This window comes from Acinetobacter sp. ANC_7512, from assembly GCF_056779935.1.
In genome coordinates this window covers 1-161,922 of the sequence record NZ_JBWYIX010000009.1, presented here as the reverse complement: position 1 = coordinate 161,922, position 161,922 = coordinate 1, and the positions used below count along the sequence as shown (strand labels likewise).

At 38.9% G+C, this 161,922-nt stretch carries 135 protein-coding genes, 9 tRNA genes and 2 pseudogenes; 93 read left to right on the top strand and 53 right to left on the bottom strand.

The window, feature by feature from the left end:
* From AC1M9H_RS10175 to AC1M9H_RS10155, 5 genes are all read left to right on the top strand, one after another.
* Positions 1-3,134 (top strand): BapA/Bap/LapF family large adhesin (locus tag AC1M9H_RS10175; protein ID WP_481613306.1); only part of this gene is annotated, 3,134 nt, incomplete at its 5' end.
* A gap of 1,028 nt (positions 3,135-4,162) precedes the next feature.
* A complete protein-coding gene (locus AC1M9H_RS10170) occupies positions 4,163-4,927 on the top strand; it encodes an AraC family transcriptional regulator (protein WP_481607777.1) in 765 nt (254 codons plus the stop codon).
* 96 nt (positions 4,928-5,023) lie between these two features.
* On the top strand, positions 5,024-6,721 hold the full coding sequence (leuA, locus tag AC1M9H_RS10165; RefSeq protein ID WP_481613305.1) for a 2-isopropylmalate synthase: 1,698 nt from the start codon (positions 5,024-5,026) through the stop codon (positions 6,719-6,721).
* 222 nt (positions 6,722-6,943) lie between these two features.
* Positions 6,944-7,132 (top strand): helix-turn-helix domain-containing protein, encoded by a 189-nt coding sequence (locus AC1M9H_RS10160; RefSeq protein WP_481613308.1) that lies wholly within the window; start codon positions 6,944-6,946, stop codon positions 7,130-7,132.
* A gap of 63 nt (positions 7,133-7,195) precedes the next feature.
* On the top strand, positions 7,196-7,822 hold the full coding sequence (locus AC1M9H_RS10155; protein ID WP_481613304.1) for an IS30 family transposase: 627 nt from the start codon (positions 7,196-7,198) through the stop codon (positions 7,820-7,822).
* Between the two features lie 129 nt (positions 7,823-7,951).
* On the opposite strand, the gene AC1M9H_RS10150 is transcribed toward AC1M9H_RS10155, so the two are convergent.
* From AC1M9H_RS10150 to AC1M9H_RS10140, 3 genes are all read right to left on the bottom strand, one after another.
* Entirely contained in the window at positions 7,952-9,235 is a 1,284-nt protein-coding gene (locus AC1M9H_RS10150) for a ribonucleotide-diphosphate reductase subunit beta (RefSeq protein WP_035267248.1), read from the bottom strand.
* A 146-nt stretch (positions 9,236-9,381) separates the two neighbouring features.
* Positions 9,382-9,513, bottom strand: a complete 132-nt coding sequence (locus AC1M9H_RS10145; RefSeq protein ID WP_481587302.1) for a preprotein translocase subunit YajC — start codon at positions 9,511-9,513, stop codon at positions 9,382-9,384.
* A 477-nt stretch (positions 9,514-9,990) separates the two neighbouring features.
* Entirely contained in the window at positions 9,991-12,816 is a 2,826-nt protein-coding gene (locus AC1M9H_RS10140) for a ribonucleoside-diphosphate reductase subunit alpha (RefSeq protein ID WP_481589064.1), read from the bottom strand.
* Positions 12,817-13,420: 604 nt separating this feature from the next.
* Here AC1M9H_RS10140 and bfmR point away from each other — a divergent pair.
* Together bfmR and bfmS are read left to right on the top strand one after the other, a co-directional pair.
* A complete protein-coding gene (gene bfmR, locus AC1M9H_RS10135) occupies positions 13,421-14,137 on the top strand; it encodes a response regulator transcription factor BfmR (RefSeq protein WP_035267251.1) in 717 nt (238 codons plus the stop codon).
* Positions 14,138-14,184: 47 nt separating this feature from the next.
* Entirely contained in the window at positions 14,185-15,834 is a 1,650-nt protein-coding gene (gene bfmS / locus AC1M9H_RS10130) for a sensor histidine kinase BfmS (RefSeq protein WP_481593635.1), read from the top strand.
* Between the two features lie 56 nt (positions 15,835-15,890).
* On the opposite strand, the gene AC1M9H_RS10125 is transcribed toward bfmS, so the two are convergent.
* On the bottom strand, positions 15,891-16,247 hold the full coding sequence (locus AC1M9H_RS10125; protein ID WP_035267254.1) for a hypothetical protein: 357 nt from the start codon (positions 16,245-16,247) through the stop codon (positions 15,891-15,893).
* 469 nt (positions 16,248-16,716) lie between these two features.
* Here AC1M9H_RS10125 and ndhC point away from each other — a divergent pair, with 469 nt between their 5' ends.
* The 15 genes from ndhC (at position 16,717) to AC1M9H_RS10050 (ending at position 33,718) form a co-directional block, all read left to right on the top strand.
* Positions 16,717-17,265 (top strand): NADH-quinone oxidoreductase subunit A, encoded by a 549-nt coding sequence (gene ndhC, locus AC1M9H_RS10120; RefSeq protein ID WP_035267255.1) that lies wholly within the window; start codon positions 16,717-16,719, stop codon positions 17,263-17,265.
* A 6-nt stretch (positions 17,266-17,271) separates the two neighbouring features.
* Positions 17,272-17,952 carry a NuoB/complex I 20 kDa subunit family protein gene (locus AC1M9H_RS10115; RefSeq protein ID WP_035267257.1) on the top strand — a complete coding sequence of 227 codons (681 nt, stop codon included), beginning with the start codon at positions 17,272-17,274 and terminating at the stop codon, positions 17,950-17,952.
* A gap of 88 nt (positions 17,953-18,040) precedes the next feature.
* Complete coding sequence (gene nuoC / locus AC1M9H_RS10110; protein ID WP_035267259.1) at positions 18,041-19,828, top strand: NADH-quinone oxidoreductase subunit C/D; 1,788 nt, start codon at positions 18,041-18,043, stop codon at positions 19,826-19,828.
* Between the two features lie 12 nt (positions 19,829-19,840).
* Entirely contained in the window at positions 19,841-20,350 is a 510-nt protein-coding gene (gene nuoE, locus AC1M9H_RS10105; protein ID WP_035267260.1) for an NADH-quinone oxidoreductase subunit NuoE, read from the top strand.
* A complete protein-coding gene (nuoF, locus tag AC1M9H_RS10100; protein WP_035267262.1) occupies positions 20,347-21,678 on the top strand; it encodes an NADH-quinone oxidoreductase subunit NuoF in 1,332 nt (443 codons plus the stop codon). Before nuoE ends, nuoF begins: the two co-directional genes overlap by 4 nt.
* 11 nt (positions 21,679-21,689) lie before the next feature.
* On the top strand, positions 21,690-24,368 hold the full coding sequence (gene nuoG, locus AC1M9H_RS10095) for an NADH-quinone oxidoreductase subunit NuoG (protein ID WP_035267264.1): 2,679 nt from the start codon (positions 21,690-21,692) through the stop codon (positions 24,366-24,368).
* Positions 24,369-24,371: 3 nt separating this feature from the next.
* The gene (gene nuoH, locus AC1M9H_RS10090; RefSeq protein ID WP_035267266.1) at positions 24,372-25,382 is read left to right on the top strand and encodes an NADH-quinone oxidoreductase subunit NuoH; all 1,011 of its coding nucleotides are present in this window, start codon (positions 24,372-24,374) and stop codon (positions 25,380-25,382) included.
* Positions 25,383-25,400: 18 nt separating this feature from the next.
* A complete protein-coding gene (nuoI, locus tag AC1M9H_RS10085) occupies positions 25,401-25,943 on the top strand; it encodes an NADH-quinone oxidoreductase subunit NuoI (protein ID WP_035267267.1) in 543 nt (180 codons plus the stop codon).
* Entirely contained in the window at positions 25,943-26,461 is a 519-nt protein-coding gene (gene nuoJ, locus AC1M9H_RS10080) for an NADH-quinone oxidoreductase subunit J (protein ID WP_171076777.1), read from the top strand. The genes nuoI and nuoJ overlap by 1 nt, the downstream gene beginning before the upstream one ends.
* Positions 26,461-26,769 (top strand): NADH-quinone oxidoreductase subunit NuoK, encoded by a 309-nt coding sequence (gene nuoK / locus AC1M9H_RS10075; RefSeq protein ID WP_004695395.1) that lies wholly within the window; start codon positions 26,461-26,463, stop codon positions 26,767-26,769. The genes nuoJ and nuoK overlap by 1 nt, the downstream gene beginning before the upstream one ends.
* Positions 26,766-28,661: an NADH-quinone oxidoreductase subunit L gene (gene nuoL, locus AC1M9H_RS10070; RefSeq protein WP_092766949.1), complete on the top strand. Its 1,896-nt coding sequence runs from the start codon at positions 26,766-26,768 to the stop codon at positions 28,659-28,661. Before nuoK ends, nuoL begins: the two co-directional genes overlap by 4 nt.
* A gap of 1 nt (position 28,662) precedes the next feature.
* Positions 28,663-30,282, top strand: a complete 1,620-nt coding sequence (gene nuoM, locus AC1M9H_RS10065) for an NADH-quinone oxidoreductase subunit M (RefSeq protein ID WP_092766950.1) — start codon at positions 28,663-28,665, stop codon at positions 30,280-30,282.
* A 3-nt stretch (positions 30,283-30,285) separates the two neighbouring features.
* Positions 30,286-31,842, top strand: coding sequence for an NADH-quinone oxidoreductase subunit NuoN (nuoN, locus tag AC1M9H_RS10060; RefSeq protein ID WP_481613303.1), 1,557 nt, complete (start codon positions 30,286-30,288; stop codon positions 31,840-31,842).
* Between the two features lie 132 nt (positions 31,843-31,974).
* Positions 31,975-32,610 carry a uracil phosphoribosyltransferase gene (upp, locus tag AC1M9H_RS10055; protein ID WP_035267277.1) on the top strand — a complete coding sequence of 212 codons (636 nt, stop codon included), beginning with the start codon at positions 31,975-31,977 and terminating at the stop codon, positions 32,608-32,610.
* A gap of 118 nt (positions 32,611-32,728) precedes the next feature.
* Positions 32,729-33,718, top strand: a complete 990-nt coding sequence (locus AC1M9H_RS10050; protein WP_481591595.1) for a hypothetical protein — start codon at positions 32,729-32,731, stop codon at positions 33,716-33,718.
* A 28-nt stretch (positions 33,719-33,746) separates the two neighbouring features.
* Here the strand turns inward: AC1M9H_RS10050 and gigC are convergent, their stop codons facing one another.
* A complete protein-coding gene (gene gigC, locus AC1M9H_RS10045) occupies positions 33,747-34,625 on the bottom strand; it encodes a LysR family transcriptional regulator GigC (RefSeq protein ID WP_180028048.1) in 879 nt (292 codons plus the stop codon).
* Between the two features lie 84 nt (positions 34,626-34,709).
* Here gigC and AC1M9H_RS10040 point away from each other — a divergent pair, with 84 nt between their 5' ends.
* Entirely contained in the window at positions 34,710-35,471 is a 762-nt protein-coding gene (locus AC1M9H_RS10040; RefSeq protein WP_481596342.1) for a ferredoxin--NADP reductase, read from the top strand.
* Positions 35,472-35,571: 100 nt separating this feature from the next.
* Here AC1M9H_RS10040 and AC1M9H_RS10035 read toward each other — a convergent pair whose 3' ends face one another.
* Positions 35,572-35,994: a hypothetical protein gene (locus AC1M9H_RS10035; RefSeq protein ID WP_481591597.1), complete on the bottom strand. Its 423-nt coding sequence runs from the start codon at positions 35,992-35,994 to the stop codon at positions 35,572-35,574.
* A gap of 158 nt (positions 35,995-36,152) precedes the next feature.
* Here AC1M9H_RS10035 and AC1M9H_RS10030 point away from each other — a divergent pair, with 158 nt between their 5' ends.
* The 3 genes from AC1M9H_RS10030 to AC1M9H_RS10020 all read left to right on the top strand — a co-directional run bounded on the left by AC1M9H_RS10030 (position 36,153) and on the right by AC1M9H_RS10020 (position 38,561).
* The gene (locus tag AC1M9H_RS10030; RefSeq protein ID WP_481596341.1) at positions 36,153-36,404 is read left to right on the top strand and encodes a hypothetical protein; all 252 of its coding nucleotides are present in this window, start codon (positions 36,153-36,155) and stop codon (positions 36,402-36,404) included.
* A gap of 201 nt (positions 36,405-36,605) precedes the next feature.
* A complete protein-coding gene (locus AC1M9H_RS10025) occupies positions 36,606-38,285 on the top strand; it encodes a mechanosensitive ion channel (RefSeq protein WP_481608993.1) in 1,680 nt (559 codons plus the stop codon).
* Between the two features lie 66 nt (positions 38,286-38,351).
* The gene (locus tag AC1M9H_RS10020; RefSeq protein ID WP_481613302.1) at positions 38,352-38,561 is read left to right on the top strand and encodes a hypothetical protein; all 210 of its coding nucleotides are present in this window, start codon (positions 38,352-38,354) and stop codon (positions 38,559-38,561) included.
* A gap of 120 nt (positions 38,562-38,681) precedes the next feature.
* Here AC1M9H_RS10020 and AC1M9H_RS10015 read toward each other — a convergent pair whose 3' ends face one another.
* Both AC1M9H_RS10015 and AC1M9H_RS10010 read right to left on the bottom strand, forming a co-directional pair.
* Positions 38,682-39,881, bottom strand: a complete 1,200-nt coding sequence (locus AC1M9H_RS10015; RefSeq protein ID WP_481613301.1) for a BaiN/RdsA family NAD(P)/FAD-dependent oxidoreductase — start codon at positions 39,879-39,881, stop codon at positions 38,682-38,684.
* 102 nt (positions 39,882-39,983) lie between these two features.
* Entirely contained in the window at positions 39,984-40,844 is an 861-nt protein-coding gene (locus AC1M9H_RS10010) for a 1-aminocyclopropane-1-carboxylate deaminase/D-cysteine desulfhydrase (protein ID WP_481593630.1), read from the bottom strand.
* Between the two features lie 144 nt (positions 40,845-40,988).
* On the opposite strand from AC1M9H_RS10010, the gene AC1M9H_RS10005 reads away from it, so the two are divergent.
* The 3 genes from AC1M9H_RS10005 to AC1M9H_RS09995 all read left to right on the top strand — a co-directional run bounded on the left by AC1M9H_RS10005 (position 40,989) and on the right by AC1M9H_RS09995 (position 43,246).
* Positions 40,989-41,183 carry an NF038215 family lipoprotein gene (locus AC1M9H_RS10005; RefSeq protein WP_481613300.1) on the top strand — a complete coding sequence of 65 codons (195 nt, stop codon included), beginning with the start codon at positions 40,989-40,991 and terminating at the stop codon, positions 41,181-41,183.
* Positions 41,184-41,370: 187 nt separating this feature from the next.
* Positions 41,371-41,994, top strand: a complete 624-nt coding sequence (locus tag AC1M9H_RS10000; protein ID WP_180028051.1) for a LysE family translocator — start codon at positions 41,371-41,373, stop codon at positions 41,992-41,994.
* A 133-nt stretch (positions 41,995-42,127) separates the two neighbouring features.
* Positions 42,128-43,246: a DUF6670 family protein gene (locus tag AC1M9H_RS09995; RefSeq protein WP_481613299.1), complete on the top strand. Its 1,119-nt coding sequence runs from the start codon at positions 42,128-42,130 to the stop codon at positions 43,244-43,246.
* Positions 43,247-43,307: 61 nt separating this feature from the next.
* On the opposite strand, the gene AC1M9H_RS09990 is transcribed toward AC1M9H_RS09995, so the two are convergent.
* Positions 43,308-43,664, bottom strand: a complete 357-nt coding sequence (locus AC1M9H_RS09990) for a hypothetical protein (protein WP_481607751.1) — start codon at positions 43,662-43,664, stop codon at positions 43,308-43,310.
* Between the two features lie 73 nt (positions 43,665-43,737).
* Positions 43,738-44,706, bottom strand: coding sequence for an MBL fold metallo-hydrolase (locus AC1M9H_RS09985; protein ID WP_481591604.1), 969 nt, complete (start codon positions 44,704-44,706; stop codon positions 43,738-43,740).
* Between the two features lie 195 nt (positions 44,707-44,901).
* Between AC1M9H_RS09985 and AC1M9H_RS09980 the strand changes: the two genes are divergently transcribed.
* Entirely contained in the window at positions 44,902-45,984 is a 1,083-nt protein-coding gene (locus AC1M9H_RS09980) for a zinc-dependent alcohol dehydrogenase family protein (RefSeq protein WP_481613298.1), read from the top strand.
* A gap of 82 nt (positions 45,985-46,066) precedes the next feature.
* Here the strand turns inward: AC1M9H_RS09980 and AC1M9H_RS09975 are convergent, their stop codons facing one another.
* Positions 46,067-47,044 carry a DUF4238 domain-containing protein gene (locus tag AC1M9H_RS09975; RefSeq protein WP_481613297.1) on the bottom strand — a complete coding sequence of 326 codons (978 nt, stop codon included), beginning with the start codon at positions 47,042-47,044 and terminating at the stop codon, positions 46,067-46,069.
* 60 nt (positions 47,045-47,104) lie between these two features.
* Positions 47,105-49,162, bottom strand: coding sequence for a methionine--tRNA ligase (metG, locus tag AC1M9H_RS09970; RefSeq protein ID WP_481613296.1), 2,058 nt, complete (start codon positions 49,160-49,162; stop codon positions 47,105-47,107).
* A gap of 120 nt (positions 49,163-49,282) precedes the next feature.
* Here metG and AC1M9H_RS09965 point away from each other — a divergent pair, with 120 nt between their 5' ends.
* From AC1M9H_RS09965 to AC1M9H_RS09955, 3 genes are all read left to right on the top strand, one after another.
* The gene (locus AC1M9H_RS09965) at positions 49,283-50,527 is read left to right on the top strand and encodes a PDDEXK family nuclease (protein ID WP_481607747.1); all 1,245 of its coding nucleotides are present in this window, start codon (positions 49,283-49,285) and stop codon (positions 50,525-50,527) included.
* Positions 50,520-51,326, top strand: coding sequence for a hypothetical protein (locus tag AC1M9H_RS09960; RefSeq protein WP_481613295.1), 807 nt, complete (start codon positions 50,520-50,522; stop codon positions 51,324-51,326). The genes AC1M9H_RS09965 and AC1M9H_RS09960 overlap by 8 nt, the downstream gene beginning before the upstream one ends.
* A 148-nt stretch (positions 51,327-51,474) precedes the next feature.
* Complete coding sequence (locus AC1M9H_RS09955) at positions 51,475-51,825, top strand: hypothetical protein (protein ID WP_092766966.1); 351 nt, start codon at positions 51,475-51,477, stop codon at positions 51,823-51,825.
* Between the two features lie 39 nt (positions 51,826-51,864).
* Here the strand turns inward: AC1M9H_RS09955 and AC1M9H_RS09950 are convergent, their stop codons facing one another.
* Positions 51,865-52,143 carry a hypothetical protein gene (locus AC1M9H_RS09950; protein ID WP_481613294.1) on the bottom strand — a complete coding sequence of 93 codons (279 nt, stop codon included), beginning with the start codon at positions 52,141-52,143 and terminating at the stop codon, positions 51,865-51,867.
* Between the two features lie 376 nt (positions 52,144-52,519).
* Between AC1M9H_RS09950 and apbC the strand changes: the two genes are divergently transcribed.
* The 8 genes and pseudogenes from apbC to AC1M9H_RS09910 all read left to right on the top strand — a co-directional run bounded on the left by apbC (position 52,520) and on the right by AC1M9H_RS09910 (position 61,562).
* Positions 52,520-53,803 carry an iron-sulfur cluster carrier protein ApbC gene (apbC, locus tag AC1M9H_RS09945; RefSeq protein ID WP_481613293.1) on the top strand — a complete coding sequence of 428 codons (1,284 nt, stop codon included), beginning with the start codon at positions 52,520-52,522 and terminating at the stop codon, positions 53,801-53,803.
* Between the two features lie 143 nt (positions 53,804-53,946).
* The gene (locus AC1M9H_RS09940; protein WP_155756999.1) at positions 53,947-54,102 is read left to right on the top strand and encodes a hypothetical protein; all 156 of its coding nucleotides are present in this window, start codon (positions 53,947-53,949) and stop codon (positions 54,100-54,102) included.
* A 272-nt stretch (positions 54,103-54,374) separates the two neighbouring features.
* Positions 54,375-54,968 carry a LysE family translocator gene (locus AC1M9H_RS09935; protein WP_035269555.1) on the top strand — a complete coding sequence of 198 codons (594 nt, stop codon included), beginning with the start codon at positions 54,375-54,377 and terminating at the stop codon, positions 54,966-54,968.
* A 114-nt stretch (positions 54,969-55,082) separates the two neighbouring features.
* Positions 55,083-55,652, top strand: a complete 570-nt coding sequence (gene dcd, locus AC1M9H_RS09930) for a dCTP deaminase (protein ID WP_004694514.1) — start codon at positions 55,083-55,085, stop codon at positions 55,650-55,652.
* A 218-nt stretch (positions 55,653-55,870) separates the two neighbouring features.
* Positions 55,871-57,280 (top strand): annotated as a pseudogene (locus AC1M9H_RS09925) (hypothetical protein); the annotation flags it as partial.
* 106 nt (positions 57,281-57,386) lie between these two features.
* Complete coding sequence (locus tag AC1M9H_RS09920) at positions 57,387-58,076, top strand: hypothetical protein (RefSeq protein ID WP_179999378.1); 690 nt, start codon at positions 57,387-57,389, stop codon at positions 58,074-58,076.
* 25 nt (positions 58,077-58,101) lie between these two features.
* On the top strand, positions 58,102-60,570 hold the full coding sequence (locus AC1M9H_RS09915; protein ID WP_481613292.1) for a DUF6160 family protein: 2,469 nt from the start codon (positions 58,102-58,104) through the stop codon (positions 60,568-60,570).
* Positions 60,571-60,602: 32 nt separating this feature from the next.
* Complete coding sequence (locus tag AC1M9H_RS09910) at positions 60,603-61,562, top strand: DUF6160 family protein (protein WP_481613291.1); 960 nt, start codon at positions 60,603-60,605, stop codon at positions 61,560-61,562.
* A gap of 36 nt (positions 61,563-61,598) precedes the next feature.
* Here AC1M9H_RS09910 and AC1M9H_RS09905 read toward each other — a convergent pair whose 3' ends face one another.
* From AC1M9H_RS09905 to AC1M9H_RS09890, 4 genes are all read right to left on the bottom strand, one after another.
* Positions 61,599-63,314 carry a proline--tRNA ligase gene (locus tag AC1M9H_RS09905; protein ID WP_481607740.1) on the bottom strand — a complete coding sequence of 572 codons (1,716 nt, stop codon included), beginning with the start codon at positions 63,312-63,314 and terminating at the stop codon, positions 61,599-61,601.
* Positions 63,315-63,408: 94 nt separating this feature from the next.
* Positions 63,409-66,513 (bottom strand): efflux RND transporter permease subunit, encoded by a 3,105-nt coding sequence (locus tag AC1M9H_RS09900; protein WP_481613290.1) that lies wholly within the window; start codon positions 66,511-66,513, stop codon positions 63,409-63,411.
* Between the two features lie 15 nt (positions 66,514-66,528).
* Positions 66,529-67,650, bottom strand: a complete 1,122-nt coding sequence (locus AC1M9H_RS09895) for an efflux RND transporter periplasmic adaptor subunit (protein WP_481613289.1) — start codon at positions 67,648-67,650, stop codon at positions 66,529-66,531.
* A gap of 34 nt (positions 67,651-67,684) precedes the next feature.
* The gene (locus AC1M9H_RS09890) at positions 67,685-68,257 is read right to left on the bottom strand and encodes a hypothetical protein (RefSeq protein WP_481591663.1); all 573 of its coding nucleotides are present in this window, start codon (positions 68,255-68,257) and stop codon (positions 67,685-67,687) included.
* A gap of 348 nt (positions 68,258-68,605) precedes the next feature.
* Between AC1M9H_RS09890 and pilG the strand changes: the two genes are divergently transcribed.
* The 5 genes and pseudogenes from pilG (at position 68,606) to AC1M9H_RS09865 (ending at position 75,656) form a co-directional block, all read left to right on the top strand.
* Positions 68,606-68,992, top strand: a complete 387-nt coding sequence (pilG, locus tag AC1M9H_RS09885; RefSeq protein WP_481613288.1) for a twitching motility response regulator PilG — start codon at positions 68,606-68,608, stop codon at positions 68,990-68,992.
* Between the two features lie 18 nt (positions 68,993-69,010).
* On the top strand, positions 69,011-69,385 hold the full coding sequence (locus AC1M9H_RS09880; protein ID WP_035269071.1) for a response regulator: 375 nt from the start codon (positions 69,011-69,013) through the stop codon (positions 69,383-69,385).
* Entirely contained in the window at positions 69,382-69,936 is a 555-nt protein-coding gene (locus AC1M9H_RS09875; RefSeq protein WP_481597658.1) for a chemotaxis protein CheW, read from the top strand. Before AC1M9H_RS09880 ends, AC1M9H_RS09875 begins: the two co-directional genes overlap by 4 nt.
* Before the next feature lie 529 nt (positions 69,937-70,465).
* Positions 70,466-71,590 (top strand): annotated as a pseudogene (locus AC1M9H_RS09870) (methyl-accepting chemotaxis protein); the annotation flags it as partial.
* A 7-nt stretch (positions 71,591-71,597) separates the two neighbouring features.
* A complete protein-coding gene (locus AC1M9H_RS09865) occupies positions 71,598-75,656 on the top strand; it encodes a hybrid sensor histidine kinase/response regulator (RefSeq protein ID WP_481613287.1) in 4,059 nt (1,352 codons plus the stop codon).
* Between the two features lie 72 nt (positions 75,657-75,728).
* On the opposite strand, the gene dapE is transcribed toward AC1M9H_RS09865, so the two are convergent.
* The 3 genes from dapE to AC1M9H_RS09850 all read right to left on the bottom strand — a co-directional run bounded on the left by dapE (position 75,729) and on the right by AC1M9H_RS09850 (position 78,125).
* Positions 75,729-76,862, bottom strand: a complete 1,134-nt coding sequence (gene dapE, locus AC1M9H_RS09860) for a succinyl-diaminopimelate desuccinylase (RefSeq protein WP_035269063.1) — start codon at positions 76,860-76,862, stop codon at positions 75,729-75,731.
* Between the two features lie 138 nt (positions 76,863-77,000).
* The gene (locus tag AC1M9H_RS09855; protein ID WP_092766976.1) at positions 77,001-77,153 is read right to left on the bottom strand and encodes an entericidin A/B family lipoprotein; all 153 of its coding nucleotides are present in this window, start codon (positions 77,151-77,153) and stop codon (positions 77,001-77,003) included.
* 126 nt (positions 77,154-77,279) lie between these two features.
* A complete protein-coding gene (locus AC1M9H_RS09850) occupies positions 77,280-78,125 on the bottom strand; it encodes a DUF1853 family protein (protein WP_481597661.1) in 846 nt (281 codons plus the stop codon).
* Positions 78,126-78,224: 99 nt separating this feature from the next.
* Here AC1M9H_RS09850 and AC1M9H_RS09845 point away from each other — a divergent pair, with 99 nt between their 5' ends.
* The 11 genes from AC1M9H_RS09845 to AC1M9H_RS09795 all read left to right on the top strand — a co-directional run bounded on the left by AC1M9H_RS09845 (position 78,225) and on the right by AC1M9H_RS09795 (position 80,800).
* Positions 78,225-78,593, top strand: a complete 369-nt coding sequence (locus AC1M9H_RS09845; RefSeq protein ID WP_035269059.1) for a YbaN family protein — start codon at positions 78,225-78,227, stop codon at positions 78,591-78,593.
* A gap of 36 nt (positions 78,594-78,629) precedes the next feature.
* Entirely contained in the window at positions 78,630-79,157 is a 528-nt protein-coding gene (elsL, locus tag AC1M9H_RS09840; protein ID WP_481613286.1) for a cell wall-recycling L,D-carboxypeptidase ElsL, read from the top strand.
* Positions 79,158-79,369: 212 nt separating this feature from the next.
* Positions 79,370-79,445, top strand: a tRNA-Val gene (locus AC1M9H_RS09835).
* Between the two features lie 22 nt (positions 79,446-79,467).
* Positions 79,468-79,544, top strand: a tRNA-Asp gene (locus AC1M9H_RS09830).
* Positions 79,545-79,593: 49 nt separating this feature from the next.
* Positions 79,594-79,670: transfer RNA gene (locus AC1M9H_RS09825), tRNA-Asp, on the top strand.
* A 22-nt stretch (positions 79,671-79,692) separates the two neighbouring features.
* Positions 79,693-79,768: transfer RNA gene (locus AC1M9H_RS09820), tRNA-Val, on the top strand.
* Positions 79,769-79,781: 13 nt separating this feature from the next.
* Positions 79,782-79,858: transfer RNA gene (locus AC1M9H_RS09815), tRNA-Asp, on the top strand.
* 23 nt (positions 79,859-79,881) lie between these two features.
* Positions 79,882-79,957, top strand: a tRNA-Val gene (locus AC1M9H_RS09810).
* Between the two features lie 51 nt (positions 79,958-80,008).
* Positions 80,009-80,085 (top strand) — tRNA-Asp (locus AC1M9H_RS09805).
* 92 nt (positions 80,086-80,177) lie between these two features.
* Positions 80,178-80,253, top strand: a tRNA-Val gene (locus AC1M9H_RS09800).
* Positions 80,254-80,329: 76 nt separating this feature from the next.
* On the top strand, positions 80,330-80,800 hold the full coding sequence (locus tag AC1M9H_RS09795; RefSeq protein ID WP_035268330.1) for a DUF2750 domain-containing protein: 471 nt from the start codon (positions 80,330-80,332) through the stop codon (positions 80,798-80,800).
* Between the two features lie 5 nt (positions 80,801-80,805).
* Here the strand turns inward: AC1M9H_RS09795 and AC1M9H_RS09790 are convergent, their stop codons facing one another.
* The 5 genes from AC1M9H_RS09790 to AC1M9H_RS09770 form a co-directional block, all read right to left on the bottom strand.
* A complete protein-coding gene (locus AC1M9H_RS09790) occupies positions 80,806-81,546 on the bottom strand; it encodes a YdcF family protein (protein WP_481610104.1) in 741 nt (246 codons plus the stop codon).
* A gap of 142 nt (positions 81,547-81,688) precedes the next feature.
* Positions 81,689-84,340 carry a PepSY domain-containing protein gene (locus AC1M9H_RS09785; RefSeq protein WP_481613285.1) on the bottom strand — a complete coding sequence of 884 codons (2,652 nt, stop codon included), beginning with the start codon at positions 84,338-84,340 and terminating at the stop codon, positions 81,689-81,691.
* 155 nt (positions 84,341-84,495) lie between these two features.
* The gene (locus tag AC1M9H_RS09780) at positions 84,496-85,056 is read right to left on the bottom strand and encodes a YcxB family protein (RefSeq protein WP_035268336.1); all 561 of its coding nucleotides are present in this window, start codon (positions 85,054-85,056) and stop codon (positions 84,496-84,498) included.
* A 101-nt stretch (positions 85,057-85,157) separates the two neighbouring features.
* A complete protein-coding gene (gene yccS / locus AC1M9H_RS09775; protein ID WP_481613284.1) occupies positions 85,158-87,332 on the bottom strand; it encodes a YccS family putative transporter in 2,175 nt (724 codons plus the stop codon).
* Between the two features lie 146 nt (positions 87,333-87,478).
* Positions 87,479-88,186: a nitroreductase gene (locus tag AC1M9H_RS09770; protein ID WP_481610934.1), complete on the bottom strand. Its 708-nt coding sequence runs from the start codon at positions 88,184-88,186 to the stop codon at positions 87,479-87,481.
* Positions 88,187-88,562: 376 nt separating this feature from the next.
* Between AC1M9H_RS09770 and AC1M9H_RS09765 the strand changes: the two genes are divergently transcribed.
* The 5 genes from AC1M9H_RS09765 (at position 88,563) to AC1M9H_RS09745 (ending at position 93,769) form a co-directional block, all read left to right on the top strand.
* On the top strand, positions 88,563-89,864 hold the full coding sequence (locus AC1M9H_RS09765) for a DcaP family trimeric outer membrane transporter (protein WP_481613283.1): 1,302 nt from the start codon (positions 88,563-88,565) through the stop codon (positions 89,862-89,864).
* Between the two features lie 511 nt (positions 89,865-90,375).
* Positions 90,376-91,623, top strand: a complete 1,248-nt coding sequence (gltS, locus tag AC1M9H_RS09760) for a sodium/glutamate symporter (protein WP_180028146.1) — start codon at positions 90,376-90,378, stop codon at positions 91,621-91,623.
* Between the two features lie 131 nt (positions 91,624-91,754).
* Positions 91,755-92,750, top strand: a complete 996-nt coding sequence (locus AC1M9H_RS09755) for a patatin-like phospholipase family protein (protein WP_481613282.1) — start codon at positions 91,755-91,757, stop codon at positions 92,748-92,750.
* Between the two features lie 153 nt (positions 92,751-92,903).
* Positions 92,904-93,083, top strand: a complete 180-nt coding sequence (locus AC1M9H_RS09750) for a hypothetical protein (RefSeq protein WP_035268348.1) — start codon at positions 92,904-92,906, stop codon at positions 93,081-93,083.
* Positions 93,084-93,253: 170 nt separating this feature from the next.
* Positions 93,254-93,769 (top strand): acyl-CoA thioesterase, encoded by a 516-nt coding sequence (locus tag AC1M9H_RS09745; protein ID WP_481613281.1) that lies wholly within the window; start codon positions 93,254-93,256, stop codon positions 93,767-93,769.
* A 33-nt stretch (positions 93,770-93,802) separates the two neighbouring features.
* On the opposite strand, the gene AC1M9H_RS09740 is transcribed toward AC1M9H_RS09745, so the two are convergent.
* Together AC1M9H_RS09740 and AC1M9H_RS09735 are read right to left on the bottom strand one after the other, a co-directional pair.
* A complete protein-coding gene (locus AC1M9H_RS09740) occupies positions 93,803-94,153 on the bottom strand; it encodes a hypothetical protein (protein ID WP_228143104.1) in 351 nt (116 codons plus the stop codon).
* A gap of 227 nt (positions 94,154-94,380) precedes the next feature.
* The gene (locus AC1M9H_RS09735; protein WP_035268355.1) at positions 94,381-94,611 is read right to left on the bottom strand and encodes a hypothetical protein; all 231 of its coding nucleotides are present in this window, start codon (positions 94,609-94,611) and stop codon (positions 94,381-94,383) included.
* A 581-nt stretch (positions 94,612-95,192) separates the two neighbouring features.
* On the opposite strand from AC1M9H_RS09735, the gene AC1M9H_RS09730 reads away from it, so the two are divergent.
* The 4 genes from AC1M9H_RS09730 to sbmA all read left to right on the top strand — a co-directional run bounded on the left by AC1M9H_RS09730 (position 95,193) and on the right by sbmA (position 98,569).
* Positions 95,193-96,194, top strand: a complete 1,002-nt coding sequence (locus tag AC1M9H_RS09730; protein ID WP_481596311.1) for a CobW family GTP-binding protein — start codon at positions 95,193-95,195, stop codon at positions 96,192-96,194.
* Positions 96,195-96,296: 102 nt separating this feature from the next.
* Complete coding sequence (locus AC1M9H_RS09725) at positions 96,297-96,827, top strand: YaeQ family protein (protein ID WP_035268360.1); 531 nt, start codon at positions 96,297-96,299, stop codon at positions 96,825-96,827.
* Between the two features lie 38 nt (positions 96,828-96,865).
* Positions 96,866-97,204: an FKBP-type peptidyl-prolyl cis-trans isomerase gene (locus AC1M9H_RS09720; RefSeq protein WP_035268363.1), complete on the top strand. Its 339-nt coding sequence runs from the start codon at positions 96,866-96,868 to the stop codon at positions 97,202-97,204.
* A gap of 165 nt (positions 97,205-97,369) precedes the next feature.
* Complete coding sequence (gene sbmA / locus AC1M9H_RS09715) at positions 97,370-98,569, top strand: peptide antibiotic transporter SbmA (protein WP_481596310.1); 1,200 nt, start codon at positions 97,370-97,372, stop codon at positions 98,567-98,569.
* Positions 98,570-98,640: 71 nt separating this feature from the next.
* Here sbmA and AC1M9H_RS09710 read toward each other — a convergent pair whose 3' ends face one another.
* From AC1M9H_RS09710 to salA, 3 genes are all read right to left on the bottom strand, one after another.
* A complete protein-coding gene (locus tag AC1M9H_RS09710) occupies positions 98,641-99,531 on the bottom strand; it encodes a LysR family transcriptional regulator (protein WP_228143106.1) in 891 nt (296 codons plus the stop codon).
* Between the two features lie 123 nt (positions 99,532-99,654).
* On the bottom strand, positions 99,655-101,019 hold the full coding sequence (locus AC1M9H_RS09705; RefSeq protein WP_051586596.1) for an MFS transporter: 1,365 nt from the start codon (positions 101,017-101,019) through the stop codon (positions 99,655-99,657).
* A 58-nt stretch (positions 101,020-101,077) separates the two neighbouring features.
* Entirely contained in the window at positions 101,078-102,385 is a 1,308-nt protein-coding gene (gene salA / locus AC1M9H_RS09700) for a salicylate 1-monooxygenase (protein WP_481613280.1), read from the bottom strand.
* 300 nt (positions 102,386-102,685) lie between these two features.
* Between salA and AC1M9H_RS09695 the strand changes: the two genes are divergently transcribed.
* The gene (locus tag AC1M9H_RS09695; protein ID WP_481596307.1) at positions 102,686-103,171 is read left to right on the top strand and encodes a hypothetical protein; all 486 of its coding nucleotides are present in this window, start codon (positions 102,686-102,688) and stop codon (positions 103,169-103,171) included.
* 137 nt (positions 103,172-103,308) lie between these two features.
* Here the strand turns inward: AC1M9H_RS09695 and AC1M9H_RS09690 are convergent, their stop codons facing one another.
* Positions 103,309-104,208 (bottom strand): NADP-dependent oxidoreductase, encoded by a 900-nt coding sequence (locus tag AC1M9H_RS09690; protein WP_481613279.1) that lies wholly within the window; start codon positions 104,206-104,208, stop codon positions 103,309-103,311.
* A gap of 370 nt (positions 104,209-104,578) precedes the next feature.
* On the opposite strand from AC1M9H_RS09690, the gene AC1M9H_RS09685 reads away from it, so the two are divergent.
* Positions 104,579-105,328 (top strand): hypothetical protein, encoded by a 750-nt coding sequence (locus AC1M9H_RS09685; protein ID WP_180028085.1) that lies wholly within the window; start codon positions 104,579-104,581, stop codon positions 105,326-105,328.
* A 42-nt stretch (positions 105,329-105,370) separates the two neighbouring features.
* Here the strand turns inward: AC1M9H_RS09685 and gatB are convergent, their stop codons facing one another.
* From gatB to gatC, 3 genes are read right to left on the bottom strand one after another with little or no spacing between them, the layout of a single operon-like run.
* Positions 105,371-106,846 carry an Asp-tRNA(Asn)/Glu-tRNA(Gln) amidotransferase subunit GatB gene (gatB, locus tag AC1M9H_RS09680; protein ID WP_180028086.1) on the bottom strand — a complete coding sequence of 492 codons (1,476 nt, stop codon included), beginning with the start codon at positions 106,844-106,846 and terminating at the stop codon, positions 105,371-105,373.
* Positions 106,846-108,324 (bottom strand): Asp-tRNA(Asn)/Glu-tRNA(Gln) amidotransferase subunit GatA, encoded by a 1,479-nt coding sequence (gatA, locus tag AC1M9H_RS09675; RefSeq protein WP_481597676.1) that lies wholly within the window; start codon positions 108,322-108,324, stop codon positions 106,846-106,848. Before gatA ends, gatB begins: the two co-directional genes overlap by 1 nt.
* A gap of 45 nt (positions 108,325-108,369) precedes the next feature.
* Positions 108,370-108,684, bottom strand: coding sequence for an Asp-tRNA(Asn)/Glu-tRNA(Gln) amidotransferase subunit GatC (gene gatC / locus AC1M9H_RS09670; RefSeq protein WP_035269791.1), 315 nt, complete (start codon positions 108,682-108,684; stop codon positions 108,370-108,372).
* Positions 108,685-108,817: 133 nt separating this feature from the next.
* Here gatC and AC1M9H_RS09665 point away from each other — a divergent pair, with 133 nt between their 5' ends.
* From AC1M9H_RS09665 to AC1M9H_RS09640, 6 genes are all read left to right on the top strand, one after another.
* Entirely contained in the window at positions 108,818-109,864 is a 1,047-nt protein-coding gene (locus AC1M9H_RS09665) for a rod shape-determining protein (RefSeq protein WP_035269793.1), read from the top strand.
* Positions 109,865-109,894: 30 nt separating this feature from the next.
* Positions 109,895-110,752 (top strand): rod shape-determining protein MreC, encoded by an 858-nt coding sequence (gene mreC / locus AC1M9H_RS09660; protein ID WP_035269796.1) that lies wholly within the window; start codon positions 109,895-109,897, stop codon positions 110,750-110,752.
* Positions 110,739-111,233 carry a rod shape-determining protein MreD gene (gene mreD / locus AC1M9H_RS09655; protein WP_481591637.1) on the top strand — a complete coding sequence of 165 codons (495 nt, stop codon included), beginning with the start codon at positions 110,739-110,741 and terminating at the stop codon, positions 111,231-111,233. Before mreC ends, mreD begins: the two co-directional genes overlap by 14 nt.
* The gene (locus AC1M9H_RS09650; protein WP_481613278.1) at positions 111,221-111,787 is read left to right on the top strand and encodes a Maf family nucleotide pyrophosphatase; all 567 of its coding nucleotides are present in this window, start codon (positions 111,221-111,223) and stop codon (positions 111,785-111,787) included. Before mreD ends, AC1M9H_RS09650 begins: the two co-directional genes overlap by 13 nt.
* Before the next feature lie 51 nt (positions 111,788-111,838).
* Positions 111,839-113,293: a ribonuclease G gene (gene rng, locus AC1M9H_RS09645; RefSeq protein WP_035269804.1), complete on the top strand. Its 1,455-nt coding sequence runs from the start codon at positions 111,839-111,841 to the stop codon at positions 113,291-113,293.
* 136 nt (positions 113,294-113,429) lie between these two features.
* Complete coding sequence (locus tag AC1M9H_RS09640; protein ID WP_171076802.1) at positions 113,430-113,597, top strand: PA1571 family protein; 168 nt, start codon at positions 113,430-113,432, stop codon at positions 113,595-113,597.
* Positions 113,598-113,649: 52 nt separating this feature from the next.
* Here the strand turns inward: AC1M9H_RS09640 and AC1M9H_RS09635 are convergent, their stop codons facing one another.
* Positions 113,650-115,104: a WS/DGAT/MGAT family O-acyltransferase gene (locus tag AC1M9H_RS09635; RefSeq protein ID WP_481609019.1), complete on the bottom strand. Its 1,455-nt coding sequence runs from the start codon at positions 115,102-115,104 to the stop codon at positions 113,650-113,652.
* A gap of 166 nt (positions 115,105-115,270) precedes the next feature.
* Positions 115,271-116,005: a phosphoadenylyl-sulfate reductase gene (locus tag AC1M9H_RS09630; protein WP_035269807.1), complete on the bottom strand. Its 735-nt coding sequence runs from the start codon at positions 116,003-116,005 to the stop codon at positions 115,271-115,273.
* A gap of 198 nt (positions 116,006-116,203) precedes the next feature.
* Here AC1M9H_RS09630 and thrH point away from each other — a divergent pair, with 198 nt between their 5' ends.
* On the top strand, positions 116,204-116,821 hold the full coding sequence (thrH, locus tag AC1M9H_RS09625; RefSeq protein WP_035269809.1) for a bifunctional phosphoserine phosphatase/homoserine phosphotransferase ThrH: 618 nt from the start codon (positions 116,204-116,206) through the stop codon (positions 116,819-116,821).
* Positions 116,822-116,872: 51 nt separating this feature from the next.
* On the opposite strand, the gene AC1M9H_RS09620 is transcribed toward thrH, so the two are convergent.
* The 5 genes from AC1M9H_RS09620 to AC1M9H_RS09600 all read right to left on the bottom strand — a co-directional run bounded on the left by AC1M9H_RS09620 (position 116,873) and on the right by AC1M9H_RS09600 (position 123,030).
* The gene (locus AC1M9H_RS09620) at positions 116,873-118,060 is read right to left on the bottom strand and encodes an OmpP1/FadL family transporter (protein ID WP_481613277.1); all 1,188 of its coding nucleotides are present in this window, start codon (positions 118,058-118,060) and stop codon (positions 116,873-116,875) included.
* A gap of 294 nt (positions 118,061-118,354) precedes the next feature.
* On the bottom strand, positions 118,355-119,728 hold the full coding sequence (locus tag AC1M9H_RS09615; protein WP_481609021.1) for an OmpP1/FadL family transporter: 1,374 nt from the start codon (positions 119,726-119,728) through the stop codon (positions 118,355-118,357).
* Between the two features lie 338 nt (positions 119,729-120,066).
* Positions 120,067-121,317 carry an OmpP1/FadL family transporter gene (locus tag AC1M9H_RS09610; protein ID WP_481613276.1) on the bottom strand — a complete coding sequence of 417 codons (1,251 nt, stop codon included), beginning with the start codon at positions 121,315-121,317 and terminating at the stop codon, positions 120,067-120,069.
* A 218-nt stretch (positions 121,318-121,535) separates the two neighbouring features.
* A tRNA-Arg gene (locus AC1M9H_RS09605) sits at positions 121,536-121,611 on the bottom strand.
* A 69-nt stretch (positions 121,612-121,680) separates the two neighbouring features.
* The gene (locus AC1M9H_RS09600) at positions 121,681-123,030 is read right to left on the bottom strand and encodes an amino acid permease (protein ID WP_035268041.1); all 1,350 of its coding nucleotides are present in this window, start codon (positions 123,028-123,030) and stop codon (positions 121,681-121,683) included.
* A 322-nt stretch (positions 123,031-123,352) separates the two neighbouring features.
* Here AC1M9H_RS09600 and prpF point away from each other — a divergent pair, with 322 nt between their 5' ends.
* The 3 genes from prpF (at position 123,353) to AC1M9H_RS09585 (ending at position 126,785) form a co-directional block, all read left to right on the top strand.
* A complete protein-coding gene (gene prpF, locus AC1M9H_RS09595; RefSeq protein ID WP_092767005.1) occupies positions 123,353-124,540 on the top strand; it encodes a 2-methylaconitate cis-trans isomerase PrpF in 1,188 nt (395 codons plus the stop codon).
* A gap of 234 nt (positions 124,541-124,774) precedes the next feature.
* Entirely contained in the window at positions 124,775-125,737 is a 963-nt protein-coding gene (locus tag AC1M9H_RS09590; RefSeq protein WP_481613275.1) for a GGDEF domain-containing protein, read from the top strand.
* Positions 125,738-125,873: 136 nt separating this feature from the next.
* A complete protein-coding gene (locus tag AC1M9H_RS09585; RefSeq protein WP_092767007.1) occupies positions 125,874-126,785 on the top strand; it encodes a polyprenyl synthetase family protein in 912 nt (303 codons plus the stop codon).
* A gap of 36 nt (positions 126,786-126,821) precedes the next feature.
* On the opposite strand, the gene putP is transcribed toward AC1M9H_RS09585, so the two are convergent.
* From putP to AC1M9H_RS09560, 5 genes are all read right to left on the bottom strand, one after another.
* Positions 126,822-128,312: a sodium/proline symporter PutP gene (gene putP / locus AC1M9H_RS09580; RefSeq protein ID WP_035268032.1), complete on the bottom strand. Its 1,491-nt coding sequence runs from the start codon at positions 128,310-128,312 to the stop codon at positions 126,822-126,824.
* A gap of 168 nt (positions 128,313-128,480) precedes the next feature.
* Entirely contained in the window at positions 128,481-129,335 is an 855-nt protein-coding gene (locus AC1M9H_RS09575) for an SPFH domain-containing protein (RefSeq protein ID WP_481613274.1), read from the bottom strand.
* A gap of 24 nt (positions 129,336-129,359) precedes the next feature.
* A complete protein-coding gene (locus AC1M9H_RS09570; RefSeq protein WP_092767009.1) occupies positions 129,360-129,833 on the bottom strand; it encodes an NfeD family protein in 474 nt (157 codons plus the stop codon).
* Positions 129,834-129,919: 86 nt separating this feature from the next.
* Positions 129,920-130,849, bottom strand: coding sequence for a patatin-like phospholipase family protein (locus AC1M9H_RS09565; protein WP_481595096.1), 930 nt, complete (start codon positions 130,847-130,849; stop codon positions 129,920-129,922).
* Between the two features lie 74 nt (positions 130,850-130,923).
* A complete protein-coding gene (locus AC1M9H_RS09560) occupies positions 130,924-131,541 on the bottom strand; it encodes a lysophospholipid acyltransferase family protein (RefSeq protein ID WP_481613273.1) in 618 nt (205 codons plus the stop codon).
* Positions 131,542-131,677: 136 nt separating this feature from the next.
* Between AC1M9H_RS09560 and AC1M9H_RS09555 the strand changes: the two genes are divergently transcribed.
* From AC1M9H_RS09555 to AC1M9H_RS09515, 9 genes are all read left to right on the top strand, one after another.
* The gene (locus AC1M9H_RS09555) at positions 131,678-132,964 is read left to right on the top strand and encodes an MFS transporter (protein WP_481613272.1); all 1,287 of its coding nucleotides are present in this window, start codon (positions 131,678-131,680) and stop codon (positions 132,962-132,964) included.
* A 110-nt stretch (positions 132,965-133,074) separates the two neighbouring features.
* The gene (locus AC1M9H_RS09550) at positions 133,075-133,803 is read left to right on the top strand and encodes an HAD family hydrolase (protein ID WP_481613307.1); all 729 of its coding nucleotides are present in this window, start codon (positions 133,075-133,077) and stop codon (positions 133,801-133,803) included.
* A gap of 131 nt (positions 133,804-133,934) precedes the next feature.
* Positions 133,935-134,843, top strand: coding sequence for an AEC family transporter (locus AC1M9H_RS09545; RefSeq protein WP_481613271.1), 909 nt, complete (start codon positions 133,935-133,937; stop codon positions 134,841-134,843).
* Positions 134,844-134,968: 125 nt separating this feature from the next.
* Entirely contained in the window at positions 134,969-135,481 is a 513-nt protein-coding gene (locus AC1M9H_RS09540; protein ID WP_481596293.1) for a hypothetical protein, read from the top strand.
* 630 nt (positions 135,482-136,111) lie between these two features.
* On the top strand, positions 136,112-136,450 hold the full coding sequence (locus AC1M9H_RS09535; protein ID WP_481591651.1) for a hypothetical protein: 339 nt from the start codon (positions 136,112-136,114) through the stop codon (positions 136,448-136,450).
* A gap of 94 nt (positions 136,451-136,544) precedes the next feature.
* A complete protein-coding gene (locus tag AC1M9H_RS09530) occupies positions 136,545-138,332 on the top strand; it encodes a cholesterol oxidase substrate-binding domain-containing protein (RefSeq protein WP_481613270.1) in 1,788 nt (595 codons plus the stop codon).
* A 235-nt stretch (positions 138,333-138,567) separates the two neighbouring features.
* Positions 138,568-139,836, top strand: coding sequence for an HlyD family secretion protein (locus AC1M9H_RS09525; RefSeq protein WP_481613269.1), 1,269 nt, complete (start codon positions 138,568-138,570; stop codon positions 139,834-139,836).
* A gap of 11 nt (positions 139,837-139,847) precedes the next feature.
* Entirely contained in the window at positions 139,848-141,980 is a 2,133-nt protein-coding gene (locus AC1M9H_RS09520) for a peptidase domain-containing ABC transporter (protein WP_481613268.1), read from the top strand.
* Positions 141,977-143,518: a TolC family protein gene (locus tag AC1M9H_RS09515; RefSeq protein WP_481613267.1), complete on the top strand. Its 1,542-nt coding sequence runs from the start codon at positions 141,977-141,979 to the stop codon at positions 143,516-143,518. The genes AC1M9H_RS09520 and AC1M9H_RS09515 overlap by 4 nt, the downstream gene beginning before the upstream one ends.
* Positions 143,519-143,576: 58 nt before the next feature.
* Here AC1M9H_RS09515 and AC1M9H_RS09510 read toward each other — a convergent pair whose 3' ends face one another.
* From AC1M9H_RS09510 to AC1M9H_RS09500, 3 genes are all read right to left on the bottom strand, one after another.
* A complete protein-coding gene (locus tag AC1M9H_RS09510) occupies positions 143,577-144,914 on the bottom strand; it encodes a CitMHS family transporter (protein ID WP_481613266.1) in 1,338 nt (445 codons plus the stop codon).
* A gap of 338 nt (positions 144,915-145,252) precedes the next feature.
* Positions 145,253-146,575 (bottom strand): polyamine export protein PaeA, encoded by a 1,323-nt coding sequence (paeA, locus tag AC1M9H_RS09505; RefSeq protein WP_481591656.1) that lies wholly within the window; start codon positions 146,573-146,575, stop codon positions 145,253-145,255.
* 141 nt (positions 146,576-146,716) lie between these two features.
* Positions 146,717-147,709 (bottom strand): LysR family transcriptional regulator, encoded by a 993-nt coding sequence (locus tag AC1M9H_RS09500; protein WP_035268043.1) that lies wholly within the window; start codon positions 147,707-147,709, stop codon positions 146,717-146,719.
* Between the two features lie 681 nt (positions 147,710-148,390).
* Between AC1M9H_RS09500 and AC1M9H_RS09495 the strand changes: the two genes are divergently transcribed.
* On the top strand, positions 148,391-149,992 hold the full coding sequence (locus AC1M9H_RS09495) for an isocitrate lyase (RefSeq protein ID WP_035267987.1): 1,602 nt from the start codon (positions 148,391-148,393) through the stop codon (positions 149,990-149,992).
* 195 nt (positions 149,993-150,187) lie between these two features.
* On the top strand, positions 150,188-150,775 hold the full coding sequence (locus AC1M9H_RS09490; protein ID WP_481613265.1) for a 1-acyl-sn-glycerol-3-phosphate acyltransferase: 588 nt from the start codon (positions 150,188-150,190) through the stop codon (positions 150,773-150,775).
* Positions 150,776-150,806: 31 nt separating this feature from the next.
* Here the strand turns inward: AC1M9H_RS09490 and AC1M9H_RS09485 are convergent, their stop codons facing one another.
* The 4 genes from AC1M9H_RS09485 to trpS form a co-directional block, all read right to left on the bottom strand.
* The gene (locus tag AC1M9H_RS09485; RefSeq protein ID WP_481613264.1) at positions 150,807-151,544 is read right to left on the bottom strand and encodes a sulfite exporter TauE/SafE family protein; all 738 of its coding nucleotides are present in this window, start codon (positions 151,542-151,544) and stop codon (positions 150,807-150,809) included.
* 169 nt (positions 151,545-151,713) lie between these two features.
* Complete coding sequence (locus AC1M9H_RS09480; RefSeq protein ID WP_481590511.1) at positions 151,714-153,423, bottom strand: flotillin family protein; 1,710 nt, start codon at positions 153,421-153,423, stop codon at positions 151,714-151,716.
* Between the two features lie 18 nt (positions 153,424-153,441).
* Positions 153,442-154,080 carry a YqiJ family protein gene (locus AC1M9H_RS09475; RefSeq protein ID WP_481613263.1) on the bottom strand — a complete coding sequence of 213 codons (639 nt, stop codon included), beginning with the start codon at positions 154,078-154,080 and terminating at the stop codon, positions 153,442-153,444.
* 386 nt (positions 154,081-154,466) lie between these two features.
* Positions 154,467-155,480: a tryptophan--tRNA ligase gene (gene trpS / locus AC1M9H_RS09470; RefSeq protein ID WP_092767023.1), complete on the bottom strand. Its 1,014-nt coding sequence runs from the start codon at positions 155,478-155,480 to the stop codon at positions 154,467-154,469.
* Between the two features lie 202 nt (positions 155,481-155,682).
* Here trpS and AC1M9H_RS09465 point away from each other — a divergent pair, with 202 nt between their 5' ends.
* From AC1M9H_RS09465 to AC1M9H_RS09450, 4 genes are all read left to right on the top strand, one after another.
* Positions 155,683-156,606, top strand: coding sequence for a DUF808 domain-containing protein (locus AC1M9H_RS09465; RefSeq protein ID WP_092767024.1), 924 nt, complete (start codon positions 155,683-155,685; stop codon positions 156,604-156,606).
* A 55-nt stretch (positions 156,607-156,661) separates the two neighbouring features.
* Positions 156,662-157,561: a KPN_02809 family neutral zinc metallopeptidase gene (gene ypfJ, locus AC1M9H_RS09460; RefSeq protein ID WP_092767025.1), complete on the top strand. Its 900-nt coding sequence runs from the start codon at positions 156,662-156,664 to the stop codon at positions 157,559-157,561.
* 204 nt (positions 157,562-157,765) lie between these two features.
* A complete protein-coding gene (locus tag AC1M9H_RS09455; RefSeq protein ID WP_481613262.1) occupies positions 157,766-159,265 on the top strand; it encodes a cation:proton antiporter in 1,500 nt (499 codons plus the stop codon).
* Between the two features lie 577 nt (positions 159,266-159,842).
* Positions 159,843-161,922, top strand: a 2,080-nt coding sequence (locus AC1M9H_RS09450) for an Ig-like domain-containing protein (RefSeq protein WP_481613261.1), incomplete at its 3' end; no start/stop codon positions are given.

Below are 161,922 nucleotides of genomic sequence, written 5' to 3'. Positions count from 1 at the left end.
TTGCTGCGAAAACAGAAGCACAAACAAAAGTGACAGCGTTACCTGAGGCAGTACAAGCAGAAAAAGATGCGCTACAAGGTCGTTTAAATGACCTGGTTGATATCACTTTACCAACAGTAAATGATCAAAATGAAAATGATATTTCTGATGATATTGATACTTTACTAGCGGGGGTCGAAGCTTTAATAGAAAGTGCTGAAGAAGCTTATACAACGGCTGAAGAGGATTTAGCTGACGCCTTGCAAGACGGTACTGTAACACAGGCAGAGGCTGATAAATTGCAAGAGTCCCTAGAAGCTGCTCAGGCAGCAAAAACTCTTGCACAACAAGCATTAGACAATATTGATCAAACTTCAGACGCGATTGAAGCTGCAAAAGCTCTATTGCAAGAAAGAATAGATGATCTCGTAGATATTGAGGTACCTGAGCCATTTGCAACAGCGAATAATGATGTGCAATTGGTATTGGATATCACACCGACTGTAGATGTTAATGAAACACCAACAGAGCTTAACTCAACAGGATTTACAGTGGGTTCTGTTGGCTTAGGTCCAGTGTTAAATGCAAGTGTGCTTGAAAGCGTATTTAGCTCCTCAGTTTCCCTTTCAGTCGAAGAAGGCACCGAAAGAGATATTAGTTTCTATGCTGATGCTGGTGGTCTTACAGCAGGGACGATGAACTTATTTATGTATAAGTTAAATGAGTCAACTGGTGAATATGAATTAAAAGAAAAAATTGATAATTGGTATCTCGTTGTATTAGGTGGTGTGTCAGAAACGATAAGTCGTTCTTTAGATGAAGGAGAGTGGCTCATTGTATTAGGTAACGGCCAAGGGTTGTCAGCTGCTACGGGGTATACATTAAGATTTGAATCAGATGCTGTACGTGATTTTAATAATCCAGAAGCTGTGACAGGAACAATAAATGGTAATGTGATTACGGATCAGGATTATCAAAATGGTACAGATGTCGTCCCAGAGGGTAGTAAAATCAGCGGAGTTATTCATGGTGAAGATACCATTAATCAATTTACAGATGGTATTGCAACAATTAAAGGGGAGTATGGCACTTTAACTATCTCTGAAAATGGACAATATACATATACAGTAGATCCATTATTTAGAGATTACGGTGAAGTTGATCGTTTTGTATATGAGGTAACGGCACCAAATGGTGAAAAACGCACAGCTGAATTGAATATTGAATTAGTGCGTGTTGCCACAGATGAAAATGCCATCATTGATAATACAGTATTACTTGATGTTACTCCTGATTTAACTGAAACCACAGGCGAAGAATTAGGTATTTCAAATGCAGTCGCATTGAATTTACTTGATCTAGGTATTGCTGGTGATGTGTTGTCTGCAAGTGTAATTGGTACGGAAGGTGTCATGGACTTCACTGTTGAAGACGGTACTTTCCAAGAAATGACCTTTACCGGTTCCGCGGGCGGGGTAACGATACTTTCAACATTTAGTTTGGTTATCTATCGTTTAGATGAGAATACTCAACAGTTGGTTCAAGTACACGAAATTCCAAATTTTGTTCAAGTGCTCATTGGCGGTGGTGTTTCAACCCCGGTAACATTGAGTTTTGGTGAGGGTACTTACGTTGGTATTATCAAGCAAACTAGTGGTGTAAACGTAATTGGAGGAGCTTCAGCTCAAGTTACAGATGTCAATATTTACGATTATGCAAACCCAGAAACGATAACTGGATCAGTTCAAGGTGATGCGACTCAGATTACGACAGATAAATTAATATTGGTAAATAACACTGATGTGGTTGAAGGTGAAGCTTTAGTTGTACAGGGTCAATATGGCTCACTCAATATTAATACTGACGGTACTTATACCTACAATGTTACAGTTCCACAAAGCACAGTGGGTTGGACTCCACCATATGGTGAGATTGATCGTTTTGAGGTTGTAGTGGAACGAGCAGATGGTACAACTTACATTGAAGTTCTCAATATTAAGATTGATACCAATACAGTAGCTAACGATGCAGAAGTTGTAGAAGTTCAAGCTGCAAACTATTCAACGCTCAATGAATCTGTAGAGTCTGGAATTATTGGATCTGCAAGTCGTACACTAGAATTTAAAGTTGAAGAAGGATCTTATATTAGTAGCTTAGATCTCCAAGGGAATATCACTCGTACTTTAACTAATGATAATCCTTCAATGAGTGTTGTGATTAATAAGGTGACTACTCAGCTTGTCAACGGCGTTGAACAACAAGTGCTTGAACAAGTTTATACCGGAAATGTTAGTATTACATGGCCAGCTGGAACAACATTTAATCCTTCGACATCAACGACTTATGCCTCAGAAATTATTTTAGATGATGGCAAAGTGCTCGATGCAGGTGATTATGTTATTTCAATTAACACAACGAGTGGTACATTTAATTCAGTGAATGTATCTAGTGCATCAATTACTGGAATAATGGTCAATAATATTACTCCAACTGATACACCATTGCTTGAGGGTGATTTATTTGAAAATGATACAGCTATCGACCAAATTGATATTCTGAAAATTGGATCTAAAGAGCTTTATGTAAATGATCCAGCTAAAGGTGGTCAAGAATTCACAGTTCAAGGTAAGCATGGTGTCCTTACTGTGTTCAAAGATGGCACCTATGAGTATCAACCATCAGGTTTAAGTGGAGGTCTTGAAACATTCACCTATACAACAGTTTCTAAAGCGGGAACATCACAATCTGCAACACTTGAAATTAATGTTTCGATGACGTTAACTGGAAGTGATGAGGCAGATACCGTACAAGCATCTGCTTCAATCGATACTTTTACTCTTGGTGAAGGTGCTGATACAGTCCTTTATGATGTGCTCAATCAAGCTCAACATACCGAAAGTCCAGATATTTGGACTGACTTTAATCAAGCTGAAGGTGATCGAGTTGATATTTCTGCTTTATTAAAAGATCAGAATGTTACATCGTCTAACATTGGTGAATTTGTAACGATCAAACAAGATGGTGCAAATACGGTGATTAGTGTTGATACTGATGGGGCTAAAACGAAATATAACCCAACTGAGCTTATTGTTCTGCAAAATACAGATAGCAGTCTTTATGCGATCGATGATCTGTTAAAATATAATCAAATTTAATTAAACAAATGAAAAGAGGTCTTTCGAGACCTCTTTTTATTTTTAAAAATGTGAAATCAAAAGTAATTGGTATGAAAAAAATAAAATTCTAATAATTTGAATAAATTAATTTTTGAAGAACAAAAATTTTATTTGTTATTTCGTCATTTGAAAAATATTCTAATAAAAGAAAATTCATTATGGAGACGCGATTGCAACAAAAAAATCATATCCAAGAACCATTATAGAGCTTTATATGTTAGTCATCAGGGGTAGACTTAATCTTAAAAAAAATGTTGTTTAGGATTTGTTGATAATAAAAAATGGTAATGATTCAAAAAATTAAATTCCTACTCCAAAGAGATTTTCATCTCTATATTTAGACCTCTTTTTGAACGTTATTAAATAGAATATAGTAACAAACACTCGCTCCGTTAAAAAAGTTAACCTTGCTCATTTTTATTTGTGTTTTCAGGTGGCTAGTATGGGGGTAGTAGTAATGTCTAATTTTATAACTCGATATGTGTTGCAGAATTAGGTTATAGAGATCATTTTGCCTGAGTTTGAAGAATAATCCGCTCATTACTCATTATTCACATTGGATTTAAAGGAGTACTTGCATAATTCGATATTCTTAAATTGGTTGAAAACTCAGTGCTTTAACTTTGATTGATTTTGATGCTTAAATAAACATGTGAATATGAAAATTTTAATCTGAAAACTTAACCCTGCTATTTTGTTTTTAGATACAATAGCTTGCATTACGCGACACATAAGTTGTCATTTCCCTTTTAATAAATTCAAAAAGCTTCGTAATATTTGTGACACATAATGACAATTTTAGCGACACAACCTATGTCATTTTTTTGGATATAGCGACACAACCTGTGTTATTTTCCGAAAATAGTTCTTAGACTAAGAAAACTATAACAATTACTTTAATCTATTCATATATCAGCCATTAAGTCAACTACAAAGCTCCCTATAAATATTTTTTATTTCTCGATCATCTATAAAATATGAATTCGAGCATTAAGGAGATACATCTCGTGCATTATTCTCATGGTCAGCTTAGTTATCCAGTCTATGCTTATGCACAGTCGTATGCTCATGGTTATGTAGAAGGGACTCATCAACATGACAGAATCCAGTTACTACATACTCTTTCTGGAGTCATTCATGTACGAACATCAGAAGGAATATGGGTCATCCCTCCATCTAAAGGTATTTGGATACCTGAAAACAAAAAACATTCAATCAAGATATTTGGTAATGTGGAAGCCCGAGGAATATTTGTTGATCCCTTTGCCCGTGCTGATTTCAATAAGCAATGTAGTGTTGTTGCTATTCCAAAACTTTTGTCAGAACTTATTAATCAGGCTGTACAGATAAAAGAAGAAATCTTACCTCATACTAGAAACGAACGGCTTTTGGAACTCATATTAGATGAGTTACGCTTTTTAGAAGAAATTCCATTTCAGTTGCCAGAAGCAAAGTCAGAGATACTCAAAGAAATTTGTGAAAATATCAAAGCAGATCTCTCCGGAACCAACCATTTAGAGATGGTTGCCGAACAGCATGCTTTTAGCTCTAAAACACTTTCAAGACTTTTCCAGAAAGAACTCAATATGAATTTTAGTGTATGGCTGAAGCAAGCAAAATTGCTGCAAGCCTTGACTGATTTGGAAATGAGAAAGCCAATACTCAATATCGCTTTAGATTTAGGCTATGAGAGTCCTAGTGCTTTTTCCTATATGTTTAAAAGACAAATGGGAATGACACCTACAGAATATATAAAGAAAAAATCAGATTAGATTTTGTCTTTTTCTAGATGGTATTTGTCTTTAAATCGAAAGAAAGACAAAAAATGATGATTCATGATGATGTGATTAAAGTCAAAGGATCACATCATGTTAACTCATCCTCAAAATAAATATCGTCCATTCGAATTTTCCAATTTTACTGATAGAACATGGCCAAGTAAAAAAATTACTCACCCTCCTGTTTGGTGTTCAACCGATTTAAGAGACGGTAATCAGGCATTGGCCAATCCTATGGATCACGATAGGAAACTCAAATTTTTCCAAATGCTTGTTGAATGTGGATTCAAGCAAATTGAGGTTGCGTTCCCTGCGGCATCAGAAACTGATTTTAATTTTGTTCGTTACCTCATCGAACATGATCAGATTCCAAATGATGTTTGTATCCAGGTTATGACTCAAGCCCGACCAGACCTAATTGAAAGAACCTTTGAGTCTCTGATGGGAGCAAAGCAAGCGATTGTTCATGTTTACAATGCCACGGCAGAAGTATTCCGCAGAATTGTCTTTCAAAAGTCTAAACAGGAAATTATTGAACTAGCCGTTGCTTCAACACAACAGGTGAAATCTCTATGTGAGCAATATCCAGCAACTAAATGGACTTATGAATATTCTCCGGAGACTTTTTGCTTTACCGAAATTGAGTTTGTGCTAGAAATTTGTGAAGCCGTAGCTGAAGTTTGGGCTCCAAGTCCTAAAAATCCAATGATTATTAATTTGCCCACTACCGTTGAAGTCAGTACACCTAATATTTTCGCCGATCAGATTGAATTTTTTTGTAAAAATTTTACTAAACGAGAACAGGTTTGTATCAGTGTGCACCCTCATAATGATAGGGGAACAGGCGTTGCAACTGCTGAATTAGCATTACTTGCAGGTGCAGACCGTGCTGAGGGCTGTCTATTTGGTAATGGTGAACGTACAGGGAACGTTGATCTTGTGAATATTGCTTTGAATATGTACACACAAGGCATTTATCCTGAACTTGATTTTTCTGACATCAAGAAAGTGGCAGAGATCGTGAAAGAATGTAATGAACTTCCGATTCACCCAAGGCATCCTTATGTAGGTGAATTAGTATTTACAGCTTTTTCAGGTAGTCATCAGGATGCAATTAAAAAGGGTTTTAAAGCGAGAAATGTTCAGGATCATTCATTTTGGGAAGTTCCATATCTGCCTATAGATCCAGCTGATTTAGGGTGCAGTTATGAGGCTGTAATTCGTGTAAATAGTCAATCTGGTAAAAGTGGTGCCGCTTGGATATTGCAGCAAAATCATGGCATAGATTTACCACTAAAGTTACAAAAAGATTTTAGCCAAATCGTGCAAAAGATGACGGATAACAATAAGAAAGAGTTATCTCATGCTGAAATTTGGACAGTATTTAGAACGGAATATGGTATAAACGCTAATGAAGATAATTTTGAACTTGTAAGTTATCAATCGGATAAAAAAGATGATGTTTATGAAGTCAAACTATCTATTGAGTTACACGGTGAGATTATCAATCTAGTAGGTTGTGGAAATGGATTATTATCTGCCTCAGTCAATGCTTTAAATATGAAATGGCCTTGTAAAATAACGATTGCTGAGTATTCAGAACATACTTTAGGGAAGCAGAGTAGTAGCCGGTCTATTAGTTATATTCGTTGTATAGACTACAGTGGAAATACGTATTGGGGAATTGCAATTGATACTGATATTGCTTCCGCATCTATCCAAGCACTATTGAATGCATTTTCTAGGTCGTATAAGTTTAATTATTTAGAAAAATTACAATTAATATGACTACAGTGATTAGGCAGGTGACTATATAGTGTTATTTTTTAAAGCAGAGATTTATATTTCTAATCGGTATGTGGTACTAAGGAAAAAAACATTCACAATAAAATTTTTGAATGATTAAATTATTGGAAGGAAGTAAGATGATTTAGCATTTTGCTTCCGACCATCCAAAGTCAAAATTGCTTCATGAACTATACTCATCTTACCTAAGAAGAAAGATATCAGATTTATATATTATTACGTGAAGGTTTTTCTAAACATTATATCGCTTGGAGACTCAATCGGTCACCTTCAACTATTTCTAGAGAAATTAAACGTAATCGAGCGAGAAATGGTTACTTCCCTACACATGCTAATACACTCGCTCGAAGACGCCATTGTTCCAATTCTAAAATAATCCCTTGTGAAATATAGGCACAAGTTACCTCTTATCTTCAATGGAGTCCTGAACAGATCGCTTCTCGTGTTTCAGTCAGTTTGCATTCAATTTATCGCTTCATTCGGCAGGATAGAAATAAGGGTGGCACACTCTTTCACAACCTACGTTTCAGAAATCAAAGGAAACGAAAGTACGGCTTTCATGAAACCCGTAGATGCATTCATAAGAGACCTATTGAGATTGAGCATCGGACTCGCTTTGGTGATCTGGAAATAAACACGATTGTAGGTAAGAACTATCAGCAATCCTTGGTCTCGATTGTAGATCGCAAGACAGGTTATCTATGGCTCAAAAAGTGTAGCTCACGAAAGGCAGAAGAAGTTTGCCAAACAACTATCCGTCTATTTGAGCCGATCAAAGATCATCTCAAAACAATCAACGCAAATAATGGTAAGGAGTTCAGCCTGCATGAGTATACTGCTCAAGAATTAGACATAGACTGGTGTTTTGCTGATCTTTATAATGCTTGGCAACGAGGCACAAATGAAAATACCAATGGTCTAATCAGGCAATACCTTAAAAAAGGGAGTGATTTAAATATCTATACGGATGAATACATCTCAGAAATCACTCAACGTTTGAATCATCGGCTAAGAAAAGACTCGGCTTTAAAAGTCCGAGTCAAGTATCATGGCAACAACATGGTGTTGCACTTCAAATGTTAATCTAAGAATCTTAAAACTTAACCCTGCTATTTTATTTTTTTATTCTTGAACATACTAAACCTGCTTGAGTATAAAAAATAAAAGAGCCATATAAGGCTCTTTTATTTTTAGATACAATAGCGTGATCTATTACCAGCTTAACGCACCACCAGTTTGATAGTCTGTTACGCGAGTTTCGAAGAAATTCTTCTCTTTACGTAAGTCCATCATTTCTGACATCCACTGGAATGGATTGTTCACACCAGCGAATTGCTCAGGTAAACCTAATTGAGCTAAACGACGATTTGCGATGAACTTCAAGTATTCTTCCATCATTGCAGCATTCATACCTAATACACCGCGTGGCATTGTGTCACGTGCATATTCGATTTCAAGCATCGTACCTTCAAGAATCATTTGAATGATTTCTTCTTGGAACTCAGCAGTCCACAAATGTGGGTTCTCAATCTTGATTTGGTTAATCATATCGATACCAAAGTTCAAGTGCATTGACTCATCACGTAAGATGTACTGGAATTGCTCAGCAACACCATTCATCTTGTTACGACGACCCATTGACAAGATTTGAGAGAAACCACAGTAGAAGAAAATACCTTCAAGAACACAGTAGAATGCGATCAAGTTGCGAAGCAAGATTTGATCTGTTTCAGGTGTGCCTGTTTTGAATGTTGGATCACTTAATTCTTGAGTGTACTTCAAGCCCCATGCAGCTTTACGCGCAACTGATGGAACTTCGCGGTACATGTTGAAGACTTCGCCTTCATCCATACCTAAAGATTCGATGCAGTATTGGTAAGCATGCGTGTGAATCGCTTCTTCAAATGATTGACGCAAGATGTACTGACGGCATTCAGGGTTCGTAATGTGGCGGTAAATCGCAAGAACCAAATTATTCGCAACCAACGAATCGGCAGTAGAGAAGAAGCCTAAAGAACGCATCACGATAGTACGCTCATCTTCAGTTAAGCCATCTTCTGACTTCCAAAGTGCGATATCGTGATTCATGTTAACTTCTTGTGGCATCCAGTGGTTTGCACAACCATCGAGATATTTTTGCCAAGCCCATTCGTATTTGAATGGAACAAGTTGGTTCAAGTCAGCGCGACAGTTGATCATTGCTTTATCATCAACTTGAACACGTTGAGCGCCCATTTCTAACTCTTCAAGACCTGGAGCAACGTCCAAATGTTCTAAGGCGTTAGATGCTCTTGCCAACGGATCGGCTGAATTTGTTGTTCCGTTTGAACTGGTTCGAGCGGGTTGTGCAGCTGCCACACGCGTCGGTTCGTTGCGTGCATCAGATACCACTTGTGGATTAGGCGCTTTTTGCGGTTCGATGGGCGCAGACTGCTGTGCTTGTGCAGTTTGTTTCGGTTCATCATCTTCGAAATCGTCCCAACTGAGGATAGACATATCAATTCTCTCTACGTTGCTTATATCTTTTTATTCAGACATCTCAACGTGAGACATCCTACTATACGCTTATATTGTGTAAGCAAAATTAAGTTTTGCCGATGAATGTACTCAATTTGTTCGTTTGAGTAGATTGAATTTCCGCACTACTTATTTTGCTTACGCTTCTGTTGTTTGCGAATGGCTAAAAATGCATAGACCATCGGCGTGTAAAAGAAAATAAAGGCAAAGACCAATACAGCAAGTCCTAACATATAGTTATGCGTCATATGGTGCATGGTGGTTTCCTTCATTTCTAAATAGTGGACTTCCGGAATAATCTAGAAATCCACGTTAAACTCTCAAAATAATTACTTGATTTTAAGAATTTGTTTAATCGTCGTTTTTGGATGAGCTAAAGCATAAGCTTTAGTCACGAAGCGACCATCAATGGCACTTTTATAAATCACGCGCTTAGACATAGTCTATTCCTCCTTTCTCAAAGAAAATGACTTGTACTGGCTCGAGATAGTTTTCAGTGCTACAATCTATCTCGCATTGGTATGCCAGCCTCTTTGTGACCATTTTGATATCACATCGAGATTGAAAAGCCTTCTACGAGTTTTGATCGGCCTGTAGAGGGCTTTTTTATTGCCTAAATTTTTTTAATCCCCCTAAGTCCCCCTTTTGCAAAGGGGGACATGTATCCCGCCATTTGCTTCGAGGAATCTCCCTCCTTTATTAAAAGGGTCGGGGAGGATTTAAAAACTGTCAGATTACTGACAAGCCTCGCAATCAGGATTGTCAATTGAACATGCCATTGGCACTGGCGCTGCTTGTTCGAAGCCTTCTTCTGACGCTGCTGCTTCAGGTTTAGCTTCTTGAGCAACTGCTGCTACTGGTGCTGCAACTGTCGCAGGTTTAACTGCGTTTAATGCACCTGTGTTAATCGTAGATTTCTCAGCAGATGTCGCACCTAATGCACGAAGGTAATAAGTCGTCTTAAGACCACGTAACCATGCCATCTTATACGTGATGTCCAATTTCTTACCGTTTGCACCAGAGATGTAAAGGTTAAGAGATTGTGCTTGGTCGATCCATTTTTGACGACGTGATGCAGCATCAACAATCCAGCGTGCTTCAACTTCAAATGCTGTCGCGAAAATTGCTTTTAACTCTTCAGGAATACGCGCAATTTTTTGTACTGAACCTTCGAAATGTTTCAGGTCATTGACCATCACAGAATCCCAAAGACCACGTTCTTTTAATGCACGAACGAGGTAAGGGTTGATGACAGTGAACTCGCCAGACAAGTTCGATTTCACATATAAGTTTTGGAATGTTGGCTCAATAGATTGAGATACACCACAAATATTTGAAATGGTTGCAGTCGGTGCAATGGCCATCACGTTCGAGTTACGCATACCATCTTTTTGAACCTTGGCACGTAACGTGTCCCAATCCAAACGTTGTGTGCGATCGACTTCAAACATACGTTCTGGGCGAGATTTCGCAACGAGCTCAAGAGAGTCAATTGGTAAAATACCTTGATCCCACAATGAACCTTTAAATGTTTCATACGTACCACGTTCAACCGCCAAATCGCTTGAAGTTTGAATCGCGTAGTAAGAAATCACTTCCATAGACTCATCTGCAAACTCAACCGCAGCATCAGAACCGTAAGCAATTTTCATTTCGTATAGTGCATCTTGGAAGCCCATGATACCCATACCCACTGGACGGTGTTTCAAGTTTGAATTACGCGCTTGTGGAACTGCATAGTAGTTAATGTCGATAACGTTATCGAGCATACGAACTGCAGTTTTAATCGTGCGAGCAAGTTTCTCACGGTCTAGTTGACCACCTTGAACGTGTTGAACAAGGTTGATTGAACCCAAGTTACATACCGCAATTTCATCCTTGCTTGTGTTCAACGTAATTTCAGTACATAAGTTAGAAGAGTGCACCACACCTACGTGTTGTTGCGGTGAACGTAAGTTACATACGTCTTTGAATGTGATCCACGGGTGACCTGTTTCAAATAACATTGATAACATTTTGCGCCATAAGTCTTTCGCACGGACTTTCTTATGCAGCATGTCTGTTTCTTTCGCAATGCTTTCGTAGTAAGCATAACGTTCTGCGAATTCAGCACCCGTTAAATCGTGAAGATCTGGTGTTTCAGACGGGGTGAAGAGTGTCCATTCAGCATCTTCAAATACACGTTGCATGAACAAATCTGGAACCCAGTTTGCAGTGTTCATATCGTGTGTACGACGGCGGTCATCACCCGTGTTTTTACGAAGCTCTAGGAATTCTTCGATATCCAAGTGCCAAGTTTCAAGATATGCACATACCGCACCTTTACGCTTACCACCTTGGTTAACTGCAACGGCTGTATCGTTCGCTACTTTAAGGAATGGAACAACACCTTGCGATTTACCGTTAGTACCTTTGATGTATGAGTTCAAGGCACGAACTGGTGTCCAGTCATTACCTAGACCGCCTGCCCATTTAGACAACATTGCGTTATCACGCATAGCGCCATAAATATCGAACAAGTCGTCATCAATCGTTGTTAAATAACAGCTTGATAACTGAGGACGTAATGTACCTGAGTTAAATAGAGTCGGCGTAGATGCCATGTAATCGAAGCTAGAAAGTAAGTTATAGAATTCGATTGCACGATCTTCACGGTTGTCTTCATTGAGCGACAAGCCCATAGAAACACGCATGAAGAATAATTGTGGTAATTCGAAACGTACGCCATCAGAGTGGATAAAGTAACGATCAAATAATGTTTGAAGACCTAAATATGTAAATTGATTAGAGCGTTCTGGTTTAATCGCAGCCGCTAATTTTACAAGATCAAAATTTAATAATTCTGGAGAAAGAAGCTCTAGCTCAACACCTTTTTTCAAGAAGGTTTCAAGCGCATCATTTTCAAGCGTGTCTTTGGATAGACCAAGAAACTCAAGACCGGTTGCGACTAAGTTGTCACGCAATAAACGTGCAGTGACATACGTATAGTTTGGTTCTTGTTCAATACGTGTACGTGTCGCCATCATCATCGTTGTAGAGATGTCTGATGCTTTAACACCGTTGTATAGGTTTTTTACAGTTTCATCGATGATCGCTTGAACATCAATGCCTTCTAAGCCTTCGCTAGCTTTTTCAATCTTCGCTTGTAAACGACTCAAATCTAATGGTTGGAGCTGACCATTTTGACCTGTGATCTGAAGAGTAGGGTGATGATGAGCACCTAACTCTTTACGCGCTTCGGCACGTTGTTCACGATAGATCACGTATGCACGCGCTACTTTTTGTTCACCTGTGCGCATTAAAGCTAATTCCACTTGATCTTGAATTTCTTCAATATGAATCGTGCCACCAGAAGGTAAACGACGCTTAAATGTATTCATCACCATCTCAGTCAGCTGAGTAATACGATCATGAATTCTGCTCGAATCTGCACTTGGTTGACCTTCAACAGCCAAAAATGCTTTACCAATTGCTACAGAGATTTTATCTGCATCAAAAGTGGCAACATCACCAGTGCGTTTAATCACTTGAAGTTGACCAGGGGTTGTATTAGCGCTCATTTCAGCGTCGCTCCATTCTCATCATTTTTATGCTTATGGACCATTTGAATCGGATACAAACTCAAAAAATGAGCTATCGCGATATTTGAGGGTAAACACAAGACTTAGTGGTTTAATGTAAATTAAGACACAAGATACGGTAAATTTCAGGGTAGATCAATATTGACATTTTGATAATTTTTTTTCTGAGTTTAACACTCAAATTTCCCTATACTTTTTCCATGTTCCGCCATTTTTGTTATGTAGTCAGCGTCACAGGGTGCTAAGCATAACAGAGACTTTTTAGAGTGCTTATAGATAAGTTTGTGGATAACTCCGAAAGTGCAAATTGATTCTCGAAAATAATTTTTTTGAAATATTTTGTTTAAAATATCATCAAATTGGTTTGTGTTTGAAAGTTTAAAGTTGATTGAAAATATTGATCGACTTGGCAAAACTATCTATTTATCAATAGTTAATAAAAAGATAACAAAAGACTACGCTCGTGTATCAGTTTCGTGAACAGGCTCTTGTTTACAATGTAAACGTGTGTATATTGCAAAACATATCGATGTAAATCTGTGAAGTTTAATCAGCAGATATCGTAACAATATAGGGGCATTCTATGAGCCAAGAAGAAAAGTTACCAAAGATTTTGATCGTTGAAGATGACGAGCGTCTTGCGCGTTTAACGCAAGAGTATTTAATTCGTAATGGATTAGAAGTTGGGGTAGAACCAGACGGTAATCGTGCAATCCGTCGTATTATCGCAGAGCAACCAGATATGGTGGTGCTGGATGTTATGCTTCCTGGTGCTGATGGTCTCACCGTATGTCGTGAGGTTCGGCCACATTATCATCAACCAATTTTAATGTTGACTGCACGTACTGAAGACATGGATCAAGTATTAGGTCTTGAAATGGGTGCAGATGATTATGTTGCGAAACCAGTTCAGCCACGTGTTCTATTAGCGCGTATTCGTGCTTTGCTTCGTCGTACAGACAAAACACCAGAGGATGAAGTTGCTCAACGTATCGAATTTGATGATTTAGTGATTGATAATGGTGGTCGTTCTGTAACCTTAAACGGTGAGCTTGTAGATTTCACAAGTGCAGAATATGACTTATTATGGTTGTTGGCATCTAATGCTGGTCGTATCCTTTCACGTGAAGACATTTTTGAGCGTCTACGTGGTATTGAATATGATGGTCAAGACCGCTCAATTGATGTTCGTATTTCTCGTATCCGTCCAAAAATTGGTGATGATCCTGAAAATCCTAAACGTATTAAAACAGTGCGTAGTAAAGGATATTTATTCGTTAAAGAAACCAACGGGATGTAATCACATCCCCGCGGTAATGCCCTCACTCCTCAGAAGGTCATACCTTAGTGTCTAAACACAGTATATTCCTGCGTATCTACGCAGGTCTCGTCATTTTGGTGGTGCTGGTTGCCATATTTGGTTATTTGCTTGTGCAAATCATCAACTATCAACGCGCGCAGGAATACCGTGAGTCATTGACTGATGGGATTTCGTACGTCATTAGCGAGGGTGTTTCAAGACAACAAACCATGCAACAAAGAATGGATTGGATATCAGATGCATCTGATTTGCTCGAACTTCCAATCTATTATCTAGAATCTGATAAAGTCGAACTTTCACGCACCGAAAAATACCGTTTAGAAAAGCGCAAAGCTGTGGTGCGCTATGACGCCAAAGAAAGTATTGCTTATGTCATTATTGGTTTAATAGATGACCCTGAGCATTTACTTTATGTAAAAGTGGATAATATTGGTGAGCGTCAAATGAAGGCCTTACCAATCTTTGTATGGGAATACTTGGTTTATTATCCAGGGCAGGAAAGGGAATATCTTGCAAAAATTAAGCAACACTTTTCTTATGATTTAAGCATTCAAAATCTGTCTGATCTCAATTTAGATTCCGAGCAAATTGGTCGTTTACGTGCGGATCAAGGGGTTATCCTGTATCAGGATAGCGCTAGCATTCGTGGTACTACGATTTCTGTCATTTCTCCAATGACGAATTCGTCTGGTGATGTCTTGGTGATGGGACCAGTGCCAATGTTCAATTGGATGCCATTCCAATTGGCGGCAGGGATTACTTTGCTGAGTATGTTTATTTTGTCGCTTGGTGTGTATGGTTTGATTGTCCCAATGCAACGCAAGTTGAAGCAAGTTAACTCAGCCTTAAATGTTATGCAAAAAGGGGATATGTCCGTTCGCGTTCCTGTCGAAGGATATGATGAGTTAGCACATTTGGCAGCCAGCTATAACAGTATGTCAGATCATATACAGCGTTTGATCGAAGCTCAGCGAGAGTTAATGAGAGCTGTATCACATGAGCTGCGAACGCCAGTCGCACGTATTCGCTTTGGTATGGAAATGTTGGTTGATGAAGAGGATTATGAGTATCGTCAGCAACAAGTAGAAATGATTGATAAAGATATTGAGGCTTTAAACACGCTCATTGATGAAATTATGACCTATGCTAAACTTGAGCAAGGCATGCCCTCTATTGATTTTGAGGAAATTCGACTATACGAAGTGCTTGAGCAAGTCGCTATTGAAACTAAAGCATTAAAAACCAATAAAAATATTCAATTACACTTGCCATCACAAGCTTTGGTGGTGGATGCGGAACGCCGTTATTTGCATCGTGTAGTACAAAACTTAGTCGGAAATGCGATCCGGTACTGCGATGATACAGTGCTGATCACTGGTGGAATTGATGCTCAGGGAATGGCCTATATTTCAGTTGAAGATGATGGTCCAGGGATTCCAGAAGAGGATCGTAAGCGAGTGTTTGAAGCTTTTGCTCGCTTGGATGATAGTCGTACACGTGCCTCAGGTGGATATGGTTTGGGCTTATCTATTGTAAGCCGAATCGCCTATTGGTTTGGTGGTACGATTCAAGTGGATCAAAGTCCTAAAATGGGCGGTGCACGATTTACTATGCAATGGCCAGCCAAAAGATTTAAAAAGAAGAAGATTGTTCAAACCAGTCAAACATCAGAGTAAAGCGAGAATTAAAAAAAAGCGCGATTAAGCGCTTTTCTTATAATTTATATTGCCTTTTATTGGTAATTATTGGCATTCGGTTCAATGATGCGTTTTCCTTCCTTAAGTGCATTTAAGGCATCGGCATTGAAATCGATCAGTAAACTGTTATTGGTTGCATCAACATGATAATTGCTAATCAGTTTTTGATCGCCGTGAATGGTCTCAACTGTATATTCATCTGCGATGTTGAGAATAGCATCAAGATTAGTGGTTGTAGAGGCGAGGTCTTGGCGGAAAATTTGATAAATATCGCGTAAATCAAAAATAGCATTCGTTGCATCAGGATGTTTTTTGATATAGCTGTCTAAATGATGGACGATCAACTGAGCAAATAAAAAATAGTTAGGTTTGTGTGTGAATTCTAGACTCATAGATCTTCTCCTTATTATTTAATTGAGCATATAACGAAAATCAGCACGATTTGTATAAAGTTAATTAAAACATTGTAAGCAATTAAAATTTAAAACTTTTAAAATAGAATAAATCAAAAATAATTGAGCCATATTGGTGCAAAAAAAGCTGACCTAACACGAATGGTAAAACTAAAAAAGTAATAGTGGGTGGATTGAGGCCGCTTGAATTTTTTGAATGATTATTCGGAAAAAATAATCAGTATTATCACCTTGATAACTTTCTACGATTAAATAAGGTTTTATTGACTTTAATCACCATCAAATCTGGAAAAAGGGCAAAATTCATCCTAAAGACTTAGAGGGATTGGCTAGCAACAGAAATCATAAATCAGGTACAATTGGCGGGATTAATTTTGTGTTTGGTGTATTTGAAGGCCAATACATACATTCTTTGTTAATAAATAGGCCTGCCAGGAGTTATCCCCGCATGAGTGCCATTACTCCATACGATTGGGCAATAATTGCCTTCGTGATCGGCGTTACATTTTTATGCGTCTTTATGCTCACTGTCCCGCTACTCCTAGGGGGTAAATCGTGGGGACGTGCTAAGCAAGAGCAGTTCGAGTCAGGCGTAGTTAGTGCTGGTGGAGCACGAATTCGTCTATCTGCAAAATTCTATTTGGTTGCAATCTTCTTCGTTGTGTTTGACTTAGAAGCGCTCTATCTCTATGCATGGGCTGCGTCAGTTCGTGAAGTGGGTTGGATCGGTTTTGCAGCAGCAGCTGTATTTATTTTAGTTTTACTCGTTGGCTTGATTTATGAGTTGTCTACTGGTGCATTAAATTGGGCGCCATCTGATAAGCGTAAAGCAGCAGGGATTAAACCTAAAATTGGTTCGCCAAATATGGATCTCGCAGAAATTACTCGCTTCAACTCAATTGAGGAGTTGGTGGTTGACCCTACAGGTCAAATTCCAGCGCAATCATCTGGTCGTGTAAAAGCTTCGCCAACGACTACATCATCTGATAAGGAGTAATACGGGATGAAATATACATTAACCCGTGCGAATCCGGATGCTGATCAGTATCCACTTCAAGAGCGTATCGTTGTAGAAGATCCGCTTTTACAAGAAGAAGTGAATAAGAATGTGTTCATGACTCGTTTAGAGGATTTGGCGCATACAGCAGTAAACTGGGGTCGTAAAAACTCAGTTTGGCCGTTCAACTTTGGTACATCTTGCTGCTACGTTGAGTATGCAACGACTTTAACAGGCGTGCATGACTTGTCACGTTTTGGTGCCGAAGTAATTCGTGCTTCACCACGTCAAGCGGACTTGATGATTGTTGCGGGTACATGCTTCGTCAAGATGGCACCTGTAATTCAACGCCTTTATGAGCAAATGTTAGAACCTAAATGGGTGATCTCAATGGGTGCATGCGCAAACTCTGGAGGTATGTATGACATTTACTCGGTTGTACAAGGTGTCGATAAAATCATTCCAGTGGATGTGTATATTCCAGGTTGCCCACCGCGTCCTGAAGCATTAATCCAAGCGTTGATGTTATTGCAAGACCAAATTCAATTAGAGCGTCGTCCGCTTTCTGCGGTGATCGGTGATGATCTTAAGCCAGTTTATAAGCCAAAGATGCAGCCTGAACGTGACCGTAAGAATGCTGAACGTATTGCAGTAAAACACTTACGCTCTATGGATGAAATTAAATAATCTTAACGGCAAATAATATTGATGCACCCGCTTGGGTGTAATTGTCGTTTTGGTTGAATGAATTTGTATTAAATAGGAAGCCAAGCCAATGGCTGAAACTGACATTGCTATGCCAGAATCAACTCCAGTTGATTCACGCCCAGCATTTGCAATTGTAGAAGAGCTCAAAACCAAGTTTGGTGAGAATTTCTACGTGCAAACGACTTTTGAAGACTTTCCAACAGTCTGGGTTGAGCGCTCACGTGTACAAGACGTATTAATGTTCTTGCGTACAGTGTCACGTCCTTACGTGATGTTGTTTGACTTGTCAGCGGTAGATGAGCGTTTACGTACTCACCGCGATGGGTTACCTGCGTCTGACTTCACTGTGTTCTATCACTTGTTGTCACTAGAGCGTAATACGGATATTCGTATTAAAGTTGCGTTGAATGAGTCTGATCTCAATATTCCAACAGCAACCAACATTTGGCCAAATGCCAACTGGTACGAACGTGAAGCTTACGATATGTTCGGCATTAACTTCGAAGGGCATCCAATGCTCCGTCGTATTTTATTGCCAACGTATTGGGAAGGTCATCCGTTGCGTAAAGAATATTCTGCACGTGCGACTGAATACACACCTTATCGTCAGAACCAAGCGAAACAAGATTTCGAACAAGAGCATTTACGTTTTGTACCTGAAGATTGGGGTCTAAAACGCGGTAATGCTGATGAAGACTTCATGTTCTTGAACTTGGGTCCTAACCATCCATCTGCGCATGGTGCATTCCGTGTGATCTTGCAGTTAGATGGCGAAGAAGTGAAAGACTGTGTGCCTGATATCGGTTATCACCACCGTGGTGTGGAAAAGATGGCTGAACGTCAAACTTGGCATTCATTCATTCCGTATACTGACCGTGTTGACTACTTAGGTGGTTGTGCGCAAAACATGCCTTATGTGATGGGTGTGGAGCAGATGGCAGGGATCACTGTGCCAGAACGTGCGCAATGTATTCGTGTCATGATGTCGGAACTATTCCGTATTAATAACCACTTGCTTTATATCGGTACAGCGATTCAGGATGCCGGCGGTATGACCCCAGTATTCTATATGTTCGCCGATCGTCAAAAGATCTATGACGCGATTGAAGCAATCACGGGTTACCGTATGCACCCAGCATGGTTCCGTATCGGTGGTACTGCACACGATCTTCCAAACAACTGGCAACATTTGATCCGTGAAATTTTGGATTGGATGCCTAAACGTTTGAAGGAATATCATACTGCAGCACTTAAAAACTCGGTATTTGAAGGTCGTACCCGTAATGTTGCGCAATATGATGCAAAATCTGCATTGGCGTGGGGTGTGACAGGTACAGGTTTACGTGCAACAGGTATTGATTTTGACGTACGTAAATATCGTCCATATAGCGGTTATGAAAATTACGACTTCGAAGTGCCTGTAGAATACGAAGGCGATGCATATGCACGTGTGATCGTTCACTACCGTGAAATCGAACAATCTTTAAAAATCATCAAGCAGTGCTTGGATAACATGCCATCTGGTCCTTATAAAGCGGATCACCCATTGGCTGTTCCACCACCGAAAGATAAGACACTACAAGACATTGAAACTTTGATTACGCACTTCTTAAGCGTGTCATGGGGTCCTGTCATGCCAGCAGGTGAAGCATCTGTTATGGCGGAAGTGGTAAAAGGTGCATCGAACTACTACTTGACTTCAGACAAGTCAACGATGAGTTACCGTACCCGTATTCGTACACCAACCTTCACGCACTTACAGCAAATTCCTTCTGTAATTAACGGCAGTCTTGTATCTGACTTAATCATTTATTTAGCGACGATTGATGTCGTAATGGCTGACGTGGATCGCTAAGGGGTACGCATTATGATGATTTTGACTGATAAAAAGCCACGTGTGAATGTCGAAGGGATTTTAACTGCGGAAGAAATCCACGAAATCGAGCATCACATTGGCCATTACCCATACCCACGTGCGGCATGTTTAGATGCACTTAAATGTGTTCAACGTCGTAATGGTTGGGTGGATGATGCGCAAATGAATGCGATTGCGCAGATGTTGTCAATGAGCCTTGCTGATTTGGAAGGTGTGGCAACATTCTATAACCGTATTTACCGCCAGCCAGTAGGTCGCAACGTAATTTTGCTTTGTGATTCTATTGCTTGCTTCTTGATGGGTGCGGAAACTTTAGCAGAAGCATTCCAACGCGAACTCGGGATTTCATTTGGTCAAACGACAGCTGATGGTCGTTTTACTTTGCTCCCGATTTGCTGTTTAGGAAACTGTGATAAGGGTCCAACCTTGATGATTAATGAAGATACTCACGGTCTAGTAGAAGTTTCTTCAGTGAAACAGTTATTGGAGAAGTATGTATGAATACTGAACCAAAACCGATTTATGGCGACGGTAACCCAGAAACTCACCCATTAACATGGCGTTTGAGCAAGCAAGAATTTGTTCATAGTGTAGAAGACTATGAGTCTCTTGAAGGGTATGAAGGCTTTAAAAAAGCACTCACAATGCCGCCTAAAGATGTATTGGAAATCATTAAAGCAGCGACTGTGAAAGGTCGTGGTGGTGCTGGTTTCCCTGCAGGGATTAAATGGTCACTCATGGCGCCAAATGACAATTCAGGTCCTCGTTACTTGATTTGTAATGCCGATGAGATGGAACCAGGTACATTCAAAGACCGTTTGTTGATGGAAAAACTTCCTCATCAATTGATCGAAGGGATGTTAATTGCAGGTTATACACTTGAAGCAACCCATGGTTATATTTTTATCCGTGGTGAATACATCGAAGCTGCGAAATATTTGAACCAAGCTTTAGAGCAAATTCGTGCCAAAGGTTACTTGGGTGAAAACATCCTTGGTTCTGGCTGGAACTTTGAACTACATGTGCACACTGGTGCGGGTCGTTATATCTGTGGTGAAGAAACTGCATTGATCAACTCGCTTGAAGGTCGCCGTGCAAATCCACGTACAAAACCACCATTCCCGCAAGTTGCAGGTGCTTGGGGTCGTCCTACGATTGTGAACAACGTAGAGACTTACAATAACTTACCAGCAATTATGCTGCGTGGTCCTGAGTGGTATATCAATTTATCTGCAGGTAAGTCGAAAGATCCTGGCACAAAAATTTATGGTGCATCAGGTAAAGTGAAATTCCCTGGTCTTTGGGAGCTTCCATTTGGTACAACTGCACGTGAAGTGATTGAAGAACATGCGGGTGGTATGCGTGATGGCTTAAAGCTTAAAGCATGGTTACCAGGTGGTGCATCAACTGACTTTTTGGCAGCTGAACACATCGATCTTCCAATGGATGCGGAAAGCATCATGAAAGCAGGTTCGCGTTTAGGTACGTGTTTGCTTATGGTGGTTGATGAAACTCAATGTATGGTTTCAGCAACACGTAACTTAGAAGAATTCTTTGCGCGTGAATCATGTGGTTTCTGTACACCATGTCGTGATGGTTTACCTTGGGCGGTGAAAGCGCTTAAAGCACTTGAAGATGGTACAGGCAAGAAAGAAGACATCGATCATTTGCAAGAGCTTACACGTAAGCTTTGGATTGGTAAGACTTTCTGTGCTCACGCTCCTGGTGCTATGGAACCACTCATGGGTGCACTCAAATATTTCCGTGGCGAATTTGAAGCAAAAGTGGTGAATGCCGCTGCTCAAGTTAGCAACGTAGAACAAGCTTAAGGAATTCGACTATGGCTACAATTCATGTCGATGGCAAATCGTATGAAGTCAATGGCTCAGAGAACTTGCTACAAGCATGCTTGTCTTTGGGTATTGATATCCCGTACTTTTGTTGGCATCCATCCTTAGGTTCTGTCGGTTCTTGCCGTCAATGTGCTGTAACTCAATACGCGAATCCAGAAGATACTCGCGGTCGTTTAGTTATGTCATGTATGACACCTGCAGCTGACAATACCTACATCTCGATTGAAGACAAAGAAGCAAAAGATTTCCGTGCATCTATTGTTGAATTCTTGATGACGAACCACCCACATGACTGTCCAGTCTGTGAGGAAGGTGGTCATTGTCACCTTCAAGATATGACTGTGATGACACAACATGACCGTCGTCGTTACCGTTTCACGAAACGTACGCATTACAACCAAGAACTTGGTTCGTTTATTGCGCACGAGATGAACCGTTGTATCGCATGTTACCGTTGTGTTCGTTACTATAAAGACTACGCAGGTGGCACAGACTTCGGTGTGTATGCAAACGCTTCACGTGTTTATTTTGGTCGTCCAGAATCAGGTACTTTAGAGTCTGAGTTCTCGGGTAACTTAACTGAAGTATGTCCGACGGGCGTATTCACAGACAAAACACACTCTGCACGTTATAACCGTAAATGGGACATGCAGTATGCGCCAAGCGTCTGCCAAGGCTGTTCTTCAGGTTGTAACATCTCTCCGGGTGAGCGTTATGGTGAATTACGTCGTGTAGAAAACCGTTTTAACGGTGAAGTCAACCAATACTTCCTGTGCGATAAAGGCCGTTTCGGTACGGGTTATGTGAACCGTGAAGACCGTCCACGTCAACCGCAATTCCGTTCAGGTAGCAATGTAGAGACTGTTTCAGTTGATACAGCGTTAGACACCGTGATTGAGAAAATCCAAGGCAAAAAAGTATTGGGTATTGGTTCTCCACGTGCATCTCTTGAGTCTAACTTTGCGCTTCGTGAATTGGTTGGACAAGCAAACTATTCAACAGGTATGTCTCAAAAAGAGCAAAACTTGGTTGAACTTGCTGCATCAATTATGCAAACCGAGGGTGTATATAACCCAGGTATGCGTGAAATTGAAAGCTACGATGCTGTCTTAATTCTCGGTGAAGATTTAACACAAACTGCACCACGTATGGCATTGTCAGTACGTCAAGCTGCGAAGAACAAAGCCAAAGAAATGGCTGCAGAACGCCGTACACAAGAATGGTTGGCTGAGCCAGTACAACGTATTGCTCAAGACGAAAAATCACCAATTTATATCTTGGCTGCGACTCAAACACGTTTATCTGACGTAGCTACTGGTGAAGTCGTTGCTTCTCCAAATGATATCGCACGTTTAGGTTTTGCTGTTGCTGCGGCGGTGAAAGGTGAAAGTATTACCGGTTTAGAAGAAGATGCAAAAGCATTTGCTCAAACCATTGCTGACACTTTAAAAGCTGCAAAAAAACCATTGATTATCTCTGGTACAAGCTTGCAAGAAGCTGCAATTATGGAAGCTGCTGCACAAGTTGCACAGAATCTGGGTAATGCGGGTCTAACTTTGACTGTTCCTGAAGTGAACTCAATGGGCTTAGCAATCTTTGGCGGTAACAGCCTTGAGCAAGCATTTGCACAAGACTATGACACTGTCGTGATTGTAGAAAACGACCTTTATCGTCGTTTACCTGCAGTGCAAGTAGATGCTGCTTTGTCTGGTAAAGACGTGATCGTGCTTGACCATTCAGAAACTGAAACGGTGAAAAGAGCGAATATCGTTCTTTCTGCAGCGAGCTTTGCTGAAGGTGATGGTACTGTGGTATCTCAAGAAGGTCGTGCACAACGTTTCTATCAAGTATATGACCCAAGTTACTACAAACCAGAACTTGCGATCAAAGAATCTTGGCGTTGGTTACATGCCATTGAAACTGGCGTGAAAGGCAAAGCAATTTCTTGGACTGTGCTTGATGATGTCATCGAATCAGTTGCTAAGAATGTACCTGCGCTTGAAGCGATTCAAGATGTAGCACCAGATGCAGGATTCCGTGTCCATGGTCTTAAAGTGGCACGTGAACCACGTCGTTACTCTGGTCGTACTTCACTTCGTGCGCCGTTATCTGTCCATGAGCCTAAACAACCAACTGATCAAGACTCTGCATTAACATTCTCTATGGAAGGTTATGTCGGGAACCAAACGCCGTCAGCGTTAGTTCCATTTGCATGGTCAGCAGGTTGGAACTCACCACAAGCTTGGAATAAGTTCCAAGAATCAGTGGGCGGTTCTTTAAAAGGTGGAGATTCAGGTATTCGTTTATTTGATCGCCTTGCGAAATTACCAGCACGCACATACGTTGCACCAGCACCAGTTCTTGTAAATGCTGAGAGTTTCCGCCTTGTTCCAATGCATCATATTTTTGGATCTGGTGAATTCACAGTGAAAACACCTGCAATGGAGTCTCGTATTCCAGAAGCGGTATTTGCAGTGGGTGAGCAAGATGCAGCGCGCTTGAATGTGAAAGATGGCCAAAACATTACTGTGAAAGCAGGTGAGGCTTCGATCGTTCTTCCTGTTCAAGTCATTGAATATTTACCTACAGGTTATATTGGTTACCCAATTGGTCTCGCGCCAACGGTATCGTTAGCTGAGCCTGTATCAGTCGCGGTAGGAGCATAATTCATGGAACAAGAATTAATCCGTCAAACGCCGCTTTGGGCTGAGAACTGGCCAATTGCCTACTCTGTAGTTCAAGCGATTGTGATCTTGCTCGTTGTAGTTTTGATTGCTGCGTTGATGTCTTTCATTGAGCGTCGTTTACTTGGCTTATGGCAAGACCGTTACGGTCCAAACCGTGTAGGTCCTGGGGGGATGTTCCAGATTGTTGCCGACATGCTGAAAATCATGTTCAAAGAAGACTGGACACCAAAGTTTGCAGATAAATTGACTTTCCGTTTAGCTCCAGCAGTTGCAATGGCAACTGCGGTGCTATCGTTCATGGTTATCCCTGTATCACCTTATTTAGGTGTTGCAGACATGAGTATCGGTCTATTGTTCTTTATGGCAATGGCGGGTATTGCAGTGTATGCAGTTTTATTTGGTGGTTGGTCATCAAACAATAAATATGCATTACTCGGTGGTCTTCGTTCAGCAGCTCAAACGATCTCTTATGAGGTCTTTTTAGGTATTTCCTTGATGGGTGTGGTTGCAATTGCAGGCTCATTCAACATGCGTGAAATCGTAGAAGCTCAAAAAGATGTATGGTTTGTCATTCCACAATTCTTAGGTTTCCTCATCTTCGTGGTTGCAGGTGTTGCGGTAACGCATCGTCATCCATTTGACCAACCAGAAGCGGAACAAGAATTGGCGGAAGGTTACCATGTCGAATATGGTGGTATGAAGTGGGGGATGTTCTTCGTTGCGGAATACGTCAATGTTGTCCTGATCTCAGCTTTGATCGTAACCTTATTCTTCGGTGGTTGGTTAGCACCATTTGGTCTAGATTTCCTACCTCCAGCATTTTGGTTCATGATTAAAACAGCATTCTTTGTGATGATGTTTGTCTTGGCACGTGGTTCATTAATGCGTCCACGTTATGACCAAGTGATGAACTTTGGTTGGAAGATTTGTTTGCCTTTAGCGTTGGTCAACTTGTTGGTGACTGGTGCTGTGATTCTGATGAATCAGGCCTAGGACAGCAGGGAGAACATTATGTATAAAATTCTAGCTGGGTTTGGGTCAATTGTACGTTCGTTGTGGATGGTATTTAGCCACGCAACACGTAAACGTGACACTATTTTATACCCTGAAGTTAAAGCTGAAGAAATCGTTCCACCACGATTCCGTGGCCGTATCGTATTGACACGTGACCCAGATGGTGAAGAGCGTTGTGTAGCTTGTAACTTGTGTGCTGTAGCTTGCCCTGTTGGCTGTATTTCATTACAGAAAGCTGAAAAAGAAGATGGTCGTTGGTATCCGGAATTTTTCCGTATCAACTTCTCTCGTTGTATTTTCTGCGGTATGTGTGAAGAAGCATGTCCTACAACTGCTATTCAGATGACACCTGATTTCGAACTCAGTGAATACGTTCGTCAAGACTTAGTTTATGAGAAAGAAAACTTGCTCATTTCTGGTCCTGGTAAATATCCAGACTATAACTTCTACCGTGTAACTGGTATGGCTGTAGCTGGTAAAGACAAAGGTCAGGCTCAGCGTGAAAGCGCACCTGTCGATGTACGGAGCTTATTACCATGATGTGGCCATTTTATTTGATGGCACTTGTGGCCATCGTTTCTACGGTTCGTGTTGTGACTAATGCGAATCCAGTACACGCACTTTTAAGCTTAATCGTTTCGTTACTTGCAGTTGCTGGTATGTTCATGATCGTTGGTGCACCATTTGCAGGTGCACTTGAGATTATTGTTTACGCTGGTGCCATTATGGTTCTTTTCGTCTTCGTTGTGATGATGTTGAACCTTGGTTCTCAAACTGTTGAACAAGAACGTAAATGGTTAACATCTGATGCTTGGGCTTACCCTGCATTGATGAGCTTTTTAATGGGTCTGGTTTTAGTTTGGACAATGACTTCAGAGCACAGCATTTCTGGTCCTTTAATGGGTACAGAAGTTGTAGGCCCTAAAGAAGTTGGTCAAGCACTCTTTACACAATATTTATTATTGGTTGAAGTTGCCGCAATGTTATTGCTTGCTGCGTTAGTCGCTGCATTCCACTTAGGCAAACGTGAACCAAGTGCAGAAGAGGAAAAAGAATAATGGGTAATATCCCTTTAGAGCATGGTTTGATTGTTGCAACCATTCTTTTTGCACTCGGTTTCTACGGTGTAATGGTGCGACGCAACCTTTTATTTATGTTAATGAGCCTTGAGATCATGATGAATGCAGCAGCGCTTGCATTCGTCCTTGCTGGTAGTGCATGGGTGCAACCAGATGGTCAGATCATGTTTATCTTGATCTTAACGCTTGCTGCGGCAGAAGCGTGTATCGGGCTTGCGATCGTCCTTCAGTTCTATCATCGCTTCCATCATTTGGATGTAGATGCTGCTAGTGAGATGCGCGGATGAGTTTATTAGCATTAACCATATTATTTCCGCTCATTGGTTTTATCCTTTTAGCGGCAGGGCGTAATAAGCTTCCTGAAATTGTAGCTGCCATTATTGGTGTGGGTTCAGTTGGTCTTTCTGCACTATGTGCATTATTGGCTGGTATGAATTTCATCAACAGCGGTGAAACATCTCAAGTGACTCACCTTTGGACTTGGTTCAGTGTGGGTGGTTTTGAACCAGGCATTAGCTTGCACTTAGATGGTTTATCTTTACTTATGCTTGGCATGATTACGGGTGTGGGTTTCTTAATTCATATCTTTGCATCATGGTATATGCGTGGTGAAGAAGACTTTGCACGTTTCTTTTCTTACTTCAACTTATTCGTAGCAAGCATGTTATTGCTTGTGTTGGGTGACAACCTTGCGTTGTTATTTTTAGGTTGGGAAGGTGTTGGTCTGTGCTCATACTTGCTGATTGGTTATTACTACCAAAATCCAGCAAATGGTGCTGCTGCAATTAAAGCATTCACCGTGACACGTATAGGTGACGTTTTTTTACTCATCGCATTGTTCTTAATTTTCCAACAATTTGGAACATTGAATATTGCTGAAATCGTTGCTGCTGCGCCTGTGGTAATGACACAAAGCTCATCGTTAACCATTTGGACTGCATTAATGTTGTTCTTGGGTGCTGCAGGTAAATCTGCGCAAATCCCATTACAAACATGGTTAGCAGACGCGATGGCGGGTCCTACACCAGTATCTGCATTAATTCATGCTGCAACAATGGTAACAGCAGGTGTTTACCTATGCTGCCGTATGTTCTCTGTATTTGAAATGGCACCAGAAGTCATGGTGTTTATCTCAATCACAGGTGCGGTAACATTATTAGTTGCAGGTTTTGCTGCACTGGTTCAAACAGACATCAAACGTATTCTTGCTTACTCAACCATGAGTCAGTTGGGTTATATGTTTATGGCTGTAGGTGCTGAAGCATACCAAGCTGGTCTATTCCACATGTTGACACACGCGTTCTTCAAAGCGTTGTTGTTCTTGTCATCAGGTGCGGTGATTCTTGCATACCATCACGAACAAAACATTTTCAAAATGGGTGGTTTGTTCAAGCGTAATAAATTCTTATTTGCTTGTTTCGCGATCGGTGGCGGTGCCTTAGCAGCGATTCCATTCTTAACGATTGGTTTCTTCTCAAAAGATGCAATCTTGGCGGCTGTGTGGACACAAAGTCATATCGCAGGCTTACCTGTATTCAATACATTGTATTGGGTCGGTGTTGCTGGTGCATTCTTAACGTCAATCTACACGTTCCGTTTAATTTGGATTGTGTTCTTTGGCGAAGAGAAAACGCCATATCACGAAATCAAAGGTGCAACTTACTGGGCTCCTTTAGCGATTCTCGCTGTCCTTTCTACAGGTTTGGCAATCGTACTTAAAGCGCCAGTCATGAGTATTCTTGATGCAGCACAAATCCCTGCATTTGTTATTCCTGAAGCGCTAGAAGCTGGTGCGCATGGTGCAGAATATGTCGCTATTGCAATCGCACTTGCTGGTTTAGCGGTTGGTGTTGTCTTATTTGCTTTTGCTTATAAAGCAGTTCAAGGTTTTGCTCGCACTTCATTGGGTGCAGGACTTGCAAATATCTGTCGTAATGCGCTTGGTTTCGATGCGTTATATGACCTCGTGTTTGTAAAACCTTACTTATTTATTGCAAAAATGATTGGTCGTGACCCGATTGATGGCGTATGGCTTGTATTGCCAGCGATTGTTAAAGGTGGTCATAGCTTCACTAGTTCACGTCAAACAGGTTCTTTGCGTGAGTACGCATCGAGCATGGCGTTCGGTATCGTGGTGATTATCATGATTCTGATCGTGACTCAGATCGTGGGGAAATAAGATGGAAAACATCAATAACTGGTATTTACCCGCGCTGATCCTCATTCCGTTCATTGCTGGTTTTATTTGTTGGGTCGTTGATAAATTAGATCAACACCTACCACGTTATATTGCACTTGTGGGTATGCTCATTACTTTGGGCATGACCGTTGCTTTATGGCAATCAGGTACCTACAGCTACCAAATTGGTGAAACTGTACCGACTTGGTCTGCAGAGTTCTATGTACCTTGGATTCAAACCCTTGGCATTAACATCCACTTAGCGGTGGATGGTCTTTCACTTCTCATGGTCGGTTTAACTGCTTTACTAGGTGTATTGGCGGTTGGCTGTTCTTGGGGTGAAATTCAGAAGAACGTTGGTTTCTTCCACTTAAACCTTTTATGGTCTTTAGGTGGCGTGATCGGTGTATTCTTGGCTGTTGATTTGTTCTTGTTCTTCTTCTTCTGGGAGATGATGCTCGTTCCAATCTACTTCTTGATTGCACTCTGGGGCCACAAAGGTGCTTCTGGTAAATCTCGTGTTTACGCTGCGACTAAATTCTTTATTTACACGCAGGTGGCTGGTCTGATCATGTTGATTGGTATCTTAGGTCTTGTGATCTACGGTTTCATGATGACAGATACAATCAGCTTCAGTTATAACCATTTACTCGCTGTTGCGAATACATTGGATGCTAACCCACAAACGTCATCAATTGCCTTTGCATTTATGATTTGTTTGTTTATTGGTTTTGCAGTCAAACTTCCTGTTTTCCCATTGCATGGTTGGTTACCAGACGCGCACGCACAAGCACCTACAGCAGGTTCTGTAGACCTTGCGGGAATCTTAATTAAGACAGCGGCTTACGGTTTACTTCGTTTCGTCATTCCATTCTTCCCAGTTGCTTCAGCGCAGTTTGCTGATGTAGCAATCATTTTCGGTTTAATCGGTATCTTCTACGGTGCTTGGTGTGCTTTCCAGCAAACCGATATGAAACGTTTGTTGGCGTATACGTCGATTTCACACATGGGCTTTGTTTTACTTGCAATCTACGCAGGTAACATCCTGACCTTCCAAGGTCTGATGGTCATGATGTTGGCTCACGGTTTATCGTCAGCAGCATTATTCATTATGTGTGGTCAAGTGTATGAGCGTCTTCACACACGTGATTTACGCTTGATGGGTGGTATTCGTGGTCAATTCCAGTATTTACCATTCTTCTTGATGTTCTTTATTGCTGCGCTTGTAGGTATCCCTGGCTTAGGTAACTTCATTGGTGAGTTCCTCATCTTGATGGGTGCATTTGCTCAATTCCCTACATTCACGATTATTGCTGCGATCAGCTTAGTATTTGCGGGTCTATATGGTTTAATCCTGATTCATAAAGCGTTATTTGGTGTGCCAAACGAAGAGCAAAAACAACACTATGCGAACCCATTAAAAGATCTTAATGCGCGTGAGCTTGGTATTTTGTTAATTTGTGCGTTCGGTCTGTTATGGCTTGGTTTGTATCCACAAAGCTTCCTTGATATTTCAGAATCAAGTTTGGCTTGGATTGCGAATAGCTACATTCCAGTACAAGAAGTAGTTGAAGTGGTTGAACAAGCCACAACTCAACTCGAAAATGTGGAGATGCAATAAGTCATGAACTTCACACTATCATTTTCTGAGCTAATGCCATTAGCTCCTGTGATGATTGTTGCTTTAACAGCAATCATCGTAATGATTTTGACTGCAATCAAACGTAATCATAATTTGATTGCGACAGTATCTGTTATCGGTCTTAACCTTGCATTGTTGAATATTCTATTCACGTTGTTTACAGGTTCTCAGATCTCACCAAATGTCATGAACCTATTTATGGTTGATGCTTTTGGTCTGTTCTATCAAGTGATTATTTTGATTGCTGCATTGGCTTGTTGCACACTGTCACATGCATATATCGAAACCTATAAAGATAATCGTGAAGAACTTTATCTATTAATGTTGATCTCTGTTTCAGGGGCAATGTTAATGGTAACAAGTTCACACTTTGCATCATTCTTCATTAGCTTAGAGTTAATGTCGATTCCAGTGTACGGTCTGATTGCTTATACCTACCAACGCGGTAAGTCACTCGAAGCGGGTATTAAATATCTTGTACTTTCAGCAACTGCTTCTGCAATGTTGTTGATGGGTATGGCTTATGTTTACTCAGTTCTAGGTTCATTATCATTTGCGGGTCAAGTGGATGATATGTTCTGGGCGTTAACTAAGTCTCAAGATCCTCAATTGATGATGGCGCTGCAAGCTTATATTCCTCAATTTGGTGAGAAACTTACCACTGTATTTGGAATCTTAGGTCTTGGTTTAATCATCGCAGCTGTTGCATTTAAATTGTCTTTAGCGCCATTCCATAAATGGACGCCAGATGTGTATGCAGGTGCTCCAGCACCAATTGCAACATTCCTTGCTACTGTAGCTAAAGTTGCAATGATTGGTTTATTCGTACGTTACTTACTGTCTTCAGGTGTAATTGGTATCGAATCGATCAAAACGATTTTGATCGTCATTGCAGTGTTATCAATCTTGATTGGTAACATGCTTGCAGTGAAACAAGTGAACTTAAAACGTATTTTGGCATACTCGTCAATTGCGCATTTTGGTTACTTATTCCTTGCTGTTGTTACGACATCTTTCTTAAGCTTAACGTCAGTAAGTTTATATATATTAACGTATGTATTAACGACGATTGGTGCGTTTGGGGCTGTAGCGTTGATGTCTAGCCCATACAACAACAATGACGAAGCAGAATCACTTGCAGACTACCGTGGTCTATTCTGGCGTCGTCCAGTATTGACGGCAACACTGACTGTGATGATGCTATCTCTTGCAGGTATTCCGTTAACTGCAGGCTTCATCGGTAAATTCATGCTGATCATGACAGTTGTGTCTGAAGCACATTGGTTCTTCGCTGCGATGATCATTGTGGGTTCTGGTATTGGTCTATACTATTACCTACGTGTCATGATCGTCATGTATATGACGCCACCAGACACTCCACGTATTGATGCTGATAAACATTGGGGTCAAAAAGTGGGTGGTATTATGGTATTGCTTGCTGCGCTTGCAGTGCTTGTAATCGGTGTATATCCAGATCCAGTCATTGCGATGGCAAATCAAGCACAATTGATCGCGCCATTACATATCGTTCTTCAATAGTTGATCGATTAATCTAAAAAAACTATTGTTGTTAACAAAAAAAGCCCTCATTCATTGAGGGCTTTTCTTATTTCTTATATTAAAAACATTTATAATAGACAGAATTTACATTTATGCTTCAGGTGTTCTCCCGTGCCAATCCAAGAAATTCGTCATCCGCTCATTCGTCATAAATTAGGTTTATTACGCCGTGCAGATATCAGCACGAAGAACTTCCGTGAGTTAGCGCAAGAAGTCACAATGTTACTGACTTATGAAGCAACCAAAGATTTACCTGTTGTAGATCACGAAATTAATGGCTGGAATGGCCCGGTGACAACACAGCGTATTGCAGGTAAAAAAATTACTGTGGTACCAATTTTACGTGCTGGCATTGGTATGCTTGATGGTTTCTTAAATCTTATTCCAAGTGCAAAAGTTTCTGTTCTTGGTTTAGAGCGTGATGAGGAAACATTAGAAGCACGTACATACTATAAGAAATTGGTACCTGACGTACAAAACCGTATAGCGATGATTATTGATCCAATGCTTGCGACTGGATCATCATTGGTTGCTGCTATTGATGTCCTTAAAGCGAGTGGTTGTAAAGATATCCGAGTGATGGTTTTGGTTGCAGCACCAGAAGGTATTAAACGTGTGGAAGAAGCACATCCTGATGTTGTCATTTTTACCGCAGCTGTGGATAACGGTTTAAACGAGAATGGTTATATCGTTCCGGGTCTTGGGGACGCTGGCGATAAAATTTTTGGTTCTGTACAAAAAGATTAAAATTTGATTAAATTATAGAGGAGGCTAAGGCCTCCTTTTTTATTAAGATTTTGATTCAACGATAAATTTAAAAAAACTAATTACTAAGAATCAATCTTTTTTATACTGGGGAAATAACATGTTTTACAGGGGTGTTTTACATTCGTACGACCCTGCATTGAAAGCAGGAATTATCAAAATCAATGATCATGATTTTGATGTACATTTCGTATTGAATGACATGGCAAATTCCAGTATCGCGCCTCAAATTGGTGAGCGTGTGAAATGTATCGTGGTCGATAAAGACGATCAACGTCATGCAAAATTTATCGTGCGGTTAGACAATAAACATGCACGCGTCGAACAACCCTTGAATCAACTTTTTTATCGTGCGCACGAAGATTTAGAAGGTGAGTCTAAGAAGTTTGAACAAGAGCTAGATGAGCTGATCGAAAAGCGTCTTGCAGATCAGGAAAGTACGCTTGACTCACAAACACAAATCCAAGATTTTGAACTAAATTTTAATACACTGAGTAAAGAATCAATCGTGTTGGATGGTTCTGGTGCTGAACATCATGCAGATCAAGTTTCAGATCCAGTATCTAAAATTTCCTTAGGTGAACCTCTTGAGGAAGAGCAAATTAAAGAAATGCTCGAATCAAAGCCAAGTCGCCGTGTGCCAGTCTTAGATGAGTCAGCTGTCGTACCACTTACGAAAGTTCAACCTTTGAATGAGAGTGCGCCTGAAGAGAACGTAGATGATCATTTACCCGAGCCAACCCATGCAAAAGGGCGCCCACCAAAAGTTGTACGTAAAGAACTCCCTGATGTTAAAACGCATTTTCAATTAAAATTTAATGCGCAAAAATTCATTACGAGTTCGCGTGTTGATGAATTCGGAGCTGATAAAAAATCAAAGAAAAAAGCCAAGAAGATAAAAGATCCAAACAAGCAATTTAATCCATGGATATTTGCAAGTATTGTCCCTATTTTAGTGTTCATTAATCTGGGTGTTTGGGGATTTCAAAAATATGAGCAATACAGAGAAGAGCAAGACGCAAAAGCAAAAATTTATGCGGTAGAACAAGAACACATTATCAAAGAACAAAAGAAAGAAGCTGAGAAATAAAAAAAGCTCCAATGAGGAGCTTTTTTTATTAAGCATCACAGAATTTCATAAAGGCTTTTAAACCAGGTCCCTGATATTTTTGACGGTGTACTAACATAAATAAAGGACGTGTGAGTTGCCAGAACGGCGTTTCTAAAATCACCAGTTGCTCTTTTTCTCTTAATGGTTCAATAGCTAATTTTGAAATACATGACATGCCTAAACCACCAGCAACAATTTTCAAAATAGCTTCATTATGACCCAAAGTTAAACGAATATTGGCATTCGGTAAGTCTTGCAGGATTGCGTTGTCAAAGACTTCACGAGTCCCTGAACCTTCTTCACGTAAAATCCATTCAGCCTGTTTAAAGTCTTCAATGGTCAGAGGGCGGTCTAATTTCGCCAAAGGATGGTCTGGTGAGCAACACACAGCAAGCTCATCATCACGCCAGTGGATCGATTGTAATTGAGGTAAGTGACATGAACCTTCAATAAGGGCTAAATCAAGTTGGAATTGATTAACAGCTTCAATCATTTGACGCGTATTGCCCACTTGAAGTTGCAAATGTGCTTGTGGTTGTAATTGAAGAAAATCAGCCATTAAATCAGGCATCAAATAATCACTAATGGTCAAAGTCGCCCCAATACGGAGATCAATACTTTGAAGCTCGCCTTTTGCCGCTTGTTCAAATGATTCACATCGACCTAAAATTTCAAGCGCCTGTGGAAGTAAAAAACGACCCAAGTCATTCAGTTGTAATCGTTTTCCTAAGCGATCAAATAATGGTGCACCGAGACCATCTTCAAGATCTGCTAACGCCATACTTGCAGCACTTTGTGTGAGTCGTACAGCATCACTTGCTTTAGTTACCGTACCCTCTTGAGCGACAGCTACGAAAACAGCCAGTTGGCGTAATGTCATGCGCATGAATGAAGCCTTAATGTGAAAAAATATTAATAAATTATATTGTCATGCTACCATGAGCGCAGTCTGTCATGCCACGTAGAAATTATGTCAATTGAAAAATTTAGCGTAGAAAAAGTCCTTTCTGTACATCGTTGGACCAACACTTTATTTAGCTTTACCATGACGCGTCCCGCACATTTTAAATTTACCGCAGGGCAGTTCGCGCGTATTGGTTTGAAAGTTGGCGATGATTTGGTGGTACGTGCGTATTCTGTCGTTTCATCGCCTTTTGATGAAACCTTAGAATTCTTTTCAATTGTTGTACCAGATGGTGCTTTTACATCAAATTTACAACATCTCAAAGTTGGTGATGAACTTTATTTGGAAAAGATTCCTTATGGATTTTTGACGTTAGCACGTTACCAGTTACCTATGCCAAATGACCTGTGGTTATTGGCGACAGGCACGGGGCTCGCACCATTTATTTCTATGTTGCAAGACTTTGAAGTATGGCAAAAATATAAAAATATTCATTTGGTTTACAGTGTGAGAACAGCAAGTGAATTGGCTTACGTAGACCGAATTCAGGAAGTCGCGGATACCTTTGGTGAAGGTCATACAGGATTTAAATTTGTGCCAATTATTACACGTGATCCAAATGCACCATTGCATGATCGATTGCCAGTATTGATCGAAAATAGAGCGTTAGAGAAAACCGTTGGTCTCGATTTTAATCCGCAAACGTCACATATCATGCTGTGTGGGAATCCCCAAATGGTTGAAGATACAAAAGAGGCACTGAAAGCCCGTGGCCTGACCATGAATCGCCGTGGTGAAGGAAATATTGCAGTAGAGAACTATTGGTAAGTCCTAATCACCCTCTCTCTTTGGGTGAGGGAATTATGGCAAAAAACCTCCATCTCGGAGGTTTTTTTTCTAAATTACATAGGAATACTATGCGACATACTTAATGGACAAACATATCCATAAATTCACGAATCTCTTGAATCGCAGTATCTACATCACTCGTGAGCCAAGTCGGTTCAAATAAACCTGCATAATGCTCCAAACGATCGTGTGGAACCACTAAACGAATTGGGCATTCTTCTTCGAGTAAACGCCAAGGAATAATGGGTACTTCATTATCTAAGAAGCAAGCGATGTTACGAATGTCGATGATCATGCCGTTGACACATTCAGGAAAGGGCATCACCGAAAACTCTTCAGTGCGACGGCGGAAATACTCTAAGTCACCCCACTTCAGCACATAGCTTGGTTTCGTAAACTCAATAATTCCAATCAAATGCCCATCACGGGTATGATGCAAAGAACAGGCATGAGTGACATCTGTGTCTAAATCTAAAGAGACACTTTGTCGGCGATAGGTCATACAGATCGACAATAAAAATGAGGAGGGTGCATATTATACTCTATTTTGCATCACAGCTCATGTGCTTTGATCAGTACGAATTGATAATGTTTTTTCACACAAAACAACATGATAGATTGCTAGTATAAAAAATCATCAAAATACATAAGAGGGGCATCATGGTAGATCAATCCAATCATCCGACCCATAATGATCAAAAGAAGAAAAGTAAGATCCCAGTGTATATTCTGATTATCGTTGGTATTTTTTTAGCAGCCTTCATTTTCTATATGCTCGCTGATCGTGAACCAACACCAGGTCAAATTCCTGCTGATACGAGTATTCCTGCAACTCAAGATAATGCAGATACAGCAACGGCAACAGATTCAGCAGTGGATAATACCGTTACTGCGGTCGCAAACGATCAATAAACCACTACACTTTTCATGTTTAAACCCAGCTTAGGCTGGGTTTTTTCTTGATTTGCAACAATGTGTTGTATTTATGATGCTTTGAGTTGATTAAAAAATATTCGAAATTTATGGTGTGATGAAGCGATCGAAAAATGATCTAGGGAAAAGAATTAAATCAATCGTAATTCAGAACACTTAACATAAGAAGAGGCGTAACCAATGAATGATGAATATAACGGCTTCACTCGAAATGGGGGCTTTGATGCAATGTATTATTGGGAGCAATTCCAACCAATTATTGCTGCAGTGGCCATTTTACTCATAGGATGGATCATCGCTTTAATCGTTGCCGCAGGGGTTAAGAAGGTACTTGCAAAATTAAATACCAATCAAAAATTGAGTAACGCGACAGGACATCGCTCAAATATAGAAAATATCATCTCCAGAGTCGTTTTCTGGCTGATCCTCATTATTGCTGTTATCGGTTCACTCAACGTTTTAAACCTGACCAGTGTGAGTGGTCCGTTTAGTAATATGGTTCAACAATTCTTACTATTTATCCCACAATTATTGGCTGCAGTAGCAGTTGGTTTTATTGGATGGATCGTAGCAAATTTAGTCAAAGTTGGATTAACTCGACTACTCAGTCGTACACAATTGGATGAAAAGCTCAGTCAAGACGTTGGTGTGAGTTCATTTAGCCAAAATATCAGTGAAATTGTTTACTGGCTCATTTTATTGCTGTTCTTACCGATCGTGCTGTCTATTTTGGGCTTAAATGGTTTGTTATATCCAGTTCAGAATATGGTGACTGAAGCCGTTGCATACTTGCCGAATATTTTTATGGCAGGTGTGATTTTATTTGTTGGTTACATTTTGGCAAAAATTGTACGCGGTATTGTCGAAGGACTACTTTCAAGTTTGAATGTTCAACAGCAAGCTGAAAAAATCGGAATTTTTAAAAATTCCAATCTGCCTAAGCTATTAGGATCATTTGTATTTGCCTTAGTAATCATTACTTCACTGATTATTGCTTTTGAGGCTTTGGGTGTAGACGCGATTTCACAACCAGCAACAGCAATGTTGTATGAAATTATGAATGCAATTCCGCATATCATCGCAGCAGGTTTAATCCTGATCATTGCTTATGTGGTCTCACGTTTCGTATCTAATCTTGTGGTTGAAGTAATCGCTGGGACAGGTATTGATAACATTCCTCAAAAGCTCGATATGCAACGCTTTTTGGGTCAAACCAAAATATCAAAAGTTGTCGGTCATTTGATTGTATTCTTCACCATGCTCTTTGCGGTGTCTGAAGCTGCGAATCGTTTGGGCTTCGATCAAATTAGTGATTTGATTGCGATGTTCATTTATTTCGGAGCGAATGTACTTTTAGGTGCAGTTATCCTCGTCATTGGTTTCTGGTTAGCAAATCTTGTTGCCAATGTGGTGAAGCGTGGTGAGACCAATAGCGCACATTGGTTAGCGAATCTTGTCCGAGTACTGATCATTGGTTTAGTCGTGGCAATGGGCTTGCGTGCAATGGGAATCGCTGACTCAATCGTAAACTTAGCCTTTGGATTAACACTTGGAGCGGTTGCTGTCGCTTTTGCGCTTGCTTTTGGTCTAGGTGGTCGCCAACCTGCAGAGCGATTGTTGACTGACTTAATCGATAAAGCGAAATCTGACGCGAATAAGCCAAGACCAAATCAGCCTGAACAAGTCACTCCACCACTTACTGAGCAAATGGATGCTTCAACTGTTGCGGAAGAATATCAAGACGAAGACATTCCACCCACGCAAATTGATGTAGAGGCACCAACTCAACCATTGAATAATCCTTATGGATCTACAGGAGAGTCGGATCAAAATACACCATCAAAAAATGACCCTAAATAACATGTAAATTTGTGTCGGGATCAGTCAGCATGGTTTGGCTGATCCTCATGAAAAAGAGTAAAAGTTATGAGTAAGAAATTTAATAAATTATTCGCCCCAATAGTGATTGCGGGTATCACCGTGGGTTTTTTAGCAAGCGCTTACCGCTTTGTTTTTGCAAATACAAAAGCTACTGAAAACAACAGACTCAATACACCATCTATTGATGATGCAGTAACAGATCCAACCACACAAATGATTGATTCAACTGATACCAACGCCCAAATACCCTCATAAATTACTTCCTTTAGAAAAGATAAATCAATAATGAAGCATTCAATTGATCAATAGGGACGATATTCAAAGAGGGCAAAGGATGCCCCCTTTAATGAAAAAATGAACAATACTCGTTGTTAATTAGACATACTCAGATGCGGCATGTGCAGATGACCAAGCCCATTGAAAGTTAAATCCACCTAAATGGCCAGTTACATCGAGTATTTCACCGACGAAGAAAAGTCCTTTTTGCTTTTTACTTTCCATTGTTTTTGAGGAAACTTCAGTGGTATCAACTCCACCTAAAGTCACCTCAGCCGTACGGTATCCTTCAGTCCCAGAAGGTTTAACTTCAAATGCATGAAGGCGCTGGGCAATCGTCTCTAACTTCTCATCACTGATATTACCGATTGATATTTCAGCTTGATCCATCCAAATCAACTGTTGCAATTCAACTACGACACTCTTGGGTAAGTGTTCAGCGAGTAAGGTGCGGAGTAACACTTTAGGTTGATTTTGTTTTCTAGTTTTAAAAAAATCCAAGAGATCAAGACTCGGTAAAAAGTCGACTTTAAAACTTTCACCCACATCCCAATAGTTTGAGAGCTGTAAAGAACTTGGACCACTTAAACCACGGTGCGTAAACAAGAGTGCTTCAGTAAAGCTATTGAGATGATTGCTTAATGTCGCTTCAACAGCATTGCCACTGAGTCGTGTCGTCACTTCTTTGAAACCATCAGAAAAAGTAAAGGGGACTAGACCTGCACGAGTCGGATAAACATAGTGTCCAAATTGTTTAGCAATCTCATAGCCAATGCCTGAGCCTCCAAGCGTCGGAATTGAGAGACCACCAGATGCGACCACGACAGATTCAACTTCAAAATAACCTAAATTGGTTGCTACTTGAAAACCGTGCTCCTCAAGGGCGTTGACGGCTTTCACCTCGCAACTGGTTTTGATGTCGACTAGACCGGTTTTGTCACATTCAGCAAGTAACATGGCTAAGATTTCTTTCGCGCCGTTGAGGGTAAAGAGCTGACCGTGTTTACGTTCTTCGTATTCAATGCCATATTCGCAGACCAAGCCAATGAAATCCCAATTGGTATAACGAGTGAGTGCTGAGATAACAAAATGCGGGTTATGTGAAATATAGTTATCAGGCTCAACATACAGATTGGTAAAGTTACATTTACCGCCACCTGACATAAGAATTTTTTTCCCTACTTTATTGGCTTTTTCAACCACCACGACACGACGCCCACGTTGAGCAGCCATATATGCGGTCATTAAACCAGATGCACCCGCACCTATTACTAAAACATCGTATTGCTTGGAAGACATGAAAATAATCAAAAAAAGAAACAGCGCAATTATAACGGTAAATTACGATGAACTGAGCATTATCGGATTAATTCAAGCGAACAGAAGCAGAAGCAAGATCAACTAAATCGTTCGACCTTGAAGCCCGCCCGAATGAATGACTAAAACTTTAGCGTTTTTGGGGAAATAGTTTTGTTGTATAAGATCATGAATGCCAAACATCATTTTTCCGGTATAGACTTGTTCAAGTGGAATACGGTATTCATATTCAAACTTTTCAATAAATTGAATCAGTTCAGGTCGAGTTTTGGCATAGCCTCCGAAGCAATAATCATCAGTGATATGCCAGTTGTTTTTACCTGTCAGTAGTTTTACTTCATCATTCAGAAAATTGCCTTTTAATGCAGAAAATCCAATAATTCTTTGACGGTTTAAACTGCGCTCAATCAATCCTGAAATCGTACCGCCTGTTCCGACAGCACAACAAATGAAGTCAAAGGTCTGATCAGCATCTTTTAAAATTTCTTGAGTGCCCTGAATGGCAAGCGAGTTGGTGCCACCTTCTGGAATTAAATAACTTTCAGGAAAGCGTTGCGCTAAGTGAGCTAAAAACTCAGGATCATTTTTGTGTCGATATGCTTCTCGTGAGATAAAATGCAGCGCCATACCAAAACGTTCTGCGGTGGCGAGGGTGTGATTGCGGGCTGAGTTTTTGAGTTCTTCACCACGAATGATCCCAATAGACTGAAAGCCAAATTGATGCGCAGCAAACGCTGTGGCGGCAATATGATTTGAATAAGCCCCACCAAAGGTCATTACATTTTGAAAGCCTTGACGTTTTGCCTCAATAAAATTGTATTTCAGTTTATAAAACTTATTTCCAGAGATATGTGGATGAATTTGGTCTAAACGGCGAACGGTGATGTTTAAACCGTTTAAAGAAATTTCCTGATCTTGAACCTGTTGGGCTATCGTATCAAACATAGTGCGAGAATTTGGTTTTTTAAGAGTATAGCGGATTTCGAATCTTAGCTCTTACTCGGATAAATTGAAAAACAGTGAAAAAATATGTTTAAAAAATAATCAAAAGTGCTAATCTGAAAGAAAACGGAATTTTGGGAGGGTGGCATGAAGAAGTCTCTATCCATTTTATTATTGGGTTTGTTTGTTTTAACGGCCTTAGGCTGTGAGCAGGATTTTCTAAACAAACCCAAAACAGAAGCACGAAGTATGATTATTGCTGGCGTACCTGTACAGGAAAGGGACTATCGTCTGTCTCCGCACGAAACTGCATATAATGAAGCACTGTCAGATGATGATTAGCATGACTTGGCTATTTTTATAAAATCAATTGTATTTAATTTATACAGTAAACTAATTCGCTAAAAATAATAAAATAAATAGTGAATAATTTTAATATTTAAAAAAATCACTCAAATAATTAGGGAAATATTCATAAGGCTTCCAAGTAGAATAACGCGATAAATCAATCATCTACTATGGAATTAATGTGGAATCAATTTGGATTTTAGGTTCGATTGCAGCAGCACTTTTACTGGGCGCAATGAGTCCGGGGCCGACTTCAATCTATGTCGCTAAAAATTCAATCGCTATTTCGCGTAAACATGGTTTATTTACTGCACTGGGAACTGGTCTCGGTGCTGCGATTTTTGGTTTATTGGCAGTATTAGGCTTACAGGCATTCTTACTTGCAGTGCCTTCAGCATATTTGGCTTTGAAAATCTGCGGTGGATTATATTTATTGTTTTTGGCATATAAAATTATTAAACATGCCAAAGATCCAATCGAAGCTGATCATTCTGCATCGCATCCGATGAGTTTACGACGTGCATTTACCACAGGCTTAATTACTCAATTGTCGAATCCTAAAATTGCCATTGTACTTGCCAGTATTTTCACAGCTTTATTACCCAAAGAGATTCCGTTGTATTTTTACTTTGTGTTACCAATGCTGTGCTTTTTTATCGATGCTGGTTGGTGCTCGTTGGTGGCGGTTGCATTATCAGCGGAAAAGCCGCGTGCGGTATATTTAAAATTTAAGAAAGTATTTGATCGTGGTGCGGGCATTGTGATGTCTGTGCTCGGATTGAAATTGATTTTTGGTGTGAAGTAGATCACATTTTTAATCTTGTCTAACAATTTTTATGATCTGACCTGAATTCACATTTGCCAGTCCTGATCAGCTATAAAGAACTGAGGAGAGGTTGTTTAGGGTGTAAACATCTCTCATTGTTTGTGAGTTTGTTATGTATTCTCTCCTCAGTAGTCATTCAAAAAATAAAAGTCTACAACAAAAGTTCTACTATCAATTGGGTCAAATGGCCAAAAACCTTTTGGGTGCAGTAGAGCCAGAAGAACAAGCACTTTTACCGCGCGAATATAATTTAGACGCGCATGTTTTTCATCGTCAATTCGCGAGTACGCATTATGGAATTATGATTCCAGATTTACCTGAGCCTTTTCGATATCTGTCCTATGCTTCTGTCATTGGTGATGTCGGTGCGAAGATAACGCATTTACCCAAGTCGATTTCTGGTCTTAGTCCTGAAAATACCGCTACTTTGGTTCATGGAACAGCCTTATCGACAGATGAAGAAGCCTTTCGCATTTATAACATTCAAGACGACATTGTATTTCATCAAAAGCCATTTAAGGTTGAGTTTGGTCGAGAATCTTTCCTTGCTGAAATTGAAGGGAGTTATCATCTAGTATCTGAACGTGATGATCTGCAAGTTGATCTTTGGTTAACCCCAACGCCTGCCATTACGTGGTTTGCACATAGCATGTTATATCAGCACTTTAGTGTATTGATGCAATATGAAGGTCATCTCACCCAACATGGAAAACGTGTTGAAGTTAAAGGGTTATGTACACTTGAACATTGGAAAGCAGTCTCAAGCTCAATGTTGCCGAGTCCCATTAAACCGACCACAGGATTGGTGCCGTTAGACAGTTTTAGTTATCAAGTCATCAACATAGATGATGAGTCACAATTGGTTTTGGCCTATATCGGTTTTGCAGGTGAACCTACTTATACCGCTGTGTCTTACCGCCATATTGATGGTACCTCCATCCAGTATGATGGTGAGGTTGCTTTTCAAGTGATTGCATTAAAGCCTGATCCGAAAATAACACCTGACGGTTTTGAAATGGAGGTGCCCCAATCTTTTAGATGGATTGCGCATCATCAAGGTGAGGAAGTGTTAGATATTCTTGCGGTGGCAGATACGGAATATTGTTATGGTTTAGCCGCAGGTTATGTGAGTTCTTATCAGTGGAGTGGTTTGCTGAATGGAACTGAACGTAAGGGGCGAGGTTATGTTGAATATATCGACCGAAGACAGAACGTAAATTTAGACACCTAATTTTTGATTTAAATACGCCCGTAAAAAAGCCTCTAAACGTATTAGAGGCTTTTTTAAAATCTTATTTCTTACATTCAGGCTGTGAACGGTCAATTACTTGTGTACCTTCTACACGATAACCAATTTGACCAACAATGAATGCTTGATTCAATTGAGTGATCACCACATCAGAAAGAGCCACAGCGCAACGGTTTTTTTCAATAGCACGATCTACAGCAGTTTTAAAGTTTGGAACCCCTAAAGGGAACAAGACAACTGGGACCTTATCTTCACCTGTTACACGTTCACCTTTCACGAACTGATTTGAGTTAAGATTGTAGTTTTTAGTTGAAGCAACTGTCATATCAGCCATACGAACTGAACTGCCTGTCGCCAATACTGAAGTTGCTGCGATAATTGAAATTAATAATTTTTTCATTAGTTTACCCCCATTTTTAAGCGAGGGAACTTTAAAAAAATACTTGAAATTTCAACTATTGCATGAATTTAGTTTAATCTTTAAAGTGAACCGGTATCCATTGGTAGCTTTGTCCATCTTTGGAATAAATGTGCCCAAGCCCCGGGAATGGTAAATGCGGTGCCGCAATCAGCTGTCCGTCTTTAGCATATTCAGCAAAGTGTTTTAAGCGTGTTTCTACGGCTGCTTTTGGATCAATATCGAATTCGATAGCAGTTTCGGGTTTGTCGAACTGCAAAGTATGAGAATGCACAATATCACCAATAAATACCACGTCTTGCTCAGGAGTTTTGAGTTTAAAGCTGTAATGTCCTGGGGTGTGACCAAAAGATGGTTTAAATTGCACATTACCAAAAGCTAAAGATTTGTCAGAAAAAACTTTAATTTTTTGGGCTTTTTCATACGGTGCAAGAGCAGCTTTAATCTTTTCTACTGTACCTAGGAAACCAGCTTGTTTCTCTTTTGGTAGTTTTTTAACCGTATTTGGACTCATCCAGTAATCGTATTCAGTTTTGGCAATATGCAGGGTGGCGTTTGGATAATTCGCTACGCCATTGTTTGAAATACCGCAAACATGGTCAGGGTGTAAGTGAGTGAGGAAGATACCATTCACTTGCGTAGGCTGATAACCAGATGCTTTGAGGTTGTTATAGATTGAACCTAAATGTGCGCCAAAGCAGCTAGCAGCTCCGCTGTCGACCATCAGCAGTTGGTTGCCTGTATTGATGAGAAAGGCGTTGACTGAGGTTTGTATGCCTTTGTCGTTCACCGCAGCGTATTTCTTTAGGATTTCAGTTTTATCAAAGTCGCTTAAGCCTTTAAACATAGATGGATTGAGATAGTTTGTACCATCGAGTAGGGCGGTGATTTGGGTGTTTCCGATTTGGTGATGGTAGTAGCCAGCGACTTGTTTTTGAGGTTGTACTGTTGATTCAGTAGCCTGAATACCAGAAGAAATGGTGGATAGAGATAGTGCTAGACAAGTGTATTTTATAAGTTTCATCGCTATTTATAGTCATCAGGTCGATATTTTATTTTTAGCACAATTTTTTATTTTTTTCATTTCAGCTTTTACAGCAATAAATCGCATAGGTGAATTATAAAAAGACTAATCAATGAAACATGATTAGCACACAAGCGAGATCAACTCATGGCTAGATAGAAACACAATTGGTGAAATGAAAATAAGGAAATAAAAATGTCGACGATGCGTGCAGTTGTCTATTATGGTGAAAATGATATTCGTTTTGAAGAGCGTCCAAAACCACAAGTGATTGATCCCACAGATGCTGTAATTAAAATTGTGAAAACCACGATTTGTGGGACAGATCTAGGGATTTGGAAAGGTAAAAACCCTGAAATTGAAGAAACTGCAAAACAAAAAACAGGCAGTTTTAATGGTCGTATTTTAGGGCACGAAGGCATTGGTATTGTTGAAGAGGTAGGCAGTGCTGTAAAAAACTTTAAAAAAGGTGACCGTGTCATTATCTCTTGTGTCAGCCGTTGTGGTACCTGTGAAAACTGCCAAAAGCAGTTATATGCTCATTGCCGTAATGAAGGCGGTTGGATTATGGGTTATATGATTGATGGTACACATGCCGAATATGTACGTACCCCATTTGCAGATACCTCACTGTATCCACTGCCTGAAGGCTTAAACGAAGAGGTTGCTGTTTTTCTCTCTGATGTATTGCCAACAGCACATGAAATTGGTGTGCAATATGGTGATGTAAAACCAGGTGATGTGATTGCGATTGTGGGTACAGGTCCAATTGGTATGGGCTGTTTGTTAACTTCTCAGTTCTATTCACCTTCGCAAATTATTGCCGTGGATATGGATGATAACCGTCTAGCACTAGCCAAAGAATTGGGTGCAACGCATACGATTAACTCAGGTAAAGAAGATGCTGTGAAACGTATTTTAGAGTTGACGAATGGCCGTGGTGTGGACTGTGCAATGGAAGCAGTAGGCATCGAGCCGACTTGGAATATTTGTCAAAATATTGTGAAAGAAGGCGGGCATATTGCCAACGTGGGTGTGCATGGTAAGCCAGTGAATTTTGAGCTGAATAAACTGTGGATTAAGAATCTCACCATTACTACAGGTTTAGTGAATGCCAACACCACAGGGATGCTATTAAAGAGCTGTTGTTCGGGTAAGTTGCCTTTAGAAAAGCTTGCAACGCATCATTTTAAATTTGATGATTTTGAAAAAGCGTATGATGTGTTTAAACATGCTGCTGATGAAAATGCCATGAAAGTAATCATTGAAGTGGCCTAATTACTTCTAAAATTTAGTAAAAGGCTTCTTCGGAAGTCTTTTTTATTATTCTAGATGATTGCACAGCTCGCCAAAATCTTATCTATATAAAGTCCTTTTCAGTTATAGCATAAAGATATCTATTACAGTGTCGTTTAATAAGGTTGTTAACCCAATAAATCTTATTAGTATCAGAGGTTTCCTCTATAAAAACTAATTTATTAATTACATTTTCTTCAGGGTAGTTTTCTAATTCTTTTGAAATATAATCTCTTATTTGGTCACTGTAGGAATTTTCTTTGAGTATCAAATAAATATGTTGTGAAATCGGAAAAATACATTCAAACTCCTTATTATTAAAATGATCGAGCTTATAATTTATACATGGATTATCTGAAGTGATAATATTTATTTCTGTACAATTTTTAACTATATGAAGAGTATTTAAATCTTTGAGTAAAGATAAATGTAATTTTTCATTTATGATTAAGGATACATATATAGAAATGGTATACATTTCCTCATATGTTAAATCAGGATGATATTTCTTAAATTCAAAATGAGCCTTATCTAGCACCTTTCGAGTTCTAAGAAATTGTAGTGTCATATAAAATAATAACTCTTGATATTCTTTCTTATCTATATGAAGGTTCTCAGATTGAATAATTTTTGTGATGATAGGTGATGCCTTACTTTCAAAATATGAAAAATATTCTTCGATAATATTTGTTTGAAACTCTTTTATTATTTCATTCGTTTCACCATCAGTTCTAATTTTTTCATTAGGATAAATGTTCTTAACTATCTCCCATTTTAATAAAATCCGATTTATAGATTTAATAACTTTTTTATAAATTGTTGTGTTATGTGCATCTAGTATTTCTACAATATTTTCTAAAGCCCTTATAGCTTCGTAACTTAAAGGTCTAATTCTATAAAAGAATTTACTATAAGCTGTAGCATTAGTTTTGACTAGAAATGGCTTTGATTTCAAATCACAGGCAAAGATTCTATCTTGATCTTTACTCCAAGCCTTTAAATAAAATTGGCTAACATAGTGTTGTTTTTTCTTTAAATTCATAATTTCAAAATTAAAAAGCCCCACTAAAATATAGCAGGGCTCTTTATAAGTATATATATGTTAAGACACTTTATCACCCGGTTTAGCACCAGATTCAGGTGAAATCACCCAAACGCCGTCGCCATTACCCGCAGCGAGTACCATACCGTTAGAAATACCAAAACGCATCTTACGTGGTGCAAGGTTTGCCACCATCACCACCAATTTGCCTTTTAAGTCTTCAGGGTTATAGAACTCACGAATACCGCTAAACACGTTACGTGGTTCAGCTTCACCAACATTTAAAGTGAGTTGTAAAAGTTTATCCGAACCTTCAACGTGAGCTGCTTCTAAAACTTCAGCCACACGTAGGTCAACTTTCATAAAGTCTTCGATACCGATAATTTCAGCTTCACCTACTCTCGGCTCAGCTTTCTTCTCTTTGGCTTTCTCTTTTTTCTTTTCAGCTTTTGGTGCTTCCGCAGGTGCAGCTAAAGAATCTTTAGATGCATCGACCATTGCAGCCACAGCTTTTGGATCTACACGTTGCATTAATGGTTGGAACAATGCGATTTCATGTGCAACCAAAACTTGCTTACGAGATTCAAAGTTGAAGCTGTCTAATTGTAAGAATGCTTGAACTTGATCTGCCAAAGTTGGAAGTACAGGTGCAAGGTACACCGCCAATTGACGGAATAGGTTAATACCGACAGAACATACGTCATGAACTTGTTGTTCTTCGCCCTCAATCTTCGCTAAAGCCCAAGGCTTTTTCTCATCGATGTATTGGTTGGCTTTATCTGCAAGCGCCATGATTTCACGAATGGCAGTTGAGAATTCACGTGATTCGTATGCTTGCGCAATTGAATCACCAGCATCAATAAAGCTTTGAACCAATTCAGGCTCTGCACATGTAGCAGACAATTTATTGTTAAATTTCGTGTTAATGAATTTCGCACAACGACTTGCGATGTTCACCACTTTACCAACAAGGTCAGAATTCACTTTTTGAACGAAATCATCAAGGTTCAAGTCAGAATCTTCAACTTTGTCAGAAAGTTTAGACGCAAAGTAGTAACGTAAATATTCAGGGTTTAAATGCTCTAAATACGTTTCCGCTTTAATGAACGTACCACGAGATTTTGACATCTTCTGACCGTTTACAGTCAAGAAACCGTTTACGAATAGGCTTGTCGGTGTACGGTAGTTGGCACCTTCAAGCATTGCAGGCCAGAACAATGCGTGGAAATACACGATGTCTTTACCAATGAAGTGATACACCTCATTTTTAGAATCTTTTTTCCAATAGTCATCAAAGCTTAAGTCAGGACGTTTAGTTTTGATGTAATTTTCAAAGCTCGACATATAGCCGATTGGCGCATCCACCCAAACATAGAAGTATTTATTTGGAGCATCAGGGATTTCAAAACCGAAGTAAGGCGCATCACGAGAAATATCCCAATCCGACAAACCTGCTTCAAACCATTCATCTAACTTGTTGGCAATCGACACAGGTAAACGACCTTCGTCACGTGTCCATTTTTGTAGGTATTCACCAAAGTTCGGTAGTTTAAAGAAGTAGTGATCTGAAGATTTCTCAACAGGAGTCGCACCGCTTAAAGTCGATTTTGGATTGAGTAATTCAGTTGCGTTGTAGGTTGTGCCGCAGACTTCGCATGAGTCGCCGTATTGATCTTCCGCTTTACATTTCGGGCAGGTGCCTTTAATAAAACGGTCTGATAAGAACATGCCTTTTTCAGGGTCAAACAATTGCGTTACAGGGCGCACCGCAATATTGCCTGCTTCACGGTTCTTAATATAAATCTCAGAAGCACGTGCTTGGTTTTCAGCGCTGTTGGTTGAATCGTAATGATCGAAATCAACCTTGAAGCCGGCAAAGTCACGCTCATGTTCTTTTTGTACATTGGCAATTTGCTGTTCTGGAGTAATACCGTTGGCTTCAGCACGTAGCATAATTGCTGTGCCGTGAGCATCGTCCGCGCAGACATAAGTCACGTTATGACCCATTGCACGCATCGCACGTACCCAAATATCTGCTTGGATATAACCGAGTAAGTGACCCATATGGATCGGGCCATTGGCGTATGGAAGGGCGTTAGTGACTAAGATATTACGCACGGATATGACTCTCTCATTCGTATATTATGCAAGGTGCATGATTTTACCTGATGCGCGAGGGAATACAAAGTAAAGGTTTATGCTAACCTTAAATAGAAATAGTTAATCAATAGAAATTATATGAGCATATTTTCTTTAAAAAATGGACAGTTAAATCAAGTTGCTACTACTAATTTCGCTAGTGAGTCGATCCTAGAACGTCAAGATTTACAGAAAGCAATACAACAAAATATTAGTGTGGTAGCACCAAATTGCTTAATTTTGGCAGAAGAATATGCTGAATGGGATTCTTCACGTAAACGAATAGATCTACTAGCAATTGATCAGCAAGCAAATTTAGTAATTATTGAACTAAAACGTACAGATTCTGGTGATCATATGGAGCTACAAGCTCTCCGTTATGCTTCAATGATTTCGACTATGACACTTGAACATGCAGTAGATGTTTATCGAAATTATAAACATAAAAATGGTGATATTGATTTAACAAAGGAAGAAGCACTAGCAGATTTGGAAAACTTCGTAGAAATTGAATTAGATGAAACTAATTTTGGCAATGATGTTCGAATAGTTTTAGTTTCGGCTGACTTTTCCAAAGAATTGACTACATCTGTTATTTGGTTGAATGAACGTGATCTTGATATAACATGTGTAAGAATGAAGCCATACAAATTTGAAGATAATATTTTATTAGATATTCAACAAGTTATACCTTTACCAGAGGCAAAAGATTATCAGGTTAAAGCACAGAAAAAAGCTGAAGAAAGAAGAGAAAAACAGAAAAGTATAGCTGTAAGAGATAATTCAAGATATTTATTTAATGGTAAAGAATTAAATAAGCGGAAATTAGTATTAGAAATCATACATGAACATATTAAAAATAAAGGCATAACATCATATAGACAGCTTTTAGAGGAATTTCCCCAAGATCTAAGGAAAGGAAAGAAACTTTTTAGAGAGTTCAATGATGCATTTACAAATGAATCTTCAAGATATTTCATGAACGAATACGAAGTTCTTAATTTGGAAGAAGGAAAATTTGTAATTTCTAATCAGTGGGGGATTGGTAATATTCAATCTATTTTAGATAAAGCCGATTCTTTGGGATATGAAATAAATATCATCAATGAAAATGCTGTAATAGTTCAAGAGGTATTTTATCAAGACTATTGTATTCAAAAATTTTCCAATAAAACGATTACTATCCTTAAAAACAAAGTTATACAGACGCCAGTGAAGCCGATTTTAATAAATTTAGCGAGAGAAATTAATATAAATACAAAAAACAGTAGAGGTAATGATAAAAATACAAGAACATTAGGGGCTGATATCCTCGAAAAATTGAGTGAAATGAAAAATGTATGAGTTGGAAGATGATTTAGAGTTCAATCAACCTGTAAAACGCATCAAATCGAATGTGCAGGGCTTACCAACTCTGGGTAAGCAAATTCTTAATCAGGCACAGGATTATCTTGATCAAATCTCACAAGGCGAACATACACTTTTAGTCAATCATTTACGTGAACTTGCCCAGCAAGATGAATATTTTAATGTGCTTGCCGATCAGTTGGATCAACCTGTCGGTTCGAAAGTTGCCAATGATGCGTTAAATCTGATGCGCTTTTGGCAACAAATTCATGCTTATGAAGATGTGCAAAGTTTTAACTTACTTGATGTTATTAACACTGAAGCTTTTCAAAAAGATGTGTTGACCGCTTTCGATGCTATGCAGATCGATGAGCAGAATAAAGCCTTGCGTCGTCCTGTGATTATAGAAGCTTTTAAAATGTATAAACTCGGCTGTTATGCAGGTTGTGTACCATTACTTTATGCCCAACTTGAAGGTTTACTGACAGACGTGCTGATTCAACAAGGTTTCTTAAAGCAAAATGGCACGAAGTTAGTCGATGTTTATAAAATTGTACCGGGTTTGAAAGGCAATGAAATTAAGAGCCTTTGGCATAAATCTAAGATTGCCATTGAGCTTAATCCATACTTTGCTGAACTCGCGGCTTATAAAATGGATGCAAGCTCGAATGTGACCGCGACACGTCATAATATTTTGCATGGCACGGATGTCGAGCATTTCACACAAGCACGAAACTTTATTTTATTTATTTGGTTGTTTTCTGCATTGAACTTTATGTCGAGTATTCGCTCCTAAATTCATCATTTTCAACTCAAAAGTTACAGCGTAGTGTTGTTCTACATCATCATGTGAGAAATTGTAGTGATTCGAAACATTTACGATGAGCACTGCAAATCTTCGATATAACTAAGATTCACTATCAAAGCGATAATGAGGATTGAAGATGTCGAATAATAAAATTGATGACTTAAAAAACAAAGCTTCAGAACTCGGCGATGATCTGAAATTGAAGGCGAAAGAAGCTGAGCTGAAAGGCGAGAAAGCATTGGATCAAGTGAAGCATGGTGCAGCAGAAGCCAAGCTTGAAGGTGAAAAAAAACTGAATGATCTTAAACATGATACGCAGCAAAATTCTTCTGAAGCGCATTCAACTTTAGATGATTTAAAACATAAAGCGGTAGATTTAAAAGAGCAAGCAGCAGATAAATTGCATGACCTGAAAGATCAAGCGAGTGAAAAATTTGCGGATCTTAAAGCAAAAGCATCAGAGAAAATTGATCAACTGAAAAAGTAAATTGATCACAAAAAAGCTCATCATCAGATGAGCTTTTTTTTAATTTTTTCTAATCCATTCGATTTTTCTAATTTCATTATTCACCACAGTAAAGGTGTAAATCAGATCATGAAATTCGTAGGTATAGCTATAAGCCGTAAAACGATTTTTTCCTTCTTTCCATTCATAATGTTGTGTTGAAGTCGGCGTCTGCTTCATGTGTGAGCTTAATTTTGCATAAGAGTCACCTAAGCTGATGATTTGTCCTGAAGGAGTACGAAAACTTCGGGATTCATTGGCGGCATAGCCTGAAATTGGTAGAAGGAGCATTGTGCTCATTAAGGCAGTTATTGAGCATGTTTTTAATTTAAGTTTCAGATTTATTTGTTTTAAAGACATATCGTAGCGTTATCTTGGTTTTATATTCTTTTCAATTTTAATGTTAAAAATTCGCTATTGTGTTGGTATTTGTTGAAAGCATGAATCACTTGCAACATGAATCAAGGCGTTTAACAGTGAAATCAAGTTTATAGCCTGTATCAATGACATCAATCGAGATACGCCAATAAAAATAATAAAAAAGCTGACTAATTTAGTTGGAATTCGACTAACATATTTCTATTCAACCGGGGATCAATATATTGTTGCTTAACCTTGTTGATATTTCTCGTTAAACTATTTCTTTATCAGTTTCTGTCCAGACTTGGAGTACGGTATGTCGTGGCTTTCTTCACTCAAATCTGTTTTTTCACCCTCAAAGGAGGTGAATGAAGAGGCTGTACAACACGTATTACAACACTACGTTTTGCCGAATTCTGACAATTTTTTGAAAGATCGAATCACACAGGTCAATGTTGAAGGTGATGTACTGCAAATTACCATTAATACCGTGCCAAGTGAAAAAGATCAGTTACAGCAAATTCACGATGAACTTGCTGATGCTTTGGAAAAGTGTGGGATTAAAGAGCTGAATATGCATGTCATTCAGCAAAAAACAGGCAGTCATGCTCAACAACAAGGTGGTTGTGGGCACAACCATGCAGCAGGTGAAAGCTGTTCAAGCAAAAAAGCCGAAGCCCCAAAATCCAATCTGCCTCCTGTTGTAGATGCATCTGTAAGCCAAGATGCGGTAAAACAAGCGAATGCGAATTACCAACCTCAACAAGAAGAAGCACCGATTCAAAAAGCTGCACCACAGCAACGTGATGTACCTAAGCATCCACGTATCCAGAACGTGATTTTAGTTTCGTCAGGTAAGGGTGGTGTAGGGAAATCAACCACTACGGTAAATTTAGCTCTGGCATTACAAAAGCTCGGGCTGAAAGTAGGTGTGTTGGATGCAGATATCTATGGTCCAAGTATCCCAACGATGCTTGGCAATGCCGGTAAAACCCCAATGATCGAGGCAGAACATTTTGTACCGTTGGATGCTTTTGGTATGGCGGTGTTGTCAATTGGTCATCTGACAGGAGATCACAATACTCCTGTGGCTTGGCGTGGTCCAAAAGCAACAGGCGCATTGATGCAACTGTTCAACCAAACCCTTTGGCCTGATCTTGATGTATTAATGATCGACATGCCACCAGGAACAGGGGATATTCAATTAACTCTGGCACAACGTATTCCAGTGACCGGTGCAGTGATCGTGACGACACCACAAAATGTCGCATTGATGGATGCGACCAAAGGTATTGAATTGTTTAACCGTGTTCAAATTCCTGTGATGGGCGTGGTGGAAAATATGTCGACACATATTTGTTCAAACTGTGGCCATGAAGAGCAAATCTTTGGTACTGGTGGTGGCGATAAGTTATCGGAACAATACGATATTCCATTACTTGGACGTTTACCATTGAATGCGAAAATCCGAGAGCATGCCGATGAAGGTAAACCATCTGTATTGATTGGTGATGATGCAGCAGATAGTTATATTGAAATTGCACAGAAGATTGCAGCTGCATTGCCTAAAGCTGAAAGAGATCAAAGTCGGATTTTCTAAGTATTTGAAAAGACCCAATGTTAAACCTGTCTAAGTCTGACTTAGGCAAGTTTTTTTGTTGACCGTTCGTCGTTTTAGGATTATTTACTCTAATTTTTCTACCTAAAATATTTTGTGAAATTTCACGTTATATGGGTATAGAAATGCGTTCAATCACTGCAATGAAGATGGTTATGATTTCTCTCATTCTGTCAACGACAGCTTCTGCTGCTATTATTCCTTATGTTGATTATCCTAAAGAATTCCAAAAGAAATCTTTAAATATTCAGGTTCAAGAAGCTGAACAACAGTCAAATTAATGCTTGAACTCAGCATCACAGCGTGAATGGACTGTGATGCTGAATTTCATCGATGAAGAACGTGCTATAAGCATTTTTGCAAGAGTACATCATGTTTTTCGTTTCGATTACATTGTGTGACTTCAGAGTTATAATTTAAATGACAAACTAACCTGATGAAAAATATTACAAAAAAAATTGTGTTTCATTCTTGAGAAATTTTCACACAAATAATATTTTGCCAATTGAAATAATCCTGATTAATCTGAGCGCATTATCAGCGAGGTCATCCTATGATTTCATGGCTCTTTATTGCGTTGGTTACCACGATTTTATTCACACCCGGACCAACCAATACTTTACTTGCATCTTCAGGCATACAGGTAGGTATTAAAAAGTCATTTCGCTTAATACCCGCGGAAGCATTAGGCTATCTTATTGCCATCACTGCATGGGGATTTTTAATTGGTCGTGTCACCACTCATTTGCCAATTTTGCCAGTGATATTAAAATTATTTAGTTCATTCTATATTATCTATCTGGCCATCAAATTATGGCGCACTGCCAACGTAGAACATCAGTTGAATCAGCCCACCATCAAGGCTTCTGAATTATTCTGTGCAACTTTACTCAATCCTAAAGCTTTGCTTTTTGCCTCGGCTATTTTCCCTGCAATTGTTTGGGTGAGTGTAGATTATTATATTGCGCACATGTTGATGTTTATTTTATTGATCCTACCCATCGCTTTTATTTGGACACTCATTGGGTCGCTGTTAGCCAATAATAAAATTAAATGGTTAAACCAGTCCAATATGCAAAAAACAGCATCCTTAGTCCTGATGAGTTTCTCAATTCCAATGAGTTATTCGGCATTGTTAAGTCTTTAAGATGATTCACCGCAGCAGACTGAATAGGAATACAAATCGTGGGTTATTTCCATTGACGGGGTTTTCAGTTAAAGTACAGCGCAGTAATTGAATATGTATTCTGGGAATAAATAAATGGCAATTAAGTCTGATCGTTGGATTCGCGAAATGAGCGAAAAACACGGCATGATTGAACCGTATGCAGAAAACCAAGTTCGTTTAGACGAAAATGGTCAAAAACTCATTTCATATGGCGTTTCAAGCTATGGTTATGATGTTCGTTGTGCGCGTGAGTTCAAAGTGTTCACAAACGTTCACTCTGCTATTGTTGACCCAAAAAATTTCGATGATAAAAGTTTTATCGATATCGAAGCTGACGTGTGTATTATTCCACCTAACTCATTTGCACTTGCTCGTACAGTAGAATACTTCCGTATCCCACGTAATGTCTTGACGGTGTGTTTAGGTAAATCAACCTATGCGCGTTGCGGTATTATTGTAAACGTGACGCCACTTGAGCCAGAGTGGGAAGGTCATGTGACCTTGGAATTTTCAAATACAACCAATTTACCTGCACGTATTTATGCTGGTGAAGGTGTTGCTCAAATGTTGTTCTTTGAGTCTGATGAAGTGTGCGAAACATCTTATAAAGATCGTGGTGGAAAATATCAAGGTCAAACAGGTGTAACTTTACCTAAAACCTAAGTATTGAATTGTAAGACTTCATGCAAAAAGCAAACTCAATGAGTTTGCTTTTTTTATAAGTATTTGAAAAAATGAATTTATTCATTTATCGGAAAAAATGCCAACCCAATCGCAATTTTTTGCAAATTCTACTTCATTTATATACTATAAACTGTGATGTAATCTTAATATTAAAAGAGAAGCATGGAATTCTTCTCTGAACAATTAAAAATATAAATATGGTGCAAGGCATCGTATACGGGAAGGTCGAGATGGCACTTAATTATACGAACATATTTAATCAGACTTTACTTGCAAGTTTAATGACGCTTACTACGGTTTCGGTCTATGCATTGCAGCCTCTTTCGGATGAAAATTTAAGTGCGACGACTGGTGAGGGTGTCGCCATGATTCCTCAAGATGCTTATTTTGTTTTTCAAGGGGAAAATTCAACTGCGGCAGATTTAATGAATCGCCAAAAAGATACCGGATATATTCATCTCATTCCAGTGGGTCCTTTAACGGATGCGGCATTGGATACCAATAAAAATGGAACAGTAGGGTCAGAAGATCATTCCGTGGGTAAGGCTGATTTGTTCGTGTATGGTCTCGCATTATCTAAATCTGATAATAATCACAATACGCGCTTAGCTGCGACAGATAAAGATGCACGTATAGGATCATGGGGAACAGCAACCAATCCATGGCTACTTCGAGTCGGTACTGAAAATCAGGTTCCAAATTTTGATTTAAATAAAACATGTATAAGTAATGATCCTAGCTGTCAGGTTCCATTCTTGACGCTTGAAGCTCCATTAATGGACACAGTTCGTCCTACGGATGCAGCCAATGGTCTTGATGCTTACAGATTGAAGATGGCCATGTGGGCGGATGCTTTTGTTCTTGATCCATCTCGTAAAGAAGGGGATCCACTACTTTACCAATTGGGTGAAAAAGCAGGAACGAGTAATGCGGATCGTGCTAATCGACTTCGTTTACAGGCCATTTGGAATAACTTTTCCATTAATGGAAGTAATATAAAAATCTTTCAAACTTTAAATGGTGCAAGTAACCAAGCAGGCATGAGTGCATTTTATAACAACACCTTGGGTGTTGCTGGACTTGTGCGTTTGAACTCTGGTGATGGTCAAAATCTGACGACGGGGAATAAAACAGCCAATATTCTCAGATTGAGTACGCGTGAAACATCAGACACTCCTAATTTACAAACCCCTGCCATCAACAATACTCTGGCACCAGTATTTGATGCCAATGAGGGTATCTTTATTCATAATTTGAATGCCAATATCGTATTGGGTTCACTCTATCAGCCTTTGATTCTAGGATCTGATGGTAAAAACTTTAGTTTGGAACTCACGCGTATTCCAAATAAACCTGAAATTTATAAAAAAATATACACAGATTATAGCAATCCAAACTCGACAGAATATGCGGGCTCAACCTGTAACTTTTATAAATGTGGTAACAATGGTTTGAATGGCTATCAAGGGACGAATGCAACACATAGCAGTATCACTATTGGAAGTACTTCTTATAACGCTGCGAATAATACTTTAAGTGCTTATAAAGGATCAGATGCAGTAGGTATAAGTTTTGGTGCAGTCAATCCAATTCCCCAAACGCCTAATGCCGCATTGCCACCTTCAAATTTTAAAAATATGGGTTCTGCGGTTATTGATGGTGTTCTTATTCAGCATATGAAAATCACCACAAAAGGATTATAGGAGAGCATTCATGAAAAATTCATTAGTCGCTGTCCTATTCAGTGTTATAGCATCAATGACTTATGCTCTTGAGCCCATGTCAGATGAAGCTTTAAAAAATGTTGAAGGACAAGCTGGAGCTGATCTCTCATTAAAACTTTCTTTAAACCAAAAGTTAGTGACTGAGAATAATGTTCAACGTTATGTGTTTGATGATGCACTGTGTAAGGATGTGGAATATTGTCGTCTCGCACTTGCTGTCAATAATCGCTATATCAAAGATGGTCAAGCAAGTAGTACGGATGGTTTTAAATTATGGCTTGTTTTTAAAGGGATTCAGGGCACTCTAAATATTCAAAAGATTGGCTTGGATGGTGTAGATCTCAGCTATAAAAATGATTCTGGTACTGATCAGCTTAAAGCAGCGATGCAACTGAGCTTTGATGCATCTAAGCCAATTCAAATTCGTAATTTTGGTTTTGATGCTTTGGCTTTTGGTCAGGATAAATTTACCAGTAATGCCACCACTGAGGGTGTAGGAACAAGTCCTGCTGACTATGGTTACCTGCAAGTGACACGTTATGATTCATCTAATGCTCCTCGTTCTGCATATGACCATGGGCGAGAAACTGGTTTTATGGGTTTAAAAATGAATGGTAATTTAGCTGTTCAGGGTAAAGTCATGATGTTTGGTTGTGACGGCAGTCACCAGCGTTGTTGAAATTAAACATGCATAAGGAAATGTGATGAACAATAAAAAATATAATCACAGCTCATTGTTGGTTATGAATGCATTAAGCCTGAGTATCTTGCTTGCAAGTGGTCATGCCATGGCTTTAGAAGTGATGCATGATGAAGCTTTGCGAAATGTAAATGGTCAAGATGGTGTGCATATCTCGACAACATTGACTGAAGCCAACATGGATCAGGTCTATTGGCAAGATCAAGCTGGTCGTAGCAGTAGTGGAGCAACCAATAATACATTGCAGGCAACAGCAGATAATGTCTCTATTCGAAAAAGTAATGTCTCTAATCAAACATTAGGGGCAGATATTAAAATTAATGCTGGAAGCAATGCGAACCAAGCAGGTTTAGACTTCAATGCCAGTGTGACACCTGCTTTAGTGACCATGAATAATCTCAGAATTTGTGATAACGAGAGTTCAAGCCGTTGTAGTTTTTCAATGGGTCAATTGGCTTTACAAACTACTTCGAATACTGATTTATCACTTAGAACGATTCACGGATTATTCAGCAAAGAGAATCTTAGCGAAATCGCACTAGGGATTAAAAATGCCAATATCTATTTAGGGCAGACTGACGCACGAAACCAACTCAACCAACTTGTTTTAAACAACTTCAATTTCAACTTCAAAGCACGTGGTGCCATGTTTGTGGATGAAGTTGAGGGATTGAGAATGCAGTCGAATACACGTACAGGGTCGACAGATAATGTTGCCGGTATGAGTAGTACGCCTAATGATAATTTGGGTTATGTGGATTTAAACCGTGTTGCAAATTCGGCTTCAAAAAAAGCAGGATTTATTAACACAGGAACCTATGGCAATGGTAAGTCAGGTGCTGAGGGTGAAACAACAAACTCAGGTCTAAATATTGAAGTAATGTTGAATAAGAACGTGAGTTCAATTGACCCATATGCTTTAAATAGCAATACGAATAATCCTCAAGGAGCTAAAGGTCTCATCCGTGTAGGTGCCAGCGGGCGAATGGTCAATTCATCGTTGCAATTTCGTGGTACAAAAGGCAATGAAAGTGTTCTAGGAAATGCCAATAGTCCAACAGCTTCATCTAGTAATAGTGTAATTGGTGATTCTGGAATCGGATTCCGTATGAAAGCTGACTTTACCAAAGACAATGATTCAATGCTCGGAAGTGATGGACAAGCAACGACTTTAGAAATTGGGGGGGCAGGTCTAAATGCATACGGTTTTGAGTTTAGTAACTTAACAGGGTTAAGACCAAATACTCGAGCATCTTTTGACAGTGGTAATGTGTATCTCAATTTAGCCGATACAAAAACACTTCGCTTACCTGAAAACGAAGTGTTCCAAAAAAGTCGTTTTGGTAATGGAAGTTATTTAACCTTAGCAACTGATTATCAGCACCAAATTCATAATGCAGTAACAGGTGATAATCCATACAGCTTGATTGCTGCGATTCGTGGTGCTGAATTTCAGTCTATTTCCCGCCGTGGACGTTTTACCAATAGTGCAGGAACACCAGAAGCTAACTTGTTTGCGAATACAAATGTTAAAAATGAGTGGGGCTTGGCACTGCCTTTTTATAATCTGAATGCCAATCTTGCTCTATATGGAACATCAGTTCGTGCAGATCAAGCTTTTTATTACACATTAGCAGGCTCCAATGTTGTTAAAAATATGATTGCTACAGCGGGTAATACCTCTAGAATTGGTTTGTCTTTTGCAATGAGTACCTCTGGGGTAGATCGAGCTAATGGTCAAGCGCTAGGTAATAAAACCACGTCAATTTTAGTGGTTGATGGAGGTAAGGTGGGCAGTGGAGATACGGCAACATCAACCGATTACTATATGGGTTTACGTAATATTGATCTGTACGCGAAGGGTACAGGAAATATGGGCGTAGAAAATGGTAGTGTAAATGTCAGTTTACGCGATATGTTGATTGTTTTATCAACAGAAGTTGCTGCGGGTTATCTGCCAGGTACCATTTATAAAACCTGTAAATTAAATAGTGGAGCAGCAGGATGTGCTACGCGAAGTTCATCACCAGACAACAATTTTGCTTTAGCTGATGATGTGATGTTTGTGGTGAAATCACGTCTTGGTGGTGATGTTGATTTTTCTTTAATTCCAAATAATGCTGCTGAAGATGGTCAGAGCTTAACTTTTGTAGGTGAATTAGAGCTGAAAGGTGACAATAACACCTTCCAAATTACCGATCCTCATAATGGTTCAACACTTGGTTTAGACCGTTTGACAGGTAAAATTGCATTTAATAATGCATTGGTTGTTAGTAAAGATCAAAATGGTGCGGGACAATTTGGTGTGAATGCTGCCTTGATGTTTAATCCTCAAAAGACAACTTCGGGTGTTTTTAGAGCAAGAGACATCAACTTCTATCCTCCAACTGTAGGTGCTGGCGCTCGTTTAGGCGAATTGGCTATTACTGGCGGTCGCTTGAATAGTGAATTGCGCATTACACCTCGAAATTAATAAGTAAATATGGAAAGTTGAGGGATAGACTCATGAATATGATAAAAACAAAACGATTCAGTTTACTTATTTTGACCACTGCGGTGGGATTCCCGTGTTTTGCTATGCAACCATTAGATGATCAGTCTCTTTCATCTACTACTGGTCAAGATGGGATCAGCATTGGTATTGGAATGGATAAGATCGAGTTCACACAGGCTGCGATCATTGATCAAGACGGAATTAAAGATCCAATATTAGGAAAAAATTATTCACAAGCAGCTGGCTTAGTGGTCGCAGGTCCAACTGGTAATCCAATTCAGGTTCAATTTTTAGGGCATACCCCTGGTTCGTCTACAATCAATGCAAAAATTGATACAGACGGAGGCAATGGCACGCCATTTGCCAATATAGGTATCACTTTTGCGGAGCAAATTACTGGGTTTAAATTGAGTCCATTCGCACTCTATATCGCCAGCAGTAATCAGGTGTCTAGTACTACGCAAACTAAATCGATTTATAATGATCTGAAGCAATTGGTGCCTGGCGTCGCTAAAATTTTAGAAATAGGCAGTACTGATCGAAACTTTGAAATTACATTAAATCAATCCCAACGTACTCAGATCAATGTTCAATTAGGCAATGTGCCACAAGGCTACATGGTCCAGTTTGGAGGCGCAATTCAATCAATCTGTGGCACAGGCTCAGGCTGTCCTATTGCATTCGTATCTGGTAATTCTTCTGCAAAATTCGATTTTCAGGCTAAAGCTACTGATCAAAACAATGGCTTTTCATTATCTGGTTTCCATGCAGGTGTTGCACCTTTAGGTATTTACATCGGAAATACAGGACAATCTAGTAAAATGAATGTTGGTCTCAACAATGTGATCTTGGGACGTGAGGGGGCGAGTAGTCCGACGGTCTTTAATGGTTTAGCGAATGGCTCAATGGGGAGCTTTGGGGCTATTGGTACATCTGTGAAAGATTTGAAAGTGAAGATCAACGGTCTATAAAAAATCCCGCGAATAGCGGGATTTTTTATGCTCAAATTATTGGGCGATTTTAGCGAGTATTTCTTCTTTACTCAGGTTGCTTGATTCAGTATCAGAACGACCTTTGTACTCAAAAGTACCAGCATCTAAACCTTTTTCACCGATAACAATACGGTGCGGAATACCTGTAATTTCGATATCGGAGAATTTAACGCCTGGTCGTTCATCTCGGTCATCTAAAAGCACGTCATAACCAGCAGCTTGAAGTTCTGTATAAAGTGCTTCAGCAGCCTCTACAGTACGAGGTGATTTATGAGCATTCATCGGAACGATTGCGACATGGAAAGGTGCAATAGCAGCAGGCCAAATAATTCCTTTTTCATCGTAATTTTGTTCAATGGCAGCCGCGACTACGCGAGTCACCCCAATTCCATAACAACCCATTGTTACAGTGAATGGTTTACCATCCTTACCTAATACTTTGCAGCCCAGAGCTTCAGAGTATTTTTGACCTAATTGGAAAATATGACCAACTTCAATACCACGTTTAATTTGAAGTACACCTTTACCATCTGGAGATGGATCACCCTCAACAACATTGCGAAGATCATAAACTTCAGTGAATTGAGCATCACGCTCCCAGTTCACACCCGTCGCATGTTTGTTTGCTTCGTTTGCACCTGCAACAAAATCAGACAAAACTGATGCTGCTCGGTCAACGATGACATTAATCCCTTTTTCGACTAAACCTTGAGGACCAACAAAACCAGCGGTTAAGCCTAAAGCACTCAGTTGTTCTTCAGTTGCAAATGCAAGTGGTGATGCAATCAGCGGATGTTTCTCAGCTTTGATTTCGTTTAGCTCATGGTCACCACGAAGGAACAGTGCCACGACAGGCGCAGTTTTACCTTCTTCAGCGACTCCTTGTACCAACAAAGCTTTGACAGACTGTTTTGCATCAGTACCTAAGAAAGCAGATACATCAGCTATAGTCTTTTGATTTGGAGTTTCAACAATTTTTAATTCTTGAGTTGGTGCAGCACGTTCACCTACAAGAATCGCTTCAGCCATTTCAATATTGGCTGCATAATCTGATTCAGTTGAGAATGCAATATCATCTTCACCGCTAGATGCCAATACATGGAATTCATGCGAACCTGAACCGCCAATTGAACCTGTATCCGCCTGAACTGGACGGAAGTCTAAACCTAAACGAGTAAAAATACGGCAATAGGCATCGTACATCGTGTCGTAAGTTTCTTGTAATGAAGCTTGATCTGCATGGAATGAGTAAGCATCTTTCATCACGAATTCACGAGAGCGCATAACGCCAAAACGAGGACGAACTTCATCACGGAATTTAGTTTGTACTTGGTAGAAATTAGCGGGTAATTGTTTATAACTTTTGAGTTCGTTACGCGCTAAATCAGTAATGACTTCTTCATGTGTAGGGCCGAGAACAAAAGGGTTGTTGTGACGGTCATTAAAGCGTAAAAGTTCTGGACCATATTGCACATAGCGACCAGATTCTTCCCATAAACTTGCCGGTTGGGTCACAGGCATCAATACTTGTAGTGAACCAGCACGGTCCATTTCTTCGCGAACAATCGCTTCGACTTTATTTAACACACGTACGCCCATTGGCAACCAAGAATATAATCCTGAAGCCAATTTACGAATCATACCCGCACGAAGCATCAGCTGATGAGAGATTACTTCAGCATCACTTGGGGTTTCTCTTAACGTTGCAAATAAAAAGCGACTCGCGCGCATGGAATTTGTCCTAATAATGAGCGTTAAAGCATAAGATTATACGATAAAAAATGAGGTGAGCATTTTGAATGACACCTCATGACAATTCTCTACATTATGACATGAATTTTCGTGTTTGACGTACCATAAAATTCTTAAAGTCATCTAAGTAGGTAAAGATAACGGGAACGACAACTAAGGTCAGCAGGGTAGAGGTAATGACGCCTCCAATGACAGCATGCGCCATCGGAGCACTTTGTTCACCTCCTTCACCCAAGCCTAATGCCAATGGCACCATACCCATGACCATCGCACTTGTGGTCATCAGAATGGGTCTCAGTCGTGTTTTACCTGCAGCAATAATGGCATCAAAACGTGTCTCACCGCGATCAATAGCTTTCTTAATAAAGTCAATGAGGAGAATCGCATTCTTGGTTACTAATCCCATTAACATGATGATGCCAATAATGGAAAATAAATTCATTGTTGAGTTAAATAAGAATAATGCAAGGAATACCCCGACCAATGACAATGGTAATGAGGCCATGATCGCCGCAGGATGAATAAAACTATTGAATTGAGAGCCTAAAACAATATAGATAAATACAATAGAAAGTGTAACAGCTGTAACAGCGTACCCAATCGATTCTTCCATATCTGCGTTTGCACCTTGTGTTTCAAAACCATAGCCGGTAGGCATCTCGAAGTTATCTTGCAATGCTTTAATATCTCGACCAATATCACCTGCAGGTCGACCTGAAGTATTGGCTTCAACCATGACTTCACGTGCTAAATCACGACGGTTGATTTGAGATGCACCATAACTTTCTTGTGTGCTTGTTACGCTTGAGAGCGGAACCAAGATAGGTTGATTATTCGCATCCACTTTTTGCGATTTTAAATATAAATTATTGATGTCACTTGGAAGCGTACGTTGATCTTCAGAGAGGCGCAAATTGACATCATAGGTTTCACCTTTTTCGTCTTTCCACGTCGTTACATCATCACCAGCAAGGAGAGGGCGGATCACATTGGCAATTTGGCTGACTGATAATCCTAAATCGTTTGCCAGTACACGATTTACATGCACTTCAAGGGTAGGTTTAGGCTCCTTGAGCGAGCTTTCTAAATCCACGACACCATCAATTTTTGCCATTTCCACCATGAAGCGATCAGAAATTTTTTGTAATTCATCTAGCTCAGGTCCTTTAATGGAAATCATGACAGGCTTTTGACCACCAGACACAGTTTCATCTGCTGAAGCAATAGAGGTGAGGGTAATACCCGCCACTGTTTGTAGTCGATCACGAAACTCATTGGTTAAATCAGTCAGTGTCTGAGAGCGCTCTTGGCGAGGACTCAAACTGACTCGGATGCTTACGTGGTTTTTCCCGCGATCAGTCACCCCATTAATAACGCCGTACGTTCCTTTAACTTCTGGATGCTGTCGAATAATAGATTCAACTTGTTTTAACTTTGCCTGAGAGTATTCGAGTGAAGCATCTACGGGTGTTTCAAATTTGATCCGAATTTCACCTTTGTCTGGAACAGGTACAAACTCTGTTCCCACCATTTTCGATAGCGCGAGCGCGCCAAACAGTGAAGCAACAGCAACGACAATTGTTAGAAAGCGGAATCTTAGTGCCAGTTTTAGCAGCTGCTCGTACACTTCATTTAATGAATCAAGTTTATTTGAGATCCCATTGAAGAAGCGTTTCAATGCGTTCGGTTTTTTATTTGGATGATGACGTTCAGCCCAGTGAGCTGAGAGCATTGGATCGAGCGTAAAACTGACAAACATTGAGATCAGTACGGCGGTACTCACTGTCACGCCAAATTGGTAGAAGAAACGACCGATAATACCGCCCATGAATGCAACTGGTAAGAACACCGCAACAATAGTCAAAGTGGTTGCGAGAACTGCCAGCCCAATTTCTTTGGTTCCATCTAAAGCAGCAGTCACATGATCTTTCCCCATATCAGCATGGCGGACAATGTTTTCACGTACCACAATTGCATCATCAATAAGAAGACCAATACTTAAAGACAGGGCAAGAAGAGTCATCATATTGATGGTAAAACCAAAAGCCCAAATGAACGTTAATGTACCAAGTAAGGCGATTGGCAGGGTAAGGCCTGTAATAATCGTCGATCTAAATGAACCTAAAAACAGTAGAACGATGACAACCGCAAGTACACCACCTTCAATAATTGTACGGGCAACATCACCAATACTTGCTCGTATGCCTCGAGATGTATCGACAACTACTTTCAATGTTGTCCCTTTTGGGAGTTGTTGTTCTATACGGTTTAGTGTTTTATAAGCCGCATCTACAACATCAATTACATTTGAATCAGAGCTTCTGAGAATATCCAACGCGACAGCATTTTGACCGTTAATGAAGGCACTCGACTCGAGTTCAGCTTGGCTGTCGTAAATTTCAGCTACTTGTTTTAAGTAGATTGGCGTGCCATTTTTACTCGCGACGATGAGATCCCCAAAGGATTGGGGATGAATTACTCTTGATTTAATTTCAACGACCAGCTCTGAATTTGACTGTTTGAGTGTGCCCCCAGGGACTTCAATGTTTTCGCCTTTTAGTGTGTTAATGACTTGATCAACGCCAACACCAAGACTTTGTAATTTTTGTGGATTAACTTCAATACGAATTTGACGCTGCGAGTCACCTAGCAGGTTAACTGTACCTACCCCACGAACAGTTCTCAATTGAGGAACAATTTTTTGATCTAAATAAGAGCTGAGCTCTCGGAGTGACATATTCTCAGACTCAAATACCACCGACATGATGGCACCTGCGGAAGGGTCATAGCGCTCAACAATAGGATCAGTAATTTCATCACGAAATTCAGCTGTCACTGGCGCAATTTTGTCTCGAATATCTTGAGCTGCAACGGTTGAAGGAACATCCAAATTAAACTCAGTGATAATTGTAGAGAGTCCTTCACTCGACTGCGATATCACTTGTTTAACACCTGAGATCGTATTGATCTGATCTTCCATCTTTTTGGTAATTTCAGATTCAACAGTTTCAGGAGAAGCACCTGGGTAAGTGGTATACACGACCACAAATGGGAAATCGACATCAGGGAATTCTTCAACTCCCATTCGTTGCCATGATGATAAGCCCAATACCATCAGGCATAGCATCATCATGATCGTAAAGACAGGATATTTCACACTGATTCGAGTTAACCACATAGTTCAGATCCTGTCTTACTTTGAAGCAATTGAGACTGTTTTATTTAAGTCATCATTATTAAACTTAATTCTACTGATGTAATCCGTTGGCTGAAGACCACTGATCATTGCAATATTCTCGTTGGGTTGTCGATCCAGAATTCGAATATTGGCTTTCTGAATTTTTTGATCACGGATAATCCACAGATAAGGTTTGTCATCTGCATCTTGAATAGTATCAAGAGGAACTTTTTGCCCCTGAATTTGTTTGTCATCTAAAATGAAACCTTCGACAAAAGCACCAATACTCAGTGAATTGATTGATTCATTTGGTTGAGCAAAAAACTCAACCTGACGACTGATTTGATCGGCCATTGGGGAAATGCGTGTTAACTTGGCAGTATAATTTTGGGTAGTCCCTTGAATTTTATATTCAATGTTGTTTCCAATGTTGAGCGCATGTTGAGATTCGACAGGGAGTTTTGCTTGAATTTCCAATTTCTGTGGATCTACGATTTCAAATAATGTTTGACCCATTGAAACGGTTTGACCAGGTTCGACTTGACGCTTGGTAATTACGCCAGAAATGGGGCTACGAATTAATCCATCAGCATCGGCTTTCAGTGCGATATCCACATTCGCTTGCTGAGCTCGTACAGTTTCGAGTTGAGCTTTATGCTCCACTTGACTTTGTTCATATTCAACCTTAGAAATAAATCCTTGATCATAAAGTCGTTTTTTTCGAGTAACCATATTTGCAGCTTGTTGTGCCTGCGCTTCTGCAGAAGCAAGATTAGCGCGAGCTTGTGCGAGTCGGGCTGCATTATCTTGATTATTTAAACGTACCAAGACTTGTCCTTTACTCACCCTTTCACCGACTTGTACAGAGACTTGACTAGCAGTGGCAGTCACTTGCGCTTGAATTGTACTTTGATTCACAGCGCGTATGGTGCCTGTGAAAGCAAATTTCAGATTTGAGACCCCATTTTCAACTTTGACTAAGTCCTGTTGTATTAATTCAATTTTTTGAGGGGTAGATGAGGTTGGCTGTACACTTTCGTCATTTTTTTGACAAGCGGCTAAAAGACAACTCGTACACAGCGTTCCTAATACGAGATATTTCTTAAACTGACTGCTGTGTCGAGTCGCATTCGGCATGTGATAATTCCTTTCCATTCAGACAAACTCTTCTTTATTCAAGAGTTTTTAAGCGCTTGATAATATTGTCGTATTGTGACTGAGTATTTCGATAGTTTGTTTGTAAAGATTCAATATTTTTTTGGATATTACTCATATTCTGTGCATTATAAGTGATTCGATCTTGTAAGTTTTTAGGGACAGGGTTCCCTTTCTTGATATAGGTCTGTTCCTGCTTTTTAAACAATATTCGATCTTGCTCCAGTTGTTGGTACTGTTGTTTTTGAAAGGTGATTTGTTGGTTGATGTTTTTCAACATATCATCACGTTTGTTCGCAGCCACTTTACTAGAACCGTAAGCGCGTTTTAAGCGTAAATCTTGTTCATGTTGTTTGGCTTGTTGCGTACGTACAGCACTTTGTTGCTGTTCTTTATCGGCATCATAAGGTCGATTTTTTTTAATCACTTGCATATTACGGTCAAGTGCTTCATAACCGTGACGAATATGCTCGGGTGTTACCGAGCTACTAATATTAGCTACGCCATTTTTATCATAATAACGATACCAAGACGGTTTGGTCACTGTGGTATTAGCAATTGCTTCACTGATACATAAACCAAATGTCATCATGATTACTAAGAATGTTTTATGATGAAGATGCTTTAACCCAATTCTTGATTTGTGCGAAAGATTAAACATTGGAATTGGCCCCCGTGATATCAATTCAATTTTTTAATTTTTGCTTTTAATAACAAGCATTTTATGTGGTTTTGGTAAATTTATAAATATAAACCGTTAAATAATTTACGCTTAATCTGATTCACCCTTAAATTCTCTGAAGCTTTGTGACACAATCTCTCCGCGAGTACTCAACTGCATTGAAAATCAATGTAATGTTATGTTAGAAAATAATGGTTATTCTCTAAATTAAGCGTTTCATTTTTCTTTAAATCTCATCTCAGGAAGGATCATTCAATGGATGATAATCTGCAAAATATTAAAGTGATGGTCATTGATGATTCAAAAACGATTCGTCGGACCGCAGAAACTTTATTACAGCGTGAAGGATATGACGTTTTAACTGCAGTAGATGGATTTGAAGCATTATCTAAAATTGCTGAAACTCGACCTGATATTATTTTTGTAGATATTATGATGCCGCGTTTAGATGGGTATCAAACGTGCGCATTGTTAAAAAACTCACAAAATTTCCAACATATTCCAGTGGTCATGTTATCCAGTAAAGATGGGATGTTTGATCAGGCAAAAGGACGAGTTGTTGGATCTGATGAATACCTCACGAAACCATTCAGTAAAGATGAGCTATTGAATGCGATTCGTAAACTTGTCGCTTCACGTTAAGTACTGGGAAAACAAAATATGACACGTATCTTAGTGGTAGATGACTCTCCAACAGAAATGTTTAGATTTAAAGAAATTCTGTCCAAAAATGGCTATGAAGTGCTAGAAGCAACCAATGGTGCAGATGGTGTTACCTTAGCGCAAGCAGAGCAACCAGATCTTGTACTTATGGATGTGGTGATGCCTGGTGTGAATGGATTTCAAGCGACGAGGCAAATTGCAAGAGCTGATGTAACGAAGCATATTCCAGTTGTCATTGTCAGTACCAAAGATCAGGATACGGATCGAATTTGGGGCAAAAGACAAGGCGCTGTCGACTACCTGATCAAACCTGTAGATGAATCAAGATTACTTGATGTCATTCAGCAATATTTAAATACAGGCACAGCATGATCATTCAAGATGAAAGTGATCAACAACACTGGTTAACGCAAGCCAGTAATGCTAATTCGGCTCAAGCAAATGAGTACCGTGATGTGCAAAATCAGGACCTCTGGTCTGGTGTATGTTTTAAAGTTGAGCAGCAGCAATTTATTACCCCACTTGGTGATATTGCGGAGGTTAGCCCTTTAATGAGCATTACCTCATTACCACTTACGCCGCCGTGGTATTTAGGTTTGGCGAATTTGCGAGGTCGAGTACTGTCCGTATTAGATCTAAAGCAATTTGCTTTGAGTAAATCAACACAATTACACGCTAATGTTAAAATTTTATGTTTTAACGTGGGGCAAGACTGTGTTGGATTGCTTGTGGATGAAGTCCTTGGTGTAAAACATTATAAGAATAATACCTATAGCACCAGTTCGGATTTGATCGCAGAACCATATAGATCGTTTTGCCAAGGTTATTTTCTCGATCATTCAACACCTGTAGCTGTGCTGATGATGAGTCTGCTATATGAGCATGATCGTCTAAAGCACATGTTCACATCAAATTCAATTTAATGTGTAGTCAGCAATAGTTTTTTGGGGGAGCTGAGTGAGTTTACGGTTAAAAAAGACCAGTCGGAATGTGAATGATTCAGATTCCAACACACAGGGATGGAAAGCTTCACTTAAGTTAAAACTTGAACAGTTTTCAGAGCTGTTTGGGCAATCTGCCCAAACGAAGTCTTATTTAATCATGGCTATTATTAGCCTCGTTTGTGCTTTTCTGATTTTATTGTTTCTTATGTTTAATCTCCCACGCACGGTAGAGCAAAGTCGTGGGGTGGGGGAACTGAAATATCTCAATCAAATGATGATTATTCAGACTCAACAGTTTGAGGATAATCCTACAGATTATACATTACAGATTCTCAAAAACTCTCAGCTTATTTTTAGTTCACAACTTGAAAATGTAAAATCAGTTTATTTTTATAGTCCGGCTTTAAATGAAGTAGATCGACTATGGTTAGAGTCTCAAAGCAATATCACGGAGTCTCAGTTACAAAAAATTCAAGTAGCCCTCAATGAAATTCGCACAGGTTCTACGTGGTTACTGATTTTACTGTCACTCTTATTGTTGATTAGTTTATCGAGCTTCACCTTTGCAGTGATTAAACTTTTTATTTTGAGAAGCCAAGAAGATCGTCTGCGTTTGATGGAGCTAGTGGATAAAGATAAGAAGAATCAAACGGCGATTTATCGGCTTTTAGATGAAATTGGGGATTTAGCTGAAGGCGATTTGACCAAATATGCTGCGGTTTCTGCAGATTTTACGGGGACAATCGCGGATTCAATTAATGTAGCGATTGATCATTTGCGTGATTTGGTGATGAGAATTAATCAGGCTTCTCAACAAGTTACCCAATATATTCATCAAACTCAGCACATGAGTTCACAATTGGCGCAATCTTCAGAGCTGCAAGCTCGTGAAATCCAAAATACATCGCTCGCCATTCATGACATGGCGGACTCAATTGATCACGTTTATGAAAATGCAGCGCAATCTGCAAAAGTTGCTCAGCGCGCTGTACTTATCGCAGCGAAGGGTGGGGAAGTGGTTGAACGATCAATAGATGGAATGGATCAAATACGAGGGCAGATTCAAGAAACATCTAAAAAAATTAAAAGGCTGGGTGAATCTACTCAAGAGATTGGAAACTTTGTTGCAACCATTGAAGACATTGCAGGGCAAACGCATCTGTTGGCTTTAAATGCAGCCATTCAAGCCGCAATGGCAGGCGATGCTGGACGAGGTTTCGCTAGTGTTGCTGATGAGGTGCAGCGTTTAGCTGAACGTTCAACTGCTGCGACCAAACATATTGAGATATTGGTAAAAAATATTCAATTAGATACGCATGAGGCCGTTCGCTCTATGGAGCAAACAACTTCTGAGGTGGTTAAGGGGACTGGACTTGCTCAAGATGCAGGAGCAGCACTTGCAGATATTCAGTTGATTTCAAAACAGTTGGCTCAACTGATTGCGAATATTTCAGCATCCTCAAAAGTTCAGTCAGCTGCTGCGGGTCAAATTGCGAAAACAATGTCGCTTGTGCAAGATGTCACACGAGAAAATCATGCTTCAACCTTAGATACTGCACAATCGATAGCAGAACTCACTCAAATGGCTGATTCTTTAAGGAAATCAGTTGCAAACTTTAAATTACCTGAGTGATTGAGCCATGAAAAATAATAATCCTAATAAAATACAATTATATCTTTCAGAAGCACTCTATCGTGCATATATAGATATGCAGCTTCCTCAGGATGAATCAAATTTTGAAGATGAGGAGCTTATTACCACCTTTGCTGAAGAGCTTAAGGAATTACTTCAAGAAATATCAGAAAATCTTCAAGTCTTATCGAATGATTTAGAACAGGTAAATATTTGGCAAGCATTGCGCCGTAATTTTCATACCTTAAAGGGTTCAGGTCGAATGCTTGGATTCAACTCAGTTTCTGAGCTTGCATGGACCGTTGAGACAATACTGAATATTAGGCTTGATCAGCAACGTTCATGGAGTCAACTGGTCCTTGAGTATGTTGAGCTGATCTCTCGTATATATCGATACATCATTGTGCCTAGTTTAACAGTGAAACAAGCGATTCAATTAGATGTTAAACCTCTATTGCTTTTAGGTCGGCAATTAGAACATTCAAATATCATAGATCAATCATTGCATCCTTTGTTGGCGATCAACGCTCATCTCACACAGCTAGATCTAGATTTCAGGATTGAATGTCATTGTTTGAATGACTCAAATTCACTCTCAGCAGCAGCCACAATTGAGAATACTCAAATATGGGATAACGAGGTTCTGCAAAGTTTTTATGCTGAAGCTTCAGAACAATTGAAATCCCTGCAAGATATGTTGGATAAATCCAATCAACAATTTCAGGTGGATACGCTTGCTCGTGTTGTCCATTCTCTCAGGGGGAGTTCTGCAATTGTTGGACTTGAGAAAATTGAAGTATTGAGTCAGTCATTCGAAAAAATAATACAACGTAATCCATCTCTTGATACCAACAATAAAGAATTGCAAGCGCTCACAACGCAGTATATTGATTTAATCCAGTATTACTTAGAAAGCTTGCAAACAACAGGTGACAACGTAACGAGACAACAACAGTTTCAGGCATTAGAGCATACTTTTTTAATCGCATTGAGAGACTTCTCAGAACAGATTACACAGAACGATCCAAATCTTGATCCGCAAGAGTTACTCAAGAAAATTGTAGATTTGGGTGTAGAAGATGTTTTCCTTATCGATACCTTTGTACAAGATGGTATTTCTAACCTCTTTAGCTCTACACGTACTACTGAACGTTCGAGCTTACTGAGTCAACAACTCAGTTCAATTGCTAAATTTGCCATTAAAGTTGATTTTGATCTCCTTCAAAAAATTTCAGAAATTTTGAGTTCAATTCACTTCAACATTGCAAGAGAACCGAATTCAATTGCCTACTCAAATGTCTACCGAGTTTTACAACAAGGGCATGAAAAACTCTTAGAAATATTTGATGAACTCGCTATAGGTCAATTTGCTCAAAATAATGAAGTTTCTCAGCAGCTATTAGGTGATTTAAAACAACTTAATCATGAATACTTCAGCTTTTCCAATCAATCGAATTGCATTTCCACTATAGAGCAGGAGAGCGAAGTATCTGCTCGCTCCTTAGATGAAACAATTCTGACATTACTCAATATAGATTACGCACTCAAAGATTCAGCGAAAGCAAAACAGGGCTTAGATCGCGAAGTAAGTGGTTTTTTTGTCGAGGAAGCGGAAGAAATCTTGTCTCAAATCGAAGACTTGTTCAATAGATGGTTAGAGTATCAAGAAGATGCTACGTGTATCCAAAAAATTATGCGGCAATTGCACACGTTGAAAGGTGGTGCATACATGTTGCAAGCAGATTACTTTGCAAATCTAATCCATGAGCTTGAATCTTTATATCTTCAACTCATTTCAGAGCAACAAATTGATATAAAAAGTTTCATTATTTTGATTAAAGCCTTACAGCAGGATTTGGTACGGCGTGTCAATATCATTAAAGTTGAGTCTGTCGATTATCCGGTGGAGCAGGCATCAAGGCTTATTCAGGGTTTAATTGAGCTTGGACATTTAAATCTTAAGGGTGGTGACTCGAAGCTGAACTTAGTACATTCGATGCAAAATGATATCACTCACCACATGTCTTCAGATTTTAGTATTCATTCAACTTTATCAGCGGACCTTGAAACCAATTTAAGTGATTTAGTCACTACGCATAATAATTCATCAAAGTTTGACTCTTCTTACATTCAGCAAAACTCACATCAGACTGAACCATCTAACGCTAATGAGAGTGTTTTACCGCCTCCAATGAGTGGTAATTTGCAAAAGTTTGTGCAATCTGCCGTAGCGAACGAGACACTTTCAGTCTCTACTGCTGTAATTGAAGCAACCCTTAATTTGATTGGGGAGGATTTGATTCAACGTTCGCAAGTTGAAGTAGAATTAAAATCATATCGGTCAAATTTGGTAGAAATGGATCAAACCATTCAGCGCCTTACTTCACAATTGAGACGGATGGAAGGGGAATTAGAATCCCAAATTTTATTACAACGTAGATCATATAATTCCGCCGAGCATGGATTTGATCCCTTAGAAATGGATCAATATTCATCACTTAATCAACTCTCAAAATCAATATCAGAGTCAACATCAGACTTGTTAGATATCAGAAACTCTCTGCATGAAAAGCTTCAATCTGCAGAAAGTATATTGATTCAGCAGGCAAGAATACAAAACAACATCCAACACTCGTTGATGCGTACTCGTGTCGTACCATTCAAGACGATACAAATGCGTCTTGAACGCTTATGCAAGCAACTTTCGATGAATCTGAATAAATCTGTTCAGTTACAGATTGAACATGCAGACATCGAATTAGATCGTAGTATTCTTGAAAAGTTGATCACCTCACTTGAGCATATTCTGCGTAATGCGATTGATCACGGAATTGAGTCAGCAGAACAGCGGTTGAAATTAAATAAACCTGAACAAGCAGTCATGCAACTGACACTGGTGAATCATCACAATGAGCTGAGTATTTTGATCAAGGATGATGGTCGAGGAATTGATTCACAAGAGATTAAGCAAAAAGCTGTTGAATTTGGTTGGCTCAATACTGAACGGGAATATTCTGAAACTGAACTATTACAATTGATTTTTAGACCAGGCTTTACCACTGCTGCAAAATTAACAACCGTTTCAGGACGTGGTGTCGGTTTAGATGTCGTTAAAAGTGAAATACAGGCACTGGGTGGGCATGTTCATGTTTCTTCGGAAAGAGGACAAGGAACTTGTTTTGAAATCAGAATTCCTAAATCTTCAATTATTACTGAAGCCTTGATGGTAAAAGTTGCGGACCAATTCTTTGCCTTACCGTTACATCAAATACAACGTGTTGAAATGATCGATAGACATGATTTAAATCACGCGAAACAACAGGGGCAGTTGTTGAGAGTGCATGAAGCAAGTTATCAATTAAACGATTTGGCTGACTTTGTATTGTTAAATCAACATATAAAAAGAAACTCACCATATTTAGAAACCCAAAAAGTTCCAGTGATTTTGGTGAATATGCACCAGTCTCAACCTGTGGCTTTATTCGTTGATGAAGTCTTAGGAACTAATTCACAAATTATTGTGAAACAGACTGGGAGGCTGATCCATAAAATTGATTATCTCAGCGGTGTAACCATTATGGGTAGTGGAGAAATTTGCCCAATTTTAAATGTAAATCGTGTGGTTCAATATCTCACTCAGCAGGATTGGTCTATACATCTAGAGTCGAAGCCCTCTAATTTAGAGCATGACAATGAAGCACCTACGATTTTAGTGGTTGATGATTCGGTCACAGTTCGAAAAGTGACATCTAAACTACTTGAGCGTTATGGTTACCAGATTGTCGCAGCTACAGATGGCATTGAAGCACTTGAATATTTACAGCATTCAACACCTGCCTTAATGTTAATTGATGTTGAAATGCCAAGAATGGATGGTTTTGAAGTGATGCAATGGCTGAGAAATCAACCACATTTGCAGAACTTACCTGTGGTTATGATCACTTCACGGGTGGGGGATAAGCATAAACAACATGCTCTTGAACTTGGTGTATCGGCTTATATGGGTAAACCTTTCCAAGAAGCAGTGTTGATTGAGCAGATCAATCAGCTTTTAAAACAGGATTGAAGTATTTTAAGCGAATTAAAAAAGGATGCATTCGCATCCTTTTTTATATTTCATTGCTCTTAAATTTTAATGTTATGCCAATAGCTCAATTAAGATTTTTTCATAAATTTCAGCCAAAGGTTCCAAATGTGCAATTTCAACATGCTCATTAATCTGGTGGATCGTGGCATTAAGTACTCCCAGTTCGAGTACCTGAGCTCCAGTTGGTGCGATAAAGCGGCCATCTGATGTACCACCACTGGTTGATAATTCTGTTGTCGTACCAGTCACATCCAAAATCGCTTTTTTGGCAGCATTGACGAGCTCTCCAACAGGGGTAAGGAATGGTAAACCTGATAGTGTCCACTCGATATCATACTCAACGCCGTGGCGATCTAAAATTTCATGTGTACGTGCTTTTAATTCATCAGCAGTAACTTCTGTAGAATAACGGAAGTTAAATAATAAGTTCATCGTGCCAGGCACAACATTGGTTGCACCCGTTCCAGCAGAAATATTGGAGATTTGGAAAGACGTTGCAGGGAAATACTCATTGCCTTGATCCCATTCTGTCTCACATAATTCAGCAATTGCTTTTGAGGCTGTATGAATTGGGTTAATTGCCAAATGTGGATAGGCCACATGCCCTTGCTTACCTTTCACTGTTAAATTGGCATTGAGAGACCCACGACGGCCATTTTTAACAATGTCTCCTAAAGTATTCGTACTTGACGGTTCACCGACCAAACACCATGTCATTTTTTCTTGGCGTGCTTCTAAAGTTTCTACAACTTTCACTGTTCCATTGATAGATGGACCTTCTTCATCTGAAGTGATCAAAAAAGCAATCGAACCTTTGTGGTCTGGATGCTTAGCAACGAAACGTTCAGAGGCAATTACCATGGCTGCCAACGCCGTTTTCATATCTGCACTGCCACGCCCGTATAACTTTCCATCTCTAATTTCTGGGGCGAATGGATCGGAGTTCCACGCTTCTAGATTGCCTGTAGGAACAACATCAGTATGACCCGCAAAACAAAACACAGGTGATTCAGTCCCGCGACGAGCCCATAAGTTATCTACATCTTCAAAACGCATATTTTCAATGTTAAAACCAATCTTTGATAATCGATCAGCCATAATATTTTGACAGTTATGATCGACTGGAGTCACTGAAGGTTGGCGAAGTAATTGTAAGCTTAAATCGAGTGTTGCAGATTGGGTCATGGAGAGAAATCGAATTGGTCAAAGTCGATCTATCATAAAGTATGTTGAATTTGATGCAAAATATTAATCATTCAAGGAAATCAAATTTAAATAAAAAAAGCCCTATTAAAAAATAGGGCTTTTAGCTTCAACTTCGAATTAGTTGTTACGAATTTCGTTTGAAGTTTTTTCAGCAGTATTTGTTACAGTTTCCCCAGCTTTTGAAACATCTTGTCCAAAACCTTTGAATGTATTACAACCAGTTAATACAAATGCAACTACGAATGAAGCGGCTAATACTTTTTTCATCATTATCTCCAATGATTGTAAATTATTTTGATGCTTAATCAGAATAAAAATTAATCATTTAGAAGAATATGAGAGTTTTATTATCAGAATGTTATTAATTGTATTCGATACATTTTTTTATTACACGAACTACACGTAAGGGAGCTTTAAAGCTGGTTGACGGTACATATAAAACTGATTTGTTTGTACATTGTGATAAAGCCCATTACTCCACCAATGTGCTTCATTTGAAGTCTGACTTGCATTCGGACAAATCCATTCCTGTCTTTCCAGTCGATAAAAAGATGATCGTAATTGATATCCCCATGTGCCTATACGACGATGTGGGCTGACCCAGTTAGGTAAGGTTTGAAGTTCGGTATGATACGGAAAGTAGAGTTGACCTTTCATCACCGCAATTTTTCGATCAATTTTATAAGTATTGGCTTGAGTAAATTGAAATTGCTTTTGCGTAAAATGATTGAGCTTTCTAAATAGAGTGTCGCTTCGATTTAATCCGTACCAATGTTGAAGTTGAAAGTCTTGTTCTGCTAAATAAAATTTCAGTGCAACTTCCCATTGTTCAATTTCTTGGGTGTGATGATTTAATATCACAAAGTCAATTTCACCCAAAGTATGGCGGCCGTCAATGATTTGAACACTGTGATCTAACAGCGAAAAATCAGCTTGATCGCGTTGATCATCTTGCAGCCAGAACCACATTAAATATTCAAAGCGCAAACCTAGACGCGTACTTTTAAGTTGCTGAATAAAATCAATCAGCTCTTGTGGGTTTTGATCTAGATCATGCAGTCTGGAGATATATTTTTCGTACTGAGTTTGCCAAAATTGTTCATGGTGCAATTCAAAAGGATGAACGATCGTTAATTCTTTAGGCGCAAAACGAATAATATTAGGACTTGCGATGACAAAAGCCAGTTGACGTACAATTGTATGATGAAAGTTCTGCCATGGCTCATAAAAATCAGATTGCACCGTTTCTCCAACTAGAATTCAAAATTGAAAATAAATTTACAATCAGACACTACCACAAAAGCATATATACTAGTGAGATTCAACTGAATGAGTTGCGGTATGAAAATCGTGTTTTGGCGGAGCTTGGTCATTATTTTTGTGACTCTAGGTTTTATTGGTGCGCTATTGCCAGGATTGCCAACCACAGTCTTTTTAATTCTTGCCGCATGGGCTGCTTCAAAAGGTTGGCCACAGGTTGATGATTGGCTACTCAATCATCCTAAATATGGACCTACACTGCGAAATTGGCGTGAGCATGGCACGGTTCCACGCAAAGCAAAATGGCTCGCCTCGATGATGATGTTGATCAGCGGTATTCTTATGCTTTATACCAATGCTCCTGATTTAGTAAAAATTTTTACGAATCTCACCATGCTAATTGTCGCGATTTGGTTGTGGTTAAGACCTGAATCAAAAAATATTGTTTAAATAAATGATTAAAAATAATTTAACGCTGAGTTTTGTATGAACCCAAATCTTGAAAGTTATACCCTAAGTCAGGCGGATATCCTGATTGATATGGCGAAACAAGTTCTATATGTACCACGTATGAAAAAAAGCTATTTGGTGTCTACTGGATTGAACGGTATAGGTGAACAGGAAAATTCAGGTAAAACACCAAGAGGATGGCATCGCATTGAACAAAAAATTGGCGATGACCACCCAATCAATGCTGTTTTTAAAGCACGTATTTGGACTGGGGAGATCTATGATGTGGAACTTGGTGAGCAATTTCCAGAACGTGACTGGATTCTAACTCGAATTCTTTGGTTAGCAGGTTTAGAAACTGGTTTTAATCAAGGGGAGGGTTGTGATACCTATAATCGATATATCTATATTCATGGTACGCCAGAGTCAGAACCTTTGGGTATTCCTAAATCACATGGATGTATTCGAATGCACAGTGCAGATGTCATTGAGCTATTTGATATATTGGACGAAGGCGCTTTAGTCTATATTTCAGAACAAGAGATCGAATTGGATCAAATTTAAATCAGAATCGTAAAATGTGTTGTGATAAAAACTTTGAATAAAAATAAAAACATATCTCTAATAAGGCAAATAATAGACAAAAAAGCGATTTTTCAAGAGAAATGATCTATTTTTTAATCATTCAAACTGAAAAACTGAGAAACCTGTAGAAAAGCGTTTGACAGTATCTGAGGATTCTCTATAATGCACCACACAAACGATGAAGTCGTAAAGGGCGCTTAGCTCAGTTGGTAGAGCGTCTGCCTTACAAGCAGAATGTCGGCGGTTCGATCCCGTCAGCGCCCACCAAGCCTTTACGTTAAGTTTTAGTGCAGCGGTAGTTCAGTTGGTTAGAATATCGGCCTGTCACGCCGAGGGTCGCGGGTTCGAGTCCCGTCCGCTGCGCCACTTTAAACTTAATAGATTGTTTGTACTTTAATAGAGATATTACATAAGTGCAGCGGTAGTTCAGTTGGTTAGAATATCGGCCTGTCACGCCGAGGGTCGCGGGTTCGAGTCCCGTCCGCTGCGCCATTTTATGTAATGACCTTATTAAGGGCGCTTAGCTCAGTTGGTAGAGCGTCTGCCTTACAAGCAGAATGTCGGCGGTTCGATCCCGTCAGCGCCCACCAGATTTTTTGTGATGCAGCGGTAGTTCAGTTGGTTAGAATATCGGCCTGTCACGCCGAGGGTCGCGGGTTCGAGTCCCGTCCGCTGCGCCATCCTAAAAATCAAAGCCTAATAAGGGCGCTTAGCTCAGTTGGTAGAGCGTCTGCCTTACAAGCAGAATGTCGGCGGTTCGATCCCGTCAGCGCCCACCATATTCAAGCTGAAAAGCTTATATGACCCTAATTGCGTAAGCAGTTGCCGTTGCAGCGGTAGTTCAGTTGGTTAGAATATCGGCCTGTCACGCCGAGGGTCGCGGGTTCGAGTCCCGTCCGCTGCGCCATTTTCTAGATCCCTTGTCTAGATATAATGGTTTAAATCAGCAAGATTTCTTTCTTGCATCTTAAAAATAGCGGTGCTATTTTTATTCCTCAAGGGCGCTTAGCTCAGTTGGTAGAGCGTCTGCCTTACAAGCAGAATGTCGGCGGTTCGATCCCGTCAGCGCCCACCATATTCTTTCTATAAAAAGTCTTTTAAGTTTCTATAATTTATATAAAATATGATGAATTCATGTTTATAATAGAATTATGAGAAATCCATACCAGCGTAAGCCTTCAAGTACCTCTATTGCCTCTACAGTTGTCTCTCCAAAAGAACAATACCAACAATTTATGGAAACAATTGTCGCTCAGGCTAAAGTTTATAGTTTATATAATGATGGTTGGGCATTGTGTTCCACTCCATCTGGTCAGCGCACGCTTGCTGTTTGGCAAAGTAAAGGAATGGCACAATTATTGGTTCGTGATAAGTGGGAAAAATATCATGTGGAGGAAATCCAACTGATACCATTTATTGAACAAGTTGTTCCTTATATTCGACAACATAATACTCACTTGTCACTGAACTTGATGCCAGAAGGTCAAAATGTTTTGGTATCGGGGCGACAATTTCTAATTGACCTAAAAGCTTATCTATACCAGTTATCGATCGATCAACCTGAAAAATTAAATAGAGAAGGGGTTCCTTCTCCTCGAAAAATCCGAATACATGATAAATAAAAAATTTAGTATTCTTTTAAGATCCAGCCACTAATATAAGCAAAATATTCTCTAAGCCATGCGTTATATCGTGTGGTTAAAGGAGTTTCAGCACTGACTGATGTGATTTGGGTATAACCTTGAAATCGGGCAATGGCTGCAGCACGTGGGGTATGAAAATCACTGGTGACAACCACAATATGACTATCTTGGTTTAAGCCTATTCTGTTTAGAAGCGGAACACTGTTTTTTAGATTGAGTTCGGTGCTGGTGCTTTGACTTTCTTCAAATATACGCTGTGGGTGAATACGATACTTGTCGATCAAATATGCTTTCATCACTGCAGCTTCAGTAATTTTCTGATCAAAACCTAAACCGCCAGTTACAATAATAGAACTACTGGAATATTGAGCGGCGATCGTTGCACCTTGGTCTAATCGAGCCTGAAGCGTTGGGGAGGGTTGGTTATTGATTAAACCACTACCCAAAATAATAATCGCATCAGGTGGTGTATTCATGATGGGGGAATGATTTGATTTAGCTAAAAAATTAAAAAAAATAGCCAAGCTGATTAACCAGATGGAAAAAATTGTCCATCCCATTTTCCAAAACAAGTTAAAGTTAGAATGATTCAAACGATAGTGTTGGATTTTCTTATTAAAAAACAGACATACAATAATCATTATGCCAATAAATGCTGGAAGTACAGTACCTAAATGAATTTTATTTTGACTGATTAAAATGATTCCATCGATTAATAGTATCAATGCTATTAACCAAGCGAAAAATTTTAAAATCCTTATATACATTCGATGTCATCACTAGTGGGAAATGCGAAAAAGTATAGCGCATAAAAAAACCGAGCAGATTAAATAAAAATCGTGCTCGGTTTTGATCATAATAACCGTGTTAGTAAACGTCTCTACGGTAGCGACCAGCTTGTCTTAATTCATCTACAGTAGTGTCACCTAAGATTTCAATTAAGGCTAGATCAACATCGCTTGCCATACCATTGATACTGCCGCACACATAGATGACAGCACCTTGATGAATCCATTTAACGACTTCATCCGCATTTTGACGCAGAATATGGTGTACATAGACTTTTTCTGGTTGGTCTCGAGAGAACGCGAGATCAATACGCTTTAACATCGCTGTATTTTGCCAAGCTTCGATTGTTTCTTTATAAAAGAAATCATGTTCGCGTTGGCGTTCACCGAAGATGAGCCAGTTGTCAGTGTAGTCCAAACGTACGCGAGCTGAAATTAAGCTCATTAGACCTGCGATTCCTGTCCCGTTACCGATACAAATAATCGGTCGATTATCATCAATTAAATGGAATGATTCATTGGTTCGAATACGAAGTTGTACCTGACTACCAACCGCAACATGATGTGTTAACCAGCCTGAGCCTAAGCCGAGTTGCTGCTGTTCATCACGTTGTTGACGTACCACCAAGCGCATCATGCCTTGAGTTGGAATACTTGCGATCGAATATTCACGAGTAGGTAAATTTTCAAGCTGCTCAACGAGTTCCTCAGCTGTCGCAAATGGCTGAATCTCGCTATTTAAATTTTTATTCCACAGGCTTTCAACTAAGGTTTGACCTGTAGTTGCGAGAACTAAAGCCTCATCTAAGTTGTGCTGTTGTAAAAATGCTTGAATACGTTCAATGCTATTGCCGGGTTGAATTTCCGCAATATCTCCAGCTTGCCAGATCGCGTCGTGATCAGACTCAAGCTCTAAATTATAAGCTGGTTGACCCGAACTGTTTGGATTAAGCAGTGTACGTTTTTGAAGTTTCCATTGATCAAAGACTTTATCAATAGATAGTGTTGCTAATTCCAATTGAGCAGCTTGTGCGAGTGCATCTGTCCAATTTTGAATATCTTGGTTATTGGCATTGTCCACTTCAATCACATTAAAGAGGGGAGTTGCACCAGATGCATTGAACCAGTCATAAATACGATGACCAAAACTACAATAAGTGTCAGGATATTCACGTGAACCAAGTGCCATAACTGCGAATTGAGCATGACTTAGATTCAGTGGATGAGACATCAATTTCTTTTCAAAGCTTGCAGCTAAGTCTGGAGCTTCACCTGTACCGTAAGTACTCGCGACCACTAGAATTTGAGATGCTGTTTGTAGCTCATTAGTGGTCAGGCTTTGCACTGATTTAACAGTGACGGGTTGGCGTGCTGCTTGCAGAATTGAAGCTGTACGCCAAGCCAATTGCTCGGATACACCAGTTTGACTTGCATAAGCGATGAGCCAAGGTTTGGCATTTGGATCAACATCAACCACTGCTAAATTTTGCTTCGCTTCACGGGTCAATTGTTTTTGCTTGCGGCGTTTGAGGTAGAGCATCCAACCCGTCACAAAGAATAACGGCATAGCGAGTGCAGCTAACATCGCGAAGAACTGGTAAATAGGACCAAAGAAGCTGCCACGGTGTACAGGTAACATGCTGCTCATGATTTTTTCATTGAGCTTTTTGTCTTCGTACAATTCAACATCTTTCAATTGATTCGTATTTAAGTCGACAGTCGCTTTGTTACGAGCACGTTCATGTTGCGGAACAGGATCAACGAAACTCAGTTCTAATTCACCGTTTGCACGTTTAGGAATGGTGAAGGTTACGGAAGAAAATTGATTTTTAAACTGTTGATTAAAAGTAGACCAAGATTGGTTGAGCGCAAAGTGAATCTGTTCTGTTTGGAGTGATTTACGCTCTTCACGTCCTTCACGTCCTTCACGTCCTTCACGTCCTTCACGTCCTTCACGTCCTTCACGTCCTTCACGTCCTTCACGTCCTTCACGTCCTTCACGTTGAGCATTTGGTCCAGCATTTGAACCAGGACCTCCCGCTTGCATTTGGGGTTGCGGGCGCTCAACACCAAGCACTTTAAACATGCCGTTGCGCCACCAGTCATATGACCAATATAAACCTGTGCAAGCCAACATGAGATAGAAAATGGCCACCCATGTTCCAACGACTGCGTGTAAATCCCAAATAAAGTTTCGACCTTTTAATTTGGGTTTAACTGAAAACCATTGTTTGAAACTGTGTTTTTTCGGCCAACGTAGATATAAGCCACTGAGGACAAAGAAAATAAGAATCAGTGTACATGCACCAGTAATTTGTTTTCCAACTGGTCCGACTGTCAAGTTACGATGTAGTTGTTGTACGAATGCGAAGAATTTTCGACCTTTAATTTCAGGTAGTAATTCAGCACTGTAGGGATTGATCATCATGGTCAAACCACGACGTTCGCCTTCTTTCGCAACATTGATACTCGATGAGTCAGTAGGTTGAGCAGCAATTGTAATGCTATTGATTTTAAGATCAGGATGCTCCTGCTGGAAATGTTGATAAATTTCAGCTGGTGTTAATTTTGGGCGTTGTTCAGCAACAACTGTATAACTTTCCTGATTGATCAGCTTGATAATTTGCTGCTCATAAGAATATATCGCCCCAGTGACACCCATAAGTGCCAAAATAAGGCCTGCTGTTATTCCGAAAAACCAGTGTAACTGGAAAAATATTTTCTTGAACATAAGGGTCTGAGTGAATTGGAATTTTTGAATGGTGCGATTATAACCTAACTCAAAAAAAGTGGAATGTATTTGAAGATAATATTTATTCTCATTCTCATATAAAAAATTATGATAAAAAAACCTCCAAAGTTGGAGGTTTTAATATAAAGCCGTATTTACAGTGATTTTGGCTCACCAACGCTTTCTTTTAGATGTTTACGGATGGTCTCGAAAGAGAAATTTTTGCTGTTCATTCGTTTTGGCAAGATATAAGCGCCTTGCTGACCTTTAACTTTAAAGTTCACCAAAATGAAATCTGGCGTGTTATACCACTCATAGATATCTTTCCAACCAATTGAACCTACACCTTCTTGTAGTCCCATTTTTTGACGCATCACGATACCATGAGGCTGAACACCTAATTTAATTCCAGTAATTTCTTGTACTGGAAACTCATTCATTTTACGTTTAGCGTACCATTCTAGTCCAAACTTTCGCACTAAAAAGTATGTCAGCACACAGACTAAAGCCACCCAGCAAAATACAGTAGAGTAATTTTTAATAAAAATTAGACCCAAAATTGCAAGCGCAGTAATTGCACCCATAATAGCCCAAGCTTTAGTTCCAATTTTATTTGTGCTGCGCCAGATTGCGAGTTGCGCATGGCGTTGTTCAGCTTCAGTAACCTCGTAAGGAACGGGTTGTAAAGTGTAGGCGTATAAGTTTTTTGCAGTCATAGTTTCGTTTACAAAATGTGTATATCTGAGCAGAGTTTAGCATTAAATTAATACAATCAGGGAGTATATTGTACTAATTTACTGCCTTGAAAATTCAACATTTACAGTGATGCCAATGCGCTGGATTGAGTATCATGTTCATGACTTAAACTTTGTTTTAAGGTACTTAATCGTCTTAATACACCAAGCATTAAAGAAAGTTGCTGTAAAACAATCAATGATTTATGTGAATCCTGATCATCTTTATTCAAACGTTCACGAATCGCGGACTCCAAATTTGTCAGATTTAGCTCAGGGAATTCATCTCGCAAAAAAGCACCTTGGATATCATTTAACGCTTGCTGAAGTAGCTCTAATGTTGACTGATCTTGAATTTTTTCACGGTGTGCACCTAGCGCAGCAATATAGCTGATAAATGTATGATTGAGACAGAGGAACTCAAATGCTAAAGCTTTTTGTGTTGGATCAAAATCAGGTTCTGTTGCTAATGTCGATATGAGTGATGCAACATCAGCATCACGATTATGTGCAGTGCGGCGGACCACGCGGTAGTTCAAACTGTTATTACGTCCATGATGGTACTGTTGGATGACTTCAGTAAGATACTGGCATTGAGCTTCAAGTGAACGTCTGATTGAATGGGGGAGTCGTCTGAATTTCCAATCTGGAAAAATAAAGCTCACCCCAAACCATGCCAATGCACAGCCAATTAAAGTATCTAACATTCGAGGAAATGCCGCTTGAAAACCTAAACCGTCCAAATTGAAATTAATTAAGGCTAAGATCGTAATAAAGGCAGTGGCTTGCGCATATTGCTTACTGCGTAATTCAAAAAATAGTACACCACTCACAATTAATAATAAAAGTTGACCTTCGACAGAAGGAACGAAATACAGAATTGCAAAACCAAGAATAATGCCACCAAGTGTTCCCATGATCCTGAGTCTCAGTCGACGTTTTGTGGCGTTGAAGTTTGGTTGACTAACAAATAGGGCTGTTAACAGTACCCAATAACCGTATTCGATATTGGTGACTTGAACAAAAACATATCCGATGAAAAGTACGATGGAAACACGAATTGCATGTCGAAAGAGTACGGATTCAGGGGTTAAATTTTGTTTGATACGAGAAACGATATCTTCCCAACCTTTCAGATCGTCATCTTTAAGTTGGTTTTCTAAATGTTTAGTGCGGTCAAATTTAATATGCCGTTCAGTTTCAAGATTTCGTAATTGAGCATCGATGGCTTTTAAGTTCTGGAGTAAGGCAAAAAGAGCATTAACCCAGATAAGATCATGTTTTTGTTCATCACGGATTTTTTCTAATGACTTTCTGAGATTACTAAATGCATGTTCAAAACGTGGATTATGCTGGTAAGTTGTGCGATTTAAGATGCTTTCACTTAAATCTTTACATGCTTTTGCTTGCAGTGTAAGAATACGTTGGAAGCGAAATAAAATATCACTATGTTCAAAGGCTTTGGTTAATTGTTGATAATCAATATGTGCCGAGTCAGCTCGCTCGTGAATGTCCTGTGCAATAAAATAATATTGTAAGCTGCGACGGGTATCACTTTGACCACGATCTCCTTTTAATCGGGTAAGGAGTGTGGTTTTCATATCATTAAAGATACCTACTAATTTCCCATTTTCCAGCGACAAGCTGATCATACTTTTTTGGTAGCTATTCGCTGTCATATCCACATCAAAGAGATTGGATTTAGCAAAAAGGAAATCACCGAGTGAAGAATAGCTTTTCGAGAGTTGATCTTGAACTTGTCGAGCTGGAAAAAGCAAGAAACTAAGCGTAGACAAGATCCCATACCAAATGGCACCAATCACCAAAAGACTGGGTTGCATGTACCATTCGTCAAAAATATCAACACCTAGCATGGCATAGACAGAAATTACTAAGCAACCATATGAGATGGTGGCATAACGTCTGCCTAATGAGCCTAGTAAAATGAGACCAATACAAGAGATGATCAGGCCTGAAGCAAAAAGCACAGGATATGGGAATAACAATTGAACAGAAGCTGCCGCAATAAAGAACCCAATATAGGTATAAATCAGATTCATGATACGTACTGAGAAGCGATCATCGATGTCGCTCAGCCCAGCAGCAACAACCCCTAATGTTAATGGAATCGTCATCAATTGCTGATCTAACAGATAGGGAATAAACGCGGTACCTGCGAAAGCCACAATCATCCGCAGGTTATACATGAATGAAGTATTATAGGTTGCTTTTTTAAGCTGAATCAGCCATTTGTTCAAACCAGAACCCTTTATAAATAGAGGATAGGGATAGATGAATATTAGTTGAATATTCATCTAATTTAAATTGGGATTATATGCTTGAAATTGAATGTTTGTCTTTATTAAACCGCTCAAACTGGATGAGTGTTTTAATCCTTAAAAAATCAGTCTTCCAAGAAAACAGCAAACTCTTCAACTGGAACTCGAGGTGTTCTAAACGTATTTACAAGCGCATCGGTGTCGGCATAGCCTAAAGCCATCCCACAAACGAGCTCTTCGTTGGCAGGAGCTTCAAGAACATCAGTGACGATTTGATGAAAATGATTCCAGGCCGCTTGAGGGCATGTGTCTAAACCACGTGCTTTTGCTGCTAGCATAACATTTTGAATCATCATGGAAATATCCATTTTAGAGCCAATGCCCATGGCTTTATCCACGGTAAAGAAAATGCCAACAGGTGCATCAAATAATTGATAGTTTCTAAGATGTTGTGCAGCCATCTTATCCTTTTCACCTTTTTGAATGCCCAGCAATCCATAAAGTCCCCAACCATTTTCACGACGACGATCGATATACGGGGAAATCCATGTTTCTGGATAATAAGCAAAAGTCTCGGTGTATTGTTGAGCAAGTTCAGGGTTTTGATAAAGTTGCATTTGTGCATGACAAACTTGATCAATTAAACGTTGACGACGTGCGCCTGTCACCACATAGACTTTCCAGGGTTGAGTATTTGTGCCAGAAGGTGCTCTTGATGCGACTTCTAAGATTTCTTGGATAAGTTTTGTATCTACGGGGTGATCTAAAAAGGCACGTATAGATTGGCGGCCAGTGATCACTTCATCAACGGCTTGAGTATGTTCTGTGGACATTGCAACTCCTATTTGAATAATTTTGGATGATCCATGATGTCTCTACGACTAAGGTATAATTTTGAATATGCTTTTAAATAAAGATTTTATAAATTATACAGATATAAACTTTTTTCAATTCATCATCAGAAATTGTGATTGAGAAAATTGGTTTTGACAATAAAAAACATTTAATTATGAAACATAAGTTGCTAGATTAAGTTACAACGAATACACATTATGTTACGTATTTATTTTAATCAATTCATCAAATTTAAAAAAAAGCAGTTTAGTGCATCGTTGATTATTTTAAATTAATCAAACGTTGTGATTGGGATTCAGCAGGTTGACCAAGCATATATGCACGGATGCAAGATGAAATAATTGGAGATTTTTAATGAGTCAATCAAAACAGCAAACATTTTTAAAGAAAAGCTTAGCAATCGCAGTTGCAACTTTTGCAGTTTCTACTGCACAAGCAGCGACTGAAAAAGATGAAATTCAAAAATTACGCCAAGAAGTTGAAGCGTTAAAAGCTTTAATTCAACAGCAACATCACGTACAACAACAGCAGCAAGTACAATTGGCTGAAGTTAAAGCTCAACCAGTAGCAGCAGCGCCTACAAACTTGAAAACTAAAGCAGGTGCTGAAGTGAATCTATATGGTTTTGTACGTGGAGATGCAAACTATATCATTGAAGGTGCTGATAATGACTTTAATGCTGTAAATAGCGTTGGAACGAGTAATAATCCGTTAGTTGAAGATAAATTACGTGCAACGGCTAAAACAACACGTCTTGGTTTAGATTTCAAATCTAAAGTAGAAGGGGCTGATGTTGGTGGTAAAGTAGAAGTGGACTTTGCAGGCTCAAATGAAGCACTACGTATTCGTCATGCGTATTTAACACTGAATAATTGGTTATTCGGTCAAACTACTTCAAACTTCTTGTCAAATCATGCACCAGAAATGATCGATTTTGGTACCAACATTGGTGGCGGAACAAATCGTTTACCGCAAGTACGTTGGTCTCATAAATTAGCGCCATCAACTCAATTATTTATTTCAGCTGAGGAAGGTAATAGTTCAGCAAATCAATTAAAGACTACTGTGACTAACGGAGTTCCAGATATAGAGTCATCAGATGTCAAATACCGCCTACCAACTTTGACTGCTAAAGTTACGCAAGCTTATGCAGATGGTAAAGGTAATGCTTCAGCTCGTGCCTTAATTGAAAATTATAAGTCTGATAAAGCTGGTGATGATAAGACTGGTTTTGGTGTAGCGATCGGTACAAATTACCAAATTAGCGAACCACTCAAAGTATCAGCTGATGTGTCTTATGTAAAAGGGAACAGCAACTATTTGTATGGATCTAATACAGCATACGTTGTAGATCTAAATAACAATATTCATCAAAATGAATTTATTGCTACGCAAGTAGGTGCTACATATAAGTTCTCACCTCAGTTACGCTCAACACTGGCTTATGGCGCACATTATGCTGATGACAGCACGGGATATGCTAAAGCGAACCCAAGTGCAAATGAAACTGTTCAACAAGCATGGATTAACTTCATTTACACACCTGTGAAGCCTGTTGATCTAGGTGTTGAATATATCAATGGTAAGCGTGAGACTTTCGCAGGTCAGAGCTTTAATGATGACCGTGTAGGCCTAATGGCGAAATACAGCTTCTAAGCATGATTTATAAAAAAACCGAGCGTAGTCTCGGTTTTTTTATTCACTTGTCATTCATCAGTTCAGACTAAAGAATGTCTGAATTTTGCTGATTGAATAAACAAAAGTAATGCGAATTATAAAAAAAAGTGCATAATGTTCGGCTTAAACAGTGAGCAGTCCTGATCATCAGGAATTTCTTAATCATTTTAAGTTCACTAAAACATATTTAAGTGTTTGTTTGAGCCATAAATCAATTGTATCTAGCCAAACGTATGTCTAAGAATAGAGTGCGTTTTGAGCAACTGATTTATTTTGAAAAGTGTATGTTTTTTATTAACAAGATTGAATCCAATGAAATCGAGGAATTAATATATTGTTACTCAATTAAAAAATTTATCTATTCCTTTAGATAATCAATATTGAATAAGGATATGTTTATTTTTGGATGTGAGATTCGAAATAAATCTTATTGATTAAAAAACAAGCATAATATGAATTAACAGTCATCTGTATTTGCTGAGAATTAATGATGGAATTTACTTTTAACGCTTTTTACACGTTAATTGCTGCAGTAATAGTTTTATTGCTTGGCCGTTTTCTTGTCAACAAAATCGACTTCTTAAAAAAATATAATATCCCAGAGCCTGTAGCTGGTGGTTTGGTTGCTGCCATAGTTTCGTTAATTGTTCACAATTTGTGGGGCTACAGCATTACCACGAGTAGTGAATTGCAAACCAGTTTCATGTTGGTGTTTTTTGCCTCGATTGGTTTGAGTGCAAACTTCGCCAAACTCAAAGAAGGTGGTATGGGACTGGTGATCTTCCTGATCTGTGTCGCATCATTTATTATCGTACAAAACTTTGTCGGTATGAGCCTTGCAACGTTACTTGGTATTGATCCACTTATTGGTTTAATTGCAGGTTCTATTACCTTAACTGGTGGTCATGGTACTGCTGGTGCATGGGGTGAGATTTTAGAAGTAGAGCATGGTATTCAAGGTGCTTTAGCACTGGGTATGGCAAGTGCGACATTTGGTTTGATTATTGGTGGTTTGATTGGTGGTCCATTAGCGAAATTATTGATTAATAAGCACCAGCTCTCATCACCAGTGACTAATTCGGTTGAAAAAGACACACGTGATGCGAATGCAATTGCAAATCCGAATGATCAAGGCGAGTTTGTGCCTTTTGAAAACCGTAATCAAGTTCGTTTAATCACTGCGGATAATGCGATTACCACATTAGGTTTATTTGCTGCGTGTTTGGCATTTGCTGAATTTATGACAGGTTATAGTAAAGGCACTTGGTTTGAGCTTCCAACTTTCGTTTGGGCATTAGGTGGTGGTGTTATCTTGCGTAACATCCTCGAAGGTCTCATGAAAGTGGAAATCTTCGATCGTGCAATTGATGTATTTGGTAATGCCTCTTTATCGTTATACCTAGCAATGGCACTTCTTTCACTTAAGTTGTGGCAATTGGCTGATCTTGCAGGCCCATTGGTTGTGATCTTAACAGCTCAAACTTTAACTATGGCATTGTACGCAGCATTTGTCACTTTCCGTGTGATGGGTAAAAACTACGATGCAGCAGTTCTTGCAGCAGGTCACTGTGGTTTCGGTATGGGAGCAACACCAACAGCAGTTGCAAACATGCAGGCGATTACAAATATGTATGGTCCTTCACATAAAGCATTCTTAATTGTACCTTTATGTGGCGCCTTCTTTGTTGACTTAATCAACGCAACAGTGATTCAGATGATTCTAAAATTCTTTGCTTAATCTGGAGATTTTTTAAGAAAGTGTCATTTACAAAAAGCCCCTCATCTGGGGCTTTTTGTCATAAAAAATTCATACAGACGACCTGTCAATGATATGCTTTCATTCAGTTTAGATTTTTAATTTCTGATGCAATGAAGAAGTTTGTACTCCTGATTTCCCTCTTACCTTTGATTGGCTTACAAGCCTGTCAACAGGTTGTAGCTAAAGCTCAGCTTTCAAAATCTGTGTCTACACCTTTGGTGGATGCTTCATCTCATATCATTAAAAATAAGCATAAGAAAGCTGATGCTCCAAGTATTGCATTGGTGCTTGGGAGTGGGGGGGCGCGAGGCTATGCGCACATTGGCGTCATTGAAGTTTTAGAGCAACGTGGAATCAAGCCTGATTTTATTGTTGGTACCAGCGCAGGGAGTATAGTCGGATCAATATACGCCAGTGGAAAATCAGCAAAATCGTTACGTGAAGTTGCATTAAATATGCAAGTCAATGATGTACGTGATTTTAACATAGGTATTCAAGGATTTTTTGATGGCGCTAAGGTTGAGAACTATGTCAATAAACAAGTGGACTTTATGCCCTTGGAACAGCTTCCTATTCCAATGTATGTGGTGGCAACAGAGTTAAAAAATGGAAATTTAACAGTATTTAACTATGGTAATACTGGGCAAGCAGTGAGAGCTTCTATCTCTATTCCAAGCATGTTTATTCCCGTAAAAATTGCTGATAAGGATTATGTTGATGGCGGTTTAGTGAGCCCTGTACCAGTCAATGTGGCGAGAGAATTAGGGGCAGATATTGTCATTGCTGTTGATATTTTGGCCCAGCCAGAGCACACGGAAACCTCGAATGTGTGGGGGATGTTTAATCAAAATATAAATATTATGCAAAATAAGATCGCGTATAACGAGCTAAAAAATGCAGATATTGTGATACAGCCAGATCTAAGAGAAAAAGCACATATCTTTGATGTTAAGGGTCGTGAAAATACGATTCAAGCAGGTATGACTGCAGCATTGAATAAAGTTAGTTTATTGGATCAGATACGTCATCGGACGATAGGACAATATGATGCTCATCAGTATCCTGCCCATGATGATAGTAAAAGAGCTGTTTGTTTAAATTGCTAAATTGAATCAGATCTTAATTGTCTCATAAAATATATATAAAAAATAAGTAAAATCATTGTTATAAATTGAATGATTGTTATATTGGGGTCATAAAAATGAGGGTTAGTACTTTATCTAACCCTTAAAAAGATGAAATATAAATTAAGGTGTAGTGTGTCAGTTTTTCAAGTTGGTCAAATTGTTTATTTAGCGTCAAATTCAGATATTACATTCGAAATAATACGAATTAACTATGATGAAACCTATGAAATCCAAGTCAAGAATCAAGCATCGTTAAAGTTAAAATACGATAATATTTCTGCTGAGATGCTTCGTTTAGTCAAAGATGAATAAATTTTAAGCAAATTTATCATAGTTTCTGAGAGTGAATGATTTCCTCTGATACTTTTAAGCTATCAAGTCTTGAAATTATTGGAGTTTGTTTCTGATTTAAACATTTTATAATCAAGAAAAAAGTTATAATAGTGTATTAAATCTCCTGTCATGATTGAGTTCTAATATTTATGTCCGAATTTACCCAAGCGTTACCGCTTGCAGATGATCAGTCTGAATTAACGATGTCTGTATTAATGACGCCGGATATGGCGAATTTCTCAGGTAATGTACATGGTGGAACAATTTTAAAGCTGCTTGACCAAGTTGCTTATGCGTGTGCAAGTCGATATTCAGGTTCTTATGTGGTAACTTTATCTGTTGATAAAGTGAACTTTAAAGAACCAATCCACGTGGGTGAGTTGGTGACTTTTTTAGCCAGTGTGAATCATGTGGGGCGTACCTCAATGGAAATTGGGATCCGCGTTGAAGCACAAAATATTCAAAAACGTACGGTACGACATACCAATAGTTGTTATTTCACAATGGTCGCTGTGGATGAACATGGGAAACCAAAACAAATTCCACCGCTAAACCTAGATAATGACTGGAAACGCTGTCGTTTTGAAGCTGCTGAGCATCGTAAAATTGCTCGTTTGAATGAAAATCATCATCCTTCTTGCAGCATATATAAGAAATCGGTTTAAGAGAAAAAAGACTTCACATGGTGAAGTCTTTTTTTATGGATTTTGTAGCTTGGCGAGGGTATGTCCATCGACAATCATGTACCAATTCCCTTGTGCATCCTTGTAGGGGTGACGAGTGACAATAAATTTCGTGTTGATAGGACCTAAACCTGTTTCAAATCCAGTATCTGAAAACTGTTTAATTGGAGCTGAAACGGCGGTTTTTTTACTGAGCTGATTGTTACTATATTCTATACGACCATTAGCAGTAATATTCAATTGAACACGACTGTCCGCGCTAATCCAATGTCCTACATAATCCAGTTTATCCTCTGGTAAAGGTTTGGAACATGCAACCAGCCATAGGCTGAGTATAGCTATCCCAAGAAATTTCTTCATTTTCATGTCACGTGCTTAGAATTAAATTGGCTTTTTGGTTAAAATATGTGATTTATTTGTCATTTATATCGTTTTATAATAATTATGTATATGTGTTTATCGTAATTTATAGAGAATTATTCAAAAAAAAACAGGCATAAAAAAGTAGAGCTGTAGCAAAGCTCTACTTTTAATCAGATCAAGCCATCGGGGGAAGACTTGGTCTAAAATTCAGTCAATTTATTTTTGATTAATTACTGAGCAGGTTGAGCTACAGGAGCTTCAGTACCTTCTTCAGCTGCAACCTCTGTACCCGGTTGAGCAGCTGTTGGTTGACCAGCAGCAGTAGTTTCAGCATTCACTGGTTGTTCTTGAGAAGAAATCAACACTTCCTGTTTTTTTTCATCTTTTGCTTCTGTTGCAGCAAATGTTGAGAAAGCTGTGAAGGCAAGTGTAGTTGCTAATAAAGTTTTAACTAAATTCATGAGTGGCATCCTTATTCAATAAAATAAATTAGAATTTAATCTCATAAGCTTTCCGAGGAGAGAAGCGAATATGAAATTAAATCTAGATCATCGCGTAAAATGTTAAAAGCTGAATCGCATCTAATACGGTTAGCGAGTCAACGAAATTCATCCTAAGTCCAGAAGCTCAATTGGGCAATCAATGCAACAAAGTGAAACACGATAGTTAACGCACGACTAACAAACCAAGGTGTAATGTAGTTTTTTTGTCTCAATGAGAGTCAATATGCCGCATAAAGTTGTCAAAAAATATGTCATGGTGAAGAAAAAAACAGCAATTTTTTTACTTAGTTTTACATTTGAAAAGGTTCGATTAGAAAATCAAAATTGAAGTTTTGAATTAAATTCAGAGTAATGATCTGTGAAATAGATTTACATATTTTCAATTTTGATTCAACAGTTCACTTATCCTATTTAATTCCAATCATTTAGTCTTTTGAATTCATGCATTCATATAAATTATGAGGAAAATTATCCTAGACTTGTTTTTTAGATAAATTCCGACAAGAATCCGTACACCTCTTCAAATTCAGAGATCCATTTTGAAAGTACTTGCAACTCAGTCAGTGCCTACACATATCATTACAGGTTTTTTAGGTGCAGGGAAAACCACGCTTTTACAACAACTTCTCAAATTTAAACCTAAAAATGAGCGATGGGCTGTATTGATGAATGAGTTTGGTCAAATTGGCGTTGATCAACAGTTATTGCCAAATAATGATGGCTATGAAATCAAAGAGCTATTGGGTGGATGTCTGTGTTGTACAAGTCAATTGCCAATGCAAATTGCATTGTCTCGGTTATTACAAGAATCTCACCCAGATCGGCTATTTATAGAGCCGACAGGGTTGGGTCATCCTGCACAGTTGGTTGAACAACTGACTGAACCACATTGGCAACATCTAGTTGCGATGCGTTCTGTAGTGACCGTGATTGATGGATCTCGTTTACATGACTCTGATTGGATGAGGCAGAGTTTATATCAAGATCAGTTAAAAGCGGCTCAAGTTGTGGTTGTGTCTCATGCTTCGGACATGAATGACATGGATCGAAAAGAATTGGCTGATTTAAAACAACAATATTTAGCTTATATTCCACATTGGCTTGAAGCTGATCAAGGCAATATTCGCTTAGAACAAATTGATTATCCTTATGTGGGAATTCAGCGTTCAATGCAACCCTTATTCAAGGTTCAGCGACAGTTCAAAGCTGATGTGGAAATGCCTGCTGTAAAGCAACTTCCATATCATTACGTCGAACAGGCTCAAGGGTATATTGTGGCAGGATGGAAGCTTCCAAAACGTTGGCAGTTTGATTTTTATGAATTATTAGACATCCTTTGTGAGCTAAAACACTGGGTACGTATTAAAGGCATCTTCAATACCAACCAAGGTTGGATGACATTCAATTTTAATCCTGATCAATTCAATTACAAATCAGGCGAAGAGAATATTGATAATCGGATTGAAGTGATAACCCAGCAGAATCAAGATTGGGAGCATTTAGAGCAATCAATTCTTAAGGCGCGAATCGATGATCAATAAAATCGTTAGATCATTCAACTCAGAATACAGACGGATTGAAAAGCATTTTCTCAATGCACGCTGAATCGGGTATGCTTAGCACCAAATTTGAGGATACCCCTTATGGCGTTAAAAGCGACGATTTATAAAGCAGATTTAAACATAGCCAATATGGATGTTCATCAATATGGCGACTATCAGTTAACGATGGCTCTACATCCGTCGGAAACGATTGAACGTTTGATGGTTCGAGTATTGGCATATGCTCGTTTTGCAGATGAGCATTTAGAATTTACTAAAGATTTATTTGAAACTGATGAGCCAGCACTTTGGCAGAAAGATTTAACAGGTCAGTTAGAAAAATGGATTGAAGTGGGTAGTCCAGACGAAGATAAAGTAAAAAAAGCGAGTGCGCGTTGTAAGGAAGTTGCGGTGGTCACTTATGGATCATCAGTGGATGAATGGTATAAGCGCAACAGTAAATTGAAAACATTGAAAAATGTGCAAATCTGGCAACTCAGTGAAAAAACAACGGCACAAATCCAAGCATTGTGCGAACGTACAATGCAACTGCAATTGAATGTGATGGATGGCGAGTGGACATTGATTTCAGATCAAGGTCAAGCTGAGATTGAGTGGACTCAATTACAGTAAGCCACTAAGATTTTAAAGATTAAATTTGGAGTAAGCACATGACGGCTGAATTAGAAATTATTGACTTGGTGGTAGGTGAAGGTAAAGAGGCTGTAAAAGGTGCTTTAATTACCACTCATTATACTGGTTGGTTGGAAGATGGTACGAAGTTTGATTCATCATTAGACCGTGGTAATTACTTTGAGACTGTGATTGGTACAGGTCGTGTCATTAAAGGTTGGGATCAAGGTATTATTGGAATGAAAGTTGGGGGTAAGCGTAAACTAATTGTGCCTGCACATTTGGCTTATGGTGAGCGTAAAATGGGGAATATTATCCCAGCCAATTCTAATCTAATCTTTGAAATTGAATTGTACGATGTAAAAACTCGTGATTAATTAAAGTCGATGAAAAGCCCTGCATTGCGGGGCTTTTTTATGTTACAACAATCCTGAGCGTGCAATAGATATAACAAAAAATTTCTAAAAAACGCACCGACTCAGCAGAATTAGGATTACTATTCAGAAAATTCATTCAAACAAAATTAGGGATATAAGCGCTGAATGTTTAAGTCATTTTTTCCGAACCCAAAGTGGTTTTTTCTCTCTGTCATCTTATGGTTTTTTATTAATCTCGCTTTATGGTTTTTTGCGGATGGAAAACAATGGGGCGAATATTTAGGTTTTCCTCAAGGTTATGCAGAGGCTGAACTTGCGATTAATATCAGTCGTTTTTGGTCACCGCAATTTTTGTGGTTCTATCTATGGTTCTTGGTGGCGACCGCCTTATTTGCACTGTTTTGGAAAATAAAATCAGACAATCCGTGGCAGCGTTGGTCAGTATGGGGATCTGCATTTATCCTTTTTAATATTTGGTTAACAGTACAAGTCAGCGTTGCTGTGAATGCATGGTATGTACCATTTTGGGATTCTATTCAACAGATTTTAAATTCTGGTGGTGGTGAGGTGGATAAACTCTATGCGGAATCATGGACCTTTATCAGCTTGGCCAGTATTTCAGTGACATCAGGCGTCATCAGCGCTTTCTTTACCAGTCACTATATTTTTAGATGGCGTACAGCAATGAACGAATACTATGTTCAGCATTGGGAGAAATTGCGTCATATCGAAGGTGCTTCGCAACGTGTACAGGAAGACACCATGCGTTTTGCAACGATCGTTGAGGATTTAGGGGTTGAGTTAGTCCGTGCAGTACTGATGTTAATTGCCTTTCTTCCTTTATTATTTGCTTTGTCTGCGAAAGTGCCTGTTTTACCGTTTATTGGTGAGTTGCAATATTCTTTAGTATGGGCTGCGATTGGATGGGCGGTATTTGGTACTGTCTTATTGATGGTGGTGGGTATGAAACTGCCAGGATTAGAATTTAATAATCAAAAAGTGGAAGCGGCATATCGTAAAGAGTTGGTATACGGCGAAGACCATGAAAATCGTGCGCAACCTGCAACCTTAAAACAACTTTTTAAGAATATTCGTGCTAACTATTTTAAATTGTATTTCCATTATGCCTATTTCAACTTGTTTGCACGTTGGTATGGACAACTGGACAATCTCTATATGTTATTTGTGTTGTTCCCCGCGATTGCAGCAGGCCTGTTGACACTGGGATTGATCCAACAAATTATGGGTGTATTCAATCGTGTTCGTGAGTCATTCCAATACTTGGTGAGTTCGTGGAAAACGATTATTGAACTACTTTCTATCCGTAAACGTCTAAAAGCATTTGAATCTATTTTGGATAAGTAGTGTCCATCATGGATTTAAATTATTAAAAAAAGGCTCGTATAGACGAGCCTTTTTTATGTCTGAGTGGGAACTTAGAGCGTGCTGAAAATATTTTTTAGAATCTTACAAAACCACTTACGTGCGTCTAAGTCATCCTTATGGTTATACCAGTTAACACTGACATTGAATGGACGAACCTCAAAAGGGAGTTCAAAAATTTGGATATCCGTATGCTGCTGATAAACCTTCGCGGCTCTCGAAGGCAAAGTAACCAGAAGTTCTGAGTGTTTCACCACGTTCTGCAAAACACTGAAATGTGGGACTTCAAGCATGATCTGACGAGAATGACCGAGTTCTTTTAAACGCTGATCAATTTCAATATGACCAGTACTCGATTTGATCGCAACATGTTTTTCCGATAAATACGCTTCCATGCTGAGCTTCTGCTGTATGCGCGGATGCTCTTTTTTAGCGATACAGACATAACGTTCCTCAAACAAATTTCGAGATTCAATTTTGGGCATAATGGTGTGACTGCTATTAAAAACGGCCACATCCAAAAAGCCTTCAACCAGCCATTCCTCTACTTTTTCAGAGTGAATTTCCTCAATTTCAAGTTTGATATTGGGAGCATGTTGTTCTAAATATTCAATCAGCGAGGGAAGTAAACAAATTTCTCCTAAATCAGAAATGCCTAAACGAAATACTTTTGAAGAGGTTAGCGGGTCGAAATGCTTGGCAGAATCAATCGCCATATCAATTTTAACAATCGCTTCGTAGAAACTTGGATAAAGACTTTGTGCAAGCTTTGTGGGTTTAACACCAAACTTGTCACGTACAAAAAGCTGATCATTCAGCATTTTCCGCAGTCGATTTAAATTATAGGTGACAGAAGGTTGGCTGAGATTCAAGCGCTCTGCGGCGTGACTGATATTTTGAGTTTGATAAATAATAATAAAAACTTTAATCAGACTTAAATCGATCAACTTTACATTCCTTGTAAATATTTAGAGACAGTCGCTATATCGAATAACCACTGTAACAAAAAAAGAGAGAGTTAACTCTCTCTTTTATTTTTAATGACTTACATGTTGTTGATGAATCATCTACTCATAAGCCACGTTTTTAACGCCGTTTGCTGCGCCTGCAATTTTTTTATTGCGCAGATGGATCGCAGTCACACTGATCACTGCAATCATACAAGGGATAGATAAGGCAATGAAATTATATTGCACTGGCAAATTAAGGCTAAGTAACCATCCACATAAGATTGGACCCAAAATTGCGCCTAAACGACCTACGCCAAGTGCCATACCTAGACCTGTCGCACGTATGTTAGATGAATAATATTGTGACATATAAGCCAACAATAAAATTTGTCCGCCAATCGATGCTGCACCTGCGACTGCTACACAGAAGTAAAGCACCATGGTTGGTAAGTTATAGCTTAACAAGAATAGGGAAATTGCGCCGCTCACAAACAAGGTGCAAAGAACTTTAGGTAAACTGAATTTATCAGCAAAAAAACCACCAAAAATTGCACCCAGCATACCACCAATATTGAGCGCAAATAGGAACACTAAACTGGTTGAGAGGTTGTAGCCAGCTTCCATCATCAGTTTAGGTAACCAGTTACCAAGCGCGTATACCAATACCAATGCCATAAAGACACTTGCCCAGAATAGAACAGTGGTTACTCCACGACTTTCAGTAAATAAGTCTTTCACTGGTGATTTAGACGATTCTTGGTTTTCTTGATGCAGACTAATGCGCATATCAGCAGGAATTCTTAGATTTGTGTCAATTTGTTCTAAGATGTGAGCAGCTTCTTTATGCTTATTTTGACGAACCAAATAATCGATGGATTCAGGCAATAACTTCCAAATGATTGGCAATAGAATGAGTGGAATACCTGCAATCATAAACATGATTTTCCAGCCAAATTGCGGTACTAGCCACATGCCTAAAATGGCAGAACACATTCCGCCTACAGCGTAACCACTAAACATCAATGACACTAAGGTGGAGCGTAAACGCTTAGGCGCATACTCTGTCATTAGTGTAATAACGTTCGGCATCACGCCACCAAGACCTAAGCCAGCAATAAAGCGATAGATCCCGAACTCTTGAGGATTGCTCGCTAGTCCACACATCACGGTAAAACCACTAAAAATGACAATACAAACTGCAATCAGTTTTTTACGGCTAAAGCCATATTTTTCAAGTTTGTCACTCATACTGCCAAAAATGATGGCTCCAAACATCATGCCAAAGAGGGCAAGACTTCCTAAGAAGCCCGCCGTCATTGGATCGATTGCCCATTCTTGCATGAGTTTAGGCAATGCCACACCGTAGATAACTAAGTCATAGCCATCAAAAATAATAATCAATGCGCTGAGTAAGATGACTCGCCAGTGAATGGCTTTGAGTTTGGCATGATCAATAATTTCATTTGCATTTAACGTATTCATGGAGACCTCCCTGGTCAATGAATCGGTTGATAACAGTCCTGTTAATGTTTTTGCTTATTTATATGGCTTCAGCCACGAGATGTTTCTCTATTGCTTGGCCTAAGCGTTGTTGTGCAAGTTCAACGTCTTTCTCTAAATCGTGTTGCCATAACCAATCAAAACGGTGTGCCAAATGTTGACCTACACTGTCAAAATCTGGATATAGCGGCGAATATAATTCGTAAATCTCACCAGATTCGCGCGACGTATTTTGTACACGAATGGCACGCTCTTTACGCAGTTGCTCATAGACATGAGAGAGTTGTGCAAGATCTTCAGTGCAAATTTGCGCAGGGTGTTGTTCCAGATGTTTGAATAATGCTGAGAGAATTAAAGCATCTTCAAGACCTTGACCAGCGCCAGCTCCTTGATGTGGCAACATCGCATGTGCTGCATCACCAATCAAAATGACATTGTGTTCGCTGTTCTGATAGGTCTTAAGTGGCTCAATCTCATGAAGCGCCCAGATGGTAGGTTTTTCAATTAAGTTCAGTAATGCGCGACAGCTCTCACTCCAATCCGCAAAATCAGCTAGCATTTCAGTTTTGGTTGTTGGTCGTGTCCAAGGGGTACCTTCTGGCAGAGTTGTATTCTTGCGATCTGACTTAAAGGCAACAATATTGATTTCTTCACCTTTACGAATAGGGAAAGTTAAGATGTGTTTGTCTTTACCCAATAACATTTGTGGGACATCTGCAAGTTCAGGATCGTGTCCAAGTTCTGCAATGACCTGTTTAAAATCTAAATATTTGATAATGCCGCGATAAGCCCATGTTCCTGAAAATTGAGGATCAACCTTTGGAAGTTGATGGGATGCCAATACATGATCACGCACAACAGAATGGATACCATCACAACCAATCACGTAATCTGCTTCAACCACTTCACCATCTTGGAAAGTTAAACGAACACCAGCGCTTGAAGCTTCAACAGATTGTACACGTTTATTGAAATGTGCATTTTGTGTAGGAACGAATGGAATAAGTGCATCTAGAAAATCAGCACGATGCACTGAAGATTGACCGACTTGAGGTGCGATTGAAGCCGATAGGTATTCATCGGTATAGCCATTACGCCATTGGAACCAGATATCTTGATAAGGCGCAGCAACTGTATCCGCAATGGCGTGATATTCTTCACCCAAGCCTAGAAGCTCAATTGCTTTAACAGCATTGGCACCAAATGAAATGCCTGCGCCAATTTCTGAAAACTGTGCTGCTGACTCATATAAATGCACATCAAATTTTTTATTTTTTACTAGGTTGGTCATTAAAGCTAATCCAGCAATACCACCACCAATGAGCGCAATCTTAATTCTTCTTTCCATGATTTAATTCCGAGTTTTTTGCCCTGAATAAGATCATTACTGATTTTTGACTACTTATCCAATTTATATATTTTGGTAAAAACTATTTAAAAAATTGATAGTTTGAAATTCACGTCTATTCCCACTGGTTTTGAAGCTTTATTGATGATCATTGATGTGCGTGATTTAGCAAATTTACTACCTAAATTTTCATGTGCTTACTTGTTTTACAGTGAATCTGTAGGGAAATGCGTTCAGGATGTGATACAACAAAAACATAATGACAACGATGAAAATTGAGTTTAAGTGATGACATTAAAAATGAATAAAACTGTTTTACGTACACTGTGTGCATCGGCTTTGATCATGGGCGTATCGACATTTTCGAATGCGGGAGCAGCTGTAGATCAATTGAGTGATTGTTTGGTTAAGTCGACGACTGCTGCTGATAAAACGACAGTACTACAGTGGACATATTCAGCATTGTCTACTCATCCTGATTTAAAAGGCTTTAGTAATGTCAGTGCTGAACAACGTACGGCATTGGATCAAAAGTTAGCGCAAGTCTTGCAACGTGTGATCGTAGAACAATGTTCAACACAGACCAAAGCGGTGATTCAAGCTGAGGGTATTCAAGCTGTTGGTGAAAGTTTCCAAGCATTGGGTCGTAGTGCAGGCGAAGAAATCATTAAAAACCCTGAAGTGAATAATCAGCTGAAAGGGGTGGTGCGTTATATTGATTTAAATAAATTGGTGACAACATTCCTCACCCCAGATATTTGGAATAAGCTTGGGATCACTCGCTAATCTCGAATTTCAATCAATCGTAAGAATATACATAATTTTGCGATTAATGAATGTAGGGGAGAGTTACTCAATATCATAATTCAAACTAGAGAAAAGGCAGGATGATATCCTGCCTTTTCACATTGTACACATAGAAATTATTTGAATAACAGTACACTTTTACCTTGTGTATGACCCTCTAAAATGTCTCGATAGGCTTGCTGTGCTTCTGTAAAAGGATATTCACGACTGACTGTCCAATTGAAGGTATTATTTGCAACGCCTTCGACCACGTGTTTTAAATTGGAAACATTACGTTTAACCCATACTGCTTGAATTTTCGCAGATGACAGTTTGCGTCCTGCAATCGTACCCATAAATCCGCCATTTTTCACTGTTGCCAATGAGGCTTGAGTGGCATCTTCGTTGCCTGCCATATCAATTGAAGCATCAAATTGATCTGGGTGGACTTGTTTCAGACGCTCAATTAAACCTTCGCCGTACACGACAGGAATCGCACCTAAACTGCGGATATAGTCTTGGTTTTTTGCTGATGCTGTTGCCACAACTGTAATGCCACGACTCACTGCCAATTGAATGGTGATTGAACCTACACCGCCTGACCCACCGTGTACCAATAAACTTTGCATTGGACCAGTTTCATCTAAAATAGTCATCGCAGTTTGAGCTGCTCCTGCAATCGAGCCTGCAATCGACCATTCTAGATTTTTAGGTTTTGCGACTAAATTGGCGAGAGGAACGTCTATCACTGTGGCATGGGTAAATGCTCCACCAGAACCCAAAACTTCGTCACCGATTTTCCATACACTGTTTTCAGGTACGTCTACGATTACCCCTGCAAACTCAGTTCCAAAGGTTTGTGGTAGTTGTGCATGTTTGAATTCGCCTGTCATACGTCGAGCATCAATGGGGTTAATCCCTGCGGCTTTGACTTGGATGCGTGCCATGTCAGGGTTTAATGGTGGGAGTGTGTAGTCTGTAAATTCGAGGACTTCGGGTTGTCCGTATGCGTGTGCGAGGAGAATTGTGCTATTCATGGTTATTCACTTTTGCTGAATCTTTTTGTTGTTTTTATTATGGGAAGAAGAACGGGTGGGGTGAAGCGCTAAAAATAGGACAGTGTTTTCTTTTTACCTCTCCCTAACCCTCTCCTGAAAGGAGAAGGAACATCCAATATTAAATTCATGTTGTTATATGATTCGCAATGAAAGCTCCCTCTCCCTATGGGATGAGCAACATTGTTGCGCAAGGGGGTGAGGGAATTAATCACGTATAAACAAAGACTTTGAAAGTTGAATACATTCTAAGTCTTCAAGTTTGCCGATATGGCTACTTTTAGTTGGTCATATTGTTTTTTGAAACAAGCATATATTTAATACAACAAATATAAGAAGTTTGAGGGTGTTTATGTCTGAGATTTTATTGCAAATGTGGGAACCACAAAGACAAAGTATTATTGAAAGTCACCAATTTTATGTTGAGCAAGCAAAATCTAGATTATTGCTAAAATTTGATAATATTGAGGAAGAGTCAGAAAGATACGTAGAAGAATGGTTAGATAAACGTTCAAAAAATTATTTTGATCCTGATTTCCATGATCCTGCTGAAATTTATGAGCAAGCTAACGATGAAATGGTAGACTTTTATCTTAATTTGCAAGAGCTTCACAAAAATGTTCTTTTTAGTATTCTGTCTGGAATGTTTCATAAATGGGAAAAAGAGCTTCGTGAATGGCTTATTAATGAGATGCGACATTGGAGAGGGGCTAAAAAATTAAGAGAAAAAATATGGTCTTTAAATATTAAGCAAATTTTTGACCTATTCAAAGATTTTGGTTGGGATATCTACTCGGAACCATTTTTTGAAAAATTAGATACATGCAGAGTTCTTGTAAATGTATATAAACATGGAAATGGGAATTCATTTGAAGAGTTAAAACAAAAATATCCAGAGTATATCGTTGATCCGTTGGCTTCTTCGAATAAAAATTACAGTACTGAGTTGCAGTACTTAGATCATACCAATGTCGAATTTGAGAATAAGCATCTCGATATTTTTGAAGAATCTATTACTAATTTTTGGAAAAGCGTTCCCCAAAATATTTTTGAGGAAGATGTCATTAGTATTCCAAATTGGTTGCAAAAAATTTGGAAATAAAAAAACCCGCTTTCGCGGGTTTTTTTTTAAAGAAAGATCAGATTAACCAATCAATTTCTTCATTAATTCATTGACTTGCGCAGGGTTGGCTTTACCTTTCGCTGCTTTCATCACTTGACCAACAAGACCGTTAAAGGCTTTCTCTTTACCAGATTTATACTCTTCAACCATTTTCTCGTTAGCAGCAAGAACGTCTTTAATGATCGCTTCAATTGCGCCTGTATCAGTTTCCTGTTTCAAGCCTTTTTCCGCAATAATCTCGTCCGCAGTTTTGCCTTCTTCCCACATAAAGCCGAACACTTGTTTTGCGATCTTACCGTTAATGGTGTTGTCCACAATACGCGCAATCATGCCGCCAAGTTTCTCAGCTGTTACAGGCGAGTCAGCCAACTCTAAGCCAGCTTTGTTCAAAGCACCGGAGAATTCACCCATCACCCAGTTTGCAGCAATCTTACCTTGTGCAGCACCGCCCGCAGCCTTAACAACTTCTTCATAAAACTCTGACATTTCACGCGTAAGCGTAAGAACGTGCGCATCGTACTCAGTCACACCAAAGTCAGCCACAAAACGCGCACGACGTGCAGCAGGAAGCTCAGGCATAGTCGCTTTAATCGCTTCGATTTGCTCATCTGCAATGATCACAGGCAACAAGTCTGGGTCAGGGAAGTAGCGGTAATCGTTCGCTTCTTCTTTCGAACGCATTGAACGCGTTTCCATCTTCACAGGGTCGAACAAACGCGTTTCTTGGTCGATGGTGCCATCCCATTCCAAGATTTCCATTTGACGTTCAATTTCAACATTGATCGCTTGTTCAATGAAACGGAATGAGTTTAAGTTTTTCAATTCACAACGTGTACCGAATGGTTGACCTGGACGACGCAGTGATACGTTACAGTCGGCACGGAATGAACCTTCCGCCATGTTACCATCAGAAATACCTAACCAACGCACAAGTGTGTGAATCGCTTTAATGTAAGCAACTGCTTCTTCAACCGAACGCATATCAGGTTCAGATACGATTTCAAGAAGTGGCGTACCTGCACGGTTTAAGTCGATACCTGACATACCTTCAAATTGGTCATGAATCGATTTACCTGCATCTTCCTCAAGGTGCGCACGTGTCACGCCAATGCGTTTTACTGTGCCATCTTCAAGTTGGATGTCGATATGACCCAAGCCCACAATCGGGTTGTCCATTTGGCTGATTTGGTAGCCTTTAGGAGAGTCAGGGTAGAAATAGTTTTTACGTGCAAATACTGACGCTTGGTCGATGTAAGCATCGATACCCAAACCAAAGCGAATGGCAAGATCAACCACTTCTTTGTTCAATACAGGCAGTACGCCCGGCATTGCCAAATCAACAAGGCTCGCTTGTGTATTTGGGTCTTGACCAAATTCAGTTGAAGAACCTGAGAAGATTTTAGATTTAGTCGCAAGTTGAGTGTGAATCTCAATACCAATAACGACTTCCCAACCATCAATCAAATTTGACTTAGGTTTTGCATTGTTCTTCGCCATTATGCATTCTCCTCAGCAATTGCAGCGCGTTTGGTGTGCCAATCAGTTGCTTGTTGGTATTGGTGCACCACAGACAACAATTGAGATTCTGACCAGTAGTTACCAATCAACTGTAAGCCAACAGGTAAATTATTTTGATCAAAACCAACAGGCGCGTTAATCGCAGGAAGACCTGCAAGGTTTACCGCGATGGTATAGATATCGCCCAAGTACATTTCAACTGGTGAAAGGTTTGCACCAATCTTATACGCCGTTGTCGGCGCAGAAGGCGCAGCAATCACGTCAACAGACTCGAATGCTTTTAAGAAATCTTGTTGGATTAAACGACGTACTTTTTGTGCTTTGACATAGTACGCATCGTAATAACCTGCAGACAGCGCATAAGTACCAATCAAGATACGGCGTTGAACTTCAGCACCAAAACCTTCAGAACGAGAACGTTTGTACAAGTCCATGATGTCTTTTGGATCTTCACAGCGGTAGCCATAACGTACGCCGTCAAAACGTGACAAGTTAGACGATGCTTCAGCAGGGGCAATCAGGTAATAGGTTGGAACATATGCCTCAGTCATGTTGAGGTCAATTTCAACAAGCGTTGCACCCATCTCTTCCAATTTTTTTAGAGATTCTTCAACACGTGCTTTAACGTCAGCAGCTAAACCTTCAACATTAAAGTACTGTTTTGGAATACCAATACGTAATCCTTTTACAGACGTGCCGTTCAAGTTTGCAACGTAGTCATCAGCATCTTTTTGTACAGATGTTGAATCTTTTGCGTCATGACCTGCCATCACGTTCATAAGGTACGCACAGTCTTCTGCCGAACGTGCCATTGGACCGCCTTGGTCAAGTGATGATGCATAGGCAATCATACCGAAACGTGATACACGACCATAGGTTGGTTTTAAGCCTGTAAGGCCACAGAACGATGCAGGTTGACGGATTGAACCGCCTGTATCTGTACCAGTCGCAAACGGTGCAAGGTCAGCTGCAACTGCCGCAGCAGAACCACCTGAAGAACCACCCGGAACACGGTCAAGCGCCCAAGGGTTCGCCGTTGCACCAAAGTAAGATGATTCTGATGTAGAACCCATGGCAAATTCGTCCATGTTCACTTTACCTAAAGTCACTAGGCCCGCAGCTTTACCTTTCGCTACAACGGTTGCGTCGTACGGAGAGATAAAGTTGTCTAGCATTTTAGAACCAGCCGTGGTTTTAATGCCTTGCGTACAGAAAATATCTTTATGTGCAATAGGTAAACCAGTCAAAGTGGTTGCTGTACCTGCTTTGATCGCTGCATCAGCTGCATCAGCTTGAGCCAATGCTTGTTCAGCAGTCACAGTGACATAAGATTTGACTTGTGCATCAATTTTTTCAATACGGTTTAAATAATGTTGCGTCAATTCACGTGAAGAGAATTTAGCGGTTGCTAAACCATCGATAAGTTCACGAACCGATAAGCGATGTAAATCTGTCATGAGAAAAATTCTTAACTAAAATTTAAATAGGGCAAAACTGAACAATTATTCAATTACACGTGGAACAAGATACAAACCGTCTTGCACAGCTGGTGCAACGGCTTGATAGTCATCACGATGGTTTTGTTCAGACACAGCGTCTTCACGTAATGGCTGCGGATGGTCAAATGGGCTCTTTAATGGCTCAACACCTTCGGTATCAATGCCTTTCAAGGTTTCCATCATTCCTAAAATTTTATTCAAACTTTGAGCATATTCAGCAGATTGAGTGTCATCCAAAGACAAGCGTGCTAAGTGTGCAATGCTTGAAACGGTTTGTGCATTTAAATCTGCAGATTGCTGAGCATCTGATGCTGACATGCTGTCTCACCTAATCAGTAATAAAAATATTCAAAATATCATGCGTTATAATAAGCGATTGACTTGTCCAAAGCATCACATTTAGTTAAAGTTGCCATCTTACGTCTATATAACGTTGAACTGAGAACGACCCGTGATTCTAAAACGACTAATTGGCTTGTTTTCGCCAGATCTAGCCATAGATTTAGGCACCGCTAATACACTAATTTATGCGCCAGGACGGGGCATTATATTAAATGAACCGACTGTTGTGGCAATTCGTCACAGTGGTTCACAAAAAATAGTTGCCGCTGTTGGCTTGGATGCTAAGCAAATGCTTGGTCGTACCCCTGCGAATATTTCTGCAATTCGTCCAATGAAAGATGGCGTGATTGCGGATTTCGAAGTCACTGAGACCATGTTAAACCAATTTATTGGTAAAGTGCATGAAAAGCGTCTTTTCCCACCAGCGCCGCGTGTTGTGGTGTGTGTGCCATGTAAATCAACTTTGGTTGAGCGTCGTGCGATTCGTGAGGCTGTATTCAATGCAGGTGCACGTGATGTACGTTTAATCGAAGAACCAATGGCAGCAGCGATTGGTGCAGGCATGCCAGTTGAGCAAGCGTGTGGTTCGATGGTCGTAGACGTGGGTGGTGGTACAACTGAAATTGCAATCATTTCATTGCAAGGTTGTGTCTATGCAGACTCATTACGCATTGGTGGTGATGTATTTGACGAACAAATTATTCATTATGTTCGTAAAGCACACGGTTGCGTCATTGGTGAAACGACAGCTGAAACCATCAAAAAAGAAGTGGGTATGGCACTTCCGGATGAAGATGGCAAAGTGCTAGAAATCGAAGTTCGTGGTCGTAACTTGGCGGAAGGTGTTCCGCGTGCAATTACGGTGACTTCTGATGAAATTACTCAAGCAATCACTGATCCATTGCAAAGCATTGTCTCTGCAGTGAAATCTGCGCTTGAGCAAACACCTCCTGAGTTGTCATCAGATATCGCGGAGCGCGGTATTGTATTGACTGGTGGTGGTGCGTTATTACGTAACTTGGACAAGTTATTGTCACAAGAAACAGGTTTGCCAGTAGTAGTTGCTGAAGATCCACTTTCTTGCGTAACACGTGGTGGTGGTAAAGTCTTAGAACTCTTTGACAACCCGAACCATGACATGCTGTTTGTTGGTTAATTTTCTGTAATTTAATTTAAGGACGAGGCGGTGCAACCGAATCTGTTTTCAAGACAACCGCCATCTTTTCGCTCTTTCATCATTGCAGTCATCGTGTGTTTGTTCGTGTTAATGTTTAATTGGCGTGCTCCACACTTGATTCAACCAGCAAGAGATGTCTTGTACGCGGCATACAATCCCATTTATGCCATTGCAAGTTATCCCGTTTTATCGAAAGAATGGCTCAGTCAACAAACCAAGTCTGAAGCGCAATTGCGTCGTGAGAATACTGCGATGCAGGCAGAGCTGCTTCAGGCTCAGGTTCGCCTTCAAAAACTCTCAGAACTCTCCGCTGAAAATACGCGCTTACGTGGATTATTGGATACGCCTTTGATCATTGACGGTCGTATGGAAATCTCTGAGGTGATCGGCACAGATGCTGATCCATTACGTCATATCATTATCATTAACCGCGGTGCTGCGAGCCAACTGCGTGTCGGGCAAACGGTGTTGGATGATAACGGTATCATGGGGCAGATCATCAATGTTTATCCGCACAGTAGCCGTGTCATGTTATTGTCTGATAAAGAACACTCCCTATCAGTACGTCTTGAAAACTCTGGCATGCGTGCCATTGTGTCAGGGACTGGTGATTTAGGTCGTCTGAAAATGGAATATGTACCGACCAGCGCTAACGTCAAAGTCGGGGACAAGGTGTATAGTTCAGGTTTAGGACAACATTTTCCTGCGGGTTATTTGGTCGGAACAGTGTCCAAAGTTAAGCGTGAAAATACCGGTGAGTTTGCGCAGATAGACGTGAAACCTGCAGCTCAGTTGGCCGGTGGACACCATGTAGTGGTACTGTTCTCAGACTCATTAGCCATGGAGCAACCTCATGCTCAGCGCTAAAAAAATATCATCAGTTAAAACACGTGATCCACTATGGATCATCGTGCTTTCAATCATTATTGGTTCAGTCTTGGTGGTGTATCCGCTGTCTTATTCATTGGCAGGATGGCGACCGCTGATCATGCTGATGATTACGATGTATTGGATCTTGCTTCAACCGACATGGTGTGGTGTTTGGTTTGCTTTTGCAGTCGGATTATTTACCGATTTACTGCTTGATGCACCCCTTGGATTACATGCGTTAAGCTTCGTTTTACTAACATTTAGCATCCGTTGGTTTGTGCGTGAACGCCGTTTAATGACGTTTGGAAATACTTGGGCAATCGCTAGTGTTGCTATATTGGCACATTTGATTTATGTCCTTTTTGCACAAATTATTTCCGATATGCAATTTTCGATAACTCGTCATTGGCAGCCACTAATGAGCAGTATTTTAACTTGGCCCATCTTGTATTATTTGCTCCGAAAATGGCGAATTTAATCCTGGCGTCGAGCTCGCCTCGGCGTAAAGAATTGCTTGCACAGCTTGGACTTAAATTTGATATTTTTAGTCCAGAAATCGATGAGTCTGTACATGATGGTGAGCAAGCGCATGATTATGTTCGACGTTTAGCAGAACAAAAAGCTCAGGTTGTTTTAGCGCGATTTCCAGATGCGGTGGTCATTGCTGCAGATACAAGCCTCAGTTTAGATGGACAAATTATTGGCAAACCTGACTCGAAGCAACATGCGTTTGAAATTTGGCAATCCTTGTCAGGACGTCAGCATGAAGTCCTCAGTGGCGTTTGTGTGTCTTCACAACATAAAACAATAATTACAGTAGTGAGCACAAAGGTTGATTTTCAATCACTCAGTCATCATGATATGGAAGAATATTGGTCAACTGGGGAACCTGTAGGAAAAGCAGGGGCTTACGCAATACAAGGAATCGCCGCAAAGTTCGTTCCTCGTATTGAAGGTAGCTACACCAATGTGGTGGGTTTGCCTTTACATGAAACATCACAGTTACTGAATCAAATATTGAAAAATGGTTAAGGCACTAAATTAACCTTTTAAAAAATTTTTATAATGTTTTGAGTGTTTTTTATGTCTGACGAGTTGTTGATTAACGTCACCCCAATGGAGTGTCGGGTGGCGTTAGTTGAAAATGGGACGGTCAACGAACTATTTGTTGAACGCAACGCTAAACGTGGTTTAGTCGGGAATATTTATAAAGCCAAAGTTGTACGTGTATTGCCTGGTATGCAAGCGGCATTTGTAGACATTGGCTTATCTCGTACTGCTTTTTTACATATCAATGACATGATTTGGCCTCGTAATCAACCGACGCCAAATGTATTTGATCTTCTGCAACCGGGTCAGATTCTGACAGTGCAGGTGATGAAAGATATGTTAGGCACAAAAGGTGCACGTCTAAGTACTGATCTTTCCATTCCTTCTCGCTATTTGGTGATGATGCCTTATGGACATCATACTGGCGTGTCGCAGCGAATCGAATCAGAAGAAGAGCGTGATCGTTTACGTTCGATCATTGAGCGGATTCAAGCTGAACATAAGTTACCTGGTTCTGTCATTGTCCGAACTGCAGCAGAGGGGATCGAAGAGGCCGCTATTGCGCAAGATATGGCGTATTTGGCAAAACTTTGGGAATTTATTCAGCGCAAACAAAAAAGTGTCGTGGTTCCATCTCTTATTTTTGAAGAGCTACCACTTCCTCAACGTATCATCCGTGATCTGGCAAATGAAGATACGGTAAAAATTCAAGTCGATTCAAGAGAAGTGTTTGGCAAGCTACAAGAGTTTGTGGCTGAGTTTGTACCAAATATGGTTGATCGTCTGAAACATTACCCTGGTGAGTGTCCGATATTCGACTTATACAATGTTGAAACAGATATTCAAAAAGCACTGCAAACACGTGTTGCTTTAAAGTCTGGTGGTTATCTGATGATTGATCAGACGGAGGCCATGACCACTATTGACGTCAATACAGGCTCATATGTAGGTGGACGCTCTCTTGAGGACACCGTCTTTAAGACCAACATGGAAGCGACACAAGTCATTGTGCGTCAACTCAGACTGCGCAACTTAGGTGGAATTATCATTATTGACTTCATTGATATGCAAGAGGCCTCACACCGTGATGAAGTGCTTAAGCAATTTGAAAAAGTCTTAGAACGTGACCATGCAAAAACTAAAATCACCCAAGTGTCTGAGCTTGGCTTGGTAGAAATGACGCGTAAACGGACGCGTGAATCACTTGAGCATTTGTTATGTGAGTCTTGTCCGACGTGTCAGGGACGTGGTTATGTGAAAAGTGCCGAGACTGTTTGTTACGAAATCTTTCGAGAGATATTAAGATATGCTCGAGATTTTGAGTCTCAGACTGACTTTACTGTCGTTGCGCATCCATCGGTTGTGGATCGATTATTAACCGTAGAAGCTGCGGCCGTCTCTGATTTAGAGCATTTTGTGAAACGTGTCATTAAGTTCCAAGTCGAAAATTTATACACGCAAGAGCAATACGATATCATTTTGAATTGAAATTGTAACAGAATATCGTTAAACACTTGTTACAACTGAGATTTTACATTCGATCTCGATTTCTCAATACTTAAGAAATCAAATCGAATAGCCAAAGACAGCGATGTTGTCTTAGCAAAGTGAGGTCAAAGTGGGTATGAATTTAACGGAACAATTAGCGGGTAGCCATCGTCAAATTGTGGATTCAAACAAAAGCGCTTGCTTGATGCTCAACGATCAAGGTCAAGAAGTTCGAGTTACACAAGCGATGGTCGTTTCGCTCTGTCAGCAACTAATCAAGCAGTGTCGTAATATTAAAAATTAAGGGGCCTTTTTAAAGCCCCTTAATTTTTTTGTAAATATCGAAATATACAGACTTAAGCTGGTTTTTCATTTGCAACTTCTATATCCGCTACTACTTGTTTCTTTGTTACACTACGCTTAGTAGCCTTTTTCATAATCTGCCGTTTGTCATCTTCAGGTAGACCCACAATTTTTTCAAATCTTTGAATCTCATCTTCTAAATGGGTCAATAAATTTTGCATCTTAGGCAAAGCATTTCGACATGCGGTTAAACCGACTTCTAATTTATCCATATAACTGGTCATTGTGATATTCAACGCTTGACCATCAAGTACGATAGAAGCAGGGTAAAGTGCGTCCAAACGTGCACCATTCCAATATAGCGGCTCTTTAGGCCCTGGTACGTTAGAAATAACGAGGTTAAATGCCTGACGTTTAGGTGCTAAACCAGAGATGATATTTAAACCTGCAGGACCATATACGAAGGCACTATAGTTGAGAATCTGATCTGAAGTCATGCGTTTGAATTTTTGTTTCGCATTCATTACGCTACGACGAATAAGATCGAGTCGTTCTAATGGATCGGCTTTATGTGTCGCTAAGTTCGCCAGAATCATCGTAATACGATTTGACATATCTGAATCATCCGTACGAACGGAGACAGGAACCATAGCGATTAATGGTTTTTCTGGTAAAGCACTTTGACTGATTAAATATTCACGTAAAGCACCGGAACAAATCGCAAGCACAATATCGTTAATGGTCACACCCAGTGATTTTGAAATATGGTTGAGACGCTTAAACTCATATGACTGAGCAGCGAAACGACGTGATGAGCTGACTTTTTGATTCAGAATACTACTTGGGGCTTGAAAACTAGATACATAGTCCGGATTACGTCCCATATCTTTAAAGACAGTTTCAGACAGCACTTTGAATACACCCGGTGTAGACTGCACTTGACCTTTCAAATTAGACAAGATTTGTTTTGCACGGCTTACTTTAGGTGTTTTAAGTCGCTTAGCACGCGGACCTTCAACACACCATGGCGGAACGATACTTCTTGCATTTGGATCATGAGAGAGTGATTTTTCAATTAAACGCATGCCTGCAATACCATCGACCATCCCATGATGTATTTTGAAATACATGGCGAAACGATTCCCTTCAATGCCTTCAATGATATGACACATCCATAATGGCTTAGCTCGATCAATTAATGAACTGTGCTCTTGGGAAATGTAGGTGAGTAGCTCACGAATACGACCAGGATGTGGTAGAGCAATATGTCTGAAGTGATGATCAAGATCGAATTCAGTGTCTGTGTCCCAAAACAGTCCGTTTAATTTATTATTAAACGGTGGAATTGGAATAGATTTTGAGTTGCGAATATCTGCCACTAAATCTTGAATAAAGGTTGGTGGCGCATCTTCTGGAATTTCAAATAAAAATAATCCGCCAACATGCATGGGCTGTTGTCTTTTTTCCAAAGATAAGAAAATAAAATCAAGCGGGTGTAATGGGCGCATAGTCTAGGTTTGCCTCACTGCAAATTTCTAAAATTGTTTTTTAGAATTATCAATCCAAGAGATCAGTATAGACGTATTTGTTGGAGGGGGCATAAATTTTTTTAATGAATGGTCAGTACAAAAAAGCCACTTTAAATCAGTGGCTTAAAACTTTGTGAGACAGTTTTTACTTTTTTAAATTACCTGAATGTAAACCACATTCTTTATGCGTTGCTTCTTCCCACCACCAACGACCTTCACGCTCGTGCTGATTTGGAAGTACTGGACGCGTGCATGGTTCACATCCAATTGAAATAAAACCTTTTTCATGCAATGGATTATATGGAATTTCCATCATGCGAATATAATTCCAAACGTCAGCACTCGTCCAATTCGCCAAAGGGTTGTATTTAATGAGTTGTTTACCTTCACCTGAAAAACCTAGATCAGCTTGAATCACTGGAATTTCAGTACGTGTACCCGGACTTTGATCTTTACGTTGACCCGTGATCCAACCATCAAGTGTTGCTAACTTTTTACGAAGAGGTTGAACCTTACGGATACCACAACACTCTTTATGATCATCTTGATAAAAGCTAAACAGTCCTTTTTCGTTGACCAGATTCTGAACAGCTTCAGCTTCCGGGAAACATATTTCAATGTTGATATTATAGTGCTTACGAACAGTCTCAATAAATTGATAAGTTTCTGAATGCAAGCGACCTGTATCAAGACTAAACACGCGAAAAGGTTTACCTAAATTTGCAGCCATATCAATCAATACAACATCTTCAGCACCTGAAAATGAAATGGCAATTTCACCTGTTTGATTTAAAGCTAAGGCTATAATTTCCGAAGGGGATTTATCTTCATACTCTGATGCAAGTGCATCAATTAAATCTATGCTTGGAATGGTAGTCATGAGAATCCTGGCGATATAGGCTTGGAAGCAACAAGTCCTATATTAAAATATTTGATGTATATTTTAGTTGAATTCAGAGATTTATCTTATGAAATAAAAATAAATACTTATGAATAAAATAGATTTAAAAAATTACATCGATATTCGGCAATCTTCGGCTATGATATTGCAAATTTTATTAATGCTGAGGGCAGTATCATGGAAATCGTTTGTCTAGATCTTGAAGGCGTTTTGGTTCCTGAAATTTGGATTAATTTTGCAAAAAAAACAGGAATTAAAGAGCTTGAAGCAACAACTCGAGATATTCCAGACTACGATGTGCTCATGACTCAGCGTTTAAATATTCTTAAACAGCATGGTTTAGGTTTAAATGACATTCAAGCTGTTATTGCAGATATGGGACCGTTTGAAGGCGCTAAGGAGTTTGTCGAGTGGGTACGTACTCATTTCCAACTCATCATTTTATCAGACACATTCTATGAATTTGCTCATCCATTGATGAAGCAGTTAGGTTGGCCTACGATTTTCTGTCACAAATTAGAAACTGACGAAAATGGTATGATTACAAATTATAAACTACGTCAACCTGATCAAAAACGTAAAGCAGTGCAAGCTTTACACGGTTTAAATTTCCGTGTAATTGCTGCAGGCGACTCGTATAACGATACTACGATGCTCGGTGAAGCAGATCAAGGTTTCTTATTTGATGCGCCGGATAATGTAATTGCAGAATTCCCACAATTTCCTGCGATTAATGGTTATGCTGCATTGAAAGAAGCGATCCGCAACGCTTCTGTACGTGATATTCCAGCCTAAGTTATTACTTTGAAAAAAGGACGCTTTAGCGTCCTTTTTTTATAACAATTGTTAGAATCGATACCCGATTTTTATGCCATAACCTAATGCATAATTGTTGCTGAATTCTCCAACATTTATGCCACCCGTTTGAGCAGTTGCATCGCCTAACCAGAAATATTTAACACCAGCTTGAATAAAGCTTTGCTGTGATGGGTTGAATTGACCACCTAAGCCTACACTCCAATAACCTTCAGTTGGACCTAAAGTGGTTACAGGGTTTCCAGCTCCAGAGTCATAGCCTACAGTTGTGGTTGCTGCCCATTGATCATTAAATTTATGTGCAACACCTAAGGTTGCAGAGTACTGATCATCAGAATACGAAATGAGGTCCTGTCCAACTAATCCAAGTAATTTAGGTGTAACCGTAAATTGATCCCAATGAACCCAACGCAGGTTAGCAAACGCCAAAGTGTTTGTTGCAATTCCAGACTGTAAATCAATATTTACAGATTGTGGAGTAACTGCTTCAGTTACTGCAGCGATCTTATCTAATCTATTAAACTCAGGCTTTTTTAATGTATCGGCGTAAAGTGGAAGGAGCGAGGTTTCATTCGACTGAGCTTTGTGTTTAATCTCAGAGCGATAAGTGATAGATGCTTTTAATGCAATTTTGGGAATTTGGTATGCAGTACCTGCAATCCAGCCGTAAGCTTCTTTTTGGTCTACATGGATGTTATAGCCATTTAAGACTTGGTATGCACTACCTTTTAAATTGATATCAGCTTCAACTGTTTGCCATACTGGACCAGCATAAAAATTCCAATTTTCAGTGGGTTGATAACCAATGAGTGCAGTTAAATTTTGTGTCTTAACTTCAACTGATGTACCACTTAAACTATTGCCAAATGATTGATTTTTAGCATCGTATAATGCATCTGCACCAAAAGGCTGATCGTAAATTAAACCTAAAGAAACTTGGTCAGTAACCTGTAGTTTAAGAGCAGTGTTTACAAAATAATAATCACTGCCCATATCGGTAATTTTTTCGCCTGTTAAATCCTGACCAGTGATTTTATTAATCACTGTGGAAGAACCTTTAACGGTGGGATCTAAAACAGAAATGCCAGCTTCTGCATAATTACCTGATTGGAGAAATGCTGAAATCGACTGACCTGAACGATCTAATCCTGCGGCGTAAATTGAAGTTAATGGGAGCGTAGACAAGAAGACTGAGTATGAAAGTACTTTAAATTTCATGATGTTCATCCATGAATGTCATATGGCGAAAAAATTGCATGAAAAATAACACAAATAAAAAAAGAGTAAATACTTGGAAGTGGTTGAAATATAATCAAATTTATATTACTTCATGATCAAGTTATGAGGCTAAATAATTATGTCCATGTTTTTAAAAAGTATTATTGAGCAAAAAAGGAATTGTAGTTTGTGTCGTTTTTTTATTTTAAATGATGATATAACAAACAATTACTTTATACTTGTATAAAAATAAAAAAGACCACAATCATGTGGTCTTTTTTTATTGATGAATGATTAGAATTTATAGCCGATTTTAAGACCGTAAGCTAAAGCGTCATTGTCTTCAAACTTGCCTGCTGCACTATGTGCACCTGTCTGAGCATCAGCATCACCTAACCAGAAGTATTTAACACCACCTGCAATAAACGTAGCTGGAGTAGGGCTATATTGAAGACCTAAACCTACGTTCCAATAACCTTCTGTTGGTCCAAGTGTCGTTACAGGATTGCCTGCACCGGAATCCCATCCAACTGAAACATTACCAGCCCATTGCTCGTTAAATTTACGACCTACACCTGTTGTTACAGACCATTGATCTTTAGAATAATCAACTAGGTTAAATCCATTAGGTTTGCCAGGGATAAGTCCGGCACTACCAAGTGCATCAGCCAATTGACCGAAATTATTAGGCTTAATTGAGAAACTAGACCAATCCACCCAACGTATGTTTGCAAATGCTACGGTGTTCGCCATAATGCCACTTTGTAGATCTAAGTTGACAGATTGTGGAGTAGTAACATTTGTAGATCCAGGTTTGAAGCCAGCACCTAAAGCACCGATTGCTCCTTGTAGGCTACCTGCTGTATATTGATCGATTTGTCCAAGTGCAGTCAAAGTTGTAATGAGGTTAATCAATTGAGGAGCATTTGCTGGATTTGCTAATGCGGTTGCAGCAGGAATACTTTCATTTACTTCAACGTCATGACTAATTTCAGATCTATATGTTAAAGAGGCTTTTAAAGCGATTTCAGGAATTTGATAAGCTGCACCGACTAACCAACCGAAGTCGCCGTCTTCTTTAATATCAGCATCGTATCCATTAAAGATACTATACGTCGATCCTCTTAATTTTACATTTCCTTTAACAGTTTGATAAACAGCTCCGCCATAGAAATTAAAATTTTCGTTAGGTTGGAAGCCGATAATAGCGGAAATATTTTGTGTATCTACTTCGACTGATGTGCCACCTGTTACACCAGTATTTAAACCTACACCTATAGGAGCACTTGCTGGCTTTTCACCAAGGTAAACTGGGAGTGCACCTAAAATGGTATCAGAACCTTGTGTGGTAAAATTATTGTTACCTTTATATGCTGCATCAGCACCGAAAGGCTGGTCATAAATCAAACCAAATGAAATTTTATCGGTCGCTTGAATTTTTAATGCTGCAGAAGGAAAGTAGTAATCACCAGCCATATCACCAGTGTAATTACCAGATAAGTCTTTACCAGAGACAGATGGATCTAAAATTGAGATGCCAGCTTCGAAGTAATTTCCTGGTTGAAGGAATGATGAAATAGATTGTCCAGAACGATCTAATGCAGCAGCAAAAGTGCCTGATGATGCTAAACCGAATAATACAGCAGCTGATAATTTTGTTAATTTCACTTGAATTTTCCCTGATCTTCTTCAATGAATTATTTTGTATTTTCCAATTGAATTGAGGATTAGTTATCTTAAACTGATCCTAAATCTTATGTTCACAAAATAACACATTAAGAATCAGAGTAAATACTCTAAGGAAATAAATTTATAATTGAATTTTAATTCTGATAAAAATAATAGGAATTTTATTTTTTATATAAATTATTGAATTTATGAGTTATTTAATTTTGAACGACACTATCTTATCGTTAATATTTAAATGAACTATACAGTCAGTCAATGGCATTCATGATTAAATAAAAAAAGAGCACAAAAGTGCTCTTTTGAAAACTAAATGGAATTTAGAAACGATAACCTATTTTTAGACCATATGCCCAAGCATTGTTATCTTCAAACTTACCCACTTCACGACCAACAGATCGGCCATCAGCATCTCCTAACCAAAAATATTTTACACCGCCACCGATAAAGGTTGCAGGAGTAGGGCTAAACTGAGCACTCAAACCTAGATTCCAGTAGCCTTCTGTTGGTCCAAGTGCGGTTACTGGATTCCCAGCTCCAGAATCCCAACCTGCGGATAATGCACCGCCCCATTTTTCATTAATCTTACGACCAACGCCAACCGTTGCAGACCATTGATCTTTATCATATTCAATAATATTTTGTCCTTGACCAGTAACAGCTTGTGTTAACAATCTAAATTTATCAATATCAATTTTTAGACCTCCCCATTCAACCCATCGAACATTTGCAAAAGCAACGGTGTTTGCCATGATGCCTGTTTGAAAGTCTAAATTAACTGATTGTGGAGTGCTGATTTTAGTATTCTGAGAAGGTGTATTTAATGCCCCACTCGAATCTAAATTTTTAAGATTAGTTAGTACTTGAGCTACTTGAGGTCCAACTATGCTCTCAACAATAAAACTAGGATAACCAAAATAACTTGAATAAGCGTTTATCAAACCATTGGCATCTTCCGTAGTTTCCAAACTATGGTCAATTTCAGATCTATATGTTAAGGATGCTTTTAACGCTATTTCAGGGATTTGATATGCAACACCAGCTAACCAACCATAACCTTCATCTCTTTTAAAATGAGCCTGATAATTCGCTAAACTAGATAAAGTTAAATTACCTCTCACATCCTGATATACACCACCGCCATAAATATTCAAATTTTCATTAGGTTGAAACCCAACAATAGCTGATATGTTATTTGAATTTACTTTAACCTCTGTTGAAGAGAGAGGAAGTGTACTATCTGGCAGTAATCCTGGAAGTAATCCATCTGTGTAATAGGCTGATGCTCCAAAGGGTTGATCATAGAGTAAGCCGAAAGAGAATTTTTCATTTAATTGCAGTTTTAATGCAGCACTTGGGAAGTAATAATCCTCAGCCATATCACTGATATTTCCAAGTTGGTTTTTACCAGATACATCAGGGTCAATAATGGAGATACCAGCTTCAAAATAGTTATTCGGTTGTAAAAATGCTCCTATCGATTGACCTGAGCGATCCATAGCGGCTGCATAAGCCCCAGAAATCGGTAATAAAGCAAATAATACAGATGCACTGATGGTTTTTAATTTCATGTTATCTATCCTTAGATAATGTGAATTTTTAATTTAATAGAATTTTTTTAGTTATTTCCTTAAGAGCTGATAAATAAACGATTTATGCTAAAATGTTTATTTTTTACTCTACAAACAACATATCATAAAGGTAATGAGATGCAACAAAAATTTGACTGAAATGACATTATTTTTTTATTTTGGGTCAATTTGTTGATAAGTGTATTAATCTCAGAAAATGGTGCGCCCTGCGGGACTCGAACCCACGCCGGTCACTTAGGAGGCAACTGCTCTATCCAGTTAAGCTAAGGACGCATACTAATCTGATCAAAAAATTTTTGAAAAAAAGTTATTGCTTAGCAATAACTTTTTTAATGCGTCTTACTATTTTCGGTAAAGTAATTTAAATAATACCAACATCAGGATAATCCAGATCGGAATCATGATCACAGCACCGCTTAAGCCCTGAGTCCACATGATGTAAAGCACGACAAGAATAAACCCAAGAACCAAATAGTTACTGGCTGGTGACCATAGAGCAGGAAATTTTGAAGTGGTATTTGACAGTTTCATCGCTTGTTTAAATTTCAAGTGAGTCAACGCAATCATCGCCCAGTTAAGTACTAGAGCACCAACAACAATATAAATTAAATTACTTAAAGCATCTTCAGGTGCAAAATAGTTTAATAAAACACATCCGAAAATTAACACCGCTGACAACAATACCGCTGGAACAGGTACACCTTGTTTATTGGTTTTTTCAAAAATTTTAGGGGCATTACCTTGTTTTGCTAAACCAAAAAGCATACGGCTATTCGCGTACATTCCACTGTTATATACCGATAGCGCAGCAGTCAAAATAATAAAGTTGAGCAGGTGAGCAGCCCAATCAATACCCAGTTGACTGAAGATCATTACGAATGGGCTTTTATCTAGACCACCAAGTTGCAGTTGATTCCATGGAACTAAAGAAAGAAGAATTGTAAGCGACCCAACATAGAAAATCAGAATACGGAAAACAACTTGATTAATTGCTTTAGGAATCGTTTTCTCTGGATTTTCAGCCTCAGCTGCCGCCATACCAATCAGTTCAATACCACCAAAGGCGAACATCAGGAATGCCAACATGAAGAATAAACCTTCGAATCCATGAGGGAAGAAACCACCGTGAGTCCAAAGATTACTGAATGATGCAGTAGAGTCAGATCCTGCTGTAAACAACAAGAATAAACCGAAGATAATCATCGACACGACAGCTGCTACTTTAATAATAGACAGCCAAAACTCTGATTCTCCATAAAATTTAACATTACAGAGGTTAACTAAGGTAATGATAATAAAGAAGAAAAGAACTGATGACCAAGCAGGAATGTGAGGCCACCAATAGTTAATATATTTTGCAACAGCTGTTAATTCGGTCATCGCGACCAAAATATAAAGAATCCAATAGTTCCAACCTGCTAGGAATCCAGGAAACTTACCCCAATATTTATTTGCAAAATGACTAAATGATCCTGCAACAGGTTCATGAACAATCATTTCGCCTAATTGGCGCATAATTAAAAAAGCGATTAAACCACCAATTGCATAACCCAAAATAATAGATGGGCCGGCAGATTGGATCACGTGTGCGGAACCTAAAAATAAGCCTGTACCAATTGCACCACCCATAGCGATTAATTGGATATGACGATTCTTTAAGCCACGCTGAAGTTGTGAAGACTTGTTATTCAAAGTATTCAGCCCGACGATTGAAATAAGTTACAAGATTGTAATAGATCAAATTGCATTAGCCTAGTACGTCAGCGTTCATGAATGTTTTTTATGATTTAAATAAAATAAAATTATTATAGAAAAATGATTTAATTATTTTTTAATCAATCATTTAATTTTATTAGAATTTATTTTTGTGAGAGTGAATTAAATTTACTCTATCGTAATTGATGGAAATTCATACCATAGTGTTAAGTGCTCATGTCCACATAAAAAATCATTTATACTGTGTTGAACTAAAAATCACGATTGATAACAAATATTAAAAGAGAAGGAATGAGCTATGAGTTCAACACCACAAATTAAAATTCCAGCCACTTATATGCGTGGAGGAACGAGTAAAGGTGTTTTCTTTAACTTAAATGATTTACCCAAAGAAGCTCAAGTTCCAGGTAAAGCAAGAGATCAAATTTTATTACGTGTGATAGGAAGCCCTGATCCTTATGGCAAACAAATTGATGGAATGGGTGGTGCTTCATCTAGTACCAGTAAGACAGTTATTCTCTCTAAAAGCGCTCAATCTGATCATGATGTAGATTATCTTTTTGGACAGGTTGCAATTGATCGACCATTCGTCGATTGGAGTGGTAATTGTGGCAATCTTACGGCTGCTGTAGGCTCATTTGCGATTTCAAATGGTCTCGTGAGTGCAGAAAAGATCCCAGAGAATGGAATTTGTACGGTAAAGATTTGGCAGGTCAATATTCAGAAAACGATTATTGCGCATGTCCCAATCACAAATGGTCAGGTTCAGGAAACAGGTGATTTCGAGCTTGATGGGGTAACATTTCCAGCTGCAGAGGTGCAAATAGAATTTTTAGATCCCGCAGATGATGGAGAGGATGGGGCTGCCATGTTTCCCACAGGAAATGTGGTTGATGAGCTGGAAGTCCCAGATATTGGTCGCTTTCAGGTGACGCTGATTAATGCGGGTATTCCAACTATTTTTATGTGTGCTTCAGACTTAGGGTATGAAGGAACTGAACTTCAGGATCATATCAATAATGATGTCGAGGCCTTGGTCAAGTTTGAAAAAATTCGTGCTTATGGTGCTGTAAAGATGGGTATTATTCAGCATATTGATGAAGCGGTTCAACGTCAGCATACACCTAAAATTGCATTTGTATCTGCGCCTAAAAATTACATCTCATCTAGCGGAAAAGCAGTACACGCTGATGAGATCGACTTGACGGTTCGTGCTTTATCTATGGGTAAACTACACCATGCCATGATGGGAACCGCAGCTGTAGCGATTGGAACCGCCGCTGCAATTCCTGGAACATTAGTCAATTTAGCCTCAGGTGGTGGTGAAAAAAAATCAGTCAGATTTGGGCATCCTTCTGGAACACTCAGAGTAGGCGCTGAAGCGGAGAAAATTAATGACCAATGGACGGTAAAAAAGGCCATTATGAGTCGCAGTGCTCGAGTACTCATGGAAGGATGGGTGCGAATTCCTGGCGATACGTTTTAAGATGAAAAAACCACTTTCGAGTGGTTTTTTTACGCGCTTAAAATATGTGATAAGTATACTAAATTAGTCTGAAAGCATTACTAACAGTACGATTCACTCATAAATAATTGAGACTATGACAATTTTGACATGTTATATTAAGGAAATAAGTCAACGTGATTATATTCACCGAATTCATAAAATTAAGTTGCTGAATAGCCTTCGCTCCACGAATAATTAAAATGAGAAAGACCAATGAAGAAGGATAATAATTTTGAGCAGGATACGCCCAAGATTGATCAAGAGTTTCTAAACCAAATTCATGCTACAAATAAATTAGATTTGGTATCTGTGATTGCCAAAATCCCTGTGCCTGTGGCGCTAGTTCAGCATGATGGTGTATTTATTAGTGCAAATCAATTATTTGCTGATATCTATGAGAGTGATGCACTCTATTTACTCGGAAAGAAATTAGGTTTCGTATCAACGACGGTTTACCAATTATTTCAAGATGCGCTGCAATTGTTTCGAAATGATTCACGTTTATACAAAATTGAAAATGAGTTCTATTCAAAAGGGCATTTTTTTCAAATTTATTTTAGTGCTTTAAGAGATAAATCATCCTCTTTGGATTGCGTGTTGATCGTATGTGCAGATATAACAAAATTGAAAAGACGTGAACGTGTCTTGATCCAAAATAATAAAAGGTTGTTTGAAGAGCTATATTTGGATCCTGTGACTGGGATGAACAATAAGCTGGCATTTGAACAGTTTTTAAAAGATCGCTTCCTTATTCAAGATCGGAAAAATTATTCTTTTATCAAGTTTGAAGTCGAAAATTTTAAAAAGTTTAATCAGCTCAATAGTTATACCATTGGCGATGAAATTTTGAGTCGTATTGGATCTCTGATTAAAGAGGAGTTGAATCAAGATTTAGCAGAAGTCTATCGTTTGAATTCTGCAAGTTTTATCTTGGTGATTCAAGAATCGACTCCTTGGAAAATTCTCACCATTGCTGAACGCCTAAAACAAACATTGGTCCGTGAAAAAATTTATTTCGATCCTCAAGAGGATGAGGTACTCACGTGTGCGATTGGGATTTTTCATCCTAATTGCCAGAAAATGTACTCAGAAAAGCAAATATTAGAAACCTTAGATCGTGCGGTTGACATTGCACATGTATTGGGTCGAAACTCGATTCATGTGTTAGATGAATAGTCACTCTTCATTTAAACCTATCACTAAATAAAACAAATCAGCATTGTGTTTTGTAGCAATCACAATTGGTTGTAGAATAAGGACAATTTTATATATACCGACATGAAACGGTATAACTTGAGGTTCAAAGACGGCAGTGACAGTACATATCTCTGTGAATAGTGAAGTATTACAACGTGCTCAACAGCAAATCCAACAGGATCTGAAAATTGCACTAGATGCATTTTTCATTCCAGAGCCTTTGAAAAGTGCTGTAAATCATGCAGTCATGTTAGGTGGAAAACGGGTTCGTCCAGCTTTAGCGTATGCAACAGCAGAATTAAGTGAAGATCATAAAAATTTTGCTGCTGTGCGACGTGCAGCAGTTGCAGTCGAGTTAATTCATTGCTATTCACTTGCTCATGACGACTTACCATGTATGGATAATGATTTGTTGCGTCGTGGTCAACCAACTTGCCATGTTGCATATGGTGAAGATACAGCACTACTTGCGGGAGATATCTTGCAGTCGATGGCATTTGAGGTTTTAGGAAGTCGACTTTTTGATACACAAGTGACTGTAGATCCTTCTATTGTGTTGAAGCAAATGCAGATATTGGCGACATCATCTTCTAAGATGGTTTGTGGTCAAGTCCTAGATTTGCAAGCAGAAGGCAAGAAAATTGATCAGGAAGCATTGGAAAATATTCATCGTAATAAAACTGGTGCACTGATTCAGGCGGCAATCATGATGTCAGCAGTGACAGTGATGGACGGTGTAGATGCAGGAATACCGAAATTGCGTGAATTTGGTCAGGCATTAGGTTTAGCATTTCAAGTACAAGATGATATTTTAGATATAGTTTCGGATACTGAAACGCTTGGAAAGACCGCTGGAAAAGATGAACTTGTAGAAAAATCAACATACCCAGCTTTATTGGGCTTAGATGCTGCAAAAGAATATGCAAATAAGCTTCATCAGCAAGCCATTAGTGCTTTAGATTATTTTGGTGATTCGGCATCTGAACTTAAGCAGATTTCAGCTTTTTTACTTGCTCGAAAAAGTTAAAAAAAAAAGAGGACTGAAAGTCCTCTTTTTCATTTGTTATTTTGTCGCTTTATATAATCGGTCTGCTTCGTCAAATCGGTCAGTAACATCTGAGGTCGGTTGCTTACCTAATAAACTCACAACAATGATTGCGATGAGGGAGCAAATAAAGCCAGGAATGATTTCATAGATTCCAGTATCAGCCCAAATATTTTTCCATACAATAACGGTCACTGCACCAATGATCATCCCCGCCAAAGCGCCATTTAATGTCATGCGTTTCCAGAATAAAGACAGAATAATGAGCGGGCCAAATGCTGCCCCAAAGCCTGCCCAAGCGTAGGCAACTAGACCAAGTACTTTAGATTCAGGGTTTGACGCTAAAACAATCGCAAGTAAAGCAATCAGTAGCACCATCAAGCGACCCACCCAAACCAGTTCTTTTTGAGAAGCAGTTTTACGGATGAAAGATTTATAAAAATCTTCGGTTAAAGTGCTTGAACAAACAAGAAGTTGACAACTCAATGTACTCATTACCGCAGCCAAAATGGCAGCTAATACAATGCCGGCGATCCATGGGTTAAATAGAACTTTCGTTAACTCCATAAATACAGTTTCAGGGTTAGCATTCACAATATTAGCGAACTGTGGATTTTGCTGAAAATAAGCAATACCGACATATCCAGCAGCCACTGCACCACCAAGGCACAGAATCATCCAAGTCATACCAATACGACGAGCATTAGGAATCGATTTAACTGAATCAGCAGCCATAAAACGTACAAGAATATGAGGTTGTCCGAAATAGCCTAAACCCCAGGCCAGTAATGAAATAATTGCGACGGTACTTAAATTACCTATTAAACTGCTTGCTTCTGGTCGTGCTGCTTCAAGTGCTAAATTCACTTGAGATAAATCGGAAAAAGTCAGTAAAGCCACGATGGGGGTAAGCAATAAGGCAAAAATCATTAATCCCGCTTGGATGGTGTCTGTCCAAGAAACAGCCAAGAAACCACCAATAAAAACGTAACTGATCGTTGCAATTGCACTAATCCAAAGGGCAGTGCTGTAAGAAAGATCAAACATACTTTCAAATAATCGAGCGCCTGCAACCATGCCTGAAGCACAATAAATGGCAAAGAAGATTAAAATGACAAATGCAGAAACGATTCGTAGAATTTTTTTCTGATCATTAAAACGATTGGAAAAGTAATCTGGGAGTGTAAGGGCATTGTGTTGAACTTCAGTATGAACTCTGAGACGTCCTGCCACTAACAGCCAGTTGAGCCATGCACCAATAATTAAACCAATTGCAATCCACATTTCTGATAGACCAGAAAGATAAATAGCACCTGGCAAACCCATAAGTAACCAGCCACTCATGTCAGAAGCACCAGCTGAAAGGGCTGTTACAAAACTTCCCAAGCGTCGTCCACCCAAAATATAATCTGAAAAGTTCGTGGTCGCTCGATACGCGATTAAACCAATCACGACCATGGCGACAATATAGAACAAGAAAGTGATTAAGGTGGGATCAAAGGTGCTCATACAATTTCCATGATGCAGTTAGACGATAGATTGTTTTCAGGCAATCTTTCAGGATGCGAAATTTAACCATAAATTTAAAATAAATGCTGAAGAATTGAATCTTGAGTCATATCAATAACAAAGGCAGCCGAAGCTGCCTTTTTAAATTTTGAAGAGTGTTTGAGCGATTTAAGGATTATTACGACCCATTACCCCACGAATCGTATTCATGATGTCAGCAGGCAATACCACAGTTTTAGCATTATTAGATTTAGCCATATCCTGCATTGCTTTTACATATTGTTCACCAAGTAGATAAGCGACAGGGATCTCTTTGTCGCCTACAGCATTGGTAACCATATTAATGGCTTTTTCTGAAGCTTCAGCGAGTACAACTTGAGCCTCAGCATCACGACGTGATGCTTCAAGACGACCTTCAGCTTCAAGAATCGCAGCTTGTTTTTCACCATCAGCACGTGTCACTGTCGCACGACGCTGACGTTCAGCTGCGGCTTGGGCTTCCATTGCGGATTGCATTGTACCTGATGGTTGAATATCTTGGATTTCAACCGTTTTAAGCGTAATTCCCCAATCTGAAATATCATCAGAAATTGCTGCTTTTAGCTTCGCTTTAATGTGATCACGTGAAGATAAAGCATCATCCAAGTCCATTTCACCTACGATTGAACGTAAAGAAGTTTGGACAAGGTTTTGGATTGCCCAAGTATAGTTTTCGATACCGTAGACTGCTTTTTCTGGTGTAGTAATGTTGATATAGGCAACAGCGTTCATTAAAAGAACTGCGTTATCTCTTGTAATCACTTCCTGAGATGGAATATCGAGAACGATATCTTTTGTCGTGACTTTATATGCGACTTCATCAACATAAGGAATCACAAAGTTTAGACCTGGACTTAAGGTTGTATGGTATTTACCCAGACGTTGTACGATCCATTTATAGCCTTGAGGAACAATACGAACCCCTTTAAAAATAGTGATCCCGACGAATGCCAAAAATGCGAAGGCAATAATTGAACCAGACATTTCTACTCCTTTAAGAATTATTGTTTATAACGGTGAGTTGAGGTTATTGTGCGCTTGAACGACCAGCTCATTACCTAAAATATCTGTAACTCTGACACGATCACCGACCTGAACAGGGTTCAGTGTTCTGCAATTCCATTCGTCAGAGCCGAGAACTGGAAGCTGAAACCGAACTTTGACTAATTCAGGTTCATGACCAATTTGAATCACCATCCCAACTTGTCCGATTGTCGCTTCACGTGAGAGCCCCGCTTTAGTCTTATCAACGGAAAGTGGTTTAATAAATTTAAACCAAATCACCGTACATGAAATCGATAGGACAACCCATAAAATAATTTGAGCTGGAAGCCCCATAGAAGGAAATAGCCACACCAGTATGCTAATAATGACTGCAGCTATACCAAACCACAGTGCAGCAAAGGCCGGTAAAATGAGCTCAGACAGGATGAGCAAAATACCTAATACAAACCAATGCCAAGGTTCAATCAATAAGTCCATACATCTACTCTAATCGTTATCTTGTTATAGACGAAAACATCTATATCAAGATAACAGACTAGGGCAGAGAAGCCTATAAAAAATGCTTAAAAGCGAGCTGTTGGTGCAGGTTTGAAAGCAGCAGGAGATTTTTTGAAATTGGCAATTGCGGTATCTATTGATTTAATTTTCAGTTGCGCTGCTTTCTCACCTTCAAGTATTGCCTCATTGCTGGCTTTCAAATCCAAAGTTCCTAAATGGCCAACTTTTGGCTGAATCACGACTGTAGCTGCATTGAGTTCAGTATTGATACTTTGTTGACCCATAATATTAATCGTTTGATCCAACAGTCCCCACATGCTCATCGGCTTATTGCCTGCAGGGCGTGCAGAAATATCAACTGCTATCACAATATCTGCACCCATATTTTTGGCAGTTTGAACTGGAATTGGACTCACGAGTCCACCATCAACATATTTGGTTTTGCCAATCGTTGTTGGAACAAAGACGTTAGGGATACTACATGACGCTCTTACGGCTTGACCTGTATTACCTTTGACGAAATCAGCGCGTTTACCATTATCTAAACGTGTGGCAACTGCAGCAAATCGAATCGGGAATAGTTCAATCGGTTTGTTCCCAACCTGTCGATTGACATAATCTTGGAGCTTTTGACCGAGGACCACACCCTGTCGATTTAAAGTTAAATCACGAATATCGGACTCTTTCAGTTGAAGTGCAATTTGCTGTAGTTGATAGGGAGATTTGCCTGAAGCATAAATACTACCGACAAAACTTCCAGCACTTGTACCCGTAACAATTTTGGGTTTTATACCATGAGATTCTAAAACCTTTAATACACCAATATGCGCAAAACCTTTTGCACCACCACCGCCTAGAGCAATGGCGATCACTGGCTCGCGTGCTTGAATTTGAGTGGATTGTGTAGGATTTTTTACAGTAGAGTTACAGCCTGATAGCGCCAATAAACTCAGGCCAATGAAGCTGATTTTGGGAAGATTGAGGAGCAATGACATAGACATTAATCTGCTAAAAAGTGTCAAAATTTTAGGCATATCTCAACAGATTGCTGTCTATTTTTCTAGCATTTTTACAAAAGTTCTTTAAAGGGTAATGCTAAACGACTTATATTTTTAGGAGAAATTTTTCCACGATAATATTCTAATATTTTGTGCAGATCAGATTCATAGTCTCCCGTCATTTCAAGGCTTCCTAAACATCGTATGACTTTATGATCATAGTCTAATGCAAACATTACCACTGGTATATTTGCACCTAAGGCAATGTGATAAAAACCGCTGCGAATCTTTTTAGCACTTTTTCGTGTACCTTCAGGTGCCATTGCCACCCAAATTTTATCTCGTTCATGAATAGCTTGAACAATTTGTTGAGTCAAGCCTTGGGGGGTATCGCGTTTTACCGGAATCACCCCGATCCATTTGAGTAAATGTTTGAGTGGAGATTTGAAAAGACTATCTTTTCCAAAGATTGTGACTTCAATGCCAATGCCAAGCATCGCGAGAAAGGCATACATTCCATCATAATTTGATGTATGCGGGGACACAATTGCGACAGCTTTGGGGAAATTTGGAAATTCTCCTTCAAAAGACCAGCCTTGTCTAAGATAAAGCTGTTTGAACGCTGCTCGACTCAACTTTGAACCGCGTTGAGGAACTTGTGATGGCAATTTTGGAAATCTATTGTTCATTGTGTGTTGTATAATGCTTTTTAAATTTATTATAAAGATCTTGTGTATGAGATACATTGGCAGAATAAGAACCAAGTGACAAGGACATCTCAATACGAATTGATTAAAAAGACATCAGTCGCAGGATACCTCTTTCATGTCACCAAATACCAAGATGTATGTGCTTTTATTTTCACTCTATTGGGCGCAAGGATTGCCAGTAGGATTTATGACACATGCTTTGCCCGTGATTCTGCGTGCTGAAGGTGTTTCCTTAACGCATATTGGTGGATTTGGATTGCTGATGGCTCCGTGGGCACTCAAAGTTTTATGGGCTCCATTGGTTGATCGCCATCATTTGTTCAATCAAGGGCATTACCGCAGTTGGATTATACCCACTCAGTTACTCACAATGATTACGCTGATAATCTTATCGTTTATCCCCATTCAATCACTGAACCAACCTCAATATCTCTTTGGATTTTTCGTGGCATTGTTGATGATGAATAGTATCGGAGCGACTCAAGATATAGCAACCGATGGCTTAGCTGTGAATATTCTAAAAGGTGAACAACAGCATCTAGGCAATATGTTCCAAGTGATTGGTTCAAGATTGGGCTTTATTGTGGGAGGCGGTGCGATATTGTGGGTATTAGATGCATTGACTTGGCAAACCACTTTTTTATGCTTGGCTGTTTTGGTGGCATTTAATACGCTACCCGTATTATTGTATCGTGAGCCTCAACATGCTTCACAAAGTATCAATAATCATCAAGATGATGATTCATCATCTAAAACTCAAAATTTCGTGAAAGCTTTAAGTCATTACTTAAAATATTTTTTTCAAAATCGAGAACTCAGACTTTGGTTTTTTGTATTGTGTAGCATTAAAGTGACGGATGGATTGTCTGGACCTATTCTTAAACCATTGTTGGTCGATTTAGGACTATCTAAGACGCAAATTGGTGTCAATGTGACCATGCTTGGAGCATTTGCTGCTTTGATCGGAGCAGGTATTGCAGGTTGGCTACTTAGGTTTTATTCGCGTCAAAGTGCTTTAATTACTTTTTCACTGCTTAAATTATTGAGTCTCATTGGATTTGCATGGTTATCGCATTATGAGGCGCGACCTTCTGAATTGAACGTCGTGTGGATCTATATCATCAATGCTTTAGAAGATATGTTCGCTGCGATGTTATTGGTGATTATTCTAACCTTGGTGATGCAATACAGTCGGAAAGAATTTGCAGGAACAGATTTTACTTTCCAAGTCGCATTGATGGCTTCCATTGCGGGAGCACTGTATACCTTGAGTGGCATATTAGGCGATTGGCTCGGTTATACCTCATATCTCATTTTGATCTGTATATTAGGATTATTTTTGTTCATACCGATTTTAGTATGGAGTCGGTATACAGCTCAAAACAAACATCAATGGAATTAGTCTGTAATCTATCTTTTATTCATTTTCATGCTTAGGATGAAATAAAAATGAATAATCGAGATTACGGAGAGTTGATAGCATGGGCAAATGAATACACTCCTCTAAGCACTATGAAAATTCAAGCTGTTATTTTTGATTTGGACAATACACTGACACATCGAGATTTAAGTGTTCAAACTTTTAGTCGGGCATTATTTAATACTTATAAACAGCAAATTGATCAATCTGCCTCGTCTGCGCAAGCTGAGATTCTCGAAACGATTCGATATATTGATCATGGTGGCTATCCCATCCGAGAACGAATGACTGCACCTACCATTGGTGGTTCAGTCGCTCATGCATTACTCAAGCAGTTGAAATGGAAAAAAGCACCAGAATTAGATGAATTAAGTGACTATTGGTTTAATCAATTTGGACTAAACGCAGTCATGATGCCAAATGCTATTCAGACGCTTGATCAGCTTAGAAGCGAAGGATTTAAGTTGGCAATCATTTCGAATGGAGGACATTTCACTCGACACAAAATTATCGAAGGTCTAGGAATCGCGCATTGTTTTGATGTGATCATAAGTTCTGAGAAGGCAGGTGTGTCAAAGCCTCAAGCAGAAATATTTCATATGACTTGTCAACAATTAGGAATTGCACCTGACCATTGTCTTTATGTTGGTGATCATCCAGTGAATGATTATTGGGGTGCTACTCAGGCTGGATTAGATGGACTATATTTGGCGGGGTTTCACCAATCCTTAGCTGAACATCAACCGCCGTTAAATAAAACAATCCAGACTTTGCCTGAAATTTTAGCGTATATAAAACAAGTCAATGCTCGATGTAAATGATGAATTTTTGAGACGATCAGCTTGATGCAGTGTAATATAAAATGATCAGTTCAAAATGCATGCAATAAACCACTGTAGTTGATTGAGCGTATTAGGGCTGAGCGATCTGCACTCGATTAGGCTCATCATTTATGTACAGCATTGTTTTATCCTTAGTGCCCCTGATAGGGCTCATATTAATTGGATATTTTCTTAAACAGAAATCGTATTTAACAGACGAGTTTTGGGCGGGTGCAGAGAAACTTAACTATTTTGTTTTTTTTCCTGCCATGCTTTTTGGTAATTTGGCTCAAGCTGATATTCATATGGAGATGGTGAGTAAAATTTTAGTCATTTTACTCGTGGTCTTTCCAATTGCTTGTGCGGTTTTATATATTCTAAAAAGAATTTTTCAGACCCCAACACGAAGATTTGGAGTCTATGTTCAAAGTAATGTACGTTTTAATACCTATATTGGTTTAGCAGTTGTTGCTTCGCTTTTTCCAGCAGAAGGCATGACGATTTTTGCATTGCTGTTGGCAATCAGTATTCCTGTTGTGAATATCATCTCGGTATTGGCACTGACCGATCATGAAAATATGAATTTTCGAGCAGTGATTATATCGCTACTTAAAAACCCTTTAATTTTAGGTTGTCTGGTTGGGGTGCTCTACAATGTATCCGGGCTGCCATTATGGAAGGGTGCAGAGTCATTAATTTACCAACTTGCGATATGTAGCTTACCTATGGGACTAATGTGTGTCGGTGCTGCATTGCAATTTGTGGCTCTTAAAAAAGAATCATTTCCGCTAATGATCAACACGCTATCGCGTTTATGTTTAATGCCGATATTGGCTTGGTTGGTCTGTAAAATGCTGGGCTTCAATACTTTAGAGACGCAAATCTTCATTTTATATTTTGCATTACCAACGGCTTCAGCTGCTTATATTCTGACAAAAGTATTAGGTGGTGACAGTCAATTAATGGCTGGCGTAATTAGTCTGCAAATTATCGGTGCTGCAATCACACTACCCATCGTTTTGACTTTAATATTGCACTAAAACTCAGAAGTATAATTCCAAATATTTAGAATCATTTGAAAGTTTATCGATTCAATTTGAATTAGATTATGTATTTGTGTTGAATTATGAGAAAATGCAAGATTAAGTTGAATTGAAGTACTCCCATGACACACCACAATGCTGAATCTTTAAGTGATATCGAAATTTTAGATATTTTGCAGTCAATGAAATCTGACGAACTTAATGTTGAGGCGAATAAACTGATTCGAAGTGGTGGTAAAGAGGGGCGTCAGGAAGCACATAAAAAAGCCTTGGTTGCATTACATCAATCTTTCGAAGAAAAGTTTGTTGAAGCAGTGACACTTGCGCTAGGCTTAAATGAAGCACAAGCAAAAAAAATTAAATATAAAAAAGACAGAATTCGTATTCTTAAAGCGCGTGGTATTGATTATCTTGAGATTGATGGTGCTGAAACGGCACAAGTTTTATCGCAGGTTGCACAGGCGATTACACGTGAAGAAGCAATCGTAACGCATGATCTACACAATATTTTTCCTTTTTGGAAAGAAGGCTGGCCAATGGTTCAGTTAGATAATGCGTATGCTATTTTAGCTGAAGACATCAACATTCATTATCAAGCAACTTTAGATAAACTTTTAGAAATCTATGGTCGTTAATACCTTATTATTCAAATTAAACAAAAAATTGAAAACTTAGTTCAGTGAATCAACTGACTGAAAACCGATTTAAGCAACGACTTAAATCGGTTTTTTCTTTTACCATCAACCATGGTGTTGTTCTACTTGGACATTGCATTGGGATACTTTTTTAATCTGCCCGCTGTATTAGGATTCTTTATCGGAATTTCTGCAGATACTGTGACTCCCTGTGACAGTTATACAACCATACTTATTGCTTTGTATTCAGTTTTGCTTTGTCTTGGTGCTGACTTTTCAAGTGCTATTGCACATGATGATGTATTTTGGACTAGTAAATATTAAGACCTTCTAAAATAGACCTTAAAATTTTGTTTTTTAGTTTTTTATTGCCATGTTTGTAATGCTCCTACATATTCAATCAATGGTGATGAACGGGCCAATGATGTATCTATCATTTGAAATTGAACAGTTATTTTCGATAAAAATAGTCAACCAGATTATCATAAATAATGTTAAATAAATCACAAAATAATTAAATAACGTTAGTTATTTGTCATTAATACTACATATTTCATCCTGTATATTAAAAAATGCTTAACAAAAGTTAGGTGTATTTAACATAAATTCTTTATAACGAGGTTTTCAATCATGAGCTTAGTTGAATTAAAGCAAGAAGAAATCAATGAAGTATCTGGTGCTGGAACGTTGATTGGTGACTCAATCATCCACGGTGTGAATTTATTCAATCAAACACTTAATTCAAAACTGATTTCATCAGTTGGTGTTGTATTTAGTGCAGTAGGTTTAGGGCTAGTACACCAAGCTGCTGATACTACTGGTTTAGTGGCATCAAAAACATTAATTGGTCTAGGTCGTGCACTTGGTGGCGATGTAGATGAAACTCCAAACCATTACGAAAAAGAAAAGGCAGAAGGTCAATATAAACTTCTTCCGACTTTGAATGGCGTTCGTGCTTGGCTTTCATAAGTTTTAAATAAAGTGTTAAAGGCAGACTGGTCATGAGTACTGGTCTGCTTTCAGTAACATAAATAATAAAGCTAAACTTTTGGTGGCTATAACAATGCAGAATTCTTCAGAACAAATAGATCACGATAAAAGAAACTTTCTAAAAACAATGGGTAGCTTAGCTGCTGTTGGTGCTGTTTCAGCATGGTTCCCAACACAAAAGGCAGAGGCTTGGTTTTTTCCTTTACAAGAAAGATTAGTAAATTTCCCAACTGAAATCTCAATTTTTAAACAGGAATATGAAAATTGGTCTGGGGAATCTCGTTATGAAAATGCATGGACAGCATCACCCAGAAATCAAGAACAAGTTTTAAAAGCGATTAATTGGGCTTATCAAAATGGTTATAAAGTCAGAGCCAAAGGGATGTCACATAATTGGTCACCTTTATTGTTGGATGATCAAGACACGATTACTAAAATTTTATTGATTGATATGCCAACGTATATCAACAAAGTAAGTATTGATGCAAACGGTATTGTGACTGCCGAAGCCGGCATTCAAATGGAAGCATTGTTAACCGCAATGGAATACCGTAATCGTGGATTTGTGGCAGTACCAGCACCTGGAGATTTAACTTTGGGTGGTGTGTTGGCCATTGATGGTCATGGCACAGGTGTACCTGCCGTAGGGGAAAAAAAACAAGAAGGTCAAACTTATGGTTCGATCAGTAATTTAGTGGTATCGATCACTGCTGCTGTTTTCGACCAACGAGAAGGTCGATACGTTGCAAAAACCTTCCTGCGAAATGATCCTGAAATTCGTGCATTTTTAGTTCATATAGGTCGTGCATTTATTTTATCTGCACAATTACAAACGTCAAAAAATCAATATATTCGTTGTGAAAGCTATACCGACATTCATATCAATGAGCTATTTGCTCAAGATAAGCATGCTGGACGTACCTTCTCTCATTTCCTGGATAAATCTGGTCGTGCAGAAGCAATTTGGTTTCCATTCACCGATTATCCTTGGTTAAAAGTTTGGACTGTTACTCCGTATCGTCCTTTGACTGCTCGACAGACAGTCAAACCATTCAATTATTGGTTCTCAGATAATTTAATCAAACCTATTACAGATTTAATTCATAAAATCATCGTCAATAAAAGTACTTATCTCACGCCAACCTTTGGTTTTACCCAGTATGAAATCTCTAAACTAGGTTTAAATGGTACGCCATTATCTGGAATCACGACGATTTTGACTGGTGGTTTGGCTTCCACTCAAACTTATGATTTATGGGGAACGTCAAAAAACGTTTTACTGTATGTCAAACCAACAACTTTGCGTGTTACGGCAAATGGCTATGCTGTCATTACCAGTCGTGCAAACGTTCAACGGGTTATTGCTGATTTTTGTGATTATTACAGCATGAAAATGAAGCAATATCAAAAAATGGGTCGTTTCCCAATGAATGGACCTGTTGAAATTCGAGTTACGGGCTTGGATCATCCAGAAGATTCAATTGTTCACAGCGCTCAAACAGCAGCATTATCAGCCATTAAACCTTGTCCTGATCATCCTGAATGGGACTGTGCCGTTTGGTTTGATATTTTAACCTTGCCAGGTACGCCATTCTCAGCGCAATTTTACACAGAAGTTGAGGAGTGGATGTCACAACGTTATAAAGGTGATTCTTTGATGCGACCAGAATGGTCTAAAGGGTGGGGCTATACCAATCAAAAAGCTTGGGATAGTTCAACTTATATCGATTACGAAATTCCACGCGTCCATGCTCAGGGTCAATCTAATCATTTAACCATTCAGTCGAGTAGTCATATTTTAAAGCAATATGATCCTCATGCTTTGTTCACAGCACCTTTAGTCAATCGAGTTTTGAAATAAAGCGAGATGAACGCTTCGTTTTTAATCTATTGAAATCAGTATCCAACTGAGTTTATTCAAAGCAGATTTAGGTGAGCGAAGTGTGGGATAGAACAGGAGACAACACAGATTATGACTATTTTATTGAAAACTTTTGGTTTGTGTTTGTCTCTTTTATGCACGCTGTTGAAATGTAGTCAACTGGATGAAAATTCAATATAAAAACCCGTACTTGAAAAATTAATTACAAATATATATGACAAATAAGCTGTTTAGAGACAAAGCGATTGATGCACAAAAGTCAAAGTGGATTGGTGAAGTCATTTTGATTCGACCATTTTCATTTACGGTACTTACGATTGTTGTCGCCACTTTCACTGTTTTATTAGTGAGTTTTATTTTTTTTGGAAGCTACACGAAGAGGACGAGTGTTAAAGGATTATTGATTCCTAATACGGGTTTAATCCGAGTTTATAGTGCTGAAGGCGGCATAGTCAGTGAAAAATTCGTCAAAGAAGGTCAGTTAGTGGAGAAAGGGACACCATTAATTGCATTAAAAATGACGCGTTATAATAGTACAGGTAACTATAATGAGTCTGTACAACAACAAATTGAGTTAAAAAAACAAAGTTTAGATACTGAAAAAAATAAACTAAAAGACTTACATTTAAATAGTGTTCAACAATTAAATGCAGAAATTCAATCTATACGTTTAGATTTAATAAAATTAGATGGCTTAATTGCCGAGCAAAGCCAACGTCTAGCACTTGCACAAGAAAATACACATCGTTATCGAGATTTAAAAGATAAAGAATATATTTCGATTGAAGAATATCAACAGAAGCAAGATAACTATATCAGCCTAAAAGTTGCTTTACAGAGCTATGAGCGAGAAAAAAATACTAAACAAGCTGAATTAGAAAATAAATTATTGGCTCAGCAAGGACTAGCATCGAAGTTGGAAAGTGAGCTGACTTTGGTCGATCGTCAATTAGCTTCGAATCAGCAAGAGTTTTTAGAAAATAAAGCGCGGGATAGTTTGCTATTACAAGCCAATGCGACAGGAAAAATAGCATCGATTAATGCAGAGGTTGGTCAGTTTATTTCTCCTAATATTCCTGTCATGAATATTGTTCCGACGCCTTCTTATTTAGAAGCACATCTTTTTGTACCCAGTTCAGCAATTGGATTTATACGGACTGGTCAAACCGTAAAACTTCGTTTTCAAGCCTATCCTTACCAAAAATTTGGTCAAGGTGAAGGTGTGATTCATTCAATCTCAGCGACGACGATGAACCCACAAGAACTGACCAATTTAGGCGAGTTAAGTCAGGGTGTAACACTTAACCAAAGTGAACCTGTGTATTTAGTCAAAGTCAAATTAGAACAACAGTTTGTAAAAGCCTATGGTGAAAGTAAGCCTCTTAAAGTGGGCATGGCCTTTGATGCAGATATCATGCAAGAAAAAAGAAAACTATATGAATGGGTACTCGAACCGTTATATAGCATCACTGGCAAGATATAAGAAGAAATAACATGCAGATATTAGACAAAATTTCTCTTGGATTTGGACGGAAAATTCCAACCATTTTACAGACGGAAGCGACAGAATGTGGATTAGCCTGTATTGCGATGATTGCGCATTATTATGGCTATGAGTCTGATTTATTAACGTTAAGACGTCGTTTTTCAGTTTCTCAAAAGGGTTCAAATCTCAATCAGCTGATCAAAATTAGTAATCAGTTGAAAATGGTAACACGCCCATTAAAGCTGGATTTAGAAGATTTAGATCAGCTTAAAACCCCGTGTATTTTACATTGGGATTTCAACCACTTTGTGGTATTGCAAGAAGTCAGTGCCAATAAAGTCACGATTTTAGATCCAGCATCTGGTAAACGTGTACTGACACTCAATGAGGTGTCTGAACATTTTACGGGTGTTGCATTAGAGCTTTGGCCAGATACTGAATTTGAAAAAAAAGAAGATAAAAATCAGATTCAGCTTAAAGGTCTAATCGGTCATGTTCGTGGTTTATGGAAATCTCTCGGGCAAATTTTAATCTTGGCCTTAGCCTTAGAAGTTTTTTCATTAATTAGCCCATTTTTTATGCAATGGGTGATCGACCATGTGATCGTATCTGCAGATCGGGATCTCTTAACGATACTGGCTATTGGGTTTGGCATGTTGATGTTGCTTCAGCAGTTTATCGGGCTACTTCGTTCTTGGATCATGATGTATATGAGCACACATTTAAGTGTGCAGTGGCAAGCCAACGTCTTTAATCACATGATTAATGTTCCTGTCTCTTATTTTGAAAGACGATCACTCGGTGACATTGTTTCGCGATTTGGATCAATTGGGAACATTCAAATCACGCTCACCACAACGTTCTTAGCTGCGATTCTTGATGGATTAATGACAGTATTTACGTTGATTTTAATGTTTGTATACAGTCCGAAGTTAGCTTGGATTGCAATTTTTACCATGGGCTTATACGCCTTAATCCGATGGATTTGGTATGCACCTTTGAAGCGAGCGACTGAAGCGCAAATTATTCATGCAGCGAAGCAAAGCAGCCATTTTATGGAAACCGTGCGTGGGGCAAAAACCATAAAACTGTTCCAGCGACAAGATGTTCGCCGTTCGACTTGGTTAAATCTTATGGTCAATCAAGTGAATGCCGGATTAACCACCCAAAAGCTGGGGTTGGGATTCTCATTGGCGAATGGAGTCTTATTTGGGATTCAGAACATTCTAATTATTTGGTTAGGTGCCACATTGGTATTGGAGGGTAATTTTACAGTTGGTGTGCTGATGGCATTTATGGCGTATAAAGGCCAATTTGATAGTCGAGTTGCAGGACTAATCGATAAGTTTATCGAAGTTAAAATGCTTCAAATTGATGTAGAGCGTTTATCCGATATTGTGTTAACAGAACAAGAAAAATTATACGGTGATGCTGAAATCACAAATGTAGATCAGGTTGAGAATGCAATTGAAGTCGAAAATCTGCACTTTAAATATTCAGAAAATGACCCATATGTACTCAAGGGGATTAGTTTTAAGATTCCCCAAAATCAATCTGTCGCCATTGTCGGGGCAACAGGTTGCGGTAAGACCACACTGCTACATGTTCTGTTAGGCGTATTTAAACAGAATGAAGGTGAAGTCAAAATTATGGGGCGTGACTTTGAACAATTAGGATTAAACGCTGTGCGAGATCAAGTCGCGACAGTGTTACAAGATGACATTCTATTTGCTGGTTCAATCGCAGAAAACATTTGCTTTTTTGATTCAAATCCAGACATGCAATGGGTACAAGAATGTGCAGCCTATGCCGCAATTCATGATGACATTAGCCGTATGCCAATGGGATATCAAACCTTAGTAGGTGATATTGGTAATATGTTGTCAGGAGGACAAAAACAAAGAATTTTATTGGCTCGTGCTATCTATAAAAAACCAAAGATTTTATTTATGGATGAGGCGACCAGTAGTTTAGACGTATTAAAAGAACAAGAGGTCAATGCAAATCTCAAGCATTTGAATATTACCAAATTGATTATTGCACACCGTCCAGAAACGATTTCATCTGCTGAGCGGATTATCGCTTTACAAGATGGCGTGATTGTCCGTGATATGTTGACCAAGGATTTGCAACCTAAATGAAAATTCCATACATCGCTTTCATTGTTGTTGCTGGGTCGCTATTCGGACATAGTTCATTGGCTTATGCAGAGAGTTGGTTGTCAAAACTGACTCCAAATATAAAAAAACAAAGCAAGACTTTATGGTTTGATGAGCTCACGGCACAGCGTAAAGCCCGCGAGAATGAGACAAAACGTAAGCAAATAGAACAACAACTCAATCAAAGTGTGTCACTTGACCTTCAAAATCAGAAAATGTTAAGTCAACCTCAACATTGTTTATCTCAAAATAGTCTCAAGAATGAACAGCAGATAGAGCTCCTTGATGCCATTGAACGTGCAGTTTGTCGTAATCCTGAGACAAAAAGTACTTGGGTACAAACGCGTATTCAAGCTGCTCAGCTTAAAATCTCTAAAGCAAATTATTATCCTCAAGTGAATAGCACCTTGAATTACGATTGGTCACGTGATGATAATCAAGTAAAAGATCGTCCTGTTTTGAGTTATGACACTGACTTACGCCGTTACGGACTTGGAATAAGAGCCAATTGGCTACTTTATGATTTTGGTAGTCGATTTTATCAAGCAGAAGAAGCCGAAAAATTATTAGCGATGTCTTTGGCACAGCATGATGTTGCTTTGCAAAATATGATCATCAAAACGATTTCGACTTATTATCAAATTATTCAGGCTGAGTTAAAGTTAAATAATATTAATGAGTTGGTTGTACTTGCAGAAAAAAACTATGAAATTGCAAATGCTCGATATCGTGCGGGTGTTGGTATCAAATCAGATGCATTACAAATGTCCGCAAATTTGGCGAAAGCAAAGTCAGATCAAACTAAATTTTTAGGTGATTTAAAAATAGCAAAAGGACTTTTAGCATCATTAATGGGTGAGCCTGCATACCAAAATTTCAAAATTAATAATCAATTAAAAATTCCAAAAGAGCTAGATCTTAAACCGATTGAAATCCTCATTCAGGATGCTGAAAAAATGCATCCAAAGTTTAAAGCTGCACAGTATGATTCACTCGCAGCTGAAAATAAAATTAAGGCAATACAGCGGTCTAGATATCCATCTATTAGTTTTAATGGCATTTATGATCAGCAAAAACAAACGAGTGAAAGTTATGGAAGTGATCGCCAATCTCTACAAGCGGGTGTGCAAGTCAATTTCCCATTGTTTGATGGTTATAATCGAAAAAATCAAATTGTCATTGCTCAAGAAAACTTAAAATTAAAGCTATTAGAGCAGGAGAGATTGAACCTTGAAATTAATGCTGAAATCTGGAAAAACTATAATGAGCTAAATGCAATTCATGACAATATTAAGGCGCTAACGATATTGAATCAAAGTGCTTCAGAAGCCTATGAAGTCGCTCAAGGACGTTATAAAGCGGGTGTAGGAAATTTACTAGAAGTGCTTAATGCTCAGAATGTGTTAAGTGAAGCAAAAATGAATTATTCCACCTTGTTGACAGAGTTTTTAGTGGTGAGGTATCAACTTCTATCTAACATGGGAAATTTGAATATTTGGAATGAGACACGAGCTCAATAAGTTTTTATAAATAAGAGAATGGAGTGATCAAAAAATCACTCCGAAACTCGAGATACAATTAAATAGCAGAATATAATGGGAACATCCCAAATATTAATCCACTTGCAAGCATCACTAAGCACGTAATAATCGCCCATTTAATGGTAAATTTTTGGTGTTGACCAAACTCAATCCCAGCAAGCCCGCAGAGTAAAAAGGTAGATGGAACTAAGGGTGAGAGCAGATGAACGGGTTGACCAACAATCGATGCACGTGCCATTTCCACAGGAGAGATGCCATAATGTGCTGCAGCTTCAGATAAGATGGGCAGAACACCATAGTAAAAAGCATCATTTGACATAAAGAACGTTAAAGGCATGCTTAAAACGGCTGTGATTGGTGCCAAATATGGACCCATACTATCTGGAATAATCGCTACTAACTCTTTTGACATGGCATCGACCATACCCGTGCCAGTGAGCAAACCCGTAAAAATACCTGCGGCAAAAATAATACCAACGACATTTAAAGCACTACCAGCATGATGAGCGACTAGGCTTTTTTGCATATCAATATCACGGTAGTTCACAACTAATGCAATACACAATGCAATCATAAATAAAATAGGCATAGGCAAAATACCCATGACTAGGCTGACCATCAGTGCGAGAGTCAATAATCCATTAAACCATCTCAAATGCGCTCGATTCGCCTCTGGGTTTGATGAAATTTGAATATTGTCGCCATGGCTAATATCCAACTCCATGATGCCTAATCTTTTACGCTCCATTCGACCATACATGGTTCCTAAAAAGTATAACCAAGCAATGGCGAACAGCATCGGTAAAATCATCGGAACAAACACATCGCTAGGATCAACGTGGAGTGCACTTGCCGCACGTGCAGTAGGTCCACCCCATGGCGTTAAATTCATGATTCCACTGGCTAACATCATGAGACAGGCCATAATTAAAGGGCTCATGCCTAATCGCTTGTAAAGCGGTAACATGGCAGCAACACAGATCATATAAGTGGTAGAGCCATCACCGTCTAAAGACACGATCAATGTTAAGGTAATCGTACCTAATACTACTTTGAGGGGATCACCTTTTACTAATCTGAGAATAAATTTCACTGATGGATCGAATAAACCTGTATCAATCATGATGGCAAAATACAAGATAGCAAATAGCAACATGACGCCGGTAGGTGCTAACTTTTTAACACCATCTAACATCATTTCACCAAGTTCATTAAGTTGAATATGATTCAAACTATCTACAAAAAAACCTAATCCATATGCAATTAGCGCAAAAAGAACGGGAATAAGCGTGAGTGCGACGAGGGGAGTCATACGTCTAGACATAATGAGGTACATAAAGCACAAAATCATGCCCAAACCAAGCAAGGTCAACATGGATCTATCCTTAGATTAGCGTTTTAATCAATATTGTTTCAATTACAGTATTTGTTATCTTCGAAAACGCCGACCATCTTAGAGAAATTTATGATTAATCTAAATATTGTTTAGAAAATATTAAAATAACCATAATTTTTATAAAAAATAGTAGTTAAAATTCATGAGTTTAAAATTCATATTTTGTGATTGGAGACATTAAACATGATTTTTAAGTGTGATAGTTGTAATAAAAATTGAGTATAAATTCTAATTTCAATGATTAATGAAGGTGTAAACTCTAAAATTTTGTTAGATAAACTGAATAAAAAAAATCCACCTGAGTGGTGGATAGTGTCTTATTCAAAAGTTGATTCTAATTCTGCTTTTTCATCAAGTAATCTGGTCACGAGTAGTTGGTCAATTTTAAAATGGTCAACATCGACCACCTCGAATTTATAACCATTAAATACTACACTATCAGCAGGACGTGGAATCTTACGAAGTTTAAACATCATAAACCCAGCTAAAGTTTCATAGTTTTCATCATCAGGCATTTCATCAATTTCTAATGCATGCTTGACATCTTCAATAGGTGTACTGCCTTCAATCAGCCAAGAATGATCATCCCGCTTGATAATTTGAAGATCTTCATCCGTTGGCGTAACCCAGTCACCCATCACGGTAATCATAATATCAGATAGGGTAATAACACCAACCACCAAGGCATATTCATTGATCACAACGGCAAACTTTTCTTTACTAGATCTGAAGCGATCAAGTAATTCTGACAGTGTAAGTGTATCTGGAATCGTTAATACATTACGGATAGTGGATTCATTCAACTGATTAAATTTTTGATTATTTAAAATGCGAATCAAGATATCTTTAGCATCAACATAGCCAATCACTTGATCAATATTTTCATTGCAGACTAAATATTTTGAATAGGGAAATTCAGCCAGTTTTTGACGAATACTTTCTTCTGATTCATTGATGGTAAAGAAAACTACGTTTTCACGTGTAGTCATGCTAGAAGGAACATTTCGTTCTTCAAGTTCAAATACATTTTCAATAAAGTGATGTTCTTGTTTTTGTAAGACACCTGCTTGTGCTCCTGCATCCATTACCGCGGAAATATCATCAAAAGTAATATTATCATCACGAGTAGTATTTACTTTGAATAAACGGAATAAGAGGTTGGCAATTGCATTGATAAACCAAGCTAATGGACGACAAACAGTAATGAATACCTGAATAGGATTAATTAAAGAGACAGCGATTTTTTCAGGTGCAATCATTGCCAATCGTTTAGGCATAAGATCAGCAAATAAAATAAACAGTGATGTCACTAAAGTAAATGACAATGCAAAACCAATTGATTGTGACCAAGGACCATCATAGAAACGATCGACCAAAATCACAAAATAAGGTCTAAATGCAGCTTCACCTAAAATCCCCCCCAAAATTGCAATAGCATTTAAGCCGATTTGCGAGGCAGCAAAGAAATCAGCTGAATTCTCTTGAAGCGTAAGCACTTTTTGTGCACGATCATCACCAGACTCAGCCAAAATTTTCAGTTTCACTTTACGTGATCCTGCAAGTGCGATTTCACTTAATGATAAGAATCCAGCTCCAGCAATCAAAATCATAATGATCACGAAATTCTGAAAGAGGCTCACACGAACACCTTTGTTTTTAAATTATTTATGAGGAAAGTTTTATCACAAAAAACATAGAGGTAGTGAATTTTTACACTACCTCAATATCATAGTTATTGAGTAAAAAATTTTAAAGTATTGATTTAAATCAGCTCTACTCAATCAAAATTGTGAGAAGTGGGTATTGTTATTTGAAAGAAATTCACGATTTTCTTCCTCAGTCATTTGACGAGCAACATATAAAATCAACTGACGTAACCAACGATGAGCAGGATGATGATGTAATAGAGGGCACCACGCCATTTTGAGTTCAAATTCAGGAATGTAAAATGGAGGGTCTTTGAGCATCAAGTTTTGACTTTTAGCTTGTAGGCGAGCGATTTTCGTCGGTAATGTCGCAATGAGATCGACATTAGACGCTAATAAACCTGGCATTTGATAATGACGTGTAAATACCGAAATTTTGCGTTTTTGACCAATACGCTCTAAAGCTTGATCAATCCAACCTAAACCGGCTTGTTTCTCTGGGTTAACACCAAATCCTACACCCATCCCAGTTTTAGAAACCCAGATATGTTGCGCATCTAGATAACTTTTAAGATTCAAATTATTTACGGCAGGATGCTTATTATTCAGTAAGCATGAAAAGCTGTCACGCCACACCAGAACCTGATGAAAACTTTGTGGTATTTCGTTGAAACGGTTGATGGCAAGATCAACTTTACCTTGTTCCATATCACGATAAGATACATCACTCGGTGTTAGAAAATCTAAAACAACATTTGGTGCTTCTGAACGCAGAGCCTTAACTAAGCGAGGCACAAGTGTCGCTTCAGCATAATCTGAAGTCATGATGCGGAAAACACGATTTGACGTATAAGGTCTAAATTCTGTTCGTGGTTCTAAGATCATAGATAGATCAGAAAGGGCATCACGAATACGAGGCTGTAGTTCTAAAGCCCTTTCTGTAGGAGTCATTCCTTCAGAAGAGCGAATTAAAAGCGGATCATTAAATAAGTTACGAAGACGACGTAAAATATTACTCATTGCAGGCTGAGTAACACCCAATTGTTCTGCTGCACGTGTAACATTCTTCTCTCGCAAAAGAACATCTAAGTAAATTAAGAGATTGAGATCAACCCGCTCAAGATTCATAAAAAAAATACCGAAAATAAATTTTTGAAATCGTGGAGAATTATGCCATAAGCGCTTAGGTTTGTGTGTTTTTATGCTGATTTTTTCAGCAGAATTTAACATATATTCATCAAATTTACGTTATTTTTGTCATAAGGCAGTACCTATACATTTATTTAAGAAATAGGGCTTTAGTTGTTTTTGAAATTACCATGCTATGTTCTAAATTGTTTTTAGGTTTATCTCAATTTAAATGCTTTATTGTTGATTCCATCAATATGGTTCACAGTTTAAAAAATATTCATTTAAAACTAACAGTTTATTAATGATGCTCTGTCAGAAAAGTCAATTGAAGGGTAAAATCTAAAGATGTTTGAAGAAAAAATAAACGTAATTGTGAGCTTGATACTTAAGTCTAATGAATAAGAATTACTCAAATTGTGTTAAAAGTGTACAAATACTTATTTTATAAATTTTATTAAAATCAATAATTTATTGAATGGTATTTCATTTATATTACGACTTTAATCTACATATTTTTTAAATAAATACTGAGAATTAAACGAAAATATTGGATTAATTTCTAGAGTCAATCTAAGCTAAGTCCATAGCAACGAAGCGCTCTAAATCTGAACAATTAATACCGAGTAGATTTAGTCCTTCGATTGATAAATCCTAAAATTATATACAGGGTAAAATATCATGACTACATACCAAACAGCGATTGATGCAATCCGCGAATTAAAAGCAAAATTCGGCAACACTTGGGCAGACATCAGTCCTGAAGATGCTGCACGTATGCAACTTCAAAACCGTTTCAAAACTGGTTTAGATATTGCGAAATACACAGCTGCGATTATGCGTCGTGATATGGCTGCTTATGATGCTGATTCTAGCAAATATACTCAATCTTTGGGTTGCTGGCATGGTTTCATCGCACAACAAAAAATGATTGCGAACAAAAAATACTTCGGCACTACTGAACGCCGTTACATCTACCTTTCTGGTTGGATGGTTGCTGCACTTCGTTCTGAGTTTGGTCCACTTCCTGACCAATCTATGCACGAAAAAACTTCAGTTCCTGCATTGATCGAAGAAATCTACACATTCTTACGTCAAGCAGACGCAAAAGAATTAAACGACTTATTCCGTGCACTTAAAAAAGCGCAAGAAGCGGGTGATACTGCTAAAGCTGCTGAAATCACTTCACAAATCGACAACTTCCAAACTCACGTTGTGCCAATTATTGCCGACATCGATGCTGGTTTCGGTAACGAAGAAGCAACTTACTTACTTGCAAAGAAAATGATCGAAGCGGGTGCATGTGCACTTCAAATCGAAAACCAAGTTTCTGACGCGAAACAATGTGGTCACCAAGCAGGTAAAGTAACTGTTCCACACGAAGACTTCATTGCGAAAATCCATGCACTTCGCTATGCATTCTTAGAAATGGGTCTTGACGACGGTATCATCGTTGCACGTACTGACTCTGAAGGCGCTGACTTGACTCAAAAAATCCCAGTGGTTAAAGAGCCAGGCGATATCGCTTCTCAATACATCAGCTACTTAGACACTACTGAAATTGATATTTCAGAAGCGCAAGAAGACGAAATCCTAATCAAACGTGATGGTAAATTACACCGTCCTAAGCGTTTAGCTTCTGGTCTATATCAATTCCGTGAAGGTACTCAAATTGACCGTGTTGTACTTGACTGTGTAACAAGTTTACAGAACGGTGCTGACCTTCTTTGGATCGAAACTGCAACGCCAAACGTTGAAGAAATCGCTCACATGGTGAACCGTGTTCGTGAAGTTGTGCCAAATGCAAAACTTGTTTATAACAACTCACCATCATTCAACTGGACGTTAAACTTCCGTCAACAAGCTTACGACCGTTGGGTTGCTGAAGGTAAAGACGTATCTGCTTACGACCGTGCTAAGTTAATGAGCGCTGAGTATGACAATACTGAATTAGCTGCTGATGCTGATGCGAAGATCCGTACGTTCCAAGCTGATGCTTCTCGTGAAGCAGGTGTATTCCATCACTTGATTACACTTCCGACTTACCACACTGCTGCGCTTTCTACACATGAGCTTGCAGAAGGTTACTTCGGTTCTGAAGGTATGTTGGCTTATGTTGCTGGTGTACAACGTAAAGAAATCCGTGGTGGTATCGCTTGTGTTAAACATCAAGCAATGGCTGGTTCAGACATCGGTGATGACCATAAAGAAATCTTCGCTGGCGACAACGCGCTTAAAGCGGGTGACGATGCGAAAAATACAATGAACCAATTCTCTGCATAAGCACTGAACTAATTCAAAAAAACCCTGCGTAAGCAGGGTTTTTTTATTGTTAATGAAATTATTTAACTAAATTACATGAGCCAATTTAATTGATGTATAGATAGAAAAACAGCGGTAGTAAAACCTAATACATATTTTGAATAAAAGTAATGCCAAAGCTGTTACAATCCCGAAAATTTACATTTGTATATTTATATGTTTGAAAAATTTGCTGAACAGAGTTTAAATGCATTAGGTTGGGAAATTGATAACCATTGGCCCTTAGATTTAGACCAATGTGTCATGATTGCTGCACCACACACCAGTAACTGGGATGCTTTATACGCGCGATTAGCGCTCAAAGCTTTAGGTGTAAATGTCAGAATTACAATCAAAGACAGCTATATGAAGTTTCCATTTGGTCCTTTTGTCCGGGCTATGGGAGGGATCGGAATTAATCGCCGACCAAAGAAAGAGGGAGAGGAAAGAGCAAGCATGGTGCAATTAATGGCAGATCTTTTTAAAGATCATCCAAAATTGGTCATGTTGGTGACGCCCGAGGGAACAAGGTCAAAACAAGAAAAATGGAAAACGGGTTTTTACCATGTGGCAATTACAGCGAATGTCCCAATCGCTTTAGCATATATGGATTACAGTCAAAAAAAATGCGGTGTAGGTAAAATTATTTATCCTACTGGAGATATAGAAGTGGATATGGCAGAAATTATGGAATTTTATTCAAAGATTTCAGCTAAATTCCCCGAAAAATTTAGTGTTGACCAACGATATTCACACAACAGTTAATATATGGAGAAGGCAGAACAATCTGCCTTTTTTAATACAAGAAAATTGCGTTTAAGGTTAAAATAAAGCCTGAAAAAAACAATAAAGTTAAGACAATCGACTTAAATTTTTGCTCAGATATTTGATAAAAAATTTTTGCTCCAATGATCGCTGGTAGGCTGACCGTGAAGATCAAAATCCACAAATAGGACAAGTGATTTACGTTAATGGTCTGGTTAAATAAATAGATGAGCAAAGTAAACAGTTGAATGGCGAAATTAAAATGTCGAAGAATGTTGCGTTGCTCATGTTTAGGAAGTTGTTTTAGCATCACCCAAGCTGAGGGAATTGCACCACAGAATCCACCGAGCCCACCTAAAATTCCACCCAAAAAACCAATCAAGCCGTCCATCCTGAGTTCGGTATCTTTTAAGCAATGTAGTTGGGGACTAAAGAACATGAGTGGACACCAAATTAATAAAAATATCCCAAGTAGTAATTTGAACGTGTCTGCATTGATATAATGAAGCAAAAAAGTACCCAAAGGTACCCCAATTAAGCCAGCGATAATATAGACCCAAACGATAGAGGGCTTTATAAAGGTTCTTGGTTCTTTATACATTGAAATGATATGACACCATAGTGATGCACAAACGACCAAGGGGGCGGTGATCTGAGGCGGTAGAATCCATACCCAAAAAGACATCGCAATAAGAGCGAAGGCAAAACCTGTGAGTCCTTGAATAAATCCAGCAAAAATTGCGCCTAGAATAAAGATACATAATGTCATAAGGTGACTGCATCAATTGCTAAAGCAGGAGTAAAAGAAAAATGCATGAGATCGTCGGATAAGGAAAACTGATCAATCCTAAAATAATATTTGTTATCTTAAAAATAATAAGAACAGCAATAGCTAGCAGTAAAGCGAATAAAAGCCCTGAAAATCAGGGCTTTTATTATTAATTGGAGTTAGGTTTTAGGTTTTGTGTTAGACCGTTGATGTCCCCACCCTGAATACCAAGTTCACTCATTAAGCTGTCAATAAGAGGTGCTTGCGAACGATATCTAAGTGCGCTATTCACCACTTGATCTGAAAGTGCAACGGATTGTGATTGATCTGCTTGATCAGCTGAAGTTGTGGCGCCAGTAATGCCACCAAGACCATTCACTTGTAATATCTTGATATCATCAATATTTTCCATTGGTTTAACACTTTCACGGATGATTTCAGGCAAATACTTCAAAAGTGCCAAACGAATTTGCATCTCAACTTGTTCACTTGACAAAATATTATTTGCTTCATTGACTGCGCGTGTCCCTTCAGCATCGACTTGGTATTGTTTTTCTAAAGCTTGAGCCAAAAGAATTTTAGCATCAGCTTCACCTTTAGCTTTCAAGCGGACTTTTTCAGCTTCTGCTTCAGCCGCAGTACGAACAGCTTCAGCCTCATCTACAGCAGCTTGTTTTGATGCCTCGGCAGCCACAGTAATTGAAATAGCATCAGTTTCTGCAGCCTGTTTTGCAGCAACAAGTTCAACCGCTTTAATACGCTCAGCTCGCTGTGTTTCACGAACAGTCACAACTTCTTCCTCAGCTTTCACTGCTTGCGCACGAGCTTGGTCAGCAAGTGCTTTGGCTTCAGATTCAGCACGAGATTTCTCGGCAATCGCGATTGCGCGATCTTGTTCCGCAAGTTCAATGGTTTTCTTTTGTTCTACTTGCGCTTGTTCAATAATTTGTGCTTTTTGAATATTTTGATTTTCGACATCACGTGCAGCTGAAATACGTTTTAATTCAATTTCACGTTCTGCAGCGATTTGGGCTTCTTCTGCCTCACGCTTTTTGGCAGCTTCTTGTGTTGCAATTTCAGCAAGTTGTTCAGCTTTTCGAATCGAAATTTCACGCTCTTGTTGCATCTTTGCGTATTCTTCTTCACGCAGGATTTGAAGGCGAGCTTGTTCAGCCTCTAAATTTTTCGCTTTAATGGCTAAGTCAGCATCTTGTTCAATATCGTTACGTTTTTTTCGTCGATCTTCAATAGTTTCTGTTAATTTTGTTAAACCTTCTGCATCAAATGCATTTTGTGGGTTAAAAAATTTAAAGCTGGTCTGATCAAGTCCTGTTAAAGATACAGTTTCGAGTTCTAAACCATTTTTGAACAGATCTTCTGAAACTACTTGTTGAACTTTCTGAACGAAGTCGACACGTTTTTCATGTAACTCTTCCATAGCCATTTCTGCTGCTACTGCACGCAGGGAATCTACAAATTTACCTTCAACCAAATCTTTTAATTCATTTGGTGACATGGTTTTTTGACCCAAAGTTTGTGCTGCGGTAGCAATTGATTCAGCTGTTGGCTTAACACGAACATAGAACTCAGCCATCACATCTACACGCATTCGATCACGCGTAATCAAGGCTTGATCAGCTGCACGTTTAACTTCTAAGCGAAGGGTATTCATATTGACAGGAATGACTTCATGTAAAACAGGAAGCACAATTGCACCACCTCCTAGTATAACTTTTTCCCCACCAAATCCAGTTCTGACAAATGAAACTTCCTTGCTAGAGCGTTTATATAGTCGTGCAATAATGGTTCCGATGACAACCAGTGCAATGAGAATAAGTCCTGCAATTATAATAATTTGATAAAAACTTGAACTAAACATTTTTTTCTCTAAGTTGATTTATTGTGAAATTGCTTGAAAGCCTTTGAGACTACGTTGTGTAAGTAAGACTTGCTGACCTTGTACGAATATTTCGTCAGCTTCAGGTTCGACTAAAATGTAATGTGTTTTACCAAAGCGATCTTTGAGTTTTGCTTGCGCAGGATAGTGCAGTCGAGCAGTGCCTAAAATGATTTCTGCTCGAAGTCCAATTAAATCGTCGCTATGAATTGCTGTGGTTTCATCTTTAGGGATGATCTTTACTATCCATCTTGAGAATAGCCGTACGAATGGCATACAGACCACAAGTACCAGTGGAGTAATGAGCCAGACTGTTAAAAATGATCCAAATACATGATGGATGATAGATTGGGCTAATAAGCCAACAATTGAAAAGGTCGTGAGAAAGATGATCAGCCAAATTAATACAGGAATACGTCCAAGATAAAGCCAATCTAAAAATTGAATCCAAATACTAGATTGATGGTCAACGATCATTTCAGGAGAAGAATCTAATGAACTAGGTAGAAATTGCTCTAAAAATCCTTGACTACTGAGACCTGTTATTAATAGAAAGACTTCAAGAATGCCTATAAAAAACATCAAGCAGATACTAATACTGAAGAATAGGTTCGACGGATTTATAAACATGTCCCACATGGGTAGTCTCTTATAGATATTAGAGTTTTTATCAAATTTTAATCAAAATAATAAAATAAAGTGACCTAATTATCAATTATATAATATTGATTTCATTTTGAATGGATTCAACAAAAAAAATACGCAGTGATTGGGGTGATCACTGCGCAGAACAACGAATCTGCTTACACAGTTTCGGTTAAGGAGAAATGTTATGAATTTTGGGGGTATTCATAACAGTAATTAAATGATATTCAATTTCATTTAGCAACTCATTGGTAGTCGGGTTAAAACGTGTAAGATTACGTTAATAAGTTTAATTGAAGGTTAATTTTAATTAGGTTAATAAATAGCTATAAAAAAAGCCGCAATGTGATGCGGCTTTAAGTGTGCTTATTTTTTAGGGATTAAAATTTAAAAACACCTAATCCAGCTTTGACTTCATCCAATGTTGCTTGCGTAATATCACGACACTTGTCTGTACCAGTTTTTAAGATATCCATAATATAATCAGGATCCTTAGCAAGCTCCATACGACGTTCACGAATAGGCGTGATCAACTCTTTTAAAACACCTTCAAGGCGTTTTTTGACTGTACCATCACCTAAACCACCACGACGATAGTGATCTTTAAGCTCTGCTACTTCTTCTGGATTTGGATCAAAAGCATCTAAATAAGTAAATACAACATTACCTTCCACCTGACCTGGATCTTCAATACGAAGATGGTTAGGATCTGTATACATAGCATTTACAGCTTTTTTAATGTCTTTATCAGAAGCATCTAAAACAATTGTATTGCCCAATGATTTAGACATTTTAGCTTTACCATCAAATCCTGGTAATCGACCAACATTCGATAACAAAGCTTTACATTCAGGCAAAAGCTCTTGCCCAATCTGACGATTTAAACGACGAACAATTTCATTTGTTTGTTCAATCATTGGAATTTGGTCTTCACCTACGGGCACAATCGATGCTTTAAAAGCAGTGATATCAGCTGCTTGAGCAACTGGATAGCATAAGAATCCAGCTGGGATGTCACGCTCGAACCCACGCATTTGTATTTCAGACTTAATCGTAGGATTTCGTTCTAGTCTTGAAACTGTGACAAAGTTTAAATAAAGCATGGTCAGCTCATTCAAAGCTGGCAAGCTTGATTGAACGCAAATTGTTGTTTTTGTCGGGTCGATCCCAACAGCGAGATAGTCAGTTGCAACTTCAATAATATTACGTCTAACTTTTTCGAAGTTATCAGCATTGTCTGTAAAAGCTTGTGCATCAGCCAATAATAGATGTTGGTGATGGGAATCTTGCAAACCTACTCGTGAACGTAAAGAACCGACAAAGTGGCCTAAATGAAGTTGTCCAGTTGGACGGTCACCTGTCAAAATAACAGGGCGATTATCTTGATTACTCATTTTCTATACCAAAGTCATCAACACTAGGGCTGAATTTTTAAAATTTCGCAATATTGTACGGCATTATTTTTTTTTATGTCAGCATAAAGCATCGAAAGAATCGAATTAAAAACGCCTTATTTGAGATAGTATTAATAATGTTGATACAGAATAAATTGAAATAGAAGAATAAAATTCCAAAAAACAAAGAAGGATAACAATAATGGCAAATAGTTTATTGGTGCTATTAGATGATATAGCCACCATTCTTGATGATGTTGCGCTGATGAGTAAAATGGCTGCAAAAAAAACGGCCGGTGTATTGGGTGATGACTTGGCACTCAATGCTCAACAAGTTAGTGGTGTGAAAGCCGACCGTGAATTGCCTGTCGTTTGGTCTGTTGCAAAAGGCTCATTTGTTAATAAATTAATTTTGGTTCCATTAGCATTATTAATTAGTGTGATTGCACCTTGGCTTATAAATCCTTTATTGATGTTAGGTGGATTATTTTTATGTTATGAAGGTGTAGAAAAAGTAATTCACTCATTACACCATAAAAAAGCTAAAACATCTGAACAGGCCGAAAAAGAACTCGAAAACTTAAATGTAGATCTAGCAACTTTTGAGAAAGATAAAATCAAAGGCGCGATACGAACAGACTTTATTTTATCTGCTGAAATTATCGTGATTTCATTGGGTACAGTTGCAGCAGCTACTTTTGGAATAAAGGTTGCAGTCTTGTCAGTCATCGCAATTTTAATGACGATTGGTGTTTATGGTTTAGTTGCTATGATTGTTAAAATTGATGATTTGGGATTTTATCTCGTCAAACAAACGTCTACATTGAAACAGAGAATTGGTCAGGGCTTACTTGCTTTTGCGCCTAAACTTATGAAGACACTAACCATTGTCGGAACAATCGCGATGTTCTTGGTTGGTGGTGGTATTATTAATCATACCATCCCATTATTTCATCATTTTACTGAAGATTCCGTCGATTATATTGAACATATTCCAAATGTAGGCAGTATCATCGGTGCTTTAACCCCGACGCTCTTAAACTTTGTCATAGGTTTTATTGCAGGACTTATTGTTTTGGTCGTTGTTTCAGGAATACAAAAACTATGGAACGCTAGAAAAGTTTAGAGTTTGATGAAATAACGTATTATAAGAAGTTATATGATTTAAAAGGGCTGAGATTATGCGTTGGAAAGGCCGGAGAGTAAGTAGTAATTTAGAAGATCGCCGTGGAGGTGGTGGGGCTAAAGCTGGTGGAATTAGTATTCTCGGTTTAGTTGTTGCATTTGTTGCTTGGAAATTTTTTGGGGTTGATCCACAACAAGCCTATCAGGCAACTAAACAAGTGACTTCTAATAATCAGCAACAAGCGATAGGGATTGAAAACCCAACACCCGAGCAACAAGAAACAGCGGCATTTGTTGGTACAGTACTTGCTGATACGGAAGATACATGGACCACCGTTTTTCAAAAACAGGGAATGCAATATCAAGCTCCGAAACTTGTCATGTTTAGTGGCGTAGTTAATTCAGGCTGTGGTACAGCGCAGTCCGCGATGGGGCCATTTTATTGTCCTGCAGACCAAAAAATCTATATTGATACTGATTTTTTTAAAGATATGCGCCAGCAAATGGGTATTTCGGGTGAACGCAATCAATCAGAATTATCTACACAAAATGCTGCTGGTGACTTTGCACAAGCTTATGTGATTGCGCATGAAGTCGGACATCATATTCAAAATCTTTTAGGTATTTCAACTCAAGTCCAACAAGCTAGACAACGAGCTACTGAAGCTCAAGGGAACCAATTATCAGTCCGTTTGGAATTGCAAGCTGATTGTCTAGCTGGTGTGTGGGCAAAAGATACACATCAACGAACTCAATTCTTGGAGCAAGGTGATGTTGAAGAGGCAATGGATGCTGCGCATAAGATCGGAGATGATTATCTGCAAAAAAAGGCGAGAGGACATGTGGTTCCTGATAGCTTTACCCATGGTACAAGCCAACAAAGAATGTATTGGTTCGATCGTGGCATGAAAACAGGTGATGTGAACCAATGTGATACATTCAATACCTCAATCTAAATCTACCAAGCAGAATCGATTGTTTTTCTGCAAAGTTAAAACATGTAGCCTGCTAATAGAATAATTTATTAGGAAGGCTACACATCTTTAAAAAAAAAGGGATTGCGAGTAAACATTCTTTATATAAAATAAATAAATGGCTATAGTTTTTTCATTTAAAATTTAAATGATCTCATTTAAATAAAACATATCATAGAGTGCAAAATGGGCAACTTTTTTTTTCTCCAAGTATTTACAGTGGTTTTTGCCCTCTCAATTGCCACAACCATATTCAATAAACGAATTCTAGGTTTTCCCCAAGCGATAGGGGTGCCAATTGTTTCAGCAATTTTTGTCTTTATTCTGCAATGGGCTGCCAATTTATTAGGGGATAATCGTTTTATCACTATTAATTTGGCAAATATTGAAGAAGCAGTTCGTCATATTGATTTTTATGATTTTCTCGTAAATGGTGTTATTTGCTTCATTCTTACATCGTCGGCATTGAAATTTAAAGTGTCTGATCTAAAAGTGTATTGGAAGCCAATTAGTATTCTTGCCACTATTGCTTTGGTTTTGTGTGCAGCATTGTTTGGTGGATTATTATTTGGATTTCAATATTTGATTGGTAACCCTGTACCAATACTCGTACTTTTATTACTCGGTTCTGCTTTAGGTGCTACAGATCCAATCGGAATCAAAGGGGTACTCAGTTCTGTACGTGCACCACATCATTTAATGGTGAAATTGGAGGGTGAATCACTGTTCAATGATGCAATGTGTATCGCTGTATTTATGACATTGTTGAATGTGCTTGAAGGCGAGCATTTTAGTCTGTTGCTGACACTACAAACACTCCTTTATGAAATTGTGGTAGCTGTAATTATTGGTTTGGTATTTGGTTGGGGGATTTTACGATTGCTTCGCGGGAAGCATGAAATGGAATCATTAATCCTAACGACAGCTTTACTGGCTTGTGGTTCATATTTGGTTGCTTTATTTGCTCATGCATCAGCACCAATCGCATGTGTGATTGGTGGACTTATTGTTGGTAATAAATGGAAAGAAATTTTACAAAATCGTGAAATCCAAGAAGTAAATCACTTTTGGCATACAGTTGAAGGTATCATTAATTCTTTTTTATTTACTTTAATTGGTTTAGAGCTGTTTATTCTTGATCTTAATGCCAGCATGATACTTGGCGGTATTATCGCATTTGTAATTTTACATATTTCACGTTTTGCTGCGAACTTTCTGGCTTTTGCATTCTTCCCATCGTTTCGTAAGAAAAGCTATAACGGTAGCCTAGCAATTTTATCATGGGGGGGAGTAAGAGGGGGGATTTCATTGGCTCTAATTCTTGCGGTTGCTAATGTCCCAGAGTTAAGGCAATACAGTAGTATCTTGATTGGTTATACTTTTATTGTTGTTTTATTATCGGGCGTAGTATGTGGTTTAGGTTTGCCAGCAGTCATGAATGCTTTCTATTACAACCCTAATGAGGAAAAAGAGGGCTTAAAGGGAATATATCAGCGATTATGTAATAAGCTTAATCGTAAAGGATTTAAATATATTGTTGGTGAAGATAGTAAAGGTAATGAGATTATTACGATTTATAATCCTGAAGTGATATTAGATCGGACTTCTGAAGATGGTGTGGCAATCGTCCATCATCCCGCTAAAGCTGAAGAGGTGAAGAAGTTAGAAAATCCAGAAAATTTCTAAAAAAATTATATTTAATTGAGGCAAGCATGATAGTGCTTGCTCTTTTTTTTATGAATTAAGCATGATCAATGCAGAAGATAACAGTGATATTGTTTAAATATTTTATTCAGTTACGCAGAATTTTATCGATGAAATATAAAATTAAAATGTGAAAATTACATCATATTTAAAGCAAATTTTATTTCTTAACTTACTAAAAAGTAAGTATTAATTTTCAATATAAAATGAAAAGTATACTAGTTTACTAACATTAAAATATTAGGTGAGCAAGTTACCGTATGTAGTTAAGCTAAATATAGCAGAAATTATGATAAGTAAGCCTTTGAAATTTGGTGACCTGAAATATCCTAAAAGTAAGTAAAAATATTAATTCTTATGTCATAAGTGTTTGTAAATAAAAGATATATTTTGATTGTGGATGAGCGGTTACAAAAAGCTGATAAAAGACGCAAAATCTATTCGCATTAAATCTTAAAAATGTGATATAAATCTCACTTATAGATAATAGTGTCTATCTTTTTTGTATCTTAGATGTAGAAAGATCGATAAAAATAAAATTTATAAGTGAGAATTTACCATGGCTAATATCTCCGTAATATCTAAAGAGAGTCATCAGGTATTAGAGAATGTCAACTCTAGTCAAGTGGGGCTTAACGAAAACTCTGTAGTTGTCGTTCAAGTATCTAAAGATGATGTAGCTTCAATCACTCGTGATAATAATAATGCTCTAATCAATTTGCGTAATGGTGAAGTGATTGTGATTGAAAACTATTTCAATCCTTCATTTGCTGATAACAGCCTCGTATTCCAAGATGAAAGTGGTCAACTTTATTGGGTAAAATTTACCAATGAAGATGGCTCAATTGCAGAAACAATTCTGTATTACCCAATCGAAGAAATCGAACCTCTTCTTTATTCCGATGATTTTATCGGTGGTATTCTCCCTTGGTTAATTGGTGCTGGTGCAGCTGGTGCAATTGCAGCAGTCGCAGATAATGGTTCTGACTCTAATCCTACGCCTCAGCCAAAGCCAAGTGCATTATTAAATGCACCAATCATCATTGATGATGTGCCAGAGCATATCGGTGAAGTTGCTGATGGTGGTGTAACAAATGATGCTCGTCCAGAAATCAAAGGTTCTGGAGCTCAACCTGGTGCAATCATCAAAATCTATAATGGCGATGAACTAATTGGTGAGACGGTTGCATTGTCTAATGGTGATTGGAGTTTTACACCTGATCAAGATTTAAAAGATGGTATCTATGAGCTTTCTGTCACACAAACTGTAAGTGGTCAAGAAAGTGATAAATCACCGATTAAGACAATCACGCTTGATACTGTCCCACCATCAGACATCACTATTGATGAAATTGGAAATAAGGGTGAAACAAACTCAGAAACACCTAAATTATCAGGTGAAGGTGAGCCAGAATCTAATGTTGAAATAGAAATTAAAGATAAAGATGGGAACGTGGTTGATAAAGAAACTGTTCCTGTTGATAAAGATGGTAAATGGGAATATACACCTGAGAAAAACCTTGATGAAGGTAAATACGAAGTTATCGTAACGCCTATTGATAAATCAGGAAATAAAGGTGAAGAAGAAAAACAAGAATTCAATGTTGACTTAACTCCTCCAGACATAGACATCGATCCAATCCCTACTGATCCTGAACCTGAGGGTTGGGATACAGCAACGAATCAATCAACTTTTGCAATCGCTGCAATCGCAAATACTCTTTCGGAATCGGAGAATAATCCAGTGACTACAACTAAAAATCAAACTCCTACATTTACGGGAACCACTAAAGATAGTGAGAGCGTAAAAGTAGTGATTCGCGATAGTTCAGGTAAGATTATCGCAGAAGGTCCTGCTACAGTGACCAACGGTAAATGGCAGTTTAAATCACCTGTAACATTAGCTGAAGGTGACTATAAACTAGAAGCAACAGCATATGACGCGGCTGGTAATAGTAAAGTCGCTACTTCAAGCTTTACTGTGGATATTACTCCACCTAAAGTAACGATTGAAGAGTTACCACTTACGAACATTGATGCGCCTACCTTTAAAGGTAAAACTGAAGATGGTGCAACACAAGTACGTGTTGAAATCAAGGATGCGGCTGGCAAGGTTGTTCAATCTGCCGTTGTGAATGTTGCAGCCGATGGTAGCTGGACATATAAGCCATCTAAAGCGTTACCAGATGGTACATATAGTGTCGAGGCTTCAGCTCGTGATGCGGTAGGAAATGTAAGTCAACCTGCTAAAACTACGGTTGAAGTTGATACAATCGATCCGGAAATTACAATCGATCCTCTAGAAGATACTAGTGATACAACTCCTGAAATTAATGGTAAGACTGAACCAGGCGCAACAGTAAAAGTTGAAATCTTAGACAAAGATGGCAACCCTGTAGCAACAGGTGATGCGACTGTAGATCCAGAAGGTAACTGGTCGTATACACCGACTGAAGCACTACCAGAAGGTGAATATACAGTTAAAGCTGAAGCGAAAGATAAAGCTGGTAACGTTGGTGAAGCGACATCTAATGGCTCATTTAAAGTTGATACAACTGCACCATCTGATACCGATGTAACGATTGATCCAATTGCGGATACAAACGATACAACACCAGAAATCACAGGTACAACTGAAC

What these genes read in the sequence shown, in the direction of transcription:
- leuA (WP_481613305.1), top strand. Translation starts at nt 5,024, where the DNA reads ATGTTAACTCATCCTCAAAATAAATATCGTCCATTCGAATTTTCCAAT.
- AC1M9H_RS10150 (WP_035267248.1), bottom strand. Translation starts at nt 9,235, where the DNA reads ATGTCTATCCTCAGTTGGGACGATTTCGAAGATGATGAACCGAAACAA.
- AC1M9H_RS10145 (WP_481587302.1), bottom strand. Translation starts at nt 9,513, where the DNA reads ATGCACCATATGACGCATAACTATATGTTAGGACTTGCTGTATTGGTC.
- AC1M9H_RS10140 (WP_481589064.1), bottom strand. Translation starts at nt 12,816, where the DNA reads ATGAGCGCTAATACAACCCCTGGTCAACTTCAAGTGATTAAACGCACT.
- bfmR (WP_035267251.1), top strand. Translation starts at nt 13,421, where the DNA reads ATGAGCCAAGAAGAAAAGTTACCAAAGATTTTGATCGTTGAAGATGAC.
- AC1M9H_RS10125 (WP_035267254.1), bottom strand. Translation starts at nt 16,247, where the DNA reads ATGAGTCTAGAATTCACACACAAACCTAACTATTTTTTATTTGCTCAG.
- ndhC (WP_035267255.1), top strand. Translation starts at nt 16,717, where the DNA reads ATGAGTGCCATTACTCCATACGATTGGGCAATAATTGCCTTCGTGATC.
- AC1M9H_RS10115 (WP_035267257.1), top strand. Translation starts at nt 17,272, where the DNA reads ATGAAATATACATTAACCCGTGCGAATCCGGATGCTGATCAGTATCCA.
- nuoC (WP_035267259.1), top strand. Translation starts at nt 18,041, where the DNA reads ATGGCTGAAACTGACATTGCTATGCCAGAATCAACTCCAGTTGATTCA.
- nuoE (WP_035267260.1), top strand. Translation starts at nt 19,841, where the DNA reads ATGATGATTTTGACTGATAAAAAGCCACGTGTGAATGTCGAAGGGATT.
- nuoF (WP_035267262.1), top strand. Translation starts at nt 20,347, where the DNA reads ATGAATACTGAACCAAAACCGATTTATGGCGACGGTAACCCAGAAACT.
- nuoG (WP_035267264.1), top strand. Translation starts at nt 21,690, where the DNA reads ATGGCTACAATTCATGTCGATGGCAAATCGTATGAAGTCAATGGCTCA.
- nuoH (WP_035267266.1), top strand. Translation starts at nt 24,372, where the DNA reads ATGGAACAAGAATTAATCCGTCAAACGCCGCTTTGGGCTGAGAACTGG.
- nuoI (WP_035267267.1), top strand. Translation starts at nt 25,401, where the DNA reads ATGTATAAAATTCTAGCTGGGTTTGGGTCAATTGTACGTTCGTTGTGG.
- nuoJ (WP_171076777.1), top strand. Translation starts at nt 25,943, where the DNA reads ATGTGGCCATTTTATTTGATGGCACTTGTGGCCATCGTTTCTACGGTT.
- nuoK (WP_004695395.1), top strand. Translation starts at nt 26,461, where the DNA reads ATGGGTAATATCCCTTTAGAGCATGGTTTGATTGTTGCAACCATTCTT.
- nuoL (WP_092766949.1), top strand. Translation starts at nt 26,766, where the DNA reads ATGAGTTTATTAGCATTAACCATATTATTTCCGCTCATTGGTTTTATC.
- nuoM (WP_092766950.1), top strand. Translation starts at nt 28,663, where the DNA reads ATGGAAAACATCAATAACTGGTATTTACCCGCGCTGATCCTCATTCCG.
- nuoN (WP_481613303.1), top strand. Translation starts at nt 30,286, where the DNA reads ATGAACTTCACACTATCATTTTCTGAGCTAATGCCATTAGCTCCTGTG.
- AC1M9H_RS10050 (WP_481591595.1), top strand. Translation starts at nt 32,729, where the DNA reads ATGTTTTACAGGGGTGTTTTACATTCGTACGACCCTGCATTGAAAGCA.
- gigC (WP_180028048.1), bottom strand. Translation starts at nt 34,625, where the DNA reads ATGCGCATGACATTACGCCAACTGGCTGTTTTCGTAGCTGTCGCTCAA.
- AC1M9H_RS10040 (WP_481596342.1), top strand. Translation starts at nt 34,710, where the DNA reads ATGTCAATTGAAAAATTTAGCGTAGAAAAAGTCCTTTCTGTACATCGT.
- AC1M9H_RS10035 (WP_481591597.1), bottom strand. Translation starts at nt 35,994, where the DNA reads ATGACCTATCGCCGACAAAGTGTCTCTTTAGATTTAGACACAGATGTC.
- AC1M9H_RS10030 (WP_481596341.1), top strand. Translation starts at nt 36,153, where the DNA reads ATGGTAGATCAATCCAATCATCCGACCCATAATGATCAAAAGAAGAAA.
- AC1M9H_RS10025 (WP_481608993.1), top strand. Translation starts at nt 36,606, where the DNA reads ATGAATGATGAATATAACGGCTTCACTCGAAATGGGGGCTTTGATGCA.
- AC1M9H_RS10020 (WP_481613302.1), top strand. Translation starts at nt 38,352, where the DNA reads ATGAGTAAGAAATTTAATAAATTATTCGCCCCAATAGTGATTGCGGGT.
- AC1M9H_RS10015 (WP_481613301.1), bottom strand. Translation starts at nt 39,881, where the DNA reads ATGTCTTCCAAGCAATACGATGTTTTAGTAATAGGTGCGGGTGCATCT.
- AC1M9H_RS10010 (WP_481593630.1), bottom strand. Translation starts at nt 40,844, where the DNA reads ATGTTTGATACGATAGCCCAACAGGTTCAAGATCAGGAAATTTCTTTA.
- AC1M9H_RS10005 (WP_481613300.1), top strand. Translation starts at nt 40,989, where the DNA reads ATGAAGAAGTCTCTATCCATTTTATTATTGGGTTTGTTTGTTTTAACG.
- AC1M9H_RS09995 (WP_481613299.1), top strand. Translation starts at nt 42,128, where the DNA reads ATGTATTCTCTCCTCAGTAGTCATTCAAAAAATAAAAGTCTACAACAA.
- AC1M9H_RS09990 (WP_481607751.1), bottom strand. Translation starts at nt 43,664, where the DNA reads ATGAAAAAATTATTAATTTCAATTATCGCAGCAACTTCAGTATTGGCG.
- AC1M9H_RS09985 (WP_481591604.1), bottom strand. Translation starts at nt 44,706, where the DNA reads ATGAAACTTATAAAATACACTTGTCTAGCACTATCTCTATCCACCATT.
- AC1M9H_RS09980 (WP_481613298.1), top strand. Translation starts at nt 44,902, where the DNA reads ATGTCGACGATGCGTGCAGTTGTCTATTATGGTGAAAATGATATTCGT.
- AC1M9H_RS09975 (WP_481613297.1), bottom strand. Translation starts at nt 47,044, where the DNA reads ATGAATTTAAAGAAAAAACAACACTATGTTAGCCAATTTTATTTAAAG.
- AC1M9H_RS09965 (WP_481607747.1), top strand. Translation starts at nt 49,283, where the DNA reads ATGAGCATATTTTCTTTAAAAAATGGACAGTTAAATCAAGTTGCTACT.
- AC1M9H_RS09960 (WP_481613295.1), top strand. Translation starts at nt 50,520, where the DNA reads ATGTATGAGTTGGAAGATGATTTAGAGTTCAATCAACCTGTAAAACGC.
- AC1M9H_RS09955 (WP_092766966.1), top strand. Translation starts at nt 51,475, where the DNA reads ATGTCGAATAATAAAATTGATGACTTAAAAAACAAAGCTTCAGAACTC.
- AC1M9H_RS09950 (WP_481613294.1), bottom strand. Translation starts at nt 52,143, where the DNA reads ATGAGCACAATGCTCCTTCTACCAATTTCAGGCTATGCCGCCAATGAA.
- apbC (WP_481613293.1), top strand. Translation starts at nt 52,520, where the DNA reads ATGTCGTGGCTTTCTTCACTCAAATCTGTTTTTTCACCCTCAAAGGAG.
- AC1M9H_RS09940 (WP_155756999.1), top strand. Translation starts at nt 53,947, where the DNA reads ATGCGTTCAATCACTGCAATGAAGATGGTTATGATTTCTCTCATTCTG.
- AC1M9H_RS09935 (WP_035269555.1), top strand. Translation starts at nt 54,375, where the DNA reads ATGATTTCATGGCTCTTTATTGCGTTGGTTACCACGATTTTATTCACA.
- dcd (WP_004694514.1), top strand. Translation starts at nt 55,083, where the DNA reads ATGGCAATTAAGTCTGATCGTTGGATTCGCGAAATGAGCGAAAAACAC.
- AC1M9H_RS09920 (WP_179999378.1), top strand. Translation starts at nt 57,387, where the DNA reads ATGAAAAATTCATTAGTCGCTGTCCTATTCAGTGTTATAGCATCAATG.
- AC1M9H_RS09915 (WP_481613292.1), top strand. Translation starts at nt 58,102, where the DNA reads ATGAACAATAAAAAATATAATCACAGCTCATTGTTGGTTATGAATGCA.
- AC1M9H_RS09910 (WP_481613291.1), top strand. Translation starts at nt 60,603, where the DNA reads ATGAATATGATAAAAACAAAACGATTCAGTTTACTTATTTTGACCACT.
- AC1M9H_RS09905 (WP_481607740.1), bottom strand. Translation starts at nt 63,314, where the DNA reads ATGCGCGCGAGTCGCTTTTTATTTGCAACGTTAAGAGAAACCCCAAGT.
- AC1M9H_RS09900 (WP_481613290.1), bottom strand. Translation starts at nt 66,513, where the DNA reads ATGTGGTTAACTCGAATCAGTGTGAAATATCCTGTCTTTACGATCATG.
- AC1M9H_RS09895 (WP_481613289.1), bottom strand. Translation starts at nt 67,650, where the DNA reads ATGCCGAATGCGACTCGACACAGCAGTCAGTTTAAGAAATATCTCGTA.
- AC1M9H_RS09890 (WP_481591663.1), bottom strand. Translation starts at nt 68,257, where the DNA reads ATGACATTTGGTTTATGTATCAGTGAAGCAATTGCTAATACCACAGTG.
- pilG (WP_481613288.1), top strand. Translation starts at nt 68,606, where the DNA reads ATGGATGATAATCTGCAAAATATTAAAGTGATGGTCATTGATGATTCA.
- AC1M9H_RS09880 (WP_035269071.1), top strand. Translation starts at nt 69,011, where the DNA reads ATGACACGTATCTTAGTGGTAGATGACTCTCCAACAGAAATGTTTAGA.
- AC1M9H_RS09875 (WP_481597658.1), top strand. Translation starts at nt 69,382, where the DNA reads ATGATCATTCAAGATGAAAGTGATCAACAACACTGGTTAACGCAAGCC.
- AC1M9H_RS09865 (WP_481613287.1), top strand. Translation starts at nt 71,598, where the DNA reads ATGAAAAATAATAATCCTAATAAAATACAATTATATCTTTCAGAAGCA.
- dapE (WP_035269063.1), bottom strand. Translation starts at nt 76,862, where the DNA reads ATGACCCAATCTGCAACACTCGATTTAAGCTTACAATTACTTCGCCAA.
- AC1M9H_RS09855 (WP_092766976.1), bottom strand. Translation starts at nt 77,153, where the DNA reads ATGATGAAAAAAGTATTAGCCGCTTCATTCGTAGTTGCATTTGTATTA.
- AC1M9H_RS09845 (WP_035269059.1), top strand. Translation starts at nt 78,225, where the DNA reads ATGAAAATCGTGTTTTGGCGGAGCTTGGTCATTATTTTTGTGACTCTA.
- elsL (WP_481613286.1), top strand. Translation starts at nt 78,630, where the DNA reads ATGAACCCAAATCTTGAAAGTTATACCCTAAGTCAGGCGGATATCCTG.
- AC1M9H_RS09795 (WP_035268330.1), top strand. Translation starts at nt 80,330, where the DNA reads ATGAGAAATCCATACCAGCGTAAGCCTTCAAGTACCTCTATTGCCTCT.
- AC1M9H_RS09785 (WP_481613285.1), bottom strand. Translation starts at nt 84,340, where the DNA reads ATGTTCAAGAAAATATTTTTCCAGTTACACTGGTTTTTCGGAATAACA.
- AC1M9H_RS09780 (WP_035268336.1), bottom strand. Translation starts at nt 85,056, where the DNA reads ATGACTGCAAAAAACTTATACGCCTACACTTTACAACCCGTTCCTTAC.
- AC1M9H_RS09770 (WP_481610934.1), bottom strand. Translation starts at nt 88,186, where the DNA reads ATGTCCACAGAACATACTCAAGCCGTTGATGAAGTGATCACTGGCCGC.
- AC1M9H_RS09765 (WP_481613283.1), top strand. Translation starts at nt 88,563, where the DNA reads ATGAGTCAATCAAAACAGCAAACATTTTTAAAGAAAAGCTTAGCAATC.
- gltS (WP_180028146.1), top strand. Translation starts at nt 90,376, where the DNA reads ATGGAATTTACTTTTAACGCTTTTTACACGTTAATTGCTGCAGTAATA.
- AC1M9H_RS09755 (WP_481613282.1), top strand. Translation starts at nt 91,755, where the DNA reads ATGAAGAAGTTTGTACTCCTGATTTCCCTCTTACCTTTGATTGGCTTA.
- AC1M9H_RS09745 (WP_481613281.1), top strand. Translation starts at nt 93,254, where the DNA reads ATGTCCGAATTTACCCAAGCGTTACCGCTTGCAGATGATCAGTCTGAA.
- AC1M9H_RS09740 (WP_228143104.1), bottom strand. Translation starts at nt 94,153, where the DNA reads ATGAAAATGAAGAAATTTCTTGGGATAGCTATACTCAGCCTATGGCTG.
- AC1M9H_RS09735 (WP_035268355.1), bottom strand. Translation starts at nt 94,611, where the DNA reads ATGAATTTAGTTAAAACTTTATTAGCAACTACACTTGCCTTCACAGCT.
- AC1M9H_RS09725 (WP_035268360.1), top strand. Translation starts at nt 96,297, where the DNA reads ATGGCGTTAAAAGCGACGATTTATAAAGCAGATTTAAACATAGCCAAT.
- AC1M9H_RS09720 (WP_035268363.1), top strand. Translation starts at nt 96,866, where the DNA reads ATGACGGCTGAATTAGAAATTATTGACTTGGTGGTAGGTGAAGGTAAA.
- sbmA (WP_481596310.1), top strand. Translation starts at nt 97,370, where the DNA reads ATGTTTAAGTCATTTTTTCCGAACCCAAAGTGGTTTTTTCTCTCTGTC.
- AC1M9H_RS09705 (WP_051586596.1), bottom strand. Translation starts at nt 101,019, where the DNA reads ATGAATACGTTAAATGCAAATGAAATTATTGATCATGCCAAACTCAAA.
- salA (WP_481613280.1), bottom strand. Translation starts at nt 102,385, where the DNA reads ATGGAAAGAAGAATTAAGATTGCGCTCATTGGTGGTGGTATTGCTGGA.
- AC1M9H_RS09695 (WP_481596307.1), top strand. Translation starts at nt 102,686, where the DNA reads ATGAATAAAACTGTTTTACGTACACTGTGTGCATCGGCTTTGATCATG.
- AC1M9H_RS09690 (WP_481613279.1), bottom strand. Translation starts at nt 104,208, where the DNA reads ATGAATAGCACAATTCTCCTCGCACACGCATACGGACAACCCGAAGTC.
- AC1M9H_RS09685 (WP_180028085.1), top strand. Translation starts at nt 104,579, where the DNA reads ATGTCTGAGATTTTATTGCAAATGTGGGAACCACAAAGACAAAGTATT.
- gatB (WP_180028086.1), bottom strand. Translation starts at nt 106,846, where the DNA reads ATGGCGAAGAACAATGCAAAACCTAAGTCAAATTTGATTGATGGTTGG.
- gatA (WP_481597676.1), bottom strand. Translation starts at nt 108,324, where the DNA reads ATGACAGATTTACATCGCTTATCGGTTCGTGAACTTATCGATGGTTTA.
- gatC (WP_035269791.1), bottom strand. Translation starts at nt 108,684, where the DNA reads ATGTCAGCATCAGATGCTCAGCAATCTGCAGATTTAAATGCACAAACC.
- mreD (WP_481591637.1), top strand. Translation starts at nt 110,739, where the DNA reads ATGCTCAGCGCTAAAAAAATATCATCAGTTAAAACACGTGATCCACTA.
- AC1M9H_RS09650 (WP_481613278.1), top strand. Translation starts at nt 111,221, where the DNA reads ATGGCGAATTTAATCCTGGCGTCGAGCTCGCCTCGGCGTAAAGAATTG.
- rng (WP_035269804.1), top strand. Translation starts at nt 111,839, where the DNA reads ATGTCTGACGAGTTGTTGATTAACGTCACCCCAATGGAGTGTCGGGTG.
- AC1M9H_RS09640 (WP_171076802.1), top strand. Translation starts at nt 113,430, where the DNA reads ATGAATTTAACGGAACAATTAGCGGGTAGCCATCGTCAAATTGTGGAT.
- AC1M9H_RS09635 (WP_481609019.1), bottom strand. Translation starts at nt 115,104, where the DNA reads ATGCGCCCATTACACCCGCTTGATTTTATTTTCTTATCTTTGGAAAAA.
- AC1M9H_RS09630 (WP_035269807.1), bottom strand. Translation starts at nt 116,005, where the DNA reads ATGACTACCATTCCAAGCATAGATTTAATTGATGCACTTGCATCAGAG.
- thrH (WP_035269809.1), top strand. Translation starts at nt 116,204, where the DNA reads ATGGAAATCGTTTGTCTAGATCTTGAAGGCGTTTTGGTTCCTGAAATT.
- AC1M9H_RS09620 (WP_481613277.1), bottom strand. Translation starts at nt 118,060, where the DNA reads ATGAAATTTAAAGTACTTTCATACTCAGTCTTCTTGTCTACGCTCCCA.
- AC1M9H_RS09610 (WP_481613276.1), bottom strand. Translation starts at nt 121,317, where the DNA reads ATGAAATTAAAAACCATCAGTGCATCTGTATTATTTGCTTTATTACCG.
- prpF (WP_092767005.1), top strand. Translation starts at nt 123,353, where the DNA reads ATGAGTTCAACACCACAAATTAAAATTCCAGCCACTTATATGCGTGGA.
- AC1M9H_RS09590 (WP_481613275.1), top strand. Translation starts at nt 124,775, where the DNA reads ATGAAGAAGGATAATAATTTTGAGCAGGATACGCCCAAGATTGATCAA.
- putP (WP_035268032.1), bottom strand. Translation starts at nt 128,312, where the DNA reads ATGAGCACCTTTGATCCCACCTTAATCACTTTCTTGTTCTATATTGTC.
- AC1M9H_RS09575 (WP_481613274.1), bottom strand. Translation starts at nt 129,335, where the DNA reads ATGTCTGGTTCAATTATTGCCTTCGCATTTTTGGCATTCGTCGGGATC.
- AC1M9H_RS09570 (WP_092767009.1), bottom strand. Translation starts at nt 129,833, where the DNA reads ATGGACTTATTGATTGAACCTTGGCATTGGTTTGTATTAGGTATTTTG.
- AC1M9H_RS09565 (WP_481595096.1), bottom strand. Translation starts at nt 130,849, where the DNA reads ATGTCATTGCTCCTCAATCTTCCCAAAATCAGCTTCATTGGCCTGAGT.
- AC1M9H_RS09560 (WP_481613273.1), bottom strand. Translation starts at nt 131,541, where the DNA reads ATGAACAATAGATTTCCAAAATTGCCATCACAAGTTCCTCAACGCGGT.
- AC1M9H_RS09555 (WP_481613272.1), top strand. Translation starts at nt 131,678, where the DNA reads ATGTCACCAAATACCAAGATGTATGTGCTTTTATTTTCACTCTATTGG.
- AC1M9H_RS09550 (WP_481613307.1), top strand. Translation starts at nt 133,075, where the DNA reads ATGAAAATTCAAGCTGTTATTTTTGATTTGGACAATACACTGACACAT.
- AC1M9H_RS09545 (WP_481613271.1), top strand. Translation starts at nt 133,935, where the DNA reads ATGTACAGCATTGTTTTATCCTTAGTGCCCCTGATAGGGCTCATATTA.
- AC1M9H_RS09540 (WP_481596293.1), top strand. Translation starts at nt 134,969, where the DNA reads ATGACACACCACAATGCTGAATCTTTAAGTGATATCGAAATTTTAGAT.
- AC1M9H_RS09535 (WP_481591651.1), top strand. Translation starts at nt 136,112, where the DNA reads ATGAGCTTAGTTGAATTAAAGCAAGAAGAAATCAATGAAGTATCTGGT.
- AC1M9H_RS09530 (WP_481613270.1), top strand. Translation starts at nt 136,545, where the DNA reads ATGCAGAATTCTTCAGAACAAATAGATCACGATAAAAGAAACTTTCTA.
- AC1M9H_RS09525 (WP_481613269.1), top strand. Translation starts at nt 138,568, where the DNA reads ATGACAAATAAGCTGTTTAGAGACAAAGCGATTGATGCACAAAAGTCA.
- AC1M9H_RS09520 (WP_481613268.1), top strand. Translation starts at nt 139,848, where the DNA reads ATGCAGATATTAGACAAAATTTCTCTTGGATTTGGACGGAAAATTCCA.
- AC1M9H_RS09515 (WP_481613267.1), top strand. Translation starts at nt 141,977, where the DNA reads ATGAAAATTCCATACATCGCTTTCATTGTTGTTGCTGGGTCGCTATTC.
- AC1M9H_RS09510 (WP_481613266.1), bottom strand. Translation starts at nt 144,914, where the DNA reads ATGTTGACCTTGCTTGGTTTGGGCATGATTTTGTGCTTTATGTACCTC.
- AC1M9H_RS09500 (WP_035268043.1), bottom strand. Translation starts at nt 147,709, where the DNA reads ATGAATCTTGAGCGGGTTGATCTCAATCTCTTAATTTACTTAGATGTT.
- AC1M9H_RS09495 (WP_035267987.1), top strand. Translation starts at nt 148,391, where the DNA reads ATGACTACATACCAAACAGCGATTGATGCAATCCGCGAATTAAAAGCA.
- AC1M9H_RS09490 (WP_481613265.1), top strand. Translation starts at nt 150,188, where the DNA reads ATGTTTGAAAAATTTGCTGAACAGAGTTTAAATGCATTAGGTTGGGAA.
- AC1M9H_RS09485 (WP_481613264.1), bottom strand. Translation starts at nt 151,544, where the DNA reads ATGACATTATGTATCTTTATTCTAGGCGCAATTTTTGCTGGATTTATT.
- AC1M9H_RS09480 (WP_481590511.1), bottom strand. Translation starts at nt 153,423, where the DNA reads ATGTTTAGTTCAAGTTTTTATCAAATTATTATAATTGCAGGACTTATT.
- AC1M9H_RS09475 (WP_481613263.1), bottom strand. Translation starts at nt 154,080, where the DNA reads ATGTGGGACATGTTTATAAATCCGTCGAACCTATTCTTCAGTATTAGT.
- trpS (WP_092767023.1), bottom strand. Translation starts at nt 155,480, where the DNA reads ATGAGTAATCAAGATAATCGCCCTGTTATTTTGACAGGTGACCGTCCA.
- AC1M9H_RS09465 (WP_092767024.1), top strand. Translation starts at nt 155,683, where the DNA reads ATGGCAAATAGTTTATTGGTGCTATTAGATGATATAGCCACCATTCTT.
- ypfJ (WP_092767025.1), top strand. Translation starts at nt 156,662, where the DNA reads ATGCGTTGGAAAGGCCGGAGAGTAAGTAGTAATTTAGAAGATCGCCGT.
- AC1M9H_RS09455 (WP_481613262.1), top strand. Translation starts at nt 157,766, where the DNA reads ATGGGCAACTTTTTTTTTCTCCAAGTATTTACAGTGGTTTTTGCCCTC.